The sequence below is a fragment of the Mesorhizobium sp. J8 genome (genome assembly GCF_016591715.1).
In the GTDB taxonomy this organism is placed as follows: domain Bacteria; phylum Pseudomonadota; class Alphaproteobacteria; order Rhizobiales; family Rhizobiaceae; genus Mesorhizobium.
In genome coordinates this window covers 3,713,454-3,938,401 of the sequence record NZ_AP024109.1, presented here as the reverse complement: position 1 = coordinate 3,938,401, position 224,948 = coordinate 3,713,454, and the positions used below count along the sequence as shown (strand labels likewise).

Here is a 224,948-nt window from a genome sequence, read left to right as displayed (position 1 = left end):
GAATTCTATCTCACCGACATCGTCGAGATCGCCGGCGCTGAGGGCCTCGACGTGGTGGCTACGGAGGCGAGCTTCGAAAATGCGCTCGGAATCAACAACCGGGCCGAGCTTGCCGAGGCGGAAGCCATCTGGCAGGCGCGCCGGCGGCGCGAGGCGATGCTGTCTGGGGTGACGCTGATCGCGCCCGAAACCGTCTATTTCTCGCACGATACCGAAATCGGCGCCGACACGATCGTCGAGCCGAATGTCTGGTTCGGGCCGGGCGTAAGGATTGCCTCGGGCGCCAAGATCCATGCCTTCAGCCATATCGAGGGCGCAACGATCGCGTCCAATTGCGACGTCGGGCCGTTCGCGCGGCTCAGGCCCGGCGCGGATCTTCGAAACAAGGCAAAGGTCGGCAATTTCTGCGAGGTCAAGCAGGCGACGATTGAGGAGGGCGCCAAGGTCAACCACCTGACCTATATCGGCGACGCGCGCGTGGGTGCCGCCGCCAATATCGGCGCCGGCACCATCACCTGCAATTACGACGGGTACTCGAAATTCTTCACCGATATCGGCGAGGGCGCCTTTGTCGGCTCGAATTCCTCGCTGGTGGCGCCGGTCTCGATCGGCAAGGGCGGCTACATCGCTTCCGGCAGCGTAATCACCGAAAGCGTGCCCGACGACGCGCTGGCCTTCGGCCGGGCCCGCCAGAAGACGATCCCCGGCAAGGGCAAGGAGTTGCGCGAGCGCTTCGCCTCGGCCGCCGCGGCCAGGAAGAAGGCTGCGGCGGAATAGCGAGCAGGGACTGAGGATCAGGAACAACAGTGGCAGCGCTGGCCGCGTCTCACCCAGCTTACGCGATTTCAGCGGGAATCGTCATTTGGAGGATGCCGCACCGCCGCTGCAAATGGTACTCGCTACCACGGCGGCACGTCACAGTGCAGAGGAACGGCAATGCGCATGCACGTTCCGGCGCGAAAGCGACCGAGAAAACCGAGCAATTGCGGTAACTGGATCGCAATGGCCCTTTGCGATGGTTGCCTTCGAACAGGGTTCCGGTTGACACGGAACGAAACGCAAAGTGACTTTCGCCGCGACCCGGCAATCCATAGATAACGCCGGGTTTCTGCTGGAAATTGGGGGCAAGCGCCATGTGCGGTATCGTTGGAATCGTCGGCCGAAGCCAAGTCGCGCCGCTCATCGTCGACGCGCTGAAACGGCTTGAATATCGCGGTTATGACTCGGCCGGCGTCGCCACCATCGAGAAGGGCGAGCTCGGACGGCGGCGCGCCGAGGGCAAGCTCATCAATCTCGAACGGCGGCTGAAGGACGAGCCGCTCGAGGGCACGATCGGCATCGGCCATACGCGCTGGGCAACGCATGGCGTTCCCAACGAGGCTAATGCTCACCCGCATTTTTCCAGCGGCGTCGCTATCGTCCACAACGGCATCATCGAGAATTTCGCCGAGCTGCGCGACGAACTCACGCGCGACGGCTATACGTTCTCCTCGCAGACCGACACCGAGGTCGTCGCGCATCTTGTGGCGCGGGAACTCGCCAAGGGATCGAAGCCGGTCGAGGCCGCGCATGCCGCGCTGAAGCGGCTGCACGGCGCCTTTGCGTTGGCAATCATGTTCAGGGGCGACGAGGACCTGATCGTGGGCGCCCGCAACGGTCCGCCTTTGGCCGTCGGCCATGGCGAGGGCGAGATGTTTTTGGGCTCGGACGCGATCGCGCTGGCGCCCTTCACCAATTCGATCACCTATCTCGAGGACGGCGATTGGGCGGTGGTGCGCCGCGACAGCGTGACCATCTACGACATTGAGGGCAACATGGTCGCCCGCAAGCGCCAGCAGTCGCTGTCGACCAGCTTCATGGTCGACAAGGGCAACCGCCGGCATTTCATGGAAAAGGAAATCCATGAGCAGCCGGAGGTGATTTCGCACACGCTGGCGCATTATGTGGATTTCGTTTCCGGCAAGTCGAAGCCGCTCGACCTGCCGTTCGACTTCGCCAGGATCGGCCGGCTGGCGCTTTCGGCCTGCGGCACCGCCTATCTCGCCGGGCTGATCTCGAAATACTGGTTCGAGCGCTATGCGCGGCTGCCCGTCGATATCGATGTCGCCTCGGAGTTCCGCTATCGCGAGATGCCGCTTTCGGCCAATGACGCGGCCTTCTTCATCTCGCAGTCGGGCGAGACCGCAGACACGCTTGCCTCGCTGCGCTATTGCCGCCAGGCCGGCATGAAGATCGGCGCGGTCGTCAATGTGCGCGAATCGACCATGGCGCGCGAGTCCGACGTCGTGCTGCCGACGCTTGCCGGGCCGGAGATCGGCGTCGCCTCGACCAAGGCTTTCACCTGCCAGCTGTCCGTCCTGGCTGCGCTTGCGGTGCGCGCGGGCGTCGCGCGCGGCACGATTTCGCCCGATCAGGAAAAGCAGCTGGTGCGCGAGCTTTCGGAAGCGCCGCGTTTCGCCACCCAGGTGCTGAAGCTCGACGATCAGATCGAGCGCATCTCGCGCGAGCTCTCGCGCTACAAGGACGTGCTCTATCTCGGCCGCGATACCAACTTCCCGCTGGCCATGGAAGGAGCGCTGAAGCTCAAGGAAATCTCCTATATCCACGCCGAAGGCTATGCCGGCGGCGAGCTGAAGCACGGGCCGATCGCGCTGATCGACGAGAACATGCCGGTGATCGTGATCGCGCCGCATGACCGCATTTTCGAAAAGACGGTCTCGAACATGCAGGAAGTGGCGGCGCGCGGCGGCAAGGTCATCCTGATCACCGACGCCAAGGGCGCGGCCCAGGCCGGAATCAAGACAATGGAGACGATCATCCTGCCCCAGGTGCCGGAGATCATCGCGCCGATCATCTACGCCCTGCCGATCCAGATGCTGGCCTATTTCACCGCCGTCTTCATGGGCACCGACGTCGACCAGCCACGCAACCTGGCGAAGTCGGTGACGGTGGAATAGTGGTTATGCAGCTTCGAACGAGGCTGCTCTTTAAAAACTTCGCAGTTCCAAACCGGCTCACGGTTCATTAGTCTTGGCGACGCAATCTGCGCCGCGGTGAACCCATGTCCGACGCCCTGAAGACCTCTGGCATGACCCGGCTGAGGAATTATTTCCTGACGGGGTTCGTCGTCTGCGCGCCGCTGGCGATCACGGCCTATATCGCATGGTCGCTCATCGGCTGGGTCGATTCCTGGGTGAAGCCTTACATTCCGGTCCGCTACAATCCGGACACCTACCTGCCGTTCCCTGTTCCGGGCTTCGGGCTGATCGTGGCGCTGGTGCTGATCACGCTGATCGGCTTCCTGACCGCCAACATCGTCGGCCGCGCCATCGTCAATTTCGGCGAGCGGCTGCTGGGCCGCATGCCGCTGGTGCGCGGCATCTATGGCTCGCTGAAGCAGATCTTCGAGACGGTGCTGTCGAACAAGGGCGACATGTTCCGCCAGGTCGGGCTGGTCGAATATCCGCGCAAAGGTGTCTGGTCGCTGGTTTTCGTCGCCAGCGAGAAGGAAACGGAGATCAACCAGAAGCTCGACCAAGAGGGCGATCCGCTGATCGCGGTGTTCATGCCCTGCACGCCCAATCCGACCACCGGCTTTTTGATGTATGTGCACAAATCCGAGATCGTGCCGCTCGACATGTCGATCGAGGACGGCGCCAAGCTGATCGTTTCGGCCGGCATGGTCGCGCCGGAGGTCAAGGCCAAGCTGGTGACGCTGAACGGCGAGCCCGTCGAAGGGGGGCTTGCCAACCCGCCGGTGGGCACTCAGCCGGCGCGCAGCAGCCGAACTGCCTCGTCACGGCCGAACAGGTAAAGCAAAAGCCGCAGCGCCTCGCCACGCCCGGATTGCAACTCCGGGTCGCGCGACAGGATCAGCCGTGCGTCATCGCGCGCGGCCTCGAGCAGATCGGCGTGGAATTCGATGCGCGCCACCTGGAAGCCGGGCGTGCCAGACTGGCGGGTGCCCAGCAGCTCGCCTTCGCCGCGCAGCTTGAGATCCTCCTCGGCGATCTTGAAGCCGTCCTCGGTCTCGCGCATCACAGAAAGCCGGCGCTTCGCGGTCTCGCCGAGCGGCTCCTTGTAGAGCAGCACGCATGAGGAGGGTTTGTCGCCGCGGCCGACGCGCCCGCGCAACTGATGCAATTGGGCAAGGCCGAAACGTTCGGCATGCTCGATTACCATGATCGTCGCGTCGGGCACGTCGACGCCGACCTCGATAACGGTCGTGGCGATCAGGATGCGCGTCTCGCCCTCCTTGAACGCGCGCATCGCCTCGTCCTTCTCCGCACCCTTCATGCGGCCGTGCACCAGGCCGATCCGGTCGCCGAACAGCGGTTTCAGCGAGGCGAAACGATCCTCCGCCGACATCAGTTTTATTTCCTCGGATTCCTCAACCAGCGAGCATATCCAGTAGATTTTTTGCCCCTCGGCGACCGCATCACGCATGCGGCCGACCAATTCGTCCAGCCGCTCCATCGGCAAGGTCACTGTACGGATCGGCTGCCGGCCGGCGGGCTTCTCGGTCAGCTTCGAGACGTCCATGTCGCCGAAGGCGGTCAGCACCAGCGTGCGCGGGATGGGGGTCGCCGTCATCACCAGCATGTCCGGCGCGTCGCCCTTGGCGGTGATGGCGAGGCGCTGGTGGACGCCGAAGCGGTGCTGCTCGTCGACGACGGCGAGCACCAGGTCGTGGAACGCCACCGTTTCCTGGAACAAGGCATGCGTGCCGACGACGATGTCGACCGCGCCGCTGGCAAGACCTGCAAGCGTCTCGGTGCGTTCTCGACCTTTCTCGCGACCGGTCAGGATGGCGGTGCGCAGACCGGCTTTTTCCGCCAGCGGCGCGATCGTCGCCAGATGCTGGCGCGCAAGGATTTCGGTCGGCGCCATCAGGGCCGCCTGGCCTCCCGCCTCGACGGCGCGCGCCATGGCAAGCAGCGCCACAACCGTCTTGCCGGAGCCGACATCGCCTTGCAGCAGGCGCAGCATGCGCTCGGGGTCGGCGAGATCGGCGTTGATCTCGCCAAGCGCGAATTCCTGGCTGGGCGTGAGCTTGTAGGGCAGGGCGGCGCGCAATTTCTCGACGATGCTGCCGTCGCCCACGAGTGGCCGGCCCGACAGGCGGCGAATTCTCGCCCGCACCAGCGCCAGCGACACTTGGCCCGCCAGGAATTCGTCGTAAGCCAGGCGGCGCCAGGCCGATCCTTCGACCGCGACGTCGATCGGGTCCTTCGGATTGTGGATGCGGGTGAGCGCGTCGCCGAAAGATGGAAAGGTGTGGCGGCGCATGAATGCGCCGTCCTGCCACTCGGGCAGTACAGGCAGGCGGCCGAGCGCCTGGCCGATGGCCCGGCGCAGCACCTTGGCCGATAGGCCGGCGGTGAGCGGATAGACCGGCTCGACCAGCGGCAGGCCTTCGGCCTCGTCGATCGGCGCGATATGGTCGGGATGGACCATGGTCGGGCGGCCGTTGAACCACTCCATGCGACCCGAAATCACCACACGCTCGCCCTCGGGCAGCATTTTGTGCAGGTAGGCGGCATGGGCATGGAAGAAGGTCAGCGCCACCTCGCCGGTGTCGTCATGGGCATAGACCCGATAGGGCACCGACCTGTTGCCGCGCGGCGGCGGCTGGTGGCGGTCGACCCGAACCTCGAGCGTGACGATCTGGCCCTCGGCCGACAGCGCGATGCCGGGCCGGTTGCGGCGGTCGATCACCGTGTTGGGCAGGACGAAGAGGAGGTCGGCGGCGCGCGCGGCGCGATCGCCGAGATCGGCCGGCACGACGCGCTCGATCAGCAAGCCGACCTTCGGGCCGACGCCGGCCAGCGAGGTGATCGGGACGAACATGGGATCGAGAATGGTGGGACGCATCGTGTCAGCTTATGTCGCGACGACGGCAGCGCAAAGGCTGACACCGGTCTCTATCCACGCTATATGCGCCGCTTCGAACAGGGATGCGGCGACATGACCGGAACACAGCGATCAAGCGAGGGGCTGGATGCGCGCCGCCGCAAGCTTCTGTTCCGCTCCTGGCACCGCGGCATGCGAGAGATGGACCTGATTCTGGGCTCCTTCGCCGACGCCGAGATCGGCGCCTTGACCGGCGATGAAATCGACCAATATGAGAGACTTCTCGAAATTCCCGACACCGAATTTTTCCCGATGGTCACCGGCGAACGCCCGGTTCCGCCCGATATCGATTGCGCGGTGCTGCGAAAGATCCTGGCGTCGCGCCGGACCATGACATTTTGAAAAACGCATGAGCCTCATCCCTTCCATCGGCCTGCCCAAGGGCCGTGCCGGCCAGTTCATCGTCGACGGCGTCGCCGACGGCTACGAAGCGTTTGCCCTGGTGCGGACGGCGCAGGAGATCGCGCCGGACAAGCCGGTGCTGTTTGTCGCGCGCGACGGCCAGCGGCTGCCGGCAATCATCGAGGCGCTCGCCTTCGCCGCGCCCGGCCTTCCGGTGCTGGAACTGCCGGCCTGGGATTGCCTGCCTTACGACCGTGTTTCGCCCGGCGCCGACGCCGCGGCGCGGCGGCTCGACGCGCTTTCGGCCATGATCGCGCTGGCGAAGAAGCCGCATCGCGCGGTGATCCTCACGACGGCCAATGCGCTGCTGCAGCGCATTCCGCCGGCCGAGCTGATCGAAGCGCAGACGTTCCATGCCAAACCCGGCAACCAGATCGACATGAACGTGCTGATCGGCCGGCTGGAGAATTCCGGTTTCGAGCGTGTGCCGACGGTGCGCGATGTCGGCGAATTCGCCGTGCGCGGCGGCATCCTCGACCTCTTCGCGCCCGGCTGGAGCGAGGCGCTCAGGCTCGACTTCTTCGGCGACACGCTGGAATCGATCCGCGTCTTCGACGTAGCGACACAGCGCACCACCGGACAGCGCAAGTCGATGTCGCTGCAGGCCATGAGCGAGGTGGCGCTGACGCCGGAGACGATAAGCCGCTTCCGCCGCTCCTATATCGAGGCGTTCGGCGCGCCATCACGTGACGACGCGCTCTATGCGGCGGTCAGCGAAGGCCGCCGTTTTGCCGGCATGGAGCACTGGCTGCCCTTCTTCTACGAGCGGCTGGAGACGGTGTTCGACTACCTGCCGGACGCGCCCGTGGTCTTCGACCACCTGGCGCATGAGGCGCTGGCCGAGCGGCACACGCTGATCCTCGATCATTACGAGGCACGCCGGAAGCAGGCCGAGAGCGCGCTGAAGGACGCCGTGCCCTACAAGCCGGTGGCGCCGGATCTGCTTTACCTGTCGCCGGAAAACCTCAAATCCTCGCTTGGGCCGCGCGAGGACATCGACTTCACGGTGTTCGACGCGCCGGATGTCGGAGGCAAGAAGGTCTTTCACGCCGGCTCGCGGCAGGGCCGCAGCTTTGCGGAAGAGCGCGCCGACCCCAACATCAACGTCTTCGACGTCGTGGTGAAGCATATCGCCGATGAGCGCGCCGCGCGCCGCCGGGTCATCGTCGCCGGCTGGACGGAAGGCTCGCTCGACCGCCTCGGCCAGATTCTCGCCGAACACCATCTCGCCAATCTGAAGCCGGTCGCGACGCTTGCCGAGGTCGAAGAGCTCGAGCCGGGGCAGGCGGGCCTTGCCGTGCTGCCGCTCGAATCCGGCTTCGAGACCGACGGTCTGGTCGTCGTCGCCGAGCAGGATATCCTCGGCGACAGGCTGATCCGGCGCTCCAAGCGCAAGAAGAAGGCCTCCGATTTCATCGCCGAGGCATCGTCGCTGTCTTCCGGCGACATCGTCGTCCATGCCGATCACGGCATCGGCCGCTTCATCGGCCTGCGCACCATCGAAGCGGTCGGCGCGCCGCATGATTGCCTCGAGATCCACTATGCGGGCGACGACCGGCTGTTCCTGCCCGTGGAAAACATCGAGCTGCTTTCGCGCTACGGCTCGGATTCGGCCGAAGCGACGCTCGACAAGCTGGGCGGCGGCGCCTGGCAGGCGCGCAAGGCGCGGCTGAAGCGGCGCTTGCTCGACATGGCCGGGCAACTGATCCGCATCGCCGCCGAGCGGCAGATGCGTTCCGCGCCCGCCATGATCCCGGCCGAGGGGCTTTATGGCGAGTTCGCGGCGCGTTTCCCCTATGAGGAAACCGACGACCAGCAGACGGCGATCGACGCCGTCATGGATGATCTCGGCGCCGGCAAGCCGATGGACCGGTTGGTCTGCGGCGATGTCGGCTTCGGCAAGACGGAGGTGGCGCTGCGCGCCGCCTTCATCGCGGCCATGGAAGGATTCCAGGTCGCGGTCGTGGTGCCGACGACGCTTCTTTCGCGCCAGCATTTCAAGACCTTCTCGCAGCGCTTCTCAGGCCTGCCGATCCGCATCGCGCAGGCCTCGCGCCTCGTCGGCTCCAAGGAACTGGCCGAAACCAAGAAAGGCGTTGCCGAGGGCACGGTCGACATCGTCGTCGGCACGCATGCGCTGCTCGGATCTTCGATCTCGTTCAAGAATCTCGGGCTGCTCATCATCGACGAGGAGCAGCATTTCGGCGTCAAGCACAAGGAGCGGCTGAAGGAGCTCAAGAACGACGTGCATGTGCTGACGCTGTCGGCGACGCCGATTCCGCGCACGCTGCAGCTGGCGCTGACCGGCGTGCGCGAGCTGTCGCTGATCGCCACGCCGCCGGTCGACCGCATGGCGGTGCGCACCTTCATCTCGCCCTTCGATCCGCTGGTGATCCGCGAGACGCTGCTGCGCGAGCGCTATCGCGGCGGCCATTCCTTCTATGTCGTGCCCCGCATCAGCGATCTGGCTGAAATTCATGATTTCCTTCGGGAATCTGTCCCGGAGCTGAAGGTCGCGGTCGCTCACGGCCAGATGCCGCCGGGCGAGCTCGACGATATCATGAATGCTTTCTACGACGGCCAATACGACGTGCTTTTGTCGACGACCATCGTCGAATCCGGCCTCGACATCCCGACCGCCAACACGCTGATCATCCACCGCGCCGACATGTTCGGCCTGGCGCAGCTCTACCAGCTGCGTGGCCGCGTCGGCCGCTCGAAGGTGCGCGCCTACGCCCTGTTCACGCTGCCGGCCAACCGCAAGCTCACCGACACGGCCGAGCGGCGGCTGAAGGTGCTGCAATCGCTCGACACGCTCGGCGCCGGCTTCCAGCTCGCCAGCCACGACCTCGATATCCGTGGCGCGGGCAATCTGCTCGGCGAAGAGCAGTCCGGCCATATCAAGGAGGTCGGTTTCGAGCTCTACCAGCAGATGCTGGAGGAGGCGGTGGCGGAGGTGAAGGATACCGGCGAAGCCCAGGACGGCGGCTGGTCGCCGCAGATCGCGGTCGGCACGGCCGTGATGATCCCGGAGAGCTATGTGCCGGACCTGCAGCTCCGCATGGCGCTCTACCGGCGCTTGGGCGACCTCGAAACCACCGAAGAGATCGACGGTTTCGGCGCCGAGCTGATCGACCGCTTCGGGCCGCTGCCGGAAGAGGTGACGCATTTGTTGAAGATCGTCTTCATCAAGGCGCTCTGCCGCAAAGCCAATGTCGAGAAGCTCGACGCCGGTCCCAAGGGCGTCGTCATTCATTTCCGCAAGCGCGAGTTCCCCAATCCGGTCGGGCTGGTCAAGTTCATCGGCGAGCAGGGCTCGCTCGCCAAGATCAGGGCCGACCACAGCGTCGTCTTCATCCGCGACTGGCCTAATGCGGAGAAGCGGCTCGCCGGCTCGGCCGTGGTGATGACGCAGCTGGCGCGACTCGTCGACAAGGCCGCATAGGCTTGAACCGGCCTGATGCAACGGCCGGCGTCGTTGCAACGAAATAGTAACCGACCGCACAAAGATCGCTCGTACTTGAAGCACGTGCGACGATTAGGGTCATTGCAGTATTTGTACTCGGGAGCTTCAATTGGTTGGCGTAATCGTCGCCGCAGAGGCTGCTTATGAACCCGCAAACCTTCGATGAATACTGGCTCGGCTACCTTGCCGGCCATTCAAAATCTTCAACCCGCTTTATCCACTATCTGGGCCTTTTCTTCGCGCCGATCGCCGGCGTCGCGGCATCCTTCTTCGTGGTCTGGTGGGCCTTTCTGGTCATCATCCCATTCTTCTATCTTGCAGCTCTGTTCACCCACCCGCTGCTTGAGCACAACAGCAACAAGCCTTTCGCGGAACGGCCTTTGTGGAGCGCCATCGCGCTGCTTCGCATGCTCGCGCTCGATCTGACGGGTGGTCTTGGTCGCCAAATCAATCGTCTGAACGACGCCGGCGGATAGGCATGGAAACGGCGGTCGTTGCTGTCTGTTCGGCCGTGCTTTTGCTCGGCGCCGGATTTCATATCTATTGGGGTCTGGGTGGCCGCATCGGCGCCGACGTTTCACTGCCTCAGCATGAGGACGGCGGTCCGGCGGTGAAGGAGACGGCAGTCGGCGCCCTGGCGGTCGGTGTGGTCTTGGCGCTGGTCCTGCTCCTCCTTCTCGGCTTCGCCGGCCAGATCCGCCTGCCGCTGCCGCACTGGCAACTGAAGACAGCCGTTCTCATCTGGGCCGCCGTGTTCACGGTGAGAGCGTTGAGCTGGTCGAGATATTTCGGGCTGTTCAAGCGGGTCAGGAACACGCGTTTCGCCAGATATGACAGCCTGCTCTACAGCCCATCTTGCCTGTTGGTTGGATTGGGCTTGTTCCTGCTCGCGCTGGCGGACGCGGCGTAGCGAAGCGGCGGAAGCATTCGCCACCACTGAAAAACCCGGCTAGAATAGGCAGTCGGCTTCGTGTAAGGAGCCGCGACCTCGTATCGAGGCTGGAATGGCGGGCAAGCGCGCTCGCAGGTTTGTTTGATGCAGTTCCGGCGGAAATTTCACTTTTCCCCGGGGTTGCTCCGAAAGGGCGTTTGGGTGCAGCGATGACGAAATGGTCGCCGAATTCGTGGAGAGCAAAGCCGATCAAGCAGGTGCCGGCCTATCCGGACCTCGCGGCATTGCAGGCCACGGAGGCGCGGCTCGCGACCTATCCGCCGCTGGTCTTCGCCGGCGAGGCGCGCAAGCTGAAGAAGCAACTGGCGGCGGTCGCCGCCGGAGAAGCCTTCCTTCTCCAGGGCGGCGACTGCGCCGAGAGCTTCGCCGAGCACGGCGCCGACAACATCCGCGACTTCTTCCGCGTCTTCCTGCAGATGTCGGTGGTGCTCACCTTCGCCGGCGCGCAGCCGGTGGTGAAGGTCGGCCGCGTCGCCGGCCAGTTCGCCAAGCCGCGCTCGTCCGACAGCGAGACCAAGGCCGGCGTGACGCTGCCGAGCTATCGCGGCGACATCATCAACGGCATCGAGTTCGACGCCAAGTCGCGCGTCCCCGATCCGGCGCGCCAGGAGATGGCTTATCGCCAGTCCGCGGCGACGCTCAACCTTCTGCGCGCCTTTGCCCAGGGCGGCTATGCCAGCCTGGAGAATGTGCATCGCTGGATGATGGGTTTCGTCGCCGACAGCCCGCAAGGCGAGAAATACGAGTTGCTCGCCAACCGCATCACCGAGACGATGGATTTCATGCGCGCGGTGGGCATTACCTCCGAAACCAATTTCGCGCTGCGCGAGACCGATTTCTACACCAGCCACGAGGCGCTGCTGCTTGGCTACGAGGAGGCGCTGACACGCGTCGATTCGACCTCCGGCGACTGGTACGCGACCTCGGGCCATATGATCTGGATCGGCGACCGCACCCGCCAGCCGGACCATGCGCATGTCGAATATTGCCGCGGCATCAAGAATCCGCTCGGCCTGAAATGCGGCCCGTCGCTGACGCCGGATGGTTTGCTGGAACTGATCGATCTGCTCAATCCGGAGAACGAGCCGGGCCGGCTGACGCTGATCGCGCGCTTCGGTTCCGACAAGGTTGCCGAGCACCTGCCGAAGCTGGTGCGGGCGGTGAAGAAGGAAGGCCGCAACGTGGTGTGGTCATCCGACCCGATGCACGGCAATACGATCGAGGCGGCCGGCTACAAGACGCGGCCGTTCGACCGCATCCTGAAGGAAGTGCAGACCTTCTTCGAGGTGCATCGCGCCGAGGGCACGCATCCGGGCGGCATTCACGTCGAGATGACTGGCAAGAACGTCACCGAATGCACGGGCGGCGCCCGCGCCATCACGGCGGAGGACCTGCAGGACCGCTACCACACCCATTGCGATCCGCGCCTCAACGCCGACCAGGCGATCGAGCTTGCCTTCCTGGTCTCGGACCTGCTCAAGAAGAGCCACCCGGTCCAGCACAAGCAGGCCGCCAACGCCTGAGAAGGCTTTGCAAGGCTTGTTCATCGGAGGCGCTGGCACCAATGCCGGCGCCTTTTTCAATTTGGGCACACGGGCGCAGTTCGATTGCCGGTCATTCCGGATCGGGCGGTCCGGGCGGATCGCCCGGGAAACTGGTTCTGCCGGGCGGAATGACGGCGAAGCTGATCTCCATCGGCGGCTGTTTGAGCGACCAGTCGAATGGCACGGTCTTGACCGGCAGGCCGGCGATCCATGCCTGCTGCAGCGGTGTGAGTTTCCAGCCTGTGGGCCATACGAGCAGCATGCCCTGATCGCGCAGGCGCTGGTCCGTGATCCAGGGGGCAAGGCGCCTGTCGAGAACCGTGAAAATGGAAGGCTGGTCCGCCGCTTCCAGCCCGGCAAGCTGGGCCACGCCGTCCTCGCCGCCGACAATGCCGAGCGGTCCTGGCACCGTCTCATGCCAGATCGCCTCGGCCGTCTGCGAGATCGATCGCGCCGGATAGCACATCGGCTGCAGGCGGCCGAGGACATTGCAGCCTGTCCAGCGGCTCGCCGCATAGGCGCTCGATACGCCGACCACGCAAAGCAGTGCCAGCACCGTCAACCGGCGCAATTCCACGGGGCCTAACCGCTGGCCCAGCAGCGCGACCGCCAAGGCCCCGACGAGATTGTACATCGTCGCGCCCCAGGACTCGCCGGTGCCGGTAAAGAGCGAGGCGACCATGACCAGGAGCGCCGGCCCCAGGCCCATCCATGCAAGGTAGACGATCGCGCGCCGCTCGGGAGCTGGGTGTGCGGGCAAGAGGCCTTGCGCGGGGCTGGGCTGCCGTCGCAACAGGCCGGACAGAGCGAGCACGACGGGAAGAGCGGTGAGCCCGGCAAGCTGAACGCCGATATAGTAAAATCGGGCGCGGTTGGCGAGGACCCAGGCGTTGCGATGCGCGGCATAGGTCAGCGGCAGGAAGTCGAGGCGGACAAGCTCAACTGCCAGCGGCGCCGCGACGCCGAGAAAAACCGCGAGGCCGAGCCATGGCCACGGGGTGGCAAGCCGGCTTCGGGCACGAGCGTCGAACAGGATCCAGATGCCCCCGAAGGTAAGCAGCAAAGCCGTCGAGAGCTTGGCATAGAGACCCAGGCCGGAAACGATGCCGAGAGCGAGCCACCAGCCCGGCCGTCCGTCGCGCGCCGAGCGCCACAGCAGCCATGATATGCCGGCCCAGAAAGGCATCTGCGCGTAGTCATGGTTGAATTGCGGAGTCGGCCAGCCGAAGAAGTAGATCGAGGGCATCAGCAGCACGGCGGCGAGGGCGCGGGTCGAGCCCATGATGTCGCGCGCAAGCAGATAGACCAGGACGAACGTCGTCGAGACCATCAGTTGCGAGAGCGTGTATTGCGGCCAGCGGAAGGAGCCGGTCAGGAGATGGCTGATCTCGAGCAGCCAGCACGGGAGCTGCGGGTGCTTGTAGGTCAACAGCACCCATTCGCGGCCCCACATGAATCCTTCGACGACGTCACGGGGCGGCCCGACATTGACGATCGCCGGCATGACGGTCCAGCAAGCGATCTGGGCCAGGCATAAAAGCGCCAGCAATCGCCATGGGCGCAGAACCAGGCTCTTCCAGCGCGAAGACAGATTGCCCTCCGCCGCTGCCGGCCAAAGTTGAGCGGATTCGCTGGTTCTCGACATGCGGGCCTAAAATCACACCGGTGGATTGCTGAACAGTCCGATAGCAAAAGCTTACGAAAATGTATTCTTCCGCAACATTGTAAAACCAAGATTGCGATGGAACCCATCGCCGGCGCTCCGGCAAGCCGGCCAGTCGATCGTTGCCGGAGCCGGCTGGCCGTCCGGAGCGCCGCGGTTCCAGGGGCAGGGCATGATGCCTTCCGAAAACCGCTCCACACATTTCTGGATCATGCTCCAGCCACTCAGGTGCCTCCATGCGTCACCAGCACGCCGTCATCCATCACCGTGGGCTCGACTTCTGGTCGGCGCGCGCGGCGGTGCTCGTGATCATCTGCCTGCAGCTGCTGGTCATCAACAACCTGTCCTTCGGTCCGCGCTGGCTGGCACCAACAATCGAAGCCGCACTCCTCATGCCCTTGTCGGTGGCAACGGCCTGGACGCAGATGCAGACGCAAAAGGCCGTGGACCATGAGCATTGGTACACGATCGGTCGATTGCGCCTCTACATCCGCCGCACGGCATTGGTGATGACCGGCGTCATCAGCATCATGAATTGCGGATCGCTGGTCTTCCTGGTGCGGGCGCTGCTGGAAGGGCATGCTGGCGCCGGCACCACGCTGCTCGTCGATGCGCTCAACATCTGGGTCACCAATGTGATTGTCTTTGCGCTGTGGTTCTGGAGCACCGACCGCGGCGGTCCGCCGACCTGCGGCCTCGTCAAGCGCGCGCAGGCCGACTTCCTGTTCCCGCAAATGACGTTGCCCGATCGCGAGATACAGGGGTGGCTGCCGGGCTTCGTCGACTATGTCTTCCTGGCCTTCACCAACGCCACGGCGTTCTCGCCGACCGACACTCTGCCGCTCACGCAGCGCGCGAAGCTCCTGATGATGGCCGAAGCGATGATCTCGCTGCTGACGATCGCGCTGGTGGCGGCGCGGGCGGTCAACATTTTGGCGTAGCTGCTGCCCGCTCGCCCTGGATCTCGATAGCGTTTTCCGAGTTCAGTGGCTGCGCTGCCAGCGCATGCCGGCCAGTCGTGGATCGGAAAAGGCGGCGCGTGAGAATTCCAGCCTCTTCTCCGGGAATTCGCTGATCGCCTGCAGGCCGAAGGAGCCGATCCGGATGCGCCAGGTCTGCGGCTCCAGCGGTCTGGCCTTGGCAAAGCCCTTGCAGGTCAGCAGGGCGATGTTGGCGCCTTTCGGATCGCGCACCGAGCGATAGCGGATCGCCTGCATTTCGGCTTCGCGCGCGACATCGGCGATCGCCTGGCAGGCGGTGTAATCGGTGGGCTGGGTCCAGGCCTTCTCGTCGCGATCGAGCGGCGGCCGCGTCAGGTCGATCGCGCGGTCGCATTTTATCGCGGCGGCGAAGGCCGTGTATTCCGCGGCGTCGTTCGGCCATGGCGTCGCCGGCGATTCCGCGAAGAACAGCAAGCGATAGAAGGCCATTTCCGCCACTGCCGTCAGCACCGTCTCGGCCGCATAGTAAACACCTTTGGTTTTGCCGGCGCGGCGGAAGCGCGAGCCGTATGGATAGACCGACCCATAGCGAAAAGGCGTCGCCAGAAGGTAGTGGAGGTGGCGGCATTCCAGCGGGATATGCGGCTTGGTGTCCTCGATGAGGTCTTCCAGCAGCGACTGCTCGTCGAGCGTGTCGACGAGCTTGAGGGTCGAGACGCGGTGCTGCGCCTCGACCATGCGCCAGTACTTGCCTTCGAGCCTGACGGCCTCAGACGAGAGCGCGCCGGGAGTCCAGGTAGGCAATGACATCGACAAGTCCGGCAATCGTCAGGATTTTTTCGAGCGGCGTGCCGTCGAGCGTGGTGTTGGGGTTCTTCAGCCACGCCCGGGCAACGGTCTCGTCTCCGCCGACGATAGCGTCGAGCGAGCGGAACAGGCGGACGAACAGCACCGCCAGCTCGAACGGCTTGGTGCCGCGTTCAAGCAGGAATTCCTGCCGGCGCATGCGCGAGATCGTTGCCTCCGACACACCGATGACCAAAGCGAGCGTCCTTGCGGTGATGTCGAGCATGTCGGCCGCGCGCAGCGTGGCTTTGGTGATGACGGCGTTTTCGGCCGCCGCCGCGGCCGCGACTGGACGTTGCATGAGCGCACCCTTTCATTTCTGTAGAAAATATAGTCCACAAAAATTCATCTGGAAAGGGTGGGCGCCGGATTTCGACGGGTTGTCAGTCTTTCTTGTAGAGCAGCCAGCCTTTGCCGGCCCGGCTGGTCGTGGCCGAGTGCCTTGTCACGCGGTTGCGGCCGGCGACCTTGGAGCGATAAAGCGCGCGGTCCGCCTTGGTGTAGAGATCTTCCGGATTTTCCGCCTCCGAGGCCATGCAGATGCCCAGCGATATGGTGACGGTGCCGTAGTTCATGCCGGTCTGGCTGCTGGTGAACGGCGTCTGCTCGATCAGCACACGGATACGCTCGGCGATTTCGTATGTGGCTTCCTCGCTGGCGCCCTCGACGATAAGCGCGAATTCCTCGCCACCGGTGCGTGCGACGAACATGTCGGAACGGACGCTGGACTGGAAGATCTCGGCGATGATCTGCAGGATCCTGTCGCCGATCGGATGGCCGTAGCGATCGTTTATGTCCTTGAAATGATCAATATCGGCAAGGATCAAGGCGTTGAACAGGATGCCGCGATTGCTGTTGTAGATTCGGGTGATCTCCTTGTCGAAGGCGCGCCGATTCCACAGCTGCGTAAGGGGGTCGGTGTCGGCAAGCCGCTTGTATTCCTCAAGCTTCGACTTGACGCTTTCAAGCTCGGCCGTCTTTTCGCTGAGCGTGCTGGCGATCTGGCGGCCATGGTCGATCGTCGAACTGGTGGCGACAGACATCGCGCCGGCGATCTTCTGGAGGATTTCCTGGGAGAGCAGGCTGCGGTTGCTCAGGCCGATCGAGGTCTCGTCGAGGATACGGCCATATTTCTCGATATGCGAGCGCTCGCTGCGCAACAGCGCGGCGATTTCCTCGAGCTCGTTGGCGACCACCTCGCGGGCGTGCTCGACGATGGCCGGACCGTGATGCTGGGGGAAGAAGGTGCGCCCGATGCCGTCGAGATCCTCCTGGGTCGGGCGGTTGCTCAACGAGACGACGGCAAGGCTGAGCTCATGATTGCTGCCGCTCAGCGCCTCATAGAAGATTTCGTAATTGCGCGGCAGGCCGAGCACGCCGAGCTGGCGCATCGTCGCCACGACGGTGCTGGCGATGTCGGGATTCCTGTCAGTCGGAATGGCTGCCGGTTGCATATCGTCTTCACTGCCCCTTCAGTGCGACCGGAGACCTGCCACCGCCGGGTGTCGCGCACGCGGGGATTTGAATCGGAATTGCGAATGCGCGTCCCCTCACGACCTCCGCTTGTGGGAATCATAGATGCAGTTGCGCTAAAGTTTCCTTAATGGCCCGCATTTCCTCGATATCTCTGCTACCGCAGGATGCAATGCCGTGCAGGTCCAGCTTTTGAAACGCGCCGCTTCGGTGTCGCATTTGCCTGCGCCCCGACATTTCAAACCTGAAATTCTGTCCGGCAGTGGATCGGCAGATGGTCGAAGGAGGCCCGAATGGACGGCAATCACAGCGGATCGTGCCTGTGCGGTGCGGTGCGTTTCAGGACAAGCGGGCCGTTGCGCGGCGTCGTCTATTGCCACTGCTCGCAATGCCGTCGGCAAACCGGCCATTTCGTCGCGGCAACCGCCTCCAAGGACGCCGATATCGTCATAGAGGGCGCCGACTCGCTCAATTGGTACGGCGCGTCCGACGTGGCGAAACGCGGCTTCTGCCGCACTTGCGGCTCGCTGCTCTTCTGGAAACACAATGAACTGGACACGATCTCCATCATGGCCGGGTCCTTCGAGCGGCCGAGCGGTCTCTCCGCGGAAAGCCACATCTTCGTCGGCGACAAGGGCGACTACTATTCGATCGACGACGGGTTGCCGCAATTCGAGAAGTCGACGCCGTCGATAAAGGTGGCGGACGGATGATTTTTGCCGCGGCTGCCTTATTCCCTTGATCCGGCCGTTGCGATATCCCCCTGACGGTTACTCGAAACGGGGCTAGGCATGCAGCGGCTGATCGACGCTTTCATCAATTCAGTGCGGGCCTTCCGCAAGCTTGCCGCGCACGAAAAGGCGTTCCAGCAGGAGTTGATGCTGCTTGCGCTCGCCCTGCCTGCAGGCTGGTTCATCTCGGTCTCCTGGCGCGGCTACGCCCTGCTGATCGGCGCCGTGCTGCTCCTGATCATGGTCGAAGTGCTCAATACCGGCATCGAGGCGGCCTGTGACGCGATCTCGCGCGAATTCCACATCGAGATCCAGCTCGCCAAGGATTGCGGTTCGCTTGCCGTGCTGATTTCGATCGTGATCGCCGGCGGCGTCTGGGGCATCGCCTTGATCGAGCGCCTGACCGGCGCGCCGATCTGATCGCGCGATCGATCACGATCCCGCCTGGTCTTCCCTGGCGCGCTCGCGCTTTGCGAAGTGATGGCCTACCAACCATGCGGCAATGGCGATAACGATGCCGACGCCGAGGGCGATGAGCAGGCGCTCATGGCGTGCAAACGCCTGGCCCACCATTTCCTCCGCGCCAAGGCCGAAGACATAGCCGATGCCGCTGAACAGGGTCGCCCAGACCGCGGACGAGATGGCATTCAGGATAACGAAACGCGGCACGGACACGGTCGACAGGCCGGCGGCGATGCCGCCGACCAGGCGCATGCCGTAGATGTAGCGGTTGGTCAGCACGAAGATGTTGGGATGGGTGTTCAGCAGGCGGTAGGCGCGGCTGAAGCCCGGACGCCTGCGCAACCTTCTCACATAGCGATGTTCAGCGAAGCTGCGCCCCAAGGTGAAGAAGAAGGTGTCGCCGGCGAAGGCCCCGAGAAAGGCGGCGAGGAAAGTCTGCCACAGGACGAAAACATGCTGATGGGCGAAGAAGCCGCCGAGGATCGCGGCGCTTTCGCCTTCGGCAACGCAGCCCAGGAAGACCGCGATAAGCCCGTACTGCTCGATGAGATGGTGGATGGTCTCGCTCATTCCGCTGCGGGCCGCGCCGACAGTTTTTCGTCGATGCGCCTGATCTGCTCGGCCATGCGCAGGATTTCGTCGCGCATGCCGATGATCTCGCTGTGGCGCAGCTCGTCGAGCTTCTCATGCAGGGCCATGATCTCGATCTCGGCCTTCAGATTGACCTCGTAATCATGCGCCGCGTCGATGCGGTCTCGCTCGGTCTGGCGGTTCTGCGACATCATGATCACCGGCGCCTGGATCGCCGCGAGCATCGACAGCACGAGGTTGAGGAAGATGAAGGGGTAGGGGTCGAAGGCGTCGCGTGTGAGCAGCCAGGCATTGCCGGCAGTCCACAGAGCGAGAAAAGCCAGGAAGCCTAGGATGAAGGACCAGGAACCGCCGATCCTGGCGATCGTGTCGGCGACGCGGTCGCCATAGGTCTCGTGGAAGGCGACCGCCTTGTTGGTGTCGCGCGTGATCGTGGTGCGCTCGAGCGTCGATTGCAGCACGCGGCTCTCGAGCGGACCGAAACCATCCGGCTTTCGCTTGAGCAAACGGTTCGCCATGTCCTCGACGATCTTGTTCATTGGTCCTCTCCTTCGCCCGGCATCGATAGACGTAGAGGCTGCCGGGCCGGACGTGAAGTGCTAGATTGAGGCGAACAGGCGGGGACGAAGATGCTCGATTTCCAGAAAATCCATGCACGGGCGGCAAAGCGAAAGGGCGGGGAGGCGGCGCTCGCTCCGCTGCTCGGCCCCAAGCCCGACAATGCGGCGGTGGCGAAAATTCCAGACGATCGCATTCTCTCCACCATGGCCGAGCGCATCTTCGCCGCCGGTTTCGTGTGGCGGGTCATTGAGCAGAAATGGCCGGGTTTCGAGGCGGCGTTCCTCGGCTTCGAGCCGAAGCGGCTTCTGTTCCAGCCCGACGATTTCTGGCACGAGCTGGCATCCGACAGCCGCATTGTGCGCAACCCGCAGAAGATCAAGTCGGTGCGCGACAATGCTGCCTTCGTCGATCGCGTCTCGAAGGAACATGGCAGCTTCGGCAAATTCATCGCCGCCTGGCCGGCAGACGATCAGGTCGGCCTGACCGCCTATCTCGCCAAACATGGCAGCCGGCTCGGCGGCAATACCGGCCAGTATTTCCTGCGCTGGCTGGAATGGGACACGTTCGTCGTCTCGTCGGACATGGCGGCGGCGCTGCGCGACGCCGGTCTCGACATCGCCGAGAACCCGACCTCGAAGCGGGACCTCGACAAGATCCAGGCGCAGATCAACCAATGGTCGGCCGAGACCGGGCTGCCGCGCCGCCACATCTCGCGCATCCTTGCGATGTCGATCGGCGAGAACCACTCGGCAGAGGCGCTGCGCGAATATATGGGCGACTAGGTCACTCGGACCGATCGGCCCTGCCGATCAGCCCTATTTGGTACAACCAAACGCCATTGCGGGGCGATTTCAGCCACGCTACATCCGTTCCATGACCAAGACCGCTCCCGACATCCTGCGCATCGCCGTCGCCCAGCTCAACCCGACCGTCGGCGATGTCGCCGGCAATCTGGCAAAAGCACGCGAGGCGAGGGCGGATGCGGCCCGGCAAGGCGCCGATCTGGTGCTCTATACCGAGCTCTTCCTCGCCGGTTACCCGCCGGAAGACCTGGTGCTCAAGCCCTCGTTCCTGAAGGCATGCGAGAAGGCCGCTCAGGATTTCGCCAAGGACACCGCCGATGGCGGGCCCGGCGTCATCATCGGCACGCCGCTGAAGCGCAAAAGCGGCACGCACAACTCCATTGTCTTCGCCGACGGCGGCAAGATCATCGCCGAACGCTACAAGCTCGATCTGCCCAACTATGGTGAGTTCGACGAGAAGCGCGTCTTCCAGGCCGGGCCGGAACTGCAGGGTCCGGTCAATTTTCGCGGCGTGCGCATCGGCATTCCGATCTGCGAGGACATCTGGGGCGATATCGCCGTCTGCGAGACGCTGGCCGAAAGCGGCGCCGAGATTCTTTTGGTGCCGAACGGCTCGCCCTATTACCGCGCCAAGATCGACGTCCGCCACCAGATTGTCATCCGTCAGGTCATCGAAACAGGCCTGCCGATGATCTACGCCAACCAGCTCGGCGGCCAGGACGAGCTGATCTTTGACGGCGCGTCGTTTGCCATCGGCGCCGACAAGACGCTTGCGTTCCAGATGAGCCAGTTCGAGGAGGCGGTCGCCGTCACCACCTGGAAGCGAAGCCGCGTCGCCGCAGGCGCGCAAAATGGAAATAATTCCGATCATTGGGTCTGCTCGGAAGGTCCGATGTCGAAGATCCCGGAGCGGGAAGAGGCGGACTACCGAGCCTGCATGCTCGGCCTGCGCGACTACGTCAACAAGAACGGCTTCAAGAATGTCGTCCTCGGCCTCTCCGGCGGCATCGACTCGGCGATCTGCGCGGCTTTGGCCGTCGATGCGCTTGGCGAGGAGCGGCTGCGCACCGTCATGATGCCCTACCGCTATACGTCGAAGGATTCGCTGAAAGACGCCGAGGACTGCGCGCGCGCGCTTGGCTGCCGCTACGACATCGTGCCGATCTCAGAGCCGGTCGAAGGCTTCAGGCACGCGCTGACCCAGCTCTTCGAAGGCACCCAGGAAGGCATCACCGAGGAGAACCTGCAGAGCCGTGCGCGCGGCACGATCCTGATGGCGATCTCCAACAAGTTCGGCTCGATGGTGGTCACCACGGGCAACAAGAGCGAGATGTCGGTCGGCTACGCCACGCTTTACGGCGACATGAATGGCGGCTTCAATCCGATCAAGGATCTCTACAAGATGCAGGTCTATGCGCTGTCGCGCTGGCGCAATTCGCATGTGCCGCCGGGCGCGCTCGGGCCGTCGGGGGAGGTCATCCCGAAGAACATCATCGACAAGGCGCCGTCGGCGGAGCTGCGCGAGAACCAGACCGACCAGGATTCGCTGCCGCCCTATCCGGTGCTGGACGACATCCTGGAATGCCTGGTGGAGAACGAGATGAGCGTCGACGACATCGTCGCGCGCGGCCACGACCGCGCGACGGTGACACGTGTCGAGCACCTGCTCTACATCGCCGAATACAAGCGCCGTCAGGCGGCGCCCGGCGTGAAGATCACCAAGAAGAATTTCGGCCGCGACCGTCGCTATCCGATCACCAACCGGTTCCGGGACCGCGGCTAGCCTTCGCATGCACGACGTTGAAATCAGTTTCGACCTGTCGCGGATCGATTTCCGCGTGACCTCCGATCTGCTCATGCAAAGCTATTGGGGTGCGTCCCGCACCGACGAGGCCAACCGCCGCGCCTTCGACAACTCGCTTTGCGTCGGCGCCTATCTTGACGGCGAGCAGGTCGGCTTCGCCCGCGCGATCACCGATTACACGGTCTTTGCCTATCTTGCCGACGTCATCGTCTGGCCGGAGCGTCGTGGGCATGGCATCGGCAAGCGGCTTGTGCAGGCGCTCCTCGATCATCCCGATATGAAGACCGTTTCTCATTGGAGCCTGACGACCAGCGACGCACACGGCCTCTACCAGAAGTTCGGCTTCCGGGCGGAAGGACGTTACATGCGACTGGATCGCTCACCCGCTGCTTAAGACCGGCCACAACCCGCCGTTGTTGCAAATTCGTCTCAGTGCTTGGACCAGATGGCGTTTTAGCGATAGGCCGGCTTGGCGACCGGCTGATGTCTCCCTATAACCACGTCTCCGCGATTCCCTTCCGGGAGGACCGTATGGCAGGATTTGACATCGTTATGCGAGGCCGCGAAGCCTAGGTCGGCTCAGGCTTTCCGAAGCTTTTTCGGAGAGCCAGGCGCAGGACGGGCATTTGCCGCTGCCGGCCGCCGCCTCAGGGCAGGCGGCCCACCATACTGAAACCTCCCGCTGTTTTTGAGGCGCCGCAGGGCGCGGATGCGGGTTTCCCAATTCGATTTTACCGGGGCCGGGCTCGTTTGCGCCCGGATGACATCATGGCTCGTTTCAAGATCGACCTGCGCGCCAGCGCCTTCCGCAGCGTGCTTGGTTTTACGTTCAGCCACTGGCGGCGCCAGCCGTGGCGGCTTTCGCTCATCATGGGCGCATTCCTGCTCTCGACTCTGGCCGATGTGGCGACTCCCTTCTATTCCGGCCGCCTGGTCGATGCGGTCGCCAGCGGCGCCGGAACCGACGAAGTCGCCTGGAATGCGGCGATGGTGGCGTTCTCGATCCTTATGGCGCTGGCGCTGGCAGGCGTCGTGCTGCGCAACGCCGCCTTCCTGTGGATCGTCGAACTGACGCTGAAGATGATGTCGGACATTGCCGCCGATGCCTTCCATCGCGTGCAACGCTTCTCGACGGACTGGCACGCCAACAGCTTTGCCGGATCGACGGTGCGCAAGATAACGCGCGGCATGTGGGCCCTGGACCTGCTCAACGACACGATCCTGATCGCCCTTCTGCCGTCGGTTGTCATGCTTGTCGGATCGACGCTGCTGCTCGGCTGGTTCTGGCCGCTGATGGGAGCCGTGGTGGCGGCCGGCTCGGTGCTGTTCATCGCCGTCACGGCGATGCTGTCGCTCGGCTATGTCGCGCCCGCCGCGCGGCTCGCCAACAGCTGGGATACGCGCCTCGGCGGCGCGCTGGCGGACGCGGTGAGCTGCAACGCCGTGGTCAAGGGGTTCGGCGCGGAGACCCGCGAGGAGGCGCGGCTGGCGCGCGTCGTCGCCAAATGGCGCCTGCGCACGGGCCGCACCTGGATGCGCGGCACCGCCAACGGCACTACGCAAGGGATGCTGCTGCTGGTGATGCGGGCGGCGGTCATCGGTCTTGCCCTCATGCTCTGGGCCTGGGGCCAGGCGAGCGCCGGCGATGTCGCCTTCGTGCTCACCTCGTTCTTCGTGCTGCAGGGCTATCTGCGCGACATCGGCACGCATATCCGCAACCTGCAGCGCTCGATCAACGACATGGAGGAACTGGTCGACTTCCAGTCCGAGCCGCTCGGCATCGAGGACCGGCCCGGCGCCAGGCCTATCCGGATCACCGATGGACGTATCGCTTTCGACAAGGTGACGTTCCACTACGGCAATCACCTTCTGCCGCTCTATCGCGATTTCTCGGTCGATATCGCGGCGGGCGAACGCATCGGGCTGGTCGGGCATTCGGGTTCGGGCAAGACGACTTTCGTCAAGCTGATCCAGCGGCTCTACGACGTGAATGCCGGGCGGATCCTGATCGACGGGCAGGATATCTCGCAGGTCGAGCAGGCCTCGCTGCGCAGCCAGATCGCCATCGTCCAGCAGGAGCCGATCCTGTTCCACCGGTCGCTTGCCGAGAACATCGCCTATGCCAGGCCCGGCGCCAGCCAGGCCGAGATCGAGCATGCGGCCAAACTCGCCAGCGCGCATGATTTCATCACCAACCTGCCCAAGGGCTATGGAACCCTGGTCGGCGAGCGTGGCGTAAAGCTGTCGGGCGGCGAGCGCCAGCGTGTGGCGATCGCCCGCGCCTTTCTGGCCGACGCACGCATTCTGATCCTGGACGAGGCGACGTCGAGCCTCGATTCGGAGTCGGAAGTGCTGATCCAGAAGGCGATGGAGCGACTGATGGTAGGGCGCACGACGCTGGTGATCGCGCACCGGCTTTCGACGGTGCGAGCGCTCGACCGGCTACTGGTCTTCGATCGCGGGCGTATTGCCGAGGAAGGTTCGCATGACGAGCTGATCCGGCTGAACGGCGGCATCTACCGGCGGCTGTTCGAGCGTCAGGCGCTCGAATTGACCAAGGGCCTCGTTGCCTGAGGAAAGGACTGCGCCCGGCGCCGGCCGGGCGCAGTCAGCCGCAACGCGGCCGGTGGTTGAGCCCGCTACCGGCGAGCCGAGCGCCCATGCCAGGCAATCCGCAGGAAACCGCGCTGACCTTGTGGCCAGCACGCCTGGGGACGCTCCTCCGACCCCTTGCTGCCGGCACCGGATCGTCCGGGCAATCCGCCTGCAAGCCCGCAGTTGCAACCGCTCTCCCGCTATGCGGTCAGAGCGATGAAACATGTTGTTCAAATTACTTTATATCTATCTAATATTTAGGAATTTCTATTTTAGATTTTATGTATGTTCATAGCCTTACGCAATTGTATTGATGTATTTACAGAAAAGAAAATCGAGTGTGGCAGAATAAGACCTGTTGGAGACTTTTTGCGGGAAGCCGACCGGATGGAGATTTTAGTGGGAAAAACGGCCGCCTTCAGCGCTTTCGTATAGGCTTCACGATGAATCCTGTTTTCGCAAAAGCGGGCCTGGGCAAGGTGGCCGGCCCGTCGGCGCCGGAATCCCATGGCTCGGTTCGGCCGCTGGCCGCCGAGGATCTCGAGCACGTCGCCGCGCTCTTCCTGATGAAGTTTCGCCATCCTCGTCGCCAGCGCGATCGCGCGATCGCGCGGACAGCGGACTATATGAGGGGGCTTTACCTTGACGGGCATGAGAGCAAGGCTCTTGTCCAGATCGACCCGCAGGGCCGATTGGGCGGCTTCATGGGCGTTCTGAAAGCCCGCTATGAGCTCAACGGACGGGCGTTGAACGCCGCAATCATCGGTCCATTCATGACCGACTCCAGCATCGATCACGGCTGGGCCGGGCCGCAATTGCTGCGCGCCCTGCATCAAGGCGAATTCGACCTGTATCTGACCGATTCCGCCAACCGGACATCCTTGGCCTTCGCGCGTCCGATGAAGTATCAGCTCCTGCCGGTGCATTGTCTGGAATGGACCTGTGTTTTCCGGCCGGGCGCCATGGCCGCCGCGATGCTGCGCCGCAAATGGCCGGGGCTGCCTCGTCTTGCGCTCGATCCCTTCGCGGGAGCATTTGACGCGCTTGCACGAAGAAGGTTCGAGCCGCCGGGCCAGCACTCGTCAAGCCCACGGATCCACCGGGAGCCGATCGATGCGGCGCGGTTTGCGGAGCGGCTGCCCGTCCTGATGGCGGATTATTCCCTGCGTCCGAGCTGGAGGGATGGTGAGTTGACGCGGTTGCTCGCGCTGGCGGCTGAGAAGCAGGCCGACGGGCCGCTTCATTTCGGTGGGATTTACGACGAAGCCGGCAGGATGCTGGGGTGCTATGCCTTCTACGGCCAGGCCGGCGCCATCGCGAATCTGTTGCAAATCCAGGCGTCTGGACCTTATTGGGGGGCAACACTGGATGCTCTCATCGCGGCGGCGAGGGATTTGGGCTGCGTGGGCATTACCGGCCAGACCCAGAGCAGGTTCATGCCGCAACTCTTCGGCTACAAGAATGTCTACTTCCACTATGCCGGGGGTACGATGGTGCGTTCACGCATAGCCGAGGTCACGGAAGCGGTCCGCTCCGGCGACATCTTCATCGGCGGGTTGATGGGCGATCGTTGGACCCGACTCAGTTCCGATGATTTCGGCCGCGTCTGACGATTTCCTGGAGTTGCTTTGAATCAGGCGAACTTGCGCGGCGCGGCGCAGAAGTCGGCAATGATCTGGCAAAGGTCGGGTTCGTTGACCATGCGGACGGCTTCGTTCGGGCCGACCCATTTGCGCGTGCGCGCGCGCTTCTCTTTCCAGCGATCCGCGACACGGTCGACATGCAGCGGAAAGACCAACACCTCGCAAGGCACTTCCTCGCCCGAAGCGAGAACCTTGGCATAGAAATAGCGGCCAACTTCGAGATGCGAGACGGTGCCGCGCAGTCCGGCTTCTTCGCCGGCTTCGCGGGCGGCGGCCTCGCAAAGCGGTTCCCTGGCCTCCGGCCAACCCTTGGGCAGCACCCAACGCCCGGTGTCGCGACTGGTGATCAGCATGATCTCGACGCCGTTCTCATTCTCGCGCCAGGGCAAGGCGGCGACCTGCAGGCGACAAGGCGCGACGCCGAAGAGCCGCCGGACTCTTTCGGCCATCTGGTTGTGCGTCGTCGGCCTCGTCAACATGGTAAGAAGCTGCCCCCAGCCTCCAGAATCGTTTGCCATCTTACGAATCTTACGGCGAAATATGGGGTTTAAAAGTAAAAAACTTCACTCCGTCGGAAAACCTCACCAGAAAAAGTCAATCTCGCAAAGTAGTCGGGCCTGTCAGCGCGGCTCCGCGATGCGGGTTTGAGTGAGTTCTCTGGAAGATGTGGTGGCCGGTCAGCCAGCGTGATCGTCCGCGATCGGCTTCTGGTAAGTGAAGCCCATGTCCCAGGGAAAGTATATCCAGGTGTCCTGGCTGACCTCGGTGACGAATGTATCGACCAGCGGGCGGCCCTTCGGCTTGGCATAGACGGTCGCGAAATGCGCCTTCGGCATCATGGCGCGCACAATGCCGGCCGTCTTGCCGGTATCGGTCAGGTCGTCGATGATGAGCACACCGGCGCCGTCATCGGCAAGCAGCGAAGGCGAAATCTCTTTCAGGACCTGCAGCTGACCCTGGCTGGTGTAGTCATGATAGGAGGCGACGCACACCGTCTCGATGACGCGGATGCCGAGCTCGCGCGCGATGATGGCGGCCGGCACCAGCCCGCCGCGGGTGATGCAGACGATCGCTTTCCATTGTCCCTTGCTGGCGCCGGAAAGACGCCAGGAAAGCGCGCGGGCGTCGCGGTGGAACTGGTCCCACGAGACGGGAAAAGCTTTTTCAGGAAGGGACATCGTTCGCGCACTCCGCAAGGCGCGCCCTCGGCGCGCAGAAACACTGGAATGCAGGCGGAATTAGCCGGAAAGCGCCGGGCTTGGCAAGGGGAGGGCCGGCGAGGACTGTGGACTCTAAAGCGCGTCGCGCCGGGATGGAAGCGAGGCGTCCTGGCCGACACAGGTCGTGATCTCGAAACTGCTCGACTTCGAGCCCCCTACACTCACCGCGACAGGAAAGCCGCCACATTCGCCGTGCGCAGCACCGTGCGGGTGACGCCGCCGAACAGAAGCTGGCGCAGCCATGAGTGGCTGTAGGCGCCGAGCACCAGAAGATCGGCGCCGGACTCGGTTATCCGCGACTGGATGATATCGTCGACCGAGGAGCCGTCCGATTTCTGGACGCAGACGCTGACATTGGCGCCGTGACGCGACAGCGCCGCGGCGATCTCGGCGCCGGCGGCTTCCGGGGCTTCATCCAGCGTCTCCGGCGGGTCGATGACGAGAATGTCCGTCTTGTCGGCCTCGGCGATGAAGGGCAGGGCATCGAAAGCGGCGCGGGCCGCTTCCTTGCTGCCGTTCCAGGCAAGCAGCACGCGCCTGAAGGTGGTGACCAGCGGCCCGGCATGGGGCACGACCAGCACAGGCCGGCCGGCATCGTAGACCAGCGTGTCGACATCGGCGCTCGGGTCGCCGCCGGTATCGCGCTGCGCTGCGATGATCAGATCGGCGGCGCGCACGCTCGATATGCCGGTCAGCGCGCTGTCGCCGGAGAAGCTTTCCAGGCTCCGCCACTCGAAGGAAAGGCCGGATTCCTCGATCCGCTTCAGGAAATAGGCCTGCAATTTGCCGGCACGTTCCTTGTTCATCTCGGCCGAAACCTGGAGGAATTCGGTATCCGGAAAGCCGGTGGCCGATGTGTAGGGCACGGGAAGCGCCTCGGCATGGATGCCGACGAGATGGCTCTCGAACCTCTCGGCAAGCGGAAGGGCGCAATCGAGGACGCGCTCGGCGTCCTGTTCGTTCTGCAAGATGGCGACGATTGTCTTGAAGCGCATGACCGGTCCCTCAATTGTTTGCGCTACGCATGCGCGCGGCAGGGGAACGCCTCAGCGCGTTGACTGGTTCCAGCCGAACGCCGGTCAGCCTGCGTCGGCGAGGCCCGCCACCATCGCCTCGACATCCTTGCGCGCGGCCTCGAGCGCTTCCTCGCTGCGGGCTCGCACGACGAGTTCGGTCCAGAACTTGCCGTCGCCATATTTGGGATAGGAGCCGATGATCGTGTCGGGATGCGCCTTCTGGATCTCGGCCAGCGGCCCGCCGATCAAGCCTTCGCCGAAGGGACAGTGCACCGTGGCCGACAGCATCTTCGTGCCGGCCTTGAGCGTCGGCACGACATTGTCGAGCATGGCCTGGAAGATCGACGGCACACCCGCCATGACATGCACATTGCCGATGCGGAAGCCCGGCGCGACGGAGACGGGATTGTCGATATGGTCGGCGCCGCGCGGCATGCGCGCCATGCGCTTGCGCGCTTCGGTGAATTCGATGCCTCGACCGGCATAGCTCGCTTCGAGCAGGGCGTAGGCCTTGGCGTCGTATTCGCAGGGGACGCCGAAGGCCTTGGCGATCGAGTCGGCAGTGATGTCGTCATGCGTGGGGCCGATGCCGCCGGTGGTGAAGACGTAGGTGTAGCGGGCGCGCACGGCATTCACCGCCGCGACGATCTCGTCCTCCTCGTCGGGGACGATGCGCACTTCCTTCAAGTCGATGCCGATCGCCGTCATGATGTCGGCGAGGTGGCCGATGTTCTTGTCCTTGGTGCGGCCGGAGAGGATCTCGTCGCCGATGACGAGCATGGCGGCGGTGACGATTTCAGGCATGGCGGGCTCCGGCGCAAAAGGTCGCCTGAGATAACGCGGCCGGCGGCCGGCCGCAATGCGAAACCCGGAATGTGTCGGATGCGCGCTTGTGGCGGCGGCCGTTGCGGATATGGTGCGGTCGGTCGGGGGCCGGGGGAAAACATGTCGATATCGATTGTCTCTTGGCTGCTTGCCGGCATGCTTGCCGCCGTTGTCCTTGCCGTGCTCGCCTTGATGCTTGCGACCTGGCGGATCGCGGCCAAGGCCGAGGGACTGGTGCCGCCCTGCGGCAAATTCGTCGAGATCGACGGCAACCGCATCCATTATGTGGAAGAAGGCGAGGGCAGGCCGATCGTCTTCGTGCATGGGCTGGGTGCCCAGCTCCACCATTTCCGTCACACGCTGTTCGGGCGCTTCGGTCCTGGTTACAGGCAGATCGCGCTCGACCGGCCGGGCTCCGGCTATTCGGTTCGGGCAAGGGGCGCGACCGGCCGGTTGCCCGAACAGGCCGACATCGTGCGGCGCTTCATCGAGGAATTGCGCCTGGAGCGGCCCCTTGTCGTCGGCCATTCGCTGGGCGGGGCCATCGCGCTTGCCCTGGCAACCGGGCATCCGACAGCGATTTCCGGCATTGCGCTGCTCTCGCCGTTGACGCATCTCGAAGCGAGGATACGTCAGCGGTTCGACCTGCTCTATGTTCCATCGCCGCTGCTGCGCCGCGTCCTGGCCTACACGGTGGCGATACCGCTCAGCCTTCGTTACGCGCAGCCGACGCTGAGGTTCATATTCGCGCCGCAAGCGGTTCCCGCGGACTACATGGTCGACGGTGGGGGATGGCTCGGCTTGCGTCCGTCGCACTATTTCGCCACCTCCACCGATGTCGTGGCGGTGGAGCAGGACCTTGGCGAAATCGAACGGCGTTACGGTGAGATAGCGATGCCGGCAGGCATCCTGTTCGGTACCGGCGATCAGGTGATCGGCGAGGCCGTTCATGGCGAGCCGATGCTGGACAAGATCGCAGGCCTCGACTTCGAACGGGTCGAAGGTCTTGGCCATATGCCGCAATTTGTGGAACCCGAACGGGTCGTGGCCTTCATCCAACGTGTCGCCGCGCGTGCCTTCGCCGGCCCGAAATGATTTCGGCGGGCGTCCCGTGGTCCCACGGGGCGCTCACGAGACGTCACATAAAAGTGTCGGACATTCTGTCCCACCCGGAATTTCCAATGGAACTTTAGCCCCCGCCGCACGGTTTCGTCAGTATCGCTGTGGGCTTCGGCCCCACGTATTTTTTGCGATCAAGAGAATGGAGAAATCCGATGCTTACAAGACTTATCGCAGCCTCGGCGCTGGTGCTGGCCATGGGGAGCGCGGCGATGGCACAGTCATCCGATGACTGGTGGTGGTGGCACCGCGACAATCGTCCCACGGCGAGCGAGCAGATAGACCCTTATACCACAGGCAGCATCAATGGTGGCTCTGGGCTGACCACCTACGGCAATACCGGCACCCTCGGCCCGTGCGCGGACACCACGCCTGGTCCGGATGCCAACTCGCAGCAGAACGTCAACGACCATTACTGCGGCAAATAGGACCGCATAGTCGCCGGCGGCCGGTATGAAGCCTTGGGCTTTGCCGGTCGCGGAGACGCCCCTTCCGAGTCCAGAGCGTTTCACCGTTCCGTGAAACGGTGAAACGCAGTTCCGGACGGAAGCCCGACCGCTCACACTTTCCTGGAATGCTAGTCGGATACTTCGGTCTGCGGGCGGTCACGGCCGTCGGCCAGTTCGTCGTGCCACTTTCCGTCGGCATCCTCGTACTGGATGCCGTCGGTAGTACCGGCGACCTGTTGCTCGGCCGAGGCGATTTCGGCGGCACGCAGCGCTTCCTGATGCGTTCGGAAAGTCTCAGAGAATGTCGAGCCGACCTTGTAGGCCCAGCCGCCATCATGCTCGACGATCTTGTAAGTCAGCTTCGCCATGGAATCCTCCGGTTAAGAAACCCGCTCAATGCAGTTTTCCGTCGGGCAGCCTGTCCTCGGGAACCAGCACTTCCGATTCCCTGGCCGCCTCGACGAGGGCGCGACGCGCGTCCGCTGTCGAACGATAACCTTCCAGCGCCTTGAGGCAAGTGTCGAGAGCATCACGATGGCGCTCGCCGCGATTGAGCGGCCAAACGGTCATCAGGCACTCCGCGGCCTCGCGGGTGCTGCGGATCTGGCGATATTTGCCGACATGGCCGAGCTCGACCACCACCGGCTTTTCAAAAGGCTTGTTGTCTATCATGGCCGCCAACGCAAAGCGGCCAAATTGGTTGCAGTTATGGCGAGGATCCTGCGCCCAAACGTCTCAGGACCTGCTGATTTTCCGGTTTCGTTTTGACGCAATTCCGGACGGAACCGCGTCGCACCTGTCCTGGAATACTCTAGCCTGCGGCCTTCATCCAATGCCGCATCGTCGTGACCGAACGTGCTAGTTGCGGCGCGGGATGGATCTCCTCGCCGAAGGCAGCCGCCGCTCGCCAGCCCCAGCGCGGGTCGGCAAGGAAGGCGCGCGCCAGTGCCACCATGTCGGCTCGGCCGCCGGCGACGATCGCCTCGGCCTGGCTCGGGTCGTCGATCAGCCCCACGGCGCGCGTCGGAATGCCGGCGCCTTTGCGCACGGCTTCCGCCAGATGCACCTGATAGCCGGGACCGGGCGGCACCCGCTGCAGGGGCGAATTGCCGCCGCTGGAGCAGCAGATATAGGCGATACCCTCGGCCTTCAGCGCCTTGGCCACCTCGATCGCATCCTCGACATCGAAACCGCCGTCGACCCATTCCTTCACCGAAAGGCGCGCGCCCAGCATCAAGGATGGAGCGGCTTTCCTCACCGCCCTGGCGATTTCGACCGCGAAGCGCATGCGGTTTTCCAGCGACCCGCCCCAGCGGTCCGTCCGCTGGTTGGAAAGCGGCGAGAGGAACTGGAAGATCAGATAGCCATGCGCGGCGTGCAGTTCGGCAAAGTCGAAGCCGGCGCGTTCGGCGCGCACGGCCGACTGCGCAAAACGCGCAATGAGCTCAAGAATCTCGCTATCCTCCAATGCGTGCGGCACATTCCAGCCCGTGTCGTAGGCGATGGCCGAGGCGGAAACCGTCTGCCACGGGTCTTCGCCAGGCTGCAGCGGACCGCCGCCTTCCCAGGGTTTGCGGTTGGAGGCCTTGCGACCGGCATGGGCCAGCTGGACGCCGAACTTCGTGCCGGGCGCGGCGACGCGCCTGGCGGCGTCGAGCGTGCGCTTGGCGGCCGCCTCGTTGTCGTCTGAATAGAGACCGAGGCAGCCGTGCGAGATGCGTCCGCGCCGCTCGACATCGGTCATCTCGACGGTCACCATGCCGGCGCCCGACATCGCCAGGTTCATCCAGTGATAGAGATGCCAGTCGCTGGCCGAGCCGTCCTCAGCCGAATATTGGCACATGGGAGCAACCGCGATGCGATTGGGGAAGGTGAGGCCTCCGAGGGTGATCGGCTGGAAAAGCGATGATTTCATGAAACGGGCTCCTGGCGAGATATCGCTATCTAGGCAGTCGCAGCGCCTCGTGCCAGACACGAGCCGGTGAAACTGTCGCTGGACCAGTCGGTTTCCAGGATTGCGCGGGAGCCGGTTCGCCGCTACCCCTTTGCCGCCAATACGGAGGTCGTCATGGAAGATCGTATTCGCATCCGCTCGGAGGAGATCCTTTCGGACGACTGGGCGGTGCTGAAGAAGACGGTGCTCGACTATCGCCGCCGCGACGGGCGATGGGAGACGCAGACCCGCCAGACCTATGATCGCGGCGACGGCGCGGTGATCCTGCCCTTCGACCCGCAGCGCTCCACCGTGCTGCTCGTGCGGCAGTTCCGTTTCCCGGCCTACGCCGTAGGCCATCGCGAGCCGCTGATCGAGGCCTGCGCCGGCCTGCTGGACGAAAACGACCCCGAAACCGCCATCCGCAAGGAAGCGGAAGAGGAACTGGGCTACCATTTGAAGGATGTCGAGCGGCTGTTTGCGCCGTTCATGAGCCCGGGCAGCGTGACGGAGCGGCTCTGGTTCTTCACCGCACGCTACTCGCCGGCCGACCGTATCTCCGACGGCGGCGGCTCGCCGGAGGAAGGCGAGGACATCGAGGTTCTGGAAATGCCGCTGGACGAGGCGCTGGCCGGCATCGCCGACGGCCGCATCGTCGACGCCAAGACGATCATCCTGATCCAGCACTTGAAGCTCAACCCGATCACGGCTTGAGCTGCACATCGCTGATGGTGGTCGAGAACGGCGCCCGCACTCGCAGTTAGGCCCGTTACGCGCATTCCGGCCAGGACGGCTGTCGAGCCGCCTTCAGAATGACACGGCGAAACAAGAACCTGCGTGGCCTGCACGCATTGGGGCCTTATCAGCGTCATCTATTGCCATGAGTGCCGTGACGCCGGCCGCGATGACCGTAACCTGCAATTCACCAATCACGCGCGACACCTGGGTAGCGCAAGGGGTAAGGCGTCCATTGCTGCCTACATCGGTGGATTGCGCACGCGATCTTCCAGGTCGCGCTGCTTTTCTTCGTTCGAGGCCAGCCGGTTGAAAGCATGTTCGGCAAGCATGGAGCCGACGAATATGATCAGGAGCGGCGCGGCCCACGTCCAGAAGGAATGCAAGGCGAAAAAGGCCAAGCCGGCGACAGCAGCCGAAACCGCAAAGATGGCGAGCCGGATCGTCTGGGCCATTGTTACTCCCTGTGCAAATAGCAGCGGCTACGGTGTCGCCTTGCCGATAAGCGGCCCGACAGTTCCGCGCTCTGTTGGGGTGCGTTGGGTTGAACCGCCGGGCCTAGCCGACTCGGGGTTGGGAGTCGGCCGATACGGAGGTTACATTAGCAAGGCTGCATGAAGATCACGGTTGGTTACATTCCACCGGTTGCGTAGTGTGTCAGTCTGGCACATCCTGCTCAGCATAGATCTTGCCTCGCCACCTCCGCGACGGAGGCGAGGCGATGATCCTTTCACGAGATCTGTACGATTCCGATATTACCTTTCATTGCCCCGAGTGCGGAAAAGCGGTGGTCCGAAAGGGATCGTGGTTCAAAAGCTCCAAAGTCTTCATCTGTGACAACTGCAACACGCAAACCCGCCTGACATACGGGCTCAAACTCGCGATCTTCGATGCGCACCTGCATCCCCCTGCCGCACCAAATCTGCCGGCATATGTAAGGCGAAAGACCAATGGTGAATAATATCGCTACCAGGCTGGATGGCTCGGATTGCTTGCGATCAATTCATGCCGGTGAAGTAGATGGATATGCCGGCGCCTATCGCTGCAAGGCCGATGATGAAGATCATGAAAGCTTCGAAACCAGTCCCGCCGTTGCCGATTCTGCCCATGGAACTCTCCCGCCCGTACAGCTGACTGGTTGCAACGTGCTTCCCGGAAAAAGGTTGCGGAACAATATGGTGCCGACGACGGAATCGAACCGTACGATCAGAGATCGAGGGATTTTAAGGTGACAAGCGTAGACACGTCGCGGCTACCCTCGCGCACCTGGTGGACGATCAGGCCGATCTTCCCTGCGAAATACTCCACTTCGTAGTCTTCGTCGGCCGACACCCGATCTCGATCGCGAAAGTCTCGCTTGTTCTTGTTGTCTATGATGTTTGTTCCCCTTGCGGGGCAAAAACCCCGGCATTACCGGGATGTTCCAGAGCTCGTTGCGCCTCGCGTCTCGTCACCCGCCGCCCTGTTGGGTGGGCAGCTTGGAGTTCCCAGACGAGTCTTTTTGAACGCCAGGAGATGGCCGGCTATCCGCCGGGGCGTTGCCTTGCCCCACATTCTGTTCCGGCGCGCGCTTTACATCCAACATCTGCCGAGAAGGGGCGAACAGGAAGAAGGCCAGCAAGCACAAGAACAGAACCAACGCCAGCGCGGCTCCCCAACCAACGATCCGCGATGTGCCTTTGCGCTCCTGCTTGCGAGACATGTCATTGGCCATTGCATTTCCTTGTTGTCGTTTGAAATCCCCATCTCTCCACGTCCGAACTGCGGATGCGTCGTGTTGTTCCAGCCGGGTAGAACCCTCGGCTAAAGGGATCGCCCATCAGATCGCCGCACCTGGACCTCATGCCCCAGCGCGGAACCATTGTGGCGGGGCCAAGTTTCCCCCGTCAGGATGTTTTACAATCACGAGTGACCAAATGGCGGCGCCACGCGCGGTATGGAAGGGCTTCCTCAAGGTCGGATCGGTGAGTTGCGGCGTGAAGCTGGTGGGCGCCACGACCGAAGCGGGCAAGGTCCACTTCAAGATCCTGAGCCGCCGCGACGGCCTGCCGGTCAAAAGCGCCTATGTCGACGAAGGAACCGGCGACATCGTGCCTTCGGAAGACCAAATCAAGGGCTACGAGGCCGAGAAGGGAGACTTCCTCGAAATTGAGCCGGACGAGATCAAGAAGCTCAAGCTGACGTCGCAGCATACGCTGGAGGTCGATGGCTTCGTCGCAATTGACGAGATCGACACGCGCTATCTGGAAAAGCCCTACTACGTCATTCCCGCCGATGGCGCCGCAACCGAGGCATTCAATGTGCTGCGCGAAGCCATGGCCAAGAAGAGGGTCGCGGCCCGGTCTTGTGTTGTGCTGTACCAGCGCGGCCGGGAAGTCATTATCCAGCCCTTCGGCAAAGGAATGCTCCTGACGGAGTTGCGCACCCACAACGAGATGGTTTCGGAAAAGAGCGCCTTCGGCGAATTCACATCTCCGAAGTTCGACAAGGATTTGCTCGAAATCGCCGAGCTGCTGATCGACAAGAAGGTCACGAAGTTCGACCCTTCCAAGTTCGAAGATACCTACGAGGATGCGCTGATTGCCATGATCGATGCCAAGCGCAAGGGCAAGAAACCGCCCAAGCCGGCGCCGAAACCCAAAGAGAACGTTGTGGATCTGGCTGCCGTGCTGAGGAGGAGCCTGGCCAAGGAAGGCATAAAGGATCGGCCAAAGGCCAAGCCGGCACGAAAGTCAGCGTAGCGGCCGCATCTCCGAGCGTGACAAACTCCCTGGTCCGATATCGCAGCCCGCGTTCCTGAAGAAATCGCCTGATCGGCGTAAAGCTGCGATCCGTGCAGATGTCGTCGGCGAGCGCGACTTGGTGCGGCATTTCACGATCATGACCGTTGGCGTAAGGATGCTGCCGGCTGCGCCTGACCATTAATGCTGGTTTCGCTGCCTGCCGAGGTGATAGAGGGGCGCCTAAAACTGAAGGCTCGGCCCTCAGCGGCCCGACAGTTCCGCGTTGGGGTGCGTTGGGTTGAACCGCCGGGCCTAACCGACTCGGGTAGGGTGGGAGTCGGCTAGGAGCTTAGGCTAAATTAGCATTTGCGCATAGATATAGCTTTTGATGCCTGTCCACTGATTTCAGTGAACTCGCCGGGCGAGGCCCCCAACAGACTGCCTCAAGCCCGACGAGCTGCCGGGGATCAAACCGGCTATTCCGCCTTGCAAGGCTGATGCCAGGATTTTGGCCCGAAGTGACACAGTGGGCGCAGCCCATTTCCGTAACGTTTGGTCAATGGATTCGTATTAGTACTCTCTAATGCGTTTCGCCCTGATGCTCTTTTGCTGGGCTGCACTCTTCGGCTGGGATTTGGCCGCCGACGATGGTCAATTCGTTCTTGCCATCGGCCATGGGGTTTTGAGGATCATCCGCATGACGGGGCTGGCCTAACGCAACCGAGGTGAGCGTCACTGCAGTTCCGGTTGCCTTGTGCGCAGACAGGCAACGTACGCCTGCAATGCGAACTGAGCGACGGCTAGCTGCTTCTCCAGGTCAGCTTCCTTATAGCAACTTCGAGGTGAATTTTGGGTGGCCAACCCCGCAAATTCTTGTTCCGGCTACCCAAACGGCTACCCGCGGCCGGTCTTTTTGGCATAGCCTACCGCAACGATAGAATGCAAATGTGGTGCGGACGACGGGAATCGAACCCGTACGATCAGTGATCGAGGGATTTTAAGTCCCTTGCGTCTACCAATTCCGCCACGTCCGCAGGCGTGCCCTTTTCAGATGCCTGATATGAGCCGTCAAGCGGTGTTTCCGATCGTCCGCAGTTGCGCGGGCAGCCATAGCGTAGATTTAACATTAGTGATGCTTAAAATGCCAGGTTCTCGGAACCGATCTCATTAGCCTTTGTCTGCGAGCATCGGGCCGGTTTTGATGGTGGAACCATGCGTGGGGCAAGCTGGATCAGGGGGCTCAGGGAGGCGGAGGCGCGGCAGTTGCGCTGCGAGATCGATCGGCTCGAACGAGGGCTGATCGAGGCCGCCAATTCGAAGGCCAAATGGAACCTGCACGAGGTCGCGCACACGTTGCGCTGGCAAAAGGCGCGGCTGCGGCGCCTGGAGGAGTGCCTCGCCGCGATGCCCGAGGGAAAGAGGGCCTCGGACCGATCCTGACCGGCCGGCCGTCGCAAGCATTCAGCCAAGCATGTCCGCCATATCCGCCGAGACGGGCAGGGCGCTTGGAAAGTGCGCGATCGCGGAATTACGATCTGCTAAAGAAACGCTATGTTTCGCAACGCGGCGGAGCGATCCGCCGAGGCCGGCGTCCACCAGGCCCCTACCCATTCCCCCGCCCCCTGCGGGCGCCGGCCACCGGAATTTCGAAAAATGACGCGGGAGAGGTCTTCCGCATCGCCGCGGCGCCGCAAGCCTTAGAATTTATAGCTGAAGTTCACGCCTAGCGTCTGCAGCTTCACGTCCTGGTCGCGCTCGGTAAAGGTGTCCGAAGCGTCGAAATGCTCCTTGCCGAAATCGTAGTAGCGGTATTGCGCGCCGACGACGACATTGTTGGTCAAGGCATAGTCGACGCCGGCGCCGATCGTCCAGCCGGTGCTGGTGCGGGTTCGCGCAAAGCTCGTGCCCGCCGCCTGCGAGCTCTCGATGCCGGCGAAAGCGATGCCGCCGATGCCATAGATCAGCACGCGATCCATGGCGTAGCCGGCCTTGGCGTCGATCGACCCGAACCATTTGATGGCGGAGCCGAACGTGTTTCCGGGACCGCCGGTGCCGTCGATCGAGGCGTAATTGAGATCGGCTTGGGCGCCGATCACGGCCTGGTCGAACTGCCAGAGCCCCGCGACATGGCCGCCTACGAAACCGCCGTCGATGTCGGGCTTAACTGAACCGCCGTCGACGGTGATATCGGACCGGCCCCAGCCGTAACCGGCCTGCATGCCGGCATAATAGCCGGTCCAGTCGAAGCCGGGCGCGGTCATCGGCAGATCACTACCCAAATCCGCCGCCCGGGCAGACCCGGACAGCAGGGCAAGAAGACCGGCACTGGCGAGCGTCAGTCGACGCATCGGGCGCTCCGAAATGGCGGTTTCGAAAGACTCCTGAGCGTAAACTAGCCCCATTCATCGCCAAACGGAATTGTATCTCTGCAACAGTGGTTTACGACCTGATGCTCTGGCTCCGGGCGCCGACATTTGCCAAACTGGCCCATGCAGAGGACTCAGCCGATGACGAACGCCAAGCCGACAAGCGCCGCAAAGCCAAAGCCGTGGACCGAGGTGGCGACACATCTGGTCGACGTCGCGATGGGCCGAAAGCCCGCCGATCTGGTCATCCGCAATGGGCGCTGGGTGAATGTCCATTCGGGCGAGATCATCCCAGGCACCGATATCGCGGTCGCGGCCGGCCGCTTCGCCTATTGCGGACCGGATGCCGGCCACGCCATCGGGCAGGAGACCAAAGTGGTCGATGCCGGCGGACGCTATCTGGTGCCCGGCCTTTGCGACGCGCATATGCATGTCGAGAGCGGCATGGTGACGGTGACGGAATTCTGCCGGGCCGTGATCCCCCACGGCACGACCTCGATGTTCATCGATCCGCACGAGATCGCCAATGTGCTCGGATTGCCGGGCGTTCGCCTGATGCATGACGAGGCTGTCGCGATGCCGATCAACGTGCACGTGCAGATGCCGTCCTGCGTGCCCTCGGCGCCGGGACTGGAGCACGCCGGCGCCGAATTGACGGTTGCCGACGTGGCGGAGGCGATGACCTGGGAAAAGATCATCGGGCTCGGCGAGGTGATGAATTTCCCCGGCGTCGCCGCCAACAATCCGGTGATGTCGGGCGAGATCGCCGAGACGGTCAAGGCCGGCAAGACGGTCGGCGGACACTATGCATCGCCCGATCTCGGCCTGCCGTTCCATGGCTATGCCGCCGGCGGGGCGGAGGACGACCATGAAGGCACGCGCGCCGAGGACGCGATCGCGCGTGTGCGCCAGGGCATGAAGGCGATGCTGAGGCTGGGGTCGGCCTGGTACGATGTCGCGGCGCAGATCAAGGCGGTGACCGAAGACGGCGTCGACCCGCGCAACTTCATCCTCTGCACCGATGACAGCCATTCCGGCACGCTGGTGCATGAAGGCCATATGGATCGTGTGGTGCGGCATGCCATCCAACAGGGCCTGAAGCCGGTGACGGCGATCCAGATGGCGACGCTCAACACCGCCCAGCATTTCAGGCTGGAACGCGAGATCGGCTCGATCGCGCCCGGACGGCTGGCGGATCTTCTGATCGTTTCGGACCTTGCCCAGATGACCATCGACGAGGTCTATGGCCGCGGAGTCCGGCTGGCCAAGGCCGGCAAGCTCGAGATCGACATTCCGGCCTATGACTATCCGCAATCCGCGAAGAACACGGTCAAGCTCGGCAAGAAACTCGCAGCGAAGGATTTTGACATTTCCGCGCCGCAAGGCGCCAACGAGGTGCGGGCGCGAGTGATCGGCGTGATCGAGAACCAGGCGCCGACGCGGGCTCTGGAAGCCGATCTCGCCGTCGAGGACGGTTTGGTCGCCATGGATCGCCGCAACGACATCTGCCAGATCGCCCTGGTCGAGCGCCACCGCGGCACGGGCGGCGTCACCAATGCCTTCGTCTCCGGTTTCGGCTATGTGGAAGACTGCGCGATGGCCTCAAGCGTCGCGCATGACGCGCACCACATCATCGTCGTCGGCACCAACAAGGAAGACATGGCCTTGGCCGTCAACCGGCTGAGCGAGGTGGGCGGCGGTGTCGTGCTCTATTCCCGGGGCAAGGAACTGGCGCTGGTCGAGATGCCGATCGCCGGGCTGATGTCGGACGAGCGCGCCGAGATCGTCGCGGCCAAGGCCGAGCAACTTACCGAGGCGATGAGCAAGGTCGGCTGCTCCTTGAACAACGCCTATATGCAGCACTCGCTGCTGGCGCTGGTGGTCATTCCGGAACTCAGGATTTCGGACGTCGGCCTCGTCGACGTGAGGACGTTTCAGAAGGTCGATCTGTTTATCTAGAGCATTTCACCGTTTCACGGAAACGGTGAAATGCTCTATCTCCTTGTTTTTACGCAATTCCTGGCGGAAAACCGCTCACACTTCTCCTGGAATTGCTCTAGGGTAGGTCATCCGCCAGTGGCGATGGTCAGCACCTTGAACGGCGTGGTGATGACGACCTCGGCGACCGAGCCGACCGCCTTGCCGAGGCCCTGGCCGATATTGTTCAGCTGCGTCGGGTCGGGTTCGTCCGAGGCAAGGCCTGCCGGCGTGCGCAGCCGGTTGCCCAGCAATTGCACCAGGATCGGATTGTCGGCGAACTTGGCGTGGTTCAGGCCGCCGTCGCCGCCCTTGGTCTTGGTCAGGTCGACGACCGTCACGCCGTAATTGGCGAGATCGGCCGCGTCGCCGTAGTCGCCGACGCGCGGCTTGTCGCCGGAAATTAAGCTCGACAGCTTGAGCGCCCGGTCATCGCCCGAAAGCAGGATGGCGAAGGGCTTGTCGGGCTTGCCGTAGCGGATCATCTGCTTCTTGAAGACATCGACGTCGATGTCGGGCGAGGCGAGGATGACGTAGCCGAGCTTGCCGCCCAGATCTCGGTCGCCGGTGATGGCGAGCTGGCGCAGCGCTTCCATCGTCAGCCAGGTGCCCATCGAATGAGCGATGATGTCGATGCTCTTGACGCGCGTCTTGGCGAGCATCCTCAGCGTCGCCTCGAGGTCGTCGCGCGCGGCGGTCGAGCTGTCCTTGTCGTAGATGTAGCCGGTCGTCTTGGCGCTCGATGCCCACGAGAACAACACCGGCGTTCCGGGATATTTGGTGTCATGCGCGATCTGCGTGATGCGGTAGATGCCGTCGTCAAAACCGTTGTTGAAGCCGTGCACGAACACCAAGGCGCGGTCGCCGCGCATGGAAATGTCGGCGCCGACCGCCTTGGCGAATTGCCGCGCGTCGCCATAATGGACGACATCGGTGGCGGTGAACTGCTTGGCGGGGTTGGCGTCGGCCGAGCCCTTGGCGCGCTCGATCGTCCCGACCTGGTGGATTTTCGGCACGGTGACGTCGACGCGGGCGTAGCTGGTGGTCAGCGAACGGTCGCCGTCGAACACCTGGCGCGGGTCCTTGGTCGCCGGCTGGCGGGTGGTGGCGACGAAGATCTCATGCCTGGCGGCAATGTCGGACGCGGGCGCCGCAATCGCCTTGCGGTTGAGCAGATCGTGCGTAGGACCGGCGCAGCCGGCGAGGGCGAGCGCGAGGGCAAGGCCGATGACGATCTTCACATGCACAGTCACCCGGGGTCCCCCAAGGGCGGCAAACCTCTCTGTTACTCCGATAAAGCCAGAGGGCTGCCGGGTCCAGTTCAAAGTCCGTGCGATGCGGAAACCCGCACCGATAGGGTTACTGTGCGGCCAGTTGGCGGATGCGGTCCGTCACATCGCGATCGCTGGCAAAGCCATCGTCCTCGCGCAGCCGCTGTCCGATCATCTGCACCATCATCGGGTTGTCGGCGAATTTGGTGTGGTTGAAGCTGTCATTGCCCTTGATCTTGGAAAGGTCGACCACCGTGACGCCATAGGAAGCGAGGTCGGCGGCGTCCCGATAGTCGCCGACGCGCGGCCGCGAGCCGGCGATCAGGCCGGAGAGCCTGAGCGCCCGGTCGTCGTCCGACAGGAGCAGGATGAAGGGCTTGTCCGGCTTGCCATAGCGGCGCATCTGGCTCTTGAAGACGTCGACATCGATGTCGGGCGAGGCGAGCACCACGTCGCCGAGCTTGCCGCCGAGATCGCGGTCTCCGGTGATGGCGAGCTGGCGCAGCGTTTCCATCGTCACCCAGGTTCCCATCGAATGGGCGACGATGTCGATGCGCCGGGCGCCGGTCTGCGCCAGCATCCTGAGCGTCACTTCCAACTGGTCGCGGGCGGCGGCGGCGCTTTCCTTGTCATAGACATAGTCGGTGGTCTTGGCGCCGGAAGCCCAGGAGAACAGCACCGGCGTGCCGGGATAGCCGGAATCGTGGACGATCTGGGTCAGCCGGTAGACGGCGTCGTCGAAGCCGGTGTTGTAGCCGTGGACAAAAACCATCACGCGTCCGCCGCGGGCGTCGATGTCGGCGTTGAGCGCGCTGGCGAATTTCGGCTGCGTGTCGTAGCCGACGACTTCCGAGGCCATGAAATACTTGGTCGGGTCGTTCGACTTGCCGCGCGAGCGGCGTTCGATCTGGCCGGTCTGGTGGACCGGCGGAACGGTGACGTTGACGCGGGCGTAGTTGAGCGTCGCGGAGCGCTCGCCGTCGAAGACCTTGTTCGGGTCGTCGGACCGCTTGCGCGTGGTGGCGATGAAGATCGAGTGGTTACCGGCGATCTCGGTCGCCTGCGTCGGTACGACGACGCTGCCGAGGATTTCCTGCGTCTGGTGGCCCGCGCAGCCCGCCGTCAGCAGGGCAAGGGCAATGATCAGAATTGTCTTCAACCGCACGTCGACACTTCCACTGCAATTCCATTTTGGCCGCGATCGGCCGTCCACCTCCGCGGAAATCTCCCGGACAGGCGAAGTGCGGCCAAAGTAAGTCATGTCCAGCGAAAATTCGTTCGGCGCCGGGCGAGGGCGATCGCACTGTTGCGCGAAAGCCAAAACGGCGGCAGGAAGGTCTGCCGGCACGGCGATGGCTATCCCCGAACGCGCCGAAATCAGAATGAGGGACTTGTGGTGAACAGCTTTTCCGCCCGCGTCGCCGCTGCCGCGGAAGCGATCCGCGGCATCTTTCCGGAAACGCCGCTGCAGGAGAACGACTATCTGTCGAAGAAGACCGGCGCCCGGGTGCTTCTGAAGCGCGAGGACCTGACGCCGGTGCGTTCCTACAAGATCAGGGGCGCCTTCAACTTCTTCCGTAAGGCGCTCGCCGCAGGCAACAATGCCGAGCTGTTCGTCTGCGCCTCCGCCGGCAATCATGCGCAGGGCTTCGCCTTCGTCTGCCGCCATTTCGGTAAAAAGGGCGTCGTGTTCATGCCGGTGACCACGCCGCAGCAGAAGATCGACAAGACGCGGCTGTTCGGCGGCGATTTCGTCGAGATCAGGCTGGTCGGCGACTTCTTTGACGATTGCTACCGCGCCGCCTTCGAATTCACCGAAAGCGCCGGCGCGCACATGGTGCCGCCCTTCGATCACAAGGACATCATCGAGGGCCAGGCGACGGTCGCCTACGAGATCGCAGCGCAGATGCCGGGCGGGCGCGTGCCCGACATCGTCATGCTGCCGGTGGGCGGCGGCGGACTTGCCGCCGGCGTCACTCACTATTTCGCCGACCAGCATCGCGAGCCGCGTTTCGTGTTTTGCGAGCCGGCGGGCGCGCCGAGCCTCGCCGAGAGCCTTGCCGGCGGCAAGCGGGTCAAGCTCGCCAAGGTCGATAATTTCGTCGACGGTGCCGCGGTGGCCGAGATCGGCCGCGAGCCGCTGCGCCATCTCAAGGACTTCGCCACCGATGCCGTTCGGCTCATTCCGGAGAACCGGCTCTGCGCCACCATGATCGAGATGCTTAATGTCGAGGGCGTCGTGCTGGAGCCAGCCGGCGCGCTGGCGATCGACGCGCTCAAGGATTTTTCGCGCAAGGAGATCAGGGGCAAGACCATCGTAGCCGTCGTCTCCGGCGGCAATTTCGACTTCGAGCGGCTGCCGGACGTAAAGGAGCGGGCGCTGCGCTTCGAGGGGCTGAAGAAATACTTCATCATCCGCTTTCCGCAGCGGCCGGGCGCGCTGCGCGATTTCCTCGAAATGCTCGGCCCCGACGACGATATCGCCCGCTTCGAGTATCTGAAGAAGTCGGCGCGCAATTTCGGTTCGGTGCTGATCGGCATCGAGACCAAGGATCGGCGCAATTTCGACCTGCTGAAGGCCAATTTCGACGCCGAGGGCGTGCAATATCAGGATATCACCGACAACGAGACGCTGGCGGGATTCATCATATGAGCGCAAAACAAGGTACGGTTTTCGTCGCGCTGTTTTCCGGCATCAATGTGGGCGGCAACCGCATCGTCAAAATGGCGGAGCTCAAAACCTTCTTCGAAGGCCTCGGCTTCAGCGATGTCGCGACCTATGTGCAGAGCGGCAATGTCGTGTTCCGGGCGAAGAAGGGGGATGCGGCGGCGCTGACTCAGCAACTCGAGACGGCCTTCGAGAAGAAGTGGGGCTTCAACTCGCGCATCATAGTACGCGATGCCCGCTGGTTCGAGCGGCTGGTGAAGGACAATCCCTATCCCGAGGTCGCCGGCGAGCCGACCAAGCTGCACGCCTATGCGCTGGAGCGGGAGCCGACCGCTGACGAGACGAAGCGGCTGGCCGACAAATGCACCGGCCCCGAACGCTTCGAGATCAAGGGAGACGTGCTTTACCTGCATGCGCCCGACGGCCTCGGCAAATCGGTGTTCGCCAACCTCATCCCGCGCACCTTGAAGGTGCCGGGTACGGCACGCAACTGGCGCAGCGTGCTGGCGCTGCTCGACATGGCCGGCAAGGCCGGCGGCTGAGGGCTACAGCACCTTCAAGCGGCCTTCTGCCAGTCGAAGCTCAATTCCTCGCGGAAGGCGAAGCGCTTGATATGGTCGACGACCACGCTCTCCAACCGCTCCAGCGACGCCTCGTCGTCGGCGGCCAGAGCAATGTGCAGCGCATGATCGTCGGCATCCATCACGGTGCGGCCGATCGAGAGCTGGATGGCGCCGTGCCGCGGGTCGAACTCGACCGGGAATTTGTGCGACCAATGCTTGCCGAGTTGCTGCAGGTAACGGCTTGCGTGCTCGGTGGCGACATCGGCGCGGCTGGTCGGCATGAAATTCTCCTGGCGGATGAAGAAACGCCAGCCTGGACGAGGCCGGCGCCATGTCGGATAGATAGGCACGGCCTGGCAAAACGCCAGCGGCCGCCGGTCAAATCGACTTGGATCGCCGGTTTTACCAGACGCCCGTGTTCGCCATCGAAGCCCACGGTTCGGCCTTCGCCTTGGGCGGGCCTTTCTGCAGGAGCTCGATCGAGATGCCGTCCGGCGAGCGGATGAAGGCCATGTTGCCGTCGCGCGGCGGACGATTGATGGTCACGCCGCTGTCCATCAGCTTCTGGCAGGTGGCGTAGATGTCGTCGACCTCATAGGCGAGGTGGCCGAAATTGCGGCCGCCCTTATAGTCCTCCGGATCCCAATTATAGGTCAGTTCGACCAGCGGCGCTTTCTCGTTGATGCCGCTCTGCTCGTCTTCGGGCGCGGCAAGGAAGATCAGCGTGTAGCGGCCCTGCTCGTTCTCGTAGCGGCGCACCTCCTTCAGGCCGAGCTTGTTGCAGTAGAAATCGAGCGACTGGTCGATGTCGGCGATGCGGACCATTGTGTGCAGATAGCGCATGGCGGCTTCCTCGGCTGTTGGGGTTGCCAGGCAACATAGGGGCCACCCGGCGAAAGGGCAATCGTCCGACAAATGCGGCGGTATGATCGATTTTGGGACCTCGCCGATCGTCTTCGGAAGCGCCGGCAAACAACATTTGAGCCTTTCCGGTGCTGAACGGTGAAAAAAGGCACGTCAGCCCTTGCACACCCCGGAAGCCGCAGTGTTAATCTCTTGGCAAGAATCAGTTGCAGTTCAGTTGGAAAAAGGGGGCATTCTTATGGTGGAAAAAGCCTCTTTTACGAGGCGGGACGGAAGCCTTGATGACGCCTTGAAGCGGGACAATGGCGGCGACCCCGCCGAGCTTGTTGAAATCGCCGGCGCTATCAAATGGTTCGACGTGGCCAAGGGCTACGGGTTCATTCTTCCGGACGACGGCGTCTCGGGTGACATCCTCCTCCATGTGACTTGTCTTCGAAGGGACGGCTTCCAGACGGCGCTCGAAGGCGCGCGGGTCGTCTGCCTGGTGAAACAGGGCGAGCGCGGGCTGCAGGCTTTCCGGGTCCTGTCCATGGACGCCTCGACGGCGGTGCATCCGGCTGAGCAGGAACAGCGCACTCACGTCACAGTGAGCCCCGAGAGCGGCCTCGAGCGGGCCTTGGTCAAGTGGTTCAACCGCACCAAGGGTTTCGGCTTCCTGACGCGGGGCGAGGGGACGGAAGACATCTTCGTCCATATGGAGACGCTGCGGCGCTACGGCATAACCGAGCTCCGGCCCGGGCAGGTCGTGCTCGTCCGCTTCGGACGTGGCGACAAAGGCCTTATGGCCGCCGAAATCCACCCTGATATGGGTACCTTGTCGGTCTCGCATTAAGGGCTTCTCGACGCCGTCGAAAAGCGCCTTTGCCGCGCACCGACCTTGTCCGAAAGCCGGTTCCACTTCTCCGGATCATGGGTTAGGACGAGGGTCTGGACGAGGTACCCCCATGGCTCATCGCAATTGGTTGACTGCGGGCGCGCTCTGCGCCGCGATCATTTTCGCCGCCTGTTTCATCGCCGCGAAGCCGGGATCGGCGGATGCGATGCTGCTGCCCATCGACCCGACGCCGCTGGTGGTGACGACCGGCTCGGGCGAGCGTTCCTTCTCCATCGAGATAGCCGACACTTCCGCGGAGCGGGAGGCGGGCCTGATGTTTCGCCGGACGATGGCCGACGATCACGGCATGTTGTTCGTCTTCGAAAGAACCGGCGAGGTGGATTTCTGGATGAAGAACACGCCGATGGCGCTCGACCTCGTTTTCATCGGGGAGGACGGCAGGATCAAAGCCATCAAGCGCGGCGAGCCTGAATCCGAAGCGATCATCTCGCCCGGACAGCCCGTGCGCTTCGTGCTTGAACTGAAGGCGGGCACGGCCGCCAAGGACGGCATCAAGGAAGGCGATCTCTTGCGCCATCCGGTCATCAGCGCCGGTTCCAACTGAAAGCGGTTCGATGCAATTCTTTTCGCATGATGGTTTCGAACTCGCTTATCTCGATCGCCAGCCGGCCTCGGGGCAGGGCGATCCCGTGCTGATGATTCATGGCTTTGCTTCCAGCCACTATGTCAACTGGGTCTCGCCGGGCTGGTTCAAGACGCTGAACGACGCCGGCTACTGGGCGATCGCTTTCGACCATCGCGGCCATGGTTCGTCGTCGAAGAGCTATGACGAGGCCGATTACACGCCGGAAAAAATGGCTTCCGACGCGGCCGCGTTGCTCGATCATCTCGGCATCGAGCGCGCGCATGTCATGGGCTATTCCATGGGCGCGCGCGTTTCGGCTTTCCTGGCGCTCTCCGATCCGGAGAGGGTCGCCACGCTGGTGTTCGGCGGCCTCGGCATCGGCATGGTCGACGGCGTCGGCGACTGGGACCCGATCGCGGCGGCGCTGCTGGCGGAAGATCCGTCCCAGACCACGCATCCGCGCGGCCGTTCCTTTCGCGCTTTCGCCGATCAGACGCGCAGCGACCGCCGCGCGCTCGCGGCCTGTATCGCAAAGTCGCGCGAGCTGCTCAGCGAGGACGACATGGCCCGCATCGCCCAGCCGACGCTGATCGCCGTCGGCACGAAGGACGATATCGGCGGCTCGCCGGACGAGCTCGCCGCCCTGATGCCGAATGCCAGGGCCTTCCACATCGAAGGTCGCGACCACATGCTCGCCGTCGGCGACAAGAGCTTCAAGCAGCGCGTGCTCGAATTCTACGCCGAAAACCCGCTCTGAGCGCGCCGCGCTCCTCGGCACAAATGGTCGATCTTCTCGTCACCTACATGGAGATGTTGGCGCCGCCGCAGGGCGCGCCGCTTGCGCCGCCTTTGCCCGGCGTCGTCGTGACGCGCGAAAGGCTCGGTCTTTCCAACTATCTCGATCTCTACCGCGCGGTCGGCGGACCAGCGCAATGGGACCAGCGCCTGCGCATGCCCGAGGCGGACCTCGAAACGCTGCTCGTCGATGAGGCCACGCACATTCACGTGCTGCGCGTCGATGGGGAGGCCGCCGGCTTCTGCGAGTTCAACGGCGTCGGGGAGGCAGCCATCGAGCTCGTTCATTTTGGACTGGCCCCGGCCTTCCAAGGCAAGCGGCTGGGGCCGTTCCTGCTCGACCAGGCGTTGCGCGCGGCGTGGTCGCATCGGCCGCAAAGGCTTTGGCTTCACACCGATACTTATGATCATCCGGCCGCCCAGACGGTTTACGAAAGCGCCGGATTCAGGATCTACGCCCGGAGGATCGAGACCTTTCCGGACTAGCCGGAAAGGCGCTGAGCGCACCTCCTGGAATTGCGCTAGAGCTTTTCACCGTTTCACGGAAACGGCGAACCGCTCTATTTCTTTGTTTTTACGCAATTCCGGACGGAAAACCGCTCACACTTTTCCTGGAATTGATCTAGCCCTGCGCTCTCCTGTCGGCGAGAGATTTCGCCATGACGCACAGCAGCTCGAACATCATCGTCGCGCCGGCCAGCGCCGTCATGCCGCCAATGTCAAAGGGAGGCGCGACCTCGACGACGTCGGCGCCGGCGAAATTCAATCCGTCCAGCAGGCGGACCATCTCCTGCGCCTCGCGCGTCGTGAAGCCGCCCAACTCGCGCGTGCCGGTGCCGGGGGCCATGGACGGATCGATGCAATCGATGTCGAACGTCACATAGGTCGGGCTGTCGCCGACAAGATCGCGCGCTTCCTGCATGACGGAAGCGGCGCCGCGCCGGACGAACTCCTCCATGTAGATGACGCGCACGCCCCGGGAGATCGCCCAGTCGTGCTCGCCCGGCTCGTAGATCGAGCCTCTGATCCCGATCTGGACAATTCGCTTGGGGTCGAGCAGCCCTTCCTCGATCGCGCGCCGGAAAGGCGTTCCGTGCGTATATGGATTGTCGCCGAAATAGCGATCGTTGGTGTCGGAATGGGCGTCGAAGTGAATCATGCCGACCGGCCCCTTGCAGGCCACCGCGCGCAGCACCGGCAGCGTCGTCAGATGATCGCCACCCGCGGCCAACGGGATGGCGCCTTCGGCGACGATGGCGGCGATGCCATTTTCGATACGCTTCAATCCGTCGAGCAGGTTGATCGGATTGACCGAGACGTCGCCGACATCGGCGATATTGGCGATGCTGAACGGTTCGGTTCCCGAGACGTGGTGGACGCGGCGCATCAGACTCGACTGGTTCCTGATCTCGCGCGGACCGTGGCGGGCGCCGGCCCTGTTGGTCGTGCCGCCGTCCCAGGGAATACCTACAAGGGCGATGTCCAGCCCTTTCGCGCTCGGCACGGCCGGCAGCCGCATGAAGGTGGAGAGTCCGGCAAATCGCGGCACCTGCGCGGCGTCGACAGGTTGGTGGAACTTGTTTTCCATATTGGCAGCCATTCCGGAGCGGTTCATCTTCGATAGTGATCGCAGGCCCTGGAATTCAGGCATAGGGACAAAGCCCAGCGGGCTTGTGGGCCTATCAAGGCTGGCCTTGCAATGCTTCCAACGATCGGCTCAGGTTCTTTCTGGCCTGCGCCTCGAACCGATCGCGGAACTCGGTCGTATGGAAGATATGCGGCCGGGCGAGGAAATTCTGCAGCACGGCGGCGCGGCCGGCGCGCCACATCGGCTCCTCCACCCAGCCATATTCCGACCGGACCGCCTTCTCGTAAGCATCGAAGGCCGCCGGCTCGGCGCCGAGGATGGCCAGATCCATGTCGAGCAGAAAGGCCGCATCGTTGAGCGCGCCCTCGTCGCGGAAAGGCGGCAACCGGTGCGTGGCGGTGGCGTCGATCATTGCCGCGATGCGGCCGAGGCGATGAGGGTCGACGCGCCCGGCGAGCCTTTTCTCGGCCAGTTCGGCGCTTTTTTTCTCATTATCCTTGGCGTGGCTGTCATAGACGGCGTCGTGGAACCAGATCGCCGCCTCTACGGCCTCGGGGTCATGAACAAGGCGCCGGTATTCGGTTGCGAGCGCGAGCATCGCTTCGATATGGGCCAGGCCGTGATAGTGGCGATCTGCTGCCTGGTAGACCGCTTCAAGCTCACTTTTCAGCGCGTCGTCGATCAAGGGTTCGTTTTCCATCGTCGCTTGAATTTGGATGAACCAGGTCCATTTGACAAAGCACTAAGGAAAATTGAGTTCAACCGTGCTATGATCTGGCCTATATGTGCCGCCGGAGAATGAGCAAGGCCGGAGAGCGTCGATGAACAGCGTTACGATTGCCCGCCCCAGCATGGTACAGCCGGTCGACCCGATCTGGCGGTCGATCCGCGACGAGGCGATGGAGGCAGTGAACCGCGATCCGCTGCTCGCGGCCTTCCTATACTCGACCATCCTTAACCAGGAGAGCCTGGAAGAGGCGGTGATCCACCGGCTGGCAGAGCGCCTGGCGCATCAGGATATCGGCTCCGATCTCATCCGCCAGACCTTCAAGGCGATGCTGGACGACGATCCGGAGTGGAGCTCTACGGTTCGCGTCGACATCCAGGCCTATTACGACCGCGACCCGGCCTGCGACCGTTTCATCATGCCGGTTCTCTATTTCAAGGGTTTTCACGCCATCCAGACGCACCGGCTGGCGCATTGGCTGTGGAACCAGGGCCGCAGGGACTTCGCGCTCTATCTGCAGAGCCGCTCGTCCTCGGTGTTCCAGACCGACATCAATCCGGCCGCCCGCATCGGCAAGGGCATCTTCCTCGACCACGCCACGGGCCTGGTCGTCGGCCAGACGGCCGTCATCGAGGATGATGTCTCGATCCTCCACGGCGTGACTTTGGGCGGCACCGGCAAGGCCAATGGTGACCGCCACCCGAAGATCCGCCGCGGCGTGCTGATCGGCGCCGGCGCCAAGATCCTCGGCAATATCGAGATCGGCCATTGCTCCAAGATCGCCGCCGGCTCGGTCGTGCTGTCGCCCGTGCCGCACAACAAGACGGTCGCCGGCGTGCCCGCGCGGGTCGTCGGCGAGACCGGCTGCGACCAGCCCTCGCGGCAGATGGACCAGCTCCTGCCGTCGCAGACCATGGACCACGTGGTCAGCTTCGACATCTGACCTCCGCCGTCGTCGGGAAACGCCGGAAACCGCCCGCCGGGCCCGGCCGCTTTTGTCCTATGCAATTGTGCCGGCTTGCCTTTACATGGCCATCGTTGGCGTGTCAGAAGCGCGTTCCCACGAACAAGGCCGCCATTTCGGAGAAGACTTTGAAGCCCGACGAGATCAGAAAGCTGGACGCCTATTTCAAACGCGTCTTCCAGAATCCCAAGCTGCAGGTGAAGGCGCGCCCGCGCAAGGAAGACTCGGCCGAAGTCTATGTCGGCGACGAGTTTCTCGGCATCGTCTTCAAGGATGAGGACGACGGCGACTATAACTTCTCGATGGCCATTCTCGATATCGACCTCGGCTGATCAGGCTCGGTTCCGGCCGGGGCGTGCATAGTCGCAGCCCGGCCGTCCAGGCGAATATCGCCTAATTCTGACAATGCCGCGGAATATGCACCCGCCGCCAGCTTGTCGAACCTTCCCGCACCACGACCCGGCGAGCCACTGTTCCATATGAAGGTGGGATGTCCCGGATGCGCACTTGCTGCGGCCGCACCAGCACTTCGTGGGCAACCGCTTCATATTCGGCCGGCTGAACGACGCGCCGGACCCGCTCCGGCTGGATCACGACCGTTTCGGCGACACGCGCATAGCGGGCCTTGCGCCATACCTTGCACAGCACCTTGCGGCCATGAATGACGCGCCACTCCCAGGCATAGCCGCCATCGTCGACCTTGACCGTATGGTAGAGACCGTCCGTGTCACCGCCGGCACGGTCTCATAGGTGACGCGCGGCGGCGCAATCTGGTCCACGCTTTGAGAGGTGCCGTAGATCGGCGCATCGTAATCGACCACCTGTCCGCCGGGGCTCAGCATCACGTCCTCGTAGACGGTGTCGTAAAGTGCTGGCCTATGGATCGGCTCATAACATTCGAGCGCGCGGCCGCCGGCAGCGGTTCCTGAGACGCTGGCAAGGATCGCGACGGCCGCCAGCGATGCGGAGCTTTTGCGGATCATGACATTCCCCCGTTGAAAAAGGACGCCTTCACAACGCAGGACTGTACCGGAAGGTCCGGGAGCCGGCAGCGATTTCGAGGCTTGTCGTTAAGCGGCGCGGTTAAGGAATTGCTACCTTGCCGTGGCTTCCGTCCGCCGGCCGGACCGAGCTCGTCTCGCAGGCTTATTTGCCCTGGGCTTTCGCCTGCACTGCGACGCTTTACTCGACTTAACCAGGTGGCTAGGAGAGGCGGCCTTGCGCTAGGGTGAGCCGGCATCCTATTTAGACCGTAACCGATCCAGAACGATTCCGCGCGATTGCTGACAATACTAAGGTGCCGGAATCCATCTCCAACAAGGGTAGTCCATGAAGAACCCCGTTGAAACCTACATGAACCTCGTTCCGATGGTGGTCGAGCAGACCAATCGCGGCGAGCGCGCCTATGACATTTTCTCGCGCCTCTTGAAGGAACGCATCATCTTCATCACCGGCCCGGTCGAGGATGGGATGGCGACGCTGGTTTGTGCACAGCTTTTGTTCCTCGAGGCGGAGAACCCGAAGAAGGAAATCAACCTCTATATCAATTCGCCGGGCGGCGTCGTCACCTCGGGCATGGCGATCTACGACACCATGCAGTTCATCAAGCCGGCGGTGTCGACGCTCTGCATCGGCCAGGCCGCTTCGATGGGGTCGCTGCTTCTGACCGCCGGCCACAAGGACATGCGTTTCGCCACGCCGAACGCCCGGATCATGGTCCACCAGCCGTCCGGCGGCTTCCAGGGTCAGGCTTCGGACATCGAACGTCATGCGCAGGACATCATCAAGCTGAAGCGCCGCCTGAACGAGGTCTATGTCAAGCACACCGGCAAGAGCTATGACGAGATCGAAAGGACGCTCGACCGCGACCACTTCATGACTGCGGACGAGGCCAGGGACTTTGGTCTGATCGACAAGGTGATATCGAGCCGCGAGGCCGCCGAGGCGACCGCGGTTTCAGCCTGATATCGACAGCAAATAACAGCATAACGCGGTTTTGGCGCGTCTTGCGGCATTTCGGCCACAATTGGCTGTTCCCTCAGGCGTTGGGATTGCCTACGTTAAGGCTATGTTGATTTTCGACGGCTTAGCTTTGCATGGGGTTGCTGCGAATCATTGCCGCGTTTTCTGAATTGTGTTTCGTAAGGAATGCGCTGTGTGAGCCGGGACACTGGCGGTGGCGGATTCCCGCGATAGATTGGTGAGACGTCACTCCACGCCAGGCGATCGGCGGGTGTCGGTGAAAGGACAGAAAAATGAGCAAGGTCAGCAACGGCGGCGGTGATTCAAAGAACACGCTTTACTGCTCGTTTTGCGGCAAGAGCCAGCACGAGGTCCGCAAGCTGATCGCCGGACCGACGGTCTTCATCTGCGACGAGTGCGTCGAACTGTGCATGGACATCATCCGCGAGGAGAACAAGACCTCGATGGTGAAGTCGCGCGAGGGCGTGCCGACACCGCAGGAGATCCTCAAGGTCCTCGACGACTATGTCATCGGCCAGCCCTACGCGAAGCGCGTGCTGTCGGTGGCGGTGCACAACCACTACAAGCGCCTGGCGCATGCCGGCAAGAACAACGACGTCGAGCTGGCGAAGTCGAACATCCTTTTGATCGGCCCGACCGGCTGCGGCAAGACGCTGCTCGCCCAGACGCTCGCCCGCATCATCGACGTGCCGTTCACGATGGCCGACGCCACGACGCTGACCGAGGCCGGTTATGTCGGTGAGGACGTCGAGAACATCATCCTGAAGTTGCTGCAGTCGGCCGACTACAATGTCGAGCGCGCCCAGCGCGGCATCGTCTATATCGACGAAATCGACAAGATTTCGCGCAAGTCGGACAATCCCTCGATCACCCGCGACGTGTCGGGCGAGGGCGTGCAGCAGGCGCTGCTCAAGATCATGGAAGGCACAGTCGCCTCGGTGCCGCCGCAGGGCGGCCGCAAGCATCCGCAGCAGGAATTCCTGCAGGTCGACACCGCCAACATCCTGTTCATCTGTGGCGGCGCCTTCGCGGGCCTGGACAAGATCATCTCGGACCGCGGCCGCAAGACCTCGATCGGCTTCGGCGCGACCGTTGCCTCGCCCGAGGATCGGCGTACCGGCGATCTCTTCCGCCAGGTCGAGCCCGAGGATCTGCTGAAATTCGGCCTGATCCCGGAATTCGTCGGCCGTCTGCCGGTTCTTGCGACGCTGGAAGACCTCGACGAGCCCGCGCTGATCCAGATCCTGACCGAGCCGAAGAACGCTCTGGTCAAGCAGTACCAGCGGCTGTTCGAGATGGAGAATGTGGATCTCACCTTCCACGAGAACGCGCTGTCGGCGATCGCCAAGCGCGCCATCGAGCGCAAGACCGGCGCGCGCGGCCTGCGCTCCATCATGGAAGCGATCCTGCTCGACACGATGTTCGAGCTTCCGGCGCTGGAAGGCGTGCGCGAAGTGGTGATTTCGGAAGAGGTGGTGTCCGGCAACGCCCGGCCGCTCTACATCTACTCGGAGCAGAAGGAAAAGAAGGGCAATGTCAGCGCCTGAAATGGCACTGCACCCGCCAATTTTCGTGGAACGGCGCCTGCGTGGCGCCGTTTTGCTGTGAAAGGCGGGAAGGCATGCAATGGAACGAGGTGAGCTACCGTGTTAACCCTTGATCTTTGCCTCGGCCACATCCACCTAACAGCAGAAGGCCGAGGCGCCGAAATTCTGTGCTGTAAAATTCCCGTCACAAACGGTGGTAGGCGGAACGACGCTCGGTCGTTAATATGAGATTCGCGGTTGGCTAAATAAGCGGCCGCGACATGAAAGGTTGGACAATGGCCAAGATATCCAAGGCTTCCGGCGACGGCGTTTTCGCAGTCCTCCCACTGCGCGATATCGTCGTGTTTCCGCATATGATCGTTCCGCTCTTCGTGGGTCGTGAAAAGTCGATCAAGGCGCTGGAAGAGGTGATGGGTCAGGAAAAGCAGATCCTGCTCGCCACCCAGATGAATGCAGCCGACGACGATCCTGAACCCGATGCGATTTTCGACATCGGCACGCTCGCCAATGTGCTGCAGCTTTTGAAGCTGCCCGACGGCACCGTGAAGGTTCTGGTCGAGGGCGCCTCGCGCGCCAAGATCGTCTCTTTCACCGATCGTCCCGATTTCCATGAGGCCCGCGCCACGGCGCTCGCCGAGCCGGAAGAGGAAGAGGTCGAGATCGAGGCGCTTGCCCGCTCGGTCGTCACCGACTTCGAGAATTACGTCAAGCTGAACAAGAAGATCTCGCCTGAAGTGGTGGGCGCCGCCAGCCAGATCGACGACTATTCCAAGCTCGCCGACACGGTCGCTTCGCATCTCGCCATCAAGATCCCCGAGAAGCAGGAGATGCTTGCCACGCTTTCCGTCAAGGAACGGCTGGAGAAGGCGATGGGCTTCATGGAAGCCGAGATCTCCGTGCTCCAGGTGGAAAAGCGCATCCGTTCGCGCGTCAAGCGCCAGATGGAGAAGACGCAGCGCGAGTACTACCTCAACGAACAGATGAAGGCGATCCAGAAGGAGCTCGGCGAGGGCGAGGACGGCCGCGACGAGGCCGCCGAGATCGAGGCGCGCATCAAGAAGACCAAGCTCTCCAAGGAGGCCCGCGAGAAGGCGGAAGCCGAATTGAAGAAGCTGCGCTCGATGTCGCCGATGTCGGCTGAATCGACGGTGGTGCGCAACTATCTCGACTGGCTGCTGTCGATCCCGTGGGGCAAGAACTCCAAGGTCAAGCAGGATCTCAACTATGCGCAGGACGTGCTCGACGCCGATCATTTCGGCCTCGACAAGGTCAAGGAGCGCATCGTCGAGTATCTCGCCGTGCAGAGCCGTCAGAAGAAGATCAAGGGGCCGATCCTGTGCCTCGTGGGCCCGCCCGGCGTCGGCAAGACCTCGCTCGGCAAGTCGATCGCCAAGGCGACCGGCCGCGAGTTCATCCGCATGGCGCTCGGCGGCGTGCGTGACGAGGCCGAGATCCGCGGTCACCGGCGGACCTATATCGGCTCGATGCCCGGCAAGGTCATCCAGTCGATGAAGAAGGCCAAGAAGTCCAACCCGCTCTTCCTGCTCGACGAGATCGACAAGATGGGCCAGGACTTCCGCGGCGATCCGTCTTCGGCCCTGCTCGAGGTGCTCGATCCGGAGCAGAACTCGACGTTCATGGACCATTACCTCGAGGTCGAGTACGACCTGTCGAGCGTGATGTTCGTGACGACGGCGAACACGCTGAACATCCCTGCACCGCTGATGGACCGCATGGAGATCATCCGCATCGCCGGTTACACCGAGGACGAGAAGGTCGAGATCGCCAAGCGTCACCTGATGCCCAAGGTGATCCGCGACCATGCGCTCCAGCCGAACGAATTCTCGGTCGGCGAGGATGCGATCCGCGGCATCATCCAGACCTACACGCGGGAAGCCGGCGTGCGCAGCCTGGAGCGCGAGCTGATGAAGCTCGGGCGCAAGGCGGTGACCGAGATCCTGCGGACGAAGAAGAAGACGGTGAAGATCACGGCGGACAACCTCGCCGATTATCTCGGCGTTCCGCGCTTCCGCTTCGGCCAGGTCGAGGCCGACGATCAGGTCGGCGTGGTCACGGGTCTTGCCTGGACGGAAGTCGGCGGCGAGCTGCTGACGATCGAAGGCGTCATGATGCCCGGCAAGGGCCGCATGACGGTGACCGGCAACCTGCGCGACGTGATGAAGGAATCGATCTCGGCGGCGGCTTCCTACGTCCGCTCCCGGGCACTCGATTTCGGCATCGAGCCGCCGCTGTTCGACAAGCGCGACATCCACGTCCACTTGCCGGAAGGCGCGACCCCGAAGGACGGCCCGTCCGCCGGTGCCGCTATGGCCACGGCCATCGTGTCGGTGCTGACGGGTATCCCGGTGCGGGCCGATGTGGCGATGACCGGCGAGATCACGCTGCGTGGCCGCATCCTGCCGATCGGCGGCCTGAAGGAGAAGCTGCTCGCGGCATTGCGCGGCGGCATCAAGAAGGTCCTGATCCCGGAAGAGAACGTCAAGGATTTGGCGGACATTCCGGACAACGTGAAGAACGGCATGGAGATCGTTCCGGTCTCGCGGGTCGGCGAGGTGCTCGCGCACGCGCTCACCCGGATGCCGGAGCCGATCGAGTGGGTCGAGCCGGTCAATGCGCCGGCTCCGGTCGACACCGGCGACGACGCCGGAAAGTCGCTCGCGCACTAACAAAAGTTAAAGTTGCAGCGCACAAAGAGAGAGCCGGGCTTCGAGCCCGGCTTTTTCGTGTGAAAAGCCACCAAAAAATACAAAAAAGCCCGGAATTCCGCGGTTTTTGGCTTGGGTTCCGGGGCGCTTCTTTCTAAAGTCCGTTTCCTGCCGGATGAGTCGTAGGTTCCGGTTTTCTCATGGAAGGGAATTTTTATGAACAAGAACGAACTGGTGTCCGCTGTCGCCGATGCCGCAAGCATTTCGAAGGCTGATGCGCAGTCCGCCGTCGATGCGGTGTTCTCCGTGATCACAGGCGAACTGAAGAAGGGCGGCGATGTCCGGCTTGTCGGCTTCGGAAATTTCACCGTGTCAAAACGCGCAGCTTCGACCGGCCGCAATCCGCAGACCGGCGCGGAAGTGAAGATCCCGGCGCGCACCGTGCCGAAGTTCTCGGCCGGCAAGGGCCTCAAGGACGCGGTCAACTAAGACCTTTTCTTTAATTGCAGAAAAGCCGGGCTTGCCCGGCTTTTCTTTTTTGTGGCGATCGGACCCGGATCTTTTTCCTGGAATTGCTCAGGCTGTCGGCGCGTCCGCGCGCATCAGGCCTTCCTGTTTCAAATCCGCCCAGAGCGCCGCCGGTATCGTGGTGTCAAGCAGGGCCCGGTTGCTTTCGACTTCGGCCGGCCGTTGGCCGCCGGGGATCACCGACATCACCGAAGGGTGCTGCAGCGGGAATTGCAGCGCCGCCTCGATCAGGCGCACATTGTGGCGCTTGCAGACGGCTTCGATACGAGCCACGCGGTCGAGGATCTCCTTCGGCGCTTCGCTGTAGTTGTAGAAGGCGCCCGGCTTCGGCCCGGTCGCCAGCACACCGGAATTGTAGGGGCCGCCCAGCACGATGCCGATGCCGCGCTTCTGGCAGAGCGGCAGGAAGGATTGGAGCGCTTCCTGTTCGAGCAGCGTGTAGCGGCCGGCCAGCAGGAACAGATCGAAATCGCCGCGCTCGGCGAGCGTCTGGGCGACCGGCCACTCATTGATGCCGCCGCCGAAGGCCTTGATGACGCCCTGGTCGCGTAGCGAAAGCAGTCCATAATAGCCGGACGACATGAACTCCGCGATGCGGGCGTCGGAGGCTTCCTTGCTGCCGTGGGTGAAGATGTCGACGTCGTGGACGAAGAGGATGTCGATGCGGTCAACGCCAAGACGCTCCAGCGAGGCCTCGAAGGAGCGCATGACGCCGTCATAGGAGTAGTCGTAGACTTCCCGGCGCGACGGCGTCTCGAAGAACTTGCCGATGCCGGTGCGCTGGTCCGGCGGGGCGACGCGCATGATGCGGCCGACCTTGCTCGACAGGACATAGTCGTCGCGCTTCCTGGCGCGCAGGAAGGGGTTGAGGCGGGTTTCCGACAGGCCGAGGCCGTAGAGCGGCGCCGTATCGAAGTAGCGGCACCCGGTCGCCCACGCCGCTTCCAGGGTGGCATTGGCGTCCTCGTCGGAGATGGCGCGGTAGAGATTGCCGAGCGGCGCGGTGCCGAAGCCGAGCTCGGTGAAGGTGATGCCGCCATTGCCGATGCGGTCGAAATGCCGTGTCTTCATGTCTGACGATGTCCCGGAGTGATTTGTCTGACATGACACTATCACGCTCGTGGCCCAGCAAAAGTGCCGAGGCGCGTTGGACAGCGTTTTTCGCAATGGTAGCATGAACAAAACCAAGCCGTTCGCGGCCGGCGAGCCGCCAAATCCGCAGAGACAAGCGGTATCGCGAAGACAGGGTGAGCCCTCATGACCCAAGCCAGATCCGGTATGTTCGCGACCGCGCTGGGCGAGCTTGGCGCGGTGCTGGCGCGCACGGATGAAGCCCGTATCGATGCCGCCTGCGCCATGCTGGCCGGTGCCGGCAAGATTACCGTCTATGGCTGCGGCCGCGAGGCGCTGCAGGTGAAGGGTTTTGCCATGCGGCTCTACCATCTCGGCCTGCCGGTCTCGGTGGTCGGCGACATGACCACGCCGCCGCTGGGGCAGGCAGACGTCTTCCTGGCGAGTTCAGGGCCGGGCGAGACCACCACGGTGCTGACCTTGATGCGGGTTGCCCGCGATGCCGGAGCGAAGGTGCTGCTTCTGACAGCCGAACCGGAAAGCAGCGCCGCGAAGCTCGCCGACTTCACGCTCGTCATCCCGGCGCAGACCATGGCCAGCGACCAGGGCGCGGCAAGGACCTCGGTGCTGCCGATGGGCTCGCTGTTCGAGGGCGCGTTGTTCCTTCTGTTCGAGATCATGGTGCTGAAGCTCCAGGCGCTCACCAATGCGACGACGGAAGCGATGCGCGCCAGGCACACCAATATGGAGTAGGGGATGCGCTACGAGATGATGCTGCCGCACCAGATCCGCAAGGCGATCGAGGAGAACTGGCCGGTCGTGCTGCCGCTCGGCGTGCTCGAATATCATGGCGAGCACATGGCGGTCGGCATGGACACACTGGCCGTCATCAAGACGGTGGAGTTGATCGAGAAGGAGAGGGATCTCGTCATCCTGCCGCCCTTCTATTACGGCGCGGCAAGCTATGCGGTGGTGGCGCCGGAAGGCAGCGGTTCGGTGCAGGTCGGTGGCCCGGTGCTTTCGCCCTTCGCGGAGGAATTGTTCTATGGCCTGCTGCGCATCGGCTTCCGCAACATCCACGCCATCATCCACCACCAGACCGAGAATTTCGTGGCCGGCATGCCGACCGATCTCGCCTTCAAGACCGCCGGCCGGCAGGCGATCTTCCGCTTCCTGGAGAAGGAGCGTGGCGAGGGCTGGTGGGGGTCGAACAGCATGGCGGACTACTATGCCGGCCATGCGCAGGGCGAGAATGTCTTCAACTGGGTGCAGGTGCACCCGCTGATGCCGGCTGCGATGAACGGCAAATATCCCTTCGACCATGCCGGCATCGGCGAGACGTCGCTGATGCTGGCGCTGTGTCCCGAGGCGGTGGATGCCGTGCGTTTAGCGGACAATACCAGCTGGTACACTAGGAGCGCGCCGGAAGCTTCGGCCGAGCTGGGGCAAAACGGCGTCGCCATGATCCTGGAGCATTTGCGGACGACGCTTTCTGCCTAGTCGGGTTCTTGCAGGAGGATGTCAAGAAGTCGGTCACCTATATATTAGCAAATCAAAATAAGCTATATTGTAGAACCGATTGTGCTCCGAACCCGAGGGGCTTTCAGTGATACGACGCGTAGCAACTTTTGCAGGCGTAGTCGCCATGGCTGCAGAACTTGAGGATGTTTCTGCGTTTGCGCATGGCGCCAGCAGTGGCTGGACTTATCCGCCGGCCTGCTGTCACGGCGATTCAATGACAGGCGAATGCAGCCGTATCCCCAGCACCGCTGTCACGCCGAGCCCGGATGGCTACGTGATCATCCTGCGGCCGGGAGATCATCGGAAAGTCACTCACCAGAATCGCTATCTCGTGCCTTACAACCGTGTCATTCCGTCCGGTGATGATAACTTTCATATCTGCTTGCATCCGAGCGAGGAGCACGAAAACTGCTTCTTTGCGCCAGCCGAAGCTATATAGCGGCAGACTAACTGGCCGCTCGGGCCACATGCCTGAGGTGTTGAGTGCTCACTACTTCACCGAGCCGGCCGTCATGCCCATGATCAGGTAGCGCTCGAGCGCGATGCCGATGATCGCCAGCGGCGCGATGGCGGCGGTGGCCAGGGCTGCCATCGACCACCAGTTGATGCCTTGCGAGCCGGTCTGGCTCGCCACCATGACAGGGATTGTCTTGGCGTCGGTCGACGTCAGAAGCGCGGCGAAGAAATACTCGTTCCAGCACAGCACCATCGCCAGGATGAAGGCGGCGACCATGCCCGGCAGCGCGATCGGCATGACGATGCGGAAGAAGGCGCCCCAGATCGACAGCCCGTCGACCAAAGCCGCCTCCTCCAATTCGACGGGAATGGAGTTGAACTGGTCGCGCATGATCCAGATCACGATCGGCAGCACCATCAGCGTGTAGAGGAGCACGAGCCCGATGCGGGTGTCGAGGAGCGCCACTTCCCGATAGAGCACCAGGAAAGGGAGCGCCAGCACGACCGGCGGCAGGATCAGCTGCGACAGGAAGAAGAAGGAGATGTCCTCGTTCTTGAACCAGGCGAATTTGTAGCGGTAGCGGACGAGGCCGTAGGCGGCGAGGCTGCCGATGACGATGGCGAGGCTCGATGCGCCGACGGAGGTGATGACCGAGTTCATGAAGCGTTTGAGGAATTCGTCGCGCACGGTCGATGTCTGGAAGATCGAATCCGGCGACAGGCCGAGCGAGCGCCAGCCCTTCCAGTCGGGCGTAAAGTCGACGAAGGGGATGAGATGGCCTTGCGTGACGTCGACCGCAGATTTGAACGAGGTGGTGATCGTCCAGTAGATCGGAAACAGGCACACGAATGCCCAGAAGACGAGCGCGCCGTAGATGAAGACGCGGCTGGTGATGAAGGCCGCCGGCGAACGGATCTCGGAAACGGTGTAGTCGGTGGTCTGGACGCTCATGATGCCGCTCAGTTGCCGTTGCGCACGAAGCGACTGGCGACTTTCAACAGCCAGGTCACGAACACGACGATGATGATCAGATAGGCCATGGCCAGCATGGTGCCGTAGCCGACATTCGAGCGGTCGCGGTATTCGCGGTAGATGAAGCTCGACACGGAATCGGTGGCGCCGCCGGGGCCGCCGGAGGTCAGCGTGATGATGATATCGGCGAGCTTCAGCTTGAAGATGATGCGCAGGATCACGGCCGTCACCGATACCGGCAGCATCAGCGGAAAGGTGACCTGCCAGAAGGTCTGCCATGCGGTGGCGCCGTCGACGCGAGCGGCTTCAAGCACCTCGCGCGACATCGCCTGCAGGCCGGCAAGCAGCATGATCATCATGAATGGGATGAAGGTCCAGGCGTCGAGCATCATGATCGAGATGCGGGCGCTGATCGGGTCGGAGAAGAAGGCGGGATTGTCCCAGCCGAGATGGCGCGCCAGCGTCGCCGCCGGCCCAAACCGGTACTCCATCAGCGATTTGCCGACCATCCAGGACACCGCGACCGGCGACAGCATCAGCGGCAAAAGGAAGACGACGCGGAAGAATTTGCGAGCCTTGATCTGCGCATTGAGCAGCAGCGCCAGACCGAAGGCGATGACATATTCGACCAGCACCGCAAGCACGTAGAGCACCATGTTGAACAGCGCGTTGCGGTAATAGGGGTCGGCCAGCATCTGCCAGAAATTGTCGAGGCCGTTGAACTTACGTCCGGTAAACGAGCTGAGGTTCCAGTCGGTCAGCGCGATGTAGAAGCCGAACAGCGTCGGGAAGATCACCATGGCGATGGTGAAGAGCAGGGCCGGCAAAAGAAACAGTGCGCGCTGCCCGTCCTCGCCGCGCGTCAGTACCTGCCAGGCGCCGAGCGCCGCGCCCCACAGGATGTAGGCGTAGACCACAGGGCGCCAGGTGTCGAAACCGACCGTGGACATCTCGGTCTTGTAGAGGATCTGCACGACGATGATCGCCAGCAGGCCAAGCGTTGCGATAGCCAGCAGGCCCCAGCCGAGGCGCTTGCGGCCTGCCGGGATCAGGTCGGCCGGATTTGCCGGCCACGCATTCGCGGTCGAAGTCTGCTCAGCCACTCTCGCCTCTTAAAGCATCAAACCGGCCGGGCCGGTAAAGATGCGGCCCGATGACGATGTGCCACCGGGCCGCGACGTCTGATGAGACAGCCTACATGCCGAGCGAGGCTTTGTAGAGCTTGATCTGGTTCTCGCGGCCGATCTGGTCGGTCAGCTTTTCCCAGGCCGCCGCGATGGCGTCGGCGCCTTCCTGCGCCTTCATCTTGCCGGCGAAGGTGTTGGCCAGGATGTCCTCGGCGGCGGAGTAGTACTGGAAGATGCCGGGGATGCGCGGCTCGATCGCCGCGTTCGGGTGGTTGTAGCTGTCGCCTTCCGACTTGAGATAGGAGGTGATGAAGGCCTCGTCATAGCCGGCCGCCACCCATTCGGGAATGTTGAAATGGGAGTTGCGGTAGGGCTGGAAGCCCGACGGATACATCGCCGTCCAGATCGACAGGTCCTTGCCGCCGAGATGGGCGGCGGCCGACCATGCCGCCTTCTTCTTCTTCTCGTCGGAATCGACGCGGGCCATGACATAGACGCCCCAGCCGAGATAGGCGCAGTTCGGCGCATAGTTCGGGCCGCTGGCGAGCTTGTCCCATTTGCCGGTCTTGGAATTGTAGACGTCGTCGGAACCCGGCAGGATCGAGAAGCCGGTGACGTCGCCGACGACCGACGAGTCGTTGGTCTTCACGTTCGAGCCGACATCGCCCCACCAGGGGATCATCGAGCCGGTGCCGGCCAGGAACTGCTGGAAGGCGGTCGTGTTCGGATCGGCGTTGATCTGGTCGGCGGGTTCGGACGGCAAGGCGTCGATCACGTCCTGGATGGCGCGCACCCAGGCCGGGTTGTTGATGCGGGGCTTCATCGTGTCGGCATCGAACAGCCAGGCCTTGTCATCGGGATGCTTGGCATAGGCTGTGGCGCGGCTGCCGAGGAAATAGAAGCCGAAACCGCCCCAAGGCTTGGGCGCGTCGAGGTAGCCGTAGACGTCCTGGCCCTTGAATTTCTTGCCCTTCAGGAACTTGGTCACGGCCTGCACCTGCTGCCAGGTCTTGGGCACGCCCCATTCCGTCAGGCCTGCCTTGTCGCCGCCGTCGGCTTTCCAGGCCGCCGCCAACTCGGAGTCGGAGAACACGTCGGTGCGGTAGATGAAATTATGCGTGTCGCCGTCGATGGTCACGCGATACTGCTTGCCGTTCCAGGTGCCGACCGGCGGCTTGAGATAGTTGACCAGATCGTCGAAGTCGATCTGCTTCTTGACCCAATCGGGCATCTCGGAGGTCAGGCCCTTGCCGCAGACATCGCCTTCAAAGGGCGCACCCATCTCGATGATATCGAAATCGACCGTGCCGGTCGCGATCGACTGCTGCAGGCGGGCGTTGTAGTCGGCCTGGGCGAGGTCGATCCAGCTGATCTTGGCGCCCGTATAGGCCTCCCAAGGCTTCAGGAAGCCGCGGAACAGGACGTTGTGCAGGTTCTGGTTGTTGAGGCCCATGAAGGTGAGCTCGACACCGGCGAACTCGCCTTCCTTGACATTGGCCTTGGTCGCTTCGAGGCAGAGCTCGCCGACCTTCTGGAAGTCGGCATCGGTCGGCTGGCCCTTGCCGACGCCCGGGATCTGCAGGATTTTCGTACGCAGGCTGTCATCGGCTGCGGCTGGCCTCGTCAGCGCACCGAGTCCGGCGCCGGAGGCGGCGGCGATTGCCGCCATCGAGGCAGCACCCTTCAGCACATCGCGGCGGCTCGCGCCGGCGCGCATCAGTTTTTCATACAGGTCGACTCTCATCTACAGGTTCCTCCCAGAACAACAGCGATTGAATTGAAGTGGCCAATCTCTCGGACGTCGAAACGTCTCTCGGTTCTCCTCGATCATACGGGGACGTGGGACCCCACCCTGCGTCGCCGGAGCTCCGATCTCAGGGTAACAGGCCTGCTCTCGGATTGGCACTCGCCACTATTCGCGTAATCGATTACCTTGTCAACAAGATTGGCTTTTTATCTATAAGATACCGACTTGCCGTTGCCGCCGGCAATGGCTAGCTTCACCGCAAAAGATAAAGGGGAGACGATGGCTCAAGTCGCGATCAGCAGTGTGGCCAAGGCATTCGGAACCGTCAAGGTCCTGCATGAGGTCAGCGTCGATATTGCCGACGGGCAGTTCGTCGTGCTGGTCGGCCCTTCAGGATGCGGCAAGTCCACGCTGCTCAGGATGGTGGCCGGGCTGGAGACGGTTTCCGGCGGCACGATCTCGATCGGCGACCGCGTCGTCAACAACCTGCCGCCGGCGAAGCGCGACATCGCCATGGTGTTCCAGAATTACGCGCTCTATCCGCACAAGACGGTAGAGCAGAACATGGCCTTCGCGCTGAAGCTGCGCGGCACGGATCCGGCCGTCGTCGCCGAGCGGGTCAAGCGCGCCGCCGACATCCTCGACCTCGCGCCCTATCTCAAGCGCTACCCGCGGCAGCTTTCCGGCGGCCAGCGCCAGCGCGTCGCGATGGGCCGCGCCATCGTGCGCAATCCGCAGGTGTTCCTGTTCGACGAGCCGCTTTCCAACCTCGACGCCAAGCTGCGCGTGCAGATGCGCACCGAGATCAAGGAACTTCACCAGCGGCTGAAGACGACCACCATTTACGTCACCCACGACCAGATCGAAGCCATGACCATGGCCGACAAGATCGTGGTGATGCGCGATGGCCGCATCGAGCAGGTCGGCGCCCCGCTGGAGCTGTTCGACCGGCCGGCTAACCTTTTCGTCGCCGGCTTCATCGGTTCGCCCTCGATGAACCTGCTTAAGGGTACCGTGAGGAAAGCCGGGAAGCCGGTCGTCGAGATCGCCGGCACGGCATTCCCCATGCCGTCGGGCGCCGTTGCCGAGGACGGCCAGGCCGTCGTCTATGGCGTGCGGCCGGAGCATCTGGAGATCCATCCGGATGGCGTCGAGGCCAAGGTCTCCGTGGTCGAGCCAACGGGCTCCGAGACCCTGGCCTTCGTGCGCTTCGGAGAAGGCGAGATGGTGGCGCTGTTTCGCGAGCGCCACGACTTCAAGCCAGGCGACACGCTCAAACTCAAGCCGCGCCTCGACCAGGTTCACCTCTTCGACGCCGGGACCGGCAAGCGTCTTTAGAACTTACGCAATTCCGGACGGAAAACCGCTCACACTTTTCCTGGAATTGCTCGAGAACCGCATCAACCCTTCAAGAGGAAACCATGCTCAAAGGGATCAATCCACTGCTCAACGCCGATGTGCTCCAGGCGCTGCGGGCGATGGGCCATGGCGACGACCTGATCATCGCCGACACCAATTTCCCGTCCGATTCGGTGGCGCGGCAGACCGTGCTTGGCAAGCTCTTGCGCATCGATGCGCCGGCGGCGGAAGTGGTGAAGGCGGTGCTCTCGGTCTTACCGCTGGATACGTTCGTCAACGATGCGGCGGCGCGCATGGAGATCGTCGGCAAGCCGAACGAGATCCCGCCGGTGCAGAAGGAGGTGCAGAAGGAGATCGACGCGGCCGAAGGCAAGCCTTGGCCGATGATCTCGATCGAGCGCTACGCCTTCTATGAGCGCTCGAAGAAAGCCTATTGCGTGATCCAGACCGGCGAGCGCCGCTTCTATGGCTGCTTCGCCTTCCGCAAGGGCGTCGTGCCGCCGGATGCGGAGTAGGGACATGGCTGCCGCCAAGCCTGTCGTGATCCTGGGTGTGTTCGTCGCCGACACTGCCTATCGCGCCGATCGCCAGCCGCGCATGGGCGAGACGATTCTCGGCAATTCCTTCAAGCTCGGACCGGGCGGCAAGGGCTCGAACCAGGCCGTGGCCGCCGGCAAGCTCGGCGCCGACATAACCTTCCTGACCAGGCTCGGCGTCGATGCGTTCGCCGATATGGCCAAGCAGACCTGGAGAGACGCAGGCGTGAAAAGCGCCGTCATCGACACGCCGGACAGCTATACGGGCGCGGCCTATATCTTCGTCGAGGAAGGCACCGGCAACAATGCCATCATCGTCAGTCCAGGCGCGGCTATGCTGATCTCTCCGGCCGACATCGAGGTACATGCCGGGCTTATTCGTTCCGCCGGCGTCTTCGTCACCCAACTCGAACAGCCGATCGACGCGGCTCTCAGGGCGCTGGAAATCGCGCGCGGGGCAGGGGTGACGACCATTCTCAATCCGGCGCCTGCAGCCAGCCTGCCGGACCGCATCTACACGCTTTGCGACTATGTCACGCCCAACGAGACCGAGGCAGAGGGACTGACTGGCATCAATGTCTCGTCGATCGACGACGCCCGCTGCGCCGCCGACGCTTTGCTGGCCAAGGGCGTCGGCGCCGTCATCGTGACGCTCGGCGAAAAGGGCGCGCTGCTGCACACCAAAGACCGTTCCGATCATGTCGGCGCGGTCAGCGCCGGTCCGGTGGTCGAAACGACGGGCGCGGGCGATGCCTTCAACGGCGGCCTCGCCGCGGCTTTGGCAAAGGGCGTCGAACCGCTGGAGGCAGTGCGCTTTGCTTGCGCGGTCGCCGGCATTTCGGTGACACGCCCGGGCACCGCGCCGTCCATGCCGAGCCTCAAGGAGGTCGAGGCGCTGCTCGCCAAGGCATGACTCGCAGTTCGCGCGGTCTATTAGCAGTGTCTTGACCCGGAACGCAGCTGAGCCGAGCGCGTTCATCCTCCTGGTCGGCGACGCCGGAACGGCAGGATGAAGAAACCTTACGAAAAGCCCACGCTCGTGAAGCGCCAGAAGCTCACCGCGCGGACGGCTCAGATTATCGCTTCCGGCGTCATATTGGGCGAATGATCCCGGATAGCTGCGCTAGATCAGGATGACGTTTCGTCAAATCGTCACCCTGATTTAACCCTTTGTTGGAGCATTCCGAAACCGGTTCCCACTTTTTGCTACGCTGACGTCGTTTCCGGATCATGCCCTGGACTAGAGAATCCTGCTGGTCAGCTCCAGCATGGTCGTCGCGCCTTGCTCGCTGCCGGGCATATGCACGACGCGGAGCACGCGGAGGTCCCTGTTCGTTCCCTCGACCGGGATCGACACGCTTTCGCCGACCCGCGGCAATTCCTGGAAGGCAAGCTCGTCGACATCCCTCTCATCATCGATGGAAATTCGGCATCTCACAGCCATCTCGTCTCTCCCGTTTTTCGCCCGAGGGCTGAACGGGACAAGGTTGGAATGGTTCCGAGAAAGGTCTCAGTTGGCAAACTGCCACAATATTCGCGCGGCGTGAGCCCCTTCAACGCCTTGAATTGACGTCCGAAATTGGCAAGCAATCAATAACCGACCAGCTCGGCGATGTGGGCGATCGGCTTCACCCTCGCTCTGTGTTCGAAGCAGAACCAGCGCGGGGCGCATTATTGCTATCAACGAAGTATTTTGTCATAGGGAGTCTTTGCATCACGGGGGTGATGGGGTGTTTTGGATCGGATTCCTCGCCGGAATATTGGCGGGTGCTGTTGTGATGGCTGCATTGATATGGTGGAGCGGAAGGCATGATAAGCCTTTCCACCTGATCGACCAGGTCAACCGTGATTAGACCAAGTCCTCACCGCGACTTTCCAGGTGGCGTCAACCAGCCGCGCCATGGGCTCGTCCCTGCATTTGATGCTCGGCGCGTGGATGCCAAATTCGGCTCCTCGCCGCTGGGGTAGATGCGCCAGGGTGTGCGGGAGACTGGACGGCCTAGGACAGCTGCGGCGAGCGCGCTGCCAGACGGGTCAGCCGAGAACTCGGGAAACACAACATTTCAGAAAGTTAATGGCGCGAGTGACGGGGCTCGAACCCGCGACCTCCGGCGTGACAGGCCGGCACTCTAACCGACTGAGCTACACCCGCGCACTGACGAGCACGTGTCAGGCGTGTCGTCGTTGGGGGGCTGGATAAGGGGTTCGCCCGCGGGTGTCAAGCGCGGCATTCAAGCATTACAGCAATCAGGAGAAGGTTTTTTGACAGCGGCGCCGAGGCTGGGGAAATCCGCGCCGCGATGGGGGCGCCGTCTGTTCATTTGGCCTTGCGAATGCGGCCCTAACTGCTTAATGGTCCGCGCTCAGGCGGGCGATTAGCTCAGTTGGTAGAGCGCTTCGTTTACACCGAAGATGTCGGCGGTTCGAGCCCGTCATCGCCCACCATTACGCCGAACAAGCAGAAGCGGAACGCGGCAGCGGCCCTTGCCGGGGCCACCGCCTTATCGAGATATGTTCAGGCCGCTACTGTCTCACGTAGCAGCGCTTGTGAGCGCCCGGAGCGGGGTCGTCGCCGAATGCGTCGTTGCCGCATCTGACGCCGTTCCTGAAAACGTCCTGCGTGTACTGGCCGCGTGCGCCGTATCTGACCATCGCGCGGCCGCGGAAATCGCAGAACTCGCCCTCCCTGGCGCAGGCCACCCATTCGCCGCGGTCGGGGCGTGAACCGTAGTCATCGTCCCCGTAATTGTCGTCACCGCCATAGCCGCCGCCGCGCGCCACGAAATAACAGGCCTTCTCGCGGCCGGGGGCGGGGTCGCCAAACAGGCGATTCGAGCAGGGCACGGAGCGACGGTCGAAAAACCGCGAGGTCGTTCGGCCCCGTGCGCCGTAAACCACCTCAGTGGGATAGGGCAGGCGGCATATGCCGCCTTCACCGGCACATCGCCGCAGTTGCTGCGCCGAGGCGGTGGTGGGAAAAAGGGCGGACACCGCGGCGATCAGGCCGGCCAGGCATATGAAGGCCAGCGTCGCACGGATCGAGACGTGAAAAGTTCTTAACACGAATTGTCTCCCGGTCTGGTTGTACGCCGGCATCCTACCGCAGTCGGATTAAATGCGCGATGAATGCCTGATCGAGAGGATGCTCCTATCTCGACGCGTGAGCACACGGCGCGGGGCCGCCGTCTTGCTCAATATTTGATGATTCGACGCTCGATCAGGACGACGAGGCAAAACAGCGCGATCGACAGCGACGACGACAGCATGATCGCCGCATAAAGCCGATCGGACTGATAATTGAAGGTCGCCTGGATGATCAGCGCGCCGAGCCCTTTGTCCGAGCCGATCCACTCGCCGACGATGGCGCCGATCACGGCGGTGGCCGACGCGATCCGCAGCGAAGAGAACAGCATCGGCAGGGCACGGGGCAGGCGCAGGCTCCAGAAGATCTCCGAGCGTGTCGCCGACAGCACGCGGAACAGCTCATGCTCGTTGTCGCTCGGCGAATCGAGACCGCGGATCATGTTCACCAGCGTCGGGAAGAAACAGATTACCGCGGCAATCACGATCTTGGGCGTCATGCCGAGACCGAAGATCAGGATGATGATCGGCGACAGTGCCAGGATCGGAATGGTGTTGAAGAAGAGCACGATCGGGAAATAGGCGGCTTGCAGGACGCGGCTGTGGACGAAGAGCACGGCGAGCAGCACGGCGGCGAGATTGCCGATGACGAAGCCGGCCAGCGCCTCGATCAGCGTCGGCCTCAGATTGTCGATGAGGAGCGCAAAATTCCTTTGGAAGACGCCGAAGATCGCTGTCGGCGTCGGCACGATATAGGCCGGCACGCCGAGCAACGGCAAAAGATATTGCCAGGCGAGCAGGATCGAAGCCGCGCCCAGGATGGGAAGCGCGACCGTCATTTGCGGTGAGAGCGGCGCCTGTCTCACGATGCGCGCTCCAGAGCCACGCGCAGGTCGGCCATGGCGGCGACGATCGCCGGATCCTCGCGCTTGCAGCGGTTGCCCTCCTGTTTGAAGGGCCGCATGTCGAGGTCCTTGACCACGCGCCCAGGATTGGCGGCCAGCACGATGACGCGCTCGCCAAGATAGGCGGCTTCGGCGATCGAATGGGTGACAAAAAGGATAGTCGTGCCGCTGCGCCGCCAAAGGGCCAGCAGTTCGTCGTTCAACCGGTCGCGCGTGATCTCGTCCAGCGCGCCGAAGGGTTCGTCCATCAAAAGCAATTTGGGCTCGCCGAGCAAGGCACGCGCGATCGCCACGCGTTGGCGCTGGCCGCCGGAGAGCTGATGCGGCAGGCGCTCACTGAGGCCGCCGAGCCCCATCAATTCCAGCAGTTCCGTGCTGCGGTCCTCGATCTTGCGCGTCAGGCTGCGCTGACCGACGCCGAGCGGCAGGCGCACATTGTCCCGCACCGTGCGCCAGGGAAGGAGGGTCGAATCCTGGAACACGAAGCCGACATCGCGGCGCGAGCGCACCGTATGGGGCGTTTCGCCCAGGACGCTGATCGAGCCGCCAAGCGGGTCGAGCAGGTCGGCCACCACTCTGAGCAAGGTCGACTTGCCGCAGCCGGATGGCCCCAGGATCGACAGGAAGGAACCGGCCGCGACGGTGAGGTCGAGGCCGGCGAGCACTTTGACGGCCGTCTGCCGGCCGCCATAGCCGACATCCAGCTGTCGCGCTTCGATCGCGTCCGGTATTGGATCAGCATGACGTTTGATTGTCATGCTGATCCAACTCTTTTCTGGAGCATGATCTTTTCCAAAAACCGGTTCCCACTTTTTGGGATCATGCTCTAGGCCGCGGGCGCGTCGAGCTTGGGCCGGTCGGCGGCCGAGAGTTCGAGTATTTTGGTGGTGTAGACATCGGCGGCCACCGGGCGGCCGTTCGGATACTGGCCAACCTTGTCGAGCAGCGCCAATTGCTCCTCGATCGAGGTCGGATCGAACGTGCCCCAGCCATCCTTGGCGGTTGCGCCGTCGAAGGAGAGTTTCAGCACCAGATTGACGGTCTTTTCCTCCCAGCCGAGATCCATTTCGGGATAAGCGGCGACCATCTTCTTGACCGCTTCCTGCGGATTGGCGTGGACCCAGCCCCAGCCTTTGCCGACGGCGCCCATGAACTTCGCCAGCGTCTCAGGGTCCTTTTCGATTGCCGCGTCGGTCGCGAAATAGACATCGGCGTAGGAGTTCAGCCCGAGGTCACGTGTCAAGAGGTCGATGCGGTCGTCGCCGACGACGCTGAGCGCCTGCGTGTTGGTGATCCAGCCGCCGATCGCGTCGACATCGCCGCGAACCAGCGGCGCCTTGTCGAAGCCGACATTGACGATGGTCACCTCCGACGGATCGATGCCGTTCTTGGCCAGGATCTCGTCGATGACGAAGCGCGCCGTTGGCTGAATGCCGATCTTCTTGCCCTTGAGATCGGCGACGCCGCGGATCGGTTTTGCGGGCTTGGACGTCAACGCATAAGGACCGGTGCGGAAGCCGCAGGCGATAATCTTGATCGGCACGCCGCTGGCGCGGGCCGAATAGAGCTGCGGCGTCTCCGAGAACTGGCCAAGCTGCGCGGCGCCCGAGATCACCGGCGGCACGGTCGACGCATTCGGGCCGCCGGGGCTGAACTCGACCTCGAGCCCGGCGTCCTTGAAATAGCCATTGGCGGCTGCCGCGATATCGCCGATCTGGCCGTTGGACATCAGCCAGTCATACTGGATGACGACCTTGCCGGCGGCCTTGGCGCAGGGCGTCAGCACCAGCTGCATGCCGGCAGATACGGCCGCCACGGCAGCCATGCCGCCTTTCACGAAAGCGCGGCGATTCAATTCGAAGTTCCTGTTCCCACTCATTTTTCGCTCCTGTTGCAGACTTTTCTCGTCTCTTCTCCAGGCGCCGTTCCCTTCGGCTCGGCGTCGTCTACGGCTGTTCGTCGTGGTAGTCGCCAGGGCCGCCGTCGAGCCAGGCGTAAAGCTCCCAAAGCGTGTCGTCCGGGTCCGTGAAATAGGCGCAGCGCGCGTTCCAGACGTAGTTTTCGGGCGGGCCGTAGAAGGGCACGCCCTTGGCGCTGAGTTCGCCATACAGCCGGTCGATATCGGCCGGCGTGTCGAGCTGCACGGCGACGCAAACCTTGTGCGCGTGGCGCGGCGATCTCAGGTTGGACACGCCGGTATGTCGGTTGATGTGGCCGAGCTCCCAAGCGGCGAGCGTCACGTCCTCGCCATGGAAATCGGCAAAGCCTTCAGCGCGGCGGCGCAGGCGGAAGCCCAGCTTTTCAACGTAGAAGTCGACCGTCCTTTCGATGTTTTCGACCAGAAGGCAGACATCGGAGATGCGGGTGATGCTCGCCGGCATGGCTATTTCGCTCCGTTGGCTTTCGAAAGCGGCAGCTTGACGCCGACGCGGTTGGCGGCGCCGACGATGTGCGCCCGCATCGCCGCTTCCGCCGCGGCCGGATCGCCCGCCACCAGAGCCTCATAGATACGCACATGCTCGCCGACATTGATCTCGACGAGATCGTGCAGCGGATTGGTCATGCGCGCGTAGTGGATCGAGTGGCGGATCTGCTCGCAGACGAACGAGATGAAGGTGTGGATGTAGCTGTTGCCGGTGGCGCGCGCGATCTCGCGGTGGAAGAGCAGATCGGCGTCGATGCTGCCTTCTTCCCAACGCTCCTCGCCGCCCATGCGGTCGAGCGCAGCCTTGATCGAATCGAGATGATCCTGATTGCGCCGCGCCGCGGCAAGCGCTGCCGATTCGGCCTCGAGGATGCAGCGCAGCTCGAACAGCCGCTCCATGTTGTGCGTGTCCTTGAGCGCCTCGCGGTCGATGCGAATCGCCGCTCGCTGCTCGGGCGCCAGCACAAAAGCGCCGATGCCTTGCCGCGCCTCGATCATGCCGTCGGCCCTGAGCTGGGCGATCGCCTCACGCACCACGTTGCGGCTGACGCCGAACTTTTCGGACAGTTCCTGCTCGGTCGGCAGGCGCGCGCCGGGGTTCAATTCTCCGGATTCGATCTCGCGGCTGAGGAAGGCGGCGACCCGGTGCGGCAATGTCTCGACGGTGCCGATGGCGGCCAGTCTCTGCTTCATGGAAAGGTCTCCGTCGCGGGCAACAGACAGCCAGGATTCATCAGGCCATTGGGGTCGAGGGCATTCTTCAGCGCCGCGACCATGCGGCGATGCGTCGGCGATAGTCCGGCCCAGAACTCCTTGCGGCGGCTACGGCCAATGCCGTGCTCCGCGCTGATCGAGCCGCCGAGGCCGGCGGCGATTTCATAGAGCCCGGCGATAACCTCGGCGCCACGGGCACGAGCCTCGGCCTCGGCAAGTTCGGCGGGCGGCAGCACGTTGAAATGGATGTTGCCGTCGCCGGCGTGGCCGTAGGCGAGGGGAATCCAGCCGGGATGATCGTTTGCGACGAAATGGCGGGCCTGCTCGATCAGGTCCGGGATGTCGGAAATCTTCACCGACAGGTCGGTGCGCACATGGTAACCGCGCTTGGCCTGGCCTTCGACCAGGCCTTCGCGGATCGCCCAAAATTTCCTGGCTTGCGCGGTGCTCGCGGCGAGAACCGCGTCGGTCACCAGGCCGCTCTCCACCGCATCGCCGAGGAACCCGGCCAGCAGGCCGTTGAGATCGATGGCGGCGCTGGACGACAATTCGATCAGCACCTGGACGGGTGCCGCGACCGGCGCTCTCGTTGTGGGGTCCACCAGCCGGGCAAGCTCGATGCATTCGGCGCCGATGATCTCGAAAGCGGAGATCAGGTCCGAACAGTCGCGGCGTGCCCGGTTGAAGAGCGTGACGGCCGCTTCGAACGAGGTCAGGCCGAGATAGGCGGTCTCCGTCTTGGCCGGCTTGGGAAACAGCTTGACCTCGACACCGGTGATGATGCCCAGCGTGCCTTCCGAGCCGATGAAAAGTTGCTTCAAATCATAGCCGCTGTTGTTCTTGCGCAGGCCGGAGAAGCCGTTCCACAGCTCGCCATCCGCCAGCACCACTTCGAGGCCCAGGATCAGGTCGCGCGCCATACCGTAGCGCAGCACGTTGACGCCGCCGGCGTTGGTCGCCGCATTGCCGCCGATCTGGCAACTGCCTTGCGCGCCGAGCGCCAGCGGGAAGAGGCAATCCCGCGCCTCGCAGGCGTCCTTGATCGTCTGCAGCACGCAGCCGGCATCAGCGCGCAGCGTGAAATTGTCCGCATCGATCTGCCGGATGGCGTTCAGCCGCTCCAGGCTTAAGACAACCAGGCCGCCGCCTTTGCTGTCGATCGCGCCTGAGACCAGGCCGGTGTTGCCGCCCTGTGGAACGACGCCGAGCCCGAGCTCTCCGCACAGGCGCATCAGCGCCTGGACCTCGGCCACCGAACCAGGTCGCAGCACGGCAAGAGCGTCACCTCGATAGTCGCCGGCCCAGTCGCCCAGATATTTCGCCATTCCAGCCGGCTCGACGGCTATGCCGTCTTGTCCGACGGCACCTTCCATGGCGCTGAGGATTTCCGGCGAGAGGCGATGAACGGTCATGAAGGTTCATGTCTGGATATCGGGTGATACATATCATCCTACAACTTGCTTCGAGTCAATCGCTGCCCCGTTCGGCTAGGCCCTGCCCATGCATCGTCCTGGCCGATTGTCGCCGGTCAAAACCACCGCAATGGTGGACGGCAGGGCTTTGTCCCGACCAGATCGATCCGGTGAGGAGAAAAGATGATTGAACTGCCTTTTGCCCGCGAAGAATACCAGCAGCGGCTCGGAAAAATCCGCGCCGAGATGGCCAAGCGCGGCATCGAACTCCTGATCGTCAACGACGTCGCCAACCAGCATTACATCACCGGTTATGACGGCTGGTCGTTCTACACGCCGCAGGTCGTGCTTGTTCCCATCGAAGATGCCGAGCCGGTCTGGATCGGCCGGGCCATGGATGCGGCGGGCGGCTTGCTGACGGCCTGGATGAAGCCGGAAAACGTCGTCGGCTTCCCCGAGGACCATGTTCAGCGCGCCGATCGTCATCCCATGGACTGGATCGCGGCATGGATCGTCGCCAAGGGATGGGGAAGCCGCAACATCGGCATCGAGCTCGAAGCCTATTATTTCTCGCCGAAGGCCCATGTACGGCTCGTCGCCGGGCTGCCCAATGCAAAATGGCACGATGCCGATCTGCTCGTGAACTGGATCCGCGCGGTGAAGTCGGCGCCGGAAATCGCCTATCTGCGCAACGCATCGAGGCTGGCCGAAGCGGCGGTCGCGCGGGCTTACGAAGTCATCGCGCCGGGTGTGCGCGAGTGCGACGCGATTGCTTCCATCCAGGCGGCGCAGATCGCCGGCAGCCCGGATTTCGCCGGCGACATCACGGCGCTGCCGCCGACGATCCTGGGCGGCGAAAACGCGTCCGCGCCGCACATCATGTGGAGCGACCGGCGGTTCGGGAAGGACGAAACGATCGCGCTCGAGCTTGCCGGCGTCTGCCGTCGCTATGCGGCGGGGCTCGCCAGGACGATGCAACTCGGCAGGATGCCGACCCGCGTCGCGGATACGGCAAAGGCAGTGATCGAGGGCATGGATGCGGTGCTCGACACCGCCCATCCGGGCACGACGGCGGAGGCGGTCGAAGCCGCCTGGCGCAAGGTCATAGAGCGTCACGGGCTGAAGAAGGAGTCGCGCATCGGCTATTCCATCGGCGTCGCCTATCCGCCGGATTGGGGCGAGCACACGATCAGCCTGAGGCCCGGCGACAAGACGGTGCTTCAACCCGGCAATGTCGTTCATTCCATCCTGGGCATGTGGATGGATGGTTGGGGCATCGAGGTCAGCGAGACCATCCTGGTGACCGAAGCCGGCAACGAGACGCTCACGAAGTTCCCGCGGGACATTCATGTCAAATCCTGACCGGCCGTCTTCGGCGAGCGATACCATTCCCGACATCGATGCCGGAATTCTCGATCGGATGATCGAGATCCGCCGCCATCTGCACCGCCATCCCGAGCTCTCGAACCGCGAGGCGGGCACGCAGCGCTATTTGCGCGAGATGCTTGCCGGGCAGGGGATTGCGGACATTCGCGACATCGCCGGCTATGGGCTTGCCGTCGATATCGTCGGCACCGGCCGGCCCTCGAACCGCAAGGTGGCTATTCGCGCCGACATCGACGCCTTGCCGATCGAAGAAGAGTCCGGCGTCGACTTTGCGTCGGAAAATCCAGGCGTGATGCATGCCTGCGGTCACGATGCCCATGCCGCGATGGGCTTTGCGGTGGCCGCGCATCTCAATCGCTCGCGCGACAGTTTCGGCGGAACCGTCCGCCTGATCTTCCAACCGGCCGAGGAAGATGAACCCTCAGGCGGCAAGCGAGTGGTGGAGGAGGGGCTGCTTGACGATGTCGACGCCGCCATCTGCGTCCATGTCGATCCTTATACGCCATCCGGAAAGGTCGCAGTCGGTGCCGGTCCCTACACCTTGGCGTGCGACACGTTCGATGTGCTGGTCACCGGTTCGGCGGCGCATGCGGCAAAACCTTACGAAGGTGTCGATGCGCTGACCGTCGCCTGCTCCATGGTGAGCGAGCTGCAGAAGATCGTCTCGCGCGAGACCGATCCTTTTGATCCGCTGGTCATCTCGGTCACCACCATCAATGGCGGCAACGCCTACAATGTGACCGCCGGCAAGGTCGCATTCAAAGGCACAATACGCAGCGGCAGCGACGCCACTCGCGAGCGCGCCTGGCGCCGGCTTCGCGAGGTGCTTGAAGGAATAGCTGCAAGCCATGGCGCAGGCGTAAAGATCGACATCCACCGCGGCGAACCCGGCGTCGTCAACGATGCCGGGATGGCGGCTCTGATCATGGCCGGCGCCAAGGCCAGCGTCGGCGCGGACAATGCGCTCAATATGCCCGGATGGAGCATTGCCGACGACTTTGGCTATTACAGCGAGAAACGCCCGTCGGTGTATTTCCGGCTCGGGATCCGCAACGAGGAGGCCGGATCGGTCTATCCGCTGCACCACGCCAGGTTCCGCGTCGACGAGGCCGCGTTGAAGAACGGCGTCCTTACTTTGGTTTCGGCGGCAACGATGTACCTGGCCGGGCAGGACGATCCCAGCGCTTAGCGAAGCCGCGGGCGCCGGTTCAGCCGGTCAAAGATATTGCGCGACCTTCTTGCCGACGGTGAGGAAGCGCAGCGGGTCGACCGCTTCGCCATCGTGGCGCACTTCATAGTGTAGGTGCGGACCCGTCGAGCGGCCGCTGCTGCCGGTCTTGCCGATGACGTCGCCGGCGGCGAGCTTCTGGCCGACGGTGACGTCGATCTCGCTCAGATGCCCGTAGCGTGTGGCAAAGCCGTTGCCGTGGTCGACCTCGACCATGCGGCCGTAGCCGCCGGCCCAGCCGGCCCTGGTAACGGTGCCGGCGGCCGTGACCTTGGCCGGCATGCCGATCGGCGCCCTGAAATCCATGCCCGTATGCAGGGCAGCGCTGCCAAGGATGGGGTCGGTGCGCACGCCGAACGGACTGGTCACCGCATGGCCCGGGGCGGGGTTGGCGAGGGGCAGCTTGCGCGCCTCCTTCTTGACCTGGTCGAGCGCGTCGAGCGCTTCGTCCAATTCCTTGACCTTGCTGTCGAAAGCCATCGAGGGATCGAGCGGAACCAGCGGGCCGCCGACATCGCCCTTGTCGAGCTCGCTGTCGACCGGCAGGCCCGTCGCTTCCAGCGCCTGTACGATTCCATCCGCATTCTTGTAGGCGTTGTCGGCCAGCGTGGTGATGCGTGAAAGCTGCTGGTTCTCTATGGCCTTCAGCGAGGCATTGATCGAAACGAACAGCTTGTCGGCACGATCTGCGGCCGTTTCGCCATCGAGCGGATCGGACCTCGTCGACCAGAGTGAGAAGGGCCTGGTGTCGCCGGCGCCCAAGGATGCGACGGAGTAGGTTGGCGCCTGCGAAAGGCTGCCGGTGACCGCGGCGTGTTCGTCGGGTTTGGGCGTCGCCGCGCTCGCCGCAGGCGCGTCGCCGACCTCGTTCTCGGCGCGTTCGAGGATCGGGCCGAGCCGTCCGTGGCGCTCGCTGAGCTGGGTCTGCCTGGCCAGGAGCTCGCTGACCTTGGTTTCCATCAGCTGCTGGTCGAGAAGCTGGCGGCTGGTGATGCGGTCGACCTGGGCGCGCAGCGCCGAGATGCGATCCTCATAGGCCTGCTGCATGCGTGCCTGCCTGGCCGTCGTGGCGCCGATCAAGTCGTCGCGCAGCACCAGATAGGACGTGGCGAGCAAATAGCCGATGGCGATCGCCGCCAGGGCGGAGCCGATGAAGGCGGCCAGCCAGGGGCGGATGGTGAAATGCCTTATTTCGTTGCCCCGGGCGATGATCACCGTGTGCGGTTCCTTGCGCCTGCCGAAGACAGCGGACTGACCGGTTGCGTTCACGGGACCAAGCTTTCGTTACGGGACCAACGACAAGCCTGATTACACATTATTAGGGTTAACAAAGGCTTGCCGTGCCGGCCGCGCGACGCCGGATGCACGCAGCGCGGGCGCGAGGTTGCGCGAAAATCCAAAGGGCGCGGACGCCATGTCGCCTTGGCGACGAACACCAATGTTCTGCCAGGAGCAGCCGTGGCTCGCGGAGTAAGGCTCGGGTTTCTTAACTGTCTTCGATTGCGTTTAGTTGACGTTTTTCGAGTAAAGGCGTGTTGGTATTTGGGATTCACCGTGGCGGTGGGAATGCTGGGCGATCTGGTTGGCAATATCCTTCACAAGATTTCGGGCACCAGTCTGCTGGCGACCGGGCTTTTGCTGCTGACTGCCTTTGTCAGCGCGCTTGTGGCCTATTGGCGGACGGCTGAGGAGAAGAGCTGGAAGGAGTTTTTCGAGTTCGCCATCCCGCGTGAGGTCATCACCCATCCTTCCGCCAAGGCCGACCTGCTGTTCTGGGTCACGAAGAAGGCCCTGATGCCTTTCCTGATGCTGCCAGCCGGAATCGTCTTCGTCACGGTGGTGGGGTACGGGACCAACTGGCTGTTTTCGACACTGTTTCACTTCCAGCCGCCTCTGACCGAGGGGCCGGCAGGGCCGGTGACGGTTCTGATCTTCACCGTCACCATGCTCCTGGCCTACGACATTTCCTACTATCTCTATCACGTCGCCCAGCATCGCTATCCGCTGCTTTGGGAACTGCACAAGGTGCATCACTCGGCCGAGGTGATGGTCGGGATCACCAAGGACCGGGTCCATCCGCTCGACGAGTTGATGAACCGAGCTTGGGACGGCATCATCGTGGGGTTCTGCTTCGGCATCTGGTCGCTGATTTCGCTGAACCTTGTCGAACTGACCGTTTTTGGCGTCAACGTCTATGTCATGCGTAACATCCTGATGATGGATTTCGTCAGGCACACGCATTTCAAAATCTCGTTCGGCCCGCTCAACAACTTGATCCTGTGTCCTCACTGGCATCAGCTGCATCACAGCGTCGATCCGCGCCACTACGACAAGAACTTCGGGCTGCTCTTCTCGTTCTGGGACCGGCTCTTCGGAACATTGTGTGTGCCGAGCCCCGACGAGGACTTCAAGTTCGGGCTGGTCGACCGCGATGTGCGCGACTATCAGTCGCTCGCAGGCCTTTACGTCATGCCGCTGAAGCGGATGTGGGGACATATCGCCAAGCGCATCCGGCCCGGAAAGCCGCGGTCACGCGCCTCGCGAGCCTCGGAGGGGACACGGCCATGAACGCTCCCGTTGTGCTCGCAATCCCGCGGACACGCACCTTCGAAGTCGTGACAACGGCGGCCCGCCTGGCCGAGATCGCACCGGCCTGGGCCGCGCTCTGGCAGCGGGCTGGCGGGCTTGTCTTCCAGCACCCGGACTGGATCGCGGCCTGGTGGCGCACCACCCCGCAGCAGGAGCGGCGCGCGCTCAGGATTGGGCTTGCCTGGAACGGCGAACGGCTCGATGGGGTGATAGCGCTCGCGACCTTCAGGCGTTCCGGCATCCGCATCCTCGAATGGGCGGCGAAGGATCACAGTGACTATGGCGACGCGCTGGTTGCACCTGACAGCGACCCGCGGGCGATCTCCCGCCTCTGGCAGTATGTTTTTGGCCAGGGTGGCTTCGACCTGATCTATCTCAACCGCTTGCTGCCGGATGCCGGTGTTCATGCCCTGCTGAAACCGGCTCACGGCAAGGCGCTTCGGCCCAACCACCGCACTGAACTCAGCTATCGTGTCGCCGGCTCGTGGCAGTGTGGGGCGGAATGGTTCGAGACGTTGTCCAAGAAGGGCCGGCAGAACTATCGTCGCGGCCGCAAGTTCATGGAAGAAAGCGGTGCATTGCGTTTCCGGCTGCTGGATGCGGAGGACCCGCGCGAGCCGGTGCTCGAGCGTGTCGCGGCGCTGAAGCGCCTCTGGCTCGCCCGCCATGGTCGTGCCTCGGATCTGTTCGACAAGGGCTCGCCGGTTCTTGCCGCGCTTATTTCGGTGCTGGCCGACCTCGGGCTGTTGCGCATCTTCGTGCTGGAGCTTGACGACACGATCGTCGCCGTCTCGATCAATTTCGAGCAGCACGGCACGATGATGGCTTTCGTCACCACCTATGATCCCGAATACGAGCGCGCCTCGCCGGGTATGGTACTGATGATGGACTATATCCAATGGTCGTTCGACCGCGGCCTTGCCACGATTGATTTTCTATGCGGCGGCGAGGATTTCAAGCGGCGCTTCGCCACGCAATCAGTCACGCTGTCGTCCATGATGGGCGCGCGCGGCTTGCGTGGCCATCTTGCCGCGCTGGCCGATCAGATGAGCCATCGTTCGAAATCCTGGAGGGCGCGGCGGCAGCCGAAGGCCGAGGCACCTGACGAGTAACGGCTCTAAAGCGCGTCGCGATCTTTCAGATTCGCTCCATGCGCTTTAGATTCTTGATTTTGTGCATGTCTTTATCCCGAAACCGGTTCCCACTTTCGGGAGACATGATCTAATTGTCGATTGCTTTGGCGACGCTCAGAGCGCGCGAACGGCTTCCAGCACGGCCTCGGCATGGCCCTTGACGCGAACCTGGCGCCAGATGCGGGCGATACGGCCGTCCTTGCCGATCAGGAAGGTTGCGCGCTCGACACCCATATATTTGCGCCCGTACAGCGTCTTCTCGACCCACAAATGATAGGCCTCGATCACCTTGCGCTCCTCGTCGGCGACGAGATCGACGGTGAGATCGTGCTTCGCCTTGAATTTGTCGTGTTTCTTCACGCTATCGGGTGAGAGCCCGATCACCACGGCGCCGGCCTTTTCGAACTCAGGCTTCAACTGCGAGAAGCCGATCGCCTCGTTGGTGCAACCTGTGGTGTCGTCCTGCGGATAGAAGTAGAGTACGACGGGCTTGCCCAGAAAGGCAGCGAGGCTGAGGGAACCGCCGCCGTCACGCGGAAGATCGAATGGGGGTGCTGCGTCGCCCACCTGGAGATCAGCCATATCGATGCCCTTGTTTGCGGTTACGCGCGGGAAATCATCGATATAACGTGAAGCGGGGATTCGTCCACGACGAGTTCGTCACAACGGAATATTGCTTGGATCAGGAAGAACCGCAGCACGAGAAGATCAGGTTCAGGCGTGACGAGATCACCGACCTGGCGACGCTTCCGTCCGCGTGCAGTGTGCCGCCGCTTGGCCGCGCGGCGGCGCGGCGGCGCTTTCGCATTCTCGGTCGCGTGTTTGCCGGGCTTTGCGCGCTCGTGCTCCTGGCGGCAGCGGGCGTCTATGTCCTCGGCGCATCCGGCATCGGCACGGAACGGCTTCGGACCGAGGCGGAGAGCGCCATCGAAAAGCTGGCAGGCGTCGATGTCAACGTCACCGTCGGCGCGGCGCGACTGACGCTCGACGGATCGAGCTTCGTCGCTCTCCAGGTGAACGACGTCAGCCTGAAGACGGCCGACGGCAAGCCGATGGCCGATATCGGGCGGGTGCGTTTCGGCATGCGCCTCTTGCCGCTGCTTTCCGGCGATGTCCGGCTGACCAGCGCCAGATTTTCCGACGCCCATATCGTGGTGGCCGCCATGCCCTCCGGTGGCGGTGACTGGACGGCGGCGCTGCGCAACGCGGACGGCCTTGTCGACCCGGAGAAAGTGTCGGCGGCGGTGTTTTCAGGCGTCAACGACGCGCTGGATGCCGTGCGCGAGGACTCGATGCGCCAGATCGATCTGCGCAATGTCGAGTTCGAGCTGCCGGACACCGGGCCGGTCAAGCGCGTGTCCGTCACCTCGGCGACCGTCGCGCAGACCGGCACGGGAAGCATGCAGTTCTCCTACGATGCCGAGGTGGATGGCCGGCACGCCACCTTGATCGCCTCGGCGACGCGCGACGCGACGGCAAGGCGCATTTCGTCGCTCGACGCCAACCTCGAGATAGAGGGCCCTCCCGGCGGGGGCAGTTCGACAGGAACCGGCCCGGCGACCGATGGCGCCAAACTGGGTTCGATCGCGTTGAGGCTCTCGGGCTCGGAAGCGTCGGGCGACAACCCGTCGCGCCTGGCGGCGTCGTTCTCACTCAACGGTTCGGTGCTCGACCTGGACGAACGCGGTCTGCTGCCGACCGATGTCGATGCCGATGCCACGCTGGTGGCCGGTTCGAACAAGATCTCGATCGACCGGCTGTTGATCAGGAGCGGCCGCTCCAGCTTCGACTTTGCCGGATCGATCGGGCCGAAGCCGGCAGTCGCCGGGGAGGAGCCCGCCTATCGCTATGATCTCACCAGCGACGGCTCGACACTGGCGCCGTCGGAATCGCCGGAACCGGCGCTTCAGTTCCTGGCCCGCATCGCCGGGATCTATCAGCCGAAGAGCCGCAAGCTCGTCGCCGAGCAGATCGGCGTGCGCTCTGGCGGTCCGGGCGAGGTGCTGGGCGCCGCCACGGTCGCCTTTGTCGACAACGGTCCGCCGGGCGTGTCGCTTTCGCTCAACGTGCACGACATGCCGGTCTCGCATGTCAAGCAGTTGTGGCCGTGGTTTTCGGCCCGCAACGCGCGGCTTTGGGTGCTGGGCAACCTGTTCGGCGGCACGGTGACCGACGCCAATCTGCAGTTCCAGGTCGTGCCGGGGCGGCTGGGCAACGGCGTGCCGCTGACTGGCGACGAAGTGTTCGGCCGTTTCCAGATCGAAGGATCGCGCTTCGATACCGCGGGGCGGATCCCGCCGGTGCGTGACGCCGTCGGCGTCGTCGCCTTCCACGGCAATGATGTCGACATCGCGCTCTCCTCCGGCAGCGTCTATATGCCGAGCGGCCGCACAGTTGCTGCAAGCGGCGGCACCCTGACGATCAAGAACGCGAACCTGCCGATTGTTGTCGGCGGGCTCGACATCGATGTCGCGGGCGAGGCGCCGGCGATCGCCGAGCTTGCCTCCTACGAGCCGATCAATGCCATGCGCCATGTCGGACTGGCGCCCGAGGACCTCTCCGGCACTGTCACCGGCCACGTCAGGGCGGACATCCCGTTGACCAAGGGCATGGACACTTCGAAGCTCGATTGGCTGGTTTCGCTCGACTATCAGGATCTGTCGCTGGCCAAGCCTTTCGAAGACCAGACGGTTACCGAGGCCAATGGCTCAATCACCGTCGGGCCGAAGCAGGCGGTGATTTCCGCCAAAGCCAAGCTCAACGGAATTCCGGCCGAGCTCGATCTGGTCGAGCCGCTCGAGGATGACGGGCCCGCGCGCAGCCGCAAGGTCGCGCTGGTGCTCGACGACAAGACGCGCAATGCCAGCATGCCTGGCCTGTCGGACCTGCTTTCCGGAACCATCAAGGTGGCGATCGACAAGAGCGGAGAGGGCGCCCAGCAGGTTTCGGCGGACCTGACCAATGCCAGGCTCGACATTCCCTGGGCCGGCTGGAGCAAGGGCGCCGGTATTCCCGCCAAGGTCGCTTTCAACATGGCAAAGTCCGGTAGCACCACCACGCTGTCGGATTTCGATCTCGACGGCAAAAGCTTTTCCATCGACGGCAATCTGACCCTGGTCAACGGCGCATTGTCCACTGCCCGCTTCAGCAAGGTTTCGTTGAACCGGGGCGACGACGTCGCCGTTTCGGTGAAGCGCTCCGGCAAGAGTTATGCCGTCGACGTCAGCGGCGCGTCGCTCGATGCCCGCTCGCTGATCAAGCAGTTCACCTCGGATGTCGACACCGCGACGAAGGGGGCGGGCAACGACGCCGTCTCGGTGAGTGCCGACGTGGCATCGCTGACCGGCTTCCATGACGAGGTGCTCTCCAACCTCAAGCTCGAATACAGCGCCGCCGGATCGCGCGTGAACGGGCTCAACGTCACCGCCGCGGCAAGTTCCGGCGCCGCGATCACGATCAACAACACAACCGGTGAGGGCGGCCGCGTGCTCAGGGTGAAGTCCGCCGATGCCGGCGCCATCCTGCGTTTCCTCAACGTTTACGAGCACATGGAAGGCGGGGCGATCAGCCTGTCGCTCTCGGGCTCTGCTAACGGGCCGATGAAGGGACAGGTGGATGCCCGCAATTTCTATATCGTCAACGAGCCCAAGCTCGCCTCGATCGTATCGACGACTCCGGCCGGCGATACGCGCAGCCTGAACGAGGCCGTCAAAGGCAACATCGACACGTCCAGGGTGCAGTTCGAGCGCGGCTTCGCGGAGATCGACAAGGGTTCCGGTTATCTGAGACTGGCGAACGGCCTGTTGCGCGGCCCGCGCATCGGCACGACCTTCCAGGGCACGCTCTACGATCCGAACAACAACATGGACATGACCGGCACCTTCATGCCGGTCTATGGTCTCAACCGTATCTTCGGCGAACTGCCGTTGTTCGGGCCGCTGCTCGGCAACGGGCGCGACCGCGGCCTGATCGGCGTCACATACCGGCTGCGCGGCAACGCCAACAAACCGACGCTCAACATCAATCCATTGTCAGTCGTGGCGCCCGGGATATTCCGCTCGATCTTCGAGTACAGGCAACAGCCCGCGCAGTGAGGCGCGGCCGCTCAGCTCGGCCGCACCAGCACGTGCTTCTTCTTGCCGAGCGAAAGCTTCACGACGCCTTCCGGGCCGAGGTCTTGAAGCGTGACGATGCGCCGATCGTCGGTCAGCGGCTGGTCATTGACGCGCACGGCGCCGCCCTGGATGTGCCGGCGCGCCTCGCCGTTCGAGCCGGCCAGTCCGGCGGTGACGAACAGCGCCAGGATGCCGATCCCGGCGTCGAGATCCGACTTGGCCACCTCGATGCTGGGCAACGTGTCCGCGAGCGCGCCTTCCTCGAAGGTCTTGCGCGCCGTCTCGCTTGCGGTCTCGGCCGCCTCGCGGCCGTGCAGCATGGCGGTAATCTCGGTGGCGAGGATCTTCTTCGCCTCGTTGATCTCCGAGCCGCCGAGCTTTTCGAGGCGCGCCACCTCGTCGAGCGGCAGCGTGGTGTAAAGTTTCAGGAAGCGGCCGACATCGGCGTCCTCGGTGTTGCGCCAGTACTGCCAGAACTCGTAAGGGCTGAGCATGTCGCCGTCGAGCCAGACCGCGCCCGAGGCCGACTTGCCCATCTTGGCGCCGGACGAGGTGGTAAGCAGCGGCGTGGTCATGGCGAAGAGCTGCACGCCCTCCATGCGGTGGCCGAGATCGATGCCGTTGACGATGTTACCCCACTGGTCCGAGCCGCCCATCTGCAACCGGCAGCCGACGCGCTTGTAGAGCTCGACGAAGTCGTAGGCCTGCAGGATCATGTAGTTGAATTCGAGGAAAGACAGCGATTGCTCGCGATCGAGCCTGAGCTTCACACTATCGAAAGCGAGCATGCGGTTGACGGAGAAATGTCGGCCGACGTCGCGCAGGAAGTTGACGTAGTTGATCTGCATCAGCCAGTCGGCATTGTTGACCATGACCGCGTCGCCGGGACCGCTGCCGAACTTCAGGTAAGGCGCGAAATTGCGGCGGATGCCGACGAGATTGTCCTCGATGTCCTGCGGGGTCAAAAGCTTGCGCGCCTCGTCCTTGAAAGACGGGTCGCCGATCATCGAGGTGCCGCCGCCCATCAGCGCGATCGGCCGGTGGCCCGTCCGCTGCAGCCAGTGCAGCATCATGATCTGGATCAGCGATCCGGCATGCAAGCTCTTGGCGGTTGCGTCGAAGCCGATATAGGCGCTCACCGTTTCCTTTGCGAAAAGCTGGTCGAGGGCCGATTCATCCGAAATCTGGTGGATGAAGCCGCGCTCGCTCATGATGCGCAGGAAATCGGATTTGAAGGCGGGCATTTGTTCTTCCTGGAGGTCGCCGGGCACTTGGCCGTGCTTGATATGAGGCGCGCGTTTAGCATCCAAGCGCGATCAGCAAAAGTGGTTTCCGGTTTTGCGCCCGATCGCGCTTCAACCAACAAACAAGCGATCAGCAAAAGTGGTTTCCGGTTTTGCGCCCGATCGCGCTTCAATCAACAAACAGGCGATCAGCAAAAGTGGTTTCCGGTTTTGCGTCCGGTCCCGTGCGGCACCGCTGTCCTTGCTTCACCGTTTTTGCTGGCGTAATGAAGCGCCGCGCAAAGACAGGCGCCATGCCGCGACGGGGCCATCCCGCAGTTTCAGATCGGACGAGCTCCCGCGATGAACAGGAACTACCTTTTCCTCTTTCTGTTCAGCATCGTCATGACCGTCAGCGGGTTGGCCAGCCTGCCGCCGGTCGACCGCGACGAATCCCGCTTCGTCCAGGCGACCAAGCAGATGGTCGAGACGGGCGACTATGTCGACATCCGCCTGCAGGACGTCACACGCTACAAGAAACCGATCGGCATCTACTGGCTGCAGTCCGCGGCGGTGGCGTTGAGCGGCGAGGGGGCGGCGGCGCCGATCTGGGTCTATCGCCTGGTCTCGATGCTAGGCATCGCGATCGCCGTCGTCGGGATCGGCTGGACCGGGACAAAGCTCTTCGGCGCCAATGCCGGGCTGGCCGCTGGCCTGATGATGGCGGCGATTTTCGCCACGGCCTTCGAGGGGCGCGACGCCAAAACCGATGCGATGCTTCTCGCCTGCTGCGTGATCGCGCAGGGCGCGCTGGCGCAGGTCTATTGGGCTGCGAAGCGCAACGAAGCTGTTCCTATACACTTGCCGTGGATCTTCTGGGTCGCGCAAGGCGTGGGCATCCTCATCAAGGGACCGGTTTCGCCGTTGCTGTCGCTGCTGACCGCCGCCGCGCTCTTTGCCTTCGATCGCGACTGGCGCTGGCTACTCAAGATGAAGCTGGTGCGCGGCGTCCTGATCGTGCTCGTGATCGTGCTGCCCTGGCTGATCCTTATCACCTGGAAGAGCGGCGGCGCCTTCTTCCAGGAGGCGGTCGGCAAGGACATGCTGAACAAGGTGGCGCAGGGCGAGGAATCGCACGGCCTCCCGCCCGGCTTCTATATGCTCACCTATTCGCTGTTCATGTGGCCGTTCGGGTTGATCGCGGTCGGCGCCGGGCTGCAGGCGATCAACCGGCTCCGGGACGATCCACGCCTGCGCTTCTGCCTGGCCTGGTACATCCCGTTCTGGCTGGTCTTCGAGGCGATCCCGACCAAGCTGCCGCATTACGTCATGCCGGCCTATCCGGGCATGGCGCTTTTGATCGGCTGGCTGCTCACCTTACCAGCGGACCAGGCCAACGCGCCGCTGAAGCGCTGGCAGACATGGCTGTGGTGGGCGACCGCCTTCGGCCTTGCCGTTGTGGCGATCGGCCTCGCCGTGGTCTGCGTCGGCGCGCCGCTGTATCTCGCCAAGTCCTTCTCCTGGTGGAGCGTGCCTGCGGCGATTGCCGCTCTGGTCACCGGCTACCTTGCCTTCCCAAGGCAATTGCAGGTGCCGCTTCCGCGCATCGCCGCGATCGCGGTCGGCGCGGGCATCACCTTCAGCCTGCTGTTCGGCGTCATCGCGCCGTCGCTGAAGCCGATCTGGCTGAGCCCCGCGGTCATGGCGGCCGTCGACGCCAACCGGCTGTGCGACACCACGGTGCTCGCCTCGGCGAAATTCCAGGAGCCGAGCCTGGTCTTCCTGGTCGGCACCAAGACGGTGCTTACCGATGTCGAGGGGGTGGCGCGGCACCTTCTCGACGATCCGTCCTGCGCGCTTGGGCTCGCGCCGATCAAGGACGAGCAGAAGCTCGCCGATGTCCTGACCGCCCAGGGGAAATCGGCCAAACGGCTGACCGAGATCGACGGCATCAACTATTCGTCAGGAGACAAGCTGTCGCTCGGGCTTTACCGGGTGGCGCCGTGATGAATAGCCTCGGGCGCTGAATGCCCCTATAAGCACGCGCTAAAGCCATGTCCGTCGCGCCCCTTGCCCTTTTCCGCCGCTCGCTCGGCAATTTCCGCGACACGATGTCGATCGTGAAGCGACGCTTTGCCGTGCGGCCGGGGCGCTATCCGAGAATTCTATGGAGCGTCTGGCTCATAGCCTGGGCGCTGTTCACCGTGGCGGTCTTCCTGCGCCTCGATGCCGGCGCGGGCGAGACGCGCGGCGAATGGTCGCCCGGTTTCGTGCGCTTCACCGATTTCTTCACGCAGTTCGGCCTCGGGGGCTGGTATCTCATTCCAGCGGCGCTCTGCCTCGTCGTGGCCAATCTGACGGATTGGCGCGGCCTGTCGCGGCAAGGCCGGATGATCGTCTACAATTGGACGTGCTTCGCATTCCTGGTGCTTTGCGCCGTCGGCCTGTCGGGCCTCGCGGTCAACCTTTTGAAATACGGCATCGGCCGCGCCCGGCCGCTTTATTTCAAGGATTTCGGCGTCCTGTCGCTGCATCCTTTCGCCATGGATGCGCGCTTCGCCGGCTTCCCGTCCGGCCATGCCACAACGATGGGCGCGGTCTTCGGCATCCTGCTGCTCTTGTTCCCGCGGCGCTGGACTATCGCGCTGGTGGTCACCGCCTGCATCGCCTCGACCCGCGTCTTCGTCGGCGCGCATTATCCGAGCGACACGGTCGCGGGCTTCGGCCTGGGGCTGGCGTTCGCGGTGGTCTCGGGGCTGGTGTTCGCCCGGCTCGGTTTCATCTTCGGCCAGACAAGCGCGAAACTGCCGGTGCGCAAGCGGACATTCCGGCTGGGGCCGTTCCACGCACCGAGAAGCCGGATTTCGATGGCTGGCCGGGTCGAGGGCGGCGCGATCGGCGCCGACCGAACCCAGACTCCCTAAGGCGCCTGGGCCGGCGGCCTGCCGTGCTTAGCGCAGTCGCTTCGGCCGCGGATCGGCCAACTCGCCAGCCAAGCGCCGGTCGAGATAGTCGGCGCATTCCTGGATCAGTTGCTCGGTGTCGTTGGCGAAGAAATGGTTGGCGCCGGGAAGCGTCTTCTGGGTGATGGTGATGCCCTTTTGCGTGTGCAGCTTGTCGACCAGCCCCTGCACGTCCTTGGGCGGCGCCACCTTGTCGGCATCGCCATGGATGATCAGGCCGGACGACGGACAGGGCGCCAGGAACGAGAAATCATAGGTGTTGGGCTGCGGCGCGACCGAGATGAAGCCTTCGATCTCAGGCCGGCGCATCAGAAGCTGCATGCCGATCCAGGAGCCGAAGGAATAGCCGGCGACCCAGCAGCTCTTGGAATCCGGATGCAGCGACTGCACCCAGTCGAGCGCCGCGGCCGCGTCCGACAACTCGCCGGTGCCGTGGTCGAATTCGCCCTGGCTGCGGCCGATGCCGCGGAAATTGAAGCGCAGCACGGTGAAATCGCGCTTCTGGAACATGTAGAAGAGGTCGTAGACGATCTTGTTGTTCATCGTGCCGCCGAATTGCGGGTGCGGATGCAACACGATGGCGATCGGGGCGCTCTTTTCCTTCGAGGGCTGATAGCGTCCCTCCAGGCGACCAGCCGGACCGGCGAAAATGACCTCAGGCATAAAATACTCCACGTGGCATATGAATGCGCTAGCCCGGAACTCTTCGGCCCAACTCCGCTGCGGCCCTACCTGCGGCCTTGACGCCGGGCGAGCGTCTTCCTAGAAGCTAGTTTAGAATTGTTCAAAACTGGGCAGCCGAAACTCGATGGTTTGGCCGCCCGCGCCGCAAGCCGGGTAAATAGGACGGCTTGCCTTGCAATTTCAAGGAAATAACGCGCTATCCTCGCGGGATAGTTGGCGAAAGGACGAACTGAGCGAAAATGGCCGCAACCCGCGCCTATCTCGACTACAACGCCAGCGCGCCGCTCCTTGCGGAAGCGCGCGCGGCGATGGTCGCCGCGCTCGATGCCGCCAATCCGTCATCGGTCCACACCGAAGGCCGCGCCGCACGCCGGCTGGTCGAGGACGCGCGCCGCGACGTGGCGCGGCTGGTCAACGCCCGGCCCGAGCATGTCGTCTTCACCTCCGGCGCCACCGAAGCCGCCTCGACGCTGCTTAGCCCCGACTGGCAGATGGGACGCGGGGCCATCCGCATGAGCCACCTCTATGTCTCGGCGGCCGACCATCCCTGCATCCTCAATGGTGGGCGGTTTGAGGCGGCGCAGGTGACGAGGATCGGCGTCGACCGCAACGGCATTGCCGATCTCGAGGCGCTTGCCGCCGCGCTCGCCGCGCATGACAAGGCCGCCGGCCTGCCGCTGGTGGCGATCCATGCCGCCAACAACGAGACCGGCGTCGTCCAGCCGGTCGGTCGCGTGGCCGAAATCGTGAAGGCGGCCGGCGGGGTGCTGGTCGTCGACGCCGTGCAGGCCGCCGGACGGATTCCGCTCGATATCTCAGGGTCTTATGCCGACTACCTGATCCTGTCCTCGCACAAGATCGGTGGACCCAAGGGTGTCGGCGCGATCGTTGCCGCGTCCGACCTGATGATGCCGCGACCGCTGGTCAATGGCGGGGGCCAGGAGAAGGGCCACCGCGCCGGCACGGAAAACGTCGCCGGGATCGCCGGTTTCGGCGCCGCGGCGCGGGCAGCGCTTGCGGGTCTTGCCGAGATGGAGGCCGTCGCTCGGCGCCGCGACGAGGCCGAGGCGATCGTGACGGAGCTGGCGCCCGACGCGGAAATTTTCGGAAATGCCGCTCCAAGGCTTGCCAACACGACATTCTTCGCTATTCCCGGCATCAAGGCCGAGACGGCGCAGATCGCTTTCGATCTCGCCGGCGTCGCGCTGTCGGCGGGCTCGGCCTGCTCGTCGGGAAAGGTCGGCCCCAGCCATGTGCTGAAGGCCATGGGCCATGGCGACAGTCTGGGCGCCTTGCGCGTGTCGATCGGCGGCGCGACCGGCGCCGAGGACATCGCGGCGTTCAGAAAGGCGCTGGCCGGCATCGTCGCCCGCCGCGCGGGCAAGGAAGAAGCCGCCTGACGGCGGCGAAGACGAGTTCAGGCCTTATGGCCTGGTAGAGCCGTGCGTTTTGTCCTGGCCGGGTGAATTTCCGGCGGACACGCACTATATGGAGCTTACTCCGCTGCGCAGCCCCGCCGGGATGCGATTCCAGCGGTGCCATAGTTTGAAAACTGCCGGGCCTTGACCCCGGCGAGGATGGAGAACGCTTATGCCTGCTGTGCAGGAGACGATCGATCGAGTCCGAAAGATCGACGTCGACCAGTATAAATACGGTTTTCAGACAGAGATCGAGATGGACAAGGCCCCCAAGGGCCTGAGCGAGGACATCATCCGTCTGATCTCCGAGAAGAAGGGCGAGCCGGACTGGATGCTGGAATGGCGTCTGGGCGCCTATCGCCGCTGGCTGACGCTGGAAGAACCGACCTGGGCGCGCGTCCACTATCCGAAGATCGACTTCCAGGACATCCACTACTACGCCGCGCCGAAGAGCACGCCGGGGCCGAAGTCGCTGAGCGAGGTCGATCCTGAGCTGCTCAAGGTCTACGAAAAGCTCGGCATTCCGCTCAAGGAGCAGGAAATCCTGGCCGGCGTGCAGAAGCCCGCGGTCGCCAACGAGGAAGCGGAGATAGGCGACAACGTCTACAAGTCCGGCCGCGTCGCGGTCGACGCGGTGTTCGATTCCGTCTCGGTGGTCACCACCTTCAAGGAAGAGCTCGCCAAGGCGGGCGTCATCTTCTGCTCGATCTCGGAAGCGATCCGCGAGCATCCGGAGCTGGTGCAGAAATATCTGGGCTCGGTCGTGCCGACCACGGACAATTTCTACGCGACGCTGAATTCCGCCGTGTTCACCGACGGTTCGTTCGTCTTCGTGCCCAAGGGCGTTCGCTGCCCGATGGAGCTGTCGACCTATTTCCGTATCAACGAGAAGAATACCGGCCAGTTCGAGCGCACGCTGATCATCGCCGAGGAGGGGGCTTATGTCTCCTATCTCGAAGGCTGCACGGCGCCGCAGCGCGACGAGAACCAGCTGCATGCCGCCGTGGTCGAACTGATCGCGCTCGACGATGCCGAGATCAAATATTCGACGGTGCAGAACTGGTACCCCGGCGACGCCGAGGGCAAGGGCGGCATCTACAATTTCGTCACCAAGCGCGGCGACTGCCGCGGCGACCGCTCGAAGATCTCGTGGACGCAGGTCGAGACCGGCTCGGCCATTACCTGGAAATATCCGAGCTGCATCCTGCGCGGCGACGATTCCTCGGGCGAGTTCTATTCGATCGCGGTCTCGAACGGCTACCAGCAGGTCGATAGCGGCACCAAGATGATCCATCTCGGCAAGAACACGTCGAGCCGCATCATCTCCAAGGGCATCGCCGCCGGTTTTTCGCAGAACACCTATCGCGGCCAGGTCTCGGCGCATCGCAAGGCGACCAACGCGCGCAACTTCACCAATTGCGACTCGCTCTTGATCGGCGACCAGTGCGGCGCGCACACCGTGCCTTACATGGAAGCCAAGAACGCGACGGCGAAGTTCGAGCACGAGGCGACGACCTCGAAGATCTCCGAGGACCAGAAGTTCTACGTCATGCAGCGCGGCATTCCGGAAGAAGAAGCGATCGCGCTGATCGTCAACGGCTTCGTCAAGGACGTCATCCAGCAGCTGCCGATGGAGTTCGCCGTCGAGGCGCAGAAGCTGATCGGCATCAGCCTTGAGGGTTCGGTCGGCTGACCGCAAAAGTTATTCAGGAAGAAACTATGCTTGAGATCAAGAATTTGCATGCCCGCATCGTCGATGACGGCACCGAAATCATCCGTGGGCTGAACCTGACGGTGAAAGCCGGCGAGGTCGCCGCCATCATGGGGCCGAACGGTTCGGGCAAGTCGACGCTTTCCTATATCCTCGCCGGCCGCGAGGACTATGAGGTCACCGAGGGCGACATCCTCTATAACGGCCAGTCGATCCTCGAAATGGATCCGGCCGAGCGCGCCACCGCCGGCATCTTCCTCGCCTTCCAGTATCCGATGGAGATACCGGGCGTGGCGACCATGGAATTCCTGAAGGTGGCGATGAACGAGCAGCGCAAGGCGCGCGGCGAGGAGCCGCTGAAGGTGCCGGAATTCCTGAAGCGCGTGAAGGAAGCGGCGGCTTCGCTCAGCATGGACATGAACATGCTGAAGCGCCCGCTCAATGTCGGCTTCTCCGGCGGCGAGAAGAAGCGCGCCGAGATCCTGCAGATGAAGCTACTCGAGCCGAAACTCTGCGTGCTCGACGAGACCGATTCCGGCCTCGATATCGACGCGCTGAAGATCGTCTCGGACGGCGTCAACGCGCTGCGTTCGCCGGACCGCGCCATCGTCGTCATCACCCATTATCAGCGCCTGCTTGAGCACATCGTGCCGGACTCGGTGCACGTGCTCTACAAGGGACAGGTCATCAAGTCGGGCGACAAGTCGCTGGCGCTCGATCTCGAGGCCAACGGCTATGCCGGCGTGATCGGGCAAGCCGCGTGAGATGGGTGCGGTCGAGGCAAGAACGATGAACATGCACGCACAGCCCCAGCGGACACTGGCCGAGACGGCGCTGATCGATGCCTTCGGCGAACGGCTGTCGCTGCTGCCGGGCGACGGCGCGGTAATGGTCAAGCGCGACGATGCGATCGAGGCGATCAAGCACGGCCTGCCGACGCGGCGAGTCGAATCCTGGCATTATACGGACCTGCGCCGGCTGCTGACCAAGGTGCCGGCTTTCGAGGCTGGAGCCGTGGCCAAGGCGCTGGCGCCGATCCTTGAAGGCTCGGCGGTGCTGCCGGTGCTCAACGGCGTTTCCAACACCAAGACGCCGGAGATCGAAGGGGTTACCGTGCAGCGTCTGTCGGAGAAGCTTACCGACGGCAGCGTCGCGCCGGGGCTCGACCCTTACGGCGCCGACGACGCGATCGGCGCGCTGAACACGGCCTTTGTCGCCGACGGCTACTTCGTCGACATTGCCGACGGCGCCGAGCTGGAAAAGCCGGTCGAATTGCAGAACCTGCAGGCCGGCGGCCAGTCGCATGTGCGGCTGTTGGCGCGTGTCGGGGCCGGCGCCAAGGCGGTCGTCGTCGAGCGCCAGACCGGCGAGGCAAGCGAAGACGGCGAGGCGCTCGTCTCTTCGGTCAGCCAGCTCGTGGTCGGCGACGGCGCGGAAGTGACCTGGCTGATCGTGCAGGAACAGCCGGAGACAGTCACGCATCTCGCCCAATTCAAGGCGCATATCGGCAAGGACGCCAAGCTGACGCTGTTCGTGATGAATGCCGGCGGCAGGCTCGTTCGCCAGGAGGTCGTCGTCAGGACGACGGGCGAGGGCGCCGATTTCAAACTGCGCGGCATCAACCTTCTCGCCGGCGACACGCATACCGACACCACCATGGTGCTCGACCACGCCGTGCCGCATACGACCTCCACAGAAGTGATGCGCAACGTCGTGACCGGGAAGGCGCGCGGCGTCTTCCAGGGCCGCATCAACGTGCATCAATACGCGCAGAAGACCAACGCCAAGATGGCCTGCAACACGCTGCTTCTGTCGGACGACGGCGAGTTCTCGACCAAGCCGGAGCTGGAGATCTTCGCCGACGACGTGGTCTGCGGCCATGGCGCTACCGTCACCGAGATCGACCACAACCATCTGTTCTATCTGATGGCGCGCGGCATCGACGAGAAGAGCGCGCGGGGCCTTCTGGTGAAGGCTTTCGTCGCCGAAGTGATCGAGGAACTGGACGACGAGGCGCTGGTCGAAGCGCTCGAAGAGCGGCTCGACGGCTGGTTTTCGACGCACGGATAAGCGCCTTCCTTCTCCCCGTTCACGGGGAGAAGGTGGCCCGAAGGGCCGGATGAGGGGTGCGTGACAGAGTGAGGCGCTGCCTCGGAAGAGCTTGTGATGGACCAGAAGATCGAAACCACTCCCTATGACGTCGAGGCGATACGCCGCGACTTCCCGATCCTGTCGCGCCAGGTCTACGGCAAGCCGCTGGTCTATCTCGACAATGGCGCCTCGGCGCAGAAGCCGCAGGTGGTGCTCGACACCATCCAGCACGCCTATAGCCAAGAATACGCCAACGTCCATCGCGGCCTGCATTTCCTGTCGAATGCGGCGACCGACGCCTATGAGAACGCCCGCAAGTCGGTGCAGCGGTTTTTGAACGCGCCGAGCGCGGACAACATCGTCTTCACCTCCAACACCACCTCAGCGATCAACACGGTCGCCTATGGCTGGGGCATGCCGAGGATCGGCGAGGGCGACGAGATCGTGCTTTCGATCATGGAGCACCATTCCAACATCGTGCCGTGGCATTTCATCCGCGAGCGGCAGGGCGCCAAGCTGGTCTGGGTGCCGGTCGACGATCTCGGCGCCTTCCGTATCGAGGAATTCGAGAAGCGGCTGACCGACCGTACCAAGCTCGTCGCCATCACCCAGATGTCCAATGCGCTGGGCACGGTGACGCCGATCAAGGAGATCGTGCGCATCGCGCATGCGCGTGGAATTCCTGTCTTGGTGGACGGCAGCCAGAGCGCCGTCCACATGCCCATCGACGTGCAGGACCTCGACTGCGATTTCTTCGTCTTCACCGGACACAAGGTCTACGGCCCCTCGGGCATCGGCGTGCTCTACGGCAAGAAGGACAGGCTGGAAGACATGCGGCCCTTCATGGGCGGCGGCGAGATGATCGAGGAGGTGACGGAGGACGTCGTCACCTATAACGAGCCGCCGCACCGCTTCGAGGCCGGCACGCCGCCGATCGTGCAGGCGATCGGCCTCGGCGCGGCGCTCGACTATATGGAAAAGGTCGGCCGCGAGCGCATCGCGGCGCACGAGGCGGATCTCAAGACCTACGCGCATGAGCGGCTCAGGGCCATCAATTCGCTGCGCATCTTCGGCGACGCGCCGGGCAAGGGCGCCATCATCTCGTTTGAACTGCAAGGTATACACGCGCATGACGTGTCGATGGTGATCGACCGGCAAGGTGTCGCCGTCCGCGCCGGCACCCATTGCGCCCAGCCGCTGTTGAAACGTTTCGGCGTCACCTCCACATGCAGGGCATCGTTCGGCATGTATAATACCAGGGCCGAAGTCGACGCTTTGGCCGAGGCGCTGGAAAAGGCGCGAAAGTTCTTCGGGTGATGATCATGGACGATGTGAGCGCGACCGCAGAGACTGTTCCGGAAACGGCCGGCAACGGCATCGTCTCGGCCTCGGCTATTCCCGCCGATGAGCTGGCGCGGCTGACCGACGACATCGTGTCGGCGCTGAAGACGGTCTACGACCCGGAAATCCCGGCCGACATCTACGAGCTCGGCCTCGTCTACAAGATCGACATCGAGGACGACCGCTCGGTCAAGATCGACATGACGCTGACCGCGCCGGGCTGCCCGGTTGCGGGCGAGATGCCCGGCTGGGTCGAGAATGCTGTGGGCGCCGTCGAGGGCGTGTCCGGCGTCGAGGTCAACATGGTGTTCGACCCGCCATGGACGCCCGACCGCATGTCGGAAGAGGCGCAGGTCGCGGTCGGGTGGTACTAAGCAAGCACAGGCTGGCGCACTTGCACCGGTGGTAAAACTTCACCATTTTAGGTGAGAATCATTCGGCAGGCCTTGAACCTGCATGGAATGGAGAAGGAAAATATGGGACGCTTCGCCGTCATCACGATGACCGAAAAAGCCGCCGACCGCGTGCGCGAGATCGTGGCCGCGCGCGACAACGCGCATGGCATCCGCCTCGGCATCAAGAAGGGCGGTTGCGCCGGCATGGAGTACACCATCGATCTGGTGACCGAGCCGAACCCCAAGGACGACCATATCGAGCGGGACGGCGCGCATGTCTATGTCGCGCCGGAAGCCGCGCTCTTCCTGTTCGGCACCGAGATGGATTTCGAGCAGACGACGCTGCGCACCGGCTTCACCTTCAAGAACCCGAACCAGAGCTCGGCCTGCGGCTGCGGCGAATCCGTCGAGTTGAAGCCGGCCGATCTCAAGGCGCTTGCCGAGGCGCGCGCCTCGGCCTGACCAGGCGCGTCTGCGCTTTCCGATCAGTCCGGCAGCGCGGCGATGACGACAAGCTCCACAACAATATCGGGCTGCGCCAGGGCGGCGACGCCGATCACTTCCGATGGCGGCGGATTGTTGTAGCTGCAGTGCTTGGGGCAATGTTCGGCGAAGAATTCGTCCAGCACGTCCAGACGAAAGTTGGGTGAGCTCAGAACGCCGCCGGACGGGAAAGGCCCCTTGACGTAGAACGTCACCTTGACCAGGTGGTCGAGCGAGCTGCCAAGCTCCTCCAGGTCCGACTTGATGTTGGCAAGGATCTCGCGCCATTGCGTTGCCGCGTCGCCGACGGCGCCGCCCTGGTGTTTCGACGGATCGTAATCGTCGACGGTGGCGGTGTTGCCGGACAGAAAGACATATCCCTTCGCGTCCGAGACGACCGTGCCTTTGCCCCAAGGCATCAAACGATCGCCTTTGAATTTCTTGTGCGTCGTGAGGTTCATTTCGGCCTCCTGTCGCCGGATGGTTGTCTTGACCGCAATTCCGGGCGGAAACCGATGGGCAGTTTTGCTGGAATTGCTCTAATCAACCCACATGCCTGTCCGCTTGTGCCAGTCGGCGATCGATTCCTCCGGATAGATCTCGAAGACCTTGTCCTTCTTGCCGACCACCGGTTCGACCCAGTTCGCCTTGTATTTCAGCATCAGATGCACCTTTTCCGGTGGCTTCGGCAGGTCGGTGTCGATCGCCGAGGCGAAGGGATGGACAAGCTCCGGCCAGGTTGGATCGTAAAGCCAGAGCGCCGAGCCGCATTTGCGGCAGAAATTGCGCTCGCCGGTCGAGATCTCGCAATGCGGATGCTCGTCATCCTCGATTTCGGCGCGATAGACGCCCAGGCTTCGCTTGCCCCTGATGTTCATCGTCCCGTAATCGGCGCCAAGATTGATGGCGAAACCGCCGCCGCCCTGCTGCTTGCGGCAGATCGAGCAGTAGCAGAGCATGAACGGCACCGGCGTGTGGCTTTCCACCTCGAAGCGGACGGCGCCGCATCGGCAGGAGCCTTTGAGCAGGACGGGCATGGCGGGAACTCCGTTTCCAGTTTTCAACTTGTCAGCATGCTCTTGGTTGCGACGATGACAAGGCCGATGGCCGATGAGATGATCACCGCATGGATAATACGCGCCTTGAGGAATTGTTCGAAAGCCTGGGTCCGATCAGCATCCGCAAGCTGTTCGGCGGCAAGGGCATCTATTGCGACGGTGTCATCGTCGCGGTCGTCGTGGGCGGCGAGTTGATGCTGAAGGCGGACGAGCAAAGTGCGCCGGACTTTGAGGCAGCGGGCTGCAGGCAGTGGACCTATACAGGCTCGCGCCACGGCAAGGCGGTGGCGATGCCCTATTGGAGCGTGCCGGATAATGCCTTCGACGATCCCGACGAAATGGCGGTGTGGGCGCGGCGCGCATATGAGGCGGGAAGGCGGGCGGGGAAGTGAAACTTGGAGATGCTGGAGGGAGAGCACCCCCCTCTGGCCTGCCGGCCATCTCCCCCGCAAGGGGGGAGATTAGCTGTCGCGCCGGCTTTCGCTAGAGCAATTCCAGGAAAAGTGTGAGCGGTTTTCCGCCGGGAATTGCGTAAAAACAAGGAGATAGAGCATTTCACAGTTTCCGTGAAACGGTGAAATGCTCTAATCGTCAACATTGCAAGAAGACCGCCTTCGATGAAGCTGCCAATCTCCCCCCTTGCGGGGGAGATGTCCGGCAGGACAGAGGGGGGTGTGACGGAACGCGGCCATTGCGGTTGGCCGGAGCTGCCGTAACCGGGTGCCCTACAGCGCCTTGGCAATCTCCGCCGCGAGTCGTGCGTTATTCTCGACCAGCGCGATATTGGTCTTGAGGCTGCGGCCGCCGGTCAACTTAAGGATCTTCGACAACAGGAACGGTGTCACCGCCTTGCCGCTCACGTTCTGCGCTTCGGCGGCTTTCTGCGCGGCTTCGATATAGCCGGCCATTTCGTCGGCCGGGATCTCGTCATTCTGCGGCACTGGGTTGGCGACCAGGATGCCGCCGCCGAAGCCCAGCGCCTGCCGCGTGCGGTAGAAATGCGCGATATCCTGAGGCGCCTGCAGCGTCAGCGGCGCGCGGAAGGGCGACTGCCTCGACCAGAAGGCCGGCATTGTCTCGCAGCCGTGGCCGATGACCGGCACGCCGCGTGTCTCCAGCACTTCCAGCGTCTTTTCGATGTCGAGGATCGCCTTGGCGCCGGCCGAAACGACGATGACCGGCGTGCGCGCCAGCTCGTCGAGGTCGGCCGATATGTCGAAGCTTTTCTCCGCGCCCTTGTGGACGCCGCCGATGCCGCCGGTGGCGAAGACTTTTATGCCGGCCATATGCGCGGCGATCATCGTTGCCGCAACCGTGGTGCCGCCCGTGCGCTTTTGAGCGACCGCGAAGCCGAGATCGGCGCGCGACAGCTTCATGGCGTCACCCGTCATGGCAAGCGATTCGCGTTCGCCATCGGACAGGCCGATCTTGATGCGGCCGTCGACAACGGCGATGGTCGCCGGCACTGCGCCGCCCTCGATGATGATCTGCTCGACCTTGGCGGCCATCGCGCCATTATCGGGGTAGGGCATGCCATGGGTGATGATGGTCGATTCCAGCGCCACCACCGGCCGGCCGGCGGCGAGCGCCTCCGCCACGGGCGGATGGGTGTCGATGAAGGGGCGGGCGGTTTCGGGCGTCATGGCTGTCTCCGGCAAGGAGGAAGTGGAGGCTGGGTCGCCCTATGCCACCTCCCGTGCCTCCGGCACAAGGGCTAGCGCCTGCGTGAAATTGGCGGTCGTAAGGCATGGCACGGCTTCGGGGCTCTCGATCGCAAGCATCGCCGCCGCAACACCCTCGCGCAGCGCGGCGCGCAGCGGCAGGCCGCGCAGCAGGGCGGCGACTGTCGCGCCGGTTAGGGCATCGCCCGCGCCGGTCACGTCGGCGACCCGGCGCGGGACCGGCGGATCGATTTCGAAGACGCCGGCGTCGTCGAAGCCCAGCACGGCAGCGCTGCCGGCCGTGATCACGCCGGCGCTCAGGCCAACCCGCCTGAGCGCATGGACAAGGGCTCTTCCGGACAATTCGGCGCCGACCAGCGCGGCGGCTTCGCGGCGGTTCATGAAGAGCAACGACAAATTTCCGAGCAGCGGCGCCAGCCGAACGACCTTGGCCGGCGAGACGGCAATGGCGAAGACCGGCCGGTCGCCGGCGAGCGCCACCAGGCGCTCCAGCGCCGCCGTCGGCAAATTGGCGTCGCACAGGATGGCGTCGGCGTTGGCGACCGCCTCGCGCACCTTGGAACGCCTTATCTGCTTGGGGAAGGCAAGATCGTAGAGCGCCATGTCGGCCAGCCCGACGATCAGTTCGCCCTCGGCGTCGATCAGCGCCGTGTAGCTGGGCGTCGTGCGGTCGAGGAATACGACCGAGAGGTCCGTTATCCCGGCGTTGTCGATCGCCGCGGCGACCGTGTCCGCCGCCGCGTCGCCGCCGCGCACCGAGATCAGCGAGGCCGACACGCCGCGTTTCACCACACTGCGCAGCGCGTTGAAAACGACGCCGCCGACATCCTCGCGCATCATGCCGGGGTTTGAGGCTGCCGGGACATAAAGGCCCGAGACCTGGCCGCGCCGGTCGATATGGGCGCCGCCCAAAGCCAGGATAGTTGGGGCCAGGATGGTTGGGGATGTCGGCATTTCGGGTCGATGACTTTCGTTGATCGTGCGGCTGCGCACACTAGGTTTCCTCGGGTCACCCTGCAATCGGGTCCCGATTCGGGATGGCCGGATCTCGAAATCTCTTCTGGACCAGCGGTCGTGCTCCGCACTAGCCCGGATGTATCCCCTTGAAACATGTAGCATGAACTGCTATATGTTGTCACATGAGCACGACCCCTAAGCCCGAAACCCTCAAATCGTTCCTCGAACGGTTCCCGACCGATGATTCGTGCCTCGATCACCTCATGGCGACGCGGTACGGGAAACGGCACGTTTGCGCCAAGTGCGGCAAGGAAGCCAACTTTCACCGCGTGAAGGCCCGCCGTTGCTACGAATGCGATTTCTGCGGCTATCAGGTCTACCCGACCGCTGGCACGCCGTTTGAAGCCACACGCACATCCTTGCGCGATTGGTTCACGGTCATGTTCCTGTTCTGCACGTCACGCAACGGCGTGTCGGCCAAGGAAGTCCAGCGCACTATCGGCGTGACCTACAAGACCGCTTGGCGCATGTGCAACCTCATCCGCCAGTACATGGGCTACGTTGATGGCGACACGCCGCTTGGTGGCAAGGACGGCGGCATCGTTGAAGCCGACAAGATGTTTTACGGCGGCAAGGATAAGATGGGCGAGGACGACAAGACGGTCGTTTTCGGCGCCATCGAACGCGGTGGCGAAGTCATCACCCGCGTCCTGCCCGGCCGTGGCCGCAAGCATGTGATGCCGGCGATCTTCGCTTGGGTAAAGCCCGGTTCGCGCGTCGCCACCGATGAGGCTGGCGCGTTTCGGGAACTGTCAGAGCTTGGCTATCTGCACGGCACCGTAAACCATCGTTCCGGCGAGTACGTGAACGGCGCGGTCCACACGAACAATATCGAGGCGTTCTGGTCGCACGTTAAGCGCTCTATGCGCGGGACTTACGTGGCCGTTTCTGAGAAGTGGTTGCAGACCTACCTTTGGGAGTTCGAGTTCCGGCAGAACCTGCGGAAGCATCCCCACCTGATGCTTGACCTCTTGCTGCAAGCGTTCCCGCGCCCGGCACCGTGAGCGGCGGCTTGGTCGCCATCGCGTGTAGCAGTCTCTCGAAGCGATCTGTCGTCTCGTCCATCTTGCGTCTCATGTTGCCGTAACGCGCATTGTACGTGATAGTTGCCCCAAGGGGAAATTGGGGGGGGCGACTAGATGCTTAAGTCTTTTCGCGACTGGTACAACAGCGCGGCCATCTGGATTACGGTGGCGGTTGGCATAGCCATTATAATCCCGTCGTCAGTCTGGCTAGGGTATCGACTGAATTACGATGGCGTGTACGAAGAGTATGCCACAAACCAAGCATATACCGAGGCCAAAACCGAATTCGAGCGCCGCTGTTCGGTCCTTACCGCCCCGCAAGAAATCATCGCATGCTTTAACAATGCCATAGAGACCGCACGCGAGCCCCAGCGCGCCGAAGAAGATTTGCAAGCCCAGCGGCAAGTGGCTACCTGGACCCTTGCTCTTCTCATCGTCAGTTCTGCTCTGGGACTGTTGTCGCTTATTGCCGCTGTCTTCGGCGTGATCCTGGTTCGCAATACTCTTAGTGCCGCCATTGTCTCCAATGAGCTGGCGCGCGAGGACAAGAGGCCTTGGATTAAATTCGATTGCGTGCCGAACGGGAAATTCGATGAGCATGGGCTTAGCCGATCCCAAGTTGTCCTTGAGGTTAAGGCCACAATTGAAGATATCGGCGAAAGGCCGGCCATCGACATGGTCGAGCATACAAAGATCATTCAGGCCGATTTTTCGTACGCTAGAACCTCCGCAATCAAGGCATTTCTCGACGAGATTTTTCAGCGACAAAAGCACCTTAACCATGGGAATATCGTCTACCCGAATGACCCGATCTACACGGACTACACGATCCACACTCTCGTTAAGGACGTGAGGCCAAAAGGGTGGACGAAGAATAGGCCGGTTCTGTTCGAAGGTGAGCCAGAGACCCCGGAAAAATTTCTGATTTACTGCATTACGTATCGCGGTATCGGATTCGAAACGTATTTTCACAACGCTCAAATCTATCAACTCAACCGGTTTGGCCAAAAACCTAGCGATTGGGAACTTCTCAGGCTTGGGCAAGCCCAAAGCATCAGCTGAACTCAACGACAGACCGATCGCTGTCGCCGCAAAAGCCAGCGCCAGAATCAAGACTCTCATGGCCGAACCCCCCAAGCGACGCAAATTGCGTACATGCTTGAGGGGGATACATCCGCACTAGCCCTGGTGAGACAAAAATAGAACAAATCCAGATATTGATTATTTTTCAGATATTTGTTGCCTCTTGCCAAATGAGAACAAAAAAGGTACAAAACGGCAGGGATCACGGATTGTCCGGCCTTCATTGACGACCACGGGGTGATGTATCATGGCTCAGAATACTTTGCGGCTTGTAGAGGATAAGGCAGTGGACAAATCAAAGGCTCTGGATGCGGCGCTGTCGCAAATCGAGCGCGCTTTCGGCAAGGGCTCGATCATGCGGCTCGGCGCCAACGAGCAGGCGGTCGAGATCGAAACCGTGCCGACCGGCTCGCTCGGCCTCGATATTGCGCTCGGCGTCGGCGGCCTGCCGCGCGGCCGTATCGTCGAGATCTACGGGCCGGAAAGCTCGGGCAAGACGACGCTGGCGCTGCACACGGTGGCCGAAGCGCAGAAGAAGGGCGGCATTTGCGCCTTCGTCGATGCCGAACACGCGCTCGATCCGGTCTATGCCCGCAAGCTCGGCGTCGACCTGGAAAACCTTTTGATCTCGCAGCCCGACACCGGCGAGCAGGCGCTGGAGATTTGCGATACGCTGGTGCGTTCGGGCGCCATCGACGTTCTGGTCGTCGACTCGGTCGCGGCACTGACGCCGCGCGCTGAAATCGAGGGCGAGATGGGCGACGCGCTGCCCGGTCTCCAGGCCCGCTTGATGAGCCAGGCGCTGCGCAAGCTGACCGCCTCGATCTCGCGCTCCAACACCATGGTCATCTTCATCAACCAGATCCGCATGAAGATCGGTGTGATGTTCGGCTCGCCCGAGACGACCACGGGTGGCAACGCGCTGAAATTCTACGCCTCGGTGCGCCTCGACATCCGCCGCATCGGCTCGGTCAAGGACCGCGACGAGGTCGTCGGCAACCAGACCCGCGTCAAGGTGGTCAAGAACAAGCTGGCCCCGCCCTTCAAGGTGGTGGAGTTCGACATCATGTATGGCGAGGGCGTGTCGAAGACCGGCGAGCTTGTCGATCTCGGGGTCAAGGCCGGCGTGGTCGAGAAGTCGGGCGCCTGGTTCTCCTATAATTCGCAGCGTCTCGGCCAGGGTCGCGAGAACGCAAAACTGTTCCTGCGCGACAATCCCGACACGGCGCGCGAGATCGAGATGGCGCTTCGGCAGAATGCCGGGCTGATCGCAGAGAAATTCCTTGAGAATGGCGGCTCCGAAGGCGGGGACGACGGTTTCGAGGACGAAGCCGGCGCCATGTAGGGCCGGCCCAGGAAGGTCGCGCAGCGATTTCCTCTCACGGATTGAGCGAAAACAATTTGCCGGCTTAGCCGGAGTTCGGCCACAATCCTGGTTTATTGCTTTGTGCTTATGTAATCGAGTTCTTGAGTACTGCGTACCCGAACCGCCGGCCCTCGCGCCGGCGGTTTTGCGTTTCGCGGCTGCGTCGAGCGGCCGGCGGATCGTTCAATCGGCTTAAAGCGCGTCGCGATCTTTCAGATTCGCTCCATGCGCTTTAGGTTTTTGATTTTACGCATGTCTTTATCCCGAAACCGGTTCCCACTTTCGGGAGACATGCTTTAACTCCGTGTTTCTGGACAGGCTCAAGAGCTATCGCTAAAAGGCCCATCTATCTTCTGAATACCGAAGCCCATTTGCCGCCGGCCGGGCCGGCGGTTCTTGCGAAAAAAGGCAATATGCAATGAGTGGCGTGAACGACATCCGGTCGACATTCCTCGACTACTTCCGCAAGGAGGGCCACGAGATCGTCGCCTCCAGCCCGCTGGTGCCGCGCAACGATCCGACGCTGATGTTCACCAACGCCGGCATGGTGCAGTTCAAGAACGTCTTCACCGGCCTGGAGAAGCGCTCCTATTCGCGCGCCGCGACCGCGCAGAAGAGCGTGCGCGCCGGCGGCAAGCACAACGACCTCGACAATGTCGGCTACACCGCGCGCCATCTCACCTTCTTCGAGATGCTCGGCAATTTCTCGTTCGGCGACTATTTCAAGGAGCGCGCGATCGAGCTTGCGTGGAACCTGATCACCAAGGGCTTCGGCCTGAAGAAGGACAAGCTGCTCGTTACCGTTTATCACACCGACGACGAGGCGGCGGGCTATTGGAAGAAGATCGCCGGCTTTTCCGACGATCGCATCATCCGGATTCCCACCTCGGACAATTTCTGGGCGATGGGCGACACCGGCCCGTGCGGCCCGTGCTCGGAAATCTTCATCGACCGTGGCGAGCATATCTGGGGCGGACCGCCCGGCAGTCCGGAAGAGGACGGCGACCGGTTCCTGGAATTCTGGAACCTCGTGTTCATGCAGTATGAGCAGGTGACGAAGGACGAGCGCATCGACCTGCCGCGTCCCTCGATCGACACGGGCATGGGCCTGGAGCGCATGGCCTCCATCCTGCAGGGCGTCGAAAGTGTCTTCGAGACCGACCTGTTCAAGCATCTGATCGATGCCGCGTCCTCGGCGCTCGGCCAAGGGCCAGATACGGAGAACGTGGCGTCGTATCGCGTCATCGCGGATCACCTGCGCTCGTCTTCCTTCCTGGTGGCCGACGGCGTGCTGCCGTCCAATGAAGGGCGCGGCTATGTGCTGCGCCGCATCATGCGCCGCGCCATGCGCCATGCGCAGCTGCTCGGCGCCAAGGAGCCCTTGATGTGGCAGCTGGTGCCGGCGCTGGTGCGCGAGATGGGCCAGGCCTATCCCGAGCTGGTGCGCGGCGAGGCGCTGATCACGGAGACGCTGAAGCTCGAGGAAACGCGCTTCCGCAAGACGCTGGTGCGCGGCCTCGGCCTGCTTTCGGACGCGACCGAGACGCTCAAAGCCGGCGACATGCTCGATGGCGAGACGGCCTTCAAGCTCTACGACACCTACGGCTTCCCGCTCGACCTGACGCAGGACGCGCTGCGCCAGCGCAACATCTCGGTCGATATCGCCGGCTTCACCGACGCGATGGAGCGGCAGAAGGCGGAGGCGCGCGCGCATTGGGCGGGCTCGGGCGAAGCCGCGACCGAAACCGTGTGGTTCTCGGTGCGCGAAAAGACCGGCGCGACCGAATTCCTCGGCTATGAAACCGAGCAGGCGGAAGGCATCGTCCAGGCGCTGGTCAAGGACGGCAAGACGATCGACAGCGCCTCTCGGGGCGATGTGGTCGCCGTGGTCGTCAACCAGACGCCGTTCTACGGCGAATCCGGTGGCCAGATGGGCGACACCGGCGTGATCTCGGGCGAGGGTTTTTCGATCGACGTTTCCGACACGCAGAAGAAGGCCGACGGCCTGTTCGTGCATCTCGGCAAGGTGGCCAAAGGCACGGTCAAGACCGGTGCTGCGGTCGAGCTCAAGGTCGATCATGCGCGTCGCTCGAAGCTGCGCGCCAACCATTCCGCGACGCATCTCATCCACGAGGCGCTGCGCGAGGTGCTGGGCACCCATGTCGCGCAGAAGGGCTCGCTGGTCGCGCCCGACCGCTTGCGCTTCGACATTTCGCACAACAAGCCGATCTCGGCCGATGAACTCGAAGAGGTCGAGCGCATGGCCAACGAGATCGTCGTCCAGAACAGCCCGGTGACGACGCGGCTGATGTCGGTCGACGATGCGATCGCCGAGGGCGCGATGGCGCTGTTCGGCGAGAAATACGGCGACGAGGTGCGCGTCGTGTCGATGGGCACGGGCCTGCATGGCGCCAAGGCCAACCGCCCATATTCCGTCGAGCTCTGCGGCGGCACGCATGTCAGGTCGACCGGCGATATAGGCCTGGTGCGCATCCTCTCGGACAGCGCGGTGGCGGCCGGCGTGCGCCGCATCGAGGCGCTGACCGGCGAGGCGGCGCGCAAGCATCTCGACGAGCAGGACAGGCGGCTGAAGGCTGCGGCGGCGACGTTGAAGATCTCGCCAGCTGACGTGCCGTCGCGCGTCGAGGCGCTGCTCGAGGAGCGCAAGAAGCTCGAAAAGGAGCTTACCGAGGCGCGCAAGAAGCTGGCGCTGGGCGGCGGTTCGGCCGTTGCCGATGCCCCGGCTACGAATGAGACGGTCGCAGGCGTCGGTTTCCTCGGCAAGGCGGTCAGCGGCGTGGCGCCGAAGGATCTGAAGCCGCTGGCCGATGCCGGCAAGAAGACGCTCGGCTCCGGCGTGGTGGTCTTCGTCGGCGCGGGCGAGGACAACAAGGCGAGCGTGGTCGTCGGCGTCACCGACGACCTGACCGGCCGCTTCAGCGCTGTGGATCTGGTCCGCGTCGCGTCCGCCGCGCTTGGCGGCCAGGGCGGCGGTGGCCGGCCCGACATGGCGCAGGCCGGCGGCCCAGACGCCTCCAAGGCGAACGACGCAATCGCGGCGGTGAAGGCGGCGCTGGAAGCGGCGTAAGCCGGCCGGCTTGGCATTAGGCCGGTTACTCACTCTGCGAGGTTGGCGCTGCCCCTCATCTGCCTGCCGGCATCTTCTCCCCGTTGAACGGGGAGAAGGGGCTGTCATTTCGGCTTTCGCAAATCGCCGGCATTGCAACTGCTTTTTCTCCCCGTTTACGGGAAGAAATGCCCGGCAGGGCAATGAAGGGCAGCGCCGACGCTGAGGGAGGTTACTCGGCCGACGCGACCTTTTCAGTCCGCGCAAAGCTCGCACGATCAGCGACGCGCGCGAACCAATCTCTGATTTCCGCAAATCGCGCCAAAAGATCGCGCCCTTCCGCGACCTTGAGGAAATAAGCGATGATCGGCGCCGCGTGCAGGTCCGCCAACGTCAGTTGGTCGCCAAGCAGCCAGGGCCCTCTGGCCTTCAGCGATGTCAAAACCCTGAGCACGGTCTCGGCCTGGCGGAGCCCACTGGCGATCAGCGCCTCATCCGGCTGCGTCTTTTCGAGCCGCTCGACCGCCACGTCCCAGACCATGGCGCGGTAGCCATAGGCGTCGAGCATGCCGATGATCTGGTTCATCCGCGCCCGGAGGTACGGATCAGTAGGCTGCAAGGCCGGACCGGGAAAGCCTTCGTCGACATAACGCGCGATGGCGCCGGTCTCGAACAGACGGAAACCGTCATGCTCGAAGGCCGGGATGCGGCCAAACGGGTGATGCTCGAGATACCAGGCGGGAACACCCTCGGCGGCGAAGATGTCGAGCGGGACCAACTCGTAGCCGATGCCTTTCTCCTCCAACGCCATCCGCGCGATGCGTACATAAACGCTGTAGTCGGCGCCGTAGAGAACAGGCTTTGCCATTTGTCATTCCCCTGCGTCTTGGCGATCCCGAATCCAGACGCGCAGCGCGCCTGTGGCTTGAAAACCGCAGGCCAATGCGTCATCCAGCCCGCCGTCGCGATCGTAGCCGACCAGCGCGCGACCTCCGGAAAAAGCGTTGGCCGCGGCCCGCGCGGCATCTCGATAGGCCGGGCCGCCATCCGCCGCAAAGACATTCGACAAACCGATCAGCAGCCCGGATCTGTTGGCTATGCAGCCAGCCGCGAAGCCGTAGAGCGTCCGTCGGCCAAGGATGGCAATGGCGGGATCGGCGAGGATCGCTGCCGGAAAGACGCGGCCGTTGGAAAAACCTGCGCTACCGGCCCAGGCAAATTCCCATAACTCCAAGCGGGTAGCGTCCTCAACACGTTCCCAACCGCAAGGCGTCGTCATCGGATGAGTTAGATCCATCCAGATCCAACTTGCTTCGAAGAGTTGACGGAACTCCAGCGGTTGGAGATCCAGACGGCAAAATCCGTCCTTGACCGAAAAATCGGTAGCAAGAACGGATGTCAGTCTGGCTATCTCGGCAAGTTGGGCCGCTACGGCATCGGCATCCAGAGTTGTGGCATTGGGGTAATAGGGAGGTGCCTGCTCGTGGCTAGACCAGATGGAGCCGCTCCTCCGGTCGACTAGCCCGTGTGCCTTGAAAATTGCCTGACAGAGGTCGGCATTGTTGCCGGCGCAAAGGCGAGCCCTTTCGCCAGCATTTCGCACCTCTTCTTACCCCATCGCCTTCTGCAGATTCTCGTCGATCTTGTCGAGGAAGCCGGTGGTCGAGAGCCAGGGCTGATCGGGGCCGATCAGCAGCGACAGGTCCTTGGTCATGAAGCCTGACTCGACGGTCTGGATGCACACTTTCTCCAGCGTCTCGGCGAAGCGCTTCAGCTCGGCATTGTCGTCGAGCTTGGCGCGGTGGGCGAGGCCGCGCGTCCAGGCGAAGATCGAGGCGATCGAATTGGTCGAGGTTTCCTCGCCCTTCTGGTGCTGGCGATAATGGCGGGTGACGGTGCCGTGCGCGGCTTCGGCTTCCACCGTCTTGCCGTCCGGCGTCATCAGCACCGAGGTCATCAGGCCGAGCGAGCCGAAGCCTTGCGCCACGGTATCCGACTGCACGTCGCCGTCATAGTTCTTGCAGGCCCACACATAACCGCCCGACCATTTCAGGCTCGATGCGACCATGTCGTCGATCAGGCGGTGCTCGTACCAGAGTTTCCGCGCCTTGAATTCGGTCTCGAATTCCTTCTCGTAGACCTCCTGGAAGATGTCCTTGAAGCGGCCATCATAGGCCTTGAGGATGGTGTTCTTGGTCGACAGATAGACCGGGAAGTTGCGCAGCAGGCCGTAGTTCAGCGAGGCGCGGGCGAACTCGCGGATCGACTCGTCGAGATTGTACATGGCCATGGCGACGCCGGAGCCTGGGGCGTCATAGACGTCATGCTCGATCACCTGGCCGTCCTCGCCGACGAATTTGATCGTCAGCTTGCCCTTGCCGGGGAAGCGGAAGTCGGTGGCGCGGTACTGGTCGCCGAAGGCGTGACGGCCGACGACGATCGGCTTGGTCCAGCCCGGCACCAGGCGCGGCACGTTCTTCATGATGATCGGCTCGCGGAAGATGGTGCCGCCGAGGATGTTGCGGATGGTGCCGTTGGGCGACTTCCACATCTTCTTGAGCTTGAATTCCTCGACGCGCGCCTCGTCGGGGGTGATCGTCGCGCATTTCACGCCGACGCCCCATTTCTTGATGGCGTTGGCCGAGTCGATCGTCACCTGGTCGTTGGTGGCGTCGCGGTGCTCGATGCCGAGGTCGTAATATTCAAGCTTCAGGTCGAGATAGGGGTGGATCAGCTTGTCCTTGATGAACTGCCAGATGATGCGGGTCATCTCGTCGCCGTCGAGTTCGACGACCGGGTTCGCCACCTTGATCTTCGCCATGGAAAGAATGCCTCGTTGCTGGGGATCTGGACGGCCTTGCCCGCATGGTTTCGGCCGGGGATGCGGAGCGTATATCAAAGGCTTTTTCAGCGCGCAAACCGCGATCCGCGCCGGGCGGATGGGTGCCGGCGTTGTGAATGCTTCATTTTCCGGTGCGGATGTGGCAGGGGACGCCGAAACGCCGCAAACCCCGGTTACCCATAGCCATGCCACCCACCGAAGATAGAGCCAACACCACCTCCGCCGGACCGGCGATCATCCTGGTCGAGCCGCAGCTCGGCGAGAATATCGGCATGGTCGCGCGGGCGATGGCGAATTTCGGCCTGTCCGAGCTTCGGCTGGTCAACCCGCGCGACGGCTGGCCGAGCGAGAAGGCGCGCGCGGCAGCCAGCCGCGCCGACCATGTCATCGACGCCACCAGGGTCTTCGACGATCTGGCCTCGGCGATTGCCGATCTCAATTTCGTCTTCGCCACGACGGCGCGCGAGCGCGATGGCTTCAAGCCGGTGCGCGGGCCGGTGGAAGCGGGCAGGGCGCTGAGGGCTCGCGTCGAAGCGGGCCAGCGCACCGGCATCCTTTTCGGGCGCGAGCGCTTCGGCCTCTACAATGACGAGGTCGGGCTCGCCGACGAGATCGTCACCTTCCCGGTCGATCCCGGCTTCTCCTCGCTCAACATCGCCCAGGCGGTGCTTTTGATGTCCTATGAATGGATGAAGTCCGGCCTCGCCGACGAGACTGAGACCAATTTCTCCGGACCGGAGCTGGTGCCGGCGACCAAGGAGCAACTGCACAGCCTGTTCGCCTATCTGGAGAACGCGCTGGAAGCGCGCGGCTACTTCCGCCCGGAAGAGAAGAAACCGAAGATGGTCGACAATCTGCGCGCCGTGTTGACGCGCGCGGGCTTCGCCGAACCTGAGCTCAAGGTCCTGCGCGGCATCATCTCCTCGCTCGACCGGTTCTCGCCGGCCATGCCGCGCGGCGACGGCTCGCCCGGGGACGATCCAAGGCGATTGCCGGCCGGTGTCGCACGAAGTCGCGCCAAAGACCAGGAAAGTTAAGATCGATAAGCTGTGAGCATTTGAAGTAACCGATTCTTATTCGGTTATGCCTCACCTTGCTGCAATAGTGGGGGTGGCACATGTTTACGTCCAATATTGGTCGGCTGCGCTTTTTCCTTTACTCTCTCGGTCTCGCTATCGCCGAAACCGTGGTAATCGTTGCGTGCATCGTCAGCACGATCGGCTTCGAAGGGCTGATCAATTCAGGGCCTGGTCCGTCGCGGCAGGGCATGGCGGGCGCCGTCCTCATCGCCTCGTTCATCTTTGTCGCGTTGCGCGGCAACATCGCCTCGCGCCGCGTCCGCGACGCCAACGGGCGCCGCTGGATCCTGTGGGCCTACATCGCCCTTTCCGCCGTCTACGCCCTTTTGCAGGCGGGCGTGCTGCTGGTCGTCAAATTCGACGATCCCGAGAGCATCCCGGGCGGGCTGAACCTGCTCGGGCTTTCGATATTCGGCCTCTGGTGCACGATCCTCTGGGCGAAACCCGTCGCGGGCAGCAACATCGACGAATTGACCGATGTTTTCGACTTCGACGGTCCACTTCCGGCATCGTCGCGCACCGCACGCACGGCCGCGCCGGCCGCTCCACGTGCCGCGCCTGCCACTTCAGCCGCACGCGTTCCGTCCGCGCCGCAGCCTTTCGGCAGGCCGCGTCCCGCCGGCTTCGGCAAGCGCGGGATATGAGTGAGCCTAGGAGACAGCTGCGCAAAAGCTGCTCGCATTCGCCTCTTCAAGACCAAGATCATTCGCGATAGAAGCGCCTGCGGTCCAATCCTGGACCCGCCGCCTTTGAAAACCGGATGACAATGAGCGATCGATCAAGCCAGCGCCCGATCCTGATGTTCGATTCCGGCGTCGGCGGGCTGACGGTGCTGCGCGAGGCGCGCGTGCTGATGCCCGACCGCCGCTTCGTCTATGTCGCCGACGACGCGGCCTTTCCTTACGGCGCCTGGGAAGAGCCGGCGCTCAAGGATCATATCCTCACGCTGTTTGGCAAATTGCTCGACCGGCTGCAGCCGGCGATTTCGGTCATCGCCTGCAACACGGCCTCGACGCTGGTGATCGACGCGCTGCGCGAGACATTCCCCGGCCACCCTTTTGTCGGTACCGTGCCGGCGATCAAGCCCGCCGCCGAACGCACCCGCTCGGGCCTCGTCTCGGTCCTGGCGACGCCGGGCACCGTAAAGCGCCAGTACACGCGCGACCTGATCAGCAAATGGGCGCAGAAATGCCATGTGCGCCTGGTCGGCAGCGATAGGCTCGCGGGGCTGGCCGAGATCTACATGCGCCAGGGTTTCGTCGACGAGGAAGCCGTGCGTGCCGAAATCGCCCCCTGTTTCATGGAGCGCGACGGCAACCGCACCGATATCGTCGTGCTCGCCTGCACGCACTATCCGTTTCTCGTCAACCGCATGCGCAAAACGGCGCCCTGGCCGGTCGACTGGATCGATCCGGCCGAGGCGATCGCGCGACGAGCCATGTCGCTGCTCGAGCCGGTCGGGGAGGCGTCGGGCGAAAGCGAGCCCGATCTTGCCGTCTTCACATCCGGCAAGGTGGATTTCGCCACCAGACGGCTGATCCAGGGATTTGGACTGACCGCGCACTAAGGCGTGCTGATATTCAGGGGATGCGGGCCTGCAAAGCTGGTTTCCTGCGCCTCCGGCCTTCGGCAGGCGAAGCGTTGACGTGGCAATCAGGGCTACCGCCGGTGTCGGCCGGTACTCACAGCGGCGACCTTCCGCAGCGGCCTCCGCGCCGGAGCGCGCCTTGCCCCACTCATTTGAGCCTGTCGATCAATCGCGTCATCAGGTCCATGCGCTCATGGAGGATCGCGACGATCAACGCGGGCGCATTCTCGCGTGGCAGACAAAACACATAGTGATGTTCACAATGCACCATGCGCAGCGCTGGATAGAGCGCGCTCATATCCTTGAAGACCCCTTGGCTGGCAGCCACGCGAGCAATGCCTTGTTCGAGCTTGGCGATGTAGCGGCGCACTTGTGCATCGCCCCACTCCTTGCGGGTGTACCGAATGATGTCTCGCATGTCGGCTTCCGCCGCATCTGTAAGAAGATAAATGCGTTGGTTCACTCGCGGCCGCCTTCGGCCAGTTCTTCATCGAGGATTTCGCCAATGCTCTTGGCGGTTAGATTTCCCGCCAGCCCCGCGTTGATGCGGGCTCCCAACAGGGCTTTCAGTTCCTGCCATGCCTGATCAGCATCCGTGTCGCCAGGGAACAGCCGTTCGAGTGCGTATTGCTTGATCGTCTTGCCCTGCAAGGCGGCCAATGCCTTGAGGCTTTGATGTTGCTGGTCGGTCATATCGATGGTCAAACGACTCATACGATCAATTCCCTACATTTCCATAAACCCACATTAACACATATGTGGGGAATGGCCATTCGTCCATAGCGGAATGTTGTGGCAGACCGGAAAAGTCCCGGAACTTAGATCCTCAAAAATGAGCGTTTCCGACCTTCCCCGACCTGAAACCCGACGCGTCCTGGACGACGAGGATACCAGCCTCACAGGCTATCTGCCGCTCAAGCCGGCGTGACGGATTCGAAGACGACGCTGCGCTGATCCGGGTCGGCCGAGATCAACCTTAGGGTCAGGCCGTCGCCTTGCCTCAGCCCGGAGGCCTTCACGCTGGCGACGACAGGCATGTCGGCAAGCTGCACGCGCACGCCGTGATCGACGAAGTCGGTGACGACGGCCTTGAATGTCTCGCCCTCATGTCCCTTGAGCATCACCGCCTCGGCCAGGTCGATGGCCGCATGGCTGATCTGCGACGCGCGGGCATCCGCGCGCCCCATCACCTTCGGCAGTCTGGCGAACGCGTCAGTGACGGCCTGCGGCACGGACTGGCCGTTGGCGATTGCCAGCGCGCAGCGCACGACATAGCGGTCGGCCAGCCGCCTGAGCGGCGCGGTGGCATGCGCATAGGTCGCGGCCATCGCCTCATGCCAGGGAACGACGCCTTCCTGATAGGGCTGGTAGGACGCGCCGTTGCCCGCGCGGCGGATTTCCAGCATCAGCGCCGCCTGTCTTGGATCGGTCGGATCGAGCGTGCGCTGATAATCGCGAAGGCTGGTTGAGGCCGGCCAGGACAAGCCGAGCGCCTGTGCCGTGTTGCGCAGCCTCTGCACCTTGGAAGCATCCGGCCCCGACATCACGCGGAACAACCCGGTCTTGTGCGCCAGCATGGCATCGGCGATCGCCATATTGGCGGCCAGCGAAAGCGCGGCGTTATCCTGCTCGGATTGCAGCAGCGGCCTGAACGAAAGCCGGAACGTCCCGTCAGCGAGCCGTTCCACCTCCTGCTCGGGCGGATCGACACGCGAAGCGCCGCGGCGCTCTTCGTTAGCCGCCATGCGCCGCGCCAGTTCGGCGAAGCCGGCGGGCACATCCGAGGGCTGCACGCTGTCATAGGCGAGTTTGGCGCGGCTTCGGATGACGGCGCGCTCCGCGCCGTCCAATTTCACGGCGCCGTCCCCGGCAACGCGGATCGTGAAGATGACCGCAGGACGCGGTCCATCGGGCAAAAGGCTCGCCGCGGCTTCGGCAAGCAGGGGCGGGTAGAGCCCGGCCTTGCCATCCGGCAAATACAGCGTCTCGCCTCGGTTCCAGGCTTGGAGATCGATCGCGTCGCCGTCCTCGACGAACCAAGCCACGTCGGCAATGGCATAATGCAAGAGGAGGTCGCCGCCGCTCGCCTCGATCGAGAACGCCTGGTCAAGATCGGTGGAGCTCGCCGGATCGAGCGTGACATAGGGGATCGCCGTGCGATCGGCATGCTGGCTGGGCACGCGCCTGGCCACAGCCTCGGCGGAAGCGATCACGTTCGGCGGAAATCCGTCCGGCACATGGAATTCTGTTCGGATTTTTGCGAGGCCGGCGGAGAGCGCCTGTGAGGGATCGGTCAGCGACTTCATGCCACCGTCCTACACTGGGGTTCCGGGCACGGGAAGGCCGTCCCTGAAGATCGCTAAGGCCGGCGACGGATGGCGAACGCCGGAACTGCCGCCGAAGCGCGGCGTTTCTACTCTATCTGACTGACGCAATTCCTGACGGAAAACCGTTTCACACCTGTCCTGGAATTGCTTCCAGCAAAGGAGAAACGATCATGCCCGCTACATCACAAGCCCAGCAAAAGGCCGCCGGCGCGGCACTTTCCGCCAGGCGCGGCGAGATCAAGAAAAGCGAGCTCAAGGGCGCGTCGCGCGAGATGTACGATTCCATGAGCGAGAAGCAGCTCGAAGAATTCGCCGAGACCAAACGCAAAGGCCTGCCCGGCAAGAAGTCATGAAGCGACATCGGGACGAAAAAGCCCGCGGCGCTGTCCGCGGGCTTTTTCTGGATTAGCCCAGGCGGTCAGCTAGCGGCGCCACCAGCAATGCTTCGTCTTGTAGCGCACGACGTGACGGTGCCCGTGCCGCCAGACTACTTTTTTCTTCACCACGACGCGGCACACCTGCTTGTGGCCATGCCAATGTCTGGCCATGGCCGGTTCAGGCGTCATGACCGCCATCGACCCGGCCAACACGGCGGCTCCGGTCAGGGTAAGGAAGAACTTCTTCATGGGAATTCGGACTCCTCTGCTCCAGTCCCTTCATCAATTTAGGGCGTTTCCATCCGAAGACGCCGGATCCGCCCCGATGCCGCCGGCGTGCAACTTTCCGCCACACCCAGCGCCGCATGCAACGCAGGGATGATATCGGGTTGCCGTCGGCGCCGCCAGCCACAAGCTTGACAGCGGTTAAATCTGTGTTTAACAGGCCCAGCAACACCGGGTGGCGACGCCCGGTGGTTTATTTTGACGTGTCCCGTGGGTTTTCCGTCGCTTTGCGTGGGGAACCCTGTCAGGTCTCGAAAACGGAGGCCAGAGGAGGGCGCGTTTCCTTCGCCCGGAGCCATGGGGTTCCGGGTATATTGTTTTGAAAGGGAATGCGATGAGCAAGCGCGAATCCGCGAAATACAAGATCGACCGCCGTCTCGGCGAAAACATCTGGGGCCGCCCGAAATCCCCGGTCAACAAGCGTGAATACGGCCCGGGCCAGCACGGCCAGCGCCGCAAGGGCAAGCTTTCCGACTTCGGCCTGCAGCTGCGCGCCAAGCAGAAGCTGAAGGGTCACTATGGCGACGTTTCGGAAAAGCAGTTCCGCAAGGTCTATGAAGAGGCCAACCGCCGCAAGGGCGACACCTCCGAGAATCTGATCGGCCTGCTGGAATCGCGTCTCGACGCGATCGTCTATCGCGCCAAGTTCGTGCCGACCATCTTCGCCGCCCGTCAGTTCGTCAACCACGGCCACGTCAACGTCAACGGCAAGCGCACCAACATCGGTTCGTATCGCTGCAAGCCCGGCGACGTGATCGAGGTGCGCGAGAAGTCGAAGCAGCTCGTCATCGTGCTGGAGTCGGTTGCTCTCGCCGAGCGCGACGTGCCGGACTATATCGAAGCCGACCACAACAAGATGACAGCGACCTTCGCGCGCGTCCCGGGCCTGTCGGACGTTCCGTTTGCCGTGCAGATGGAACCGAACCTGGTCGTCGAATTCTACTCGCGCTGATCGAACCAATCAGCCGCAATATCAAAGGCCGCCCGTCGAGGCGGCCTTTTCTTTATCGGCCTTGTCCGCTAAGCCGGGCGCCAACAGAACCATGGGGCCGGCGCCATGAATATGCTGCCAGACGTCAAATCCCTCGAGCCGGTCGGCGACGAAACCGACGGCGGTTTCCATCCGCTGTTCCGCGACGTGCCGTCCTCGGTCGAGTTCAACAAGCTGCGCAAGCGGCTGTTGAGGCTCACCCGCCAGGCGATCGAGGATTTCGCCATGGTGAAGCCCGGCGAGCGCTGGCTGGTGGCGCTCTCGGGCGGCAAGGATTCCTACGGCCTGCTTGCCTTGCTGCTCGACCTCAAATGGCGCGGCCTGCTCCCCGTGGATCTGCTCGCCTGCAATCTCGACCAGGGCCAGCCGAACTTTCCAAAACATATCCTGCCTGACTATCTCAACGCCAACGGCATCGCGCACCGCATCGAATACCAGGATACCTATTCGGTGGTGACCGACAAATTGCCGGAGGGCAGCACCTATTGCTCGCTCTGCTCGCGGCTGCGGCGTGGCCATCTCTACCGGATCGCGCGCGAGGAAGGGTGCTCGTCGCTGGTGCTCGGCCACCACCGCGAGGACATACTCGAAACCTTCTTCATGAACCTGTTCCATGGCGGTCGCCTCGCCGCCATGCCGCCCAAGCTCCTCAATGACGAAGGCGACGTCATGGTGCTGCGGCCGCTTGCCTATTGCGCCGAGGCCGATCTCGAGAAATTCGCCAACGCGATGAAATTCCCGATCATCCCCTGCGACCTCTGCGGCAGCCAGGAAGGGCTGCAGCGCAACGCCATGAAGGCGATGCTCGACGACATCGAGAAGCGCATGCCGGGCCGTAAGGACACGATGATCCGCGCCATGACCAATGTGCGCCCCTCGCATCTTCTGGATCGGAAGCTGTTCGATTTCGCGGGGCTCGCCACGAACCTGGGACAAGACATTTCCGATGACATTTGACGAGAATGCGATCGACTGGCTGGCCGACCTTCTTGCCGACGCGGCCAGCGTTGAAATCATGCCGCGCTTCCGGCGGCTGGGCGAGGGGGACGTGCGCCAGAAAACGTCCGCCGCCGACCTCGTAACCGAGGCGGACGTCAACGCCGAAAGGCTGATCACCGCCCGGCTGCGCGAACGCTATCCAGACGCCATGGTGGTCGGCGAGGAAGCCTGCTCCGACAATCCGGCCTTGCTGTCGGGCCTTGGCGATGCCGCGCTTGCCTTCGTCATCGATCCGGTCGACGGCACCTTCAACTTCGCGTCCGGCGTGCCGCTGTTCGGCGTCATGGCAGGCGTCGTCGTCAACGGCGAGACCGTCGCCGGCATCATCCACGATCCGGTCGGCAAGGACTGGCTGATTGCCGCCAAGGGCGCCGGCAGCCATATCCGCCACGCGCATGGGGCGCTGGAGAGGGTTCGCGTCGCGGAACCGGTGCCGATGGCGCAGATGACCGGCGCCGTTTCCTGGCAGTTTCTCCAAGAGCCTGAACGCTCGCGGCTTGCCCGCAATCAGACCAAGACGCTGTCGCAATTCGCCTATCGCTGCGCGGCGCACGAATACCGGCTGCTTGCGAGCGGCCACGCCCATTTCGTGCTCTACAACAAGCTGATGCCCTGGGATCATCTCGCCGGCGCGCTGATCCATCAGGAAGCCGGTGGCCACGTCGCGCGCGTCGACGGCAGCGTCTACCTGCCGTCGCATGTCGACGGCGGCTTGCTGGTCGCGCCGGACAAGCAAAGCTGGGACGAGTTGCGCCGCGAGCTCTGGGCGGAATAGGATCGGTTGCGCCGGCCGCGCTTGGCTGCCGTTCTCAAGATCCTTGAGTCGCCGGAGATGGCAATGAGCTTCAGGTTCGCCGTGGCTGCTCTCGCCCTGGCCGCTACGGTGAACGCGAGTTGCGCGCAGGAACGCGCCTGCGGCAGTCGCGATCCGGTCGACTCCATAGCGGAAATGTCGGCCGCCATTTATGCCTGCTGGCGTCCGCCGCGCGGTACGGCCGGCATGTCGCTGACGCTAAGGTTCTCGCTTCGCCGGGACGGGACGCTTTTCGGCAAGCCGCACGCCACCTTCTCCGAGTTGGGACCGGACGACAGGCTGAACAGGGCTTTTGTCGCTTCGGTGCTCGAGGCGCTTGGAAAGGCCCTGCCATTGCCGTTTACCGAAAGCATGGGCGGCGCGATCGCAGGTCGCATCCTTTCGCCGCGCTTCACGGCAGCGCAGGAAGGCAGATCCTAAAGCGCGTCGCGATCTTTCAGAATCGTTCCATGCGCTTTAGGCCTTTGATTTTGCGCATGTCTTTGGCCCGAAACCGGTTCCCACTTTCGGGAGACATGCTTTAACTTCGTGGAGGCGACGATCAGTGCAGATCGGTGACGTGCCCGGAAACAGGGGGATTGTGAGGCTGGAACATCCTGCCTCGCTCGGCGATCAGGATCATCAGCAAAGCCGCGACCGAAACGCTGCAGAAGCCCGCGGCCAGAGGCGTCACCGTGCCGTTATAGGCCTGGCCGATCGCCGCGCCGATCAGGGCGCCGAGAAAAGTCTGCATGAAACCAAGGATGGATGCGGCCGTCCCGGCGAGCTCGCCGAGCGGCTCCATGGCGAGGGCGTTGAAATTGGCGCCCAGTCCGCCGAACGGTAGCATCGCGCCGGCAAAAAAGGTGACGAAGAGCCACAGCGGCATCTGCATCTCCAGCGAGACGACCAGCCAGGCAAGGCTGATGCACAGGAAGATGAGCAGCGCGCCTTGCGACAGGCGGCGCATGCCGATTTGTCCGACCAGCCGCGAATTGAGATAGTTGGAGAAGGCAAGCACGCCGGCGACGCCGGCAAAGATCAGCGGGAACAATTCGCCCACGTGAAAGATGTCGATATAGATCTGCTGTGCCGAACTGATGAAGCCGAACATGGCGGCGAAGATGAACGTGCTGGCAAAGGCGTAGCAAAGCGTGAGCCGGTTGGTGAGCACGATGCGGAAGCCGCCGAGCACGGACCCTACCGTGAGCGAGCGGCGATATTCGGAATGCAGCGTCTCCGGCAGCCGCAGCAGAGCCCAGGTCGAAACGATCAGCGCGCCGATGGCCATGGTCACGAAAATCCAGTGCCAACTGGCGAATAGCATGACGAACTGGCCGATGCCGGGAGCGATGACGGGGATGGCCATGAACACCATGAAGATCAGCGACATAACCTCTGCCATACGCCGGCCTTCGAACGTGTCGCGCACGATCGAGACGGCGATCACGCGGGTTGCGGCCGCGCCGATGCCCTGGATGAGACGCCAGGTCAGCAACAGGGTGAAACTGGGCGCTATGGCGGCGGCCGCCGCGGCCACGACATAGACGACCAGGCCAAAGACCAGCGGCGCGCGGCGGCCAAACCGATCCGATATGGGGCCGAACAAAAGCTGTCCGCCGCCGAAGCCGAGCATATAGGCGGTGATGACATATTGGCGGTGGTTCTCGCTCTCGACGCCGAGCGAGGCGCCGATCTGCTGCAGCGCCGGCAGCATGATGTCGATGGCCAGGGAGTTGAGCGCCATAAGCGCTGCACAGAGCGCGATGAATTCCCAGCGCGGAATGGGCAAATTGGTTGCCGATTGCTGCGCCACAGCCTGCTTGTCCACCGCAAAATCCGATCGTTTCAAACGAACATGCGCCGGACTGCCGGCGCAACGGTTCGTGTCGTTCCCGAGCTTAGGGAACCACAATGCCGAGGTGGGGGCTGCCCCGGAAATTAGCGCTACCGGCCGACTGGCCGGTACGGTTCAGTCAGGCGGCGCCTTTGACGCTGACGCCCTTTTCGACGAGGAAATCCTGCAACTCGCCGGCCTGGAACATCTCGCGCACGATGTCGCAACCGCCGACGAATTCACCCTTCACATAGAGCTGCGGGATGGTCGGCCAGTTCGAATAATCCTTGATGCCCTGGCGCAATTCGGCCGAGTCGAGCACGTTGACGCCTTTGTAGTCGGCCCCGATGTAGTCGAGGATCTGCACCACCTGGCCGGAAAACCCGCATTGCGGGAAGCCGGGCGTGCCCTTCATGAAGAGCACGACGTCGTTGCTCTTCACTTCATTGTCGATGTAGTCGCTGATGCCGGTCATGGACAATCCTTTCACGCCTGTGGGAGTCAGGCTCGAAGCATGTCCTTCAAATAAACCCATAGGGTGGCTGAAACAAGACGTTAGCCGCGACGCTATCTGAATGGCGCAAGGAATAACGCGATATTGGGCCAAGCCTGAGGGGCAGCAGCGCTGCTCAGTCGGGGACGCTGGTCTGCAGCGCCAGCGCGTGCAGCACGCCGCCCATATTGCCCTTCAGCGCGTCATAGACCATCTGGTGCTGCTGGACGCGGCTTTTGCCCCGGAAACTCTCGGCCACCACTTCGGCCGCATAATGGTCGCCGTCGCCGGCGAGATCACGGATCGTCACCTTGGCGTCCGGAATGCTTTCCTTGATCAGTTTTTCGATGTCGTGGGCATCCATTGCCATGGCAAAATCCTGTTTCAAGCGGGCAGGCCGAGTATGTGACTCGAAGTGAGCCTAAAGCCTTTCCAGCCCGGATTGAAGCCATTCCGTCGGGTGAGGAAGCCTAGGAATTGTCCTGGCTCGGATGAACCACGCCATCTTCGGTGACGTCATCGCGGGTCGAATAGGCGCGGCCGAGGCTGAAGACCAGCACGCAGAGCGGGATGTTGATCAACAGGCTGACGATGGGAAGATAGCTCGTCATCTGCCATGCGGTGGAGAAGAAGGGCTGGCCGTAGCCGTCGCAGATCAAGGACGTGCCATAGTCCCAAACCGCTCCGACCACTGCCGAGACGGCGAAGAGCTTGATGCAGATCGCGACCCGCCTTGCCCGCGCCGGCTCCGGAGACAGCCTGTTCCAGAGCATCAGGCAGCCGATCGGAACCGCATAGATCAAGGTCTGCACGATGAGCATCGGCAGCGTGCCGTTGGCCGCCGCCAGGAACTCGGCGCGGGTTTCCAGTCGCGAACAGGTCTCGCTCGAGGTCGTCGACAGCAGGAACAGAACGAACGGCCCGAGAAACCAGAAGAAGAACAGGGACGGCCAGAAGACGACTGCAACAAGCGCCCTGGCGGTTAAATCATGCCGCATAAAAAAGGATTTGTGCGACATGATTTAAGTCTCTTCTCATAAGCATGTCTTTTTCCCGAAACCGCTGCACACTTTCGGGAGACATGCTTCTGGTCAACTGGCCTGATCCATGAAGCGCGGGAACCAGCCTTCATGGGCAGCCTTCAGCTCGGTGACCGGGATCGGCCGTGCGTCACCCAGCTTCAATTCACGACCGCCGGTGGTGCCGATCCAGGGCGCGAAGATGCCGAGCTTGCCCTGTTCCTCGCGGATCCTGTCCCATTCACCGCTCTGCGGATCGATCGACAGCGTCAGCAGGTAGCGGCCCTGGTCCTCGCCGAACCAGACCGGGATCGGATCGGTGCCGGTGAGGCCAGGGATGGTGGCGCCGATGCCGGAGGCCATCGCCATTTCGGCCAGCGCTACCGCCAGGCCACCGTCCGAGACGTCATGTGCGGCGGTGACGGCGCCGGACGCGATCAGCGAGCGCACATGGTCGCCGACGCGCTTTTCGTGTGCGAGATCGACCGGCGGCGGCGGACCGTCGGCGCGGCCATGGATGTCGCGCAGGTAGACGGACTGGCCGAGATGGCTGCCCCATGTCGGCGGCGCGCCGACCAGCACGATCATCTGGCCCTCGGCGGCAAAGCCGATTCGCGCCATCTTCGACCAGTCGGCAATCAGCCCGACGCCGCCGATGGTCGGCGTCGGCAGGATGCCGCGGCCGTTGGTTTCGTTGTAGAGCGAGACATTGCCGGAGACGATCGGGAAGCCCAGCGCGCGGCAGGCATCGCCGATGCCTTTGATGGCGCCGACGAACTGGCCCATGATTTCGGGCCGCTCCGGATTGCCGAAATTGAGGTTGTCGGTGGCGGCGAGCGGCAGGGCGCCGGTCGCGGTCAGGTTGCGCCAGCATTCGGCGACCGCCTGCTTGCCGCCCTCGTAAGGGTCGGCCTCGCAGTAGCGCGGCGTGACATCGGAGGAGAAAGCCAGCGCCTTGGTCGGATGGCCTTCGACGCGCACCACGCCGGCATCGCCGCCGGGAAGCTGCAGCGAATTGCCCTGGATCAGCGTGTCGTACTGCTCCCACACCCAGCGGCGCGAGGAGAGATCCGGCCCGCCGAGCATTTTCAGCAGCGCGTCTGCGACATCGGCCTTCGGCGCATCGTTTGCGGCAAGCGGCGCCGGCTTCCTGGTCTCGACCCAGGGGCGGTCATATTCGGGCGCCTGATCGCCGAGCTCCTTGATCGGCAAATTGGCGACCTCGTCACCCTGATGCAGCACGCGAAAACGTAGGTCATCCGTGGTCTTGCCGACGATGGCGAAGTCGAGCCCCCATTTGCGGAAGATCGCTTCGGCTTCCTCTTCCTTCTCGGGGCGCAGCACCATCAACATGCGCTCCTGGCTTTCCGACAGCATCATCTCATAGGCGCTCATGCGCTCCTCGCGCACCGGCACCTTGTCGAGATCGAGCTCGATGCCGAGATCGCCCTTGGCGCCCATCTCGACGGCCGAGCAGGTGAGCCCGGCCGCACCCATGTCCTGGATGGCGATGACGGCGCCCGAGGCCATCAGCTCGAGGCAGGCTTCCAGCAGGCATTTTTCGGTGAAGGGATCGCCGACCTGCACGGTCGGGCGTTTCTCCTCGATCTTGTCGTCGAATTCGGCCGACGCCATGGTGGCGCCGCCGACGCCGTCGCGTCCGGTCTTGGCACCGAGATAGACGACCGGCAGGCCGACGCCCTTGGCCTGCGACAGGAAGATGGCGTTGGTCTTGGCGAGGCCCGCCGCGAAGGCGTTGACCAGGATGTTGCCGTTATAGCGGGCGTCGAAATTGACCTCGCCGCCCACCGTCGGCACGCCGAAGGAATTGCCGTAGCCGCCGACGCCGGAAACCACGCCGGCGACCAGATGCCGGGTCTTGGGATGATCCGGCGCGCCGAAGCGCAGCGCGTTCATCGCCGCGACCGGCCGCGCGCCCATGGTGAAGACGTCGCGCAAAATGCCGCCGACGCCGGTCGCCGCGCCCTGATAGGGCTCGATGTAGGAGGGATGGTTGTGGCTCTCCATCTTGAAAACGACGCAGTCGCCGTCGCCGATGTCGACCACGCCGGCATTCTCGCCTGGACCCTGGATGACCTGCGGGCCGCTGGTCGGCAGCGTGCGCAGCCATTTCTTGGAGGACTTGTAGGAGCAGTGCTCGTTCCACATCGCCGAGAAGATGCCGAGCTCGGTGAAGCTTGGCTCGCGGCCGACCAGATCGAGGATGCGCTGGTATTCGTCGGGCTTCAGCCCATGCGCTGCGACGAGCTCGGGGGTGATCGGCACGGAATTGGAAATGGTCATGAGCGGCGATTTTTGTCCGTGGGAGAGGGGAGTTTTCGAGTCCTCCTCTTATCGCAAGCTTTTCGCGCGATACACCCCATCGAATGACGAAAATGCCGGAAAACTGCCCCTGCCGGCGCGGTCGGCGCCCCGGGCCCGTGGGCTCGATCAGGAAAAACTGTCGTAGCCGGCGCGGCCCTCGTCGAGCAGGCGGCGGATGACGGCGACGCCGCCGGCGACATCCTTGCTTTGCCGCGGTTGCGAGACGCCGAAGCGCACGCCGTGGAAGACCTGCTCGGAGCGGCCGGCCTTGAATTCGTCCTCGTCGTCGATGAGCACGCCCTGTGCCAGGCAGGCGTTCTTGAAGGTGCCGGACAGCCACGGGTCCGGCAAGGTCAGCCAGACGAAGGGCACGTTGTCCCTTACCTTGATGTCGAAGCCCGCCAGCACGTCGCGCACGATGGCAAGGCGAGCCTGGATTTCGGCAATGCAGCGCTTGCGGATCTCGTCCGCCTGCCCCGACATCACCAGCCGTGTGCCGACCTCGGCCAGCAGGAAGGGCAGGCCGCCGGTCATCATCTTATGCGCGACACGGATGCGGTGGCGGTAGGCCGGCGGGCAGGAAAGCCAGCCGCCGCGCACGCCCGCCGCGACCGACTTCGACAGGCCGCCGGCGACGATCGTGCGCTCGGGCGCGTATTCGGCGAGCAGCGGCGTCGGATCGTCGGTGAGCTCACCGTAAAGATCGTCCTCGATCAGCGCGACATTGTATTCGCGCGCGATCCGCGCGATCGCCTGCCGCCGTTCCGCCGACAACGTCACCAGGGTCGGGTTCTTCGCGGTCGGCATCACGAACATCACCTTCGGATGTTTCTGCGCGCAGACGCGCTCGAAATCATCCGGGTCGATACCGCCCTCGTCAGCCGAAACCAGCGCCGTGCGACGGCCGATGAGCCCGGCGCTGCGTGCGATCTGCGAATAGGTGAGGTGCTCGAAGACCACGTAGTCGCCGGGCATGGTCAGCGCCGCGATCGCCGCCATGACCGCGGCATGAGTCCCCAGCGTAGGCACGATCGAATCGAGCGATGGTCGGAAGGAATTGCGCGCAAGCCAGCGGCTGCCCGCCTCGTACCAGCGTTCGGGAAAATCGCGTGTGTAGCTCGAAATTTCGTGCGGGTGCTCCTGCGCGGTACGCGCAAGGATGTCGGCAATCACCGCGCCCTGGCCGACATCGGGCGCGGCGGTGCTGTCGAAGCGCAGCTTGCCGCTCGGCGCGTCGATAGGGCGCGTGCCTTGCAGGCCAGGTTCGACGTCGGATTTCGGGGTCTCCGAACGCTGGCCAAGCACATAGGTGCCGCGACCGACCTCGCCGCTCACCAGACCGCGTTCGCGCAGCAACTGATAGGCCCTGCCGATGGTGCCGACGGTCGTGCCGATGTCATAGGCGAGGTCGCGCTGCGGCGGCAGTTTCGCACCAGCATCGATGACGCCCTTGTCGATATCTGACTCAATGCTGTCAGCAAGACGCTGATAAAGCGGACCGGAGCCAGAGGAGAGATCAGGGAGCCAATTTGTCATGGTGACAATTTTCTATATTGCACCGCGCGAAGAGTCAATTCATATCGAACCGACGATTGGAAAAGTACAATCGAGACAAGGCAGAACGACAATGGGTACAATAGAGACAATTCGCTACGCCGGTCCGGCATTTGGCGCCCAGACCGATCCACGGAGCCGTCGGGGCTTCGTCGGTCGCCTTGTATTCGTGCTCCGTTCCGCCGCCAAACAAATCGATCGCATGCTTGAGCGCCGGCGCGGCCGCCTCGCTCTGCTTGAGATGACGGACGAGCAGCTCAAGGATATCGGCATCTCGCGCTGCGATGCCCATCGCGAAGGCATCAGGGCATTCTGGGAGTGATGCCTATGGGCGGCTCGACTGGACGCGGGTTGCGGGTTTTGCCCGCAACCGGCCGATGCCGTGATCAATCAGCACGGCAAGCACGCTCAATCCGATGAATAGCACCGTGACGCCCGAGGCCGAAACGGCGACGCTGGCCGCGCCGTTCTTGGCAACATCAAGGAACGGGTAGGGCACTTCGCCGGCGAAGGGCGCGCGGATCAGCGCGTAGGCAAGGTAGGCCAGCGGATAGATCATCCACCAGGAGATATCGCGCCAGCGCGTCGTGCCGTCGGCACCCGCGACGAGCCACCATATGACGAAGACAAACGGCGTGACGTAGTGGAGCAGGATGTCGCAAAGCAGGAACAGGCCCTGCGGTTGCCACAGGCCCGCCAGCACGGTCGCATAGATGATGAAGACCAGCGTGATGGCGACCGCGACGCCAGTCCGCACCCGTGGCCCGGCGAAGGCTGGGAACCAGGCGTAGCCGGTGGGCGATAGCAGCGAAGCATGCACCATCGATGCCGCGATGTTGGTGAGAATGGTGAAGAAGCTGAAATAGAAGACGATCGAGCCGAGGAAGCTGCGTCCCGCCGCCATCGATGCCGGTATGGTGATGGCGAATTGCAGGACAAGCGCAATCAGCCCGATGACCAGTCCCGCGATCTGCAGGAACCGGCCCATGGCGGCCTCAGGCGGTAGCCGCGCAGGACGAATTGCCGGCCTGCCAGCGGGCAATATCGGAACTGATGCGCGCGCCGAGCGGCTCATTCATCAGCGGCCCGAAGACGTCGACGCGGCTGGAATTGCCCTGCGCCTGCACGACCAGCAGCGGCTTGCCGCCATAATGCTTGGCGGGCACCAGCAGGAAGCGCGGCGTGCCGCTGTAGGAATTGAGCTCATTGGCCATCTGGTAGGCCTTGAATGCCGGGTCCTTGCTGGCGATCCAGCATTTATGCGCGGCGATCGCGACCTGCTCCATGGCAAGCAGCGAGGCGCTTTTGCCGGAGGGAGCCGGCGTCGTCTTGGGGCTGGACTGGCAGGAAGCCAAGCCGATTCCGGCGGCCAGGAGAGCAAGGCGAGCAATCGTCAGTCTCATGGTCAGTCCGCCCCCGCGTTCCGATAGGATGTTAAAGGATCAAGCCGCGACGCCGAGCGCGCTCTCGAACAGCGCCCGCCCATCATTGCCGCCATGCGCCGCCTCGATCAGGTTTTCCGGATGCGGCATCAGGCCGAGCACATTGCCCTTGTCGTTGACGATACCGGCGATGTCGTTGATCGAGCCATTGGGATTGGTGCCCTCGGCGTAGCGGAACACCACCTGGCCTTCGCCTTCGAGCCGCGCCAGCGTCTCGGCATCGGCGAAGTAGTTGCCGTCGTGATGCGCCACGGGCGAGCGGATGATCTGCCCCGGCTTGTAGTGCCGGGTGAACATGGTGTTGGCGTTGGCGATCTCGAGCTTCACCTCCCGGCAGACGAATTTCAGCGAGGCATTGCGCATCAGGGCGCCGGGCAGAAGTCCCGCCTCGACCAAGATTTGAAAACCGTTGCAGACGCCGATGACGGGCACGCCCTTGGCGGCTTTTTCGGCGACCGCCCGCATCACCGGCATGCGCGCTGCGATCGCGCCGCAGCGCAGATAGTCGCCAAAGGAGAAGCCGCCGGGGATGGCGATCAGGTCGACATCGGGGATTTCCGTGTCGGTCTGCCACACGGTCGCCGGCGCCTGGCCGGAAATCTTGGTCAGCGCCGCGATCATGTCGCGGTCACGGTTGAGGCCAGGCAGGAGGACGACGGCTGATTTCATTGTCAGGCGATCTCCACCGCGTAATTTTCAATCACCGTGTTCGCCAGAAGCTTGTCGCACATGGCCTTGAGGTCGGCTTCGGCCTTGGCCTTGTCGGTTCCAGTAAGCTCGATGTCGAACACCTTGCCCTGGCGCACCTGACCGACGCCGTCGAAGCCCAGCCCGGAGAGCGCGTGCTCGATCGCCTTGCCCTGCGGGTCGAGGACGCCGTTCTTGAGGGTGACGGTGATACGGGCTTTCATCGATACTCCTGGGCAGATGGTCGTTTGGAAAAGGCCCGCATTGTCCGGCAGGCCTGGTAATTAGTGCTTCAGGCCCTTGGGCGCCTCGGAAGAGGCGACGAGGACCGGACCTGTCGGGCGCGGCGGCTCGTTCTCGTTGATGATGCCGAGACGGCGGGCGACCTCCTGATAAGCCTCGACCAGGCCGCCCATGTCGCGGCGGAAACGGTCTTTGTCGAGCTTGTCCTGGGTAGCGACGTCCCACAGCCGGCAGGAATCCGGCGAGATCTCGTCGGCGACGACGATGCGCATCATGTCGCCCTCGAACAGGCGGCCGCATTCGATCTTGAAGTCGACGAGCTGGATGCCGACGCCGAGGAACAGGCCGGACAGGAAGTCGTTGACGCGGATGGCCAGCGCCATGATGTCGTCGATTTCCTGCGGACTGGCCCAGCCGAAGGCGGTGATGTGCTCTTCCGACACCATCGGGTCGTCGAGCGCATCGGCCTTGTAATAGAATTCGATGATCGAGCGCGGCAGCACGGTGCCTTCCTCGATGCCGAGGCGCTTGGACAGCGAGCCGGCGGCGACGTTGCGCACCACGACCTCGAGCGGAATGATCTCGACTTCCTTGATCAACTGCTCGCGCATGTTGAGCCGGCGGATGAAATGGGTCGGGATGCCCATGCGGTTCAAGTGATTGAAGATGTGCTCGGAAATGCGGTTGTTAAGCACGCCCTTGCCATCGACCACCTCGTGCTTCTTTTTGTTGAAGGCGGTGGCATCATCCTTGAAAAACTGGATCAGCGTCCCCGGCTCAGGTCCTTCATAGAGGATCTTGGCCTTGCCTTCATAAATGCGGCGGCGATTTTTCATTTGATTTTTCTCTGGATCTGCGGACAGGCGGCAGGTGACCGGTTCCTGTCCGTCTGCCTAAATTAGTATGGCGAAGGCGGCGTTCAATGCCGGTGTTATCGCAATCGTCTGGTTTGCTCAATCGGCAAATCCCGCGAATCAACCGCTTTCAGAACCGAAATGCCGCAGCGCAGCATGCGAGGAAGCATATTGACCGACCCGCGACCTTTTGGTTTGTGCTTGCCCATCACACATATTCATTGCCAAGCGAATCGGATTGATCGGAGGGACGTCATGAGCAGCATGAAAGACCGCGAAGAAGGCTTTGAGCGCAAATTCGCCTTCGACGAGGAGCTTCGCTTCAAGGCCTCGGCGCGCCGCAACAAGGCGCTCGGCCTGTGGGCCGCCGAAAAACTCGGCAAATCCGGCGCCGATGCCGAAGCCTATGCCAAGGAAGTGGTGGTCTCCGACATCGAGGAAGCGGGCGACCACGACGTCTTCCGCAAGATACGCAAGGATTTCGACGCCGCTGGCGTCGCCCAGTCGGACCATCAGATCCGCCGGACCATGGACGAGTTGATGGCGCAGGCGATCGAGCAGATCAAGAATAGCTGAGGCTGATGGCCACGATGTCGTTCGAAAGCCGCTCCACGCTTTCCGGCGCCATGGGTTAGTTGGACCAATCGACCGCCCGGCCAAACCGGGCGGTTTTTCTTTGCCTTGGTGTCGTTTCCGGCCGAAACTGCGGATTGTTAACGAGGAAAGTTCCGATGTCGCTCAAATCCCGCCTGGCCGCCGACGAAACGCTGTTCACCGCCTGGTCGGGCGTGCCGGACGCGCTGACGGTCGAGATCATCGCCAAGCAGGGTTTTGACGCCGTCACCCTTGACATGCAGCATGGCGGCCATCACGAGGACAGCGTGCTTCGCGGCGTTGTGCCGGTGCTGGCAGCCAACAAGCCGGCGCTGGTGCGCATTCCGGTCGGGCGCTTCGATATGGCAAGCCGCGCGCTGGATTTCGGCGCCGAGGCGGTGATCGCGCCCATGGTAAATTCCGTGGCCGACGCAAGGCAGTTCGCCGCAGCGATGAAATATCCGCCGCTGGGCGAGCGCTCCTGGGGTCCGACCTATGCCTTCCCGCGTTACGGCAAGGGTGATCATGCCGAATGGCTGCGCGATACGAACGAGCGCACCATGGCTTTCGCGATGATCGAGACCCGGGCGGCCCTCGATGCGCTCGACGGAATCCTGGACACGCCCGGCATCGACGGCATTTTCGTCGGCCCGTCGGATTTCTCGATCGCCTGGTCGAACGGCGCCACCGTCAGTTCGACGCTGGAAAGCATGATGGAGACGGTCGCGTCGATCGCCGAGCGGACGCGCAAGGCCGGCAAGCATGCCGCGATCTACGTCATCGAACCGGCGATTGCCGGGCGCGTGGTGTCGATGGGCTTCCGGCTGCTCGCCATGGGCTCGGACCACACGCTGATCTCGCTCGGCGCCAAGACGCTGCTGAAAAGCATGCGGGATTCAATCGGCTCCTAAGGTGTGCTGATATTCAGGTGAGGCCGGCCTGCAAATGGCGGTTTCCAGCGCTTCCGGTGCTCGCGTACTTTAAGTACGCTCCGCTCCGGTTCTCGGAATCCGTCCAGTTTGGTCGCTTCGCGCCCGTCTTCGACTCCGACTCAGCCTGACCTGAATCTCAACACACCTTGGGCCGTCTCAGGGCTGCTTCAGTTCCGTCAGGAATTTGGCGAAAGTCATCGAACCCTCGGGCCAGGGGCCGAAGCCGGCATCGTGGTTGAGATGGCCGGCCTCGCCGGCATCGATGAACAGCGACCCCCAGGCTGCGGCGATGTCCTCGGCGACCGCGAAGGCGCAGAACGGATCGTTGCGGCTGGCGATCACAATAGACGGAAAAGGCAGGGGATCGCGCGAATAAGGGCCGAAGGTCATCAGATGCCTCGGCCGGATTTCCGGATTGGAGACGTCGGGCGGCGCCACGAAAAAGGCGCCCGCGACCGGCTTCCTGAATTGCGGGATGGCCTGCACCGCCGCCGCGACGCCGAGCGAATGCGCGACGAGAACCACTGGACGCTCGGCCTCGTTGACCGCGTTCGCCACGCTTGCCGTCCAGTCCTCGCGCACGGGCTTCGTCCATTCCGCCTGCTCGACCCGGCGCGCCGTCGACAGTTTGGATTGCCAGCGGGTCTGCCAGTGCTCGGGGCCTGAATTGGTGTAGCCCGGCACGATCAGGATATCTGCGTCTTTGACTTTCATGGCGCCGATGTAGCGAGCGGCCTTCCCGGCTGCAACCCTGTCGCCAATTTCGGCGTGATCACAATTGTGAACAACTTGTTCGATTCTTGCTCTCTTGTGTGAACGATCGCAATCGACGATTTGGAGAGGGAACAAGCAACAAGAGCGCGGGCGGCCTGCAAATCCCCTTTTCGGGAATAGGCGTCACCCGAACGGAGAGTTTGATGAGCGAACTGCCTTTTGCCGCGACCACCCCGGTCAGCGTGTCGCGTGTCGGGCTGAAGGCGCGCGACGCGGAGAGTCTGGCCGCCTATTACCGCGCGGTCGTCGGCCTGCAGGAGTTGAGCCGCGCCGACGGCGCGATCACGCTTGGCGCCGCCAACCGGCCATTGTTGGTCCTGGAGCCGGATTCCGCGGCCAAGCCTGACGATCCGCGCAGCGCCGGGCTTTTCCACACGGCGTTCCTTTTGCCGTCGCGCGCCGATCTCGGCCGTTGGATCAGCTACGCCGCCGCCAACCGCATCGCCATTGAGGGCGCATCCGACCATCTGGTCAGCGAGGCGCTCTATCTGACCGACCCGGAAGGCAACGGCATCGAGATCTATGCCGACCGCCGTCCGCAAGACTGGAAATGGAACGGCGACAGGATCGCCATGGCGACCGAACGGCTGAACCTGCCGGCGGTGGTGGGCAGCGTGCCGCCCGGCGATGCCGGTTGGCAGGGCGCGCCGGAAAACACCATTGTCGGCCACGTGCATCTGCGGGTCGGCCGGCCGGAGGATGCCGAAGCCTGGTGGCATGACCAGTTCGGCTTCGACACCGTCGCCAAATATGGCAGCCAGGCGGTGTTCCTGTCGTCCGGCCATTACCACCACCATATCGGCGCCAATGCGTGGCAGAGCGCCGGCGCCGGCCGCCGCGATCCGTCGCGCTCAGGCCTCGCCTGGGTCGAGATGCGCTCCGACAACGCGACGGCGGAGACGAGCCGTGAGGATCCATGGGGCACGGTGATCAGGACGGTGCCGGGGAAGGCTTGAGCCGGCGCCGGTGACAGCGTCTTTCTCCCCCGTCACTATACGGAGAGAAATGCCCGGCAGGGCAATGAGGGGCAGTGCCACGTTTTCGAGATTGTCTTTTCGGCCGCAGAGCCTAAGGGTGCGGTGATCGTCAAAGTCGGCGCCGCCCCTCATCCGCCCTTCGGGCACCTTCTCCCCGTGAACGGGGAGAAGGAAGGTCAAGCTTCCCCGAACACCCGCTTGAAGATCGTGTCGACATGCTTGGTGTGGTAGCCGAGATCGAATTTCTCGCGGATTTCGGCTTCGGAGAGGGCCGCCGTCACGTCCTTGTCGGCCAGCAGTTCCTCGAGGAAGTCGGCGCCGTGCTCCCAGACTTTCATGGCGTTGCGCTGCACCAGCCGATAGGCGTCCTCGCGTGACAGGCCGGCCTGCGTCAGCGCCAAGAGCACGCGCTGCGAATGCACCAGGCCGCGGAACTTGTTGAGGTTCTTCTCCATGTTCTCGGGATAGACGAGCAGCTTGTCGATGACGCCGGTGAGGCGCGCCAGCGCGAAATCCAGCGTCACCGTCGCGTCCGGCCCGATCATGCGCTCGACCGAGGAATGCGAAATGTCGCGCTCGTGCCAGAGCGCCACGTCTTCCATGGCCGGCAGAGCCATCGACCGCACCATTCGCGCAAGGCCGGTGAGGTTTTCGGTCAGCACCGGGTTGCGCTTGTGCGGCATCGCCGACGAGCCCTTCTGGCCCGGCGAGAAATACTCTTCCGCTTCCAGCACCTCGGTGCGCTGCAGATGGCGGATCTCGACTGCGAGGCGTTCGACCGACGAGGCGATGACGCCAAGCGTGGCAAAGAACATGGCATGCCGGTCGCGCGGGATGACCTGGGTCGACACCGGCTCCGGTTTCAGCCCGAGCTTTGCCGCCACATGCTCTTCAACATAAGGCTCGATGTTGGCGAAGGTGCCAACCGCGCCGGAGATCGCGCAGGTGGCGATATCCTCCCGCGCGTGCACCAGCCGCTCGCGGCAGCGCGAGAATTCGGCATAAGCCTGCGCCAGCTTGACGCCGAAAGTGGTCGGCTCGGCGTGGATGCCGTGGCTGCGGCCGATGGTGATGGTATCCTTGTGCTCGAAGGCGCGGCGCTTCAGCGCTGCCAGCAGGGCATCGATGTCGGCCAGCAGGATGTCGCTCGCGCGGGTCAGCTGCACGGCGAGGCAGGTGTCGAGCACGTCCGACGAGGTCATGCCCTGGTGGATGAAGCGGGCGTCCGGTCCGACGAATTCGGCGAGATGGGTCAGGAAAGCGATGACGTCATGCTTGGTGACTCGCTCGATCTCGTCGATCTTGGCGACGTCGAATTTGGCGACGCCGCCTTTTTCCCAAATGATCCTTGCTGCTTCCTTCGGAATGACGCCCAACTCCGCCAGCGCATCGCAGGCATGCGCCTCGATCTCGAACCAGATGCGGAAGCGGGTGTCGGGCGACCAGATGGCGACCATTTCCGGCCGGGAATAGCGAGGGATCATCTGTTTTCAGTCCTGCCTGGGAGAAGCGTCGGCCGCGTCCTAACAGAGGCGGGCCCAATGCTCAACGCCGCTGCCGCGCAAACCAGATGCTGACCGCTGGAAGCGCCGCAAACCGGGAGCGTCACCAGTTCGGCCTCTGTCTCAACGGCGTCATGCCTATCACGCCATGGTGAACGAGACGTGCCGTGCGATGCATCCAATCCGGCGTTCATTTGTTATTGTCGGCCGTCTCGCATCCAAAAGGGCACATCGCCATCCAGCGGAGGACCAGCATGAGCACCGACATCAGCAAGATACGCGGACATATGGAAGTGATCGGCGCCGACGGCGTCCATATCGGCACCGTCGACAAGGTCGAGGGCGACCGGATCAAGCTGACCAAGGCCGACAGCGGCATGGGCTCGCACAAGGGCCATCACCACTACATCTCGCTTGCCTTGGTCGCGGAGATCGACGGGCAGAAGGTATGGCTCTCCGCGAATTCCGATGTCGCCGTCACCTTCGAGGAAGAAAAATCCGATCCGACCTGATCGGCACCGAGCCAATCAACGCGACGACCAGACGGGTAACAAATCGCCATCGGCCGGCGTCGCGGCATGGACGCCACGGCTGATCGCGCGCGCTATGGTCGCGCCGGCCGCCGCGAAGAGGTCGATCGCAGCCTCGGTGCCGAGTTCGATGCCGCTCCTGCCTGTGGCCAGTGCAAACACCAGATCGCCGTCGGCCGGCGTATGCGTCGGCCAGATGGCGCGGGCGAAGCCGTCATGCGCCGAAATCGCCAGCCGCTTGGCGGCGGCCTTGCTCAGCACAGCGTCGGTGGCGATGACGGCGATGGTGGTGCTGCCGCCTTCGGCCTCGCCACCGACGCGCCGGTCGCGGTATTTCAGCACAATCTTCTTGGCATCTTGCGGCAGCGGCTCGGGATAGCCCAGGCCGCCGAACTCGTTGCCGATCTCGAAGGGCGCCGCCCAGAAATGGCGACCGCCGCCGACCGTCACCGAGCCGGTCGGATTGACGGCGGCGAGCGCGCCGATGGTGACGCCGCTGTCGAGAACGGTCGAGGCTGAGCCCAGGCCGCCTTTCAGCCCGGAGGTCAGCGCGCCGGTGCCGGCACCCGCCGTGCCGATGGCGAAATCGGCTGCTGCCACCTGCACGGCCTCATAGCCGAGCTCACGATAGGGCGGGTAGCGCCCCCAATCCTTGTCGCCGCCGTTGCGCAGGTCGAACAGGATCGCGGCCGGCACGATCGGCACGCGGAAGCCGCCGACCTCGACACCGATGCTCCTCTCGCGCAATGCCGCCTGTACGCCGGAGGCGGCGTCAAGGCCGAAGGCAGAGCCGCCGGACAGAACGACGGCATGGATCGTCGCGATAGAATTCTGCGGCTCGAGCAGGTCGGTCTCGCGCGTGCCCGGCGCGCCGCCCAGAACCTGGATGCCGGCAACCGCCGGCTCGTCGCACAGCACCACCGTGACGCCGGATTTGAGCCCGGCGTCGGCGGCATTGCCGACGCGGAGGCCGGCAACGTCGGTGATGAGATTACGTGGTCCGGTGCGGAACATCACTTGTCCTCCAGCGGCACGAAATGCGTGCCGTCGAATCGGAAGAGGCGAAATGGGTTCTGGCTGAGATCGCCCTTGGCGTCGAAGCGGATGGTGCCGATCGCGGTCGCGAAATCATGGCCGGTCAGTGCTTCGCCGAGCGGCTTGCCGGTGCTTTCCGCGCCGGCAAGCGCGGCCTTGGCGACCTCGACCGCGGCATAGGCCGGCAGCGTGTAGCCGTCCGGCACGATGTTCTTCGCCCCGAAAGCCTGCACCACCTTGGAATCGGCGACCTCCGCCCATTCCGGCGTGGCGATCATCAGCGTGCCGACCGCATAGGGGACATCGCCCGCCGGCGTGCGCAAGTTTTCGCCCCCGGCGAAAGTGATACCGGCGTCGAGGGAGGCGGCGTCGCGACCCATGATCGCGATATCGTCGCCGTCGCCGCCGGCGAACACCTTGGTCGCGCCCGCCTTCTTCAGCCGGCCGACCAGACCGATCTGGTTGTCGAGCTGCGGCCGGAACGTGTCGACGAAGACCGGTTTCAAGGCGGCCTGCTCGGCCGCGGCGCGGAAGGTCTCGGCCATTTCGCGGCCATAGATGGTGCCGTCATCGACGATGGCGAACAGGTCGTCGCGCCAGAGCTGAGTGAGCTTGGCGGCAACGGCGTTGCGCTCGTCGTCGCCGCGCGGGCCGAGCCGGTAGACCGGCCAGCCGGTCTTGGCGCGCCGGTCAGTGAGGCTTTCGGTGCGCACGCCGACCGTGATTACCGGAATATTGGCACTTTTCAGGATGGGCAGCGCGGCCTCGATCGCCTCGGTGCAGAGAAAGCCCACCACGACATTGATCTTGGCCTCGACGAATTCTTTTGCCGCCGCGGCGCCGCCATCGGCCGTGCAGGCATCGTCGATGACTTTCACCGTGATGCCGTTTGCCTCCGCCGCTACATCCGCGCCGGTCTCGACCTGCTTGCCGAGGATCGCCGACGGACCGGAAAGCGGCGCCGCGACGCCGACCAGCGTCTCGGCCTCGGCGCTCGCGGCCAGCGACAGCCAGAGCAGCACGGCTGATGTCGTCGTGAGAAGACGCATTCGGGCTAAGAAATCCTCCATGCCGGGGATACAGTCCCGACACTATTCCAGGAAATGCCTAAAGGCTGGCTAAGCGGCGCGCAACACGCGAATTTGCGGATTGCAGTCAAGCACTTCGCCCGTGGTATGCAACTTGTGGCGTGCAATATGCCGCCATATATAACGGACTGGTTCCGACAGGTGGATTATCGGGTGCTCAAGATCAATGATATCGGACCGCAGCACTATCGCGATGCGATGGCGCATTTTGCCGGCCATGTGCATGTGGTGACGACGGACGGGCCCGGCGGCAAACGCGGCGCGACGGTGATCGCCGCCTGTTCGGTTTCGGACACCCCGCCGACGGTGCTGGTCTGCCTCAACCGTGAGAACGTGAAGAACGAAGCCTTCATCAAGAACGGCAAGTTCGCGTTGAATACGCTCGCCTCGAACCAGGAAGCCGTCTCGATCGGCTTTTCCGGCATCACCGGCCTGCCGGCGGACGAGCGCTTTGCGCTGGCCGAATGGGATGTGATCTCGACCGGCGCGCCGACCCTGAAAGGCGCCCTTGCCGTGTTTGACTGCGAGATCATCGATACCAAGGATTTGGCCACTCACCGTGTGCTTTTTGGCAAGGTGACAGGCCTGCGCATCGGCGATAATTTGCGGCCGCTGATCTACCACAACCGCGGCTATCACGTTCTTTGAAACGTGCAAGCGGATTCACGGAGACGAGATGACCGCGCCGCGCCCCGCGCCGAAAACGATCGACGAAACACTCGATCTTTTGACCGGCGCGGATTATGTCGCGGACCGTTCGCTGGCGACCGTGCTGTTCTTATCGCTGCGCATGAAGCGGCCGTTGTTCCTCGAAGGCGAGGCGGGCGTCGGCAAGACCGAGATCGCCAAGGTGCTGGCCGACGCGCTCGGCCGCCGGCTGATCCGCCTGCAATGCTACGAGGGTCTCGATGTCTCCTCGGCCGTCTATGAGTGGAACTACGCCGCCCAGATGATCGAGATCCGCATGGAGGAGGCGGCCGGCAAGGTCGTGCGCTCCGACATGGAGCGCAATGTCTTTTCCGAAAAATACCTGATCCGTCGCCCGGTGCTCGATGCGCTGACCGGCAAGGCGGACGCTGCGCCGGTGTTTCTGATCGACGAGCTCGACCGAACCGACGAGGCCTTCGAGGCCTTCCTGCTCGAAATCCTGTCCGACTTCCAGGTTACCGTTCCCGAGCTTGGCACGATCAGGGCGGAAGAGCCGCCGATCGTCATCATCACCACCAACCGCACGCGCGAAATCCACGACGCGCTGAAGCGGCGCTGCCTTTACCATTGGGTCGACTACCCGAACGCCGAGCGCGAGCTGGAGATCGTTCGGCGCAAGGTGCCGCAGGCGAACCGCCGGCTCTCGGCGGAGGTCGTCTCCTTCATCCAGAAGCTGCGGCAGGTCGAGCTGTTCAAGGCGCCCGGCGTCGCGGAAACGATCGATTGGGCCGGCGCATTGACGGAGCTTGACAAGGTGGCGCTCGATCCGGAGACCGTGTCGGACACGATCGGCGTGCTTTTGAAATACCAGGACGACATCGCCCGTATCGGCGAGGGCGAGGGCCGGCGCATCCTCAATGAGGTGAAGGCCGAGCTTTCGGCCGCGGAGTAGGGCGATGCCGTCGCCGCGTCCGGAACCCAAGGAAGCGCTCGCCGATGGGCGTATCGCCGACAACATCGTCTATTTCGCCCGCGCCTTGCGCAAGGCCGGCATGCGCGTCAGTCCGGCCTCGGTGAAGGACGCCATCGAGGCGGTGCTTGCCGCCGGCATCGGCTCGCGCGACGATTTCTACTGGACGCTGCATGCGGTGCTCGTCTCGCGGCACGAGGATCATCCCGTCTTCGACGAGGCTTTCCGCCTGTTCTGGAAATCGCGCGAGCTGATCGAGAAACTATTGGCGATGTTCTCGCCGGTCGCGCCGGACGATCGCGAGAAACAGCAGCCGCGGGCGGCGGAGAACCGCGTCAGCCAGGCGATGTTCGAAGGCCATCGGAAAAACCAGCCGGCGCGCGAAGTGCCGGAGGTCGAGGTCGATGCGCGGATGACTTTTTCCGGCAACGAGGTGCTGCGCGGCAAGGACTTCGCCCAGATGGATGCCGGCGAAATGGCCGAGGCCAAAAAGGCGATCATGGCCTTGCGCCTGCCCTTCGACCTCGTCCGCACGCGGCGCTTCAAGGCCGACGCGCAGGGGCGCCGCGTCGATCCGCGCGCCATGATGCGCTCGGCCGCGCGCACCGGCGGCGCGCTTATCCTGCCGAAATTCCGCTCGCAGCGTGAAGTGCACCCGCCGCTGGTGGTGCTGGCCGACATTTCCGGCTCGATGAGCCAGTACACGCGCATCTTCCTGCATTTCCTGCATGCGTTGACGGAAAAGCGCCGGCGCGTGCATGCCTTCGTCTTCGGCACGCGGCTGACCAACCTGACGCGGCAGATGCGCCACCGCGATCCGGACGAGGCACTGGCCGAATGCTCGGCGGCGGTGAAGGACTGGTCGGGCGGCACCCGTATCGGCGATACGCTTGCCGAGTTCAACCGGCTGTGGTCACGGCGCGTGCTGGGGCAGGGCGCCGTGGTGCTCCTCATCACCGACGGGCTGGAACGCGACGACGTCACCGGCCTGTCGCAGGAGATGGAGCGGCTGCATAAATCCTGCCGGCGGCTGATCTGGCTCAATCCGCTGCTGCGCTTCGACGGGTTCGAGGCGCGCGCCCGTGGCGTCAAGGCGATGCTGCCCTATGTCGACGAGTTCCGGGCGGTGCATAATCTCGACGCGCTGGCCGATCTTTGCGCCTCTCTCGACCAGCGGCCGGCCGCCGTGGTCGATCCGCGCCGCTGGATGCGACCTGGCGACAGGCGCGCTGCGTAGCCATATGATCCTTGGAATCTTGGCTCGGGAAAAACAGACTTTGTGAGAAGCGACGATGGATGAGAGCATTTATCTCGATGAGGCCCGCGATCCGCTGATCATCGCGGAAAGCTGGATGAAGGACGGCAAGGATGTCGCCATCGCGACCGTGGTCGAGACCTGGGGTTCGGCGCCGCGTCCGGTCGGCAGCCATCTGGTCATCGACGCCGATGGCAATTTCCATGGCTCGGTCTCAGGCGGCTGCGTCGAGGGTGCTGTCGTGACAGAGGCGATGGACGTCATCGACAGTGGCAAGGCCAGGATGCTGGAGTTCGGCGTCGCCGACGAAACCGCCTGGCAGGTGGGGCTGTCGTGCGGCGGCCGCATCAAGGTCTATGTCGAAAGGCTGGGCTGATCATTCATGGATCCATACGTCCTCAAGACATTGAACGAGGAACGCCGCGCCCGTCGAGCGGCCGTGCTTGTCACCGATCTCGGCGACGGCCGAGACCGCATCGTGCGCGAGGGCGACCATGTCGCTGGCGATCTCGGGGCGGCGATCGCCAATGCGTTCCGCACCGGCAATTCGCGGTCTGTGGAGGCGGAAGGGCGGACCTTCTTCCTCAACGCGCATCTGCCGCGCCCGCGCCTCGTGGTGGTCGGCGCGGTGCATATCAGCCAGGCGCTGGCGCCGATGGCCAGGATCGCCGGCTACCCGGTCGAGATCATCGACCCTCGCACAGCTTTCGCCACGCCGGAGCGCTTTCCGGAGGTCGCGCTGCATGCCGAATGGCCGGAGGATGTGCTGAAGCGCGCGCCGCTCGACAGCTATACCGCGCTTGCCGCCGTCACCCATGATCCGAAGATCGACGATTTCGCGCTGAAGGCGGCGCTCGACGCGCGGTGCTTCTATGTCGGGGCGCTCGGCAGCCGCAAGACCCACGCCAAGCGTGTCGAACGCCTGCTGGCGCTCGGTGCCGGCGCCGACCAGATCGCCCGCATCCACGCGCCGATCGGTCTCGACATCGGCGCGGCCAGTCCGGCGGAGATCGCCGTCGCGGTGCTTGCGCAGACCATTCATGCCTTCCGCTCGCGCGGTCTCGAAGCAAAAGGCGCCGTGGCGTGAAATTCGGGCCGGTTCCGATCGATGAGGCGGAAGGGGCGGTGCTGGCGCATGCGACCGCCGCCGGCGAAAAACGCTTCCGCAAGGCGCAGCGGCTGAGCCGCGAGGATATAGCGGCGCTCAAGGCCGCTGGCGTCGGCGAAGTCGTCGCGGCTGTCCTCGATCAGGACGATCTCGGCGAGGATGCCGCCGCCGCCAAGATCGCCGCCGCCATGAGCCACCGCAACGTTGAGGTGAAGCCTGCCGCAACCGGGCGGGTGAACCTGCATGCAGGCGCTGCCGGCGTCTTTACCGTCGATGCCGGAATGATCGACGCCATCAACGCCGTCGATCCGGCCATCACCATCGCGACGCTGGCGCAGCATGCGCCGGTCGAGAAGGGGCAGATGGTGGCGACGGTGAAGATCATCCCCTTTGCCGTTGCCGCAAGCCTGGTGGACAGCGTGGTTAAGATTTGCGCCGGCCGCGAGATATTTGCCGTCAACGCCTATCGTCCCATCACTGTCGGCGTCATCCAGACGGTGCTTCCGGGCGTCAAGCCGAGCATGCTCGACAAGACGCTGCGCGTCACAGAGGCGCGGTTGGCGCGCTCAGGCGGCCGGCTGACGGCCGAGCGGCGCACGCCGCATGAAATTGCGCCGGTCGCCGCGGCCGCAACCCAGCTGGCGCGCGACAATGACATGGTGGTGATCTTCGGCGCCTCGGCGATGAGCGATTTTGCCGATGTCGTGCCGGCCGCGATCGAACGTGCTGGAGGTACCGTCGTCCGTGCCGGCATGCCGGTCGACCCCGGCAATCTGCTGGTGCTCGGAACGCTGGACGGCAAGCGCGTCGTCGGCGCGCCCGGATGCGCGCGCAGCCCGAAGGAGAACGGCTTCGACTGGGTGCTCGATCGCCTGATTGCCGGGCTGGAGGTGACGGCGGGCGATATTGCCGGCATGGGCGTCGGCGGACTTCTGATGGAAATCCCGACAAGGCCGCAGCCGCGCGAGCCTGCCCCGCAGCCGGCAAGGGCGGCGCTGAAGGTCGATATCGTGCTTCTGGCCGCCGGCCGCTCGAGCCGCATGGGCGGACCGAACAAGCTTCTGGCGCTGTTCGACGGCGAGCCGCTGGTGCGCCGCACCGCCCGGCGGGCTCTGGGCTCGAAGGCTGCCAGCACCATCGTCGTCACCGGCCACCAGCGCGAGCGCGTGCGCTCCGCGCTCTCCGGCCTCGGCGTGAGCCTCGCCGACAATCCGGACTTCGCCGATGGTCTGGCATCGTCGCTGAAGGCGGGCATCGCGAGGGTCGGGCCCGATGCGGCAGGCGCCATGATCGTGCTCGGCGACATGCCCGGCGTTTCATCGAAAGACCTCGACAGCCTGATCGATGCGTTCCGCCGTTCCGGCGGGCACGCGGTCGTACGCGCCTCGCATCAGGGCAAGCGCGGCAATCCGGTGCTTTTGCCGCGATCGCTTTTCGCGGGCGTCGCGCAGCTTGAGGGCGATACCGGCGCGCGGCATCTGGTCGAAGCCGAAGGCCTCGACGTCATCGACGTCGAAATCGGGCAGGGCGCCGCGATCGATGTCGACACGACCGAGGCGCTGGAAGGTGCGGGCGGCGTTCTGCAGGATTGACAAAGCAGAGCCGAATTTCGCATGGCTCTCTCATGTCTTTCCGCTTGCGACGTCTCTTCGCCCTGGTCACCGCAACAGCGCTGTCCCTTTCGGCCGCTGAGGCGCAGACGCTTTCGCTGAAGCCGTTCAAGGACGACCTCTTCGCCTATCCTGCAGCGCTCTCGACTGGCGACAATGGCGCCTATACCGTCCTCGACTATCACGAGATGCGCGATATCAACCAGCGCGACGAGGTGCCGGAAAAGCGCGTTCGTGCGCAATACACCGACCCGGGCGTGCGCAAAGTGCAGCAGGACCTGATGCTGAAGACCGACGCCGGCGATATAAGGCATGTCGCGGTCGGCAGGACGCAAGGCGCTTCCATAATCGTGCTCTACCTGCACGGGCAAGGCGGCAGCCGAAAGCAGGGCGTTGACGATTTTACGTTCGGCGGCAATTTCAACCGCATCAAGAACCTGATGGCTGCCAACAACGGGCTCTATCTTTCGCCGGATTTCCCGGATTTCGGCGACAAGGGCGCGGCGCAGGTCGCGGCATTGATCGATCACTATGCCCAACAATCGCCGGGTGCGAAGATCTTCGTCGCCTGCGGCTCGATGGGCGGCATGATCTGCTGGAAGCTCGCCGCGCGCAAGGACACCGGCGGCCGCATCAATGGGCTGCTGCTGCTCGGTTCGCTCTGGGACGACAGCTTTCTCACCAGCCCCGCCTTCAAGCGCCGCGTGCCGGTGTTTTTCGGGCAGGGCAGCCATGATGTGGTCTTCCCGGTGGAGAAGCAGGAAGCCTTCTTCCGCTCGATCCTGGCCAAGAAGTCTTACCCGACCCGGTTCGTCCGCTTCGAGACAGGCACGCACGGCACGCCCATTCGCATGGTCGACTGGCGCGGCACGCTCAACTGGATGCTGACGAAAGCCCCCTGATCAACGTTCTGCGTCAAGGGGCGGTGTTGTAGTCGATGACCGTCTGCGGATTGATCTCGCCGTCATAGGAAGCATCGACGTCATACTGGACGAGCGAGAAATCGCCGTTGCGGAAAAGATAGGTTCCCGATGACGATGCATCCCCCGCACCACGCCATTTGTTCGATGTGGTGATGGTCTTGGTGTTGTCGTCATAGTCCGAGTTGGTCGCCCAGCCGCTGGTCTTGAAACCAATGATGTGGATCGACTCGACCTTGCCTTCGCTGTTGTTGTTCTCGTAGCGGATGTCGAGATCCGGCTCGGTGAACTGCAACTGTGAGACGCCGTTGACGTCATCGGCGATGTAGTAGACCGCCGTCTCGTTATAGGCGGCCATCGAACAGAAGAAGCGGAACAGCCGCGTCTCGCGTTCGGGATCGTTGGGCTGGGCGTCCTTGTCCTTGTAGTGGATGGAGTGAGCCTCGGGTTCGCCGACCGGCTTGCCGTCAGGATCCTCCTTGTCGCACTGGTCGCCATAGGTGGCGAGGAAGGCTTTCCTGGCCTGCTCCAGCGCCTCGTCCTTCTTCGGCGGTGGTGGGCCGTCGCCGCAGCTTGCCGGCACGGCGCTGTCGAAATCCTCGGTCGACGGCTTCAGCGCGCCCTTGTCGATGAAGATCGGCTGGAAGGGCGGCTCCTGGATCTGCGCGTTGACCTGGCGGACCGTGTAGCAGCCGGCAAAAACCTTGGGCTCGCCCTTCTTGTCGGTCGCCCGGATGGCGACCGGAACGCTGTAATAGATGCTGCCGGCCGCCCCTTCGTTCGATATGGCGCCGGTCTTGACCTCAACGCTGTCGGTGCCGTCGTAACCCTTGACGAAGGCGTTGAAGTCTTTTGCCGGCTTCGTATCGCCGAAATAGCCCCAGGCGCGGGCAAATTCGTGGCGGTTGATGGCGCTGTAGAGCGAGCGGATGACGGCGTCGGCGCTTGATCTGTCATCGATGTAAGGCGCATCCGCCGCGGGGGCGGACTGCGTGAAGCCGGCAAGTGAGAAAAACACGGTCGCTGCGAAAACGGCTCTTTTCATCGAATCCTCCGCTCGGTAACGAAAATACTACCATGGGGATTGCGGCGGCGCGGTGACGCCACAGGCAGGACCGCTTGAAGAATCGTGATGGGAAGCGCTAGCTCACGACCCGCGGCGCTGGGGCCGTGTGGGGAGATTGCCCGTGACCATTTCCATGTACGATATCTCGGTCGGCGTGTTTTCCGCGAGGCTGAAGGCGCTGGCCAGCGTGTTGACGGCGGCGGAGCAGAATGCCGGCGAGCGCAAGATCGATCCGCAGGTGTTCCTTGCCGCGCGGCTGGCGCCGGACATGTTCGCGCTGACCAGGCAGGTCCAGATCGCCACCGACCACGCCAAGGGCGCGCCGTCGCGGCTCGCCGGCCGGGAGGTGCCGAGATACGAGGACAATGAAGCGAGCTTTGCCGAGCTGCAAGCCCGGATCGCCAAGACGCTCGATCATCTGGCGTCGTTCACGGCGGCCGATCTGGAAGGGTCGGAAGACAGGACGGTCGAACTGAGGCTTGGCGGGCGCGAAACCACGCTCCCCGGCCTGCAATACCTATTGCATGTCGCGACACCGAATTTCTACTTCCACGTCACGACGGCCTACGACATCCTGCGCCATAATGGCGTGCCGCTCGGCAAGCAGACTTTTCTCGGAAATCGCTGAGTTATGAACAGGTTGGAGGTTTCCCGGCATGCCGGGAAACCTCTTTGGTTCAGCGCATCTCAGCGGATCGACATCTCGCGCGCGATGCGCGGAAAATCCGCAGGTTTGATGCCGATATCGGCGCGATCGGCATTGCTCATCGCGTTCAGAAGCGCGAGCGCCGCACGGTAACGCTGCTGTTCCTGCGGTCTCGGCCGAGCGAACATTTCAGTGAAGAACCCCATGACTCAGTTGCCCCTGTTGGTCCTCCCGACACCACAATATAGGCGATTTGTTAAAATTGTGCAGTGCAGCAATTGCATGGCTGCCATGCCGGACGAAATTTTTTCCGCCACAATCGATTTTTAGTGAAACTTCCGGTGGGCTCGACCGTATTGACCGGTGCCGGCTCATGGCCGGCTTTTTCCTCGCCACTCCTGGCGACCCCTGCCGGGCTGCACGAAATGCAGTCCGGCCTTTTCCACTGGTGGTCTTTCTCTGGCGCAAAAGCCGGCAATTGTTAACATCGCCAGCATTCATTTTTAACGAGAGCCTCCTATGTTCGGCGGCATCAACGCATGCCGGCACCACAGGGAGGCTGAGATCGGCACCGGGAACAAGCTCGATTTCGCTTCGTTGCTCGACGACCTGATCGTCGCCTCGGAGAAAGGCGAGGAAGAGGGCGCCCGGCCGTCTATTCCATTCGACTATCTGTCCGTGGCCGATGAATTGCATTCGGGCCGCATCAAGGTCGCCGGCGAGAGCGTCGCCGCCGAATATCGCGAGTCCGGCGACGACCTCGCGGCTGAGTTCGCCGCACTTCTCGACCAGGCGAAACTGTCGCTTGCCGGCGAGGAACACCGGCCGGAGGAGAAGCTGCCGCCGATCGATCCCGAAGCGATCGCCGGCGAGCTCGGCCTCGACCGTCCGGCCAAGAATGCCGATTTCGGCCGCATCCGCCGCAATTTCGCTTTCGCCAACCACCCGGACCGGGTGGCGCCGCATCTGCGGCAGCGCGCCATGATCCGTATGCAGGTGGCCAACATGCTGATCGACGAGGCCAAGCGGCGGGCTTTGGCTGGGGCTAGGCGGTAGTTCCGCGCGGAATTCACTTAAGAGTCTGAGGCCGCGGGGCTTGGAGAAACTCCGGCCTGTGCTCCATGCTTGAACTTCCTCTCTGCGCTGTCCGCGCAACCTCCCGCCGGAGAAACCCCATGCATAAACGCCGCCTCGGTCGGACCGACCTTCTTGTTTCGCAAATCTGCCTCGGTTCAATGACCTGGGGTCAGCAGAACACCGAAGCCGAGGGCCATGCGCAGATGGATCTGGCGTTCTCGCGCGGCGTGAATTTCATCGACACGGCCGAGCTTTACCCGATTCCGCCCAAGGCGGAGACGCAAGGGCGCACCGAGAAGACCATCGGCAGCTGGATGAAGGCCAATCGCAATCGCGACAAGGTCATCCTCGCCTCGAAGGTGGTCGGCCGCACCGCCAACACGTGGTTCCGCGGCGATCGTCCGTCGAAGCTGGTGCGCGCCGACATCTTCGACGCCGTCGAGAAATCGCTGGCCAAGCTCGGCACGGACTATATCGACCTCTATCAGATCCACTGGCCGGACCGGGACATTCCGTGGGGCTCGAATCCGACGCGCGTCGGAGCCGTGGCGCGGCGTGCGGATGCGGCCGGCGGTGCGGGAGACGAGACGCCGATTGCCGAAACGCTCGCCGTCTTCGACGAATTGGTGAAAGCGGGAAAGATCCGCCATCTCGGCCTCTCGAACGAGAGCTCCTGGGGTGTCATGCGCTTCGTCTTCGAAGCCGAGAAGGGCATTGGTCCGCGCGTCGCCTCGCTGCAGAACGCCTACAATCTCGTCAACCGCACGTTCGAGGTGAACCTCGCCGAGGTTTGCGAGCGCGAGCAGATCGCGTTCCTTCCCTATTCGCCGCTGGCGCAGGGCTACCTGACCGGTAAATACGACCATGGCGCGCGGCCGCAGGGCTCGCGCTCGCAGCTGTTCAACCGCGGCCAGCGCTACGAGACGCCGAATGCGGCGGAAGTGCTGCTTCAATACAATGAGCTGGCGCGCTCCTTCGGCATGGAGCCGGCGCTTTTTGCGAACGCCTATGTGACAAGCCGGCCCTTCGTCACCGCGAACATCGTCGGCGCAACCACGATAGCGCAGCTCGAGATGGCGTTGTCCTCTGCCGACGTCACCTGGACGGAGGAGATGCAGAAGGCGGTCGACGCCATCCACCAGCGCGTCGGCAATCCGTGCCCTTAAGCGGGAATCGGTGAAAAACAAAAAGGGGTGGAGATGATGGCAGATTTTCCGGTCGAGGCCGTGCGCGGCAGGTTTCCGGCGCTTTCGCTGACCGATGACGGGCGCCGGCGCATCTATCTCGACAATCCCGCCGGCACGCAGGTGCCGCTGACGGTGGCAGACGCGGTGTCGCGCTGCCTGCTCTCGACCAACGCCAATCTGGGCGGGTTCTTCGAGACCACGGTCGCGGCCCAAAAAGTGGTCGACGACGCCCATGCGGCAATGGCCGATTTTCTGAACGCATCGAGCATCGAGGAAATCGTCATCGGCGCAAACATGACGACGCTGACCTATCACATGTCGCGCACGCTCGGCCGCATGATGAAACCTGGCGACGAGATCATCGTCACGCGCATGGACCACGAAGGCAATGTCTCACCCTGGCTGCAGCTTGCCGAGGATCTCGGCCTTGTCGTGCGCTTCCTGCCGTTCGACGAGCGGAGCTGGCAGGTGGAGGAGGCCGCGCTCAAGGCGCTGCTTTCGGACAAGACGCGCCTCGTCGCGCTGAACTATGCCTCCAACCTCACCGGCTCGATCAACCGGGTGAAGGCGCTGACGGCGATCGCCAGGCAGGCCGGCGCGCTGGTCTATGTCGATGCCGTGCAGTTCGCGCCGCACGGGCTGGTCGACGTGCAGGAGCTCGGCTGCGATTTCCTGATCTGCTCGGCTTACAAATTCTTCGGCCCGCATATGGGCATATTGTGGGGCCGCCGCGACGTGATCGACGCGCTCAAGCCGTACAAATGCCGCTGCTCTTCGAACGTCCTGCCCGAACGGTTCGAACTCGGCACGCCGCAGATCGAGCTGATGGCGGGGCTTACGGCGGCAATCGACTATTTCGCCGATCTCGGCGCTTCGGCCGGCGAGCGCGGCTCGCGGCGGCAGCGGATCGCCAGGGCGTTCGAGGTGTCGATCGCCTACGAGAACGTGCTGGCGCGGCAACTGATCGACGGGTTGTACGACATCGAGGGCCTGGTCATTCACGGCATTACCGATCCGAAGCGCCTCGCCGAGCGGGTGCCGACGATTTCCTTCACCGTGGAAGGCATCGAGCCGGAAACGATCGTGCGGCAGATGAATGCCGAGAACATCTTCGTCTGGTCAGGCCACAATTATGCGTGGGAGGTCGTCCACCAGCTCGGCATACCGGCCGAGCAAGGGGTCGTGCGCATCGGCATTGCGCATTACAACACGGCGAAAGAGATCGAGGAAACGCTGGGAAGCGTGCATCGCGTGATCGCGATGCTGCGGCAGCAGCGCTAGTCTTTCTTGCCGCCGAAACCGGTGAGGAATGCGGTGAGATTGTCGCCGAGGGCGTCGCAGAGATAGCCGCCTTCCTGGACGATGATCGTGGGCAGGCCGAGGCCGGCGATCGCTTCGCCGATGCGCGAGAAGCCGGGCGTCGTCACCGACAGGCCGCCGAATGGATCGCCCTCGAAAGCATCGAGGCCGAGCGCCACGACCAGTGCTTCCGGCGCGAAGGCGCGGATGCGCTGGAAGGCCGCCGCCAGCGCTTCGAGGAAGGCCTCGTCGCCGGATTTGCGTGGCAGCGGCAGGTTGAGATTGTAGCCGAGGCCGGGGCCTTCGCCGCGCTCGTCGGCATGTCCCCAGAAGAACGGGTAGAAGCGCACCGGGTCGGCGTGCAGCGAGACGGTGAGCACGTCGGGACGGGCATAGAAGATACCTTGCGTACCGTTGCCGTGGTGCAGGTCGACATCGAGGATGGCGACGCGGGCGGAATTCTTGCGCAGAACCTGCGCCGCGACCGCCGAATTGTTGATGAAGCAGAAGCCGCCGGCGACATCGGCGAAGGCGTGATGGCCCGGCGGGCGGCAGAGCGCATAGGCCGACGCCGCGCCGGCCATCACCGCTTCAGCGGCTTCCACCGCGCTCCAGGCGCTCCACAGCGCGCTGTTCCAGGTCTCGGCCGAGATCGGGCAGGCGGTGTCGGCCATGTGATAGCCGGCCTGGCCGACAGCCGAGGCCGGATAGGAGCCGTTGCGGGCGATCGGGTGGATGTTCGGGATCACCTCTGCCGAAGCGCCTTCGATGCGCTGCCAGCGAATGAAAATGTGCTGGAGGAAATCCAGATATTCGGGCGTGTGCACCGCCGAGATCGGTCCAAGTCCATGATTTTTCGGACGTTCGACCGTCAACCCGGTCGATCTTGCGCCGGCTAATAATCTCTCGATCCGCTCCGGCTTTTCCGGATTAGGCTGCGGCGCCCCGCTGGAGAGGAAAGCCTTCGGGTCATGGCGTTTCTGCTCCTCGGCATAGAAGGCTTTCATCGTCACTCCTCCGGCGTGTCAGCAAAGGCAAAGAAGGCATCGCCGACGATCTTCTGCACCTGCTCGTAACTCGACCAGCCGATGCCAAGTCTCTCATAGAAGGCCTTGGCGGTCTCGTTGTCGGTATCGACGGAGAGCCTCAGATAGGCGCCGCCCGCCGCGCGGCACTCTTTCGCGACGCGGCGCAGCAGTTTTTCGCCGATCCGGCGCCCGCGAAAACGATCCTCGACGTAAAGGTCCTGCACATAGACACCCGGCCGGCCCATCCAGGTCGAGAAGATCGGAAAGTGCAGGCAAAGACCGGCGAATTCGCCGCCGATCTCGGCGATCAGGGTCGAGAAGGCGGGCTTTTCGCCGAAGCCGTAGCGACGGAGGTCGTCGGGCGTCGATTGGATCTCTTCCTGCGCGCCGATGTGGGTGCTGAGGCGCAGCAGCGCGGCGTGAATGGCTTCGACATCCTCGATGCGACCGGGGCGGAGCGTAACCGGTGCCGGCATCAAAACACCTTTCTCACCCCTGCACCGGCAGATCGAGTTCCTGCGCCAGCGCCTCCAGGGAGTCGCCGATGATGGAGATCATCTCGCAGATCTGCTCGCGGGTGATGATCATTGGCGGCGCCACCATGAAATTGTCGCCGTCGACGCCGCCCTTGACCTTGCGGCCATAGATGATCAGGCCGCGCGCATAGGCGTGATCGAGCAGGCGCTGCGTCGCCTTGCTGGCTGGATCGATGGGCTTCAGCGTCTCGGGGTCGGCGACCATCTCGGCGCCGGTGAGCAGGCCCTTGCCCCGCACATCGGCGATGAAGGGGAAGCGCTTCTGCAAGCCCTTCAACTCCAGCATCAGCACGTCGCCCATGGCGGCGGCGTTGGCGATGAGATCGAGCCGGTCCATTTCGCCGAGCACGGCAAGGCCGGCGGCGCAGGCAAGCGGATTGCCGGCATAGGTGTGGCCGTGCTGGAAGCCGCCCGAGGCAAGCAGCGGCTCGACCAGTCGCATCGGCGCGGCGAGGGCGCCGAGCGGCGCGTAGCCCGAGCCCAGCCCCTTCGAAAGTGCTACGATGTCCGGCCTGCAGTTCCAGTGATCGCCGCCGAGGAATTTGCCTGTTCTGCCGGCGCCGCTCATCACCTCGTCATGGATCAAAAGGATGCCGTAGCGGTCGCAGATTTCGCGGATGCGCGGATAGTAACTGTCGGGCGCGACAAGCGCAGCCGTTGCCGCGCCCCCGATCGGCTCCATGATGAAGGCCAGAACGCTCTCCGGGCCCTCGGATTGGATCTTTTCCTCCAGCATGTCGGCATAGCGGATGCCGCGCTGTTCCATCGAAAGGTTGTCGCGGTCGCGCCAGGCTGTCGGCGCCGGCACTGTCGGCATCACCCGCATCATCGGCGTGAAGGTTTCGGCGAGCGCGTCGTCGCCGGTGATAGAGAGCGAGCCCAGCGTGCCGCCATGATAGGACGGGAAGCGGGTGATCACCTTCCAGCGCTTGGGCTGGCCGGTGGCCACCGCCCATTGCCTGGCGAGCTTGATGCAGGATTCGGTCGCTTCGGACCCGCCGGAGACGAAGAAGATGCGGTCCATGCCTTCGGGAAGTTTGCCCGCGAGCTCCCGCGCGAACTCCTCGGCCGGCTCGTTCTCGAAATGCAGCCGGTAGGCAAAGGTGGTTTTGTCCATCTGCCGCTTCATGGCGTCGAGCACGTTGCGGTTGGAATGGCCGATATTGGCGACCATCGGCCCGCTCGAGCCGTCGATGAAGCGGCGGCCGTCCTGCGTCCAGAAATAGATGCCCTCGGCGCGGTCGACGAGCGGCCGGCGCAGGCTGGAAAGATAGAACAGATGCGATGGCGGCCGCGCTTCGGCGTCGGGCGAGGGCTGCACTTCCAGTTTTGGCATATCAGGACTTTCCGAGATAGCGGTCGAGAACATTCTTGGTCACGCGTTCGACCATCGCGTCCTGCCTTAGCAGGCCGGCGATCCATTCGCAGCTTCCGGCGTGGAACACCTCGCCTTTGCCGCGCGGGAAATTGACGATCATGCCGTTGCCGCGCTTGACCTTGTCGAGGTTGGCGTCACTGGCCTCGCCGAACAAGGTCTCGGCGGTGAAGCGGCCGTCCTCGTCGGTAAGGAACTGGTCCTCGATCGGAATGTCGGCGCTTTCCTCGACCTGGCTCGCCATGCCGACCGCCAGCACCTGCAAGCCATCCGGCGCGCCGCTGGTTGCAGTCGGGTAGGGCAGGCCGCCACGGATCTCGAAATCGAGCCCGTCGACCTCATAGCCATAGACATGGCTGTCGGCGCCGAGCAGGTCGCCATAATAGATCCCGGTGCCGGCAAAGGCCCAGTGCTCGGGCCGGTAGACCGGGAAGCCGCGCACGCCGCGCGGTGCGCAGCCGCCCCAGCCGGCATAGACGCCCCGCGTCGCATTTAGGCCGAAGGTGGCGCTGCCGGGACGGCCGATCTCCGGCGCTTCCCAGGAATTGGTGGCGCGGGTGACGTCGCCGCCGCGATAGACAGGGTCTTCCGCGCGCGCCTTGTATTTGTAGCAGACCTGGCGCCGGCCCTCGTCCTCCAGCCTGGTCTGCCACATGAAATTGCCGGCGAAGCGCGCCGCATGGCCGCCGCGCTCGACATAGGCGTCGACGGCGTCGCGCATCTCCCAGGTCCAGTACTCGTCATGGCCGACGAAGGCGACGCAGTCATAGCCGTCGAGGATTTCGGGCGAGAAATGCAGTTCGTGCTGGCTGGCGAGATCGATCTGGTAGCCGGCGCGTTCGGCGAAGCGGAAGAAATGGCTGTCATAGCTTGCCCATCCGGACGAGGCGTATTTCTTCGAATGCCCGGTGGCAAAAGCCCATTCCATATGCGGATAGCGCGGCACGGTTTTCGGCGGCACGGCAACTTCGAGCGGCACGCGCGGCGCATCCTTGGGCAGCACGACGAAGCCGCGGCACCAGGGGCGCTGGGTCGACACCGTGGTGGCGTATTGATCGCGATTGGGGCCGGTGATGCCTTGGTAGTGGTTCGAGCCGCCCCAGGTGTTGTAGGCGGTCCAGGTGCCGGTCGCGGCGACCTGCAGCAGGCGGCCGGGTTTCTTGCCGGGCAGGGGGGCGACGATGAAGAGGTGATGGCTGCGGATCGGGTCATCGTCGCGGCTTTCGGCCGAAAGCGTGAGGCGATAGGCGCCGGATGGCCAGTCGTCGCCGACGCGGAATTCGAAGGAAGCCTCCCAGCCGCAGCCTTCGACCGAACACTGATCTGGCGTGTCCTGCCAGCGCGCCGACAAGCCGGTCCTTTCGAGGATCTTGGTTTCGGTGGCGCCGTCGCGAACAATGGCGATGCTGAATTGCGGCATCGTCGAGCTCACATGCAGCGTCACCGTTTCGCCAGGTCGGTAGGAAAAGCGGTCGCTGTAGCCCCAGATCTCGCCGCGCTCACCGTCCATGCCCGGCCATTCGTAATAATGGCCGCGCACCGCCTCGCGGCGTTGCTCGAGCGTCAGCCCGAAATCGGGGAATTCGGTGGGCAGCTGCGTCAAGGAACACCTGAGATCACGAGGCCGTCATTGAGACCATCGGCTGGGCAACCGTCAAATGGAAAGCATCGGGCCAGCGTGGGCTTGCGCTTGGCGATATCCGGCAAACGGATTATCTCAGCTTGAGGCGATGTTCCAACGCCGGGAGCCGACATGCTGCGGGTGCAAAAGGTCAAGGTCGACGACATCTACGTGCCGACGGCGCGGCGCAAGACGCTGCATCCCGAAACCGTGCGCCATCTCGCCGAGGATATCCTCGAGAACGGCATGAAGACGCCGATCCAGGTGCGGCACGACGGCAAGCGCCACATCCTGGTTGAGGGGCTGCATCGGCTCGAAGCCGCGAAATGGCTCGGCGAGACCACGATCGACGCCTATCTCGTACAGGCCAAGCGCCACTGACCCTGGGCGTCCGGCCGCTGCATCACCGTTAGCGATCGCGTTCCATCAAAGCTTTTTGATTGACGCTGCCGTGCCGGCGGTTAGAGCGTGCCGATAGTGCACGACCAGGATGCTTGCCATGGCGAAATATGAGGGCGGATGCCTTTGCGGCGCGGTGCGGTATAGGGCAGAGGCCGAGCCGATCAACGAGCGCGTCTGCCATTGCCGGATCTGCCAGAGAGCGATCGGCGCCGCCTTCAACGCGCGGCTTCTGTTCCGCATCGACGATGTGACCGTCGAAGGGCCGGTCGCGACGATCAATTCCACGCCGGACCTCAAGCGCGGCTTCTGCCCGGCCTGTGGCACGACGCTTTTCTCAAGGCGCGACTCCCGGGGCATTCTCGGCGTCACCTCCGGCTCGCTCGACGACCCGTCGCTGTTCAAGCCAGACATGCATTTCTGGACCGCTTCGAAGCAGCCTTGGGTAAAGCTCGACGATGGCCTGCCGCAATATGAAAGCGCGCCGCCGGCCTGAGTCATTGCGACGCAGGCCTGCACAAAAATTTCATCTTCGATTCACGACATAGCCGGCAAAGCGTCATTGGCGGGCCATCATTGGCGCCTATCTAAGCGCCATGCGGGCAGGCATCGAGGAGGCGACGGATGAGCGAGAGCATCAACACCTTGGACGAGCTTTTGAACGACCCGATGATCCAACTCGTGATGGAACGCGACCGGGTGCGTCCGGCAGAGATTCGCCTGCTTCTGGAGAAGGCGCGCGACAGGGCCGGCGATGATTCCCGCATCGACCAGGCTTCAGTGCCGCCGGCGCATGTGGTGGCAAGAAGCTGCCTGAAGCAGTGGCTCTATCGCTGAGGCGACCCCAAAATATGCCGGTTTCCCGCCGCGAATTGCACAAGGACAACAGCCGCCGGTCAGCTCGAGTGCGCGGGCAGGTAGCTGTAATGATTGCGCAAATAGGCGAGCTTGAAGCCGAGCCGGTCATAATTGCGATAGGCCGGCCCGTCGCGGTCGGGGCGCGGCGCCTCGATGTCGGCGACGAACAGTTTCGCGCCGGCGGCGATGCCGTCGCGAACCAGCCTTTCGCCGAGCATGGCATCAAGATCGAAGCTCGGCGCCATGATTCCCGGCACCGGGGCGTCGATGCCGCTCCAGGCCGCGCCGCCTGAGATGAAGAGCGAGCGCACGGCGGCGACCGCGCCCCCGCGTTTCAGCATGTAGTGATGCCAGCCCTTGCGGCCGACAAGCGCCGTGAGCCAGGGCGTGGTGGGGAGCCTGTATTTGGCATCGATGAAGGAAGCCCAATCCGATGCCGTCCTGGGCGTGACCTCCTCGACCACCAGATCGTCGACCGGGATCAGCGGATCGCCCGGAAAAAGCGGTTCCTCCGGCAGCGGCGTGGCGTCGCGATAGATGCGCTCCCAGCCGCCCTGATGCTGCAGGCCGCGCGCTTCCAGCCAGCACCGCAGCCGCGCCGGTTCGGCATGCGGATTGGTGTAGAACCACGGCCGCATGACGCCGGCATCACGGTAGCGCTGGAGCAGCGCGTCGACCTGCTCTTCCGTCGCCGGACCATCGACGCCGATATTCTTCACGCAATTGAAATGGATGAACGGGATCGTCGTGCAGGTGGTCCAGACAAGATCGCCGTCGCTCGCGATCGACAGCCCATGCCGCGCCGCGAAGTCGGTGGGCGCCGCTTCGTAGAGGTCGAGCCAGGCAGCCACTTCGGCGCGCTCGATGGCCCGGCTGAAATCGCGCGACACCTCCTCGATCGCGATTTCGGCAGCATGCGTTTCCGGTGGGACGATCGGTTGCAGTTCCGAGAGGGCGGCGGTCGACATGAAAATCCTCCTCCGAATACCTTACAGTGTAAGATTAGTGGATGATAATATGGCGACGACCGTTGTCAAGCAGGATTAGCGGCACCTTACAAATCCGTGAGTTGGAATCACGCTATCGTGAGGCTAAGCCTGTCCTCCAGGGCTTTTCGAATTACGATTCACTTTTGCTCCGGGGCAGGGCCGGGGCGCTGGGAAAAGGATTGAGATGACCGACGTCTGCACTCAAGGGTTGGATACCGGCTTTGTCGGCCTGGGCTATGCCAAGGTGGCGTTTCTGGGCATCGTGCAAGGCATCACCGAATTGCTGCCGATCTCGTCGACCGCGCATATGCGTATCGTGCCGGCCGTGCTCGGCTGGCAGGATCCCGGCTCGGCCTTTTCCGCCGCCATGCAATTGGCGGCGCTGGCGGCGGTGGTCAGCTATTTCTGGAGCGATGTCAGGGACGTGCTGTTCGGATCGCTTGCCGCGATCTCGCGCCGCGATTTCAGCGACCGCTATTTCCGCCTTGCGATCAGCATCGTGCTTGCCACCGTGCCGATCGTCATTGCTGGCCTTGCGCTCTCGGGCGCGCTGAACGCCTGCAATTCGCCGCTGCGCGGGCTCGCCGCCATCGGCTGGGCCTGTATCGTCATGGCGATCCTCCTGGCGCTCGCCGAGATATTCGCCAGCCATAAGCTAATGCTGCGCCAGGCGTCGATCCTCGACGCGCTCTTGGTGGGCGTCGCCCAGGTCGGCGCGCTCATTCCCGGCGTCTCCCGCTCGGGCTCGACGCTGACGGCGGCGATGGGGCTTGGCTTCGCCCGGCCGGAGGCGGCGCGCCTGTCCTTCCTGCTCGGCTTGCCGGCCATCGCGCTCGCCGGCCTCAAGGAACTCTATGAACTGCACAAGGTGCATCTCGACGCGCATGGCTGGTCGATCCTGGCCGTCGGCCTCGTCGTCGCCTCGGTCTCGGCCTTCTTCGCCATATGGGGGCTGATGCGGGTGCTCGAGCGCTTCTCCGCCTGGCCGTTCGTCATCTATCGCGGCCTGCTCGGCGTGGTGCTCCTGATAAGCGTCGCGGCCGGTTGGCTCACCTGACGCAATCCAGGAAATCCGCGCAGCGGCGTCGACCGAATCCGCTATACCGGTGCTGACGAGCGGGACGCGCTGATGGATCTTGGGACGCTGTTGCAATCGGTACCTTTGCTAGCCGGGCTGGTGAAATCGGCGGTGCCTGCCGCCGTCGGCGCAGGCATGGGCCTTGGCCAATGGCTGGCGGCCTTGCCGCCCTGTCGCAATCAGATTTTCGAGAGCGCGTCCTATCTGGTCTGCGAGGCCGATCCGAAGCATTTCTCAATCGAGCTGTTCTGGAAGAACAAGGACGGCGACTTCTACCGCTCGCTGCACAATCTGCGCAGCGCGCAGCAGGCGACAGGGCGAAACCTGCTGTTCGGCATGAATGCCGGCATGTATCATCCGAACCTCATGCCAGTCGGGCTCTATGTCGAGCGCGGCGAGCAGGTCACGCCGGCGAAGACCGGATCGGGATCCGGCAATTTCTCCATGCAGCCCAACGGCATCTTCTATCTCAGCGCCGGCAAGGCCGGGGTCCGCGCGACCAAGGATTACCTCAAGCGCCCCCCGCGCGTCGATTATGCCACGCAGTCCGGGCCGATGCTGGTCATTGACGGCAAGCTGCATCCGAAATTCCAGGCCGACGGCACCTCGCGCAAGATCCGCGACGGCGTCGGCGTGCGCCCCGACGGCGTCGCGATCTTCGCGATCTCGGACGACGTCGTGACCTTCCACCAATTCGCGAGGCTGTTCCGTGACCAACTCGGCTGCCCGAACGCGCTCTTCCTCGACGGCTCGATCTCCAGCCTCTATGCGCCAGGGATCGGCCGCAACGACGACTTCTGGAATCTCGGGCCGATGATCGGCGTGTTCAGGCGGTGATCGAAGAGCTTTCCTCGTTATGGTATGGCTTAACTGGACGCGTCCTGGATCGCGGACAGCAGCCATGGCTCCCCAGCCTGGCGGGTGAAAGTCCACAGCTCGGTGGCTTCGACCGGATTGTTGGGATCGCCCTTCTCGACGGCGCCGGTCTGGCGGTTGCGCATGATGTCGATCGCCGACCAGCGCATAGCTACGGTTGCATAGTCGCGCGAACCCTCCCGCCACGCCTCGGCGACTTCGCCCTTCAGCAGCCGAAGGTTTGTCACCTCGTTCTTGAGGCCGTGGGTAGCGTTGTCCGCCAGTTCCTCCGAAAGGTAGGAAACCATTTCGGGGGTCGTCAGCCGGCGCAACCCCTGATGATCCTCGCGGGTGAAGGCAGCCTGCACGTCGCCGAGGATTCGTTCGAACGCGTCACGATCGGCGTCCGTGATGCCGATTTCATCCGCGCCGGATGCATCAGTGGAGCCGAAGCTCGCGGCATTGGACGAATAGCTGGGCGGCGTGCCGCCCCAGCCCTGCCGTCCGAACGGAACGCCGGCGCTTCGCATGTTGGCCGGAGCGGCATTGTCGCGATTGAGGAAGCGCATCGCCAGCATCACGAGCCCGCCGATCAAGAGCAGTTGGAAGATGAAGCTCAGCCCGCCGCCTATGCCGCCGAAACCATGGCCCAGCATCATGCCGAACAGGCCCTGGAAGAACAGTCCTCCCACCAGGCCGCCGACAAAACCGCCGCCGAAACCACGCCAGAAACCGGGGCGAGCGGAGCCCGGAAACGACTGTGACGATGGGATGGACTGGGTGGTTTGCGGCGTCATCGAGCGCGTGACGGGTGCCGTGTAAGGGGCCGTCCTGGTCGGCGCGGGAGCCTGGTAGGTCCGGCTGCCGCGGCTGCCGAAGCTGCCGCCCATGCGCGCTTCGGCGGAGCCGATAGCGACGGTCCCGAGCGTCATCAGCAGGATCATGAGGATCGACGCGATTTTGATCGTTCGTGACTTCGACATTAAGCACAATCCCTGGGTACGTGAGCGCTTCACTTTGCGCGAGCCCCGTATATGGGATGTCAGGCGAGCCAGGTTTAGCCCCTGCTTCAATGCGTCCGCCGACCCGGTGAGGATCGTCCTGATCTTGGGCTCGCTCGCGGCTGCGCCTTCGCGCGGGGCGAGGTAACGGCGATACATCCCGAATCGGTCACCACCGTCGCGCCAAAGGTAAATTTTGATTCAAACTTTGTTGGTAATTTCTCATTAGGAATGGGGCTTCCGGCGGCGTCTTTCCTGCCTTCGGTCTGTTTTGTCTCGCGTACAGGTCAAAGATGCGGATTTTTGGCGTCGTCAGTTTCGTGCTCGCAGCGCTTTGCCTTGCCGGCTGCTCGTCCACGTCGGGCGTCGATGCCTTGCAGATGCCGTCCAACGAGACGACCAGCTCGGTCGTGCGGCCGAGCGCGCCGGTGTCGAAGGGCGTGAAGACCGCCGTAAGGGAAAAAACCGTCGAGACCGCGTCGATGTCGGGCATGGCGCGCATCGAGCCGCCGGCGTCGCTGCTTGACGAAGGTAACGCAAGTCCCGGCGACGAGAGCCCGCGCCCCTTCGGTCTCGCCGAGGAGGAGACGGTGAACTTCCCGGCGACCGCTCTGCCGGACAGCGTCGAGCCGCCGGTGCAGGAGGCGGCGCTCGTCTCGCCGCCGAAGCGGCTGTCGCGCGCCGCGCCCGCCATGCTCGCCAACCCGGTCACGCGCTATGCGTTCCGCGACGCCAAGCCGATCAATTTCGGCCGCTCCTCGCCGCGCCATCTGGCCGTGCACGGCGTCGACGTGTCGCGCTGGCAGGGCAACATCAACTGGGAAAAGCTGCGCGCCCAGGGCGCCAACTTCGCCTATATCAAGGCGACCGACGGCGGCGATCATCTCGACCCGATGTTCATGAAGAACTGGCGCAACGCCGATGCCGCCGGGCTGAAGCGCGGCGCCTATCATTTCTTCTACTGGTGCCGCACCGCCGGCGAGCAGGCCGACTGGTTCATCCGCAACGTGCCCAAGGTCGACGGCGCGCTGCCGCCGGTCATCGACGTCGAGTGGAACGGCGATTCCTCCTGCAAGCGCAGGCCATCGCGCGAGAAGGTGCTGGAAAAGATGCAGGTCTTCATGGACAAGCTGGAGCGCCACTACGGCCAGCGGCCCATCATCTACACCAGCCCCGATTTCTATCGCGACAACCTCCGCGGCGCCTTTCTGGATTATCCGTTCTGGCTGCGCGCGGTGGCGGCGCATCCGTCAAAGGTCTATCCAGGCCGCAAGTGGGTGTTCTGGCAGTATTCCGGCTCCGGCCTGTCACATGGCGTGAGCGGCCGCATCGACCTCAACGTCTTCCATGGTGATGAGCGGCAATGGCGCGCCTGGCTGGGCGGGGGCGGGCAGATGGTGGCCGACGCCGACTGAGGCGCATCGATATTCAGGTGAGGCCGGCCTGCGAATGGCGGCTTCCTGCGCTTCCGGTGCTCACGTACTTCAAGTACGCTCCGCTCCGGTTCTCGGAAGCCACCATTCTCGACTCGGCCTGACCTGAATCTCGACGCGCCTCATGGCGCTATGTCGCTATCAGCGCCCCATGGATTCCGGCGCAATTTCGGTATTTTTCTAACCAGGCGCTCACCCTGTCTTTTAGCGGCGCGGCAACGACCTTCCGGTAACGTGTCCGTGATCGCATTTGGAGGGGTTGGATGCGTAATCCGGTTATGGCAATCGCCTTTGTCGCCGTCTTTGGCTACGGACTTTACAACGCCGCCGGCTACAGGCCGGACAGCAGGCCTGTCGCCATTCCGGCAGCGGCGCCAGGCGCGCTGCCGATGTCGCCGCGACCGATCAAGCCGAACGTGGTCGCGTATTCCACCGCCGACGATGCAATGCAAGGCGCCAAGGCCAAAGGCCGTGCGACGCTGCCGCGGTTCCATGAACTGATCGATGCCGGAACGCGCGGGACCTATACCGTGAAGTTCCCGCTCACGCAGAACGGCGCCACCGAGCACATCTGGCTGCAGCTCGTCGGGTTCAGCAACGGTCATTTCGTCGGCCTGCTCGCCGACGAGCCCGTCAACGGCAACAAGTACAAGATGGGCGACCGCATGAGCGTGGCGGAAGCCGATGTCGAGGACTGGATGATCCGCGACGGCGGCAACGTCTATGGCGGCTACACCGTGCGACAGGCGTTGGCCGACATGCCGAAGGAGCAGGCGGCGAAATACGGGATCACGTTCAAGGATTGAGCGGGTTTCTCCTTCTCCCACAAGGTGAGAAGGAGAGGGCGCGCATCACCGCTCGTTGATCATCGCCTCGATGTTGTACCGTCGGGATCGAGCACGAAGCAGCCGCATAGTCCCGAAGGCCAGAAGACGCCTTCCTTGCCGAAGGCGAGGCTGTAGCTCAGGGGCGAAAACGCCTTTTCGTAGAAGAGCTTGCTCTTGGCGAGGTCGCTCACTTCGATCGTGATGTGGTCGATCATGACGCGTTCAAGCTCATAAATGAAATCGGCCCGATCTTACGACCGGGCCGAAGGATTTCAGAGGCTCAGAGCTCCTCAGCTGCACCCACTCGTGCTTCCGCACGTGTCGCACTTCTCGCAGGTGCCGTTCCGCACCATGGTGAAGTTGTGGCACTCGGAGCATTCGTTGCCGGTGTAGCCTTGCAGCAGCGACTGCTGGCGGCGGGTGGCGGCGAGCTTTTTCGCCTCCGCGGCTTCGTTGGCCGCGGCGTCGGTGAATAGGGCCTCGGCGCCGCCGGCGGCTTCGGCTTCTTCTTCCACCATGTCCTCGGCCAGTTCCCGGGCGCGCTCCTCATAGTCGCGCTTGTAGGCGAGCGCCTCGTCGCTGGCCGGCTTCAGCGCCAGCACGTTGGAGCCGGCGAAGGCCGTGGGCGCGGCGCGGGCAGGGGCCGGCGTCGACGTTGAGCCGCCGAAGCCCTTGGGCTCGCTGCCCATGCCGCTCACCAGCTTCACGGGCGAGGCACCGCGATAGAGGCCCTTGGAGAAGGGCGTCGCCTTGCCTTCGGTGATGCCGCGGCCGAGCGCCGTCTTGTCGAAGTCCGACTGGTCGACATGGGCGAGGTCGTGGCGGCCGAGATAGGACACCGCCAGCTCGCGGAACACATAGTCGAGGATCGACGTGGCGTTCTTGATCGCGTCGTTGCCCTGCACCATGCCGGCCGGCTCGAACTTGGTGAAGGTGAAGGCCTCGACATATTCATCGAGCGGCACGCCGTACTGCAGGCCGAGCGAGATGGCGATGGCGAAGTTGTTCATCATCGCGCGGAAGGCAGCACCCTCCTTGTGCATGTCGATGAAGATCTCGCCCAGGCGCCCGTCGTCGAACTCGCCGGTGCGGAGATACACCTTGTGCCCGCCGACGACCGCCTTCTGCGTGTAACCCTTGCGGCGGTTCGGCAGCTTCTCGCGGTCGCGGTAGAGGCGTTCCACCACGCGCTCGACGATCTTTTCCGTCACCTGCACGGCGCGCTGCGCGGCGGGCGCGGCGATCAGCTGCTCGACGGCCTCGTCCTCATCCTCGTCGTCATCGGCGAGCAGCGAGGCGTTGAGCGGCTGCGACAGCTTCGAGCCGTCGCGATAAAGCGCGTTCGCCTTCAGCGCCAGCTTCCAGGACAGCATATAGGCGTTCTTGGCGTCCTCGACCGTCGCCTCGTTCGGCATGTTGATGGTCTTGGAGATGGCGCCCGAGATGAAGGGCTGCGCCGCGGCCATCATCAGGATGTGGCTCTGGATCGAGAGCGAGCGCTTGCCGATCTTGCCGCAGGGGCTGGCGCAGTCGAACACCGGCAGGTGCTCGGCCTTGAGGAAGGGCGCGCCTTCGAGCGTCATCGCGCCGCAGACATGGATGTTGGCGGCGTCGATGTCCTTCTTGGAGAAGCCCAGCGCCGGCAGCATCTCGAAGGAGAAGTCGCCGAGCTGCTCGTCGGTAAAGCCGAGCGTCTCCTTCACCCAGTCGGCGCCGAGCGTCCACTGGTTGAACACGAACTTGATGTCGAAGGCCGACTTCAGCGCCGCGTTCAGCGCGGCGATCTTCTCGTCGGTGAAGCCCTTGGCCTTCAGCGTCGACGGGTTGATGCCGGGCGCCTGGTTGAGGTTGCCGTGGCCGACGGCATAGGCCTCGATCTCGGCGATCTGGCTTTCGGAGTAACCCAGCGTGCGCAGCGCTTCCGGCACGGCGCGGTTGATGATCTTGAAATAGCCGCCGCCGGCGAGCTTCTTGAACTTCACCAGGGCGAAGTCCGGCTCGATGCCGGTGGTGTCGCAATCCATGACGAGGCCGATCGTGCCGGTCGGCGCGATCACGGTCGCCTGCGCATTGCGGTAGCCATGCTCCTCGCCGAGCTCGATGGCGCGGTCCCAGGCGGCGCGGGCGTGCTCGGCCAAAGCTTGCTGCTTGAGGTCGGACGCGACCAGCGGCACCGGGTTGACGGAGAGCTTCTCGTAGCCGTCCTTGTCGCCATAGGCGGCGCGGCGATGGTTGCGCATGACGCGCAGCATGTTCTGGGCGTTGCGGTCATAGTCCGGGAAGGCGCCGAGCTCGGAAGCCATCTCGGCCGAGGTCGAGTAGGCGACGCCGGTCATGATGGCGGTGAGCGCGGCGCAGATCGCGCGGCCCTCGTCGGAGTCGTAAGGAATGCCGGAGGTCATCAGCAGGCCGCCGATATTGGCGTAGCCGAGGCCGAGCGTGCGGTAGTCGTAGGAGAGCTTGGCGATTTCCTTCGACGGGAACTGCGCCATCATCACCGAGATCTCGAGCACGATGGTCCACAGCCGAACGGTGTGCTCATAAGCGGCGATGTCGATCGTGCCGTCTTCCTTGCGGTAGGGCAGGAGGTTGATCGAGGCGAGATTGCAGGCCGTGTCGTCGAGGAACATGTATTCCGAGCACGGGTTGGAGGCCCGGATCGCACCGGCGGAAGCGCAGGTGTGCCAGTCGTTCATCGTCGTGTTGAAATGCAGGCCGGGGTCTGCCGACGCCCAGGCGGCATAGCCGATCTTTTCCCAGAGGTCCCGCGCCTTCAGCGTCTTCAGCACCTTGCCGTCCTTGCGGGCGGTGAGCTGCCAGTCGCCGTCGGCTTCCACAGCGCGCAGGAAATTGTCCTTCAGCGACACCGAGTTGTTGGAGTTCTGGCCCGAGACCGTGAGGTAGGCGTCGGAATCCCAGTCGGTGTCGTAGGTGTTGAACGACATCGAAGTGTAGCCCTGGCGGGCGAACTGGATGACGCGGTAGATGTAGTTCTCCGGCACGGCATCCTTCTTGGCCGCCTTGATCTCGCGCTTCAGCGCAGTGTTCAGCGCCGGGTCGAAGCAATCGTCGCCATCGCCCTCGCAATTGACGCAGGCCTTCATGATGGCTTCGAGATGCTTCTTGACGATCTTGGAGCCGGTCACCAGCGAGGCGACCTTCTGCTCCTCATTGACCTTCCAGTCGATGAATTGCTCGATGTCGGGGTGGTCGGCGTCGACGATGACCATCTTGGCCGCGCGGCGCGTCGTGCCGCCCGACTTGATGGCGCCGGCCGCGCGGTCGCCGATCTTGAGGAAGCTCATCAGGCCGGAGGAGCGGCCGCCGCCCGACAGCTTCTCGCCTTCGCCGCGCAGCATGGAGAAGTTCGAGCCGGTGCCGGAGCCGTATTTGAACAGGCGCGCCTCACGCACCCACAGGTCCATGATGCCGCCCTCGTTGACGAGGTCGTCCTGCACGCTCTGGATGAAGCAGGCATGCGGCTGCGGATGCTCATAGGCCGACTTCGACTTGGTCAGCTTGCCGGTGAAGGGGTCGACATAGAAGTGGCCCTGGCTCGGCCCGTCGATGCCGTAGGCCCAGTGCAGGCCGGTGTTGAACCACTGCGGCGAGTTCGGCGCGACGCGCTGGGTGGCCAGCATATAGGCAAGCTCGTCGCGGAAGGCGCGCGCATCCTCCTCCGACTTGAAATAGCCGCCCTTCCAGCCCCAATAGGTCCAGGTGCCGGAGAGACGGTCAAAGACCTGGCGGGCATCGGTCTCCGAACCATAGCGCTCGGCCTCGGGCAGCTTGGCGAGCTCGGCCTCGTCGGCAACCGAGCGCCACAGGAAGGAGGGAACGTCGTTCTCCTCGACCTTCTTCAGGCGCGCCGGCACGCCGGCCTTGCGGAAATATTTCTGCGCCAGGATGTCGGCCGCGACCTGGCTGAATTGCGCCGGCACATCGATGTTGTCGAGGCGGAACACCACCGAGCCATCGGGATTCTTGATCTCCGACAAAGCCTTGCGGAATTCGATCTCCGCATAGGCCGATTGCTCTGGCTTGGTGAAGCGACGCTCGATGCGCATTGGTCCGGTCCCTTTGTGTCTATATATAGCGCCTTTCCCCGGGGATTTCTGCCCCGCATGGCGAAAAGCGCAGTCCGCCGTTTGCCGGCATCGCGGGGGACGCCGGCATTCTCCTCGTCGCGGGCGCCGCCATGCAGACAGCAAAACACCTTGCCGGGCATTTGCCCGGGCTGCAGGCCGACCCCCGCGGGTCCCTCAACTGAAACTTTGGTCGATTCCCTCGGAAGAGGGAGGTTCACACTATCTAGGGTCCAGCCTGCCTGCAAACACTAAATATAGTGTTAACAGATCATTTTTTCCAGGCCGACAATTCTCCCTTTCGCCCACCCAAGCCCTAATGATCCCAACGCTTCCGCCGGCCTCGTGAACGGGCGGAAATGTGGGCAAAACGCACAAAATCCGGGAAAAAAGACCGGCCTCTGAACTCTCCGGTCACGCCCGCAACAGGAGCGCATGGCCCATAAAAAGCGACTCGTTCCGACCCGTCAAGGATTCGTTTTTGTAGCTTTTGTGACCCCAACATCTTGTGTGTCACACATGTGGATAACGGGGACATGACAAGCCCGGCTTTGCAGGCACTTGACGCCGTTTCTCAGGCCGCCAGGAAGCCGTGTCGGGCTGCGGCTTTTCATTTTAGCTGGCTTGCACTATCTGTTGCGTTCGCGCGGGGGGCGCGCCTTGTCAACACCAAAAGCATCCGCTACGCCCCGCTCATGACAGTTACCGTACGTTTTGCCCCGTCACCGACCGGCCGCATCCATATCGGCAATGCGCGCACCGCGCTGTTCAACTGGCTTTTTGCCATGAACAACAAGGGCCGATTCATACAGCGTTTCGACGACACCGATATTGCCCGCTCGAAGCAGGAATATGCCGATTCCATTCTTTACGACCTGCACTGGCTGGGCATCTTCCCGGACGTCACCGAGTATCAGTCGCGCCGCTTCGAGATCTACGACGCGGCGGTCGAGCGGCTGAAGGCGGCTCGCGTGCTCTATGCCTGCTACGAGACGCCGGAAGAGCTCGACCTGCGCCGCAAGGTGCGCCGCACGCGCGGCCTGCCGCCTGTCTATGGCCGCGAGGCGCTGACGCTGACGCCGGAGCAGGTGGCCGAGTACCAGTCGGACGGACGCAAGCCGCATTGGCGCTTCCTGCTGCCCAATTTCACCAGCGACCCGCTGCAGCCGGAGCGCACCGAGGTGCATTGGAACGATCTGGTGCGCGGCGAGGAGACCGTCGATCTCGCCTCGCTGTCGGATCCTGTCCTGGTGCGCGAGGACGGCACCTATCTCTACACGCTGCCTTCGGTGGTCGACGACATCGAGATGGGCGTCAGCCACGTCATCCGTGGCGACGACCATGTCACCAACACCGGCGTGCAGATCGCCATCTTCAAGGCGCTCGGCGCCGAGCCACCGGTCTTCGGCCACCACAACCTGCTGACCACGGTATCGGGCGAGGGGCTGTCGAAGCGCACCGGCGCTCTGTCGATCGAAAGCCTGCGCGAGGATGGCATCGAGCCGATGGCGGTTGCCTCGCTGGCCGTGCTCGTCGGCACGTCGGAGAATGTCACCGCCGCGCGCGACCTCAACGAGCTTGCCGGCCATTTCGACCCGGCGGCGACGTCCAAGTCAGCCTCGAAATTCGACCCGGACGAACTCTTCGTGCTCAACCGCACGCTGATGCATCATATGCCGTTCGAGGAAGCGCGCGACCGGCTGATCGTGCTTGGCATTTCCGGCGAGAAGGCCGAGCCGTTCTGGCTGGCAGTGCGCGGCAATCTCGACCGCCTGTCGGACGCCGCCATCTGGTGGCGCATCCTGAACGAGGGTCCGCAAGAGCCGGCCGAGTTTTCCGGCGAGGATCGCGACTTCCTCAACCAGGCGTTCGATCTGCTGCCGGAGGAGCCGTGGAACGGCACCGTCTGGAAGGACTGGACCGGCAAGATCAGGGAAGCGACCGGGCGCAAGGGCAAGCCGTTGTTCATGCCGCTGCGGTTGGCGCTTACCGGGCGGACTTCGGGGCCGGAGCTTTCAGATCTATTGCCGCTGATGGGTCGGGAAGGAACGCTGGCCCGACGACCCTGACCTTGCGCTGATCCGGCGGCAGCGCCGAGACCGGCGACACCGGCGCCTTGGTGGTCAGCCGCTTGATCGCTTCCAGGTCGAGCCCGCCTTCGGCATTGGCGAGCGTTTCGGGATCGGCGCCGGGATCGGGCTTCACTGCCGGCACGGGGATGAAGGGCGCCATCCCGCTCTCCGGCCGCGACTGCTCGGGATTGGGCGGGTTGCCGCCGATGATCGTGAAATTGCTGGCCTGCGCGTTGCAGCCGCAACTCGGCGGGCGTGAGTAATTGACCTGCTTGTAGAGATAGGCGGTCGGCAGCGAGGCGTAGGGTTGCCCGGTGACCGAGGAGGTCATCGATCCCGAATCGTCGTCCATTCCGCGCGAATAGAAGACCTGCATCTCGGTGCCGGGGCAGCTCGATTCGCAATTCTTCTGGTCGCGTTCGAAATCTCCGACGGACGCAGCATTGGACATCGGGAAGAAATAGCCGTCGCAGGTGCGCACGCACATCGTGCGGAACTCGCCGACCGGCCTTGGCAGGTCCGTGCCGTCCGGCTGGTTGATGATGCGGCGGATGTTGCGCACGCTGGGATCATCGGCAGGTACGTCCGCCGCGTCCGGGGCGCCGGGAGCATCGGGCGTTTCGAGCTGCTGGTCCTGGCGGCCGAAAAGTTGCTCGAACAGATTGCCGCCGGCATTGTCGCGGGAAGCCTCCTGAAGCGGCGCGCGGCGGGGCGGGGGCTCGTCGCCGCGGCAGCCATTGGCATCGAGCGCCGCGAGGATACGACTGCGGTCGCGCCGCGTGCCGCCACCGGCGGACAGCCGCTCGCGCTTGGCCTGCAGCGTGTCGAGATTGGCGTTCATGCGCTCTATCGAGGCGTTGATCGCCGCGCACTGGCTGACATTGCGTGAAAAAAGCGTGAAGCCGCAATTGGCGTCGCTTGCCCGGCTGCGGGCCTTCGCCAACTGCTCGCGCTGGCGCGCGATCGCGTCGTCATATTTGCGCACGAGGCCCGGCCCTCCGCCGCCACCGCGCGTAGCGGCGAGTTCGGCTTCGAGCTGCCGGCATATGCGGGATGCCGCCAGGGAGTCCGTGACGGCGACGGCTGAGCCTGCAAGCGCCGCAAGCAGCGCCGCAAGATGCATCAGCTTCAACCCCTTCATCCGCCTGGAATCCCGATTGCCCGTGGGCGGAAGGCTACCGCGTTCGTGGTTAACTGTTCCCTAGTCTGCTCTGGCGCCGCCTCAATTCAGATCGACGAGCGCCTGCGCCTTGTGCGCCGCCTCGACAACGGCCAGCGCGGTCATGTTGACGACGCCGCGCGAGGTCACCGAAGGCGTCAAGATGTGCGCGGGCTTGTCGGTGCCGAGCAGGATCGGCCCGACATGCAGCGCATCCATCATGGCGCCCAGCGCCGTAAGCGTGATGTTGGCCGAATCGAGGTTCGGGAAGACCAGCAGATTGGCTTCGCCGTTCAGCCTGGAATGCGGATAGACGCGCTGGCGCAGATGTTGCGAAAGCGCTGTATCGGCATGCATCTCGCCGTCGCATTCAAGGTCGGGCGCGATGCGCGCCAGGATCGCCGCGGCTTGCCGCATCTTGAACGCACTCGGCGCGTCGCGCGATCCGAAATCCGAGAAGGAGAGCAAGGCGGCCTTGGGTTCCATGCCGAAACGCCTGATCTCCTCCGCCGCCAGAACGGTCATCTCGGCAATCTCTTCGGCGGTCGGGTCGATGGAGACATAGGTATCGGTGAGAAAGATGATGCCCCGCTGCGAAATCAGCATGGAGAGCGTCGAAAGATCCCGGTCCTTGACGCCGGCGCGCGGCCCGATGATCAGCGAGACATTGCGCAAATGCCGCTCGAAGCGGCCTTCGAGCCCGCAGATCATGGCATCCGCGTCGCCGCGCCTCAGCGCGAGTGCCGCGATCACCGTATTGTTGGTGCGCACCATGGTGCGGGCGGCTTCCGTCGTCACGCCGCGCCGGCCGGCAAGCTCGATCAAAAGGTCGACATAATGGCGGTAGCGCGGATCGTCTTCCGGATTGATCAACGCGAAATCGACGCCCGGCCGGATGCGCAGGCCATAACGCTTCAGGCGCACCTCCACCACATGCGGGCGGCCGATCAGGGTCGGTTCGGCAATGCCTTCCTCCAGCACCACTTGTGCTGCGCGCAGCACGCGCTCGTCCTCGCCGTCGGCATAGATGACGCGCTTGGCGCTTGCCGTCTTGGCCGAGGAAAACACCGGCTTCATCACCAGGCCGGAGCGGAAGACGAAGCGGTTGAGCTTGTCGATATAGGCGGCGAAATCGGCGATCGGCCGGGTTGCAACGCCGGTATCGCAGGCAGCCTTCGCCACCGCCGGCGCGATGCGCAGGATCAGGCGCGGATCGAAGGGCGAGGGGATCAGGAAATCGGGACCGAATATCGGCGTCTCGCCGGAATAGGCGCGCGCCGCGACATCGGAGGGCTCTTCGCGGGCAAGGGCGGCGATCGCCCGCACGGCCGCCATCTTCATCTCCTCGTTGATAGCGCTGGCGCCGCAGTCCAGCGCGCCGCGGAAGATATAAGGAAAGCACAGCACGTTATTGACTTGGTTGGGAAAATCCGAGCGGCCGGTGCAGATCATGGCGTCCGGCCGCGCGGCGCGCGCCGCTTCCGGCATGATCTCGGGATTGGGGTTGGCCAAGGCCAGGATCAGCGGCTTCGGCGCCATGTGCTCCAGAAGCTCCGGCTTCAGCACGCCGGCGGCGGAGAGGCCGAGAAAGACGTCGGCACCAGGAATGACATCGGCCAGCGTGCGCGCCTCGGTGTCCTTCACATAAGGGTCTTTCCAGCGGTCCATCTCCTCGACGCGGCCCTTGTAGGCGACGCCGAAACGGTCGGTGACCCAGATGTTTTCCACCTTGGCGCCGAGCGAGACCAGAAGGTTGAGGCAGGCAAGCGCGGCAGCGCCGGCGCCGGAGGTGACAATCTTGATGTCGGAAATCGTCTTGCCCGCCAGTTCCAGCCCGTTGAGCACGGCGGCGGCGACGATGATCGCAGTGCCGTGCTGGTCGTCGTGGAAAACCGGAATGCCCATGCGGGCCTTCAGCCGCTCCTCGACCTCGAAGCATTCCGGCGCCTTGATGTCCTCGAGATTGATGCCGCCGAAGGTCGGCTCGAGCGCGGCCACCGTCTCGACCATGCGCTCGATCCCCGGTGCGTCGATCTCGATGTCGAAGACGTCTATGCCGGCGAATTTCTTGAACAGCACCGCCTTGCCTTCCATCACCGGCTTGGAGGCGAGCGGGCCGATATTGCCGAGCCCAAGCACGGCGGAGCCGTTGGAGACGACGCCGACGAGATTGGCGCGGGCGGTGTAGTCGGCGGCGGTCGCCGGATCATCGCGAATCTCGAGGCAGGGGGCTGCCACGCCCGGCGAATAGGCAAGGGCCAGGTCGCGCTGGTTGCCGAGCGGCTTCGTCGCCTGGATCTCGAGCTTTCCCGGAGTGGGATGCTTGTGGAAGAAGAGGGCGGCCTCGTCGAGGTCCGACCGGGCCGTTTTCTTGTTCTCGCCGTCCATCCGGCCCCTCCCTGCGATGCTGCTTTGGAGCCTTTTAGCATGCGTCGGAGCGTTTTCGCGACGGCAAATAACTTGCTCCGGCCTTCACAATGTCGGAGCGAAAATAATCAACCGATTCCAGATAGTTGGGCTGCGAGCCTCAAGCTTTTTGAATTGGCGGCGATCAGAACGCGCTGACGTAGAGGCCGCCGTCGACCGGGATGTTCTGGCCGGTGAGATAGCCGGCATGGACCGAGCAGAGGAAGGCGCAGATCTGGCCGAACTCCTCCGGCGTGCCGAGACGTTTCGCCGGCACGTCGGCACTGATGCGGGCCTTGCGCGCTGCGGCAGCGGACGGGTCTTCCGGAGTGCCGGCCTCATGCGGGCCGCGCAGCCGGTCGGTATCGAGCTTGCCGGGCAGGAGGCTGTTGATGGTGACGTTGCGGTCGATCACGGTGCGCGCCACCCCGGCGAGGAAGGAGGTCAGGCCGGCGCGCGCGCCGGACGACAGGTCAAGGCCGGGGATCGGCACATAGACCGACAGCGAAGTGATGTTGACGATGCGGCCGAAGCCGCGCTTGGCCATGCCGTCGATCACCGCCTGGATCAGCTCGATGGGCGTCACCATGTTCTGGGTCACACCCTCGAGGATCTTGGCGCGGTCGAGCTCGCGGAAGTCGCGCAGCGGCGGGCCGCCATTGTTGTTGACCAGGATGTCGGGTTCGGGACAGGCGGCAAGCAGCGCCTTCTGCACCTCGGGCTTCGACACATCGCCTGCGACTTCGACCACCGTGACGCCGAACTTTTCGCGAATTTCGGCGGCGGTCCTGGCCAGAAGCTCAGCGTTGCGCCCGTTGACGACGAGGTCGACGCCCGCCTCGGCCAGCGCCATGGCGCAGCCTTTTCCAAGTCCCTTGCTCGAAGCACAGACGATGGCCTTCTTGCCGCGAATGCCGAGATCCATGGTGATTTTCTCCTGATGCGTTTGGCACGCAGGCTAGCGCCTGGGCTGGACCAACCGCAACCGTCATACGGTTGTTGCATGAATCGGGGCATAGGCACGCGAAAGCAAAGGGTAAATCGTGATGTCAGACCCAGAGCCCCGCACTTTCCGCGCAATGTTCATTTCCGACGTGCATCTCGGCTCGAAGGCGGCCAAGGCCGATTTCCTGATCGATTTCCTGCGGTATCACGATGCTGAGATCATCTACCTTGTCGGCGATATCGTCGATGGCTGGCGGCTGCGGCGCAGCTGGCATTGGCCGCAGAGCCACAACGACGTGGTGCAGAAGCTGCTGCGCAAGGCGCGCAAGGGCGCCTCGATCACCTATATCGCCGGCAATCACGACGAATTCGCGCGCCAGTTCCAGGGCGTGCATTTCGGCGGCATCGTCGTCGCCGACCGCGCCATTCACGAGACCGCCGACGGCCGGCGCCTGCTGGTCATCCATGGCGACCAGTTCGACACGGTGGTGCACAACCAGCGCTGGCTCGCCTATCTTGGCGACTATGCCTATGACACGGCGATGCTGATCAACCGGGTGGTGACGAAGCTGCGCCATCTGCTCGGCCTGCCTTACTGGTCGTTCTCGTCCTGGGCCAAGGTCAAGGTGAAGAAGGCGGTGAACTTCATCGGCTCGTTCCAGACGGTGCTTTCGGAAGAAGCCCGGCGCTCGCATGTCGATGGCGTGATCTGCGGCCATATCCATCACGCCGCCATCGAAAGCTATGGCGACGTGCAGTACATCAACACCGGCGACTGGGTGGAAAGCTGCACGGCGGTGGTCGAGCATTTCGATGGCCGCATGGAAATCCTGACCTGGGCGCATGTGCTGCCTGAGGCTTCGGCCGGCAACGAAACGCTGGTGCCGATCGACATCATCGATCTCAAGGGCAGGGCAGCTCAGGCCGCCTGAACGCAGCCGCACGTCGCGGGTCGGGCTGCCGCCTTCGTCGCGCTGACGCGCGCAGCCTGCTTCCCTGCGCAGTTCGTCAACAGCTTTGCCGCCGATCGATTGATCCAGCCAGTTCCGCCGCGCCTTGCTGCATGTTAGGGATCGAGACGCGTTGCAGGCCGTCGATTGCAGCGTAATTGGATCGATTCATGTCGCTGCCGCCCCTGTCGCCCGAGCAACTCGTCAAACCAAGCCATTTCGAATTGCGCATGAGCCTGATCTTCGCGACCTTGTTCGTGTCGCAAGGCACGCACCTGCCTTATTTTCCGCTCTGGCTGCAGGCGAAAGGTTTTCATGCGGAGCAGATCGCCGTCATCCTGGCGGCGCCGATGTTCCTGCGCGTGATGACGACGCCGATGCTGACGGCGCTCGCCGACCGGGCGAAGGACCGCGCCAATGTCTACATCGTTCTGGTCGCGGCCTCGATGGTCATCTCGGCTGGCTACTTCCTTCCGGCCACCTACGCCATCGTGCTCGCCGTGTCGCTGTTGCTGACGATCGTCTGGACGCCGCATTCGCCGATGGCCGATTCGCTGGCGCTGTCCGGCGTGCGGCGCTTCGGCTCCAATTACACGGCCATGCGCAAATGGGGTTCAATCTCTTATCTCGGCGCCAATGTCGTGGGCGGCTTCATCCTGGCGGCGACGGGTCCGCAAGCGGTTCCGGCCATCATCTTCGTCGCACTCGGCGCGGCCCTGGTCGCGGCAGTGGCGGCACCGCGCATGGGGCGGCCCCGCAAGGCCTCGCCACTGTCGGCCACCGAGATCCAGCATAAGGCGCCGAGCCTGTTCAACGCCTATTTCCTCTATTTCACGCTCGGCGTCGGCGTCATCACCGCCAGCCACGCCTTCCTTTACGGCTTCGTGTCGATCTACTGGAAATCGATCGGCATCGGCGATTCCGTCGTCGGCCTGCTATGGGCCTGGGGCGTGGTGTCCGAAGTCTGCATGTTCCTGTTCTTCAATCGTATTTTTGCTTCGGTCTCGGTCGTCAGGGTAATGGTGATCGCCGGCATCGGCTCGATCGTGCGCTGGATCGCCTTTCCGCTCGTCTGGCCGCTCGGTCTTGGCGTCGCCGGCTTCTTCCTTGTCCAGTCGCTGCATTCGGTGTCGGTGGCGATGGTTTTGATCGGTCTGCAGAAGATGATCGGCGAGACGGTTTCCGAGGAGCGCACCGGGGCCGCGCAAGGCATCGCCTATTTCTTCAATGGCTTCTTCATGGCGGCGGTGACGCTTGCCTCCGGCCCGCTCTACGACCGCCTGGGCGTCGACGGCTTCTGGGCGATGATCCCGATCGCCATCATTGGCATGGTGCTGATAGGCCTCGCTTCCCGCTCAGCCCCAAAGCACCCTGTCAGGGGATGAAACGAGCGATCCCTGGTAGACGAGCCCGGGCTCGCGATCGCGCGCCAAGAGCAGCGGACCGTCGAGGTCGACGAAGTCGGCATCCTGCGCCAACAGCACCGCCGGCGCCATGGCAAGCGAGGTGCCGACCATGCAGCCCACCATGATGCCGAAGCCCAGGTCGCGCGCGCGGTCGCGCAATGTCAACGCTTCCGTCAGGCCGCCGGACTTGTCGAGCTTGATGTTGACGGCGTCGTAGAGGCCGACCAGCGCATCGAGATCCTTCGCGGCATGCACGCTTTCGTCGGCGCAGACCGGCACCGGATGCGCGATCCGGCGCAGGATATCGTCCTTGCCGGCCGGCAGCGGCTGTTCCACCAGCGCGATGCCGTGCTGCGCGGCGAAGGCGAGGTTCGCCTCGACATTTTCGTCGGTCCAGCCCTCATTGGCATCGAGGATGATGCGGCTTTCGGGAGCGGCCTCCGTTACGGCGCGGATCCTCGCCATGTCGTTGTCGCCGCCGATCTTGACCTTGAGCAAGGGCCGCGCGGCGTTGGCGCGTGCTTGCGCCGCCATGGCTTCCGGTTCAGCGAGAGACAAGGTGTAGGCGGTTTCCAGCGGCCTGGTCTGAAGAATGCCGATCGCCGCCGCTACGGGCGTGCCGGTCAGCTTGGCTTCCAGGTCCCAAAGGGCGCAATCGATGGCGTTTCGCGCGGCGCCCGCGGGCATGGCCGCGAGCAGAGCGGTCCGGCCGATGCCGGCGAGGATCGGATCGCGCATGGCCTCGATGGCTGCGCGCACCCCCTCCATGGTCTCGCCATAGCGCTTGTAGGGCACGCATTCGCCGCGCCCGGAACGTCCCTGTTCAGTGATCGTTACGGTGATGACTTCGGCCTCGGTTTTGGACCCGCGTGAGATGGTGAAGGTGCCGGCGATCGGGAATCGCTCCATTTCGACCGAAATGACACGCGCCATAATTTTCTTCTCCGGCTGTGCGACACCGGTCTGCCGGCAAATCGACACGCCCGTCCCGTCACGCTAAACAGGGCGCCATGTTGACCATCCGCAAACGCAACGCAAGCGGCGAGGCCGCCAAGGACGCCGAGCACCGGCCGCGCGTTGCCGTGGGCGAGGAAGGCGGCGTGCTAGGCTGCGCCTTTTCCGGCGTGTGGACGACGCGCACCGTCGCGGCGGTCGATGCCGACATGCGCAAGATCGAGCAGAGAAGCGGCGCGAAACAGCTGACGCTCGATCTTTCCAACATCGAGAAAATGGACACTGCCGGCGCCTGGCTGATCGATCGGCTGGCCAGCGCCTTCGAGAAGAAAGGCGTCGAGGTCCATCTGCAGGGTCAGAGCGAGATCGCCTCGATCCTGCTCGGCGCGGTCGGAGACGCGGTCCGCCGCGAGCCTGAATCGGGCACGGCCGGTCCGCCCAACATCATCCTGCGCGCGCTGGAACTGGTCGGCCGCCGCGTCTATGAGATGCGGGACGATTTCGTCGCCTCGATGAACATCCTCGGCGCCACGATCCGCGGCGCGCAGATGAAGCTCGGACGCGGTCACGCGGTCAATCCCGCCGCGATCTTCAACCAGATCGATCGCATGGGCGTCGGCGCGATACCGGTGGTGGTGCTGATGTCGGCCATCGTCGGCGCCATCGTCGCCCAGCAGGGCGCCTATCAGCTCAGCTATTTCGGCGCCAACATCTTCGTCGTCGACCTCGTCGGCGTGCTCATCCTGCGCGAGCTCGGCGTGCTGATGACGGCGATCATGCTCGCGGGACGTTCGGGCAGCGCCATCACCGCCGAGATCGGCTCGATGAAGATGCGCGAGGAGGTCGACGCGCTGAAGGTGATCGGCCTCAACCCGATCGGCGTGCTGGTCTTTCCGCGGCTCGTCGCGCTGGTGATCGGGCTGCCATGCCTCACCATCATCGCCAATTTCGCGGCCCTCGCCGGGGGCATCGTCGCTGCCTGGCTCTATTCCGACATTCCGCCGGCAGCGTTCATCGACAGGCTGCGTGTGGCCATCGATCTCAGCACCATCTTCGCCGGCCTGATCAAGGCGCCATTCATGGCCCTGATCATCGGCATCATCGCATCGGTCGAGGGCATGAAAGTCGGCGGCAGCGCCGAATCGCTCGGCCTGCACGTGACCGCGTCCGTGGTGAAGTCGATCTTCGTCGTCATCATTCTCGACGGGCTTTTCGCCATGTTCTACGCAGCGATCGGGTTCTGAGATGGCGAACGGCAACGGTGCCACGGCTGGGGACGCGAACGATGACGAGATCGTGCTTTCGGTGCGCGACGTCACCGTCGCCATCGAAGACAATCTGATCCTCGACAAGCTTTCCCTCGACATCAAGCGCGGGGAAATCCTCGGCTTCGTCGGCGCCTCGGGCGCCGGCAAATCGGTGCTGTTGCGCACCATATTGGGACTGATGCCCAAGCAATCAGGAACGATCAAACTGTTCGGTGTCGATGTCGACAAGGCAAGCGAGGTCGATCGGCTGCGGATCGACATGCGGCTCGGCGTCCTTTTCCAGCATGGCGCGCTGTTTTCGGCGCTGACGGTGCTGGAAAACGTGCAAGTGCCGATGCGCGAATATCTCGACCTGCCAAGGGCGCTGATGGACGAGCTCGCATTGCTCAAGATCGAGCTGGTCGGATTGCCGGCCGACGCCGCACAGAAATTTCCCTCCGAGCTGTCCGGCGGCATGATCAAGCGCGCGGCGCTGGCGCGCGCGCTGGCGCTCGACCCGGACATCGTCTTTCTCGACGAGCCGACATCGGGGCTCGATCCGATCAGCGCGGCCGAATTCGACGAGCTGGTCGTCAAGCTGCGCGACACGATGGACCTGACCGTCTACATGGTCACGCACGATCTCGATACGCTGTTCACCGCTTGCGATCACGTCGCGGTGCTCGGCAAGAAGCGGGTGCTGGTCGAAGGCACGATCGACGACATGCTGAAGAGCGAGGAGCCGTGGGTGAAATCCTATTTCCGCGGAAAACGCGCCCGGCAACTTGATCTTGCGGCGCGCGCATAGCCATAAGTGGGGCAATGGAAACCAGAGCCAACTACGTCATCGTCGGCATCTTCACGCTGGGCGCGATCCTGGCGGCCTTCGCCTTCGTCTACTGGACCGCGGCGATTGGCGACAGAGGCGAAACGACAATGCTGCGCGTGCGCATTCCAGGTTCGGCCTCCGGCCTCGGCCGCGGCAGCTTCGTGCTGTTCAACGGCGTCAAGGTCGGTGACGTCAAACGGGTTTACATCGACGTCGACAATCCGACGGTGGCCATCGCCGACACCGAGATCGATCGCATGACGCCGATCACCAAGTCCACACAGGCCGATATTGGCCTGGCCGGCTTGACCGGTCAGGCCAATATCGAGCTCCGCGGCGCCGATCCCAAGGAGGCGAAGCTGCTCGACGAGGCGGAGAAAGAGGGCAGGATCCCCGAGATCACCGCCAATCCGTCGGCGGTCACCAACCTTCTGCAGACGGCGCAGAACATCTTCACCCGCGCCGACAAGGTGCTGAGCGAGCTCGAAGGCTTCACCAAGGACGTTCGCGGCCCGCTAACGCAGACGGTCAAGAATGTCGAGACCTTCTCGGACGCGCTGGCCAAGAATTCCGACGGCATCGACAAGTTCCTGTCGGCGGTGAGCTCGCTCTCCGATCAGCTGAAGAACGTCTCGGGCCGGCTCGACAGCACGTTGAAGGCCGCCGAAGGCCTGCTCAATTCCGTCGACAAGGACCAGATCAAAAGCATCGTGGCCAATGTCGATACGGTGACGGCGAACCTGAAGGAGACCTCGAAGCAGTTCGACACGGTCATCGGCAACGTCAATACGGCGGTCGGCTCGATCAACGATTTCGCCAAGCAGACGCAAGGGACGCTGGCCAAGGTCAACGGCGTGCTCGACGGCATCGATCCGGCGGATGTCAAGACCGCTTTGGCCAACATCCAGAAGGCCAGCGCCAGCGCCGACAAGGCGGCGTCCGACATCGCCAAGGTGACCGACAAGATCGCCAACCGCTCCGATGACATCAACGACACGATCAAGAATGCCCGCCAGCTTGCGCAGCGCCTCAACGACGCTTCTGTGCGCGTCGACGGCATTCTGGCCAAAGTCGACAATCTCCTCGGCTCCGGCGAGGCCAACGGCGTGATGGCCGATGCCAGGGCGACGCTGAAATCCTTCAAGCAGGTGGCCGACACGCTGAACTCCCGCCTCGGCACCATCGTCGACAACCTGTCGCGCTTCTCCGGCCAGGGCCTGCAGAATGTGGAAGCGCTGGTGCAGGACAGCCGCCGCTCGATCAACCGCATCGAGGAGGCGGTGACCGACCTCAGCCGCAATCCGCAGCGCATTCTGTCCGGCGGCGACGGTGAGGTCCGACAATTCGATGGAAGGGCACGGCGTTGACTTCGGCCGCCGCGACCGCCAAGAAAATGAACCGCAAAAGCGGGTTGATCGTAAGGTCCGGGGACAACGGGGATCGCGCGTGAAGTCAGTGAGGGTGGTAGCGGGGAGTTTCAGATCGTCCGCGGCAGCATTGCTGGTGCTTGCGCTTGCCGGCTGCGCGGCCCTCGGCGGCAAGCCGGCGCCGCTCGATACGTTCGAATTGTCGGCGCCGTCGGTCGACGTTCGCGCTCACAGCCGCCGCCAGATCCTGATCGCCCAGCCGTCGGCGCTCAAGGCGCTGGACAGCCAGAACATCGTCATCAGGCCCTCGGACCGGTCGATCCAGTTCCTCAAGGGCGCGCAATGGGCGGACCGCCTGCCGCTGATCGTGCAGGCGAGGCTGGCGGAGACCTTCCAGCGCTCCGGCAGCTTTGCCGGCGTCGGCAAGCCGGGCGAGGGGCTGGCGATCGACTACCAGATCATCGTCGAGGTGCGCTCCTTCGAAGTGCGCGTCGATGGCGGCGAGCATGCCGATGTCGACCTGTTCGTGCGTATCCTGAACGACCGCAACGGGGAGGTACGCGCCTCGAAGAACTTCACCGCGAGTGCGCCGGTCTCCGGCAGCGGCAACGCGGCTTACGTCGGCGCGCTGGACAACGCCTTCGGCCAGGCGGCGAAGGACATCGTCCGCTGGACGGACCAGACGATCTGAGCGCCGGCCAACCCGACAGTCGAAATCATGGATATGAAAAAGGCGGGTCGAGACCCGCCTTTTTCAGTTCCGATTCTGCTTGCCGGCGTCAGTGCAGCCGTCCGCTGGCGTGGGCCAGCATGGTGTAGACCTTGCCGGTGTCGGAGGTCAGATAGGTCTGCGCCATAATGTTGTCGCGGTCGTTGCGCGAGACATCCTTGAGCAGCTTCTCGAAATCCTCGCAGTAGCGGTCGACCGCGGCGCGGAATTCCGCCTCGACCTGATACTTGCGGCGGATCTCGTCGAAGGTCTGCTGGCCCTTGAGCGTGTAGAGGCGACGCGTGAACACGTCGCGCTCGCCGCGCCGGTAGCGGTTCCACAGCTCGATCGAGGCGTCGTGGTCGATGGCCCGCGCGATGTCGACGGAGAGCGAGTTGAGCGACTCCATGACATGCAGAGGCGAGCGCTGGGCCGGCGTCGCGCGTGGCGCTTCCGCCGGCGCTGCCGGCCGCAGCTCTTCCTCGCGCGAGGCATTGGTCAGGAGGTCGCGCACCCAGCCGCCCTGTGGCGTCTTGCCGTTCTCGCGGCGCGGCGCTTCGGCGGGGCGCTCCAGGTCGAGCGTGCCGCGCAGCGTGGTCTCGGCAAGCGGTGCCTGCGGAGCGCGCGCCGTGGGTTGCGGCTGCGGCTGCGGCGCCGGCGGGCGGCGCAGCGGTGGCTCGGCGGCGCGGGCCGGTGCCTGCGGAGCAGGGCGCAGACCGCGGGGTTCGCCTTGTTCGCTTGAGCCGCTGCGGCCGGATTTCGCAACGATATCCGACAGTTCCTTGAGCGCGTTGATCTGCTCCGCGACAGCGCGACGGATGGCCGAGGTCGATTCCTTGGCCTCTTCAGGCATCTCGATGACGCCCTTCTTCAGCTCGGCGCGAGTGAGATCCAACTCGCTCTTGATCGAGCCCGCGGTGCGGCGCATCTCCTCGGTGGCGTCGGCAAAGCGACGCGTCGCCGAATCGATGACCTCGGCGATGGCGGTGCGGATCTTTTCCGCCGATTCCATCGTGCGGCCTTCCGCGGTCTGCATCGTCTGGCCGACGAGGTTCTCGAAGGAGCGCATCACCTTCTCGAGGTCTTCGGACTTCTTGACCAGGCCGACGGCGAGGTCTTCCAGCGAGGATTGACGCTCCAGCGTGTGCTCGAGATTGCTCTGCGCGGAGCTGAGCAGGTTGGAGGCGCTGGAGAGCAGCCGGCTGTGCTCGTCGAACTTGGTCGCGATCGAGGCCACCTCGCGCAGCGTCGCCGAGGACAGGTCGGTGAGCCGCGTCGTGTTGGAATCGACGAGACGCGCCGAGCTGGCGAAGGTCTGGGCGGCCTTCTCGGTGGTCGCGGCGAAGCTCTGCGTGCTGCCGGAGAGCCGCTCCTCGACCTGGCCGAGGTTGACGGCCGCCTGCTCGATGAGCTGCCCGAGCTGCGCGCTGGAGGTCGTCATGCGGCCGATGAGATCGGCCACGCTGTCGGCGAGCGACGAGCGAGCGCCTTCGACGGCCGACAGCGTTTCGGCCGTGCGGCTGGCGAGAGCATTGACGAGGTTCGTGTTCTCGCTGCGCAGTTTCTCGGCCGCCCGTTCGGCGACCTCTTCCATGCTGCGCTGCAGCTCGGAGCCGCCCTGGGCGAAGCGCTCGACCAACGGCTTGGCGGTCTCGTCGAGGATTTTGGCCATCTCGGCCGAACGCGCCGCGAGCATGGTGTTGAGCTCGCGGGTGTTGGCGCCGATCGTGCGCGCGGCCTCGTTGGTGCTGTGGCCGATATGCTGGCCGACTGCCGTGAAGGTCTCGGCAATGACGTTGGCGCGCGAGATGAGCTGGGCCTCGGCGCTTGAGACCTGCTCGTTGAGCTTCTGGCCCATGGTTTCGGCGCTGTAGGCGAGGCGGCTTTCCACGCTCGCGACCTGGTCCTCGACGCGGGAAGCGGCGGCAGCGGCGCTTGCGGCAAGCCGCTCGTCGGCGCCGGCCAGCGCCTGCTCGATCTCGCGGGCATGCACGGCAAGCTCCTGGCCGGTCTGGCGGGCCCGGTCGGCGACACGCTGCTCGGTGGCGGCGAAGGCGCCGACGATCGTGTCGGCGTGCTCGCCGATGGTCGAGGTGCTCGAGGCGATGCGCGACACCAGGCGGCTGTCGGCATCGTCGAAGATGCGGGCAATTTCGGACGCCCGCGACGACAACGCTTCCGAGCCTTCAGCAATACGCGAGATCAGGTGCTGGTCCGCGGCGTCGAAGATGCGGCCGAGATCGCTGGCGCGGGCGGCCAGCGCTTCGGCCGATTCGGTGATACGCATCGACAACCGCTCGTCGGCGCCCTCGAAGTTGCGCAGGATGTCGCCGGCGCGGGCGGCCAGCGACTGCGCCGTCTCGACGGCGCGGGCAACCAGCTTCTGGTCGGCCGCGTCGAAGGTGTTGGCGATCTCGCCGGCGCGCGTGGCGAGCTTGTCGGCGGTCTCCTCGGCACGGGCCATGAGCGCGTTCGATGCGTCGTCGGCGCGCGCCATCAGCATGTTGGACGTGTCCTGGGCGCGTTCGTGGAGGCGGCGGTCGGCTGCCTCGAAGGCCTGGGCGATGTCTTCGGCCCTGGCAAGCAGCGCGGCGGAAGTCTGCTCGGCGCGCTCGGCGATCTTGCGATCGGCGTCGCTGAAGGCGGCGCCTGCCTGCTCATGCAGGGCGCTGGTGACCTCCATGACCTTGTCGCGCAGCGCGCCAGCCACGAACACGGCGGTCTTTTCCAGCACGCCGCGCACATTGTCGACGCCGGTCGACAGCGCACGCTCCATGGTGCCGGCGCGCTCTTCGATGATACCGGTCTGGCGGCTGAAGGCCTGCTCGATCTTCTCGACGTCGGCGGCAATCGCCGCCGAGATGTCGCTGCTCCTGGCGGCGATCTGGTCGATATGGCCGGCCACCGAACGGTCGACGTCCCTGCGCGCATCGGCGAGTTTGGCGAGATCATCCTCCAGGGCGCGGGCCAGCATATCGCGGCCTTCGGACAGCTTGCCGACATGGCCGGCGATGACGTTGTCGATCTCGGAGCGGCTTTCGGTCAGCTTCTGAAGGTCGGCTTCAAGGGCGCGCTTCAGGATATCGCGGCCCTCGGCGAGCTTTTCGACCTGGCCGGCGACGAGCCCGTCGATACCGGCACGGCTTTCCGCCAGCTTGGCGAGGTCGGCCTCTAGGGCGCGGGTGAGCACGTCGCGGCCTTCGGCGAGCTTCTCGACCTGACCGGCGACCAGTCCGTCGATGCCGGCACGGCTTTCCGCCAGCTTGGCAAGGTCGGCTTCGAGCGCGCGCGTGAGGATGTCGCGGCCTTCGGCAAGCTTCTCGACCTGGCCGGCGACGAGGCCGTCGATCGAGGCGCGGCTCTCGGCCAGCTTGGCAAGGTCCGCTTCCAGCGCGCGCTTGAGGATGTCGCGGCCTTCCGCGAGCTTCTCGACCTGGCCGGACACCAGGCCATCGATCGAGGCGCGGCTCTCGGCGAGCTTCGCGAGATCGTCCTCGAGCGCCTTGGAGAGCGTCGCGCGGTTCTGCGACAGCTGGTCGGCATGGGTCTGCATGAGGCCGCTGGCGCTGGCCATATCGGCCTCAAGCGCGCGCGAAAGCTCGGCGCGGTGGCCGGTGATCTTCTGCGAATGATCGACGATCGCGCCCTGGATCGTATTGAGGTCTGCTTCCAGCGCACGCTTGAGGATGTCGCGGCCCTCGGCGAGCTTCTCGACCTGGCCGGCGACCAGCCCGTCGATGCTGGAGCGGCTCTCGGCGAGCTTGGCGAGATCGTCCTCCAGCGACTTCGACAGCACGGAACGGTCCTGGACAAGCCGGTTCTGATGGTCGGCGATGGCACCGCTTACAGTCTGGAGGTCATCCTCCAAGGCCTTCGACAAGGTCGAGCGATCCTGCGCGAGCCTGCTCTGGTGATCGGCGATGGCGCCGCTGACGGCCTGCAGGTCGGCTTCGAGCGCTTTCGACAGTTGGGCGCGGTCCTCCAGCACCTTGTCCGAGTGTCCCGCAATGGCACCCTTGATGGTGTTGAGGTCGGCTTCCAGCGCGCGCTTGAGGATATCGCGGCCTTCGGCGAGCTTCTCGACCTGGCCGGCAACCAGCCCGTCGATCGAGGCACGGCTTTCGGCGAGCTTGGCGAGGTCGGCTTCCAGCGTCTGCGACAGCAGGCTGCGGTCCTCGGCGAGCTTGCCGGCGTGGCTGTCGATCAGGCCGCGGATGCCGCTCAGATCGCTTTCAAGCGCGCGGCTGAGCTCGCCGCGGTCCTCGGCGAGCTTGGTCGAGTGGGTCTCGATCAGGTTCCTGATGCCGATTATGTCGGTCTCGAGTGCCTTGGCGAGCACGGCACGGCCCTCGGCGATCTTCTCGACCTGACCGGCGACCAGGCCGTCGATCGAGGCGCGGCTGTCCTGCAGCTTGCCGAGATCGGCTTCAAGGGCGCGCGCAAGGATGTTGCGGCCCTCGGCCAGCTTCCCGACATGGCCGGCGACCATTTCGTCAATCATTGTACGGGCTTGGACGAGCCTGTCGGAGTCTTCGTTCAGCGCCTGGGCGAGCCGGTTGCGGCCTTCCTCGATCCGCTCCAGATGGCTGCCCAGCGAGGCGTCGATAGCCGCGCGCGATTCGTTGACCTTGCGCAGGTCTTCTTCCAGCGCGCGCGAGATCAAGCCGCGACCTTCGGCCAGCTTCTGCACCTGATTGGTGACGGCGGCATCGATCGCGGCGCGGCCCTCGGCGAATTTCGCCAGGTCCTCCTGCATGGCGGCGGCCATGCGTTCGCGGCTTTCCGAAAGCGAGCGGCTGTGGTTCTCGACCGCTTCCTCGATGCCGGCGCGGGCGTCGGCAAGCCGCTGGATGTCAGAATCAAAGGACCGCGACACCACATGCCGGGCCGCTTCCATGCGGCCGGCAAAGTCGGTGGCGCGGGCTTCGAGCATCGAGGAGGTCGACGAGATGATGTCGGCCATATCGGCGCCGATCTGGGTCTTGCCCTGATCGATCATCGCCGACAGCGTGTCCTTGCTCTCGGCGAAGGCGTGGGCGATTTCCTTCGCGCGCTCCACCATCGTCTCGTTGATCTGGCGGGCGCGGGCTTCAAGGGCGGCGTTGAGCTTTTGGGTGCCGGTGTCGAGCGCTTCGGCGCGGGTCTGGAATTCGCTGATCAGCGCCTGGCCGCGCTCGGCCAGCGTCCGCTCGATGCCGCTGAGGCTCGCCTCGAATTCCGAATTCAGCGTGCGCGCAGCGCCGCCGAGCAGCGAGACCATGCCATTGGTGCGGTCGTCGAGCAGGTCGGTCAGCGAGCGGGTGAGGCCGTCCGTGGTGTCGGTCAGCTTGGCGATACGGGTGTCGAGCAGGCTGGCGAAAGCCTCGCCGGAGGTCGAAAGCCGGTCGGTGATGCTGTCCAGGCGCGATTCGACGGAATCAAAGATCGACATCGAGCTCTCATTGATGCGATCGATCAGCGTGTCGCCGGAATTGTTGATCGTCATCGACAGCTTGGTCGAGGCGTTGAGGATCGAGTCGCGGATGATGTCGCTGGCCGAGCCGATCTCGTCGCGCAGCGTCTCGTGGGCGCTGGCAATCGAGGCGCGCACGCGCTCGGCATGGGTGACGACCGCCTCGCGCTCGCTGCCCAGACCATCGACCAACGAACGGATGCGGGCCTCGTTTTCGGAATAGGAGCGTTCGAGCTGGCTGACTTCGCCATGGACGAGCGTTTCGAGCTCGACCGCGCGAGCGAGGGTCCGCTCGATGCCTTCGCCCATGGCCGCCACCTCGCGGCGAACGGCCTGGCCGATCATCATGACGCGGTCCTGGGCGAGGTTTTCCGGCTCCGCCAGGCGGAAGGCGACCTCGGTCATGGATTGCGCGGCGATGCGCATCTCCTGCGCGCGCCGAATCATGGCCGCGAACGCCCAGAACAGGATGACCGGAACGATCGCGGCGACCGCCAGGCCGATCAGCTCGGGGCGGGCGAAGAACTGGTCGAAGGTGCGGATCTTCCAGATGCCGGGGCCGAACAAGAGATTGGCCAGGCCGCCGGCGCCGGCGATCCAGGCCAGCGAAATGAAGGCGATCACCCAATAGACGGTGCTCGACGCGCGCCGGTTGAGGCTGTGCAGCAGCGTCTTATAGTCCTTCTGGCGGTCGTCATTGGCGGGCGTGAAGCCTGCGGGAGGCGTAAAGCCGGACGGCTGTCCGTTGCGCGGCTCGACGGGCCGCAATTCGGCCGGCTTGGCCGCGGGCGCCTTGGGGGGCTGGGGAGCGGGCTGAGGGTTGTTCGCCGGCTCCGCCCTCTGGCTGCGGCCCTCGCGCGCCAGTTCGTCGGCCGCCGCCGAGATCTGCGCCTCGAGATCTTCCATCGACGCCGCCATATCGAGGCCGCCTTCGTCGCCGTTAAGGTCAAGGTCGAGCGCCTTTTCCAGTTCCGCGGCTACGTCGCTGTCGAGAGACTTGGTCGTCGTTGGTTTCTTAGCCATGCCTTCGCTACCCTGTACTAGCTGCCGCGGGACTTATGATTTTGGCCTGATTCTGGCCCGATTCTGGCTTGTCTATCCCGAGCAGGAGGCTGAAAAATGGACCTTCGTATCGTAATGACACACAGGGGTAAAGAAAACATGCATTCCGGGCGATACGTAAAACTTTAAATATAGGGTTAACGGAAGCGTGATCCGGCCGCCCCGGTGACAACATTTTTCCCCTGCAATCGTTAACCCCTTGGCGACCGGAGTCGCCTATTTTCTTGGGCCCGTCTGCCCGCTTGATGGAGTTCAGTGCGTATGCGTGGCGAAACTGGTATTGCGTTTTCCATGCCGGGGGGAGATGCCTCCGGAACGGTCGGAGCCCGGCCTGTGGATCTCGGCCATCTGGCGCGTCAGACAATGGGCGACCGCGACCTCGAACGCGAGGTGCTGGCGCTGTTCGTGCACCAGTCGCTCAGCGTCCGCGACCAGATCGCCGACGCCGACTCCCGGCAGCGGGTTCTGCTGGCACATGGCTTGAAAGGCTCTGCGCGAGGCATCGGCGCCTTTGCGGTCGCCGAATGCGCGGCGATCATCGAAAAGCAGCCGGAGGACGTCCGCGCGCTCAAGCGGCTCGGCACGTTGATCGAGGAAGTGCGCGATTTCATCGCCGGCATCAGCCGCTAGAGCGGTTCAGCGTTTCACGGAATCGCTGAACCGTTCTAGCTCTTCATTTTTACGCAATTCCGGGCGGAAAACCGCTGCGCACTTTTCCTGGAATTGCTCTTAGCACTATCTTTTTGAAAAACGTCATTTCGTGGCGCTTTCGCGCCGCAGTTGACTTGTCCGGTGGAGTGATTATCTCGGCTGCGACTCCTCAGGTGACTTTAATGACCAAGCTGACTTACATCGCCCATGACGGGACCCGATTTGACGTGGACGCCGAAAACGGCTCGACGGTGATGGAAAACGCGATCCGCAACGCGGTGCCCGGCATCGAAGCCGAATGCGGCGGCGCCTGCGCCTGCGCGACCTGCCATGTCTATGTCGACGAGGCCTGGACGGCCGAGGTCGGCGAGCCGGAGGCGATGGAAGAGGACATGCTGGACTTCGCCTATGACGTCCGGCCGAACTCGCGCCTGTCCTGCCAGATCAAGGTGCGCGACGCGCTGGACGGCCTGATCGTCAGGGTGCCTGAACGCCAAGGCTAAGGCCGACTTTCCAATTTTCTTTCACGCTGGCTGCTTGGCAGCAGGCTGGCGCTCATGCAGTCTCGCTCATTGCCAAAAGAGGGCGCAGCGCATGACTGAGACCATCAAGACGGACGTTCTCATAGTCGGGGCCGGGCCGGTCGGCCTGTTCGCCGTGTTCGAGCTCGGTCTGCTCGACATGAAATGCCACCTCATCGACATTCTCGACCGTCCCGGCGGCCAATGCGCCGAGCTCTATCCGGAAAAACCGATCTACGACATTCCAGGCTGGCCAACGATCTCGGCACAGGGGCTGGTCGACAAGCTGATGGAACAAATCCATCCGTTTGAGCCGGAGTTCACCTTCAACCGCATGGTGTCGAGCCTTGAAAAGCTGGAGGATGGCAGTTTCCGGGTCGCCACGGATGAAGGCGAGGTGTTCGAAGCCAAGATTGTGGTGATCGCCGCCGGCGGCGGCTCGTTCCAGCCCAAGCGCCCGCCTATTCCCGGCATCGAGGACTATGAAGGCAAGAGTGTCTTCTATTCCGTCCGGCGCATGGAAGATTTTCGCGGGCACGACCTGGTCATTGTCGGGGGCGGCGATTCGGCGCTCGACTGGACGCTCAACCTGCAGCCGATCGCCAAAAGCGTGACGCTGGTCCATCGCCGCCCGGAATTCAGGGCCGCGCCCGACAGCGTCAACAAGATGTATGCCATGCAGGAGATGAAGCAGCTCGAATTCCTGGTTGGTCAGGTCAGCGCCCTTGCCGGCGCCGGCGGCCAGCTGTCATCGGCAACCATCAAGGGCGGTCCGGATGGCGATGTCGAGGTGCCATGCACCCGTATGCTGCCGTTCTTCGGCCTCACCATGAAGCTCGGGCCGATCGCCGAATGGGGCCTCAACCTTCACGAGAACCTGATCCCGGTCGACACCGAGAAGTTCCAGACGTCGATCCCGGGCATCTTCGCGGTGGGCGACATCAACTGGTATCCTGGCAAGCTCAAGCTGATCCTGTCAGGCTTCCATGAGGTGGCGTTGATGGCGCAGGCCGCCAAGCGCATCGTCAGCCCGGGCGAGCGCATCGTGTTCCAGTACACGACCTCGTCGACAAGCTTGCAGAAGAAGCTCGGCGTCCACGATTAAGGTATATTGATATTCAGGTGATGCCGGCCTGACCTGAATCTCAACACACCTTCAGGCCATCTACTCCGCAAGCACGGGCGCGACGTGCTCGTCGTGGCCGCGCAGTTCCTTTTCCGGCATCAGGGCCAGCGTGATCAGCGCAAGCACAAGCGTGATGCCGGCGGTGAGGAAGATCATCACGAACGGCAATGCCGAGGCCAACTGGACGTGCGTCTGCGAGCCTTCGGCGGCCAAGGGCAGGCCAAAACCCAGCGCGACGGCGCCGAGCATGGCGACCCCCAGCGCCCCGCCGAGCGTGCGCAGGAAGGTCAGCACGCCCGTCGCGACGCCGAGATGCGCGCGGTCGACCGCATTCTGGACCGAGACGGTAGCGACCGGGAAGGTCGTGCCGCTGCCCACGCCGATCAGCGTGGTCAGGATTTCGACCTCGAGCAGCGAGGCGTGTCCCGCAATGGCACTGAGCAGGCCTATGCACAGGATTGCCAGGCTGAGGCCGATCATGGCGATGCGCTTGTAGTGGACGAAACGTGGGATCATGCGGCCACTGAAGGCGGCGCCGGCAACCGTGCCGAGCAGGAGGCCGAGCATCGCCGTGCCGGATTCGCTCACCGAAAGCCCGACGATTGACTGCAGATAGACCGGCAGGTAGACCGATGCGCCGATATTCGCGGCCTGCAACAGGAACATCGACAGCGTGCCGGCGAGCACGATCGGGTTGCCCAGCACTTCTAGCGAGACCAGGGGCTCGACCGCCCTCAGCAGTCTCAGCGCGAAGAAGAACCAGAACACGGCCGAGAAGGCCACCAATCCGATGATCTCCGATGAGAACCAGGGATAGGTGCTGCCGCCCCAACTGAGCGCCAGAAGCAGCAGCGCGGTCGCGATGACCAACAGCACCGCGCCCAGCCCGTCGATGCGGTGATGCTTGGCCGCGATCGGCAGCTTTTTCAGCGGGTTGTTGACGATCGCCATGGCCAGGAAGCCGATCGGCAGGTTGATCCAGAAGATCAACGACCAGTGCAGGTGCTCGGCAAAGACGCCGCCGAGCAGCGGACCGGCGACGCTGGCCACTGCCCAGGTGCCGGAGATCCAGGCCGCGTAGCGGGCGCGCTCGCGCGGCGGCACGAGATCGCCGATCACCGTCTGGGCCAGGGCGAAGAGACCGCCGCCGCCGGCGCCCTGGATGGCGCGGCCGATGACCAGCACCAGCATGTTGGGGGCAAGCGCGCTGACCAGCGACCCGAACAGGAAGATAAGGATGCCGGCGTGGATGACCGGCCGGCGTCCATAGACATCGGAGATCTTGCCGTAGAGCGGGGCCACCGCCGTCGCGGTCAAAAGATAGCCGGTGACGATCCATGGCAGATATTCGGCATGGCCGAGCGCGCGCGCGATCGTCGGCAGAGCGGGGGCAACGATGGTCTGGTCAAGTGCTGCCAGCAGCATCGACAACAGCACGCCGCCGATGATCGTATTCTTCTCGCTCTCGCTCATCAGCGGCGCAGCTTTCGGCGCCATCGCCTGGTTCTCGACGGTCTGGTCCATGCGTCATTCTTTCAAAGGCTGATGCCTGGCGCGCCAAGATGGCTTTGGCCGGTCGCGCCTTGGTCTCTCATCGTGGGTGGCGGTTCGAGTGTTTCGACCCCGCTATATGTCGTTCGATATAGGCCGATTTCGACCGCCCTTCGAAAGTTTTCCCGGTCTGGTACCATGTTTGGGCGAAATTGGCCTCGGAGGCGGCTTGCTTCCGGTCAAGGCGGCGGCAGTTGCCCGGCTTCGACGCGCTCCATCCGGTAGCGCATCAGGCGAAGGATACGGCTTTCGAAATTGACGCTCTCGACGCGGTCGAAGCGCACCTGGTCCTGATCGTGCCTGGCGAGTTCGGCTGCCTGGATCGCGGCGGCCTTCGCCTTTGCTGCCTCGCAGGTCTTTTGCGCGGGGAGAGCCTTCAGCGCGTCCTCGAGCATGCGCGCATGGTTCTTGGCGATCTCGACATGACGTTCCTCATGCCGCTTGATGTCGGCCGACAGCGTGTCCCAGAACAGCCTGACATTGGGATCGGCTTTGCGCGGGCGCCGCCATTCGGGGAGGATCACCTTGGCCTTCACGGTGACGGCGGCATCGGCGATGCGGCAGGACTCGGCGCTCTGCGCGTAGCTGATCCGGGTGGTGAAGGCCATCTGCGTGGCGCCCGGGTGCCGCGAGCCGGTGCTCTTCACCTCGGGGCCGTTTCTCGACAGCTGGTTCTGGATATCGTCGAGCGTGCGCCCGCCGACGCTGAAATAGCTGTAGGTCTTCACCAGATTGGCCGCGCCCGCCGGCATGGCGGTCAATGCGAGCATCAGGGCGCAGAGCAGGGATCGGTTCATCATATTGCCTCTTCACGCACCTTGCTTTAGGGCCGTCGCCAGCGCAACGGAATTGATTTCGCGCGGATCACGCATGGTTGATGGACAATGACGACAAGGCGATGGCAGCTGGCGCATGGACGCTATCTCGACCTCGGTCCGAAGGCCGTCGTCGTCGGCATCCTCAACGTGACGCCCGACAGTTTTTCCGACGGCGGCCTGTTCATCGCGCCCGAGAGGGCGCTGGAGCAGGCGCGCCGCATGGTGGGCGAGGGCGCTGCGGTGATCGATGTCGGCGGGGAATCGACCCGGCCTGGTTTTGCTCCGATCACAGCTGAAGAAGAGCAGGGGCGCGTGCTGCCCATTATCGCCGCGCTCGCCGCTTCCGGCGAGGCGCTGATCTCGGTCGATACCTATCGCGAGGACACGGCGCGGCGGGCGGTCGCCGCCGGCGCCCATATCGTCAACGATGTCTGGGGGTTGCAGCGCGAGCCCGGCATCGCGCGCGTCGCCGCCGAGACCGGGGCCGGGCTCGTCATCATGCATACCGGCCGCGAACGGCAGAAGCTGGCCGACGTGATCGAGGACCAGTTCCTGTTCCTGCGCAAATCGCTGGAGATCGCGCGCGCCGCCAAGGTCGCCGACAGCCAGATCGTGCTCGATGCAGGCTTCGGTTTCGCCAAGGAGACGGCGGAGGAAAACCTCGACCTGATGGCGCGGTTTTCCGAGCTTCAGGCGCTCGGCTATCCGCTGATGGCGGGGACCTCACGCAAGCGCTTCATCGGCAGCGCGACGGGGCGCGAGCCTGGCGATCGGGCGGCCGGCACGGCGGCCACCAGCGTCATCCTGCGCTTGAAAGGAGCCGACCTGTTTCGCGTCCACGATGTCGCAATCAACGTGGACGCGCTGGCGCTGACCGATGCTATGCTGCGACGCGAAACCGAGCTTCCTCCCGGACACTGATCATGTACGTCATCCGCATGAAGAACTGCGCCTTCTTCGCCCGCCACGGCGTGCTGGACGAGGAGGAGACGCTTGGCCAGCGTTTCTACGTCGATGCCGAGCTGACGGTCGAGCCCAGCCGGCCGCTGACGGAGGATTCCATCGAGGACACCGTCAATTACGGCGTCGCCTTCGCGGTCATCGAGGAAATCGTGACCGGACATCGCCGCTTCCTGATCGAGGCGCTGGCGCTGGAGGTAGCGAAGGCCCTGACGGCACGATTCTCGCAAATCAAGAAGGCCGCGATCACCGTGCGCAAACCGAACGCTCCGGTGCCGGGCGTGCTCGATCATGTCGAGGTGAGTGTTGTCTGGCCAGAATAGCGCCGTCTACCTCAGCCTCGGCGGCAATCTCGGCGACCCGGCGAAGTCAATGGGCGCGGCATTGCGCATGCTGGACGGCGACGACGCGACACGCGTCACCGCCGTCTCCTCGCTTTACCGCACGCCGCCTTGGGGCAAGCTCGACCAGCCCGATTTCCTCAATGCAGCCGCCGCGATCGAGACGGCCCTTTCGCCTCGCGCGCTGCTCGACCTTTGCCTCGACGTCGAGAAGCGGCTGAAGCGCGTGCGCGAGGAGCGCTGGGGGCCGCGCCTGATCGACATCGACATCCTGGTGTTCGGCGACCGGGTGATCCACGAGACCGGGCTCGAAGTGCCGCATCCGCGCATGCTGGAGCGCGCCTTCGTGCTGGCGCCCCTGGCCGAGATCGCGCCCGCGCTTTCGGTGGGCGGCAGGAGCGTGTCGGAAAGGCTCAATGCCGTCGATACCTCCGGCATCGAGCGGCTGTCGTCAGGCCGTGAGTGGTGGCTGGGGTAAAGGCTGGTCAGCCGGAAAAACCGCCGCCGTCCAAAAATGCCTGCTCTTCTGCGGTCGTCGCGCGGCCGAGCATGCGGTTGCGGTGCGGAAAACGTCCGAAGCGCCGCACGATCTCCAGGTGCTCCTCGGCATATTTCAGATAGTCGGGCGCCCTAGCGGCCGTCAGCTCGACCGACCGTTGCTGGTCCGCTAGCGATTCGGAATGCTCGAAGGGCAAATAGAGGAAGACGCGAAGCGATTCTTCCAGCTCGAGGTCCTGACCGGCGGCGATCGCCCGGTCGGCGAAGTACCGGGCGAGCGGGTCGGTAGCGTACATGTGGCCGCTGCCGCGGAAGCAGTTGCGCGGGAACTGATCGAGCAGGATCATCAGCGCCAGCGAGCCTTCGGCATGCGCATTCCAGTCGTCGCATTGGCGCCGCGCGGCGGCGTAGTGCAACTCCAGAAAGCGATTGCGGAAATCCGCGTCGAAGACGTCGTTCTTCTCGAACCAGGCGTCCTCGCCGGCATCACGCCAGAATTTGGTGACCGAAAGAGCTCGCGGATCGAGTTCTGCCATGCTTGTCCTTCAGTTCTTAGTTTCTGCCTGATTCAGCACGACGGCGGTCTCCTGGTTCAGCGCCCGGCCGGCGCGGCGCGGCTGGGTGAGCGGCGTCGGGATCGGCGTGCCGATATTGCCCTTGAGGAAACGCTGGCCGGCGCGCACGCCTTCGGCCAGCTGCGTCTCGAAGCGCGCTTCGTCGCGTCGCCGTACGTCCTCGATGACCTCGGCGACCTCCTCCGGATCGACGCCCAGCGCCTCCAGCGCGGAGCCGCCGAAGACCAGCGCCGATTCGAAGGTCTCGCGCAGCTGATAGTCGACGTCGGCACGCACGAGCTGCAGCGCGGTGCCGCGGTCGAAGGCGCGCGCCAGGATGGTGACCAAAGGAAATTCGGCCTTGATCAGTTGCGTGATGCGCACCGCTGCATCCGGCTTGTCGACACAGATCAGAACCGCGCGGGCCCGGCCGGCGCCGGCCGCGTGCAGGATGTCGAGCCTGGTGCCGTCGCCATAATAGACCTTGAAGCCGAAATCGGCGGCCGCCTGGATCATCTCCACCTCGTTGTCGATGATCGAGACATCCAGCCCGCGCAGCAGCAGCGGCTGGCTGGCGATCTGGCCGAAGCGGCCGAAGCCGATGATCAGCACGCTGCCAGTGAGGCCTTCGGCGATGTCGACGCCGTCGAGCGACTGCTCGTCGCGCGGGGTGAGATAGCGCAGCGCTATGATCGCCAGGGGCGTCAGCACCATCGAGATGATGACGATGGCGGTCAGCGTGGCGTTGGCTTGGCCGTCGATGATGCCGACCGCGGCGGCGGACGAGTAGAGCACGAAGGCGAACTCACCGCCCTGCGCCATGAAGACGGCACGTTCGAGCGCCTCGCGGTGGCCGCTCTTCAGGATGCGCGCGACGGCGTAGATGCCGATCGCTTTCATGACCATATAGGCGACGACATAAATGGCGACGAGCCGCCAGTTCTGGGCGACGACGCCGAGGTCGAGCGACATGCCGACGGCGAGGAAGAACAGGCCGAGCAGGATACCGCGGAACGGTTCGATATCGGCTTCGAGCTGGTGGCGGAAGGTCGATTCCGAAAGGAGCACGCCGGCAAGGAAGGCGCCCATCGCCATCGAGAGGCCGGAAAGCTGCATGGCGAGCGCCGATCCCAGCACCACCAGCAGCGCCGCGGCGGTCATCACTTCGCGGGCGCGGGCGTCCGCCAGGATGCGGAAGAGCGGATTGAGCAGGTAACGGCCGGCCACGACCAGTCCGACGATTGCGGCGATGCCGATGCCGACTTCGGTCAGCCGCTCCGAGAGGCTGGTCTCGGCGCCGCCGGGCGCGAGGAAGGCGATCAGCGCGAGCAGCGGCACGATCATCAGGTCTTCGAGCAGCAGGATGGAGACGATGCGCTGGCCTTTAGGCGTGGCGATCTCGCCGCGCTCCTCAAGCAACTGCATGACGATCGCCGTCGAAGTCAGCACGAAGCCGGCGCCGGCGACGAAGGACTGCGCGATCGGAAAGCCTCCCGCCAGTCCGACCAGGGTCAGAAGCACCGCGCAGACGCCGACTTGCAAGGCGCCCAGTCCGAAGATCTCGCGGCGCAGTCCCCAGAGCCGCGAAGGCTGCATCTCCAAGCCGATGATGAACAGGAACATCACGACGCCGAGCTCGGCGACGTGGAGGATCGCTTCCGATTCGGAAAAGATGCGCAGGCCGAACGGGCCGATGACGACGCCGGCGGCGAGATAGCCGAGGATCGAGCCCAGGCCCATGCGCTTAAAGATCGGCACGGCGACGACGCCCGCGGCGAGCAGCGCCACCACCTGCACCAGATCGCTGCTCGACGCTTCAACCGCCATGCCTGTCATCCCGTTACTTGACCACTCCTTGCATGCCCCGGGAGCGGGAGGCAAGGGCGGGCGGACTGCCAGGAAGCGTAGGACGGGTTGTGGCGGCCTTCGCTTGCGTGCCGGACGTTCGGCATCTATAATCGCCAAATGCCTGACCGTTCGTCCAGTTCGCCTTCACATATCCCCATGGATGCGCTCAGCGAGGTCCTGCAGGACTTTCGCTTGAGCGGGGTCAACTATGGCCGCTGCGAACTGCGACATCCATGGAGCATCGCCTTTCCGGAACAAAAGCTGCTTCGCTTTCACTTTGTCGGCCAAGGTCCATGCTGGATTTATACCGAAGCGGAAGGCTGGCAGGAATTGCGCGACGGCGACCTGGTGCTGCTGCCGCAAGGCATCGCCCATCGGCTGGCCAGTGCGCCGGACGTTGTCGGCGACTCGCTCGAGAGCTGCCAGGTGACCAAGTTGGGAAGCAATGTCTGCGAGGTGGTGCGGGAAGGGACGGGCGCGACAAGCACCCTTTTCTGCGGCTCCATGGCCTTGGGCGTCTGTGCGCTCAACCCATTGATCGCGCTGATGCCGCCGATCATCAAAGGCTGCGACGTCGCCGGCAACGATCCGGTCGTCGGTCCTTTGCTGGCGGCCATGACGGCAGAAGCCGCGCAACCGCAGATGGGCAGCGCCACGATTCTGTCTCGAATGGCAGACTTGCTGACAGCCCGGCTCATCCGCTGCTGGGTCAATTGCACTGGAGCCTCGACCACCGGTTGGCTCGCCGCCATCCGCGACCCCCATATCGGCCGCGCGCTGGCAGCCATGCACCGAGACCCCGGCCACAACTGGACCTTGGAAAGCCTTGCCGGCCTCGCGGGCCAATCACGCTCGATCTTCGCCGAGCGCTTCAGCGCTGTACTAGGAGAGGGGGCTGCCCGCTATCTCGCCCGTCTGCGCATGCAGCTTGCCCGCGAGCTGCTGGGGCAAAACGGCTTGTCGGTTGCCGAGGTCGCTACCCGTTTGGGCTATGATAGCGAAGCATCCTTCGCGCGCGCTTTCAAACGCATCACCAATGTCTCGCCAGGCGTTGTGCGTCGCACAATTTCCGGACGAACGGATATGAATTTCGGATTTTAAGATACATATCATCCGAAGGAACTCGTCTATCTAAGATCTCCAGACCTTGGAGATCTTTCAGTGACAGACACAACATTACAGCTTGAAGACGCGGCATTGGACCTCGATGCCGCAGCGCCAACCGCGTGGAACGCGGCCACCTGGTTCGCGGTCATTTCGTTGGCTGCCACCAGCTTCGCCCTGGTGTCGGCCGAATTCCTGCCGGCAGGTCTGCTGACGCCAATGGCGCGCGATCTCGGCATCAGCGAAGGAACGGCCGGGCAGGTCGTCACCGCCACCGCTTCGGTTGGCGCGGTGACGGCCATGTTGAGCAATGTCCTCATCGGCCGACTGAACCGCAAGACGGTGCTGGTCGGCCTCAGCGCCTTGGCGATCGGTTCCAACCTTCTTGCAGCGCTGGCGCCCAATTTCTGGCTGCTGCTGCTGGGCCGGGCCGGGCTCGGAATCGCTCTCAGCGCATTCTGGGCACTCTCGGTTGCCGTCGTGGCCAGGCTGGTTGGCGCCAATGCGACAGGTCGGGGCATGGGCATCGTCACCCTCGGCGTGTCGCTTGCCACCATTGCCGCGCCATCGGCGGGTGCCTTGATCAGCGACTGGCTGGGATGGCGCAGCGCCATGGCGCTGACAGCGGGGCTGGCCTTGATTGCCCTGCTGCTGCAGTTGCTCAGCCTGCCGACCCTGCCTGCCACAGCCAGCAACAGTCTTGCGGATGTATTTCGACTGACACGGCGGCGTGGCATTCAGCTCGGCATGCTGGCCATCCTTTTGCTGATGACAGGGCATTTTGCCGGCTCAGTCTATGTCCGCCCCTTCCTCGAACATGTGACGCTCCTGGCAACCGGACCAATTGCCATGGCCCTGCTCGGATTTGGCATCGCCGCGGTGATCGGCAACGTTGCCGGCGGCCGCATGGCCGACGCCAATATCCGCACGGCACTCGTGGGCACGGCGGCGCTGATGGCGTTTGCGGCTCTGGCATTGGTGCTTTGGGGCGTGCACATCGCAGTGGCGTTCGGATTTGTCACGCTTTGGGGCTTGGCATTCGGCATGGCACCAGTGGTGCTGCCGACCAATCTGTCCCGCGCGGCACCTGATGCGCTTGAAGCTGCGGGTAGCCTAATGGTCGTCTCTTTCCAGGTTGCCATAACTATCGGAGCGGTTCTCGGCGGATATGTCGTGGACACCTATGGTGCCTCCGGGCCGCTGACCATTACCGTCATCCTGGCTGCCTCGACGGTCGTGCTGGCGCTGCTACAGCCACGCAGCTGAACTTGTTCCGGTTGACCTGGAGCGTCTCACCGTTTCGCGAAAACGAGAGACGCTTCATCTCTTGTTTTCATGCAGTTCCGGACGGCAAACCGCCCTGCGTTTTCCGAGTCGATCCGACCGCCTCGCGTCGAACGGTCCCATGCGACATGCATTGGGCGGCCTGAACTCGGAGCGTCGCGATATTGCAGCCTCGTTACACAAGTTTATGCGGCCCGATCGTTGCGCGCCGCCACAATCAGAGGTTATGGCACGCTCGGCTTCGGCCATTGGAGGCAGCCGCGATGGGCGGCTGCCTTTTTTGAGGAGATGATTGACATGAAGAAGTTTTTGCTCGTTGCCGTTGGTGTTGCGGCATTGGCCGGCTCGGCTTGCTCCAAGGGGCCGGAATGCACGCAGGAAATCGCCGCCAAGAAGGCGCAGGACATGGCTGCTGCCCTCCAGGAAGCGATCACCAAGGATCCGAGCAAGGCGGCCGACCTGACCGCCAAGGTGCAGGCCGTGACGGCCAAGTATCAGGGCGCGACGACGCTCGATGAAGCCTGCAAGGCCTATGACGAGCTGACCGCCACCATCAAGGGTTGAGCCCAGCCGTCGACAGATGCGAAGGCGGTGGCCGGGCGGCCACCGCCTTTTTTCTTGCGCGGCGCTTCGGTCGGCACGCCTTTCCGGGATACGCTACGCGATACCCATGATCCGCTTGTGGTCGGCGATCTCGGCGAGCAGCCAGTCCTGGAACAGGCCGGTGCCCGGCTTGTTTCCGATGCTGCGGCGCTGGTGCAGATAGATGCCGGCGGGATAGGTGTGGCGGGCGCTGAAGGGGGCGACAAGCCTGCCTTGCTGCAGAAGGTCCTGCGCCATCATGGTGTCGGCCAGAGCGATCCCCGCGCCGTTTATCACCTCGCGCATGATCAAGGTGCAGTCATCGAGCGTCGTGCTGGATTTGGGCGTGGCGTCGAGGACGCCCTCCTGCTCCAGCCAGCGCCGCCAGCGCATGCTTTCGCATTCGTGGATCAGGTGATGATTGACCAGATCGGCGGGCGTTCTGAGCGGCACGGGTCCGTCGAGCAGCGAGGGCGCGCAGACTGGGGTCAGGACCAGCGGGATCAGCAGCGTGAGTGCCGGACCGGCCTTGTAGACGAACTCGTCGACAATGGCCAAATCGAAATTGGCGCGCTTGCCGGACGTCGAGATCTCCAGGTCCACGGACGGGTGCAGCTTGCGGAAATTCGGCAACCGGTCGGCCAGCCAAAGGTTCAGGACGGCCGGCACGCAGAGCACCCTGACACGCTGGGTCCTGCCGTGCCCCGGCGCATCGACGAAGCTGACATCGTCGGTTGCGCGCCAGATGGCCTCGAATGCCTCCGAGAGAGAGCGCGCATAGTATGAGCCCCTGATGGTCGGGGTGATCTGGCGAAAGCCACGTTCGAACAGGTCCTGGCCGAGGTTTCTTTCAAGCGCGCGGATGTGGCGGCTGACGGCCGAGGGCGTCAGATGCAGCTCTTCCGCTGCATCCTTGATGCTGCCGAGACGCGCGGCGGCCTCGAAAGCGCGCATGCCATTGAGTGAGGGCAGGGCCATTCACCGATCATGAAATGTCAGTTGAGTTTTTGTCAATCGACTTGGGTAAAATTGGCGTTTGATCGCTTGGCCGGTTCAGGGATACCCAAAAGGCAAGAGCGACTAAGTCGCCATCCGAAAACGATTATTTGGGCAATCCGATGCCGTTGCACCAGCGGCGGAGACCGGCGCGACCGGTTCCACCGCTGGCCGGCGAAGCTTTGCGCATGGCGCAGGCTGGCCTTCGGAGCGCCCGCAAATGGGAGAACGAGCTTTTATGCCTCAGTCGCCGGCGCCGGTCTTCGAGACGGCGGACGAGATTTCCGCGGAAACCTCCGTCGTCGTGATCCTGCAAACCGCTCAAACAGGTTTTGGGCCACGGGCAGCGACGCTCGATGCCGAGATGGACGGGATCCTGTCCCGTGCGTGTTCCGAGTCGGCCGCTCTTGAGGAATCCGGCGCCTGCGTCGACGTCATCGCTCCCAAGGCCATGTCCGCCCGCCGCGTCGTGGTGCTGGCTTTGGGCAGGGCTGAGGCCGTTACGACGCTTTCGCTGACGCGGGCGGGCGGTTCGCTTGCCGCCCATCTGGAAGGCAAGGGCGAGTGCGCGGCCACTCTGGTGTTGGACCCCATGGTGGGCGTCGATCTGCCCGCCCCGGAAATCCTGGCGCGGGTCGCGCTCGGCATGCGGCTGCGGCGCTATCGTTTCGACATGCGCAACCGGCGGCAAGGGGCCGGAGCTGACCGAACGCTGAGGGTGCAATTGATCGGCGCGGCCCGTCCGGAGTTGAAGGCGGCGCTGGCCCGGGTCAACGCGATCGCCGACGGCGTCGAATATGCGCGCACGCTGGTCAACCTGCCGCCGAACCATCTCCACCCGGACAATTTCCACGATCACCTGGAGCCGCTGCGCGAGGCCGGCATCGATGTCGAGATCCTCGATGCCGCGCGGCTGAAGGAGCTCGGCATGAACGCGATCCTGGCAGTCGGCTCGGGTTCGGTGAGACCGCCGCGCGTCGCGGTCCTGCGCTATCGCGGCAAGGGCGCTCCGGCGCAGCCGCTGGCATTTGTCGGCAAGGGCGTCTGCTTCGATTCCGGCGGCCTGTGCATAAAGCGCGGCGAGCAGATGTTCGACATGAAGGCCGACATGGGCGGCGCGGCCGCCGTGGTCGGCCTGTTGATCGCGCTCGCCCGGCAAGGCAGCCCGGTGCACGCCGTCGGCGTGCTCGGCATTGCCGAGAACATGCCGTCGGGCACCGCGCTCAAGCCGCGCGACATCATCACGACGGCGTCGGGGCAGACCGTCGAGGTGTTCGACACGGATGCGGAAGGCCGGCTGATCCTGGCCGACTGCCTCTATTACGCCGCCTCGCGCTTCAACCCGTCGGTGATCGTCGATCTGGCCACGCTGACCTATTCGGTGATGCGCGGCCTGGGCTCGGTCTTCGCCGGCCTGTTCAGCACCGACGACACAATCGCCTCGCGCATGATCGCGGCTGGGGAAAAGGTCGGCGAGCGGTTCTGGCAGCTGCCGCTCGACCGTGCCTATGACGAGGGGCTGCAATCGCCCTTCGCCGATATCAGGCACCACGCCAAGGACATGGAAGACGGCGACGCGCCCTATGCCGCGGCCTTCCTGCGGAATTTCACCGAGGACCGTCCCTGGGTGCATCTCGACATCGCCGGCAAGGAACTGGCCGACAAGGACCGGCCGCTGGGCCGCGAAGGCGCCACGGCCTTCGGGGTGCAGATGCTGGAAGAGTGGGTGCAGTCCGGCCGGGCCGCGAACTAGGGGACAACGAGAATGTCTTCAACCACACGGGGAGCCGGGATGCCGTCCGAGATCGTCAGCAAGGAGGGGCGGGCCGGATTCGGCGCCTACGAAACCTGGTATCGGATCAGCGGCGAGCTCGATGCCGGCAAGGCTCCGGTGGTGATCCTGCATGGCGGACCGGGCGCCGCGCATAATTATGTCGACGCCTACAAGCTTCTCGCCCGGGACGGCCGCGCTGTCATCCACTACGACCAATTGGGCTGCGGCAATTCCACCTTGCTGCCGGAAAAGGGCGCCGATTTCTGGACGCCCCAGCTGTTCATCGACGAACTGGAAAACCTCGTCGATCATCTCGGTATCCGCGACCGCTTCCATGTGCTGGGTCAGAGCTGGGGCGGCATGCTGGGCGCCGAATATGGCGTGACCCGGCCGAAAGGCCTGAAGTCGCTGACCATCGCCAACTCGCCGGCCTCCATGAAGCTTTGGGTCGAGGAAGCCAACCGGCTGCGGGCCGATCTGCCCAAGGACGTGCGGGAGACGCTGACGGAGCACGAACAGGCCGGCACGACGGACGATCCGGCCTACCAGGAAGCGACGATGCGGTTCTACGAACGGCATGTCTGCCGGGTCGTGCCGTTCCCGCCCGAGGTGACGGAGACTTTCGCCCAGATCGTGCGCAATCCGACCGTCTACAATGTGATGAACGGTCCGAACGAATTCCACGTCATCGGCACGCTGAAGAGCTGGAGCGTCATCGACCGCCTGCCGGCCATCGAGGTTCCGACACTCCTCATCTCCGGCCGTTACGACGAAGCCACACCCGCGACCGTGCAGCCCTTCAAGGACGGCATCAAGGGATCGCGCTGGCAGATATTCGAGCATTCCAGCCACATGCCGCATGTCGAGGAGCAGGATCTCTGCATGCGGGTGGTGGGAGACTTCTTGGACGACAACGAAAACTGAAAAAGGGGAATGACGACATGAAGAAACTGCTTTTGGCGGCGTCGGCCGCCGCATTGCTGGCCGGCTCGTGGCTCGCTCCGGCGCATGCCGAATATCTCAAGGAGCACCGCGGCGGCACCATTCGCCTGCTCGCCCGATCGGCGGCCGGAACGCTCGATCCGCATATCAACTACACGGACCAGGGCTGGCAGATGTACCAGCCGATCTATGACGGCCTGGTCGCCTTCCGCAAGGCCGAGGGCGTCGAGGGTTTCAGCATCGTTCCTGACCTGGCCGAGGCGCTGCCCACGGTCAGCAATGACGGCAAGACCTTCACCTTCAAGCTGCGCAAGGGCATCAAGTTCTCCAACGGCCAGGACCTCGGCGTGAAGGACGTCGTTGCCTCGTTCCAGCGCATCTTCAAGGTCTCCGGGCCGACCTCCGGCACATTCTATGCCGGCATCGTCGGCGCCGACAAATGCCTGGCCGACACCAAGAGCTGCACGCTGGAAGGCGGCGTCGTCGCCGACGAGGCGGCCGGCACGATCACGCTCAATCTCACCAAGCCGGACGCCGAGATCCTCTACAAGCTTGCCTTGCCGCATGCCGTGATCCTGCCGGCGGACACGCCGGCGGAGGATATGGGCTCCAAGCCGATCCCCAGCACCGGTCCCTACATGATCTCGGCCTTCGATCCCAACAAGGGCATGACGGTCTCCCGCAATCCCAATTTCAAGCAGTGGAGCGAGGAAGCACAGCCGGACGGCTATCCGGATGTCGTGCAGTATGATTTCGGCCTGTCGGAAGAGGCGGCCGTGACAGCGATCCAGAACGGCGAAGCGGACTGGATGTTCGACGCGCTGCCCAGCGACCGTCTCGGCGAACTCGGCAGCAAGTCCATGGACCAGCTGCACATCTCGCCGCTTTCGGCCTGGTGGTACGCGCCGCTTAACACCCGCATGGCTCCATTCGACAATGAAAAGGCCCGCCAGGCCGTCGCCTATGCGGTCGATCGCAACACGCTGGTGAAGCTGTTCGGCGGCAAGGTGCTGGCCTCGCCGGTCTGCCAGGTCCTGCCGCCGGACTTCCCCGGACATGAGGACTATTGCCCCTTCACCAAGAACCCTGGCGCCAAATGGTCGGCTCCGGATGTCGACAAGGCCAAGCAACTCGTCGAGGAATCGGGCACCAAGGGCCAGAAGGTGACCATCATCGTCGAGGATACAGCGATCTCGCGGTCGATCGGCGTCTATCTGCAGAGCGTGCTGACCAACATCGGCTACGTCGCCGACGTCAAGCCGATCTCGTCCAACCTGCAGTTCACCTATATCCAGAACACCAACAACAAAGTGCAGATGTCCGTCACCCAGTGGTACAAGGACTACCCCGCGGCGTCGGACTTCCTGAACATCCTGTTCAGCTGCGCGTCCTTCCGCGAAGGCTCCGACGCCTCGATCAACATCTCCGGCTTCTGCGACAAGGACATCGACGCGCAGATGCAGAAGGCGCTGGATCTTGGCGTGACCGACCAGAAGGCGGCCGACAAAATGTGGGCGGCGATCGACAAGCAGGTCACCGACAAGGCGCCGGCGGTCGGTCTGTTCACGCCGAAGCGGCTTGATTTCGTCAGCAAGCGCATCGGCAATTTCAAGTTCAACCCGCAGTTCAACTGGATTATCACGCAATCCTGGGTGCAGTAAGGGGCCTGGGTGCAGTAACGAACAGCGGAAGGCACATCGTGTCCAGCCAAGTCGCCGCCATGCCGCGCAAGACGCGAGGGCCCTGGGCCGTCGCGTTTGCGAAGCTGGCAACGGACAGGGCCGCCATGGCGTCCCTGGCCGTGTTCCTCATCATCGTTCTCGCCTGTTTCAGCGCGCCGCTCTACGCGAAATGGGCGGGTACGGATCCTTTCGCCTCGACACTCGACGCCGTCATCCAGATCGACGGCGCGGACGTTCCGGTGATGGAACAGTCGACCGAGGGACTGGGGCTTGGCTACACGCCGATCGGTCCGACCTGGCGGCTCGGCAATTACTTCCTCGGCGCCGACAGCCAGGGGCGGGACGTCATGGCGAGATTGCTCTATGGCGGGCTCAACTCGCTGCTGATCGCCGGCGCGGCCACCATCTTCACGCTGATCTTCGGCACGTTGGCGGGATTGATCGCCGGCTATTTCGGCGGCATCACCGACACGGTGCTGTCGCGCCTGCTGGACGTGCTCTGGGCGTTCCCCATCTATCTGCTGGCGATCTCGCTTTCCATCGTCACCATCGCGCAAGGCATCGCGATCGGGCCGATCGAGATCCAGTCGGGCAGCCTATGGCTGCCGATCATCATCATAGGCATTGTCTATATACCTTATGTCGCGCGTCCCATCCGCGGGCAGGTTCTGGCGCTGCGCCACAGCGAGTTCGTGCTCGCCGCAATCAATCTGGGCGTGCCGGGCTGGCGCATCCTGCTGCGCGATATCCTGCCCAACATCACCACCACGCTCATCGTCTTCGTGCCGCTGATGATGGCCTTGAACATGCTGACGGAATCGGCGCTTTCGTTCCTGTCGATCGGCGTGCAGCCGCCGGCTGCGAGCTGGGGTACCATCATCCAGGACGGGCAGGCGCTGCTCTACACGCGGCCGCTGGTGGCGCTAGTGCCCGGCCTGGCGATCGCCGTTTCGGTCATGGCGCTCAATGTATTCGGCGACGGTCTGCGCGACGCGCTCGACCCGCGCTCCAAGGTCCGGCTGGGGCGCGACTGATGATTTACGCGATCCTGCGCCGTTTCGGTCAGATGCTGTTCGTGATGTTCGGCATCTCGGTCATCGTCTTCCTGATCTTCTTCGCCACGCCCGGCGCCGATCCCGCCGCGCGCATCGCCGGCCGCAACGCGTCGCCCGAAGTGCTGGCGGCGGTGCGCCACAGCTTCGGCTTCGACCAGCCGCTCTATGTGCAATACACGCGCATGATGGAGAAGATCTTCGTCACCGGCGACCTGACCTCCTTCGTCAACCGCGGCTGGAAGGTGGTGCCGGCCGTCATGGACTCAATCCCCGTCACGCTTTCGCTGGTGTTCGGGGCTGCGGTGCTGTGGGTGGTTGTCTCCATCATCATCGGCATCGTCGCCGCGGCCACCCGCGACAGCTGGCTGGACAAGCTCCTGATGGCTCTCGGCCTGCTCGGCATTTCCATGCCGGTCTACTGGCTGGGCGAGGTGATGAACCTGATCACCCAGAGCCGCTATCACGACAGCTGGGCGTTCTCTTGGGTGCCGCCGCTCGGCTACAAGAACTTTTCCGACGACCCCAGGGGCTGGTTCCTGACGCTGGTCATCCCATGGATCACGCTGGCCATCCTCTATATCGGCATCTACGGGCGCGTGCTGCGCGCGGCCATCATCGAATCCATGCAGGAAGATTATATCCGCACCGCCCGCGCCAAGGGCCTGTCGGAGACCCGCATCCTGTTTCGCCATGCTTTGCGCACGTCGCTGATCGCCTTCGTCACGCTGTTCGGCCTCGATTTCGGCGCTCTGGTCGGCGGCTCGGCACTTCTGACCGAGGTCGTGTTCGGCCTGCATGGCATCGGCAAGCTCACCTATGACGCGCTGCAGAACCTCGACCTGCCGATGATCATGGCGACGGTCATGTACGCCTCGATGTTCGTGGTCATCGCCAACGCGGTCGTCGATTTCGTCTACATCCTTCTCGATCCGCGCCTGAGGGCATCATGATCCTGTCGGTGCGCGATCTCAAAGTGTCCTTCCGCACCCATGACGGGCCGGTGCGGGCCATCGACGGCGTTTCCTTCGACCTCGAGGAAAGCGAGATCCTTGGCGTCGTCGGCGAATCCGGCTCGGGCAAGACGGTGTCGCTGCTTGCCGTCATGGGGCTCATCACCGATCCGAACGCCACCATCGAAGGCTCGATCCGCTACAAGGGCCGCGAGCTGGTGGGCCTGCCGCCGCGCGAGCTGCGGCGCCTGCGCGGCAACGAGATAGCGATGATCTTCCAGGATCCGATGACGGCGCTGACGCCGGTCTACACGATCGGCTGGCAGATCGCCGAGCAGATTCGCGCGCATCGCGGCATCAGCAAGGCCAAGGCGATGGAGCGCGTCGAAGAGTTGCTGGCGGAGGTGAATTTCCCCAATCCGCACGAGGCGATGTCGCGCTATCCGCACCAGCTTTCCGGCGGCATGCGGCAGCGCGCGGTGATCGCGATGGCCTTGTCCTGCGATCCGGCGCTGCTGGTCGCGGACGAGCCGACCACCGCGCTCGACGTCACGGTGCAAGCCGGTATCCTCGACCTCGTGCGCAAATTGCGGGCGAAGCACAAGTCGGCCGTGGTCTTCATCACGCATGACATGGGCGTCGTCTCCGAGCTCGCCGACCGCGTCATGGTCATGTATGCCGGCCGCGTGGTGGAACGCGGCACGCGCACGGAGCTGTTTTCCGATCCGCGGCACCCTTATACACGCGCGCTGCTCGGCTCGATCCCACCACTGACCGGCCAGAAACCTCGCCGCCTGCCGGCGATCCCCGGCTCGCCGCCTTCCTTGCTGCGGCTGCCGCAAGGCTGCGCCTTCGGTCCGCGCTGTCCGGTCCGTTGCGAGCCTTGCGAGAGCGGCAGGCCGGGTCTCGGCGGCGGCGCGCATGCTGCCGCATGTTTTCGGGTGGCACAGGCATGAGCGAAGCAATGATTGACGCCGACCGGCCGATCCTCGAGACGCGCTCGCTGGCAAAACGGTTTTCGATCGGCACCCGCTTTTCCGCGGAGGGCAGGCGGACCGTCCATGCGGTGGACGACGTCTCGCTGACCGTGCGGCGCGGCGAGACGGTTGGCCTCGTGGGCGAATCCGGATGCGGCAAGTCCACGCTGGCGCGCTGCCTGGTTCGGCTCTACGACATCACCGACGGCAAGCTTCTGTTCGAGGGCGATGACATCACCTCGAAGTCTCTGTCCGAGCTCAGGCCGCTGCGGCGACGCCTGCAGATGGTCTTTCAGGATCCGTCGGCCTCGCTCAACCCGCGCCGGCGCGTCGGCGACCTCGTCGCCGAGCCACTGCGCATCCATGGCAAGCTTTCGGCCAAAGAGATCGCCGCGCGGGTGGCGGAGCTGTTCGAGCTGGTCGGACTGCTGCCGGACCATGTGATGCGCTATCCGCACGAGTTCTCCGGCGGCCAGCGCCAGCGCGTCGGCATCGCGCGGGCGATCGCGTTGAATCCCGATCTCGTCGTTCTGGACGAGCCGGTGTCCGCGCTCGACGTGTCCGTGCAGGCCCAGATCGTCAATCTGCTCGCCGACCTGCAGGAGAAGCTGAAGCTCACCTATATCTTCATCGCCCACGACCTTTCCGTCGTGCGCCAGGTCTCGACCCGCATCGCGGTCATGTATCTCGGCTCGATCGTCGAGGAAGGACCGGCGGAAGACGTCTTTGCAACGCCGGCCCATCCCTACAGCCAGGCGCTGATCTCGGCCGTTCCCGTCGTCGAAACCACGCCTACGGGCACCCGCAAGCGCATCATCCTCACCGGCGACGTGCCGAGCCCGCTCAAGCCGCCGTCCGGATGCCGTTTCCATCCGCGATGCCCAATCGCGGCGGACCGCTGCCGCTCCGAGCGGCCGGAACTGACGCAATATCGTCCAGGCCGCAAAGTGGCCTGCCACTTCCCGACCTTGACATGAGCTGCCTTCCTTGGGTGGGGCGCGGCTGTCGGGCCGCGCCGGGTCAGTTCTTGGCGATGGCGCCGACCTCGACCGAGTCGACGCGCTTCAGGCTCATGCCGATGACCGGCACCAACTGATCGTTGACGCGCACGGCCACCGTCACGGTCATCGAATTGCCGTCGGGCACGCGCGCCTGCATGACGCCGTTCAGCTGCTTGCGGTTGATGGTGAAGACGACCTTCTGGGCGTCGACGACATTGCCGCCGACAATGTCCATTCCGCTTTCGGTCGAGCCGCCCATGAAGGTGCCCCTGTAACCGTCGCGGCCCTTGCGCTCGACGCTCGCCGACATCTTTTGCGTGAACACGCCGACCCTGCAGCCGCCGTCAAGTGTCATGCCAAGCTTGCTGGCGGGCGTCGAACCGTTGAAATCGCAGGTGAATTTGGTGCCCTTGTACTTGCCGGCGATGATCTCGCCGGGGCCGACCCATCTGCCTTCGACGGAGCGGAAGAACTGCTTGTCCGGTTCCGCCGCGGAAGCCTTTTCCACCGATACGAGCGGCGCGGCAATCGCAACCGTCGCAAGCAGCACGCAGGACAAGATTACGCTTCTCATGGACGACACCCGGCACGACAGAGTCTATTTTAGGGACCTGATCGACCATGGCGAAGATTGGTTAATGCTTCGTCACTGCTCCAGGTTTTCGCATTTACCCTATTGGTCCGACTGACCGTCTTTTCTTGCCGCGAAGGACGTCAACGCCGAGAGGAAATCGCCGAGGCCGGGGCGCTTGACGGCGATGAACGGCAAGGGGCGGGCGGTCTCCATCGCCGCGATGCCGATGCGCGCCGTCATCATGCCGTTGACCACGCCTTCGCCGAGTTTCGCCGAGAGCTTCGCGGCGAGGCCGTGGCCGACGATCTGCTGCACGAAACTGTCGCCGACGGCGATCGAGCCGGTCACCGCCAGATGCGCGAGCACGCCGCGCGCCAGCCGGAAGAAGCCGAGCGTGCCTGGACGGCCGCCGTAGAGTTCGGAGAGCCGCCGGATCAGGCGCCCGGCCTCGAAGACGACATAGGCGACGTCGACCAGCGCACGGGGGCTGACCGCCGTTATGAGCGACACGCGCTTCGCCGCCTCCAGAATCATGATTTTTGCGCGGGCATCGAGTGGCGACAGGATCTCGGTCTCGGCCAGCCGCACCAGATTGGCGCCGTCGATGATCTCGCCGCGCAATTCGGCGAGCGAACGGCGTCCGGCGGCGGTCTCGGGTTTTGCGGCGACGAAGGTCGAGAGCTCGTCGACCAGGGCGCGCGCCGCCTTGGGATCGTCGCGGGCCACGGCTTCGAGGGCCCGTTTCTGCATCTTTTCGACTTCGGCAAGGCGAGCGATGGCGAGAAATTCGCGGATAAGGATGACGAGCAGGGAGAGCAGCGCGATCGCCGCCATGCCCGCCGCCAGCCAGCCGAGCCACTCGGCGCGCGCAAAGAGGTCGCGGATCAACCGGTCGGCCCACAAGCCGACCGCCAGCGAAACGAGCACGCTGAGGGCTCCGAGGAACAGCCGCGCCAGCAGCGAACGCTTCCGGGGCGCCGTCGCCGGCGGCAGGGCCGCGGCCTCAATGTCCGGTTCGTCGAAGACGTCGACCTCCGAGGGGATCACGACCGCTACGTCGGCCCGCGCGGCACGTGGCCTGCGCGCCGGCTGCTCCTCGACGACGCGATTTCGCGGTGGCTGTGGCGGCGCCTCGGTCGCGGGCTCGATGCGGAAGGCCGCCGGTTTGCGGGGCGCGGTCATGCCAGGTGATCTCCGATCAGGAACTGCAGCGCGCGGTCGAGCCGGATATGCGGCAAGGACAGCGTGACGCCTTCGGCGGTGCGCTCGAGCTTCGGCGGACGGAAACGCACGAAGCGGATCGCCGGTTCGGCGCTGTCGGGTGGCGATCCGGAGCTGTCGAACACCGCATCGACCTTTTCCGGCAAATCACCCGGGAATATAGCGGTTTCGGCCTTTCCGTCGAACGTTTCGCCGTTGATCGTCTCGCCCTTGAGCGGGGTGCCGATGATGACCGGCAGCGTCTCGCGGCCTTGTTTCACCGTGCCCTCGCGGGTCGAGCGAACCGCCGCCATGGCGACGACATCGACGGCGGCGCCGCTGAAATTCGCCCGCGCCACGGCCCGGTCGGTCAGCCGGCGCACGATCGCCTGCAGCCGGTCGTGGCTTTCGTGATGCAAATGGTCCGCCTTGGTCGCGGCAACCAGGATGCGGTCGATGCGGCGCGAGAAGAAATCGGTGAGGAAATTGCCGCGTCCGGGCCGGAAGCAGGACAGGATGTCGGTGACCGCGCGCTCCAGATCGGCCATTGCTGCCGGGCCGGCATTGAGCGCCTGCATGGCGTCGATCAGCACAATCTGCCGGTCTAGGCGGGTGATGTGCTCGCGAAAGAACGGTTTGACGACATGCGTCTTATAGGCCTCGTAGCGGCGCTCCATCATCGCCTGCAGCGATCCGGAGCGCGGCCGGCCTTGCGCCAATGTCATCAGCGGCGCGAAGGTGAGCGCCGGCGAGCCTTCGAGATCGCCCGGCATCAGGAAACGTCCAGGCGGCAGCGTCGACAGCGCGCGGTCGTCGAGCTTGCAGGCCTTGAGATAGGCGGCGAAGCTCTCGGCGAGACGGCGCGCCGTCATCTCGTCGGCGTCGGCATCGGGATTGACGGTGGAAGCGAGCTCGCGCCAGGCCCGCGACAGGTCGGAACGAACGGGCAGGGCGGCCAGTTCGACCGCCTCGCGCGAAAAATCGGCGAAGGATTTGCCGAGCAGCGGCAGGTCGAGCAGCCATTCACCGGGATAGTCGACGATGTCGATGGATAGTTTTCCGGCTGAAAACAACCGGTTCCAGCCCGAAGCCGACTCATATTCGATGGTGAGCCGGAGCTCGGAGATGGCGCGGGTCGAGTCCGGCCAGATGCGATCGTTCACCAGAGCCGCGACATGGTCCTCATACTGGAAGCGCGGAACGGCATCGTCCGGTTGTTCCTCAAGGAAGGCGCGGGCGATGCGGCCGGATTTCTGCGCCTCGAACAGCGGCAGGCGTCCACCATGGATGAGGTTGTGGACGAGGGCGGAAATGAACACGGTCTTGCCGGCACGGGAGAGGCCGGTGACGCCAAGGCGCAATGACGGAGAGAAGAGCCCAGCGGCGCGGCCCGACAGCGTGTCGAGCGCAATTCTTGCCTCGTCGGTGAAATTGGTGAGCGATGATGCCAAATCAGGCCTCTGGTTGGGCGTCCGCGCCCGATATAGGCTTTGGGCCGCGGGTTTGAAATGGCCTCAAAGGTCGGCGGGCGTGAGAAAGGCTTCCAGATAGCCGTTGCCTTGCGCCGCCTCCGCGAGATTGCCGGGAAAGCGCACCACGGCGAGGCCGGAGGTCGGAAAACCGTGATTCATCATGCCGCGCGCCGTCTCGTCGCCGTCGCCCGACACCGCCATGGCCAGGTCCTCGGTCATGGGATTGTGGCCGATCACCAGAAGATGGTCGGCGCCGCCATTTTTGCGGATGATGTCGAGATAGCCGGCCGCATCCTCGCTGTAGAGCGTGTCAAAGAACAGGACCCGACCGGTGTCGGTGCGCCCCGCCAGACCCTCCAGCGTCTGCCTTGCCCGCTTGGCGTTGGAGCAAAGCGTGACGTCCGGCACATAATTGCGGGCCCGCATGGCCTCTCCCATCGCTTCGGCATCGGCCATGCCCGATTCGTCGAGCGGGCGGTCGAAGTCGCGCACGCCGGGCAGCGCCCAGCCGGCTTTGGCATGCCGCAACAGATAAAGCCTGCTCAACTGGACCCCCATGGCGCTTCGGATCAAAGCACGATTAGTCACCAGAACGATGTCCTGCACAATGGCCGATGCGGCGACTGCAACGAATCGTGCGCGAATTCGTTTTCTGCCGTCGAAACAACGTCGTCGTCGGAGCCGCCCATGTGAGACTAACAATTGCGTGAAACTGTCATCGTTAGCGCTTGTGCAGGCTCTTGTCCCCGAATATATAGGCGCCAAATTTTGGGGTTGTTGGGTGAGTCGAATGAACGACATCGTTACCGCCGATTACGTACCCTCCGAAGACGAGCCGTTCATGAACGAACGGCAAAAATCGTACTTCCGCCAAAAGCTTATCACTTGGAAGAACGACATTCTGCGCGAAGCGCGCGAAACCCTCGAAATCCTGCAGCAGGAAAACGCAAACCACCCCGACCTGGCCGACCGCGCCTCCTCCGAAACCGACCGCGCCATCGAATTGCGCGCCCGCGACCGCCAGCGCAAGCTCATCTCCAAGATCGACTCCGCGCTCCAGCGCATCGACGAAGGCACCTACGGCTATTGCGAGGAAACCGGGGAGCCGATCGCGCTGAAGCGGCTCGACGCGCGTCCGATCGCTACGTTGTCGATCGAGGCGCAGGAGCGCCATGAGCGCCGCGAAAAGGTTTATCGCGACGACTGACGCGACCTGAACAGGCAAGAAAACGTAGAGAATGGCCGGATTTCCGGCCATTTTTGTTTTCGGCATCAGGGCGCGGAAAGGTTCGCCTCCAACGGCAAGCGGCCGTTAAAGCGCTTCACCTTTTCAGCGCAAACGCTGGGATTGTCGAAGCCGCCCCAACCTCGTCATTCTATGGCGGAGCAAGGAGCGAAGCGACGCGCGCAGACCATAGAATCCATTCCGTGACTGGAAGGCGCCGCCTCGGTGCAGAATTCTGCTCCGTTGCACGCCTTGGCCAAGGTAGCGGCATGGATTCCAGGGTCTTCGCGACGGAGCTCCGCTCCTGCTCCGCCCTGGAATGACGATCGCGGCGGTCAAAATCCCGTGGCGTGCCGTCAGGTCAGCGCTTGTGGTTGCCCAGTTCGCCAAGCAGCTTGGTCATCTCATCATCGAGGGAAGGCTTTGGCGCGGGTTTGCTTGCCGCCGGCTGGGCGTGCGTCTCGTCGAGAGACGTTTCCAGTTCGTGCATCAACGTGTCGTCGATGGAATCGTTTGAGGGCGGCGGCGTGTATCTGGCGCTGCCATTCGTCGTCCCGTAGCCCGGCAGCGGCATGACCTTCGCCGTCGGCTGGCTCGGCGCCGCCGGCTGGGGCGCCGCCGGAGCGGGCGCCGGCGCGCGCGGCCGCGTGGCGGCAGCCGGCTGGGTAGCGGGCGGCGGTTGCCTGACAGGCGCGGGGGCGGGCGGAGGCGCCGGCTGCGGCGTGCGCGGCCTCGCGGCCGCGGTTGCCTGCTGCTGGCCGCTGTCGCCGGTCAGCGCCGGGCGGCGAGGCGCTGCCAGCCGGATATCGCGCTCGACTACGACATCGGTCGGTCCGCCGATCAGGATCAGGTGCTCGATGTCGTCACGGCGTACCAGCACCAGCCTGCGATGGCTGTCGACGGCGGTGGCGTCCATGACCGCAAGGCGCGTCTTGCGGTTCCTGCCGCCGGCCACGAAGGTGCCGAAGGTCAGGTTGCGCACCACCTTGATGACGAGCAGGACGACGACAAGCAAAATGAGCGCCGCGAACGTCCACAGGATTGCAGCGACATAACCCGGACCCGCCACGCTATCCAGCCACTGCAGCATCGGTGCACCCAATCGCCTTTTCGAGTGAGGCGACACTAGACCGCGGCGACGGCCGGCCGCAAGTTCACATCACCGATCGTGAACAGTTTGAAACATGAATCGTTGATTTTATCGGACATTTGCCGCCGGGGCCTTTTCCGTTACAGGAGAATGTGATTCAACCGACCGTCCGCGCCCATCGGACACCGGAATCACGAGCAGGGGGAACATGGCCAAGGAAGCGCGCGGCGATTTCTATCCGGTACCGATCGTCGACCAGAACACGCGTCCGGGCGCCGTCACCAGGCTCATCGTCTTCATCGTCGTCCTGACCGGCGCCGCGATCGTCTTCGGGCTTTTCCGCGAGCGGCTCGGCGATCCATTCCTGCTCGGCATGCTCGGCGTGCTCGCCATGATCGGCGTCGGCTTCCTGTTCGCGACCGCGATCGGCTTCGTGCAGATCGCGCCGCGGTCGACCGGCGACGAACTGTCGAAAGCCTTTGTCGACTCGATGTCGCAGGGGCTGCTGGTCACCGACACCAAGGGTCGCGTCGTCTATGCCAACCGCGCCTATGCCGACATGACGGGTGCCGCCTCGGCCGCCGACCTCAAGACCGTCGAGGGGCTGTTGTCGGACGTCCCCGAGGCCTCGATGACGATCTACCGGCTGGCGTCGGGCCTGCGCGACGGCCAGGCAGGCGACGGCGAGTTCCGGCTGGCGCAGTCGATCAAGCCGGGCGCCGAGCCCGGCGCGCGCTGGTATCGGGCGCGCGCCCGCGCCTTCAGCATGCCCGGGCAAAGGCTGCCGATGCTGGCCTGGCAACTCGCCGATATCTCGCAGGAACGGGCGGAGCAGGAACGCTTCTTCCTCGACCTGCAAAAGGCCATCGACCATCTCGACCACGCGCCGGCCGGGTTCTTCTCTGCCGACCAGGAAGGCCGGGTCACCTATATCAACGCCACGCTTGCCGAGTGGCTGGGCATCGACCTTGCCTCCTTCACGCCGGGCGCCATCACGCTGCCCGAAATCATCGCTGGCGACGGCATGGCGCTGGTCCGCTCGGTCAAGGCCGATCCCGGCACCACGCGCAACGCCGTCATCGACCTCGATCTCACCACCATGAGCGGCCAGGCGCTGCCGGTGCGCTTCATGCACCGGGTTTCGGCAAGCCGCGAGGGCGTGAACGGTCCCACGCGAACGATCGTGCTCAACCGCACCCAGGGCGAGGACGCCTCGGCCGAGCTCCGGGCGTCGGAGGTTCGCTTCACGCGCTTCTTCAACTCGACGCCGATGGCCATTGCCGGCGTCGACGCGAACGGACGCATCCTGCGCACCAACGCGCCGTTCCTGCAGCTGTTTTCATCCGTGGTCGACCGCGACGCCGTCGACCGGCGGGTGCGCTTCGAGACGATCGTCCACGAACGCGACCGGCCGGCCTTTGCCGCCGCCTTCGAAAAGGCCAGGCAGCGGCAGGCCAATATCGAGCCGATCGACTCCGTGCTGCCGGGCAATGAGGAGCGCCATATCCGCTTCTACGTCAATGCCGTCGCCGACAGCGCAGGTGGCGAAGGCGCCGAGGAATCGGCAATCGTCTATGCGGTCGAGACCACCGAGCAGAAGGCGCTCGAGGGCCAGATGGCGCAGAGCCAGAAGATGCAGGCGGTCGGCCAGCTTGCCGGCGGTATCGCGCACGACTTCAACAACGTGCTGACCGCCATCATCATGGCGTCCGACCTTCTCTTGACCAACCACCGGCCGTCGGACCCGTCCTTCCCCGACATCATGAACATCAAGCAGAATGCCAACCGGGCGGCTTCGCTCGTGCGGCAATTGCTGGCCTTCTCGCGCAAGCAGACGCTGCGGCCGGAAGTGCTCAACCTGACCGATGTCCTGGCCGATCTCCGGATGCTGCTTGCCCGCCTGGTCGGCAACGACATCAAGCTCAAGATCGACCATGGCCGCGACCTGTGGCCGGTCAAGGTCGATATCGGCCAGTTCGAGCAGGTGGTGGTCAACCTGGCCGTCAATGCGCGCGACGCCATGCCGGGCGGCGGCGATCTCACCGTGCGTACCCGCAACGTCGCGACGGAAGAATGCAAATCCTTCGCCTATCGCGAATTGACGCCGGCCGATTATGTGCTCGTCGATGTCGAGGACACCGGCAGCGGCATCGCGCCGGACGTCTTGAAGAAGATCTTCGAGCCGTTCTTCACGACCAAGGAAGTGGGCAAGGGCACGGGCCTCGGCCTGTCGATGGTCTATGGCATCATCAAGCAGACCGGCGGCTTCATCTTCTGCGATTCCGAAGTCGGCAAGGGCACGGTGTTCCGCATCTTCCTGCCGCGCCACATCGCCGAGTTGAAGAAACAGCCCGAGCCTGCCGAGGCGCCGGTGGCCGCGGCGGTGGCGCCGGCGAAGCCGGCCGACAGCGCCAAGGATCTCTCCGGCTCGGCCACCGTGCTTCTGGTCGAGGATGAGGATGCCGTGCGCATGGGCGGCGTGCGGGCGCTGACCTCGCGCGGCTATACCGTGCATGAGGCGTCGTCCGGCGTCGAGGCGCTGGAAGTGTTCGAGGCGCTCGGCGGCAAGGTCGATATTGTCGTGTCCGACGTGGTGATGCCGGAGATGGACGGGCCGACATTGCTCGGCGAGCTGCGCAAACGTCAGCCGGACATCAAGTTCGTATTCGTTTCAGGCTATGCCGAGGACGCCTTCGCCAAGAACCTGCCGGCCGACGCGCATTTCGGCTTCCTGCCGAAACCGTTCTCGCTCAAGCAGCTGGCGACGATCGTCAAGGACGTGCTGGAATCATAGGGCGTTTCAGCGCTTTGTCGCAATTGCTTTAAGTAAGCCAGCGCTTGCGTATTGCGGCCACCCTGTCATGATGGTCTCCGGATGGGTCTATCATGGGGGTGGTAGCACGTGACGCCGCATATCGAGGCGGACCGGGGAGACTACGCCGAAACCGTGCTGTTGCCGGGCGATCCCGAGCGCGCCCAATGGATGGCGGAAACCTTTCTCGAGGCCTCGCGCTGCGTGAACCGCCGAAGGGGCGCGCTGGGCTTCACCGGCCTGTTCCGCGGCAAGCGGGTCAGCATCCAGGCGACCGGGATAGGGGTATCGTCTTTCCTGATCTATGCCTTTGAGCTTATGGACTATTACGGTGTCAAAACGCTGATACGCACCGGCACATGCGGCGCCTTGTCGGAAGAGGTGCCTCTGCGTGGCGTCGTCATCTCCAGCCAGGTACGGGCCGAGGGCGCCAACAGCGGGCAGGTGTTCGGGCTGTACCAGCCGGCGGGACCGGACCCGGCGCTGCATGCGCTGGCGCTGCGACGCGCAGCCGACCTCGGAATTGCCTGCAGCGCCGGACTGACGATCTGCAGCGACGTCTTCCACCATCCCGACGGCCGCGCGCGGTTCGACGAGCCGAGGGCGCTCGGAGCGCTGGCGGTCGATATGGAGACCAGCGCGCTCTATCGGATCGCGGCGCAGTTCGGCGCGCGGGCGCTGTCGCTGCTCACCGTGGTCGATCATGTCGCCACCGGCGAGCTGACCGACTATTCGGAGCGCCAGGCCCTCTTCGCCGACATGACCCAGCTGGCGCTCGAAGTCGCGGCCGAGAGCTGAGCGTTACTGCGTCAACTCCTTGCGAACGGCGGCGACGTCGCCGGACGAAACCGCCGGAGCGGCATTGCCCCAGCTGTTGCGCACATAGGTCAGGACATCGGCGACTTCCTGATCGCTCAACCGCCAGGCCAGGGATGGCATCGCCGGAGTGGTCCGCGCATGCCGCGTATGCACGGCCTGGCTTCCCGCCAGGACCAACCGGGCCAGCGTTTCCGCATTGCTCTGGGCAATGATGGAGTTGTTGCTCAGCGCAGGGAAGAGGGCGCCTGCGCCCGCGCCGTCGCCGCCATGGCAGGCCGAGCAATTGTCCCGGTAGATGGCCTCGCCGGTCACCATCCTTGCCTGGTCGGGTTTTGCCGGTTGCGCGTTGCCGGTATCCGAACCCAGGCTCTTCAGATAGACGGCGACGGCTTTCAGATCCGCATCGGTCATCTTGGAGGTCGAGTTCTCTACGGCCTCGGCCATCGGGCCCGACGCGATCGAATGGGCGTTGACGCCGGTCTTGAGGTACTGGATCACATCGTCCTCGGACCATTTCCCAAGACCGGATTGCGCATTGTTGGTGATGTCGGGCGCGAACCAGCCCTGCAGCGAAGCACCCTCCAAGAAGACGCTGTCCTTGTCCGCGCCGAGGAACGATTTCGGCGTGTGGCAGGTGCCGCAATGGCCTGGCCCCTGGACGATATAGGCGCCGCGGTTCCATTCCGCCGGCTTGGACGGATCCGGCGTGAAAGCCGTCTCGCTGAAGTTGAGCAGGTTCCAGCCCCACATCGACAGGCGGATGTTGAGCGGGAACGGCAACTGGTTGGCCTCGACCTTGTTCGAGACCGGTTCGACCGTGGTGAGATAGGCCCAAAGGTCGGAAATGTCCTGTTCGGTCATCCTGGTGTAGGCCGGGTAGGGCATCGCCGGATAAAGCCGCACGCCATTGTGGCCGATGCCGGTCTTCATCATGTTGCGGAAATCGGCCTCGCTCCAGTTGCCGATGCCCGTCTCGCTGTCGGGCGTGATGTTTGGCGGGACCAAGGCGCCGAACGGCGTTTCGAGCGGCAGGCCGCCGGCCAAAGGCTTGCCGCCTGGCCTGGTATGACAGCCGGCGCAATCGCCGAGCACGGCCTGATATTGGCCGCGAATGATCTGGTCCGCCTGGTCGGCGGCGATGGCGGAGGTCCAGCACAGGGTGGCGAGACCCGCGGCAAGGGTGATGGCCAGCGTCCTCATGCCTGCACCAACGGTGCGCCCGGATTGCGCAGATATTGGTTGCGGATGGCATCGGCGGCGCGGAAAGCGAGCGCGCCCACGGTTCCCGTCGGATTCTTGCCCGCGTTCTGCGGGAAGGCCGAAGCGCCGATGACGAAGACGTTCGGCACGTCCCAGCTTTGCAGGAAGACATTGACGGCGCTTCGTTTGGGGTCCGTCCCCATGATCGCGCCGCCGGTGTTGTGCGTGCTCTGGTACGGCACGCTGTCCCAGCCTTTCTTGCGCCGGCCGACGGCGTATTGCTTGCCGCCGAGCTTCTTGGCGATCTCCTCCATCCGGTCGCAGAGATAGTTCGACATGCGGACGTCGTTGTCGGGGAAGTCGAAGGTCATGCGCATCAACGGGCGGCCGAAACGATCCTTGTAGGTCGGATCGAGGTCGAGATAGTTGGTCCGCGTGGCATAGCTGCTTCCCTGCGAGGAGAAGGAAAGGGTGCTCTTGTAGCCCTCCACGGTGGCCTTCTTCCAGGCGCTGCCCCATTTCGGAGTGCCGGGAAGCGTCGGGCGCGTGCCGATCGGGCGGCCATTGGTCGGGATGCAGTTGATGCCCGCGCCACCCACGAAATCGAGGCCGCCATGATCGAAGGCATCGCCATTAAAATCGTCGATCGTCTGGCCGAGCGCGCCGGCGGCGATAAACGGATTGAAGTTCTTGTCGTCGAAGAACACCTGCACGCCGGCGTTGGTCTGGTAGCAGTAGTTGCGTCCGACCGTTCCCTCGCCGGTGTTGGGATCGTAGATCTTGCCGATACCGGACAGCATCATCAGCCGCACATTGTGCAGGCCGTAGGCGCATAAAAGCACCAGGTCGGCCGGCTGAAAATATTCCTCGCCAGATGAGTCGATATAGGTAACCCCGCGCGCGGACTTGCCGCCGGCGGCGAGGTCGACATGCAGCACCTCGCTGTCCGTGCGGACCTCGAAATTGGACTTCTTCATCAGCACCGGCAGGACGGTCGTCTGGGCGCTCGACTTGGAATAGTTGGCGCAACCGAAGCGCTCGCAGAAGCCGCAGAACGTGCATTGGCCAAGCGTGATGCCGAGCGGATTGGTATAGGCGCGCGACATGTTCGCCGACGGCGTCGGGAACGGATGCAATCCCATCGACCGGCCGGCTTCGGCAAAGAGCGTAGGCGCGTAGGTCATCTGCATAGGCGGGTTCGGATAGTCGCGTGCTCTGGGGTCCTCGAACGGATTGCCGCCTTCCTGCAGTTGTCCCTTGATGTTGCCGGCCTTGCCGGAGATTCCCGCCAGATATTCGAACTGGTCGTAATAGGGCTCCATGTCGGCGCCGGTGACGCCCCAGTCCTCGACCTGGAGCTCGGCAATGCGCGCCGCGCCGTAACGGCTCGTTAGATTGCTCTTGGTCTTGAAGTCGGAATCCCAGAAGCGCCACGTGTGACCGTTCCAGTGCACGCCGGCGCCGCCCACCCCGTTGCCGGGCAGGAACGAGCCGAAATCGCGCATCGGGAGCGCCGTCTGCGATGGGTCGTTGCGCATCGTCATGGTCTCGACGACCGGCTGCAGGAAAAGATCGCGGCGGACCGAATAGCGCAGCTCGTCCTGCGCATAGCCGATGTTGAAATCGGTCGCGGTATCCCGCCAGGGACCGCGCTCGATGGCGAGCACGTCGAGGCCCTGGTCGGTCAGTTCATTGGCGAGAATGGCTCCGGTCCAACCGAGACCGACGATGACGACGTCCTTGCGGGGCAATATCCTGGTCATGGCTCAAGCTCCCTTGCCGAGCCATTCCGGACGCCCGGCGATCGACACCGGCGGCAGCGGATAAGGCTGATTGTGCTTGGCGACGTGGTCCCGGTAGTCGTAGCGGGCGCCCGGGAAGCCGAGCATGCGCCACGACGCCATGTCCTTGTTGCCGCCATAGATCGGGTCGGCGAAGAAGCCCTCCATCGTGTTCTGCAGCAAAAGCCCGAAGAATCCGGCGGCCTTGACTCCGTTGGGCAGATCGACCTTGCCCGCTTCCATCTCGGTGAGGAAAGCGTCCTGTTCATCCGGCTTGAGTTCGACGAATGTCTTGCCGTCGCGCTGTTTCAGGAAGGCATCCATGGCCGCCAGTCCGGTGCGGTAGCGCTGTGCCGGGTTGGCTTCGCCCTGATAGCCCTGTGTCGGCAATGCCGGCTTGAACGGCCCTTGCGTGTAGAGCCGGCTCGATGTCCCGAATGCGCCCACCAGTTGCCGGTCGATGTAGACGGCGCACCCGGCTTCCTTGCCACCGATGCTGAGGTCGTCGTGGGGGACCAGCCTGTCGACGATGGCCTCGACCAGAGCCGCTTCCTGCGGCGTGAAGAACTGCCATCCTCCGGGGACGACCCGCGCCGGCGGATCCGAAGCCATCGGCTCCCAGGGCAGGGAGCCCGAGATCGTTCGCGCGAAGCTCACGGCCGGAGCTGTGATCGTCAGCATGGCGACAGAGGAGAGGAAAAGACGCCGATTCATCCTGATAGGATAGCGATGGCTCATATTAGGTGCCTCGAAAAATAAAGGTGCCTGCCTCGGGAAATCACGCCCAAGTTAAAGATGACGGAAACTGCAAAGCTCAAGCCGCATAGCTCGATTTGTTGCCAGCCTGCGGAAAGATAGACTGTCCGTCAAGCGCATCGTCGATCGTTGGTTAGGCCTGCCACCGTTGTCCGTTGTGCCTGTATTTTAGATGGATGCAATAACCTGTCGGCGCGCGGATCGCTCCGCCGCCTGACCTGTCCAGGGCCAATTACCGCGCTGCCGGTTAGGCAGCCTCCCGCTTCAATGCGGCCTGGTCCTCGACGCTGGGACGGTGGCCGCGAAGATAAAGCGCGCAGGTCGTGCGCAGCATGGAAGCGAAGTTCGGGATCTGGCCGTTGATCTCGATCGCCTCGTCATAGAGCTTCGAGATGAATTTCGGGGTCGTCAGTCCCTGACTGTCGGCGATCTCGTCGAGCAGAGCCCAGAACGTCGCCTCGAGCTGAATGCTGGTCGAATGGCCGTCGATGCGGATCGACCTGTTGATCTGCCGGTAGCCTTCCGGGTCCTGCCCGGCGAAGACTCTGCACATCGGTACCTCCCGTTGTTGTTTGTCTTGGGCGCCTGTCGGGTCGGCTGGCGCCTTTTGGAACACTGCCTGCGTCCGTCATTTTCGATCCGATAGCCGTCGACGGCAATCAGACTTTCGTCCTTACACGCGGGCGAGACTACCCATTTTCAGGCCGCATGCGTGGTAATTGGCTGCCACCACCATTTTTCGCCGGCGCGCATAATCGGCTTCGAAAAGCATGAAGAGTTCACGGAGTCCGATTTGGCGAAGACGATCCATTCCATGATCAGGGTGCTCGACGAGGCGCGGTCCGTCGATTTCTACAACAAGGCCTTTGGCCTTAAGGTCGCGCAGCGGCTCGATTTCGAGACCTTCACGCTGATCTATCTCAGCAATGAGAGTTCGCCTTTCGAGGTGGAACTGACCGTCAACAAAGGACGTACCGAGCCCTACGCGCTTGGCGACGGCTACGGTCATCTCGCCGTCTCGGTAGCCGATCTCGACAGCGAGCACGATCGGATCGGCGCGCTCGGTCTCAACCCGAAGAAGATCGTCGAGTTCAACCGCGACGGGGCGCTGATCGCCCGCTTCTTCTTCATCGAGGATCCCGACGGCTACAAGATCGAGGTCCTGCAGCGGGGAGGGCGCTTCCAATAGGGGACATTCGCCGCGGAGAGGCGCGGCGCCAGCAACGGCACTCTTCCAGGGTGCGAACAGCAAGCAGGGAGGAAATCATGGTTACAGTCTACGAGAAGAGAGCGGGCCACGAGACGAAAGCCGGGCTATCGCGGCGCGAGCTTCTGAAGCGCGGCGGCGCGGGCGCGCTGCTCATCATCTCCGGCAGCGCCGTCATCAGCCCCGAGCACGCCTGGGGGCTCGAAACCTCGGCGCTGAAACCGGAGACGATGGCGACGCTGATCCAGGTGGCGCGTGACATCTACCCGCACGACCAGGTGCCGGACAAATATTACGCCATTGCCGTCAAGGGCCATGACGAGACGGCCGCCAAGGACCCGGCCCACAAGGAGTTGATCGAGAAGGGTATCGCCGAGCTCGACAAGAAGGCGGGCAAGGGCGGCTATCGCGGGCTCGGCTGGGAGGAGCAGCGGGTGGCGCTGCTCACCGGCATCGAGAAGACGCCGTTCTTCCAGGCGGTGCGCGGCGGGCTTGTCGTCAGCCTCTACAACCAGAAGGAGGTGTGGCCCATCTTCGGTTACGAGGGCGAGTCCTACTCCAAGGGCGGCTACATCGCGCGCGGCTTCAACGACATCGAGTGGCTCTGAGCCGCTCTGTCCCAGAGCGGTTCGGCGTTTTGCCGAGCCACTCTAAGTCTTCGTTTTACGCAATTCCGCACGGAAAACCGCTACGCACTTTTCCTGGAATTGCTCCTGAACCGCTTTTCGACAGATTTCATGGGAGGAAACCATGGCAGCACAATTTGATCTCAACAATGACGGCGTGGTCGTCATCATCGGCTCCGGCGCGGGCGGCGGCACGCTCGGCAACGAGCTCGCGCAGAAAGGCATCGACGTCGTCATCCTCGAGGCGGGCGCCCGCCACGAATATGAGGACTTCATCAACGACGAGTGGGAGTCCTTTGCCCAGCTCGCCTGGAAGGACAAGCGCACCACGTCTGGCGACTGGCGCGTCGCCAAGGATTTCCCGAACCTGCCGGCCTGGATCGTCAAGTCGGTCGGCGGCTCGACCACGCACTGGGCGGGCGCCTCGCTGCGTTTCCAGGAGCATGAGTTCAAGGCAGCCACGACCTACGGCAAGGTCAAGGGCGCGAACCTTCTCGACTGGCCGGTGACGCTGGCCGAGATGGAGCCCTACTACGCCAAGGCCGAAGCCAAGATGGGCGTCACCGGAACCAACAACTGGCCGCGGCTGCCGGGCAACAACAACTTCAAGGTGCTCAAGGCCGGCGCCGACAAGCTCGGCTACAAGGAATGCCACACCGGCAATATGGCCATCAATTCGGTGGAGCGCGACGACCGCAACTCCTGCCAGCAGACCGGCTTCTGCTTCCAGGGCTGCAAATGGGGCGCCAAATGGTCGACGCTCTACACCGAGATCCCGAAGGGCGAGGCGACCGGGCATCTGGAGGTGCGGCCGAACTCGATGGCGATCAAGATCAACCATGACGCGTCAGGCAAGGTGACCGGCGTCGTCTATGCCGACAAGGACGGCAAGCTGCAGGAGCAGAAGGCGCGCGTCGTCGCGGTCGCCGGCAATTCGATCGAGAGCCCGCGCCTGCTGCTCAACTCGGAGTCGTCCAAATTCCCGCATGGGCTTGCCAATTCCTCGGGACAGGTGGGCAAGAACTACATGCGCCACACCACCGGCTCGGTCTATGCCATCTTCGACAAGCCGGTTCACATGTATCGCGGCACCACCATGGCCGGCATCATCCGCGACGAGGCGCGCCACGATCCCTCGCGCGGCTTCGTCGGCGGCTATGAGATGGAGACGCTGTCGCTTGGCCTGCCGTTCATGGCGGCCTTCCTCAACCCGGGCGGCTGGGGCCGTTCCTTTACCACGGCGCTCGACCACTACGACCATATGGCGGGCCTGTGGATCGTCGGCGAGGACATGCCGCGCGAGGAGAACCGCATCACGCTGCACAAGGACGAAAAGGACGAGCACGGCATGCCGATCGCCGACGTCCATTTCGACGATCATCCGAACGACGAAGCCATGCGCAACCATGCCTACAGCCAAGGCCAGGCGCTCTATGCCGCGGTCGGCGCGACCAGGACCTTCCCGACGCCGCCTTATCCGTCGACCCACAATCTCGGCACCAACCGGATGAGCGAGAAGCCGGAGGACGGCGTGGTCAACAAGCATGGCCAGTCGCACGACATCAAGAACCTGTTCGTTTCCGACGGCAGCCAGTTCACCACCGGCGCCGCGGAGAACCCGACGCTGACCATCGTGACGCTGGCGATCCGCCAGGCCGACTACATCGCCGCGCAAATGTCGGCCAAGACTATCTGAAGCGGATCGGCGTAACCGCCGACCCGCTTCAGCTATTTTTGTTTGTCGCAATTCCGGACGGAAAACCGCTGAACACTTTTCCTGGAATTGCGTTTGTCCTCCCGACTGCCTGCTGGCGCGGAATCCGAACGGGTTCCGCGCCTTTTTTATGCGCGGCTACCTTCGGGTGCAGGTCGAGGCCGTGAAGGCGCCGTCCTGCTGCTTCATGATGATGTCGAAGGAGGGGCCGCTCGGGTCGTCCAGCGTCGCCTGGGTCATCGAGATCGAATTGCCGCCGCTGGTGTAGCCGCCGAGCGGACCGAGCCAGGTGATCTCGCCATTGGGGTTCATCTGATAGTTGTAAGGCGGCGGCGGAGCGCCGAAGGTCACAGGGCCGCTGTAGAGGTTTCCCTTGATGGTGATCTCGCCGAGATTGAGGAACAGACCGAGCAGGTAGACCTCGCAATGATAGACGCCGTCCGGCAGCTTGCCTTCGGCGAAATCGGCGCGGGCGCTGCCGGCGGCGGATATCAGAAGCAGGAAAGTCAGGATCGTTCGCAGGGCCATGACGTCGCTCGTTTGCAGGGCGACCTTGCCCCATTTCGCCATGGGCCTGCAACAGGGCCAGTTGGGCTGGTTTCAGCGTCATGATGAAAGTTTGAGCATTTTTGCCATTTGGACAGAATCTAGGCAGCATTGCGTAAACTTTTCTCAGATCGCCAGATCGCGGCAGATGCGAAAACTTTTCCGGCTATCGGATAACTGACTGTAATCGCTTCCTTATCCTGAAATTTTGGCGGGGGCGTTCTCGTCTGGCACGTCGCTTGCACCGCTCATATTGCGGTGCAAACAACCAAGCTTGGGAGCGTGTCATATGAGGGGTAACTTCGCGAAAATAACAAAGATTCTGTCGGCGGGAGTCGTCGCGGCCGGCCTGC

General features: G+C 63.7%; 216 protein-coding genes, 3 tRNA genes and 4 pseudogenes (2 of these 223 cut by a window edge). 123 read left to right on the top strand and 100 right to left on the bottom strand.

Annotated elements, in window-relative coordinates; all coding sequences use genetic code 11:
• The 3 genes from glmU to MJ8_RS18960 form a co-directional block, all read left to right on the top strand.
• A protein-coding gene (gene glmU / locus MJ8_RS18970; RefSeq protein WP_201410321.1) for a bifunctional UDP-N-acetylglucosamine diphosphorylase/glucosamine-1-phosphate N-acetyltransferase GlmU crosses the window boundary here: on the top strand, positions 1–777 show its 3' portion. The gene continues 594 nt to the left of window position 1, outside the view; 777 of the gene's 1,371 nt are visible here — the last part of the coding sequence; the start codon falls outside the window, past its left edge; the stop codon is at positions 775–777.
• 356 nt (positions 778–1,133) lie between these two features.
• Complete coding sequence (glmS, locus tag MJ8_RS18965; protein WP_201410320.1) at positions 1,134–2,957, top strand: glutamine--fructose-6-phosphate transaminase (isomerizing); 1,824 nt, start codon at positions 1,134–1,136, stop codon at positions 2,955–2,957.
• Between the two features lie 104 nt (positions 2,958–3,061).
• Complete coding sequence (locus MJ8_RS18960) at positions 3,062–3,814, top strand: DUF502 domain-containing protein (protein ID WP_201410319.1); 753 nt, start codon at positions 3,062–3,064, stop codon at positions 3,812–3,814.
• On the opposite strand, the gene recG is transcribed toward MJ8_RS18960, so the two are convergent.
• Positions 3,766–5,874 carry an ATP-dependent DNA helicase RecG gene (recG, locus tag MJ8_RS18955; protein ID WP_201410318.1) on the bottom strand — a complete coding sequence of 703 codons (2,109 nt, stop codon included), beginning with the start codon at positions 5,872–5,874 and terminating at the stop codon, positions 3,766–3,768. The genes MJ8_RS18960 and recG overlap by 49 nt on opposite strands.
• 93 nt (positions 5,875–5,967) lie before the next feature.
• On the opposite strand from recG, the gene MJ8_RS18950 reads away from it, so the two are divergent.
• The 5 genes from MJ8_RS18950 (at position 5,968) to MJ8_RS18930 (ending at position 12,256) form a co-directional block, all read left to right on the top strand.
• A complete protein-coding gene (locus MJ8_RS18950; protein ID WP_201410317.1) occupies positions 5,968–6,255 on the top strand; it encodes a succinate dehydrogenase assembly factor 2 in 288 nt (95 codons plus the stop codon).
• Positions 6,256–6,262: 7 nt separating this feature from the next.
• Positions 6,263–9,760, top strand: coding sequence for a transcription-repair coupling factor (gene mfd, locus MJ8_RS18945; protein WP_201410316.1), 3,498 nt, complete (start codon positions 6,263–6,265; stop codon positions 9,758–9,760).
• Positions 9,761–9,924: 164 nt separating this feature from the next.
• Positions 9,925–10,257: an Mpo1-like protein gene (locus tag MJ8_RS18940; RefSeq protein ID WP_201410315.1), complete on the top strand. Its 333-nt coding sequence runs from the start codon at positions 9,925–9,927 to the stop codon at positions 10,255–10,257.
• A 2-nt stretch (positions 10,258–10,259) separates the two neighbouring features.
• The gene (locus MJ8_RS18935; RefSeq protein ID WP_201410314.1) at positions 10,260–10,691 is read left to right on the top strand and encodes a DUF3995 domain-containing protein; all 432 of its coding nucleotides are present in this window, start codon (positions 10,260–10,262) and stop codon (positions 10,689–10,691) included.
• Between the two features lie 191 nt (positions 10,692–10,882).
• Complete coding sequence (locus tag MJ8_RS18930) at positions 10,883–12,256, top strand: class II 3-deoxy-7-phosphoheptulonate synthase (protein WP_201410313.1); 1,374 nt, start codon at positions 10,883–10,885, stop codon at positions 12,254–12,256.
• 91 nt (positions 12,257–12,347) lie between these two features.
• Here the strand turns inward: MJ8_RS18930 and MJ8_RS18925 are convergent, their stop codons facing one another.
• Positions 12,348–13,922, bottom strand: coding sequence for a glycosyltransferase family 39 protein (locus MJ8_RS18925; RefSeq protein WP_201410312.1), 1,575 nt, complete (start codon positions 13,920–13,922; stop codon positions 12,348–12,350).
• A 254-nt stretch (positions 13,923–14,176) separates the two neighbouring features.
• Between MJ8_RS18925 and MJ8_RS18920 the strand changes: the two genes are divergently transcribed.
• Positions 14,177–14,881 (top strand): hypothetical protein, encoded by a 705-nt coding sequence (locus tag MJ8_RS18920; protein ID WP_201410311.1) that lies wholly within the window; start codon positions 14,177–14,179, stop codon positions 14,879–14,881.
• Positions 14,882–14,923: 42 nt separating this feature from the next.
• On the opposite strand, the gene MJ8_RS18915 is transcribed toward MJ8_RS18920, so the two are convergent.
• The 3 genes from MJ8_RS18915 to MJ8_RS18905 form a co-directional block, all read right to left on the bottom strand.
• Positions 14,924–15,691, bottom strand: a complete 768-nt coding sequence (locus MJ8_RS18915) for an RES family NAD+ phosphorylase (RefSeq protein WP_201410310.1) — start codon at positions 15,689–15,691, stop codon at positions 14,924–14,926.
• On the bottom strand, positions 15,651–16,028 hold the full coding sequence (locus MJ8_RS18910) for an antitoxin Xre/MbcA/ParS toxin-binding domain-containing protein (RefSeq protein WP_201410309.1): 378 nt from the start codon (positions 16,026–16,028) through the stop codon (positions 15,651–15,653). Before MJ8_RS18910 ends, MJ8_RS18915 begins: the two co-directional genes overlap by 41 nt.
• A gap of 82 nt (positions 16,029–16,110) precedes the next feature.
• Positions 16,111–17,181 carry a GGDEF domain-containing protein gene (locus tag MJ8_RS18905; RefSeq protein ID WP_201410308.1) on the bottom strand — a complete coding sequence of 357 codons (1,071 nt, stop codon included), beginning with the start codon at positions 17,179–17,181 and terminating at the stop codon, positions 16,111–16,113.
• 312 nt (positions 17,182–17,493) lie between these two features.
• Here MJ8_RS18905 and MJ8_RS18900 point away from each other — a divergent pair, with 312 nt between their 5' ends.
• The gene (locus MJ8_RS18900; RefSeq protein WP_201410307.1) at positions 17,494–17,913 is read left to right on the top strand and encodes a GFA family protein; all 420 of its coding nucleotides are present in this window, start codon (positions 17,494–17,496) and stop codon (positions 17,911–17,913) included.
• Between the two features lie 78 nt (positions 17,914–17,991).
• A complete protein-coding gene (locus MJ8_RS18895; RefSeq protein ID WP_201410306.1) occupies positions 17,992–18,351 on the top strand; it encodes a diacylglycerol kinase in 360 nt (119 codons plus the stop codon).
• Positions 18,352–18,363: 12 nt separating this feature from the next.
• Here the strand turns inward: MJ8_RS18895 and MJ8_RS18890 are convergent, their stop codons facing one another.
• Entirely contained in the window at positions 18,364–18,963 is a 600-nt protein-coding gene (locus MJ8_RS18890) for a DedA family protein (RefSeq protein ID WP_201410305.1), read from the bottom strand.
• Positions 18,960–19,523, bottom strand: a complete 564-nt coding sequence (locus MJ8_RS18885) for a DUF1003 domain-containing protein (protein ID WP_201410304.1) — start codon at positions 19,521–19,523, stop codon at positions 18,960–18,962. The genes MJ8_RS18890 and MJ8_RS18885 overlap by 4 nt, the downstream gene beginning before the upstream one ends.
• Positions 19,524–19,613: 90 nt before the next feature.
• On the opposite strand from MJ8_RS18885, the gene MJ8_RS18880 reads away from it, so the two are divergent.
• The 5 genes from MJ8_RS18880 to MJ8_RS18860 all read left to right on the top strand — a co-directional run bounded on the left by MJ8_RS18880 (position 19,614) and on the right by MJ8_RS18860 (position 26,357).
• Entirely contained in the window at positions 19,614–20,327 is a 714-nt protein-coding gene (locus tag MJ8_RS18880; RefSeq protein ID WP_201410303.1) for a DNA-3-methyladenine glycosylase I, read from the top strand.
• A 91-nt stretch (positions 20,328–20,418) separates the two neighbouring features.
• Positions 20,419–22,131 (top strand): NAD+ synthase, encoded by a 1,713-nt coding sequence (locus MJ8_RS18875; protein ID WP_201410302.1) that lies wholly within the window; start codon positions 20,419–20,421, stop codon positions 22,129–22,131.
• Positions 22,132–22,138: 7 nt separating this feature from the next.
• On the top strand, positions 22,139–22,546 hold the full coding sequence (locus MJ8_RS18870; protein WP_201410301.1) for a GNAT family N-acetyltransferase: 408 nt from the start codon (positions 22,139–22,141) through the stop codon (positions 22,544–22,546).
• 374 nt (positions 22,547–22,920) lie between these two features.
• Positions 22,921–24,726 carry an ABC transporter ATP-binding protein gene (locus tag MJ8_RS18865; protein WP_201410300.1) on the top strand — a complete coding sequence of 602 codons (1,806 nt, stop codon included), beginning with the start codon at positions 22,921–22,923 and terminating at the stop codon, positions 24,724–24,726.
• Positions 24,727–25,085: 359 nt separating this feature from the next.
• Positions 25,086–26,357 carry a hypothetical protein gene (locus MJ8_RS18860; RefSeq protein WP_225247960.1) on the top strand — a complete coding sequence of 424 codons (1,272 nt, stop codon included), beginning with the start codon at positions 25,086–25,088 and terminating at the stop codon, positions 26,355–26,357.
• 23 nt (positions 26,358–26,380) lie between these two features.
• On the opposite strand, the gene MJ8_RS18855 is transcribed toward MJ8_RS18860, so the two are convergent.
• The 4 genes from MJ8_RS18855 to MJ8_RS18840 all read right to left on the bottom strand — a co-directional run bounded on the left by MJ8_RS18855 (position 26,381) and on the right by MJ8_RS18840 (position 29,430).
• A complete protein-coding gene (locus tag MJ8_RS18855; RefSeq protein WP_201415491.1) occupies positions 26,381–26,869 on the bottom strand; it encodes an NUDIX hydrolase in 489 nt (162 codons plus the stop codon).
• Positions 26,870–27,067: 198 nt separating this feature from the next.
• Positions 27,068–27,568, bottom strand: a complete 501-nt coding sequence (gene gpt, locus MJ8_RS18850; RefSeq protein WP_201410299.1) for a xanthine phosphoribosyltransferase — start codon at positions 27,566–27,568, stop codon at positions 27,068–27,070.
• Between the two features lie 203 nt (positions 27,569–27,771).
• Positions 27,772–28,605: a universal stress protein gene (locus tag MJ8_RS18845; protein WP_201410298.1), complete on the bottom strand. Its 834-nt coding sequence runs from the start codon at positions 28,603–28,605 to the stop codon at positions 27,772–27,774.
• A gap of 84 nt (positions 28,606–28,689) precedes the next feature.
• A complete protein-coding gene (locus tag MJ8_RS18840) occupies positions 28,690–29,430 on the bottom strand; it encodes a competence/damage-inducible protein A (RefSeq protein WP_201410297.1) in 741 nt (246 codons plus the stop codon).
• Positions 29,431–29,571: 141 nt separating this feature from the next.
• Between MJ8_RS18840 and MJ8_RS18835 the strand changes: the two genes are divergently transcribed.
• Both MJ8_RS18835 and MJ8_RS18830 read left to right on the top strand, forming a co-directional pair.
• Entirely contained in the window at positions 29,572–30,546 is a 975-nt protein-coding gene (locus MJ8_RS18835) for an alpha/beta fold hydrolase (RefSeq protein WP_201410296.1), read from the top strand.
• A gap of 179 nt (positions 30,547–30,725) precedes the next feature.
• Positions 30,726–30,998 (top strand): hypothetical protein, encoded by a 273-nt coding sequence (locus MJ8_RS18830; RefSeq protein ID WP_201410295.1) that lies wholly within the window; start codon positions 30,726–30,728, stop codon positions 30,996–30,998.
• A 149-nt stretch (positions 30,999–31,147) separates the two neighbouring features.
• On the opposite strand, the gene MJ8_RS18825 is transcribed toward MJ8_RS18830, so the two are convergent.
• The 3 genes from MJ8_RS18825 to MJ8_RS18815 form a co-directional block, all read right to left on the bottom strand.
• Entirely contained in the window at positions 31,148–31,387 is a 240-nt protein-coding gene (locus MJ8_RS18825; protein WP_201410294.1) for a DUF2188 domain-containing protein, read from the bottom strand.
• Positions 31,388–31,412: 25 nt separating this feature from the next.
• Entirely contained in the window at positions 31,413–31,691 is a 279-nt protein-coding gene (locus tag MJ8_RS18820; protein ID WP_201410293.1) for a DUF982 domain-containing protein, read from the bottom strand.
• 139 nt (positions 31,692–31,830) lie between these two features.
• Positions 31,831–32,934: an NADH:flavin oxidoreductase/NADH oxidase gene (locus MJ8_RS18815; protein ID WP_201410292.1), complete on the bottom strand. Its 1,104-nt coding sequence runs from the start codon at positions 32,932–32,934 to the stop codon at positions 31,831–31,833.
• Positions 32,935–33,087: 153 nt separating this feature from the next.
• On the opposite strand from MJ8_RS18815, the gene MJ8_RS18810 reads away from it, so the two are divergent.
• Positions 33,088–33,666 carry an NUDIX domain-containing protein gene (locus MJ8_RS18810; RefSeq protein ID WP_201410291.1) on the top strand — a complete coding sequence of 193 codons (579 nt, stop codon included), beginning with the start codon at positions 33,088–33,090 and terminating at the stop codon, positions 33,664–33,666.
• A 263-nt stretch (positions 33,667–33,929) separates the two neighbouring features.
• Here the strand turns inward: MJ8_RS18810 and MJ8_RS18805 are convergent, their stop codons facing one another.
• The 3 genes from MJ8_RS18805 to MJ8_RS18795 form a co-directional block, all read right to left on the bottom strand.
• The gene (locus MJ8_RS18805) at positions 33,930–34,142 is read right to left on the bottom strand and encodes a hypothetical protein (protein ID WP_201410290.1); all 213 of its coding nucleotides are present in this window, start codon (positions 34,140–34,142) and stop codon (positions 33,930–33,932) included.
• A 751-nt stretch (positions 34,143–34,893) separates the two neighbouring features.
• Complete coding sequence (locus MJ8_RS18800) at positions 34,894–35,019, bottom strand: hypothetical protein (RefSeq protein WP_263649126.1); 126 nt, start codon at positions 35,017–35,019, stop codon at positions 34,894–34,896.
• Between the two features lie 118 nt (positions 35,020–35,137).
• Positions 35,138–35,401: a hypothetical protein gene (locus tag MJ8_RS18795; protein WP_201410289.1), complete on the bottom strand. Its 264-nt coding sequence runs from the start codon at positions 35,399–35,401 to the stop codon at positions 35,138–35,140.
• Here MJ8_RS18795 and MJ8_RS18790 point away from each other — a divergent pair.
• The gene (locus tag MJ8_RS18790; protein WP_318528185.1) at positions 35,394–36,428 is read left to right on the top strand and encodes a Ku protein; all 1,035 of its coding nucleotides are present in this window, start codon (positions 35,394–35,396) and stop codon (positions 36,426–36,428) included. The genes MJ8_RS18795 and MJ8_RS18790 overlap by 8 nt on opposite strands.
• A gap of 562 nt (positions 36,429–36,990) precedes the next feature.
• On the opposite strand, the gene MJ8_RS18785 is transcribed toward MJ8_RS18790, so the two are convergent.
• Positions 36,991–37,146, bottom strand: coding sequence for a hypothetical protein (locus MJ8_RS18785; protein ID WP_201410288.1), 156 nt, complete (start codon positions 37,144–37,146; stop codon positions 36,991–36,993).
• A gap of 212 nt (positions 37,147–37,358) precedes the next feature.
• Positions 37,359–37,444 (bottom strand) — tRNA-Leu (locus tag MJ8_RS18780).
• A 178-nt stretch (positions 37,445–37,622) separates the two neighbouring features.
• Between MJ8_RS18780 and MJ8_RS18775 the strand changes: the two genes are divergently transcribed.
• The gene (locus MJ8_RS18775) at positions 37,623–37,850 is read left to right on the top strand and encodes a hypothetical protein (RefSeq protein ID WP_201410287.1); all 228 of its coding nucleotides are present in this window, start codon (positions 37,623–37,625) and stop codon (positions 37,848–37,850) included.
• Between the two features lie 257 nt (positions 37,851–38,107).
• Here the strand turns inward: MJ8_RS18775 and MJ8_RS18770 are convergent, their stop codons facing one another.
• On the bottom strand, positions 38,108–38,758 hold the full coding sequence (locus tag MJ8_RS18770) for an outer membrane protein (RefSeq protein ID WP_201410286.1): 651 nt from the start codon (positions 38,756–38,758) through the stop codon (positions 38,108–38,110).
• Positions 38,759–38,917: 159 nt separating this feature from the next.
• Here MJ8_RS18770 and ade point away from each other — a divergent pair, with 159 nt between their 5' ends.
• A complete protein-coding gene (gene ade, locus MJ8_RS18765; RefSeq protein WP_201410285.1) occupies positions 38,918–40,735 on the top strand; it encodes an adenine deaminase in 1,818 nt (605 codons plus the stop codon).
• Positions 40,736–40,842: 107 nt separating this feature from the next.
• Here ade and MJ8_RS18760 read toward each other — a convergent pair whose 3' ends face one another.
• Both MJ8_RS18760 and MJ8_RS18755 read right to left on the bottom strand, forming a co-directional pair.
• Complete coding sequence (locus tag MJ8_RS18760) at positions 40,843–42,006, bottom strand: alpha/beta hydrolase (RefSeq protein ID WP_201410284.1); 1,164 nt, start codon at positions 42,004–42,006, stop codon at positions 40,843–40,845.
• Positions 42,007–42,112: 106 nt separating this feature from the next.
• Positions 42,113–43,189: an alpha/beta hydrolase gene (locus MJ8_RS18755; protein WP_201410283.1), complete on the bottom strand. Its 1,077-nt coding sequence runs from the start codon at positions 43,187–43,189 to the stop codon at positions 42,113–42,115.
• Between the two features lie 231 nt (positions 43,190–43,420).
• Here MJ8_RS18755 and ilvA point away from each other — a divergent pair, with 231 nt between their 5' ends.
• Entirely contained in the window at positions 43,421–44,677 is a 1,257-nt protein-coding gene (ilvA, locus tag MJ8_RS18750; RefSeq protein WP_201410282.1) for a threonine ammonia-lyase IlvA, read from the top strand.
• Positions 44,674–45,234 (top strand): DUF1697 domain-containing protein, encoded by a 561-nt coding sequence (locus tag MJ8_RS18745; RefSeq protein ID WP_201410281.1) that lies wholly within the window; start codon positions 44,674–44,676, stop codon positions 45,232–45,234. Before ilvA ends, MJ8_RS18745 begins: the two co-directional genes overlap by 4 nt.
• Before the next feature lie 14 nt (positions 45,235–45,248).
• Here MJ8_RS18745 and MJ8_RS18740 read toward each other — a convergent pair whose 3' ends face one another.
• Together MJ8_RS18740 and gloA are read right to left on the bottom strand one after the other, a co-directional pair.
• Positions 45,249–45,536 (bottom strand): DUF2218 domain-containing protein, encoded by a 288-nt coding sequence (locus MJ8_RS18740; RefSeq protein ID WP_201410280.1) that lies wholly within the window; start codon positions 45,534–45,536, stop codon positions 45,249–45,251.
• A 121-nt stretch (positions 45,537–45,657) separates the two neighbouring features.
• Entirely contained in the window at positions 45,658–46,098 is a 441-nt protein-coding gene (gloA, locus tag MJ8_RS18735) for a lactoylglutathione lyase (RefSeq protein ID WP_201410279.1), read from the bottom strand.
• A 259-nt stretch (positions 46,099–46,357) separates the two neighbouring features.
• On the opposite strand from gloA, the gene MJ8_RS18730 reads away from it, so the two are divergent.
• The 4 genes from MJ8_RS18730 (at position 46,358) to MJ8_RS18715 (ending at position 48,860) form a co-directional block, all read left to right on the top strand.
• Positions 46,358–46,951: a cold-shock protein gene (locus MJ8_RS18730; protein WP_201415488.1), complete on the top strand. Its 594-nt coding sequence runs from the start codon at positions 46,358–46,360 to the stop codon at positions 46,949–46,951.
• A gap of 112 nt (positions 46,952–47,063) precedes the next feature.
• Entirely contained in the window at positions 47,064–47,558 is a 495-nt protein-coding gene (locus MJ8_RS18725; protein WP_201410278.1) for a DUF192 domain-containing protein, read from the top strand.
• A gap of 10 nt (positions 47,559–47,568) precedes the next feature.
• Positions 47,569–48,336 (top strand): alpha/beta fold hydrolase, encoded by a 768-nt coding sequence (locus tag MJ8_RS18720; RefSeq protein WP_201410277.1) that lies wholly within the window; start codon positions 47,569–47,571, stop codon positions 48,334–48,336.
• A gap of 23 nt (positions 48,337–48,359) precedes the next feature.
• The gene (locus tag MJ8_RS18715; protein ID WP_201410276.1) at positions 48,360–48,860 is read left to right on the top strand and encodes a GNAT family N-acetyltransferase; all 501 of its coding nucleotides are present in this window, start codon (positions 48,360–48,362) and stop codon (positions 48,858–48,860) included.
• 136 nt (positions 48,861–48,996) lie between these two features.
• On the opposite strand, the gene speB is transcribed toward MJ8_RS18715, so the two are convergent.
• A complete protein-coding gene (speB, locus tag MJ8_RS18710; protein WP_201415487.1) occupies positions 48,997–49,962 on the bottom strand; it encodes an agmatinase in 966 nt (321 codons plus the stop codon).
• Positions 49,963–50,056: 94 nt separating this feature from the next.
• Positions 50,057–50,662, bottom strand: coding sequence for a hypothetical protein (locus MJ8_RS18705; RefSeq protein WP_201410275.1), 606 nt, complete (start codon positions 50,660–50,662; stop codon positions 50,057–50,059).
• A 121-nt stretch (positions 50,663–50,783) separates the two neighbouring features.
• On the opposite strand from MJ8_RS18705, the gene cysE reads away from it, so the two are divergent.
• Positions 50,784–51,632 carry a serine O-acetyltransferase gene (gene cysE, locus MJ8_RS18700; RefSeq protein ID WP_201410274.1) on the top strand — a complete coding sequence of 283 codons (849 nt, stop codon included), beginning with the start codon at positions 50,784–50,786 and terminating at the stop codon, positions 51,630–51,632.
• A 149-nt stretch (positions 51,633–51,781) separates the two neighbouring features.
• Positions 51,782–51,985 (top strand): DUF3126 family protein, encoded by a 204-nt coding sequence (locus tag MJ8_RS18695; RefSeq protein ID WP_042644432.1) that lies wholly within the window; start codon positions 51,782–51,784, stop codon positions 51,983–51,985.
• 61 nt (positions 51,986–52,046) lie between these two features.
• Here MJ8_RS18695 and MJ8_RS18690 read toward each other — a convergent pair.
• Positions 52,047–52,636: pseudogene (locus MJ8_RS18690) on the bottom strand (hypothetical protein).
• A 346-nt stretch (positions 52,637–52,982) separates the two neighbouring features.
• Here MJ8_RS18690 and MJ8_RS18685 point away from each other — a divergent pair.
• From MJ8_RS18685 to hupB, 4 genes are all read left to right on the top strand, one after another.
• Entirely contained in the window at positions 52,983–53,618 is a 636-nt protein-coding gene (locus MJ8_RS18685; RefSeq protein WP_201410273.1) for an ATP-dependent Clp protease proteolytic subunit, read from the top strand.
• A 290-nt stretch (positions 53,619–53,908) separates the two neighbouring features.
• On the top strand, positions 53,909–55,183 hold the full coding sequence (gene clpX, locus MJ8_RS18680; protein ID WP_040981372.1) for an ATP-dependent Clp protease ATP-binding subunit ClpX: 1,275 nt from the start codon (positions 53,909–53,911) through the stop codon (positions 55,181–55,183).
• A 275-nt stretch (positions 55,184–55,458) separates the two neighbouring features.
• Positions 55,459–57,870 (top strand): endopeptidase La, encoded by a 2,412-nt coding sequence (lon, locus tag MJ8_RS18675; protein ID WP_201410272.1) that lies wholly within the window; start codon positions 55,459–55,461, stop codon positions 57,868–57,870.
• A 195-nt stretch (positions 57,871–58,065) separates the two neighbouring features.
• The gene (gene hupB / locus MJ8_RS18670) at positions 58,066–58,338 is read left to right on the top strand and encodes a DNA-binding protein HupB (RefSeq protein ID WP_040969493.1); all 273 of its coding nucleotides are present in this window, start codon (positions 58,066–58,068) and stop codon (positions 58,336–58,338) included.
• A gap of 87 nt (positions 58,339–58,425) precedes the next feature.
• Here hupB and MJ8_RS18665 read toward each other — a convergent pair whose 3' ends face one another.
• Positions 58,426–59,448: an aldo/keto reductase gene (locus MJ8_RS18665; protein ID WP_201410271.1), complete on the bottom strand. Its 1,023-nt coding sequence runs from the start codon at positions 59,446–59,448 to the stop codon at positions 58,426–58,428.
• Between the two features lie 186 nt (positions 59,449–59,634).
• Here MJ8_RS18665 and hxlB point away from each other — a divergent pair, with 186 nt between their 5' ends.
• The 3 genes from hxlB to MJ8_RS18650 all read left to right on the top strand — a co-directional run bounded on the left by hxlB (position 59,635) and on the right by MJ8_RS18650 (position 61,408).
• On the top strand, positions 59,635–60,201 hold the full coding sequence (gene hxlB, locus MJ8_RS18660) for a 6-phospho-3-hexuloisomerase (protein ID WP_201410270.1): 567 nt from the start codon (positions 59,635–59,637) through the stop codon (positions 60,199–60,201).
• Between the two features lie 3 nt (positions 60,202–60,204).
• Positions 60,205–60,948 carry a creatininase family protein gene (locus MJ8_RS18655; protein WP_201410269.1) on the top strand — a complete coding sequence of 248 codons (744 nt, stop codon included), beginning with the start codon at positions 60,205–60,207 and terminating at the stop codon, positions 60,946–60,948.
• A gap of 145 nt (positions 60,949–61,093) precedes the next feature.
• Positions 61,094–61,408 carry a hypothetical protein gene (locus MJ8_RS18650; protein WP_201410268.1) on the top strand — a complete coding sequence of 105 codons (315 nt, stop codon included), beginning with the start codon at positions 61,094–61,096 and terminating at the stop codon, positions 61,406–61,408.
• Between the two features lie 51 nt (positions 61,409–61,459).
• Here MJ8_RS18650 and MJ8_RS18645 read toward each other — a convergent pair whose 3' ends face one another.
• The 3 genes from MJ8_RS18645 to MJ8_RS18635 all read right to left on the bottom strand — a co-directional run bounded on the left by MJ8_RS18645 (position 61,460) and on the right by MJ8_RS18635 (position 65,269).
• Positions 61,460–62,377, bottom strand: a complete 918-nt coding sequence (locus MJ8_RS18645) for a carbohydrate ABC transporter permease (RefSeq protein WP_201410267.1) — start codon at positions 62,375–62,377, stop codon at positions 61,460–61,462.
• An 8-nt stretch (positions 62,378–62,385) separates the two neighbouring features.
• Positions 62,386–63,501 carry a carbohydrate ABC transporter permease gene (locus MJ8_RS18640; protein WP_201410266.1) on the bottom strand — a complete coding sequence of 372 codons (1,116 nt, stop codon included), beginning with the start codon at positions 63,499–63,501 and terminating at the stop codon, positions 62,386–62,388.
• Between the two features lie 91 nt (positions 63,502–63,592).
• Complete coding sequence (locus MJ8_RS18635; RefSeq protein ID WP_201410265.1) at positions 63,593–65,269, bottom strand: ABC transporter substrate-binding protein; 1,677 nt, start codon at positions 65,267–65,269, stop codon at positions 63,593–63,595.
• A 282-nt stretch (positions 65,270–65,551) separates the two neighbouring features.
• Between MJ8_RS18635 and MJ8_RS18630 the strand changes: the two genes are divergently transcribed.
• The 3 genes from MJ8_RS18630 to rbsK all read left to right on the top strand — a co-directional run bounded on the left by MJ8_RS18630 (position 65,552) and on the right by rbsK (position 68,080).
• Entirely contained in the window at positions 65,552–66,610 is a 1,059-nt protein-coding gene (locus tag MJ8_RS18630; protein ID WP_201410264.1) for an ABC transporter ATP-binding protein, read from the top strand.
• Positions 66,611–66,693: 83 nt separating this feature from the next.
• Positions 66,694–67,146, top strand: coding sequence for an RbsD/FucU family protein (locus MJ8_RS18625; RefSeq protein ID WP_201410263.1), 453 nt, complete (start codon positions 66,694–66,696; stop codon positions 67,144–67,146).
• A 4-nt stretch (positions 67,147–67,150) separates the two neighbouring features.
• Positions 67,151–68,080: a ribokinase gene (gene rbsK, locus MJ8_RS18620; protein ID WP_201410262.1), complete on the top strand. Its 930-nt coding sequence runs from the start codon at positions 67,151–67,153 to the stop codon at positions 68,078–68,080.
• A 327-nt stretch (positions 68,081–68,407) separates the two neighbouring features.
• On the opposite strand, the gene MJ8_RS18615 is transcribed toward rbsK, so the two are convergent.
• A complete protein-coding gene (locus MJ8_RS18615) occupies positions 68,408–68,611 on the bottom strand; it encodes a hypothetical protein (protein WP_126060562.1) in 204 nt (67 codons plus the stop codon).
• A gap of 631 nt (positions 68,612–69,242) precedes the next feature.
• Positions 69,243–69,319 (bottom strand) — tRNA-Asp (locus MJ8_RS18610).
• Positions 69,320–69,536: 217 nt separating this feature from the next.
• Here MJ8_RS18610 and MJ8_RS18605 point away from each other — a divergent pair.
• Positions 69,537–69,612 (top strand) — tRNA-Val (locus tag MJ8_RS18605).
• 78 nt (positions 69,613–69,690) lie between these two features.
• On the opposite strand, the gene MJ8_RS18600 is transcribed toward MJ8_RS18605, so the two are convergent.
• The 7 genes from MJ8_RS18600 to MJ8_RS18570 form a co-directional block, all read right to left on the bottom strand.
• On the bottom strand, positions 69,691–70,230 hold the full coding sequence (locus MJ8_RS18600; protein ID WP_225247959.1) for a hypothetical protein: 540 nt from the start codon (positions 70,228–70,230) through the stop codon (positions 69,691–69,693).
• 128 nt (positions 70,231–70,358) lie between these two features.
• Positions 70,359–71,114, bottom strand: coding sequence for an ABC transporter permease (locus MJ8_RS18595; protein WP_201410261.1), 756 nt, complete (start codon positions 71,112–71,114; stop codon positions 70,359–70,361).
• Complete coding sequence (locus tag MJ8_RS18590) at positions 71,111–71,911, bottom strand: ABC transporter ATP-binding protein (RefSeq protein WP_201410260.1); 801 nt, start codon at positions 71,909–71,911, stop codon at positions 71,111–71,113. Before MJ8_RS18590 ends, MJ8_RS18595 begins: the two co-directional genes overlap by 4 nt.
• A 68-nt stretch (positions 71,912–71,979) precedes the next feature.
• Positions 71,980–73,032, bottom strand: a complete 1,053-nt coding sequence (locus MJ8_RS18585) for an ABC transporter substrate-binding protein (RefSeq protein WP_201410259.1) — start codon at positions 73,030–73,032, stop codon at positions 71,980–71,982.
• A 67-nt stretch (positions 73,033–73,099) separates the two neighbouring features.
• On the bottom strand, positions 73,100–73,534 hold the full coding sequence (locus tag MJ8_RS18580) for a VOC family protein (protein WP_201410258.1): 435 nt from the start codon (positions 73,532–73,534) through the stop codon (positions 73,100–73,102).
• Between the two features lie 2 nt (positions 73,535–73,536).
• Positions 73,537–74,271, bottom strand: coding sequence for a FadR/GntR family transcriptional regulator (locus MJ8_RS18575; RefSeq protein ID WP_201410257.1), 735 nt, complete (start codon positions 74,269–74,271; stop codon positions 73,537–73,539).
• Positions 74,268–75,704, bottom strand: a complete 1,437-nt coding sequence (locus MJ8_RS18570) for an FAD-binding oxidoreductase (RefSeq protein WP_225247958.1) — start codon at positions 75,702–75,704, stop codon at positions 74,268–74,270. The genes MJ8_RS18575 and MJ8_RS18570 overlap by 4 nt, the downstream gene beginning before the upstream one ends.
• Before the next feature lie 183 nt (positions 75,705–75,887).
• Between MJ8_RS18570 and MJ8_RS18565 the strand changes: the two genes are divergently transcribed.
• Together MJ8_RS18565 and MJ8_RS18560 are read left to right on the top strand one after the other, a co-directional pair.
• Positions 75,888–77,066 carry a M24 family metallopeptidase gene (locus MJ8_RS18565; protein WP_201410256.1) on the top strand — a complete coding sequence of 393 codons (1,179 nt, stop codon included), beginning with the start codon at positions 75,888–75,890 and terminating at the stop codon, positions 77,064–77,066.
• Positions 77,053–78,279, top strand: a complete 1,227-nt coding sequence (locus MJ8_RS18560; RefSeq protein WP_201410255.1) for a M20 metallopeptidase family protein — start codon at positions 77,053–77,055, stop codon at positions 78,277–78,279. Before MJ8_RS18565 ends, MJ8_RS18560 begins: the two co-directional genes overlap by 14 nt.
• Before the next feature lie 27 nt (positions 78,280–78,306).
• Here MJ8_RS18560 and MJ8_RS18555 read toward each other — a convergent pair whose 3' ends face one another.
• Positions 78,307–79,587, bottom strand: a complete 1,281-nt coding sequence (locus tag MJ8_RS18555) for a M23 family metallopeptidase (protein ID WP_201410254.1) — start codon at positions 79,585–79,587, stop codon at positions 78,307–78,309.
• A 297-nt stretch (positions 79,588–79,884) separates the two neighbouring features.
• Between MJ8_RS18555 and MJ8_RS18550 the strand changes: the two genes are divergently transcribed.
• Both MJ8_RS18550 and MJ8_RS18545 read left to right on the top strand, forming a co-directional pair.
• On the top strand, positions 79,885–80,886 hold the full coding sequence (locus MJ8_RS18550) for a sterol desaturase family protein (protein ID WP_201415484.1): 1,002 nt from the start codon (positions 79,885–79,887) through the stop codon (positions 80,884–80,886).
• Positions 80,883–82,019 carry a GNAT family N-acetyltransferase gene (locus tag MJ8_RS18545; RefSeq protein ID WP_201410253.1) on the top strand — a complete coding sequence of 379 codons (1,137 nt, stop codon included), beginning with the start codon at positions 80,883–80,885 and terminating at the stop codon, positions 82,017–82,019. The genes MJ8_RS18550 and MJ8_RS18545 overlap by 4 nt, the downstream gene beginning before the upstream one ends.
• A 135-nt stretch (positions 82,020–82,154) precedes the next feature.
• Here the strand turns inward: MJ8_RS18545 and MJ8_RS18540 are convergent, their stop codons facing one another.
• A complete protein-coding gene (locus MJ8_RS18540; RefSeq protein WP_201410252.1) occupies positions 82,155–82,622 on the bottom strand; it encodes a peroxiredoxin in 468 nt (155 codons plus the stop codon).
• A 95-nt stretch (positions 82,623–82,717) separates the two neighbouring features.
• Here MJ8_RS18540 and MJ8_RS18535 point away from each other — a divergent pair, with 95 nt between their 5' ends.
• The gene (locus tag MJ8_RS18535; RefSeq protein ID WP_201410251.1) at positions 82,718–86,134 is read left to right on the top strand and encodes a DUF3971 domain-containing protein; all 3,417 of its coding nucleotides are present in this window, start codon (positions 82,718–82,720) and stop codon (positions 86,132–86,134) included.
• An 11-nt stretch (positions 86,135–86,145) separates the two neighbouring features.
• Here the strand turns inward: MJ8_RS18535 and tyrS are convergent, their stop codons facing one another.
• Complete coding sequence (gene tyrS, locus MJ8_RS18530) at positions 86,146–87,399, bottom strand: tyrosine--tRNA ligase (protein WP_201410250.1); 1,254 nt, start codon at positions 87,397–87,399, stop codon at positions 86,146–86,148.
• Here tyrS and MJ8_RS18525 point away from each other — a divergent pair, their 5' ends adjacent.
• The 3 genes from MJ8_RS18525 to MJ8_RS18515 all read left to right on the top strand — a co-directional run bounded on the left by MJ8_RS18525 (position 87,400) and on the right by MJ8_RS18515 (position 90,302).
• On the top strand, positions 87,400–87,666 hold the full coding sequence (locus MJ8_RS18525) for a hypothetical protein (RefSeq protein ID WP_201410249.1): 267 nt from the start codon (positions 87,400–87,402) through the stop codon (positions 87,664–87,666).
• Between the two features lie 75 nt (positions 87,667–87,741).
• Positions 87,742–89,385: an ArnT family glycosyltransferase gene (locus tag MJ8_RS18520; RefSeq protein WP_201410248.1), complete on the top strand. Its 1,644-nt coding sequence runs from the start codon at positions 87,742–87,744 to the stop codon at positions 89,383–89,385.
• Positions 89,386–89,432: 47 nt separating this feature from the next.
• Complete coding sequence (locus MJ8_RS18515; RefSeq protein ID WP_201410247.1) at positions 89,433–90,302, top strand: phosphatase PAP2 family protein; 870 nt, start codon at positions 89,433–89,435, stop codon at positions 90,300–90,302.
• Positions 90,303–90,329: 27 nt separating this feature from the next.
• Here MJ8_RS18515 and MJ8_RS18510 read toward each other — a convergent pair whose 3' ends face one another.
• Positions 90,330–91,004 (bottom strand): alpha/beta hydrolase, encoded by a 675-nt coding sequence (locus MJ8_RS18510; protein WP_040981311.1) that lies wholly within the window; start codon positions 91,002–91,004, stop codon positions 90,330–90,332.
• A 260-nt stretch (positions 91,005–91,264) separates the two neighbouring features.
• Here MJ8_RS18510 and MJ8_RS18505 point away from each other — a divergent pair, with 260 nt between their 5' ends.
• The 7 genes from MJ8_RS18505 (at position 91,265) to sufA (ending at position 98,443) form a co-directional block, all read left to right on the top strand.
• Entirely contained in the window at positions 91,265–92,425 is a 1,161-nt protein-coding gene (locus MJ8_RS18505; protein ID WP_201410246.1) for a cysteine desulfurase family protein, read from the top strand.
• Positions 92,426–92,615: 190 nt separating this feature from the next.
• Positions 92,616–94,136, top strand: coding sequence for a Fe-S cluster assembly protein SufB (sufB, locus tag MJ8_RS18500; RefSeq protein ID WP_201410245.1), 1,521 nt, complete (start codon positions 92,616–92,618; stop codon positions 94,134–94,136).
• A 26-nt stretch (positions 94,137–94,162) separates the two neighbouring features.
• The gene (gene sufC, locus MJ8_RS18495) at positions 94,163–94,918 is read left to right on the top strand and encodes a Fe-S cluster assembly ATPase SufC (protein WP_041007078.1); all 756 of its coding nucleotides are present in this window, start codon (positions 94,163–94,165) and stop codon (positions 94,916–94,918) included.
• Between the two features lie 25 nt (positions 94,919–94,943).
• The gene (gene sufD / locus MJ8_RS18490; RefSeq protein ID WP_201410244.1) at positions 94,944–96,224 is read left to right on the top strand and encodes a Fe-S cluster assembly protein SufD; all 1,281 of its coding nucleotides are present in this window, start codon (positions 94,944–94,946) and stop codon (positions 96,222–96,224) included.
• Positions 96,225–96,320: 96 nt separating this feature from the next.
• A complete protein-coding gene (locus MJ8_RS18485; RefSeq protein ID WP_201410243.1) occupies positions 96,321–97,562 on the top strand; it encodes a cysteine desulfurase in 1,242 nt (413 codons plus the stop codon).
• Positions 97,563–97,567: 5 nt separating this feature from the next.
• Positions 97,568–97,960 carry an SUF system Fe-S cluster assembly protein gene (locus tag MJ8_RS18480; protein ID WP_112127821.1) on the top strand — a complete coding sequence of 131 codons (393 nt, stop codon included), beginning with the start codon at positions 97,568–97,570 and terminating at the stop codon, positions 97,958–97,960.
• 102 nt (positions 97,961–98,062) lie between these two features.
• Complete coding sequence (sufA, locus tag MJ8_RS18475) at positions 98,063–98,443, top strand: Fe-S cluster assembly scaffold SufA (RefSeq protein ID WP_201410242.1); 381 nt, start codon at positions 98,063–98,065, stop codon at positions 98,441–98,443.
• A gap of 23 nt (positions 98,444–98,466) precedes the next feature.
• On the opposite strand, the gene MJ8_RS18470 is transcribed toward sufA, so the two are convergent.
• Positions 98,467–98,925: a RidA family protein gene (locus MJ8_RS18470; protein ID WP_201410241.1), complete on the bottom strand. Its 459-nt coding sequence runs from the start codon at positions 98,923–98,925 to the stop codon at positions 98,467–98,469.
• Positions 98,926–99,003: 78 nt separating this feature from the next.
• Positions 99,004–99,501 (bottom strand): GFA family protein, encoded by a 498-nt coding sequence (locus tag MJ8_RS18465; RefSeq protein ID WP_201410240.1) that lies wholly within the window; start codon positions 99,499–99,501, stop codon positions 99,004–99,006.
• Positions 99,502–99,590: 89 nt separating this feature from the next.
• Here MJ8_RS18465 and MJ8_RS18460 point away from each other — a divergent pair, with 89 nt between their 5' ends.
• On the top strand, positions 99,591–99,914 hold the full coding sequence (locus MJ8_RS18460) for a TfoX/Sxy family protein (protein ID WP_201410239.1): 324 nt from the start codon (positions 99,591–99,593) through the stop codon (positions 99,912–99,914).
• 333 nt (positions 99,915–100,247) lie between these two features.
• Here MJ8_RS18460 and MJ8_RS18455 read toward each other — a convergent pair whose 3' ends face one another.
• Together MJ8_RS18455 and MJ8_RS18450 are read right to left on the bottom strand one after the other, a co-directional pair.
• Positions 100,248–101,165 carry a pseudouridine-5'-phosphate glycosidase gene (locus tag MJ8_RS18455; RefSeq protein ID WP_201410238.1) on the bottom strand — a complete coding sequence of 306 codons (918 nt, stop codon included), beginning with the start codon at positions 101,163–101,165 and terminating at the stop codon, positions 100,248–100,250.
• A gap of 39 nt (positions 101,166–101,204) precedes the next feature.
• A complete protein-coding gene (locus tag MJ8_RS18450; protein WP_201410237.1) occupies positions 101,205–102,158 on the bottom strand; it encodes a carbohydrate kinase family protein in 954 nt (317 codons plus the stop codon).
• A gap of 185 nt (positions 102,159–102,343) precedes the next feature.
• Between MJ8_RS18450 and MJ8_RS18445 the strand changes: the two genes are divergently transcribed.
• The 4 genes from MJ8_RS18445 to alaS all read left to right on the top strand — a co-directional run bounded on the left by MJ8_RS18445 (position 102,344) and on the right by alaS (position 108,783).
• Positions 102,344–103,225, top strand: a complete 882-nt coding sequence (locus MJ8_RS18445; protein ID WP_201410236.1) for an IS1595 family transposase — start codon at positions 102,344–102,346, stop codon at positions 103,223–103,225.
• Between the two features lie 135 nt (positions 103,226–103,360).
• The gene (locus MJ8_RS18440; protein WP_201410235.1) at positions 103,361–104,308 is read left to right on the top strand and encodes a hypothetical protein; all 948 of its coding nucleotides are present in this window, start codon (positions 103,361–103,363) and stop codon (positions 104,306–104,308) included.
• Between the two features lie 268 nt (positions 104,309–104,576).
• On the top strand, positions 104,577–105,674 hold the full coding sequence (gene recA / locus MJ8_RS18435; RefSeq protein WP_040981289.1) for a recombinase RecA: 1,098 nt from the start codon (positions 104,577–104,579) through the stop codon (positions 105,672–105,674).
• Positions 105,675–106,113: 439 nt separating this feature from the next.
• Positions 106,114–108,783, top strand: a complete 2,670-nt coding sequence (alaS, locus tag MJ8_RS18430) for an alanine--tRNA ligase (protein WP_201410234.1) — start codon at positions 106,114–106,116, stop codon at positions 108,781–108,783.
• 211 nt (positions 108,784–108,994) lie between these two features.
• On the opposite strand, the gene MJ8_RS18425 is transcribed toward alaS, so the two are convergent.
• The 3 genes from MJ8_RS18425 to MJ8_RS18415 are packed head-to-tail and all read right to left on the bottom strand — an operon-like array spanning position 108,995 to position 111,583.
• Positions 108,995–109,630 (bottom strand): glutathione S-transferase family protein, encoded by a 636-nt coding sequence (locus MJ8_RS18425; protein WP_201410233.1) that lies wholly within the window; start codon positions 109,628–109,630, stop codon positions 108,995–108,997.
• 3 nt (positions 109,631–109,633) lie between these two features.
• Positions 109,634–110,365, bottom strand: a complete 732-nt coding sequence (locus MJ8_RS18420) for a hypothetical protein (RefSeq protein ID WP_201410232.1) — start codon at positions 110,363–110,365, stop codon at positions 109,634–109,636.
• A 6-nt stretch (positions 110,366–110,371) separates the two neighbouring features.
• On the bottom strand, positions 110,372–111,583 hold the full coding sequence (locus tag MJ8_RS18415; protein ID WP_201410231.1) for an NADP-dependent isocitrate dehydrogenase: 1,212 nt from the start codon (positions 111,581–111,583) through the stop codon (positions 110,372–110,374).
• Between the two features lie 206 nt (positions 111,584–111,789).
• Between MJ8_RS18415 and MJ8_RS18410 the strand changes: the two genes are divergently transcribed.
• From MJ8_RS18410 to murI, 3 genes are all read left to right on the top strand, one after another.
• On the top strand, positions 111,790–112,641 hold the full coding sequence (locus MJ8_RS18410; protein ID WP_201410230.1) for an RNA methyltransferase: 852 nt from the start codon (positions 111,790–111,792) through the stop codon (positions 112,639–112,641).
• 80 nt (positions 112,642–112,721) lie between these two features.
• A complete protein-coding gene (locus MJ8_RS18405) occupies positions 112,722–113,327 on the top strand; it encodes a hypothetical protein (RefSeq protein ID WP_201410229.1) in 606 nt (201 codons plus the stop codon).
• A 122-nt stretch (positions 113,328–113,449) separates the two neighbouring features.
• On the top strand, positions 113,450–114,250 hold the full coding sequence (gene murI / locus MJ8_RS18400; protein WP_201410228.1) for a glutamate racemase: 801 nt from the start codon (positions 113,450–113,452) through the stop codon (positions 114,248–114,250).
• A gap of 169 nt (positions 114,251–114,419) precedes the next feature.
• Here murI and MJ8_RS18395 read toward each other — a convergent pair whose 3' ends face one another.
• The 3 genes from MJ8_RS18395 to MJ8_RS18385 all read right to left on the bottom strand — a co-directional run bounded on the left by MJ8_RS18395 (position 114,420) and on the right by MJ8_RS18385 (position 116,577).
• Positions 114,420–114,689 (bottom strand): type II toxin-antitoxin system RelE/ParE family toxin, encoded by a 270-nt coding sequence (locus MJ8_RS18395; protein WP_201415483.1) that lies wholly within the window; start codon positions 114,687–114,689, stop codon positions 114,420–114,422.
• A gap of 41 nt (positions 114,690–114,730) precedes the next feature.
• On the bottom strand, positions 114,731–114,985 hold the full coding sequence (locus MJ8_RS18390) for an antitoxin (RefSeq protein ID WP_201410227.1): 255 nt from the start codon (positions 114,983–114,985) through the stop codon (positions 114,731–114,733).
• A 200-nt stretch (positions 114,986–115,185) separates the two neighbouring features.
• Positions 115,186–116,577, bottom strand: coding sequence for an RNB domain-containing ribonuclease (locus MJ8_RS18385; RefSeq protein ID WP_201410226.1), 1,392 nt, complete (start codon positions 116,575–116,577; stop codon positions 115,186–115,188).
• Positions 116,578–116,768: 191 nt separating this feature from the next.
• On the opposite strand from MJ8_RS18385, the gene MJ8_RS18380 reads away from it, so the two are divergent.
• Positions 116,769–116,951 carry a DUF3008 family protein gene (locus tag MJ8_RS18380; RefSeq protein WP_201410225.1) on the top strand — a complete coding sequence of 61 codons (183 nt, stop codon included), beginning with the start codon at positions 116,769–116,771 and terminating at the stop codon, positions 116,949–116,951.
• 69 nt (positions 116,952–117,020) lie between these two features.
• Here the strand turns inward: MJ8_RS18380 and MJ8_RS18375 are convergent, their stop codons facing one another.
• A complete protein-coding gene (locus MJ8_RS18375) occupies positions 117,021–117,224 on the bottom strand; it encodes a hypothetical protein (protein ID WP_201410224.1) in 204 nt (67 codons plus the stop codon).
• A 370-nt stretch (positions 117,225–117,594) separates the two neighbouring features.
• On the opposite strand from MJ8_RS18375, the gene rpsD reads away from it, so the two are divergent.
• From rpsD to MJ8_RS18355, 4 genes are all read left to right on the top strand, one after another.
• The gene (gene rpsD / locus MJ8_RS18370) at positions 117,595–118,212 is read left to right on the top strand and encodes a 30S ribosomal protein S4 (protein WP_040981269.1); all 618 of its coding nucleotides are present in this window, start codon (positions 117,595–117,597) and stop codon (positions 118,210–118,212) included.
• Positions 118,213–118,317: 105 nt separating this feature from the next.
• A complete protein-coding gene (gene ttcA / locus MJ8_RS18365) occupies positions 118,318–119,208 on the top strand; it encodes a tRNA 2-thiocytidine(32) synthetase TtcA (RefSeq protein WP_201410223.1) in 891 nt (296 codons plus the stop codon).
• Positions 119,198–120,025, top strand: coding sequence for an inositol monophosphatase family protein (locus MJ8_RS18360; protein WP_201410222.1), 828 nt, complete (start codon positions 119,198–119,200; stop codon positions 120,023–120,025). Before ttcA ends, MJ8_RS18360 begins: the two co-directional genes overlap by 11 nt.
• A 6-nt stretch (positions 120,026–120,031) precedes the next feature.
• A complete protein-coding gene (locus tag MJ8_RS18355; protein WP_318528183.1) occupies positions 120,032–120,484 on the top strand; it encodes a hypothetical protein in 453 nt (150 codons plus the stop codon).
• Between the two features lie 121 nt (positions 120,485–120,605).
• Here MJ8_RS18355 and MJ8_RS18350 read toward each other — a convergent pair whose 3' ends face one another.
• The 6 genes from MJ8_RS18350 to MJ8_RS18325 form a co-directional block, all read right to left on the bottom strand.
• Positions 120,606–121,829 (bottom strand): multidrug effflux MFS transporter, encoded by a 1,224-nt coding sequence (locus MJ8_RS18350; protein ID WP_201415481.1) that lies wholly within the window; start codon positions 121,827–121,829, stop codon positions 120,606–120,608.
• Positions 121,830–122,019: 190 nt separating this feature from the next.
• Positions 122,020–122,355, bottom strand: coding sequence for a Grx4 family monothiol glutaredoxin (gene grxD / locus MJ8_RS18345; protein WP_040981263.1), 336 nt, complete (start codon positions 122,353–122,355; stop codon positions 122,020–122,022).
• Positions 122,356–122,509: 154 nt separating this feature from the next.
• Entirely contained in the window at positions 122,510–122,743 is a 234-nt protein-coding gene (locus MJ8_RS18340; protein ID WP_040981261.1) for a BolA/IbaG family iron-sulfur metabolism protein, read from the bottom strand.
• A 100-nt stretch (positions 122,744–122,843) separates the two neighbouring features.
• Positions 122,844–123,371 carry a hypothetical protein gene (locus tag MJ8_RS18335; protein WP_201410221.1) on the bottom strand — a complete coding sequence of 176 codons (528 nt, stop codon included), beginning with the start codon at positions 123,369–123,371 and terminating at the stop codon, positions 122,844–122,846.
• 93 nt (positions 123,372–123,464) lie between these two features.
• Complete coding sequence (gene purL / locus MJ8_RS18330; protein ID WP_201410220.1) at positions 123,465–125,696, bottom strand: phosphoribosylformylglycinamidine synthase subunit PurL; 2,232 nt, start codon at positions 125,694–125,696, stop codon at positions 123,465–123,467.
• Positions 125,697–125,843: 147 nt separating this feature from the next.
• The gene (locus MJ8_RS18325) at positions 125,844–127,253 is read right to left on the bottom strand and encodes a PLP-dependent aminotransferase family protein (protein ID WP_201410219.1); all 1,410 of its coding nucleotides are present in this window, start codon (positions 127,251–127,253) and stop codon (positions 125,844–125,846) included.
• A gap of 91 nt (positions 127,254–127,344) precedes the next feature.
• Between MJ8_RS18325 and MJ8_RS18320 the strand changes: the two genes are divergently transcribed.
• Entirely contained in the window at positions 127,345–127,593 is a 249-nt protein-coding gene (locus MJ8_RS18320; RefSeq protein ID WP_201415480.1) for a DUF1127 domain-containing protein, read from the top strand.
• A gap of 3 nt (positions 127,594–127,596) precedes the next feature.
• Here MJ8_RS18320 and MJ8_RS18315 read toward each other — a convergent pair whose 3' ends face one another.
• Genes MJ8_RS18315 through purC form a run of 5 tightly spaced genes read right to left on the bottom strand, consistent with a single transcriptional unit; the run spans position 127,597 to position 130,479 of the window.
• Positions 127,597–128,259 carry a Pr6Pr family membrane protein gene (locus MJ8_RS18315; RefSeq protein ID WP_201410218.1) on the bottom strand — a complete coding sequence of 221 codons (663 nt, stop codon included), beginning with the start codon at positions 128,257–128,259 and terminating at the stop codon, positions 127,597–127,599.
• A gap of 7 nt (positions 128,260–128,266) precedes the next feature.
• On the bottom strand, positions 128,267–128,674 hold the full coding sequence (locus MJ8_RS18310; RefSeq protein WP_201410217.1) for a hypothetical protein: 408 nt from the start codon (positions 128,672–128,674) through the stop codon (positions 128,267–128,269).
• Between the two features lie 39 nt (positions 128,675–128,713).
• Complete coding sequence (purQ, locus tag MJ8_RS18305; protein ID WP_201410216.1) at positions 128,714–129,382, bottom strand: phosphoribosylformylglycinamidine synthase subunit PurQ; 669 nt, start codon at positions 129,380–129,382, stop codon at positions 128,714–128,716.
• A gap of 2 nt (positions 129,383–129,384) precedes the next feature.
• Positions 129,385–129,624, bottom strand: a complete 240-nt coding sequence (gene purS / locus MJ8_RS18300; protein WP_040995386.1) for a phosphoribosylformylglycinamidine synthase subunit PurS — start codon at positions 129,622–129,624, stop codon at positions 129,385–129,387.
• 60 nt (positions 129,625–129,684) lie between these two features.
• Positions 129,685–130,479 (bottom strand): phosphoribosylaminoimidazolesuccinocarboxamide synthase, encoded by a 795-nt coding sequence (gene purC, locus MJ8_RS18295; RefSeq protein ID WP_040995384.1) that lies wholly within the window; start codon positions 130,477–130,479, stop codon positions 129,685–129,687.
• A 273-nt stretch (positions 130,480–130,752) separates the two neighbouring features.
• Between purC and MJ8_RS18290 the strand changes: the two genes are divergently transcribed.
• Both MJ8_RS18290 and MJ8_RS18285 read left to right on the top strand, forming a co-directional pair.
• Positions 130,753–131,073 carry a DUF1476 domain-containing protein gene (locus tag MJ8_RS18290; protein WP_201410215.1) on the top strand — a complete coding sequence of 107 codons (321 nt, stop codon included), beginning with the start codon at positions 130,753–130,755 and terminating at the stop codon, positions 131,071–131,073.
• A 155-nt stretch (positions 131,074–131,228) separates the two neighbouring features.
• Positions 131,229–132,002: an HpcH/HpaI aldolase family protein gene (locus MJ8_RS18285; protein ID WP_201410214.1), complete on the top strand. Its 774-nt coding sequence runs from the start codon at positions 131,229–131,231 to the stop codon at positions 132,000–132,002.
• A 177-nt stretch (positions 132,003–132,179) separates the two neighbouring features.
• Here the strand turns inward: MJ8_RS18285 and MJ8_RS18280 are convergent, their stop codons facing one another.
• On the bottom strand, positions 132,180–132,737 hold the full coding sequence (locus MJ8_RS18280; protein WP_201410213.1) for an RBBP9/YdeN family alpha/beta hydrolase: 558 nt from the start codon (positions 132,735–132,737) through the stop codon (positions 132,180–132,182).
• A gap of 203 nt (positions 132,738–132,940) precedes the next feature.
• Here MJ8_RS18280 and MJ8_RS18275 point away from each other — a divergent pair, with 203 nt between their 5' ends.
• Positions 132,941–133,753 carry a VOC family protein gene (locus MJ8_RS18275; RefSeq protein ID WP_201410212.1) on the top strand — a complete coding sequence of 271 codons (813 nt, stop codon included), beginning with the start codon at positions 132,941–132,943 and terminating at the stop codon, positions 133,751–133,753.
• Between the two features lie 197 nt (positions 133,754–133,950).
• Here MJ8_RS18275 and purB read toward each other — a convergent pair whose 3' ends face one another.
• Positions 133,951–135,258 carry an adenylosuccinate lyase gene (purB, locus tag MJ8_RS18270; protein ID WP_201410211.1) on the bottom strand — a complete coding sequence of 436 codons (1,308 nt, stop codon included), beginning with the start codon at positions 135,256–135,258 and terminating at the stop codon, positions 133,951–133,953.
• Between the two features lie 272 nt (positions 135,259–135,530).
• Here purB and MJ8_RS18265 point away from each other — a divergent pair, with 272 nt between their 5' ends.
• Entirely contained in the window at positions 135,531–135,788 is a 258-nt protein-coding gene (locus MJ8_RS18265) for a DUF2171 domain-containing protein (protein WP_040982323.1), read from the top strand.
• 15 nt (positions 135,789–135,803) lie between these two features.
• Here the strand turns inward: MJ8_RS18265 and MJ8_RS18260 are convergent, their stop codons facing one another.
• Positions 135,804–136,820 carry a P1 family peptidase gene (locus MJ8_RS18260; protein WP_201410210.1) on the bottom strand — a complete coding sequence of 339 codons (1,017 nt, stop codon included), beginning with the start codon at positions 136,818–136,820 and terminating at the stop codon, positions 135,804–135,806.
• Entirely contained in the window at positions 136,820–137,890 is a 1,071-nt protein-coding gene (locus MJ8_RS18255) for a branched-chain amino acid ABC transporter substrate-binding protein (protein ID WP_201410209.1), read from the bottom strand. Before MJ8_RS18255 ends, MJ8_RS18260 begins: the two co-directional genes overlap by 1 nt.
• A 192-nt stretch (positions 137,891–138,082) precedes the next feature.
• On the opposite strand from MJ8_RS18255, the gene MJ8_RS18250 reads away from it, so the two are divergent.
• From MJ8_RS18250 to MJ8_RS18220, 7 genes are read left to right on the top strand one after another with little or no spacing between them, the layout of a single operon-like run.
• The gene (locus MJ8_RS18250; RefSeq protein ID WP_201415479.1) at positions 138,083–138,577 is read left to right on the top strand and encodes a flavin reductase; all 495 of its coding nucleotides are present in this window, start codon (positions 138,083–138,085) and stop codon (positions 138,575–138,577) included.
• A 28-nt stretch (positions 138,578–138,605) separates the two neighbouring features.
• A complete protein-coding gene (locus MJ8_RS18245; RefSeq protein WP_201410208.1) occupies positions 138,606–139,529 on the top strand; it encodes an AAA family ATPase in 924 nt (307 codons plus the stop codon).
• Positions 139,530–139,533: 4 nt separating this feature from the next.
• Complete coding sequence (locus MJ8_RS18240) at positions 139,534–140,784, top strand: vWA domain-containing protein (RefSeq protein WP_201410207.1); 1,251 nt, start codon at positions 139,534–139,536, stop codon at positions 140,782–140,784.
• A gap of 55 nt (positions 140,785–140,839) precedes the next feature.
• Positions 140,840–141,178, top strand: a complete 339-nt coding sequence (locus tag MJ8_RS18235; RefSeq protein ID WP_201410206.1) for an XdhC family protein — start codon at positions 140,840–140,842, stop codon at positions 141,176–141,178.
• 6 nt (positions 141,179–141,184) lie between these two features.
• Positions 141,185–141,889 (top strand): XdhC family protein, encoded by a 705-nt coding sequence (locus tag MJ8_RS18230; protein WP_201410205.1) that lies wholly within the window; start codon positions 141,185–141,187, stop codon positions 141,887–141,889.
• Positions 141,886–143,502 carry an NTP transferase domain-containing protein gene (locus tag MJ8_RS18225; RefSeq protein WP_201410204.1) on the top strand — a complete coding sequence of 539 codons (1,617 nt, stop codon included), beginning with the start codon at positions 141,886–141,888 and terminating at the stop codon, positions 143,500–143,502. Before MJ8_RS18230 ends, MJ8_RS18225 begins: the two co-directional genes overlap by 4 nt.
• Positions 143,503–143,534: 32 nt before the next feature.
• Positions 143,535–144,422 (top strand): alpha/beta hydrolase, encoded by an 888-nt coding sequence (locus MJ8_RS18220; protein ID WP_201410203.1) that lies wholly within the window; start codon positions 143,535–143,537, stop codon positions 144,420–144,422.
• A gap of 13 nt (positions 144,423–144,435) precedes the next feature.
• Here MJ8_RS18220 and MJ8_RS18215 read toward each other — a convergent pair whose 3' ends face one another.
• Positions 144,436–145,485, bottom strand: a complete 1,050-nt coding sequence (locus MJ8_RS18215; RefSeq protein WP_201410202.1) for a DUF1176 domain-containing protein — start codon at positions 145,483–145,485, stop codon at positions 144,436–144,438.
• A 142-nt stretch (positions 145,486–145,627) separates the two neighbouring features.
• On the opposite strand from MJ8_RS18215, the gene MJ8_RS18210 reads away from it, so the two are divergent.
• Positions 145,628–146,134, top strand: a complete 507-nt coding sequence (locus tag MJ8_RS18210) for a DUF1993 family protein (RefSeq protein ID WP_201410201.1) — start codon at positions 145,628–145,630, stop codon at positions 146,132–146,134.
• A 59-nt stretch (positions 146,135–146,193) separates the two neighbouring features.
• On the opposite strand, the gene MJ8_RS18205 is transcribed toward MJ8_RS18210, so the two are convergent.
• Positions 146,194–146,358 carry a DUF1127 domain-containing protein gene (locus tag MJ8_RS18205; protein WP_096874857.1) on the bottom strand — a complete coding sequence of 55 codons (165 nt, stop codon included), beginning with the start codon at positions 146,356–146,358 and terminating at the stop codon, positions 146,194–146,196.
• 313 nt (positions 146,359–146,671) lie between these two features.
• Here MJ8_RS18205 and MJ8_RS18200 point away from each other — a divergent pair, with 313 nt between their 5' ends.
• The 3 genes from MJ8_RS18200 (at position 146,672) to MJ8_RS18190 (ending at position 149,697) form a co-directional block, all read left to right on the top strand.
• Positions 146,672–147,208 carry a hypothetical protein gene (locus MJ8_RS18200; protein ID WP_412177068.1) on the top strand — a complete coding sequence of 179 codons (537 nt, stop codon included), beginning with the start codon at positions 146,672–146,674 and terminating at the stop codon, positions 147,206–147,208.
• Between the two features lie 119 nt (positions 147,209–147,327).
• The gene (locus tag MJ8_RS18195; protein WP_201410200.1) at positions 147,328–148,395 is read left to right on the top strand and encodes an aldo/keto reductase; all 1,068 of its coding nucleotides are present in this window, start codon (positions 147,328–147,330) and stop codon (positions 148,393–148,395) included.
• Positions 148,396–148,431: 36 nt separating this feature from the next.
• Positions 148,432–149,697: a cysteine desulfurase-like protein gene (locus MJ8_RS18190; RefSeq protein WP_201415477.1), complete on the top strand. Its 1,266-nt coding sequence runs from the start codon at positions 148,432–148,434 to the stop codon at positions 149,695–149,697.
• Here the strand turns inward: MJ8_RS18190 and MJ8_RS18185 are convergent.
• From MJ8_RS18185 to MJ8_RS18170, 4 genes are read right to left on the bottom strand one after another with little or no spacing between them, the layout of a single operon-like run.
• Positions 149,694–150,722: a histone deacetylase family protein gene (locus MJ8_RS18185; protein ID WP_201410199.1), complete on the bottom strand. Its 1,029-nt coding sequence runs from the start codon at positions 150,720–150,722 to the stop codon at positions 149,694–149,696. The genes MJ8_RS18190 and MJ8_RS18185 overlap by 4 nt on opposite strands.
• 2 nt (positions 150,723–150,724) lie before the next feature.
• Positions 150,725–151,219, bottom strand: coding sequence for a GNAT family N-acetyltransferase (locus MJ8_RS18180; protein WP_201410198.1), 495 nt, complete (start codon positions 151,217–151,219; stop codon positions 150,725–150,727).
• 13 nt (positions 151,220–151,232) lie between these two features.
• On the bottom strand, positions 151,233–152,615 hold the full coding sequence (locus MJ8_RS18175) for an aspartate aminotransferase family protein (protein WP_201410197.1): 1,383 nt from the start codon (positions 152,613–152,615) through the stop codon (positions 151,233–151,235).
• 1 nt (position 152,616) lies between these two features.
• A complete protein-coding gene (locus tag MJ8_RS18170) occupies positions 152,617–154,257 on the bottom strand; it encodes a N,N-dimethylformamidase beta subunit family domain-containing protein (RefSeq protein WP_201410196.1) in 1,641 nt (546 codons plus the stop codon).
• Between the two features lie 150 nt (positions 154,258–154,407).
• Here MJ8_RS18170 and MJ8_RS18165 point away from each other — a divergent pair, with 150 nt between their 5' ends.
• The 3 genes from MJ8_RS18165 (at position 154,408) to MJ8_RS18155 (ending at position 155,511) form a co-directional block, all read left to right on the top strand.
• On the top strand, positions 154,408–154,656 hold the full coding sequence (locus MJ8_RS18165; RefSeq protein WP_040981203.1) for a ParB N-terminal domain-containing protein: 249 nt from the start codon (positions 154,408–154,410) through the stop codon (positions 154,654–154,656).
• Between the two features lie 118 nt (positions 154,657–154,774).
• The gene (locus tag MJ8_RS18160) at positions 154,775–155,170 is read left to right on the top strand and encodes a GFA family protein (RefSeq protein ID WP_201410195.1); all 396 of its coding nucleotides are present in this window, start codon (positions 154,775–154,777) and stop codon (positions 155,168–155,170) included.
• A gap of 128 nt (positions 155,171–155,298) precedes the next feature.
• A complete protein-coding gene (locus MJ8_RS18155) occupies positions 155,299–155,511 on the top strand; it encodes a hypothetical protein (RefSeq protein WP_041008661.1) in 213 nt (70 codons plus the stop codon).
• Between the two features lie 59 nt (positions 155,512–155,570).
• Here the strand turns inward: MJ8_RS18155 and MJ8_RS18150 are convergent, their stop codons facing one another.
• Positions 155,571–156,500 (bottom strand): hypothetical protein, encoded by a 930-nt coding sequence (locus MJ8_RS18150; protein ID WP_201410194.1) that lies wholly within the window; start codon positions 156,498–156,500, stop codon positions 155,571–155,573.
• A 205-nt stretch (positions 156,501–156,705) separates the two neighbouring features.
• On the opposite strand from MJ8_RS18150, the gene MJ8_RS18145 reads away from it, so the two are divergent.
• On the top strand, positions 156,706–157,578 hold the full coding sequence (locus MJ8_RS18145) for an undecaprenyl-diphosphate phosphatase (protein WP_201410193.1): 873 nt from the start codon (positions 156,706–156,708) through the stop codon (positions 157,576–157,578).
• Positions 157,579–157,650: 72 nt separating this feature from the next.
• Positions 157,651–158,436, top strand: coding sequence for a phosphodiester glycosidase family protein (locus MJ8_RS18140; RefSeq protein WP_201410192.1), 786 nt, complete (start codon positions 157,651–157,653; stop codon positions 158,434–158,436).
• 29 nt (positions 158,437–158,465) lie between these two features.
• Here MJ8_RS18140 and MJ8_RS18135 read toward each other — a convergent pair whose 3' ends face one another.
• Positions 158,466–159,614: a Tim44 domain-containing protein gene (locus MJ8_RS18135; RefSeq protein ID WP_225247956.1), complete on the bottom strand. Its 1,149-nt coding sequence runs from the start codon at positions 159,612–159,614 to the stop codon at positions 158,466–158,468.
• 134 nt (positions 159,615–159,748) lie between these two features.
• Here MJ8_RS18135 and MJ8_RS32805 point away from each other — a divergent pair.
• The 3 genes and pseudogenes from MJ8_RS32805 to MJ8_RS18125 all read left to right on the top strand — a co-directional run.
• Positions 159,749–159,887, top strand: a pseudogene (locus tag MJ8_RS32805) (muramidase); the annotation flags it as partial.
• 119 nt (positions 159,888–160,006) lie between these two features.
• Positions 160,007–160,870: pseudogene (locus tag MJ8_RS18130) on the top strand (GH25 family lysozyme); the annotation flags it as partial.
• A 281-nt stretch (positions 160,871–161,151) separates the two neighbouring features.
• Entirely contained in the window at positions 161,152–161,694 is a 543-nt protein-coding gene (locus tag MJ8_RS18125) for a DUF2314 domain-containing protein (protein WP_201410190.1), read from the top strand.
• A gap of 119 nt (positions 161,695–161,813) precedes the next feature.
• On the opposite strand, the pseudogene MJ8_RS18120 reads toward MJ8_RS18125, so the two are convergent.
• Positions 161,814–161,930, bottom strand: a pseudogene (locus MJ8_RS18120) (VOC family protein); the annotation flags it as partial.
• A 75-nt stretch (positions 161,931–162,005) separates the two neighbouring features.
• Positions 162,006–165,782: a vitamin B12-dependent ribonucleotide reductase gene (locus MJ8_RS18115; protein ID WP_201410189.1), complete on the bottom strand. Its 3,777-nt coding sequence runs from the start codon at positions 165,780–165,782 to the stop codon at positions 162,006–162,008.
• A gap of 713 nt (positions 165,783–166,495) precedes the next feature.
• On the opposite strand from MJ8_RS18115, the gene gltX reads away from it, so the two are divergent.
• On the top strand, positions 166,496–167,869 hold the full coding sequence (gene gltX, locus MJ8_RS18110; RefSeq protein WP_201410188.1) for a glutamate--tRNA ligase: 1,374 nt from the start codon (positions 166,496–166,498) through the stop codon (positions 167,867–167,869).
• Here the strand turns inward: gltX and MJ8_RS18105 are convergent.
• From MJ8_RS18105 to MJ8_RS18095, 3 genes are all read right to left on the bottom strand, one after another.
• Positions 167,787–169,013 carry a DUF2865 domain-containing protein gene (locus tag MJ8_RS18105; RefSeq protein ID WP_201410187.1) on the bottom strand — a complete coding sequence of 409 codons (1,227 nt, stop codon included), beginning with the start codon at positions 169,011–169,013 and terminating at the stop codon, positions 167,787–167,789. The genes gltX and MJ8_RS18105 overlap by 83 nt on opposite strands.
• Before the next feature lie 81 nt (positions 169,014–169,094).
• Positions 169,095–171,419 (bottom strand): NADP-dependent malic enzyme, encoded by a 2,325-nt coding sequence (locus MJ8_RS18100; RefSeq protein ID WP_201410186.1) that lies wholly within the window; start codon positions 171,417–171,419, stop codon positions 169,095–169,097.
• A 163-nt stretch (positions 171,420–171,582) separates the two neighbouring features.
• The gene (locus tag MJ8_RS18095) at positions 171,583–172,362 is read right to left on the bottom strand and encodes an SDR family oxidoreductase (RefSeq protein ID WP_201410185.1); all 780 of its coding nucleotides are present in this window, start codon (positions 172,360–172,362) and stop codon (positions 171,583–171,585) included.
• Between the two features lie 121 nt (positions 172,363–172,483).
• Here MJ8_RS18095 and MJ8_RS18090 point away from each other — a divergent pair, with 121 nt between their 5' ends.
• Both MJ8_RS18090 and MJ8_RS18085 read left to right on the top strand, forming a co-directional pair.
• Positions 172,484–173,314: a UDP-2,3-diacylglucosamine diphosphatase gene (locus tag MJ8_RS18090; RefSeq protein ID WP_412177067.1), complete on the top strand. Its 831-nt coding sequence runs from the start codon at positions 172,484–172,486 to the stop codon at positions 173,312–173,314.
• A 188-nt stretch (positions 173,315–173,502) separates the two neighbouring features.
• The gene (locus MJ8_RS18085) at positions 173,503–174,717 is read left to right on the top strand and encodes an MFS transporter (protein WP_201410184.1); all 1,215 of its coding nucleotides are present in this window, start codon (positions 173,503–173,505) and stop codon (positions 174,715–174,717) included.
• Here the strand turns inward: MJ8_RS18085 and dgcA are convergent.
• A complete protein-coding gene (gene dgcA, locus MJ8_RS18080; protein ID WP_201410183.1) occupies positions 174,688–175,671 on the bottom strand; it encodes an N-acetyl-D-Glu racemase DgcA in 984 nt (327 codons plus the stop codon). The genes MJ8_RS18085 and dgcA overlap by 30 nt on opposite strands.
• A gap of 77 nt (positions 175,672–175,748) precedes the next feature.
• Here dgcA and MJ8_RS18075 point away from each other — a divergent pair, with 77 nt between their 5' ends.
• From MJ8_RS18075 to MJ8_RS18060, 4 genes are all read left to right on the top strand, one after another.
• A complete protein-coding gene (locus MJ8_RS18075) occupies positions 175,749–176,936 on the top strand; it encodes an ABC transporter permease (protein WP_201410182.1) in 1,188 nt (395 codons plus the stop codon).
• Position 176,937: 1 nt separating this feature from the next.
• The gene (locus MJ8_RS18070) at positions 176,938–177,747 is read left to right on the top strand and encodes an ABC transporter ATP-binding protein (protein WP_201410181.1); all 810 of its coding nucleotides are present in this window, start codon (positions 176,938–176,940) and stop codon (positions 177,745–177,747) included.
• Positions 177,748–177,761: 14 nt separating this feature from the next.
• Positions 177,762–179,135 (top strand): MlaD family protein, encoded by a 1,374-nt coding sequence (locus MJ8_RS18065; protein WP_201410180.1) that lies wholly within the window; start codon positions 177,762–177,764, stop codon positions 179,133–179,135.
• 79 nt (positions 179,136–179,214) lie between these two features.
• A complete protein-coding gene (locus MJ8_RS18060; RefSeq protein WP_201410179.1) occupies positions 179,215–179,826 on the top strand; it encodes an ABC-type transport auxiliary lipoprotein family protein in 612 nt (203 codons plus the stop codon).
• Between the two features lie 88 nt (positions 179,827–179,914).
• Here the strand turns inward: MJ8_RS18060 and MJ8_RS18055 are convergent, their stop codons facing one another.
• Positions 179,915–186,319, bottom strand: coding sequence for a kinesin (locus MJ8_RS18055; RefSeq protein WP_201410178.1), 6,405 nt, complete (start codon positions 186,317–186,319; stop codon positions 179,915–179,917).
• 300 nt (positions 186,320–186,619) lie between these two features.
• Here MJ8_RS18055 and MJ8_RS18050 point away from each other — a divergent pair, with 300 nt between their 5' ends.
• The 3 genes from MJ8_RS18050 to MJ8_RS18040 all read left to right on the top strand — a co-directional run bounded on the left by MJ8_RS18050 (position 186,620) and on the right by MJ8_RS18040 (position 188,635).
• A complete protein-coding gene (locus MJ8_RS18050; RefSeq protein ID WP_201410177.1) occupies positions 186,620–186,988 on the top strand; it encodes an Hpt domain-containing protein in 369 nt (122 codons plus the stop codon).
• Positions 186,989–187,191: 203 nt separating this feature from the next.
• On the top strand, positions 187,192–187,512 hold the full coding sequence (locus tag MJ8_RS18045; RefSeq protein ID WP_040981161.1) for a 2Fe-2S iron-sulfur cluster-binding protein: 321 nt from the start codon (positions 187,192–187,194) through the stop codon (positions 187,510–187,512).
• Between the two features lie 91 nt (positions 187,513–187,603).
• Positions 187,604–188,635, top strand: a complete 1,032-nt coding sequence (locus MJ8_RS18040; protein ID WP_201410176.1) for an NAD(P)/FAD-dependent oxidoreductase — start codon at positions 187,604–187,606, stop codon at positions 188,633–188,635.
• Positions 188,636–188,695: 60 nt separating this feature from the next.
• Here the strand turns inward: MJ8_RS18040 and MJ8_RS18035 are convergent, their stop codons facing one another.
• Together MJ8_RS18035 and MJ8_RS18030 are read right to left on the bottom strand one after the other, a co-directional pair.
• Positions 188,696–190,180 carry an MDR family MFS transporter gene (locus tag MJ8_RS18035; RefSeq protein ID WP_201410175.1) on the bottom strand — a complete coding sequence of 495 codons (1,485 nt, stop codon included), beginning with the start codon at positions 190,178–190,180 and terminating at the stop codon, positions 188,696–188,698.
• 206 nt (positions 190,181–190,386) lie between these two features.
• Positions 190,387–191,007 (bottom strand): DUF922 domain-containing Zn-dependent protease, encoded by a 621-nt coding sequence (locus tag MJ8_RS18030; RefSeq protein ID WP_201410174.1) that lies wholly within the window; start codon positions 191,005–191,007, stop codon positions 190,387–190,389.
• Positions 191,008–191,091: 84 nt separating this feature from the next.
• Between MJ8_RS18030 and folP the strand changes: the two genes are divergently transcribed.
• Genes folP through folK form a run of 3 tightly spaced genes read left to right on the top strand, consistent with a single transcriptional unit; the run spans position 191,092 to position 192,804 of the window.
• Positions 191,092–191,946 carry a dihydropteroate synthase gene (gene folP / locus MJ8_RS18025; RefSeq protein WP_201410173.1) on the top strand — a complete coding sequence of 285 codons (855 nt, stop codon included), beginning with the start codon at positions 191,092–191,094 and terminating at the stop codon, positions 191,944–191,946.
• A gap of 2 nt (positions 191,947–191,948) precedes the next feature.
• Entirely contained in the window at positions 191,949–192,308 is a 360-nt protein-coding gene (gene folB, locus MJ8_RS18020; protein ID WP_201410172.1) for a dihydroneopterin aldolase, read from the top strand.
• Positions 192,292–192,804 (top strand): 2-amino-4-hydroxy-6-hydroxymethyldihydropteridine diphosphokinase, encoded by a 513-nt coding sequence (folK, locus tag MJ8_RS18015; RefSeq protein WP_201410171.1) that lies wholly within the window; start codon positions 192,292–192,294, stop codon positions 192,802–192,804. Before folB ends, folK begins: the two co-directional genes overlap by 17 nt.
• A gap of 7 nt (positions 192,805–192,811) precedes the next feature.
• On the opposite strand, the gene MJ8_RS18010 is transcribed toward folK, so the two are convergent.
• Together MJ8_RS18010 and MJ8_RS18005 are read right to left on the bottom strand one after the other, a co-directional pair.
• Positions 192,812–193,360 (bottom strand): DUF924 family protein, encoded by a 549-nt coding sequence (locus MJ8_RS18010; RefSeq protein WP_201410170.1) that lies wholly within the window; start codon positions 193,358–193,360, stop codon positions 192,812–192,814.
• Between the two features lie 9 nt (positions 193,361–193,369).
• Positions 193,370–195,205, bottom strand: coding sequence for a monovalent cation:proton antiporter-2 (CPA2) family protein (locus MJ8_RS18005; RefSeq protein WP_201410169.1), 1,836 nt, complete (start codon positions 195,203–195,205; stop codon positions 193,370–193,372).
• Between the two features lie 138 nt (positions 195,206–195,343).
• Here MJ8_RS18005 and MJ8_RS18000 point away from each other — a divergent pair, with 138 nt between their 5' ends.
• The 3 genes from MJ8_RS18000 to MJ8_RS17990 all read left to right on the top strand — a co-directional run bounded on the left by MJ8_RS18000 (position 195,344) and on the right by MJ8_RS17990 (position 198,178).
• Positions 195,344–196,327: an AraC family transcriptional regulator gene (locus MJ8_RS18000; RefSeq protein ID WP_201410168.1), complete on the top strand. Its 984-nt coding sequence runs from the start codon at positions 195,344–195,346 to the stop codon at positions 196,325–196,327.
• Positions 196,328–196,387: 60 nt separating this feature from the next.
• Positions 196,388–197,596: an MFS transporter gene (locus MJ8_RS17995; RefSeq protein ID WP_201410167.1), complete on the top strand. Its 1,209-nt coding sequence runs from the start codon at positions 196,388–196,390 to the stop codon at positions 197,594–197,596.
• A gap of 315 nt (positions 197,597–197,911) precedes the next feature.
• Positions 197,912–198,178 carry a hypothetical protein gene (locus MJ8_RS17990; protein WP_201410166.1) on the top strand — a complete coding sequence of 89 codons (267 nt, stop codon included), beginning with the start codon at positions 197,912–197,914 and terminating at the stop codon, positions 198,176–198,178.
• Between the two features lie 93 nt (positions 198,179–198,271).
• Here the strand turns inward: MJ8_RS17990 and MJ8_RS17985 are convergent, their stop codons facing one another.
• Positions 198,272–199,174 carry a LysR substrate-binding domain-containing protein gene (locus MJ8_RS17985; protein WP_201410165.1) on the bottom strand — a complete coding sequence of 301 codons (903 nt, stop codon included), beginning with the start codon at positions 199,172–199,174 and terminating at the stop codon, positions 198,272–198,274.
• Positions 199,175–199,430: 256 nt separating this feature from the next.
• Between MJ8_RS17985 and MJ8_RS17980 the strand changes: the two genes are divergently transcribed.
• Genes MJ8_RS17980 through MJ8_RS17950 form a run of 7 tightly spaced genes read left to right on the top strand, consistent with a single transcriptional unit; the run spans position 199,431 to position 207,549 of the window.
• A complete protein-coding gene (locus tag MJ8_RS17980; RefSeq protein WP_201410164.1) occupies positions 199,431–200,945 on the top strand; it encodes a leucyl aminopeptidase in 1,515 nt (504 codons plus the stop codon).
• A gap of 39 nt (positions 200,946–200,984) precedes the next feature.
• Positions 200,985–201,890, top strand: a complete 906-nt coding sequence (locus tag MJ8_RS17975) for a proline iminopeptidase-family hydrolase (RefSeq protein ID WP_201410163.1) — start codon at positions 200,985–200,987, stop codon at positions 201,888–201,890.
• Between the two features lie 17 nt (positions 201,891–201,907).
• Positions 201,908–203,569 (top strand): ABC transporter substrate-binding protein, encoded by a 1,662-nt coding sequence (locus MJ8_RS17970; protein WP_201410162.1) that lies wholly within the window; start codon positions 201,908–201,910, stop codon positions 203,567–203,569.
• Positions 203,570–203,628: 59 nt separating this feature from the next.
• Positions 203,629–204,624 carry an ABC transporter permease gene (locus tag MJ8_RS17965; protein ID WP_052467826.1) on the top strand — a complete coding sequence of 332 codons (996 nt, stop codon included), beginning with the start codon at positions 203,629–203,631 and terminating at the stop codon, positions 204,622–204,624.
• A complete protein-coding gene (locus MJ8_RS17960) occupies positions 204,624–205,595 on the top strand; it encodes an ABC transporter permease (RefSeq protein ID WP_140750329.1) in 972 nt (323 codons plus the stop codon). The genes MJ8_RS17965 and MJ8_RS17960 overlap by 1 nt, the downstream gene beginning before the upstream one ends.
• Positions 205,592–206,551, top strand: coding sequence for an ABC transporter ATP-binding protein (locus MJ8_RS17955; RefSeq protein WP_201410161.1), 960 nt, complete (start codon positions 205,592–205,594; stop codon positions 206,549–206,551). The genes MJ8_RS17960 and MJ8_RS17955 overlap by 4 nt, the downstream gene beginning before the upstream one ends.
• Positions 206,548–207,549: an ABC transporter ATP-binding protein gene (locus MJ8_RS17950; RefSeq protein ID WP_412177066.1), complete on the top strand. Its 1,002-nt coding sequence runs from the start codon at positions 206,548–206,550 to the stop codon at positions 207,547–207,549. The genes MJ8_RS17955 and MJ8_RS17950 overlap by 4 nt, the downstream gene beginning before the upstream one ends.
• Before the next feature lie 43 nt (positions 207,550–207,592).
• Here MJ8_RS17950 and MJ8_RS17945 read toward each other — a convergent pair whose 3' ends face one another.
• The 4 genes from MJ8_RS17945 to MJ8_RS17930 form a co-directional block, all read right to left on the bottom strand.
• A complete protein-coding gene (locus MJ8_RS17945; RefSeq protein ID WP_201410160.1) occupies positions 207,593–208,147 on the bottom strand; it encodes a hypothetical protein in 555 nt (184 codons plus the stop codon).
• 99 nt (positions 208,148–208,246) lie between these two features.
• The gene (locus MJ8_RS17940; protein ID WP_201410159.1) at positions 208,247–209,329 is read right to left on the bottom strand and encodes a YcjF family protein; all 1,083 of its coding nucleotides are present in this window, start codon (positions 209,327–209,329) and stop codon (positions 208,247–208,249) included.
• Positions 209,326–210,798, bottom strand: a complete 1,473-nt coding sequence (locus MJ8_RS17935) for a YcjX family protein (RefSeq protein ID WP_201410158.1) — start codon at positions 210,796–210,798, stop codon at positions 209,326–209,328. The genes MJ8_RS17940 and MJ8_RS17935 overlap by 4 nt, the downstream gene beginning before the upstream one ends.
• Before the next feature lie 63 nt (positions 210,799–210,861).
• Positions 210,862–211,365, bottom strand: a complete 504-nt coding sequence (locus MJ8_RS17930; protein WP_201410157.1) for a SixA phosphatase family protein — start codon at positions 211,363–211,365, stop codon at positions 210,862–210,864.
• 244 nt (positions 211,366–211,609) lie between these two features.
• On the opposite strand from MJ8_RS17930, the gene dksA reads away from it, so the two are divergent.
• Complete coding sequence (gene dksA, locus MJ8_RS17925) at positions 211,610–212,026, top strand: RNA polymerase-binding protein DksA (RefSeq protein WP_040972254.1); 417 nt, start codon at positions 211,610–211,612, stop codon at positions 212,024–212,026.
• A 379-nt stretch (positions 212,027–212,405) separates the two neighbouring features.
• Here the strand turns inward: dksA and MJ8_RS17920 are convergent, their stop codons facing one another.
• Positions 212,406–213,134 (bottom strand): flagellar biosynthetic protein FliO, encoded by a 729-nt coding sequence (locus MJ8_RS17920; RefSeq protein ID WP_201410156.1) that lies wholly within the window; start codon positions 213,132–213,134, stop codon positions 212,406–212,408.
• Positions 213,135–213,342: 208 nt separating this feature from the next.
• On the opposite strand from MJ8_RS17920, the gene cckA reads away from it, so the two are divergent.
• Complete coding sequence (cckA, locus tag MJ8_RS17915) at positions 213,343–215,928, top strand: cell cycle histidine kinase CckA (protein ID WP_201410155.1); 2,586 nt, start codon at positions 213,343–213,345, stop codon at positions 215,926–215,928.
• Positions 215,929–216,036: 108 nt separating this feature from the next.
• Positions 216,037–216,744 carry a DeoD-type purine-nucleoside phosphorylase gene (locus MJ8_RS17910; protein ID WP_201410154.1) on the top strand — a complete coding sequence of 236 codons (708 nt, stop codon included), beginning with the start codon at positions 216,037–216,039 and terminating at the stop codon, positions 216,742–216,744.
• Positions 216,745–216,747: 3 nt separating this feature from the next.
• Here MJ8_RS17910 and MJ8_RS17905 read toward each other — a convergent pair whose 3' ends face one another.
• The 4 genes from MJ8_RS17905 to MJ8_RS17890 form a co-directional block, all read right to left on the bottom strand.
• Positions 216,748–217,965: a c-type cytochrome gene (locus MJ8_RS17905; RefSeq protein ID WP_201410153.1), complete on the bottom strand. Its 1,218-nt coding sequence runs from the start codon at positions 217,963–217,965 to the stop codon at positions 216,748–216,750.
• Positions 217,962–219,728, bottom strand: a complete 1,767-nt coding sequence (locus tag MJ8_RS17900) for a GMC family oxidoreductase (protein WP_201410152.1) — start codon at positions 219,726–219,728, stop codon at positions 217,962–217,964. The genes MJ8_RS17905 and MJ8_RS17900 overlap by 4 nt, the downstream gene beginning before the upstream one ends.
• A 3-nt stretch (positions 219,729–219,731) precedes the next feature.
• Entirely contained in the window at positions 219,732–220,484 is a 753-nt protein-coding gene (locus MJ8_RS17895) for a gluconate 2-dehydrogenase subunit 3 family protein (protein ID WP_225247955.1), read from the bottom strand.
• A gap of 265 nt (positions 220,485–220,749) precedes the next feature.
• On the bottom strand, positions 220,750–221,055 hold the full coding sequence (locus tag MJ8_RS17890) for a ribbon-helix-helix domain-containing protein (protein ID WP_201410151.1): 306 nt from the start codon (positions 221,053–221,055) through the stop codon (positions 220,750–220,752).
• Positions 221,056–221,295: 240 nt separating this feature from the next.
• On the opposite strand from MJ8_RS17890, the gene MJ8_RS17885 reads away from it, so the two are divergent.
• From MJ8_RS17885 to MJ8_RS17875, 3 genes are all read left to right on the top strand, one after another.
• Positions 221,296–221,691: a VOC family protein gene (locus tag MJ8_RS17885; protein WP_201410150.1), complete on the top strand. Its 396-nt coding sequence runs from the start codon at positions 221,296–221,298 to the stop codon at positions 221,689–221,691.
• A gap of 77 nt (positions 221,692–221,768) precedes the next feature.
• Positions 221,769–222,317, top strand: a complete 549-nt coding sequence (locus MJ8_RS17880) for a gluconate 2-dehydrogenase subunit 3 family protein (RefSeq protein WP_201410149.1) — start codon at positions 221,769–221,771, stop codon at positions 222,315–222,317.
• A gap of 142 nt (positions 222,318–222,459) precedes the next feature.
• On the top strand, positions 222,460–224,031 hold the full coding sequence (locus MJ8_RS17875; RefSeq protein WP_201410148.1) for a GMC family oxidoreductase: 1,572 nt from the start codon (positions 222,460–222,462) through the stop codon (positions 224,029–224,031).
• A gap of 156 nt (positions 224,032–224,187) precedes the next feature.
• On the opposite strand, the gene MJ8_RS17870 is transcribed toward MJ8_RS17875, so the two are convergent.
• Complete coding sequence (locus tag MJ8_RS17870; protein ID WP_201410147.1) at positions 224,188–224,577, bottom strand: hypothetical protein; 390 nt, start codon at positions 224,575–224,577, stop codon at positions 224,188–224,190.
• Between the two features lie 307 nt (positions 224,578–224,884).
• Between MJ8_RS17870 and urtA the strand changes: the two genes are divergently transcribed.
• Positions 224,885–224,948, top strand: partial view of an urea ABC transporter substrate-binding protein gene (urtA, locus tag MJ8_RS17865; protein ID WP_201410146.1) — the beginning only. It continues 1,244 nt past the right edge of the window; only the first 64 of its 1,308 coding nucleotides appear in the window; its start codon is at positions 224,885–224,887; its stop codon lies beyond the right edge, outside the window.

Bases quoted from the DNA above. Each gene is read 5' to 3' on its own strand.
- MJ8_RS18165 (WP_040981203.1), top strand. From the start codon at position 154,408: ATGCTGCGGGTGCAAAAGGTCAAGGTCGACGACATCTACGTGCCGACG.
- MJ8_RS18290 (WP_201410215.1), top strand. From the start codon at position 130,753: ATGAGCAGCATGAAAGACCGCGAAGAAGGCTTTGAGCGCAAATTCGCC.
- sufA (WP_201410242.1), top strand. From the start codon at position 98,063: ATGGGACGCTTCGCCGTCATCACGATGACCGAAAAAGCCGCCGACCGC.
- MJ8_RS18175 (WP_201410197.1), bottom strand. From the start codon at position 152,615: ATGCCAAAACTGGAAGTGCAGCCCTCGCCCGACGCCGAAGCGCGGCCG.
- cysE (WP_201410274.1), top strand. From the start codon at position 50,784: ATGAACAGCGTTACGATTGCCCGCCCCAGCATGGTACAGCCGGTCGAC.
- MJ8_RS18645 (WP_201410267.1), bottom strand. From the start codon at position 62,377: ATGAGCGTCCAGACCACCGACTACACCGTTTCCGAGATCCGTTCGCCG.
- purB (WP_201410211.1), bottom strand. From the start codon at position 135,258: ATGATCCCTCGCTATTCCCGGCCGGAAATGGTCGCCATCTGGTCGCCC.
- MJ8_RS18875 (WP_201410302.1), top strand. From the start codon at position 20,419: ATGACCAAGACCGCTCCCGACATCCTGCGCATCGCCGTCGCCCAGCTC.
- MJ8_RS18520 (WP_201410248.1), top strand. From the start codon at position 87,742: ATGAACAGGAACTACCTTTTCCTCTTTCTGTTCAGCATCGTCATGACC.
- MJ8_RS18085 (WP_201410184.1), top strand. From the start codon at position 173,503: ATGTCGCTGCCGCCCCTGTCGCCCGAGCAACTCGTCAAACCAAGCCAT.
- MJ8_RS18245 (WP_201410208.1), top strand. From the start codon at position 138,606: ATGACCGCGCCGCGCCCCGCGCCGAAAACGATCGACGAAACACTCGAT.
- MJ8_RS18280 (WP_201410213.1), bottom strand. From the start codon at position 132,737: ATGAAAGTCAAAGACGCAGATATCCTGATCGTGCCGGGCTACACCAAT.
- sufB (WP_201410245.1), top strand. From the start codon at position 92,616: ATGCCTGCTGTGCAGGAGACGATCGATCGAGTCCGAAAGATCGACGTC.
- MJ8_RS18810 (WP_201410291.1), top strand. From the start codon at position 33,088: ATGGAAGATCGTATTCGCATCCGCTCGGAGGAGATCCTTTCGGACGAC.
- MJ8_RS18830 (WP_201410295.1), top strand. From the start codon at position 30,726: ATGCTTACAAGACTTATCGCAGCCTCGGCGCTGGTGCTGGCCATGGGG.
- MJ8_RS18630 (WP_201410264.1), top strand. From the start codon at position 65,552: ATGGCTCAAGTCGCGATCAGCAGTGTGGCCAAGGCATTCGGAACCGTC.
- purL (WP_201410220.1), bottom strand. From the start codon at position 125,696: ATGACCATTTCCAATTCCGTGCCGATCACCCCCGAGCTCGTCGCAGCG.
- MJ8_RS18805 (WP_201410290.1), bottom strand. From the start codon at position 34,142: ATGGCCCAGACGATCCGGCTCGCCATCTTTGCGGTTTCGGCTGCTGTC.
- MJ8_RS18040 (WP_201410176.1), top strand. From the start codon at position 187,604: ATGACTGAGACCATCAAGACGGACGTTCTCATAGTCGGGGCCGGGCCG.
- MJ8_RS18235 (WP_201410206.1), top strand. From the start codon at position 140,840: ATGGATGAGAGCATTTATCTCGATGAGGCCCGCGATCCGCTGATCATC.
- folP (WP_201410173.1), top strand. From the start codon at position 191,092: ATGACGACAAGGCGATGGCAGCTGGCGCATGGACGCTATCTCGACCTC.
- MJ8_RS18315 (WP_201410218.1), bottom strand. From the start codon at position 128,259: ATGGGCCGGTTCCTGCAGATCGCGGGACTGGTCATCGGGCTGATTGCG.
- MJ8_RS18455 (WP_201410238.1), bottom strand. From the start codon at position 101,165: ATGACGCCCGAAACCGCCCGCCCCTTCATCGACACCCATCCGCCCGTG.
- MJ8_RS18570 (WP_225247958.1), bottom strand. From the start codon at position 75,704: ATGACCGTTCATCGCCTCTCGCCGGAAATCCTCAGCGCCATGGAAGGT.
- speB (WP_201415487.1), bottom strand. From the start codon at position 49,962: ATGGAAAACAAGTTCCACCAACCTGTCGACGCCGCGCAGGTGCCGCGA.
- MJ8_RS18205 (WP_096874857.1), bottom strand. From the start codon at position 146,358: ATGGGGTTCTTCACTGAAATGTTCGCTCGGCCGAGACCGCAGGAACAG.
- MJ8_RS18220 (WP_201410203.1), top strand. From the start codon at position 143,535: ATGTCTTTCCGCTTGCGACGTCTCTTCGCCCTGGTCACCGCAACAGCG.
- MJ8_RS17990 (WP_201410166.1), top strand. From the start codon at position 197,912: ATGAAGAAGTTTTTGCTCGTTGCCGTTGGTGTTGCGGCATTGGCCGGC.
- MJ8_RS18930 (WP_201410313.1), top strand. From the start codon at position 10,883: ATGACGAAATGGTCGCCGAATTCGTGGAGAGCAAAGCCGATCAAGCAG.
- MJ8_RS17945 (WP_201410160.1), bottom strand. From the start codon at position 208,147: ATGAGAAGCGTAATCTTGTCCTGCGTGCTGCTTGCGACGGTTGCGATT.
- MJ8_RS18540 (WP_201410252.1), bottom strand. From the start codon at position 82,622: ATGGCTGATCTCCAGGTGGGCGACGCAGCACCCCCATTCGATCTTCCG.
- clpX (WP_040981372.1), top strand. From the start codon at position 53,909: ATGAGCAAGGTCAGCAACGGCGGCGGTGATTCAAAGAACACGCTTTAC.
- MJ8_RS18005 (WP_201410169.1), bottom strand. From the start codon at position 195,205: ATGGCGGTTGAAGCGTCGAGCAGCGATCTGGTGCAGGTGGTGGCGCTG.
- MJ8_RS18160 (WP_201410195.1), top strand. From the start codon at position 154,775: ATGGCGAAATATGAGGGCGGATGCCTTTGCGGCGCGGTGCGGTATAGG.
- MJ8_RS18030 (WP_201410174.1), bottom strand. From the start codon at position 191,007: ATGATGAACCGATCCCTGCTCTGCGCCCTGATGCTCGCATTGACCGCC.
- MJ8_RS18950 (WP_201410317.1), top strand. From the start codon at position 5,968: ATGACCGGAACACAGCGATCAAGCGAGGGGCTGGATGCGCGCCGCCGC.
- MJ8_RS18195 (WP_201410200.1), top strand. From the start codon at position 147,328: ATGCATAAACGCCGCCTCGGTCGGACCGACCTTCTTGTTTCGCAAATC.
- MJ8_RS18740 (WP_201410280.1), bottom strand. From the start codon at position 45,536: ATGCCGACCAGCCGCGCCGATGTCGCCACCGAGCACGCAAGCCGTTAC.
- tyrS (WP_201410250.1), bottom strand. From the start codon at position 87,399: ATGCCCGCCTTCAAATCCGATTTCCTGCGCATCATGAGCGAGCGCGGC.
- MJ8_RS18095 (WP_201410185.1), bottom strand. From the start codon at position 172,362: ATGGATCTCGGCATTCGCGGCAAGAAGGCCATCGTCTGTGCTTCGAGC.
- MJ8_RS18685 (WP_201410273.1), top strand. From the start codon at position 52,983: ATGAAGAACCCCGTTGAAACCTACATGAACCTCGTTCCGATGGTGGTC.
- MJ8_RS17975 (WP_201410163.1), top strand. From the start codon at position 200,985: ATGCCGTCCGAGATCGTCAGCAAGGAGGGGCGGGCCGGATTCGGCGCC.
- MJ8_RS18050 (WP_201410177.1), top strand. From the start codon at position 186,620: ATGCGTGGCGAAACTGGTATTGCGTTTTCCATGCCGGGGGGAGATGCC.
- MJ8_RS18065 (WP_201410180.1), top strand. From the start codon at position 177,762: ATGGAAACCAGAGCCAACTACGTCATCGTCGGCATCTTCACGCTGGGC.
- MJ8_RS18125 (WP_201410190.1), top strand. From the start codon at position 161,152: ATGCGTAATCCGGTTATGGCAATCGCCTTTGTCGCCGTCTTTGGCTAC.
- MJ8_RS18615 (WP_126060562.1), bottom strand. From the start codon at position 68,611: ATGGCTGTGAGATGCCGAATTTCCATCGATGATGAGAGGGATGTCGAC.
- MJ8_RS18310 (WP_201410217.1), bottom strand. From the start codon at position 128,674: ATGAGACTGACGATTGCTCGCCTTGCTCTCCTGGCCGCCGGAATCGGC.
- MJ8_RS18890 (WP_201410305.1), bottom strand. From the start codon at position 18,963: ATGAGCGAGACCATCCACCATCTCATCGAGCAGTACGGGCTTATCGCG.
- MJ8_RS18845 (WP_201410298.1), bottom strand. From the start codon at position 28,605: ATGCGCTTCAAGACAATCGTCGCCATCTTGCAGAACGAACAGGACGCC.
- MJ8_RS18470 (WP_201410241.1), bottom strand. From the start codon at position 98,925: ATGAACCTCACGACGCACAAGAAATTCAAAGGCGATCGTTTGATGCCT.
- MJ8_RS18650 (WP_201410268.1), top strand. From the start codon at position 61,094: ATGGCTGCAGAACTTGAGGATGTTTCTGCGTTTGCGCATGGCGCCAGC.
- murI (WP_201410228.1), top strand. From the start codon at position 113,450: ATGAGCGATCGATCAAGCCAGCGCCCGATCCTGATGTTCGATTCCGGC.
- MJ8_RS18885 (WP_201410304.1), bottom strand. From the start codon at position 19,523: ATGAACAAGATCGTCGAGGACATGGCGAACCGTTTGCTCAAGCGAAAG.
- MJ8_RS18385 (WP_201410226.1), bottom strand. From the start codon at position 116,577: ATGAAGTCGCTGACCGATCCCTCACAGGCGCTCTCCGCCGGCCTCGCA.
- MJ8_RS18275 (WP_201410212.1), top strand. From the start codon at position 132,941: ATGAGCGAACTGCCTTTTGCCGCGACCACCCCGGTCAGCGTGTCGCGT.
- MJ8_RS18880 (WP_201410303.1), top strand. From the start codon at position 19,614: ATGCTCGATTTCCAGAAAATCCATGCACGGGCGGCAAAGCGAAAGGGC.
- MJ8_RS18185 (WP_201410199.1), bottom strand. From the start codon at position 150,722: ATGAAAGCCTTCTATGCCGAGGAGCAGAAACGCCATGACCCGAAGGCT.
- MJ8_RS17980 (WP_201410164.1), top strand. From the start codon at position 199,431: ATGCCTCAGTCGCCGGCGCCGGTCTTCGAGACGGCGGACGAGATTTCC.
- MJ8_RS18625 (WP_201410263.1), top strand. From the start codon at position 66,694: ATGCTCAAAGGGATCAATCCACTGCTCAACGCCGATGTGCTCCAGGCG.
- MJ8_RS18335 (WP_201410221.1), bottom strand. From the start codon at position 123,371: ATGCGGCATGATTTAACCGCCAGGGCGCTTGTTGCAGTCGTCTTCTGG.
- MJ8_RS18360 (WP_201410222.1), top strand. From the start codon at position 119,198: ATGACATTTGACGAGAATGCGATCGACTGGCTGGCCGACCTTCTTGCC.
- MJ8_RS18265 (WP_040982323.1), top strand. From the start codon at position 135,531: ATGAGCACCGACATCAGCAAGATACGCGGACATATGGAAGTGATCGGC.
- MJ8_RS18720 (WP_201410277.1), top strand. From the start codon at position 47,569: ATGCAATTCTTTTCGCATGATGGTTTCGAACTCGCTTATCTCGATCGC.
- MJ8_RS18575 (WP_201410257.1), bottom strand. From the start codon at position 74,271: ATGAAGCAGAGACTGGCCGCCATCGGCACCGTCGAGACATTGCCGCAC.
- MJ8_RS17880 (WP_201410149.1), top strand. From the start codon at position 221,769: ATGGTTACAGTCTACGAGAAGAGAGCGGGCCACGAGACGAAAGCCGGG.
- MJ8_RS17875 (WP_201410148.1), top strand. From the start codon at position 222,460: ATGGCAGCACAATTTGATCTCAACAATGACGGCGTGGTCGTCATCATC.
- MJ8_RS18635 (WP_201410265.1), bottom strand. From the start codon at position 65,269: ATGAGAGTCGACCTGTATGAAAAACTGATGCGCGCCGGCGCGAGCCGC.
- purQ (WP_201410216.1), bottom strand. From the start codon at position 129,382: ATGAAATCAGCCGTCGTCCTCCTGCCTGGCCTCAACCGTGACCGCGAC.
- alaS (WP_201410234.1), top strand. From the start codon at position 106,114: ATGAGTGGCGTGAACGACATCCGGTCGACATTCCTCGACTACTTCCGC.
- MJ8_RS18775 (WP_201410287.1), top strand. From the start codon at position 37,623: ATGCGTGGGGCAAGCTGGATCAGGGGGCTCAGGGAGGCGGAGGCGCGG.
- MJ8_RS18870 (WP_201410301.1), top strand. From the start codon at position 22,139: ATGCACGACGTTGAAATCAGTTTCGACCTGTCGCGGATCGATTTCCGC.
- MJ8_RS18855 (WP_201415491.1), bottom strand. From the start codon at position 26,869: ATGTTGACGAGGCCGACGACGCACAACCAGATGGCCGAAAGAGTCCGG.
- MJ8_RS18045 (WP_040981161.1), top strand. From the start codon at position 187,192: ATGACCAAGCTGACTTACATCGCCCATGACGGGACCCGATTTGACGTG.
- MJ8_RS18925 (WP_201410312.1), bottom strand. From the start codon at position 13,922: ATGTCGAGAACCAGCGAATCCGCTCAACTTTGGCCGGCAGCGGCGGAG.
- MJ8_RS18425 (WP_201410233.1), bottom strand. From the start codon at position 109,630: ATGGCAAAGCCTGTTCTCTACGGCGCCGACTACAGCGTTTATGTACGC.
- hxlB (WP_201410270.1), top strand. From the start codon at position 59,635: ATGACCCAAGCCAGATCCGGTATGTTCGCGACCGCGCTGGGCGAGCTT.
- MJ8_RS18380 (WP_201410225.1), top strand. From the start codon at position 116,769: ATGCCCGCTACATCACAAGCCCAGCAAAAGGCCGCCGGCGCGGCACTT.
- MJ8_RS18590 (WP_201410260.1), bottom strand. From the start codon at position 71,911: ATGACAATCAAACGTCATGCTGATCCAATACCGGACGCGATCGAAGCG.
- MJ8_RS17895 (WP_225247955.1), bottom strand. From the start codon at position 220,484: ATGAGCCATCGCTATCCTATCAGGATGAATCGGCGTCTTTTCCTCTCC.
- MJ8_RS17940 (WP_201410159.1), bottom strand. From the start codon at position 209,329: ATGACCGCGCCCCGCAAACCGGCGGCCTTCCGCATCGAGCCCGCGACC.
- gltX (WP_201410188.1), top strand. From the start codon at position 166,496: ATGACAGTTACCGTACGTTTTGCCCCGTCACCGACCGGCCGCATCCAT.
- MJ8_RS18395 (WP_201415483.1), bottom strand. From the start codon at position 114,689: ATGCGAGACATCATTCGGTACACCCGCAAGGAGTGGGGCGATGCACAA.
- purC (WP_040995384.1), bottom strand. From the start codon at position 130,479: ATGAAAAATCGCCGCCGCATTTATGAAGGCAAGGCCAAGATCCTCTAT.
- MJ8_RS17870 (WP_201410147.1), bottom strand. From the start codon at position 224,577: ATGGCCCTGCGAACGATCCTGACTTTCCTGCTTCTGATATCCGCCGCC.
- dgcA (WP_201410183.1), bottom strand. From the start codon at position 175,671: ATGGCGCGTGTCATTTCGGTCGAAATGGAGCGATTCCCGATCGCCGGC.
- MJ8_RS18070 (WP_201410181.1), top strand. From the start codon at position 176,938: ATGGCGAACGGCAACGGTGCCACGGCTGGGGACGCGAACGATGACGAG.
- MJ8_RS18340 (WP_040981261.1), bottom strand. From the start codon at position 122,743: ATGGCAATGGATGCCCACGACATCGAAAAACTGATCAAGGAAAGCATT.
- MJ8_RS18560 (WP_201410255.1), top strand. From the start codon at position 77,053: ATGTCAAATCCTGACCGGCCGTCTTCGGCGAGCGATACCATTCCCGAC.
- MJ8_RS18585 (WP_201410259.1), bottom strand. From the start codon at position 73,032: ATGAGTGGGAACAGGAACTTCGAATTGAATCGCCGCGCTTTCGTGAAA.
- MJ8_RS18730 (WP_201415488.1), top strand. From the start codon at position 46,358: ATGGTGGAAAAAGCCTCTTTTACGAGGCGGGACGGAAGCCTTGATGAC.
- MJ8_RS18465 (WP_201410240.1), bottom strand. From the start codon at position 99,501: ATGCCCGTCCTGCTCAAAGGCTCCTGCCGATGCGGCGCCGTCCGCTTC.
- lon (WP_201410272.1), top strand. From the start codon at position 55,459: ATGGCCAAGATATCCAAGGCTTCCGGCGACGGCGTTTTCGCAGTCCTC.
- MJ8_RS17970 (WP_201410162.1), top strand. From the start codon at position 201,908: ATGAAGAAACTGCTTTTGGCGGCGTCGGCCGCCGCATTGCTGGCCGGC.
- gloA (WP_201410279.1), bottom strand. From the start codon at position 46,098: ATGCGCTATCTGCACACAATGGTCCGCATCGCCGACATCGACCAGTCG.
- grxD (WP_040981263.1), bottom strand. From the start codon at position 122,355: ATGACCGGCATCAGCGACTACATCGACAATGAAGTGAAGAGCAACGAC.
- MJ8_RS18450 (WP_201410237.1), bottom strand. From the start codon at position 102,158: ATGCCGACATCCCCAACCATCCTGGCCCCAACTATCCTGGCTTTGGGC.
- MJ8_RS18920 (WP_201410311.1), top strand. From the start codon at position 14,177: ATGCGTCACCAGCACGCCGTCATCCATCACCGTGGGCTCGACTTCTGG.
- MJ8_RS17920 (WP_201410156.1), bottom strand. From the start codon at position 213,134: ATGCTGCAGTGGCTGGATAGCGTGGCGGGTCCGGGTTATGTCGCTGCA.
- MJ8_RS18320 (WP_201415480.1), top strand. From the start codon at position 127,345: ATGGGTACAATAGAGACAATTCGCTACGCCGGTCCGGCATTTGGCGCC.
- MJ8_RS18505 (WP_201410246.1), top strand. From the start codon at position 91,265: ATGGCCGCAACCCGCGCCTATCTCGACTACAACGCCAGCGCGCCGCTC.
- MJ8_RS18795 (WP_201410289.1), bottom strand. From the start codon at position 35,401: ATGGCCAATGACATGTCTCGCAAGCAGGAGCGCAAAGGCACATCGCGG.
- MJ8_RS18035 (WP_201410175.1), bottom strand. From the start codon at position 190,180: ATGGACCAGACCGTCGAGAACCAGGCGATGGCGCCGAAAGCTGCGCCG.
- sufD (WP_201410244.1), top strand. From the start codon at position 94,944: ATGAACATGCACGCACAGCCCCAGCGGACACTGGCCGAGACGGCGCTG.
- MJ8_RS18960 (WP_201410319.1), top strand. From the start codon at position 3,062: ATGTCCGACGCCCTGAAGACCTCTGGCATGACCCGGCTGAGGAATTAT.
- MJ8_RS18145 (WP_201410193.1), top strand. From the start codon at position 156,706: ATGACCGACGTCTGCACTCAAGGGTTGGATACCGGCTTTGTCGGCCTG.
- sufC (WP_041007078.1), top strand. From the start codon at position 94,163: ATGCTTGAGATCAAGAATTTGCATGCCCGCATCGTCGATGACGGCACC.
- MJ8_RS18485 (WP_201410243.1), top strand. From the start codon at position 96,321: ATGGACCAGAAGATCGAAACCACTCCCTATGACGTCGAGGCGATACGC.
- MJ8_RS18390 (WP_201410227.1), bottom strand. From the start codon at position 114,985: ATGAGTCGTTTGACCATCGATATGACCGACCAGCAACATCAAAGCCTC.
- MJ8_RS18545 (WP_201410253.1), top strand. From the start codon at position 80,883: ATGAACGCTCCCGTTGTGCTCGCAATCCCGCGGACACGCACCTTCGAA.
- MJ8_RS18895 (WP_201410306.1), top strand. From the start codon at position 17,992: ATGCAGCGGCTGATCGACGCTTTCATCAATTCAGTGCGGGCCTTCCGC.
- dksA (WP_040972254.1), top strand. From the start codon at position 211,610: ATGAACGACATCGTTACCGCCGATTACGTACCCTCCGAAGACGAGCCG.
- MJ8_RS17890 (WP_201410151.1), bottom strand. From the start codon at position 221,055: ATGTGCAGAGTCTTCGCCGGGCAGGACCCGGAAGGCTACCGGCAGATC.
- MJ8_RS18815 (WP_201410292.1), bottom strand. From the start codon at position 32,934: ATGAAATCATCGCTTTTCCAGCCGATCACCCTCGGAGGCCTCACCTTC.
- MJ8_RS18375 (WP_201410224.1), bottom strand. From the start codon at position 117,224: ATGAAGAAGTTCTTCCTTACCCTGACCGGAGCCGCCGTGTTGGCCGGG.
- MJ8_RS18055 (WP_201410178.1), bottom strand. From the start codon at position 186,319: ATGGCTAAGAAACCAACGACGACCAAGTCTCTCGACAGCGACGTAGCC.
- MJ8_RS18705 (WP_201410275.1), bottom strand. From the start codon at position 50,662: ATGGAAAACGAACCCTTGATCGACGACGCGCTGAAAAGTGAGCTTGAA.
- MJ8_RS18915 (WP_201410310.1), bottom strand. From the start codon at position 15,691: ATGTCATTGCCTACCTGGACTCCCGGCGCGCTCTCGTCTGAGGCCGTC.
- MJ8_RS18840 (WP_201410297.1), bottom strand. From the start codon at position 29,430: ATGCCTGAAATCGTCACCGCCGCCATGCTCGTCATCGGCGACGAGATC.
- rbsK (WP_201410262.1), top strand. From the start codon at position 67,151: ATGGCTGCCGCCAAGCCTGTCGTGATCCTGGGTGTGTTCGTCGCCGAC.
- MJ8_RS17960 (WP_140750329.1), top strand. From the start codon at position 204,624: ATGATTTACGCGATCCTGCGCCGTTTCGGTCAGATGCTGTTCGTGATG.
- cckA (WP_201410155.1), top strand. From the start codon at position 213,343: ATGGCCAAGGAAGCGCGCGGCGATTTCTATCCGGTACCGATCGTCGAC.
- MJ8_RS18285 (WP_201410214.1), top strand. From the start codon at position 131,229: ATGTCGCTCAAATCCCGCCTGGCCGCCGACGAAACGCTGTTCACCGCC.
- MJ8_RS18100 (WP_201410186.1), bottom strand. From the start codon at position 171,419: ATGGACGGCGAGAACAAGAAAACGGCCCGGTCGGACCTCGACGAGGCC.
- MJ8_RS18115 (WP_201410189.1), bottom strand. From the start codon at position 165,782: ATGCGCATCGAGCGTCGCTTCACCAAGCCAGAGCAATCGGCCTATGCG.
- recA (WP_040981289.1), top strand. From the start codon at position 104,577: ATGGCTCAGAATACTTTGCGGCTTGTAGAGGATAAGGCAGTGGACAAA.
- MJ8_RS18255 (WP_201410209.1), bottom strand. From the start codon at position 137,890: ATGCGTCTTCTCACGACGACATCAGCCGTGCTGCTCTGGCTGTCGCTG.
- hupB (WP_040969493.1), top strand. From the start codon at position 58,066: ATGAACAAGAACGAACTGGTGTCCGCTGTCGCCGATGCCGCAAGCATT.
- MJ8_RS18405 (WP_201410229.1), top strand. From the start codon at position 112,722: ATGTTTACGTCCAATATTGGTCGGCTGCGCTTTTTCCTTTACTCTCTC.
- MJ8_RS18715 (WP_201410276.1), top strand. From the start codon at position 48,360: ATGGTCGATCTTCTCGTCACCTACATGGAGATGTTGGCGCCGCCGCAG.
- MJ8_RS18445 (WP_201410236.1), top strand. From the start codon at position 102,344: ATGAGCACGACCCCTAAGCCCGAAACCCTCAAATCGTTCCTCGAACGG.
- MJ8_RS18105 (WP_201410187.1), bottom strand. From the start codon at position 169,013: ATGAAGGGGTTGAAGCTGATGCATCTTGCGGCGCTGCTTGCGGCGCTT.
- MJ8_RS18440 (WP_201410235.1), top strand. From the start codon at position 103,361: ATGCTTAAGTCTTTTCGCGACTGGTACAACAGCGCGGCCATCTGGATT.
- MJ8_RS18770 (WP_201410286.1), bottom strand. From the start codon at position 38,758: ATGCGTCGACTGACGCTCGCCAGTGCCGGTCTTCTTGCCCTGCTGTCC.
- MJ8_RS18665 (WP_201410271.1), bottom strand. From the start codon at position 59,448: ATGAAGACACGGCATTTCGACCGCATCGGCAATGGCGGCATCACCTTC.
- MJ8_RS18480 (WP_112127821.1), top strand. From the start codon at position 97,568: ATGGACGATGTGAGCGCGACCGCAGAGACTGTTCCGGAAACGGCCGGC.
- MJ8_RS18260 (WP_201410210.1), bottom strand. From the start codon at position 136,820: ATGTTCCGCACCGGACCACGTAATCTCATCACCGACGTTGCCGGCCTC.
- MJ8_RS18835 (WP_201410296.1), top strand. From the start codon at position 29,572: ATGTCGATATCGATTGTCTCTTGGCTGCTTGCCGGCATGCTTGCCGCC.
- MJ8_RS18865 (WP_201410300.1), top strand. From the start codon at position 22,921: ATGGCTCGTTTCAAGATCGACCTGCGCGCCAGCGCCTTCCGCAGCGTG.
- MJ8_RS17965 (WP_052467826.1), top strand. From the start codon at position 203,629: ATGCCGCGCAAGACGCGAGGGCCCTGGGCCGTCGCGTTTGCGAAGCTG.
- glmS (WP_201410320.1), top strand. From the start codon at position 1,134: ATGTGCGGTATCGTTGGAATCGTCGGCCGAAGCCAAGTCGCGCCGCTC.
- MJ8_RS18940 (WP_201410315.1), top strand. From the start codon at position 9,925: ATGAACCCGCAAACCTTCGATGAATACTGGCTCGGCTACCTTGCCGGC.
- MJ8_RS17950 (WP_412177066.1), top strand. From the start codon at position 206,548: ATGAGCGAAGCAATGATTGACGCCGACCGGCCGATCCTCGAGACGCGC.
- MJ8_RS18075 (WP_201410182.1), top strand. From the start codon at position 175,749: ATGTTGACCATCCGCAAACGCAACGCAAGCGGCGAGGCCGCCAAGGAC.
- MJ8_RS18580 (WP_201410258.1), bottom strand. From the start codon at position 73,534: ATGCCGGCGAGCATCACCCGCATCTCCGATGTCTGCCTTCTGGTCGAA.
- MJ8_RS18905 (WP_201410308.1), bottom strand. From the start codon at position 17,181: ATGCAACCGGCAGCCATTCCGACTGACAGGAATCCCGACATCGCCAGC.
- MJ8_RS18325 (WP_201410219.1), bottom strand. From the start codon at position 127,253: ATGACAAATTGGCTCCCTGATCTCTCCTCTGGCTCCGGTCCGCTTTAT.
- MJ8_RS18180 (WP_201410198.1), bottom strand. From the start codon at position 151,219: ATGCCGGCACCGGTTACGCTCCGCCCCGGTCGCATCGAGGATGTCGAA.
- MJ8_RS18415 (WP_201410231.1), bottom strand. From the start codon at position 111,583: ATGGCGAAGATCAAGGTGGCGAACCCGGTCGTCGAACTCGACGGCGAC.
- MJ8_RS18010 (WP_201410170.1), bottom strand. From the start codon at position 193,360: ATGGCAGAACTCGATCCGCGAGCTCTTTCGGTCACCAAATTCTGGCGT.
- MJ8_RS17955 (WP_201410161.1), top strand. From the start codon at position 205,592: ATGATCCTGTCGGTGCGCGATCTCAAAGTGTCCTTCCGCACCCATGAC.
- MJ8_RS18150 (WP_201410194.1), bottom strand. From the start codon at position 156,500: ATGTCGACCGCCGCCCTCTCGGAACTGCAACCGATCGTCCCACCGGAA.
- MJ8_RS18190 (WP_201415477.1), top strand. From the start codon at position 148,432: ATGGCAGATTTTCCGGTCGAGGCCGTGCGCGGCAGGTTTCCGGCGCTT.
- MJ8_RS18000 (WP_201410168.1), top strand. From the start codon at position 195,344: ATGCCTGACCGTTCGTCCAGTTCGCCTTCACATATCCCCATGGATGCG.
- MJ8_RS18565 (WP_201410256.1), top strand. From the start codon at position 75,888: ATGATTGAACTGCCTTTTGCCCGCGAAGAATACCAGCAGCGGCTCGGA.
- MJ8_RS18935 (WP_201410314.1), top strand. From the start codon at position 10,260: ATGGAAACGGCGGTCGTTGCTGTCTGTTCGGCCGTGCTTTTGCTCGGC.
- MJ8_RS18200 (WP_412177068.1), top strand. From the start codon at position 146,672: ATGTTCGGCGGCATCAACGCATGCCGGCACCACAGGGAGGCTGAGATC.
- MJ8_RS18900 (WP_201410307.1), top strand. From the start codon at position 17,494: ATGGACGGCAATCACAGCGGATCGTGCCTGTGCGGTGCGGTGCGTTTC.
- MJ8_RS18550 (WP_201415484.1), top strand. From the start codon at position 79,885: ATGCTGGGCGATCTGGTTGGCAATATCCTTCACAAGATTTCGGGCACC.
- ttcA (WP_201410223.1), top strand. From the start codon at position 118,318: ATGAATATGCTGCCAGACGTCAAATCCCTCGAGCCGGTCGGCGACGAA.
- MJ8_RS18515 (WP_201410247.1), top strand. From the start codon at position 89,433: ATGTCCGTCGCGCCCCTTGCCCTTTTCCGCCGCTCGCTCGGCAATTTC.
- MJ8_RS18460 (WP_201410239.1), top strand. From the start codon at position 99,591: ATGGATAATACGCGCCTTGAGGAATTGTTCGAAAGCCTGGGTCCGATC.
- MJ8_RS17905 (WP_201410153.1), bottom strand. From the start codon at position 217,965: ATGAGGACGCTGGCCATCACCCTTGCCGCGGGTCTCGCCACCCTGTGC.
- MJ8_RS18135 (WP_225247956.1), bottom strand. From the start codon at position 159,614: ATGTATCGCCGTTACCTCGCCCCGCGCGAAGGCGCAGCCGCGAGCGAG.
- MJ8_RS18230 (WP_201410205.1), top strand. From the start codon at position 141,185: ATGGATCCATACGTCCTCAAGACATTGAACGAGGAACGCCGCGCCCGT.
- MJ8_RS18140 (WP_201410192.1), top strand. From the start codon at position 157,651: ATGGATCTTGGGACGCTGTTGCAATCGGTACCTTTGCTAGCCGGGCTG.
- MJ8_RS18825 (WP_201410294.1), bottom strand. From the start codon at position 31,387: ATGGCGAAGCTGACTTACAAGATCGTCGAGCATGATGGCGGCTGGGCC.
- folB (WP_201410172.1), top strand. From the start codon at position 191,949: ATGTACGTCATCCGCATGAAGAACTGCGCCTTCTTCGCCCGCCACGGC.
- MJ8_RS18725 (WP_201410278.1), top strand. From the start codon at position 47,064: ATGGCTCATCGCAATTGGTTGACTGCGGGCGCGCTCTGCGCCGCGATC.
- MJ8_RS18655 (WP_201410269.1), top strand. From the start codon at position 60,205: ATGCGCTACGAGATGATGCTGCCGCACCAGATCCGCAAGGCGATCGAG.
- MJ8_RS17900 (WP_201410152.1), bottom strand. From the start codon at position 219,728: ATGACCAGGATATTGCCCCGCAAGGACGTCGTCATCGTCGGTCTCGGT.
- MJ8_RS18745 (WP_201410281.1), top strand. From the start codon at position 44,674: ATGAGCGCAAAACAAGGTACGGTTTTCGTCGCGCTGTTTTCCGGCATC.
- recG (WP_201410318.1), bottom strand. From the start codon at position 5,874: ATGCGTCCCACCATTCTCGATCCCATGTTCGTCCCGATCACCTCGCTG.
- MJ8_RS18910 (WP_201410309.1), bottom strand. From the start codon at position 16,028: ATGCAACGTCCAGTCGCGGCCGCGGCGGCGGCCGAAAACGCCGTCATC.
- MJ8_RS18090 (WP_412177067.1), top strand. From the start codon at position 172,484: ATGTCAGACCCAGAGCCCCGCACTTTCCGCGCAATGTTCATTTCCGAC.
- MJ8_RS17985 (WP_201410165.1), bottom strand. From the start codon at position 199,174: ATGGCCCTGCCCTCACTCAATGGCATGCGCGCTTTCGAGGCCGCCGCG.
- gpt (WP_201410299.1), bottom strand. From the start codon at position 27,568: ATGTCCCTTCCTGAAAAAGCTTTTCCCGTCTCGTGGGACCAGTTCCAC.
- MJ8_RS18410 (WP_201410230.1), top strand. From the start codon at position 111,790: ATGCCACCCACCGAAGATAGAGCCAACACCACCTCCGCCGGACCGGCG.
- rpsD (WP_040981269.1), top strand. From the start codon at position 117,595: ATGAGCAAGCGCGAATCCGCGAAATACAAGATCGACCGCCGTCTCGGC.
- ade (WP_201410285.1), top strand. From the start codon at position 38,918: ATGACGAACGCCAAGCCGACAAGCGCCGCAAAGCCAAAGCCGTGGACC.
- MJ8_RS18215 (WP_201410202.1), bottom strand. From the start codon at position 145,485: ATGAAAAGAGCCGTTTTCGCAGCGACCGTGTTTTTCTCACTTGCCGGC.
- MJ8_RS18820 (WP_201410293.1), bottom strand. From the start codon at position 31,691: ATGATAGACAACAAGCCTTTTGAAAAGCCGGTGGTGGTCGAGCTCGGC.
- purS (WP_040995386.1), bottom strand. From the start codon at position 129,624: ATGAAAGCCCGTATCACCGTCACCCTCAAGAACGGCGTCCTCGACCCG.
- MJ8_RS18510 (WP_040981311.1), bottom strand. From the start codon at position 91,004: ATGCCTGAGGTCATTTTCGCCGGTCCGGCTGGTCGCCTGGAGGGACGC.
- MJ8_RS18155 (WP_041008661.1), top strand. From the start codon at position 155,299: ATGAGCGAGAGCATCAACACCTTGGACGAGCTTTTGAACGACCCGATG.
- MJ8_RS18240 (WP_201410207.1), top strand. From the start codon at position 139,534: ATGCCGTCGCCGCGTCCGGAACCCAAGGAAGCGCTCGCCGATGGGCGT.
- mfd (WP_201410316.1), top strand. From the start codon at position 6,263: ATGAGCCTCATCCCTTCCATCGGCCTGCCCAAGGGCCGTGCCGGCCAG.